General features: G+C 59.6%; 208 protein-coding genes, 2 pseudogenes and 3 riboswitches (2 of these 213 only partly in view). Of the genes and pseudogenes, 89 read left to right on the forward strand and 121 right to left on the reverse strand.

From position 1 onward, the window contains the following. The 12 genes from HDE75_RS01460 to HDE75_RS01510 form a co-directional block, all read right to left on the reverse strand. Nucleotides 1–112 carry the 5' end (the start) of a sigma-70 family RNA polymerase sigma factor gene (locus tag HDE75_RS01460; protein ID WP_183679315.1) on the reverse strand. It extends 407 nt beyond the left edge of the window, so 112 of the gene's 519 nt are visible here — the first part of the coding sequence; its start codon is at nt 110–112; its stop codon lies beyond the left edge, outside the window. 129 nt (nt 113–241) lie between these two features. Further along, on the reverse strand, nt 242–820 hold the full coding sequence (locus HDE75_RS01465; RefSeq protein ID WP_183679317.1) for a TetR/AcrR family transcriptional regulator: 579 nt from the start codon (nt 818–820) through the stop codon (nt 242–244). A gap of 166 nt (nt 821–986) precedes the next feature. Further along, nucleotides 987–1,421: a superoxide dismutase family protein gene (locus tag HDE75_RS01470; RefSeq protein WP_260178629.1), complete on the reverse strand. Its 435-nt coding sequence runs from the start codon at nt 1,419–1,421 to the stop codon at nt 987–989. Then, the gene (locus HDE75_RS26655) at nt 1,405–1,899 is read right to left on the reverse strand and encodes a hypothetical protein (protein WP_260178630.1); all 495 of its coding nucleotides are present in this window, start codon (nt 1,897–1,899) and stop codon (nt 1,405–1,407) included. The genes HDE75_RS01470 and HDE75_RS26655 overlap by 17 nt, the downstream gene beginning before the upstream one ends. A gap of 739 nt (nt 1,900–2,638) precedes the next feature. After that, on the reverse strand, nt 2,639–3,091 hold the full coding sequence (locus tag HDE75_RS01475; RefSeq protein ID WP_183679321.1) for a papain-like cysteine protease family protein: 453 nt from the start codon (nt 3,089–3,091) through the stop codon (nt 2,639–2,641). Beyond that, on the reverse strand, nt 3,091–5,286 hold the full coding sequence (locus tag HDE75_RS01480; RefSeq protein WP_183679323.1) for a hypothetical protein: 2,196 nt from the start codon (nt 5,284–5,286) through the stop codon (nt 3,091–3,093). Before HDE75_RS01480 ends, HDE75_RS01475 begins: the two co-directional genes overlap by 1 nt. Next, on the reverse strand, nt 5,283–6,092 hold the full coding sequence (locus HDE75_RS01485) for a SagB/ThcOx family dehydrogenase (protein WP_183679325.1): 810 nt from the start codon (nt 6,090–6,092) through the stop codon (nt 5,283–5,285). Before HDE75_RS01485 ends, HDE75_RS01480 begins: the two co-directional genes overlap by 4 nt. A 30-nt stretch (nt 6,093–6,122) precedes the next feature. After that, nucleotides 6,123–7,454, reverse strand: a complete 1,332-nt coding sequence (locus HDE75_RS01490; protein WP_183679327.1) for a YcaO-like family protein — start codon at nt 7,452–7,454, stop codon at nt 6,123–6,125. Next, a complete protein-coding gene (locus HDE75_RS01495; RefSeq protein WP_183679329.1) occupies nt 7,444–8,619 on the reverse strand; it encodes a TOMM precursor leader peptide-binding protein in 1,176 nt (391 codons plus the stop codon). Before HDE75_RS01495 ends, HDE75_RS01490 begins: the two co-directional genes overlap by 11 nt. Before the next feature lie 102 nt (nt 8,620–8,721). Beyond that, a complete protein-coding gene (locus HDE75_RS01500) occupies nt 8,722–9,030 on the reverse strand; it encodes a hypothetical protein (RefSeq protein WP_183679331.1) in 309 nt (102 codons plus the stop codon). Nucleotides 9,031–9,448: 418 nt separating this feature from the next. Beyond that, nucleotides 9,449–9,757, reverse strand: coding sequence for a putative quinol monooxygenase (locus tag HDE75_RS01505; RefSeq protein WP_183679333.1), 309 nt, complete (start codon nt 9,755–9,757; stop codon nt 9,449–9,451). After that, the gene (locus tag HDE75_RS01510) at nt 9,754–10,599 is read right to left on the reverse strand and encodes an SDR family NAD(P)-dependent oxidoreductase (protein ID WP_183679335.1); all 846 of its coding nucleotides are present in this window, start codon (nt 10,597–10,599) and stop codon (nt 9,754–9,756) included. The genes HDE75_RS01505 and HDE75_RS01510 overlap by 4 nt, the downstream gene beginning before the upstream one ends. A 96-nt stretch (nt 10,600–10,695) precedes the next feature. Here HDE75_RS01510 and HDE75_RS01515 point away from each other — a divergent pair, with 96 nt between their 5' ends. Next, a complete protein-coding gene (locus HDE75_RS01515) occupies nt 10,696–11,265 on the forward strand; it encodes a TetR/AcrR family transcriptional regulator (RefSeq protein ID WP_183679337.1) in 570 nt (189 codons plus the stop codon). A gap of 389 nt (nt 11,266–11,654) precedes the next feature. Here HDE75_RS01515 and HDE75_RS01520 read toward each other — a convergent pair whose 3' ends face one another. Together HDE75_RS01520 and HDE75_RS27015 are read right to left on the reverse strand one after the other, a co-directional pair. After that, the gene (locus tag HDE75_RS01520; protein ID WP_183679339.1) at nt 11,655–12,257 is read right to left on the reverse strand and encodes a hypothetical protein; all 603 of its coding nucleotides are present in this window, start codon (nt 12,255–12,257) and stop codon (nt 11,655–11,657) included. Continuing rightward, a complete protein-coding gene (locus HDE75_RS27015; RefSeq protein ID WP_409254923.1) occupies nt 12,257–12,799 on the reverse strand; it encodes a papain-like cysteine protease family protein in 543 nt (180 codons plus the stop codon). The genes HDE75_RS01520 and HDE75_RS27015 overlap by 1 nt, the downstream gene beginning before the upstream one ends. A gap of 115 nt (nt 12,800–12,914) precedes the next feature. Between HDE75_RS27015 and HDE75_RS01530 the strand changes: the two genes are divergently transcribed. After that, nucleotides 12,915–14,077, forward strand: a protein-coding gene (locus HDE75_RS01530) for an IS3 family transposase (protein WP_183753003.1) whose coding sequence is annotated in 2 segments (ribosomal slippage) — nt 12,915–13,170 and nt 13,170–14,077 — 1,164 coding nt in all. Because the reading frame shifts where the segments join, the coding sequence is not laid out codon by codon here. A gap of 229 nt (nt 14,078–14,306) precedes the next feature. On the opposite strand, the pseudogene HDE75_RS01535 reads toward HDE75_RS01530, so the two are convergent. From HDE75_RS01535 to HDE75_RS01555, 5 genes and pseudogenes are all read right to left on the reverse strand, one after another. Then, nucleotides 14,307–14,636 (reverse strand): annotated as a pseudogene (locus HDE75_RS01535) (helix-turn-helix domain-containing protein); the annotation flags it as partial. Between the two features lie 100 nt (nt 14,637–14,736). Continuing rightward, nucleotides 14,737–15,027 (reverse strand): ABC-three component system middle component 2, encoded by a 291-nt coding sequence (locus HDE75_RS01540; protein ID WP_221291734.1) that lies wholly within the window; start codon nt 15,025–15,027, stop codon nt 14,737–14,739. Further along, nucleotides 15,024–16,112, reverse strand: coding sequence for an ABC-three component system protein (locus HDE75_RS01545; protein ID WP_183676549.1), 1,089 nt, complete (start codon nt 16,110–16,112; stop codon nt 15,024–15,026). The genes HDE75_RS01540 and HDE75_RS01545 overlap by 4 nt, the downstream gene beginning before the upstream one ends. Continuing rightward, on the reverse strand, nt 16,109–17,104 hold the full coding sequence (locus HDE75_RS01550) for a restriction endonuclease (RefSeq protein ID WP_183676548.1): 996 nt from the start codon (nt 17,102–17,104) through the stop codon (nt 16,109–16,111). The genes HDE75_RS01545 and HDE75_RS01550 overlap by 4 nt, the downstream gene beginning before the upstream one ends. 71 nt (nt 17,105–17,175) lie before the next feature. After that, nucleotides 17,176–17,541: a HigA family addiction module antitoxin gene (locus HDE75_RS01555; protein WP_311735050.1), complete on the reverse strand. Its 366-nt coding sequence runs from the start codon at nt 17,539–17,541 to the stop codon at nt 17,176–17,178. Between the two features lie 319 nt (nt 17,542–17,860). Here HDE75_RS01555 and HDE75_RS01560 point away from each other — a divergent pair, with 319 nt between their 5' ends. Then, nucleotides 17,861–18,244, forward strand: a complete 384-nt coding sequence (locus HDE75_RS01560) for a helix-turn-helix transcriptional regulator (RefSeq protein ID WP_183676689.1) — start codon at nt 17,861–17,863, stop codon at nt 18,242–18,244. A 14-nt stretch (nt 18,245–18,258) separates the two neighbouring features. On the opposite strand, the gene HDE75_RS01565 is transcribed toward HDE75_RS01560, so the two are convergent. From HDE75_RS01565 to HDE75_RS01595, 7 genes are all read right to left on the reverse strand, one after another. Next, nucleotides 18,259–18,783, reverse strand: a complete 525-nt coding sequence (locus HDE75_RS01565; RefSeq protein WP_183676547.1) for a helix-turn-helix transcriptional regulator — start codon at nt 18,781–18,783, stop codon at nt 18,259–18,261. Nucleotides 18,784–18,787: 4 nt separating this feature from the next. Then, nucleotides 18,788–19,063, reverse strand: coding sequence for a hypothetical protein (locus HDE75_RS01570; RefSeq protein ID WP_183676546.1), 276 nt, complete (start codon nt 19,061–19,063; stop codon nt 18,788–18,790). Nucleotides 19,064–19,122: 59 nt separating this feature from the next. Then, nucleotides 19,123–20,379, reverse strand: a complete 1,257-nt coding sequence (locus tag HDE75_RS01575; RefSeq protein ID WP_183676545.1) for a tyrosine-type recombinase/integrase — start codon at nt 20,377–20,379, stop codon at nt 19,123–19,125. Nucleotides 20,380–20,679: 300 nt separating this feature from the next. Continuing rightward, nucleotides 20,680–22,290, reverse strand: coding sequence for a glutamine-hydrolyzing GMP synthase (guaA, locus tag HDE75_RS01580; protein WP_183676544.1), 1,611 nt, complete (start codon nt 22,288–22,290; stop codon nt 20,680–20,682). Between the two features lie 69 nt (nt 22,291–22,359). Continuing rightward, nucleotides 22,360–23,820: an IMP dehydrogenase gene (gene guaB, locus HDE75_RS01585; RefSeq protein WP_183676543.1), complete on the reverse strand. Its 1,461-nt coding sequence runs from the start codon at nt 23,818–23,820 to the stop codon at nt 22,360–22,362. Between the two features lie 134 nt (nt 23,821–23,954). Continuing rightward, on the reverse strand, nt 23,955–24,251 hold the full coding sequence (locus HDE75_RS01590; protein WP_183676542.1) for an RnfH family protein: 297 nt from the start codon (nt 24,249–24,251) through the stop codon (nt 23,955–23,957). Next, a complete protein-coding gene (locus HDE75_RS01595) occupies nt 24,244–24,675 on the reverse strand; it encodes a type II toxin-antitoxin system RatA family toxin (RefSeq protein ID WP_183676541.1) in 432 nt (143 codons plus the stop codon). The genes HDE75_RS01590 and HDE75_RS01595 overlap by 8 nt, the downstream gene beginning before the upstream one ends. 93 nt (nt 24,676–24,768) lie before the next feature. Between HDE75_RS01595 and smpB the strand changes: the two genes are divergently transcribed. Next, a complete protein-coding gene (smpB, locus tag HDE75_RS01600; protein ID WP_183676540.1) occupies nt 24,769–25,218 on the forward strand; it encodes an SsrA-binding protein SmpB in 450 nt (149 codons plus the stop codon). A gap of 290 nt (nt 25,219–25,508) precedes the next feature. Here the strand turns inward: smpB and HDE75_RS01605 are convergent, their stop codons facing one another. The 5 genes from HDE75_RS01605 to ppsA form a co-directional block, all read right to left on the reverse strand. After that, nucleotides 25,509–25,817 (reverse strand): H-NS histone family protein, encoded by a 309-nt coding sequence (locus HDE75_RS01605; protein WP_183676539.1) that lies wholly within the window; start codon nt 25,815–25,817, stop codon nt 25,509–25,511. A gap of 638 nt (nt 25,818–26,455) precedes the next feature. Next, complete coding sequence (locus HDE75_RS01610; RefSeq protein ID WP_183676538.1) at nt 26,456–27,388, reverse strand: SPFH domain-containing protein; 933 nt, start codon at nt 27,386–27,388, stop codon at nt 26,456–26,458. Nucleotides 27,389–27,403: 15 nt separating this feature from the next. Continuing rightward, the gene (locus HDE75_RS01615) at nt 27,404–27,820 is read right to left on the reverse strand and encodes an NfeD family protein (RefSeq protein ID WP_183676537.1); all 417 of its coding nucleotides are present in this window, start codon (nt 27,818–27,820) and stop codon (nt 27,404–27,406) included. Between the two features lie 192 nt (nt 27,821–28,012). Beyond that, on the reverse strand, nt 28,013–28,510 hold the full coding sequence (locus HDE75_RS01620; protein WP_183676536.1) for a Dps family protein: 498 nt from the start codon (nt 28,508–28,510) through the stop codon (nt 28,013–28,015). A 155-nt stretch (nt 28,511–28,665) separates the two neighbouring features. Next, nucleotides 28,666–31,104, reverse strand: a complete 2,439-nt coding sequence (ppsA, locus tag HDE75_RS01625) for a phosphoenolpyruvate synthase (RefSeq protein ID WP_183676535.1) — start codon at nt 31,102–31,104, stop codon at nt 28,666–28,668. Between the two features lie 159 nt (nt 31,105–31,263). Between ppsA and ppsR the strand changes: the two genes are divergently transcribed. Further along, on the forward strand, nt 31,264–32,112 hold the full coding sequence (gene ppsR, locus HDE75_RS01630; protein WP_183676534.1) for a posphoenolpyruvate synthetase regulatory kinase/phosphorylase PpsR: 849 nt from the start codon (nt 31,264–31,266) through the stop codon (nt 32,110–32,112). Nucleotides 32,113–32,224: 112 nt separating this feature from the next. Here the strand turns inward: ppsR and HDE75_RS01635 are convergent, their stop codons facing one another. The 19 genes and pseudogenes from HDE75_RS01635 to HDE75_RS01730 all read right to left on the reverse strand — a co-directional run bounded on the left by HDE75_RS01635 (nt 32,225) and on the right by HDE75_RS01730 (nt 53,073). After that, nucleotides 32,225–33,439, reverse strand: coding sequence for an aminotransferase class V-fold PLP-dependent enzyme (locus tag HDE75_RS01635; RefSeq protein WP_183676533.1), 1,215 nt, complete (start codon nt 33,437–33,439; stop codon nt 32,225–32,227). Nucleotides 33,440–33,484: 45 nt separating this feature from the next. Further along, nucleotides 33,485–33,946: pseudogene (locus HDE75_RS27065) on the reverse strand (T6SS effector phospholipase Tle3 domain-containing protein). Nucleotides 33,947–34,093: 147 nt separating this feature from the next. Next, complete coding sequence (locus tag HDE75_RS01650; protein ID WP_183676530.1) at nt 34,094–34,879, reverse strand: TrmH family RNA methyltransferase; 786 nt, start codon at nt 34,877–34,879, stop codon at nt 34,094–34,096. Continuing rightward, nucleotides 34,876–35,514, reverse strand: a complete 639-nt coding sequence (rnhB, locus tag HDE75_RS01655; RefSeq protein WP_183676529.1) for a ribonuclease HII — start codon at nt 35,512–35,514, stop codon at nt 34,876–34,878. Before rnhB ends, HDE75_RS01650 begins: the two co-directional genes overlap by 4 nt. Before the next feature lie 27 nt (nt 35,515–35,541). Next, nucleotides 35,542–36,714: a lipid-A-disaccharide synthase gene (gene lpxB / locus HDE75_RS01660; RefSeq protein ID WP_183676528.1), complete on the reverse strand. Its 1,173-nt coding sequence runs from the start codon at nt 36,712–36,714 to the stop codon at nt 35,542–35,544. Beyond that, a complete protein-coding gene (gene lpxA / locus HDE75_RS01665) occupies nt 36,698–37,486 on the reverse strand; it encodes an acyl-ACP--UDP-N-acetylglucosamine O-acyltransferase (protein ID WP_183676527.1) in 789 nt (262 codons plus the stop codon). The genes lpxB and lpxA overlap by 17 nt, the downstream gene beginning before the upstream one ends. A gap of 1 nt (nt 37,487) precedes the next feature. Continuing rightward, nucleotides 37,488–37,970 carry a 3-hydroxyacyl-ACP dehydratase FabZ gene (gene fabZ, locus HDE75_RS01670; protein WP_183676526.1) on the reverse strand — a complete coding sequence of 161 codons (483 nt, stop codon included), beginning with the start codon at nt 37,968–37,970 and terminating at the stop codon, nt 37,488–37,490. Further along, nucleotides 37,967–39,022 (reverse strand): UDP-3-O-(3-hydroxymyristoyl)glucosamine N-acyltransferase, encoded by a 1,056-nt coding sequence (gene lpxD, locus HDE75_RS01675; RefSeq protein ID WP_183676525.1) that lies wholly within the window; start codon nt 39,020–39,022, stop codon nt 37,967–37,969. The genes fabZ and lpxD overlap by 4 nt, the downstream gene beginning before the upstream one ends. 150 nt (nt 39,023–39,172) lie before the next feature. Continuing rightward, nucleotides 39,173–39,691: an OmpH/Skp family outer membrane protein gene (locus tag HDE75_RS01680; protein WP_183676524.1), complete on the reverse strand. Its 519-nt coding sequence runs from the start codon at nt 39,689–39,691 to the stop codon at nt 39,173–39,175. A gap of 52 nt (nt 39,692–39,743) precedes the next feature. Next, on the reverse strand, nt 39,744–42,080 hold the full coding sequence (gene bamA / locus HDE75_RS01685; RefSeq protein WP_183676523.1) for an outer membrane protein assembly factor BamA: 2,337 nt from the start codon (nt 42,078–42,080) through the stop codon (nt 39,744–39,746). 82 nt (nt 42,081–42,162) lie between these two features. Then, on the reverse strand, nt 42,163–43,524 hold the full coding sequence (gene rseP, locus HDE75_RS01690) for an RIP metalloprotease RseP (RefSeq protein WP_183676522.1): 1,362 nt from the start codon (nt 43,522–43,524) through the stop codon (nt 42,163–42,165). After that, complete coding sequence (gene ispC / locus HDE75_RS01695) at nt 43,521–44,705, reverse strand: 1-deoxy-D-xylulose-5-phosphate reductoisomerase (protein WP_183676521.1); 1,185 nt, start codon at nt 44,703–44,705, stop codon at nt 43,521–43,523. Before ispC ends, rseP begins: the two co-directional genes overlap by 4 nt. Before the next feature lie 12 nt (nt 44,706–44,717). After that, nucleotides 44,718–45,551, reverse strand: a complete 834-nt coding sequence (locus HDE75_RS01700) for a phosphatidate cytidylyltransferase (protein WP_183676520.1) — start codon at nt 45,549–45,551, stop codon at nt 44,718–44,720. Then, a complete protein-coding gene (gene uppS / locus HDE75_RS01705; RefSeq protein ID WP_183676519.1) occupies nt 45,551–46,330 on the reverse strand; it encodes a polyprenyl diphosphate synthase in 780 nt (259 codons plus the stop codon). The genes HDE75_RS01700 and uppS overlap by 1 nt, the downstream gene beginning before the upstream one ends. A gap of 100 nt (nt 46,331–46,430) precedes the next feature. Next, nucleotides 46,431–46,991: a ribosome recycling factor gene (frr, locus tag HDE75_RS01710; protein WP_183676518.1), complete on the reverse strand. Its 561-nt coding sequence runs from the start codon at nt 46,989–46,991 to the stop codon at nt 46,431–46,433. Between the two features lie 182 nt (nt 46,992–47,173). After that, entirely contained in the window at nt 47,174–47,890 is a 717-nt protein-coding gene (pyrH, locus tag HDE75_RS01715; RefSeq protein ID WP_183676517.1) for a UMP kinase, read from the reverse strand. A 148-nt stretch (nt 47,891–48,038) separates the two neighbouring features. Then, nucleotides 48,039–48,950: a translation elongation factor Ts gene (tsf, locus tag HDE75_RS01720; protein WP_183676516.1), complete on the reverse strand. Its 912-nt coding sequence runs from the start codon at nt 48,948–48,950 to the stop codon at nt 48,039–48,041. Between the two features lie 156 nt (nt 48,951–49,106). Further along, on the reverse strand, nt 49,107–49,859 hold the full coding sequence (gene rpsB, locus HDE75_RS01725; protein WP_183676515.1) for a 30S ribosomal protein S2: 753 nt from the start codon (nt 49,857–49,859) through the stop codon (nt 49,107–49,109). 295 nt (nt 49,860–50,154) lie between these two features. Further along, on the reverse strand, nt 50,155–53,073 hold the full coding sequence (locus HDE75_RS01730; protein ID WP_183676514.1) for a TonB-dependent receptor plug domain-containing protein: 2,919 nt from the start codon (nt 53,071–53,073) through the stop codon (nt 50,155–50,157). Nucleotides 53,074–53,705: 632 nt separating this feature from the next. Here HDE75_RS01730 and map point away from each other — a divergent pair. The 4 genes from map (at nt 53,706) to HDE75_RS01750 (ending at nt 58,882) form a co-directional block, all read left to right on the forward strand. Beyond that, the gene (gene map / locus HDE75_RS01735; RefSeq protein ID WP_183676688.1) at nt 53,706–54,515 is read left to right on the forward strand and encodes a type I methionyl aminopeptidase; all 810 of its coding nucleotides are present in this window, start codon (nt 53,706–53,708) and stop codon (nt 54,513–54,515) included. A 56-nt stretch (nt 54,516–54,571) separates the two neighbouring features. Beyond that, nucleotides 54,572–57,139 (forward strand): [protein-PII] uridylyltransferase, encoded by a 2,568-nt coding sequence (locus HDE75_RS01740; RefSeq protein ID WP_183676513.1) that lies wholly within the window; start codon nt 54,572–54,574, stop codon nt 57,137–57,139. Nucleotides 57,140–57,196: 57 nt separating this feature from the next. After that, a complete protein-coding gene (locus tag HDE75_RS01745) occupies nt 57,197–57,946 on the forward strand; it encodes a pseudouridine synthase (protein WP_183676512.1) in 750 nt (249 codons plus the stop codon). Nucleotides 57,947–58,117: 171 nt separating this feature from the next. Continuing rightward, nucleotides 58,118–58,882 carry a flagellar brake protein gene (locus HDE75_RS01750; RefSeq protein WP_183676511.1) on the forward strand — a complete coding sequence of 255 codons (765 nt, stop codon included), beginning with the start codon at nt 58,118–58,120 and terminating at the stop codon, nt 58,880–58,882. Here HDE75_RS01750 and HDE75_RS01755 read toward each other — a convergent pair. From HDE75_RS01755 to HDE75_RS01800, 10 genes are all read right to left on the reverse strand, one after another. Beyond that, complete coding sequence (locus tag HDE75_RS01755; RefSeq protein WP_183676687.1) at nt 58,879–59,661, reverse strand: transporter substrate-binding domain-containing protein; 783 nt, start codon at nt 59,659–59,661, stop codon at nt 58,879–58,881. The genes HDE75_RS01750 and HDE75_RS01755 overlap by 4 nt on opposite strands. 87 nt (nt 59,662–59,748) lie before the next feature. Further along, on the reverse strand, nt 59,749–61,041 hold the full coding sequence (locus HDE75_RS01760; protein ID WP_183676510.1) for a c-type cytochrome: 1,293 nt from the start codon (nt 61,039–61,041) through the stop codon (nt 59,749–59,751). Nucleotides 61,042–61,077: 36 nt separating this feature from the next. Beyond that, nucleotides 61,078–62,856, reverse strand: a complete 1,779-nt coding sequence (locus HDE75_RS01765) for a GMC family oxidoreductase (RefSeq protein WP_183676509.1) — start codon at nt 62,854–62,856, stop codon at nt 61,078–61,080. Nucleotides 62,857–62,875: 19 nt separating this feature from the next. Next, nucleotides 62,876–63,610 carry a gluconate 2-dehydrogenase subunit 3 family protein gene (locus HDE75_RS01770; protein ID WP_183676508.1) on the reverse strand — a complete coding sequence of 245 codons (735 nt, stop codon included), beginning with the start codon at nt 63,608–63,610 and terminating at the stop codon, nt 62,876–62,878. Nucleotides 63,611–64,120: 510 nt separating this feature from the next. After that, nucleotides 64,121–64,657, reverse strand: coding sequence for a peptide deformylase (gene def, locus HDE75_RS01775; RefSeq protein ID WP_183676507.1), 537 nt, complete (start codon nt 64,655–64,657; stop codon nt 64,121–64,123). Further along, complete coding sequence (gene galU, locus HDE75_RS01780) at nt 64,654–65,547, reverse strand: UTP--glucose-1-phosphate uridylyltransferase GalU (protein ID WP_183676506.1); 894 nt, start codon at nt 65,545–65,547, stop codon at nt 64,654–64,656. The genes def and galU overlap by 4 nt, the downstream gene beginning before the upstream one ends. Nucleotides 65,548–65,586: 39 nt before the next feature. After that, nucleotides 65,587–67,935 carry an NAD-dependent DNA ligase LigA gene (ligA, locus tag HDE75_RS01785; protein ID WP_183676505.1) on the reverse strand — a complete coding sequence of 783 codons (2,349 nt, stop codon included), beginning with the start codon at nt 67,933–67,935 and terminating at the stop codon, nt 65,587–65,589. A 15-nt stretch (nt 67,936–67,950) separates the two neighbouring features. After that, complete coding sequence (locus HDE75_RS01790; RefSeq protein ID WP_183676504.1) at nt 67,951–69,141, reverse strand: cell division protein ZipA C-terminal FtsZ-binding domain-containing protein; 1,191 nt, start codon at nt 69,139–69,141, stop codon at nt 67,951–67,953. After that, on the reverse strand, nt 69,138–72,665 hold the full coding sequence (smc, locus tag HDE75_RS01795; protein WP_183676503.1) for a chromosome segregation protein SMC: 3,528 nt from the start codon (nt 72,663–72,665) through the stop codon (nt 69,138–69,140). The genes HDE75_RS01790 and smc overlap by 4 nt, the downstream gene beginning before the upstream one ends. A 218-nt stretch (nt 72,666–72,883) precedes the next feature. Continuing rightward, a complete protein-coding gene (locus tag HDE75_RS01800; RefSeq protein ID WP_260173592.1) occupies nt 72,884–73,519 on the reverse strand; it encodes a phosphatase PAP2 family protein in 636 nt (211 codons plus the stop codon). 271 nt (nt 73,520–73,790) lie between these two features. Between HDE75_RS01800 and HDE75_RS01805 the strand changes: the two genes are divergently transcribed. After that, entirely contained in the window at nt 73,791–74,015 is a 225-nt protein-coding gene (locus tag HDE75_RS01805; protein ID WP_311735051.1) for a hypothetical protein, read from the forward strand. Nucleotides 74,016–74,113: 98 nt separating this feature from the next. Here HDE75_RS01805 and HDE75_RS01810 read toward each other — a convergent pair whose 3' ends face one another. Beyond that, nucleotides 74,114–74,674 carry an ATP-dependent Clp protease proteolytic subunit gene (locus HDE75_RS01810; RefSeq protein WP_183676501.1) on the reverse strand — a complete coding sequence of 187 codons (561 nt, stop codon included), beginning with the start codon at nt 74,672–74,674 and terminating at the stop codon, nt 74,114–74,116. Nucleotides 74,675–74,864: 190 nt separating this feature from the next. Continuing rightward, nucleotides 74,865–74,951, forward strand: a riboswitch (glycine riboswitch). Nucleotides 74,952–74,976: 25 nt separating this feature from the next. Continuing rightward, nucleotides 74,977–75,083, forward strand: a riboswitch (glycine riboswitch). Nucleotides 75,084–75,161: 78 nt separating this feature from the next. Between HDE75_RS01810 and gcvT the strand changes: the two genes are divergently transcribed. From gcvT to gcvP, 3 genes are all read left to right on the forward strand, one after another. Next, on the forward strand, nt 75,162–76,283 hold the full coding sequence (gcvT, locus tag HDE75_RS01815) for a glycine cleavage system aminomethyltransferase GcvT (protein ID WP_183676500.1): 1,122 nt from the start codon (nt 75,162–75,164) through the stop codon (nt 76,281–76,283). 80 nt (nt 76,284–76,363) lie between these two features. Beyond that, nucleotides 76,364–76,744 carry a glycine cleavage system protein GcvH gene (gene gcvH, locus HDE75_RS01820; RefSeq protein ID WP_183676499.1) on the forward strand — a complete coding sequence of 127 codons (381 nt, stop codon included), beginning with the start codon at nt 76,364–76,366 and terminating at the stop codon, nt 76,742–76,744. Nucleotides 76,745–76,866: 122 nt separating this feature from the next. Continuing rightward, nucleotides 76,867–79,767, forward strand: coding sequence for an aminomethyl-transferring glycine dehydrogenase (gcvP, locus tag HDE75_RS01825; RefSeq protein ID WP_183676498.1), 2,901 nt, complete (start codon nt 76,867–76,869; stop codon nt 79,765–79,767). A gap of 201 nt (nt 79,768–79,968) precedes the next feature. On the opposite strand, the gene HDE75_RS01830 is transcribed toward gcvP, so the two are convergent. After that, nucleotides 79,969–80,127, reverse strand: a complete 159-nt coding sequence (locus HDE75_RS01830) for a hypothetical protein (RefSeq protein WP_183676497.1) — start codon at nt 80,125–80,127, stop codon at nt 79,969–79,971. Between the two features lie 245 nt (nt 80,128–80,372). Between HDE75_RS01830 and HDE75_RS01835 the strand changes: the two genes are divergently transcribed. The 4 genes from HDE75_RS01835 (at nt 80,373) to HDE75_RS01850 (ending at nt 84,974) form a co-directional block, all read left to right on the forward strand. Further along, nucleotides 80,373–80,984 carry a TetR/AcrR family transcriptional regulator gene (locus HDE75_RS01835; RefSeq protein WP_183676496.1) on the forward strand — a complete coding sequence of 204 codons (612 nt, stop codon included), beginning with the start codon at nt 80,373–80,375 and terminating at the stop codon, nt 80,982–80,984. Between the two features lie 388 nt (nt 80,985–81,372). Then, the gene (mgtA, locus tag HDE75_RS01840) at nt 81,373–84,057 is read left to right on the forward strand and encodes a magnesium-translocating P-type ATPase (RefSeq protein WP_183676495.1); all 2,685 of its coding nucleotides are present in this window, start codon (nt 81,373–81,375) and stop codon (nt 84,055–84,057) included. Between the two features lie 42 nt (nt 84,058–84,099). Continuing rightward, the gene (locus HDE75_RS01845; protein WP_183676494.1) at nt 84,100–84,450 is read left to right on the forward strand and encodes a hypothetical protein; all 351 of its coding nucleotides are present in this window, start codon (nt 84,100–84,102) and stop codon (nt 84,448–84,450) included. Next, on the forward strand, nt 84,447–84,974 hold the full coding sequence (locus tag HDE75_RS01850) for a ribonuclease HI family protein (RefSeq protein WP_183676493.1): 528 nt from the start codon (nt 84,447–84,449) through the stop codon (nt 84,972–84,974). Before HDE75_RS01845 ends, HDE75_RS01850 begins: the two co-directional genes overlap by 4 nt. Here the strand turns inward: HDE75_RS01850 and HDE75_RS01855 are convergent. Together HDE75_RS01855 and HDE75_RS01860 are read right to left on the reverse strand one after the other, a co-directional pair. Beyond that, nucleotides 84,971–86,587, reverse strand: coding sequence for a methyl-accepting chemotaxis protein (locus HDE75_RS01855; protein WP_183676492.1), 1,617 nt, complete (start codon nt 86,585–86,587; stop codon nt 84,971–84,973). The two genes, HDE75_RS01850 and HDE75_RS01855, sit on opposite strands and share 4 nt — an antisense overlap. 74 nt (nt 86,588–86,661) lie before the next feature. After that, nucleotides 86,662–87,153 (reverse strand): chemotaxis protein CheW, encoded by a 492-nt coding sequence (locus tag HDE75_RS01860; RefSeq protein WP_183676491.1) that lies wholly within the window; start codon nt 87,151–87,153, stop codon nt 86,662–86,664. A gap of 191 nt (nt 87,154–87,344) precedes the next feature. Between HDE75_RS01860 and HDE75_RS01865 the strand changes: the two genes are divergently transcribed. From HDE75_RS01865 to HDE75_RS01880, 4 genes are all read left to right on the forward strand, one after another. Continuing rightward, nucleotides 87,345–88,001: an HD domain-containing protein gene (locus HDE75_RS01865; RefSeq protein ID WP_183676490.1), complete on the forward strand. Its 657-nt coding sequence runs from the start codon at nt 87,345–87,347 to the stop codon at nt 87,999–88,001. Between the two features lie 144 nt (nt 88,002–88,145). Next, a complete protein-coding gene (locus tag HDE75_RS01870; RefSeq protein WP_183676489.1) occupies nt 88,146–89,390 on the forward strand; it encodes a TCR/Tet family MFS transporter in 1,245 nt (414 codons plus the stop codon). Between the two features lie 143 nt (nt 89,391–89,533). Further along, a complete protein-coding gene (locus HDE75_RS01875; protein WP_183676488.1) occupies nt 89,534–90,355 on the forward strand; it encodes a substrate-binding periplasmic protein in 822 nt (273 codons plus the stop codon). Nucleotides 90,356–90,370: 15 nt separating this feature from the next. Next, nucleotides 90,371–91,210 (forward strand): DMT family transporter, encoded by an 840-nt coding sequence (locus tag HDE75_RS01880; protein WP_183676487.1) that lies wholly within the window; start codon nt 90,371–90,373, stop codon nt 91,208–91,210. A gap of 10 nt (nt 91,211–91,220) precedes the next feature. Here the strand turns inward: HDE75_RS01880 and HDE75_RS01885 are convergent, their stop codons facing one another. Further along, complete coding sequence (locus tag HDE75_RS01885; RefSeq protein ID WP_183676486.1) at nt 91,221–93,176, reverse strand: CocE/NonD family hydrolase; 1,956 nt, start codon at nt 93,174–93,176, stop codon at nt 91,221–91,223. Nucleotides 93,177–93,466: 290 nt separating this feature from the next. On the opposite strand from HDE75_RS01885, the gene trpS reads away from it, so the two are divergent. From trpS to HDE75_RS01905, 4 genes are all read left to right on the forward strand, one after another. After that, a complete protein-coding gene (trpS, locus tag HDE75_RS01890) occupies nt 93,467–94,546 on the forward strand; it encodes a tryptophan--tRNA ligase (protein ID WP_260173596.1) in 1,080 nt (359 codons plus the stop codon). A 129-nt stretch (nt 94,547–94,675) separates the two neighbouring features. Then, a complete protein-coding gene (locus HDE75_RS01895; protein WP_183676485.1) occupies nt 94,676–96,265 on the forward strand; it encodes an aminotransferase class V-fold PLP-dependent enzyme in 1,590 nt (529 codons plus the stop codon). A 49-nt stretch (nt 96,266–96,314) separates the two neighbouring features. Continuing rightward, nucleotides 96,315–96,398, forward strand: a riboswitch (Fluoride riboswitch). 92 nt (nt 96,399–96,490) lie between these two features. Next, on the forward strand, nt 96,491–97,741 hold the full coding sequence (locus HDE75_RS01900; protein ID WP_183676484.1) for a voltage-gated chloride channel family protein: 1,251 nt from the start codon (nt 96,491–96,493) through the stop codon (nt 97,739–97,741). A gap of 88 nt (nt 97,742–97,829) precedes the next feature. Continuing rightward, nucleotides 97,830–98,771, forward strand: a complete 942-nt coding sequence (locus HDE75_RS01905; protein WP_183676483.1) for a DMT family transporter — start codon at nt 97,830–97,832, stop codon at nt 98,769–98,771. On the opposite strand, the gene HDE75_RS01910 is transcribed toward HDE75_RS01905, so the two are convergent. The 8 genes from HDE75_RS01910 to HDE75_RS01945 all read right to left on the reverse strand — a co-directional run bounded on the left by HDE75_RS01910 (nt 98,772) and on the right by HDE75_RS01945 (nt 106,887). After that, entirely contained in the window at nt 98,772–99,473 is a 702-nt protein-coding gene (locus tag HDE75_RS01910) for a YjjG family noncanonical pyrimidine nucleotidase (RefSeq protein ID WP_183676482.1), read from the reverse strand. 70 nt (nt 99,474–99,543) lie between these two features. After that, the gene (locus HDE75_RS01915) at nt 99,544–99,987 is read right to left on the reverse strand and encodes a hypothetical protein (RefSeq protein ID WP_183676481.1); all 444 of its coding nucleotides are present in this window, start codon (nt 99,985–99,987) and stop codon (nt 99,544–99,546) included. 43 nt (nt 99,988–100,030) lie between these two features. Beyond that, complete coding sequence (locus HDE75_RS01920) at nt 100,031–100,942, reverse strand: cupin-like domain-containing protein (protein WP_183676684.1); 912 nt, start codon at nt 100,940–100,942, stop codon at nt 100,031–100,033. Between the two features lie 16 nt (nt 100,943–100,958). Continuing rightward, nucleotides 100,959–101,615, reverse strand: coding sequence for a chemotaxis protein CheB (locus tag HDE75_RS01925; protein ID WP_183676480.1), 657 nt, complete (start codon nt 101,613–101,615; stop codon nt 100,959–100,961). Between the two features lie 112 nt (nt 101,616–101,727). Beyond that, nucleotides 101,728–102,471, reverse strand: a complete 744-nt coding sequence (locus HDE75_RS01930) for a DNA-binding protein (RefSeq protein ID WP_183676479.1) — start codon at nt 102,469–102,471, stop codon at nt 101,728–101,730. A gap of 162 nt (nt 102,472–102,633) precedes the next feature. After that, nucleotides 102,634–103,254, reverse strand: coding sequence for an LON peptidase substrate-binding domain-containing protein (locus HDE75_RS01935; RefSeq protein WP_183676478.1), 621 nt, complete (start codon nt 103,252–103,254; stop codon nt 102,634–102,636). A 54-nt stretch (nt 103,255–103,308) separates the two neighbouring features. Next, nucleotides 103,309–104,547, reverse strand: coding sequence for a DEAD/DEAH box helicase (locus HDE75_RS01940; protein WP_183676477.1), 1,239 nt, complete (start codon nt 104,545–104,547; stop codon nt 103,309–103,311). 99 nt (nt 104,548–104,646) lie between these two features. Then, nucleotides 104,647–106,887, reverse strand: a complete 2,241-nt coding sequence (locus tag HDE75_RS01945) for a TonB-dependent receptor plug domain-containing protein (protein ID WP_183676476.1) — start codon at nt 106,885–106,887, stop codon at nt 104,647–104,649. Nucleotides 106,888–107,113: 226 nt separating this feature from the next. Here HDE75_RS01945 and asd point away from each other — a divergent pair, with 226 nt between their 5' ends. After that, entirely contained in the window at nt 107,114–107,962 is an 849-nt protein-coding gene (gene asd, locus HDE75_RS01950) for an archaetidylserine decarboxylase (RefSeq protein ID WP_183676475.1), read from the forward strand. Here the strand turns inward: asd and HDE75_RS01955 are convergent. Continuing rightward, nucleotides 107,959–108,864 carry a LysR family transcriptional regulator gene (locus tag HDE75_RS01955; RefSeq protein WP_183676474.1) on the reverse strand — a complete coding sequence of 302 codons (906 nt, stop codon included), beginning with the start codon at nt 108,862–108,864 and terminating at the stop codon, nt 107,959–107,961. The genes asd and HDE75_RS01955 overlap by 4 nt on opposite strands. A 123-nt stretch (nt 108,865–108,987) precedes the next feature. Between HDE75_RS01955 and HDE75_RS01960 the strand changes: the two genes are divergently transcribed. From HDE75_RS01960 to HDE75_RS26575, 4 genes are all read left to right on the forward strand, one after another. Continuing rightward, nucleotides 108,988–109,587: an FMN-dependent NADH-azoreductase gene (locus tag HDE75_RS01960; protein ID WP_183676473.1), complete on the forward strand. Its 600-nt coding sequence runs from the start codon at nt 108,988–108,990 to the stop codon at nt 109,585–109,587. Nucleotides 109,588–109,659: 72 nt separating this feature from the next. Then, nucleotides 109,660–110,541 (forward strand): pirin family protein, encoded by an 882-nt coding sequence (locus HDE75_RS01965; RefSeq protein WP_183676472.1) that lies wholly within the window; start codon nt 109,660–109,662, stop codon nt 110,539–110,541. 86 nt (nt 110,542–110,627) lie between these two features. Next, complete coding sequence (locus tag HDE75_RS01970; protein ID WP_183676471.1) at nt 110,628–111,608, forward strand: cation diffusion facilitator family transporter; 981 nt, start codon at nt 110,628–110,630, stop codon at nt 111,606–111,608. A 25-nt stretch (nt 111,609–111,633) separates the two neighbouring features. Beyond that, nucleotides 111,634–115,587 carry an NACHT domain-containing protein gene (locus HDE75_RS26575; RefSeq protein ID WP_221291737.1) on the forward strand — a complete coding sequence of 1,318 codons (3,954 nt, stop codon included), beginning with the start codon at nt 111,634–111,636 and terminating at the stop codon, nt 115,585–115,587. Between the two features lie 36 nt (nt 115,588–115,623). Here HDE75_RS26575 and ampC read toward each other — a convergent pair whose 3' ends face one another. The 3 genes from ampC to HDE75_RS01990 form a co-directional block, all read right to left on the reverse strand. Beyond that, nucleotides 115,624–116,799 (reverse strand): class C beta-lactamase, encoded by a 1,176-nt coding sequence (gene ampC / locus HDE75_RS01980; protein ID WP_409254905.1) that lies wholly within the window; start codon nt 116,797–116,799, stop codon nt 115,624–115,626. 52 nt (nt 116,800–116,851) lie between these two features. After that, nucleotides 116,852–118,648, reverse strand: a complete 1,797-nt coding sequence (gene blaOXA, locus HDE75_RS01985) for a class D beta-lactamase (protein ID WP_183676469.1) — start codon at nt 118,646–118,648, stop codon at nt 116,852–116,854. Nucleotides 118,649–118,750: 102 nt separating this feature from the next. Further along, a complete protein-coding gene (locus tag HDE75_RS01990; protein ID WP_311735052.1) occupies nt 118,751–119,566 on the reverse strand; it encodes an SDR family NAD(P)-dependent oxidoreductase in 816 nt (271 codons plus the stop codon). 51 nt (nt 119,567–119,617) lie between these two features. Between HDE75_RS01990 and HDE75_RS01995 the strand changes: the two genes are divergently transcribed. Next, nucleotides 119,618–120,007, forward strand: a complete 390-nt coding sequence (locus HDE75_RS01995) for a winged helix-turn-helix transcriptional regulator (RefSeq protein WP_183676467.1) — start codon at nt 119,618–119,620, stop codon at nt 120,005–120,007. Nucleotides 120,008–120,016: 9 nt separating this feature from the next. On the opposite strand, the gene HDE75_RS02000 is transcribed toward HDE75_RS01995, so the two are convergent. The 3 genes from HDE75_RS02000 to HDE75_RS02010 are packed head-to-tail and all read right to left on the reverse strand — an operon-like array spanning nt 120,017 to nt 123,586. Then, complete coding sequence (locus HDE75_RS02000) at nt 120,017–122,260, reverse strand: RelA/SpoT family protein (RefSeq protein WP_183676466.1); 2,244 nt, start codon at nt 122,258–122,260, stop codon at nt 120,017–120,019. A gap of 41 nt (nt 122,261–122,301) precedes the next feature. Continuing rightward, nucleotides 122,302–122,652 carry a RidA family protein gene (locus HDE75_RS02005; RefSeq protein ID WP_183676465.1) on the reverse strand — a complete coding sequence of 117 codons (351 nt, stop codon included), beginning with the start codon at nt 122,650–122,652 and terminating at the stop codon, nt 122,302–122,304. Between the two features lie 52 nt (nt 122,653–122,704). After that, complete coding sequence (locus HDE75_RS02010; protein WP_183676464.1) at nt 122,705–123,586, reverse strand: alpha/beta fold hydrolase; 882 nt, start codon at nt 123,584–123,586, stop codon at nt 122,705–122,707. Nucleotides 123,587–123,940: 354 nt separating this feature from the next. Here HDE75_RS02010 and HDE75_RS02015 point away from each other — a divergent pair, with 354 nt between their 5' ends. Further along, complete coding sequence (locus HDE75_RS02015) at nt 123,941–125,278, forward strand: dicarboxylate/amino acid:cation symporter (RefSeq protein ID WP_221291738.1); 1,338 nt, start codon at nt 123,941–123,943, stop codon at nt 125,276–125,278. Nucleotides 125,279–125,351: 73 nt separating this feature from the next. On the opposite strand, the gene fecA is transcribed toward HDE75_RS02015, so the two are convergent. The 3 genes from fecA to HDE75_RS02030 all read right to left on the reverse strand — a co-directional run bounded on the left by fecA (nt 125,352) and on the right by HDE75_RS02030 (nt 129,327). Continuing rightward, nucleotides 125,352–127,730 carry a TonB-dependent Fe(3+) dicitrate receptor FecA gene (gene fecA / locus HDE75_RS02020; protein ID WP_311735053.1) on the reverse strand — a complete coding sequence of 793 codons (2,379 nt, stop codon included), beginning with the start codon at nt 127,728–127,730 and terminating at the stop codon, nt 125,352–125,354. Nucleotides 127,731–127,830: 100 nt separating this feature from the next. Beyond that, complete coding sequence (locus HDE75_RS02025) at nt 127,831–128,811, reverse strand: FecR domain-containing protein (protein ID WP_183676462.1); 981 nt, start codon at nt 128,809–128,811, stop codon at nt 127,831–127,833. A 9-nt stretch (nt 128,812–128,820) separates the two neighbouring features. Beyond that, nucleotides 128,821–129,327, reverse strand: coding sequence for a sigma-70 family RNA polymerase sigma factor (locus HDE75_RS02030; protein WP_183676461.1), 507 nt, complete (start codon nt 129,325–129,327; stop codon nt 128,821–128,823). Between the two features lie 288 nt (nt 129,328–129,615). Here HDE75_RS02030 and HDE75_RS02035 point away from each other — a divergent pair, with 288 nt between their 5' ends. Continuing rightward, complete coding sequence (locus HDE75_RS02035) at nt 129,616–130,029, forward strand: DoxX family protein (RefSeq protein ID WP_183676460.1); 414 nt, start codon at nt 129,616–129,618, stop codon at nt 130,027–130,029. A gap of 48 nt (nt 130,030–130,077) precedes the next feature. On the opposite strand, the gene HDE75_RS02040 is transcribed toward HDE75_RS02035, so the two are convergent. Both HDE75_RS02040 and HDE75_RS02045 read right to left on the reverse strand, forming a co-directional pair. Further along, on the reverse strand, nt 130,078–130,728 hold the full coding sequence (locus HDE75_RS02040) for a CoA transferase subunit B (protein ID WP_183676459.1): 651 nt from the start codon (nt 130,726–130,728) through the stop codon (nt 130,078–130,080). Between the two features lie 24 nt (nt 130,729–130,752). Continuing rightward, complete coding sequence (locus HDE75_RS02045) at nt 130,753–131,451, reverse strand: CoA transferase subunit A (protein ID WP_183676458.1); 699 nt, start codon at nt 131,449–131,451, stop codon at nt 130,753–130,755. Nucleotides 131,452–131,643: 192 nt separating this feature from the next. On the opposite strand from HDE75_RS02045, the gene HDE75_RS02050 reads away from it, so the two are divergent. Further along, on the forward strand, nt 131,644–132,216 hold the full coding sequence (locus HDE75_RS02050; protein WP_409254899.1) for a LuxR C-terminal-related transcriptional regulator: 573 nt from the start codon (nt 131,644–131,646) through the stop codon (nt 132,214–132,216). A gap of 9 nt (nt 132,217–132,225) precedes the next feature. On the opposite strand, the gene HDE75_RS02055 is transcribed toward HDE75_RS02050, so the two are convergent. Then, the gene (locus HDE75_RS02055; protein WP_183676457.1) at nt 132,226–133,002 is read right to left on the reverse strand and encodes an SDR family oxidoreductase; all 777 of its coding nucleotides are present in this window, start codon (nt 133,000–133,002) and stop codon (nt 132,226–132,228) included. A 252-nt stretch (nt 133,003–133,254) separates the two neighbouring features. Between HDE75_RS02055 and HDE75_RS02060 the strand changes: the two genes are divergently transcribed. The 9 genes from HDE75_RS02060 (at nt 133,255) to HDE75_RS02100 (ending at nt 145,394) form a co-directional block, all read left to right on the forward strand. Continuing rightward, nucleotides 133,255–134,931 (forward strand): electron transfer flavoprotein-ubiquinone oxidoreductase, encoded by a 1,677-nt coding sequence (locus HDE75_RS02060; RefSeq protein ID WP_183676456.1) that lies wholly within the window; start codon nt 133,255–133,257, stop codon nt 134,929–134,931. A 276-nt stretch (nt 134,932–135,207) separates the two neighbouring features. Continuing rightward, the gene (locus HDE75_RS02065; RefSeq protein ID WP_221291740.1) at nt 135,208–135,939 is read left to right on the forward strand and encodes a WbqC family protein; all 732 of its coding nucleotides are present in this window, start codon (nt 135,208–135,210) and stop codon (nt 135,937–135,939) included. Nucleotides 135,940–136,031: 92 nt separating this feature from the next. Beyond that, nucleotides 136,032–136,400 (forward strand): GNAT family N-acetyltransferase, encoded by a 369-nt coding sequence (locus HDE75_RS02070; protein WP_183676455.1) that lies wholly within the window; start codon nt 136,032–136,034, stop codon nt 136,398–136,400. A 204-nt stretch (nt 136,401–136,604) separates the two neighbouring features. After that, nucleotides 136,605–137,699, forward strand: coding sequence for a class I SAM-dependent methyltransferase (locus HDE75_RS02075; RefSeq protein ID WP_183676454.1), 1,095 nt, complete (start codon nt 136,605–136,607; stop codon nt 137,697–137,699). 239 nt (nt 137,700–137,938) lie between these two features. After that, complete coding sequence (locus HDE75_RS02080; protein ID WP_183676453.1) at nt 137,939–141,055, forward strand: tetratricopeptide repeat protein; 3,117 nt, start codon at nt 137,939–137,941, stop codon at nt 141,053–141,055. Continuing rightward, complete coding sequence (locus tag HDE75_RS02085; RefSeq protein ID WP_183676452.1) at nt 141,052–142,215, forward strand: DegT/DnrJ/EryC1/StrS family aminotransferase; 1,164 nt, start codon at nt 141,052–141,054, stop codon at nt 142,213–142,215. Before HDE75_RS02080 ends, HDE75_RS02085 begins: the two co-directional genes overlap by 4 nt. A gap of 108 nt (nt 142,216–142,323) precedes the next feature. After that, nucleotides 142,324–143,208, forward strand: a complete 885-nt coding sequence (locus HDE75_RS02090) for a flagellin N-terminal helical domain-containing protein (protein ID WP_183676451.1) — start codon at nt 142,324–142,326, stop codon at nt 143,206–143,208. 163 nt (nt 143,209–143,371) lie between these two features. After that, nucleotides 143,372–144,250, forward strand: a complete 879-nt coding sequence (locus tag HDE75_RS02095) for a flagellin N-terminal helical domain-containing protein (RefSeq protein WP_183676450.1) — start codon at nt 143,372–143,374, stop codon at nt 144,248–144,250. Nucleotides 144,251–144,299: 49 nt separating this feature from the next. Then, nucleotides 144,300–145,394, forward strand: a complete 1,095-nt coding sequence (locus HDE75_RS02100) for a hypothetical protein (RefSeq protein WP_183676449.1) — start codon at nt 144,300–144,302, stop codon at nt 145,392–145,394. Nucleotides 145,395–145,432: 38 nt separating this feature from the next. On the opposite strand, the gene HDE75_RS02105 is transcribed toward HDE75_RS02100, so the two are convergent. From HDE75_RS02105 to HDE75_RS02135, 7 genes are read right to left on the reverse strand one after another with little or no spacing between them, the layout of a single operon-like run. After that, entirely contained in the window at nt 145,433–147,520 is a 2,088-nt protein-coding gene (locus tag HDE75_RS02105) for a flagellar biosynthesis protein FlhA (RefSeq protein WP_183676448.1), read from the reverse strand. After that, nucleotides 147,517–148,656, reverse strand: coding sequence for a flagellar type III secretion system protein FlhB (gene flhB, locus HDE75_RS02110; protein WP_183676447.1), 1,140 nt, complete (start codon nt 148,654–148,656; stop codon nt 147,517–147,519). The genes HDE75_RS02105 and flhB overlap by 4 nt, the downstream gene beginning before the upstream one ends. Then, nucleotides 148,646–149,446: a flagellar biosynthetic protein FliR gene (locus HDE75_RS02115; protein WP_183676446.1), complete on the reverse strand. Its 801-nt coding sequence runs from the start codon at nt 149,444–149,446 to the stop codon at nt 148,646–148,648. The genes flhB and HDE75_RS02115 overlap by 11 nt, the downstream gene beginning before the upstream one ends. Before the next feature lie 11 nt (nt 149,447–149,457). Further along, a complete protein-coding gene (gene fliQ / locus HDE75_RS02120; RefSeq protein WP_300758155.1) occupies nt 149,458–149,730 on the reverse strand; it encodes a flagellar biosynthesis protein FliQ in 273 nt (90 codons plus the stop codon). After that, nucleotides 149,731–150,501: a flagellar type III secretion system pore protein FliP gene (gene fliP, locus HDE75_RS02125; RefSeq protein ID WP_183676445.1), complete on the reverse strand. Its 771-nt coding sequence runs from the start codon at nt 150,499–150,501 to the stop codon at nt 149,731–149,733. Next, the gene (locus HDE75_RS02130) at nt 150,498–150,863 is read right to left on the reverse strand and encodes a FliM/FliN family flagellar motor switch protein (protein ID WP_183676444.1); all 366 of its coding nucleotides are present in this window, start codon (nt 150,861–150,863) and stop codon (nt 150,498–150,500) included. The genes fliP and HDE75_RS02130 overlap by 4 nt, the downstream gene beginning before the upstream one ends. A 1-nt stretch (nt 150,864) precedes the next feature. Further along, nucleotides 150,865–151,749 (reverse strand): FliM/FliN family flagellar motor switch protein, encoded by an 885-nt coding sequence (locus tag HDE75_RS02135; protein ID WP_183676443.1) that lies wholly within the window; start codon nt 151,747–151,749, stop codon nt 150,865–150,867. Between the two features lie 573 nt (nt 151,750–152,322). On the opposite strand from HDE75_RS02135, the gene HDE75_RS02140 reads away from it, so the two are divergent. The 17 genes from HDE75_RS02140 (at nt 152,323) to HDE75_RS02220 (ending at nt 166,168) form a co-directional block, all read left to right on the forward strand. Then, nucleotides 152,323–152,661: a flagellar hook-basal body complex protein FliE gene (locus tag HDE75_RS02140; RefSeq protein ID WP_183676442.1), complete on the forward strand. Its 339-nt coding sequence runs from the start codon at nt 152,323–152,325 to the stop codon at nt 152,659–152,661. A gap of 73 nt (nt 152,662–152,734) precedes the next feature. Next, nucleotides 152,735–154,447, forward strand: a complete 1,713-nt coding sequence (fliF, locus tag HDE75_RS02145) for a flagellar basal-body MS-ring/collar protein FliF (RefSeq protein ID WP_183676441.1) — start codon at nt 152,735–152,737, stop codon at nt 154,445–154,447. Beyond that, a complete protein-coding gene (locus HDE75_RS02150; RefSeq protein ID WP_183676440.1) occupies nt 154,425–155,465 on the forward strand; it encodes a flagellar motor switch protein FliG in 1,041 nt (346 codons plus the stop codon). Before fliF ends, HDE75_RS02150 begins: the two co-directional genes overlap by 23 nt. Beyond that, entirely contained in the window at nt 155,462–156,151 is a 690-nt protein-coding gene (gene fliH / locus HDE75_RS02155; RefSeq protein WP_183676439.1) for a flagellar assembly protein FliH, read from the forward strand. The genes HDE75_RS02150 and fliH overlap by 4 nt, the downstream gene beginning before the upstream one ends. Continuing rightward, complete coding sequence (fliI, locus tag HDE75_RS02160) at nt 156,148–157,458, forward strand: flagellar protein export ATPase FliI (protein ID WP_183676438.1); 1,311 nt, start codon at nt 156,148–156,150, stop codon at nt 157,456–157,458. Before fliH ends, fliI begins: the two co-directional genes overlap by 4 nt. 5 nt (nt 157,459–157,463) lie before the next feature. After that, a complete protein-coding gene (locus HDE75_RS02165; protein ID WP_183676437.1) occupies nt 157,464–157,901 on the forward strand; it encodes a flagellar export protein FliJ in 438 nt (145 codons plus the stop codon). 89 nt (nt 157,902–157,990) lie between these two features. Next, nucleotides 157,991–159,415, forward strand: coding sequence for a flagellar filament capping protein FliD (fliD, locus tag HDE75_RS02170; RefSeq protein WP_183676436.1), 1,425 nt, complete (start codon nt 157,991–157,993; stop codon nt 159,413–159,415). Nucleotides 159,416–159,473: 58 nt separating this feature from the next. Beyond that, the gene (fliS, locus tag HDE75_RS02175) at nt 159,474–159,863 is read left to right on the forward strand and encodes a flagellar export chaperone FliS (protein ID WP_183676435.1); all 390 of its coding nucleotides are present in this window, start codon (nt 159,474–159,476) and stop codon (nt 159,861–159,863) included. After that, on the forward strand, nt 159,856–160,173 hold the full coding sequence (locus HDE75_RS02180) for a hypothetical protein (RefSeq protein ID WP_183676434.1): 318 nt from the start codon (nt 159,856–159,858) through the stop codon (nt 160,171–160,173). Before fliS ends, HDE75_RS02180 begins: the two co-directional genes overlap by 8 nt. After that, on the forward strand, nt 160,170–161,414 hold the full coding sequence (locus HDE75_RS02185) for a flagellar hook-length control protein FliK (RefSeq protein ID WP_183676433.1): 1,245 nt from the start codon (nt 160,170–160,172) through the stop codon (nt 161,412–161,414). The genes HDE75_RS02180 and HDE75_RS02185 overlap by 4 nt, the downstream gene beginning before the upstream one ends. After that, a complete protein-coding gene (locus tag HDE75_RS02190) occupies nt 161,414–161,893 on the forward strand; it encodes a flagellar basal body-associated FliL family protein (RefSeq protein ID WP_183676432.1) in 480 nt (159 codons plus the stop codon). Before HDE75_RS02185 ends, HDE75_RS02190 begins: the two co-directional genes overlap by 1 nt. A gap of 43 nt (nt 161,894–161,936) precedes the next feature. After that, nucleotides 161,937–162,680 (forward strand): FliA/WhiG family RNA polymerase sigma factor, encoded by a 744-nt coding sequence (locus HDE75_RS02195; RefSeq protein WP_183676431.1) that lies wholly within the window; start codon nt 161,937–161,939, stop codon nt 162,678–162,680. 69 nt (nt 162,681–162,749) lie between these two features. Beyond that, a complete protein-coding gene (motA, locus tag HDE75_RS02200; RefSeq protein WP_183676430.1) occupies nt 162,750–163,664 on the forward strand; it encodes a flagellar motor stator protein MotA in 915 nt (304 codons plus the stop codon). Beyond that, nucleotides 163,648–164,649, forward strand: coding sequence for a flagellar motor protein MotB (locus HDE75_RS02205; RefSeq protein WP_311735054.1), 1,002 nt, complete (start codon nt 163,648–163,650; stop codon nt 164,647–164,649). Before motA ends, HDE75_RS02205 begins: the two co-directional genes overlap by 17 nt. 16 nt (nt 164,650–164,665) lie before the next feature. Beyond that, nucleotides 164,666–164,956, forward strand: a complete 291-nt coding sequence (gene flgM, locus HDE75_RS02210) for a flagellar biosynthesis anti-sigma factor FlgM (protein WP_183676428.1) — start codon at nt 164,666–164,668, stop codon at nt 164,954–164,956. Next, complete coding sequence (gene flgN / locus HDE75_RS02215; protein WP_311735303.1) at nt 164,953–165,405, forward strand: flagellar export chaperone FlgN; 453 nt, start codon at nt 164,953–164,955, stop codon at nt 165,403–165,405. Before flgM ends, flgN begins: the two co-directional genes overlap by 4 nt. Nucleotides 165,406–165,424: 19 nt before the next feature. Then, entirely contained in the window at nt 165,425–166,168 is a 744-nt protein-coding gene (locus HDE75_RS02220) for a glycoside hydrolase family 73 protein (RefSeq protein ID WP_260173597.1), read from the forward strand. On the opposite strand, the gene flgA is transcribed toward HDE75_RS02220, so the two are convergent. Next, nucleotides 166,169–166,780 carry a flagellar basal body P-ring formation chaperone FlgA gene (gene flgA, locus HDE75_RS02225; RefSeq protein ID WP_260173598.1) on the reverse strand — a complete coding sequence of 204 codons (612 nt, stop codon included), beginning with the start codon at nt 166,778–166,780 and terminating at the stop codon, nt 166,169–166,171. 289 nt (nt 166,781–167,069) lie between these two features. Between flgA and flgB the strand changes: the two genes are divergently transcribed. The 13 genes from flgB (at nt 167,070) to HDE75_RS02290 (ending at nt 178,190) form a co-directional block, all read left to right on the forward strand. Next, entirely contained in the window at nt 167,070–167,432 is a 363-nt protein-coding gene (gene flgB, locus HDE75_RS02230) for a flagellar basal body rod protein FlgB (protein ID WP_183676425.1), read from the forward strand. A gap of 8 nt (nt 167,433–167,440) precedes the next feature. Beyond that, nucleotides 167,441–167,851 (forward strand): flagellar basal body rod protein FlgC, encoded by a 411-nt coding sequence (flgC, locus tag HDE75_RS02235; RefSeq protein WP_183676424.1) that lies wholly within the window; start codon nt 167,441–167,443, stop codon nt 167,849–167,851. Nucleotides 167,852–167,854: 3 nt separating this feature from the next. Beyond that, on the forward strand, nt 167,855–168,508 hold the full coding sequence (locus HDE75_RS02240; protein WP_183676423.1) for a flagellar hook capping FlgD N-terminal domain-containing protein: 654 nt from the start codon (nt 167,855–167,857) through the stop codon (nt 168,506–168,508). 51 nt (nt 168,509–168,559) lie between these two features. Continuing rightward, nucleotides 168,560–169,822: a flagellar hook protein FlgE gene (locus HDE75_RS02245; RefSeq protein WP_183676422.1), complete on the forward strand. Its 1,263-nt coding sequence runs from the start codon at nt 168,560–168,562 to the stop codon at nt 169,820–169,822. Nucleotides 169,823–169,848: 26 nt separating this feature from the next. Continuing rightward, nucleotides 169,849–170,577 (forward strand): flagellar basal body rod protein FlgF, encoded by a 729-nt coding sequence (locus HDE75_RS02250; RefSeq protein WP_183676421.1) that lies wholly within the window; start codon nt 169,849–169,851, stop codon nt 170,575–170,577. Between the two features lie 30 nt (nt 170,578–170,607). Further along, nucleotides 170,608–171,396 carry a flagellar basal-body rod protein FlgG gene (gene flgG, locus HDE75_RS02255; RefSeq protein ID WP_183676420.1) on the forward strand — a complete coding sequence of 263 codons (789 nt, stop codon included), beginning with the start codon at nt 170,608–170,610 and terminating at the stop codon, nt 171,394–171,396. Beyond that, nucleotides 171,396–172,070: a flagellar basal body L-ring protein FlgH gene (gene flgH, locus HDE75_RS02260; protein WP_183676419.1), complete on the forward strand. Its 675-nt coding sequence runs from the start codon at nt 171,396–171,398 to the stop codon at nt 172,068–172,070. The genes flgG and flgH overlap by 1 nt, the downstream gene beginning before the upstream one ends. 9 nt (nt 172,071–172,079) lie before the next feature. Then, nucleotides 172,080–173,192, forward strand: coding sequence for a flagellar basal body P-ring protein FlgI (locus HDE75_RS02265; RefSeq protein ID WP_183676418.1), 1,113 nt, complete (start codon nt 172,080–172,082; stop codon nt 173,190–173,192). After that, nucleotides 173,189–173,581, forward strand: coding sequence for a flagellar biosynthesis protein FlgJ (locus HDE75_RS02270; RefSeq protein ID WP_221291741.1), 393 nt, complete (start codon nt 173,189–173,191; stop codon nt 173,579–173,581). Before HDE75_RS02265 ends, HDE75_RS02270 begins: the two co-directional genes overlap by 4 nt. 81 nt (nt 173,582–173,662) lie before the next feature. Then, nucleotides 173,663–175,042 carry a flagellar hook-associated protein FlgK gene (flgK, locus tag HDE75_RS02275; protein ID WP_183676417.1) on the forward strand — a complete coding sequence of 460 codons (1,380 nt, stop codon included), beginning with the start codon at nt 173,663–173,665 and terminating at the stop codon, nt 175,040–175,042. A gap of 10 nt (nt 175,043–175,052) precedes the next feature. Beyond that, nucleotides 175,053–175,964 (forward strand): flagellar hook-associated protein FlgL, encoded by a 912-nt coding sequence (gene flgL / locus HDE75_RS02280; RefSeq protein ID WP_183676416.1) that lies wholly within the window; start codon nt 175,053–175,055, stop codon nt 175,962–175,964. A 5-nt stretch (nt 175,965–175,969) separates the two neighbouring features. Next, nucleotides 175,970–177,013, forward strand: a complete 1,044-nt coding sequence (locus HDE75_RS02285) for a hypothetical protein (protein ID WP_183676415.1) — start codon at nt 175,970–175,972, stop codon at nt 177,011–177,013. Between the two features lie 88 nt (nt 177,014–177,101). Further along, entirely contained in the window at nt 177,102–178,190 is a 1,089-nt protein-coding gene (locus HDE75_RS02290) for a glycosyltransferase family 9 protein (protein WP_183676414.1), read from the forward strand. On the opposite strand, the gene HDE75_RS02295 is transcribed toward HDE75_RS02290, so the two are convergent. After that, a complete protein-coding gene (locus tag HDE75_RS02295; protein ID WP_311735055.1) occupies nt 178,175–180,361 on the reverse strand; it encodes a putative bifunctional diguanylate cyclase/phosphodiesterase in 2,187 nt (728 codons plus the stop codon). The genes HDE75_RS02290 and HDE75_RS02295 overlap by 16 nt on opposite strands. A gap of 132 nt (nt 180,362–180,493) precedes the next feature. After that, the gene (locus HDE75_RS02300; protein WP_183676413.1) at nt 180,494–180,931 is read right to left on the reverse strand and encodes a hypothetical protein; all 438 of its coding nucleotides are present in this window, start codon (nt 180,929–180,931) and stop codon (nt 180,494–180,496) included. 177 nt (nt 180,932–181,108) lie between these two features. Here HDE75_RS02300 and HDE75_RS02305 point away from each other — a divergent pair, with 177 nt between their 5' ends. Next, nucleotides 181,109–181,585, forward strand: a complete 477-nt coding sequence (locus HDE75_RS02305; protein WP_183676412.1) for a PACE efflux transporter — start codon at nt 181,109–181,111, stop codon at nt 181,583–181,585. Here HDE75_RS02305 and HDE75_RS02310 read toward each other — a convergent pair. Continuing rightward, nucleotides 181,549–182,442 carry a LysR family transcriptional regulator gene (locus HDE75_RS02310; RefSeq protein ID WP_183676411.1) on the reverse strand — a complete coding sequence of 298 codons (894 nt, stop codon included), beginning with the start codon at nt 182,440–182,442 and terminating at the stop codon, nt 181,549–181,551. The genes HDE75_RS02305 and HDE75_RS02310 overlap by 37 nt on opposite strands. Nucleotides 182,443–182,516: 74 nt before the next feature. Here HDE75_RS02310 and HDE75_RS02315 point away from each other — a divergent pair, with 74 nt between their 5' ends. Continuing rightward, nucleotides 182,517–182,723: a DUF3460 family protein gene (locus tag HDE75_RS02315; RefSeq protein WP_183676410.1), complete on the forward strand. Its 207-nt coding sequence runs from the start codon at nt 182,517–182,519 to the stop codon at nt 182,721–182,723. Nucleotides 182,724–182,735: 12 nt separating this feature from the next. Here the strand turns inward: HDE75_RS02315 and HDE75_RS02320 are convergent, their stop codons facing one another. Together HDE75_RS02320 and HDE75_RS02325 are read right to left on the reverse strand one after the other, a co-directional pair. Continuing rightward, entirely contained in the window at nt 182,736–183,485 is a 750-nt protein-coding gene (locus HDE75_RS02320) for a YcbK family protein (protein ID WP_409254900.1), read from the reverse strand. A gap of 110 nt (nt 183,486–183,595) precedes the next feature. After that, nucleotides 183,596–184,432: an EAL domain-containing protein gene (locus HDE75_RS02325; protein WP_183676409.1), complete on the reverse strand. Its 837-nt coding sequence runs from the start codon at nt 184,430–184,432 to the stop codon at nt 183,596–183,598. 247 nt (nt 184,433–184,679) lie between these two features. On the opposite strand from HDE75_RS02325, the gene HDE75_RS02330 reads away from it, so the two are divergent. Then, a complete protein-coding gene (locus tag HDE75_RS02330) occupies nt 184,680–185,507 on the forward strand; it encodes a class II glutamine amidotransferase (protein ID WP_183676408.1) in 828 nt (275 codons plus the stop codon). A gap of 22 nt (nt 185,508–185,529) precedes the next feature. On the opposite strand, the gene HDE75_RS02335 is transcribed toward HDE75_RS02330, so the two are convergent. Then, a complete protein-coding gene (locus tag HDE75_RS02335) occupies nt 185,530–186,060 on the reverse strand; it encodes a GNAT family N-acetyltransferase (protein ID WP_183676407.1) in 531 nt (176 codons plus the stop codon). Nucleotides 186,061–186,382: 322 nt separating this feature from the next. Between HDE75_RS02335 and HDE75_RS02340 the strand changes: the two genes are divergently transcribed. Both HDE75_RS02340 and HDE75_RS02345 read left to right on the forward strand, forming a co-directional pair. Next, nucleotides 186,383–187,414 (forward strand): sulfate ABC transporter substrate-binding protein, encoded by a 1,032-nt coding sequence (locus tag HDE75_RS02340; RefSeq protein ID WP_183676406.1) that lies wholly within the window; start codon nt 186,383–186,385, stop codon nt 187,412–187,414. 178 nt (nt 187,415–187,592) lie between these two features. Beyond that, nucleotides 187,593–187,811, forward strand: coding sequence for a TOBE domain-containing protein (locus HDE75_RS02345; protein WP_034757699.1), 219 nt, complete (start codon nt 187,593–187,595; stop codon nt 187,809–187,811). Nucleotides 187,812–187,870: 59 nt separating this feature from the next. On the opposite strand, the gene HDE75_RS02350 is transcribed toward HDE75_RS02345, so the two are convergent. Next, a complete protein-coding gene (locus HDE75_RS02350; RefSeq protein ID WP_183676405.1) occupies nt 187,871–188,620 on the reverse strand; it encodes a LytR/AlgR family response regulator transcription factor in 750 nt (249 codons plus the stop codon). Beyond that, nucleotides 188,617–189,873: a sensor histidine kinase gene (locus tag HDE75_RS02355; protein WP_183676404.1), complete on the reverse strand. Its 1,257-nt coding sequence runs from the start codon at nt 189,871–189,873 to the stop codon at nt 188,617–188,619. The genes HDE75_RS02350 and HDE75_RS02355 overlap by 4 nt, the downstream gene beginning before the upstream one ends. A gap of 426 nt (nt 189,874–190,299) precedes the next feature. Here HDE75_RS02355 and HDE75_RS02360 point away from each other — a divergent pair, with 426 nt between their 5' ends. After that, a complete protein-coding gene (locus HDE75_RS02360; RefSeq protein WP_183676403.1) occupies nt 190,300–191,172 on the forward strand; it encodes a serine hydrolase in 873 nt (290 codons plus the stop codon). A 91-nt stretch (nt 191,173–191,263) separates the two neighbouring features. Here HDE75_RS02360 and HDE75_RS02365 read toward each other — a convergent pair whose 3' ends face one another. Beyond that, nucleotides 191,264–192,196, reverse strand: a complete 933-nt coding sequence (locus tag HDE75_RS02365; protein ID WP_183676402.1) for a DMT family transporter — start codon at nt 192,194–192,196, stop codon at nt 191,264–191,266. Between the two features lie 115 nt (nt 192,197–192,311). Between HDE75_RS02365 and HDE75_RS02370 the strand changes: the two genes are divergently transcribed. Then, a complete protein-coding gene (locus tag HDE75_RS02370; protein ID WP_183676401.1) occupies nt 192,312–193,208 on the forward strand; it encodes a LysR family transcriptional regulator in 897 nt (298 codons plus the stop codon). 8 nt (nt 193,209–193,216) lie between these two features. On the opposite strand, the gene HDE75_RS02375 is transcribed toward HDE75_RS02370, so the two are convergent. Beyond that, nucleotides 193,217–193,585, reverse strand: coding sequence for a winged helix-turn-helix transcriptional regulator (locus tag HDE75_RS02375; protein ID WP_183676400.1), 369 nt, complete (start codon nt 193,583–193,585; stop codon nt 193,217–193,219). 105 nt (nt 193,586–193,690) lie between these two features. Between HDE75_RS02375 and HDE75_RS02380 the strand changes: the two genes are divergently transcribed. Together HDE75_RS02380 and HDE75_RS02385 are read left to right on the forward strand one after the other, a co-directional pair. Beyond that, nucleotides 193,691–194,419 carry an SDR family NAD(P)-dependent oxidoreductase gene (locus HDE75_RS02380; RefSeq protein WP_183676399.1) on the forward strand — a complete coding sequence of 243 codons (729 nt, stop codon included), beginning with the start codon at nt 193,691–193,693 and terminating at the stop codon, nt 194,417–194,419. A 13-nt stretch (nt 194,420–194,432) separates the two neighbouring features. Beyond that, the gene (locus tag HDE75_RS02385; protein ID WP_183676398.1) at nt 194,433–195,410 is read left to right on the forward strand and encodes an alpha/beta hydrolase; all 978 of its coding nucleotides are present in this window, start codon (nt 194,433–194,435) and stop codon (nt 195,408–195,410) included. Nucleotides 195,411–195,414: 4 nt separating this feature from the next. Here HDE75_RS02385 and recD read toward each other — a convergent pair whose 3' ends face one another. The 13 genes from recD to HDE75_RS02450 form a co-directional block, all read right to left on the reverse strand. Next, a complete protein-coding gene (recD, locus tag HDE75_RS02390) occupies nt 195,415–197,379 on the reverse strand; it encodes an exodeoxyribonuclease V subunit alpha (protein WP_183676397.1) in 1,965 nt (654 codons plus the stop codon). Then, the gene (recB, locus tag HDE75_RS02395) at nt 197,369–201,034 is read right to left on the reverse strand and encodes an exodeoxyribonuclease V subunit beta (protein WP_183676396.1); all 3,666 of its coding nucleotides are present in this window, start codon (nt 201,032–201,034) and stop codon (nt 197,369–197,371) included. Before recB ends, recD begins: the two co-directional genes overlap by 11 nt. After that, a complete protein-coding gene (recC, locus tag HDE75_RS02400; protein ID WP_183676395.1) occupies nt 201,031–204,453 on the reverse strand; it encodes an exodeoxyribonuclease V subunit gamma in 3,423 nt (1,140 codons plus the stop codon). The genes recB and recC overlap by 4 nt, the downstream gene beginning before the upstream one ends. A gap of 75 nt (nt 204,454–204,528) precedes the next feature. Continuing rightward, nucleotides 204,529–207,588 carry a CHASE domain-containing protein gene (locus HDE75_RS02405; protein WP_183676394.1) on the reverse strand — a complete coding sequence of 1,020 codons (3,060 nt, stop codon included), beginning with the start codon at nt 207,586–207,588 and terminating at the stop codon, nt 204,529–204,531. A 246-nt stretch (nt 207,589–207,834) separates the two neighbouring features. After that, nucleotides 207,835–207,999 carry a helix-turn-helix transcriptional regulator gene (locus HDE75_RS02410; RefSeq protein WP_260173603.1) on the reverse strand — a complete coding sequence of 55 codons (165 nt, stop codon included), beginning with the start codon at nt 207,997–207,999 and terminating at the stop codon, nt 207,835–207,837. A 19-nt stretch (nt 208,000–208,018) separates the two neighbouring features. Then, nucleotides 208,019–209,518: a CoA-acylating methylmalonate-semialdehyde dehydrogenase gene (locus HDE75_RS02415; protein ID WP_183676393.1), complete on the reverse strand. Its 1,500-nt coding sequence runs from the start codon at nt 209,516–209,518 to the stop codon at nt 208,019–208,021. 19 nt (nt 209,519–209,537) lie between these two features. After that, complete coding sequence (gene iolB / locus HDE75_RS02420) at nt 209,538–210,332, reverse strand: 5-deoxy-glucuronate isomerase (RefSeq protein ID WP_183676392.1); 795 nt, start codon at nt 210,330–210,332, stop codon at nt 209,538–209,540. Then, on the reverse strand, nt 210,329–211,255 hold the full coding sequence (gene iolE, locus HDE75_RS02425) for a myo-inosose-2 dehydratase (protein ID WP_183676391.1): 927 nt from the start codon (nt 211,253–211,255) through the stop codon (nt 210,329–210,331). The genes iolB and iolE overlap by 4 nt, the downstream gene beginning before the upstream one ends. Nucleotide 211,256: 1 nt before the next feature. Next, nucleotides 211,257–213,116, reverse strand: coding sequence for a 3D-(3,5/4)-trihydroxycyclohexane-1,2-dione acylhydrolase (decyclizing) (gene iolD, locus HDE75_RS02430; RefSeq protein WP_183676390.1), 1,860 nt, complete (start codon nt 213,114–213,116; stop codon nt 211,257–211,259). Continuing rightward, on the reverse strand, nt 213,113–215,059 hold the full coding sequence (locus HDE75_RS02435; RefSeq protein ID WP_183676389.1) for a bifunctional 5-dehydro-2-deoxygluconokinase/5-dehydro-2-deoxyphosphogluconate aldolase: 1,947 nt from the start codon (nt 215,057–215,059) through the stop codon (nt 213,113–213,115). Before HDE75_RS02435 ends, iolD begins: the two co-directional genes overlap by 4 nt. 8 nt (nt 215,060–215,067) lie before the next feature. After that, nucleotides 215,068–215,853: an ATP-binding cassette domain-containing protein gene (locus HDE75_RS02440; protein ID WP_183676388.1), complete on the reverse strand. Its 786-nt coding sequence runs from the start codon at nt 215,851–215,853 to the stop codon at nt 215,068–215,070. Nucleotides 215,854–215,856: 3 nt separating this feature from the next. Beyond that, complete coding sequence (locus HDE75_RS02445; RefSeq protein ID WP_221291742.1) at nt 215,857–217,026, reverse strand: ABC transporter permease; 1,170 nt, start codon at nt 217,024–217,026, stop codon at nt 215,857–215,859. A 151-nt stretch (nt 217,027–217,177) separates the two neighbouring features. Beyond that, complete coding sequence (locus tag HDE75_RS02450) at nt 217,178–218,224, reverse strand: sugar ABC transporter substrate-binding protein (protein ID WP_183676387.1); 1,047 nt, start codon at nt 218,222–218,224, stop codon at nt 217,178–217,180. Nucleotides 218,225–218,474: 250 nt separating this feature from the next. Between HDE75_RS02450 and HDE75_RS02455 the strand changes: the two genes are divergently transcribed. Genes HDE75_RS02455 through HDE75_RS02465 form a run of 3 tightly spaced genes read left to right on the forward strand, consistent with a single transcriptional unit; the run spans nt 218,475 to nt 221,372 of the window. Continuing rightward, complete coding sequence (locus HDE75_RS02455) at nt 218,475–219,341, forward strand: MurR/RpiR family transcriptional regulator (protein WP_183676386.1); 867 nt, start codon at nt 218,475–218,477, stop codon at nt 219,339–219,341. Then, complete coding sequence (iolG, locus tag HDE75_RS02460; protein ID WP_183676673.1) at nt 219,334–220,320, forward strand: inositol 2-dehydrogenase; 987 nt, start codon at nt 219,334–219,336, stop codon at nt 220,318–220,320. Before HDE75_RS02455 ends, iolG begins: the two co-directional genes overlap by 8 nt. A 29-nt stretch (nt 220,321–220,349) precedes the next feature. Beyond that, complete coding sequence (locus tag HDE75_RS02465) at nt 220,350–221,372, forward strand: Gfo/Idh/MocA family oxidoreductase (RefSeq protein WP_183676385.1); 1,023 nt, start codon at nt 220,350–220,352, stop codon at nt 221,370–221,372. Here HDE75_RS02465 and HDE75_RS02470 read toward each other — a convergent pair. Then, complete coding sequence (locus tag HDE75_RS02470) at nt 221,369–221,683, reverse strand: helix-turn-helix domain-containing transcriptional regulator (RefSeq protein WP_183676384.1); 315 nt, start codon at nt 221,681–221,683, stop codon at nt 221,369–221,371. The genes HDE75_RS02465 and HDE75_RS02470 overlap by 4 nt on opposite strands. Next, nucleotides 221,664–222,029, reverse strand: coding sequence for a type II toxin-antitoxin system RelE/ParE family toxin (locus HDE75_RS02475; RefSeq protein WP_183676383.1), 366 nt, complete (start codon nt 222,027–222,029; stop codon nt 221,664–221,666). Before HDE75_RS02475 ends, HDE75_RS02470 begins: the two co-directional genes overlap by 20 nt. Before the next feature lie 204 nt (nt 222,030–222,233). Between HDE75_RS02475 and HDE75_RS02480 the strand changes: the two genes are divergently transcribed. From HDE75_RS02480 to HDE75_RS02490, 3 genes are all read left to right on the forward strand, one after another. After that, nucleotides 222,234–223,457 (forward strand): hypothetical protein, encoded by a 1,224-nt coding sequence (locus HDE75_RS02480; protein WP_183676382.1) that lies wholly within the window; start codon nt 222,234–222,236, stop codon nt 223,455–223,457. Nucleotides 223,458–223,479: 22 nt separating this feature from the next. Further along, the gene (locus HDE75_RS02485; protein ID WP_183676381.1) at nt 223,480–224,502 is read left to right on the forward strand and encodes a ParB/Srx family N-terminal domain-containing protein; all 1,023 of its coding nucleotides are present in this window, start codon (nt 223,480–223,482) and stop codon (nt 224,500–224,502) included. Between the two features lie 116 nt (nt 224,503–224,618). Next, nucleotides 224,619–225,704 (forward strand): DUF5694 domain-containing protein, encoded by a 1,086-nt coding sequence (locus HDE75_RS02490; protein ID WP_183676380.1) that lies wholly within the window; start codon nt 224,619–224,621, stop codon nt 225,702–225,704. 20 nt (nt 225,705–225,724) lie between these two features. Here the strand turns inward: HDE75_RS02490 and HDE75_RS02495 are convergent, their stop codons facing one another. Next, nucleotides 225,725–226,657: an alpha/beta hydrolase gene (locus HDE75_RS02495; RefSeq protein ID WP_183676379.1), complete on the reverse strand. Its 933-nt coding sequence runs from the start codon at nt 226,655–226,657 to the stop codon at nt 225,725–225,727. Nucleotides 226,658–226,814: 157 nt separating this feature from the next. After that, nucleotides 226,815–228,200, reverse strand: coding sequence for an alpha/beta hydrolase family protein (locus tag HDE75_RS02500; protein ID WP_183751066.1), 1,386 nt, complete (start codon nt 228,198–228,200; stop codon nt 226,815–226,817). Nucleotides 228,201–228,403: 203 nt separating this feature from the next. Between HDE75_RS02500 and HDE75_RS02505 the strand changes: the two genes are divergently transcribed. Further along, a protein-coding gene (locus HDE75_RS02505) for a ParB/Srx family N-terminal domain-containing protein (protein WP_183676377.1) crosses the window boundary here: on the forward strand, nt 228,404–229,300 show its 5' portion. The gene runs 750 nt beyond the window's last position; 897 of the gene's 1,647 nt are visible here — the first part of the coding sequence; it begins with the start codon at nt 228,404–228,406; its stop codon lies beyond the right edge, outside the window.

Genomic DNA, 229,300 nt, shown 5'->3' on the forward strand with positions numbered 1-229,300 from the left:
CCGCATCGAAGGCATTGCCCAACTTGCGGCGCAGCAAGCCACGCAGCCAACCGTGATGGTCTACGTATAGCGTGTCGACTTGTTGCTGAAGTGCGAATTCGGCGGTGCCCACGATATCCTTCCTGTGCCCGATGGTGCCCAACGGCCGGCCAACGAAGGCGATGGGCAGTGAATTTAAATGCGAATGATAATTATTTACATTGTATAAGATTCATTAAGCGGGTGCAATCAAGTTGCGCCCTTACTGTGGCTGCATGGCCAGCGCACCGATGATGAGCGCGTGCATGCCCAGGTCAAACTCGGCCTCGATCGCCCTGTCTTCCTCTTCCCACGCTTCGTCCTTCGCCGCGTACACGGTATCGGCCAGGGCGATGCAATGAAAGGCTACCGTCGACAGCAGCCAGCGGGCGCGCTCCATGGGGATGCCGTACAGGCGCGCCACTTCGGCCTGATGCGCAACTATCCTGGCCAGCATGCCGGGGGTGGCCACCTTCCGGCGTATCAGATACGGCGCCAGGCCCTGATGCGATTTGACCAATTCCCGCAAGGACGCGCTAAAGCGCAGCAGAAAGTGTTCCAGCTCATCATTGCCGGTATCGGGGAGCTGCCAGCGCATGAAAATTGCTTCGGCCACCAGCAGCTTGAGCGCCGCCAGGTTCTCGACATGCTTGTAGAGCGCCATATGACTGACCCCGAGCAAGGCGGCCACGCCAACAAACGTCAGCTTGGGTAGCCCCATCGCCATGCCGGCATCGGCGATACGCTCGCGCGTGATGGTGCGAGGACGCCCGGGGCGGGGCGCAGGCGTTGCAGTTGTCATGTGTTTTTGCGGGAAGACTACTACGCTGGCTGTTTCGGTTAATTAGTTTAGCATGATGAAACTAATTATTCCAGCCTGGGGATCGGGCCGCCAGGCGCCGGCGCGCCTTATTGCAAAGGAAGCATCGCTGGCGGCAACCTGAGCCGCCGCCAGTGATCATCTGGACTTATTTCAACGCGATCACGCCGCAAGCCAGGCGGGCGCCGGAGTTACCGGTTGGCTGGGTCCGGAAATCGTCTTCGCTGGCGTGTACGATCAAGCCACGGCCGATAATGCTGTTGGCGGCGCCTTTGTCCAGCGAAATCTGGCTCACAGGAAATGACGTTTTCAATTCCGCACTGCCATTCATATCCGCTTCCAGATTGCCGAAATCGCCGTCATGGTGCGCGCCGCTGACCGGATTGCCATGCTGCGTTCCGGTCGGATTAAAGTGCCCGCCCGCACTCAATGCATCCGGCGAGCTGCAATCGCCTTTTTCATGGATGTGGAAGCCATGCCGGCCAGGCGACAAGCCGCCGATACTGGCCGTTACCCAAACCCGGCCATCCTTTTGCTCAAAATGGACGCTGCCGCTGGCTTCACTGTCACGCGTCGGCTTCATGACCGCATCGGCAACCAGGTCGCCCGGCGTACTGACAGATGGAGTAGTGGCGCAACCCGCGATAGCGACAGCCGCAGCACTCAAAATAATAAGCGAAATATATTTCATGTAAAGTACTCCCGAAAAGGTGGCTAAGATGTCTCATATAGGTTTTATAGCGTTGACTAGCATGACTGACCCTATGCGAAAAACTTACCAGGCGCAGCCATGGCCTAATGATCTCACCTTTTCGGTTCTTGAATAATGAAGGATTTTTAATCGCGCGCCCATCTTCGATGTCGGCCATACCGGCATGCATGCCAACACTCTTGCCACTCTGAAAAATGGCTGCGTGCGACCTCAGGTGGCATTGTTTTTGGGCAAGCGAGGAAGATGGCGTTATGCCATTTTTCGCCATCAAATTAACATAATGGATTATCAACTTGATAGCGAGATAGTCTTGAAGACGCAGGCGGTCGTTGATGTCGATGAACGACATGGAAACTCTACGGAAAATTCGCTGCGCTGCTTGTCACTCAAAGGGGACTTACTTCCCTTAACTTCAACGCATTGCACTTTTAAAAGATGACCATTTTCTCTTGAAACTACGCAAGGTCAAGTCCTGATTGCGCCACTTCGCTCAGATTACCTGCAAGCAGCCGACCGGGGAAAGCATAAAGCCTTCCCCAAGGATCGCTCGCCAAGTTTTTCAACTAGTTGTAGAACTGATTGCGACTTAGCTCCTGTGTTATCGGCAAATCAGTGGCACTTTCGCATCCAGCTTGAAAGCATCGATAAGTGTGGTGCGCGCCTTTGGTGTTGATTCCGGTGGTGTGGGGCGATCTCCTGCTTCGAGCAGTCACTGTTTCTTCTTCATGAGTATCTTCCGGGGAACATTGTCCCTATTAGGATGCCCATGAAAACCGGACTAGCTCAGGACTAGCTCAAACTGACCCCGGCTTCGCACTGACCCCGGCTTGTTTGGGCGACTGTCAACCACCAGCAGTGAAGTATCGCATCAATGGACCATTGACGGCTATGGCGTCGGGATCAAGAACTATGGGATATCGAGGAAGACCTGGCCGGCGGGCGCCTGGTCGAACGCCTGGAGCACTACGCCTGCGACGATATCGACCTGCACATCGTGTATGGCCGCCGCACTCACCTGCCATTGCGGATGCGGGTATTCATTGATTTATGATGGAAAATATCTGAACCGTCAGACGCCTTGCCGATGGCTACGCAGGGATCCGGCAGTAGGTATGCGACCATGCATAATGCTCGCGATAGGCCGACGCAAAATCCACATAGGAACAACGCGATGCCCCATGCAGCGGATCGGCGATCATTAATTGTTGATCGCCATCGATGCCGTGCACGACCAGCAAATGCCAGCCGATAAAAAAGCGCGCTGCCACCAGCACCGGATGGCCCTGCTCCAGCTCTCGCTGTATCGCTCCGGGCGCAATACAGCCTTCCTGCTCCCGATAGCGTAACCCCGCATGCTCGAGCGCATCCAGCGGAGCACAAACCTGGTCGTAATTCTCCCCCAGAAGGGAGCGGGCAAAGCCGATCTGATCGATCGCCTGGCGCGGGTCGTAGAAGCGCTTGAGCGACACCGCAATCGCGGCCCAGCACAGCAGGCTGCCCTGCTGCGGCTCCATCTCAAACGGCAAAATCAGCCTCTTCATTACAACACCGACACCAGGCGCTTTTCCGCCATGCTGTTAATCAGGCGCCAGCAGCTGTGCGCATCGATTCCCAGCGCCGTCCCTGTTTCAGCAAAGGTGGATGGCGTACGCAAATGCTCCATGCAGCGCTGTTCATCCTTATTTAACGCGAGTGGTTTCAAATAGCGCTTGAAGTGCACCTGCCATTGCTGCGGGCCGACCCGGACGTAATTAATCGCACGGCTGCTTTCGATGCGAAACCCGTCAAACGTCTGCAAACTATTTTCATCGATCCGGTAACGCTGGCCTTGGCACAGCAGTTCCGGAACCTGCCACTTGAGGCACGCCCACACCAGTTCACGGGGCTGTTCGGCGAGTTCAATACCCCACTGCGCATCGGTGAACAAGGTACGGAATAGCTTGAAATCAACTTGCGGGAAATCGGCAGCCAATACCCCCAGCACCTGCCGGTTAAGCAAGCGATAGGCCGGGCCGGTGAAAATCGTTTCCAGGCGTTCGCCCTGCCCGGTAGCAAATACGCTCCAGCCGGGCTGGGCGAGACAAATTTCGGCGCGCGATGCGGCATCGATGCGCTGCAGCACAATCGCTTGCGGCAAAGGAGAGACACTACGTCCGACCGCCTTGACCGCGACCAGCAGCTGCTCACTGAGCACCACCGAGATTTTTTCGACATCGGCATCCTGGTTCGACAGCGGCATCCCAAGGATCGCTTGCGCCACCCGCGGCGCCAACGCTTCCGGCATCGCGTTCGAGAGCCAGTGCAGGCAGGTACGCAGCCAATACATCAAAGCTGTTTCAGGCGAACCACGCAATGATTCCAGCTGGGCATAGCAGAGGTTGGTGTATAGCAAATCGCTTTCATTGCGCAACTGAAAATTAATGAAGAAGGCGCGGTTGTAATAATGTTCGGCCTGTTCAAGATCTCGGCATTTCTTGAAGATACGCGCCTGGTTCAGGCTATTGATGTAGATCAGGTGCCAGTCCGGGTCGGGTAACTCGGTCAACTGGCGCTCGATTTCATTTTCAAATGCCAGTGCTTGCTCGACCTGCCCCAGCCTTAATTGATTAAGCGCTGAAATATTCAATAAATACAAGTACAGGCGCCGATGCTGCACCGGGTCCAGGTATTGCCGTGCCAACGCGAAATACTGTTCGGCCAACGCAGCCTGCCCGCTCATCACCATGCCCCATGCCTTGCTTTGGTAAAGCGAAGCCTTGACTACTGGCGGCAGCGTATCGGCCGGCAGCCGGCCTTGCGCAGCACGCAGGAAATCCATCAAGGCAATCGCAATATTTTGCTTTTGCGCTTCCACCAGCGCCGCCGGCAACGGCGCCAGCGCATCCTGGGCTATGTGGTCCAGTATCCGCAACGCCAGGCCATACGCCCCTTCGGCAAATCGCAAGTCCGCCTGACGCTGCAGGAAGTCGACCTCCTGTCGGCCATCGCGTAAGACAAAATACACTTGCAGATGCTCGCCGATGCCAGCCGGAGCGGCGCCACCTGCTCGCGGGTCACGCCAGTTCGGCGAAATAAACAGTTTGCCATTATGTAGCTGCAGCACATCCATCGCGCGATACTGGGCTGCCGCCCAGCCTGCGTCGGCCAGTCCCGGTACTGGAAAGGCTACGGTTGGGTGACTTGGCGCTACAGCGTCGTTCTGCGGCACCAGTTCCAGCCCGGCCACCTGCGGTATAACAGCATCCGACTGCAAGAGCACGGCAAGCTGGAAACCATAATGCGGCGCGGCATCTTGCAGCAGCTTAAGCAACTGCAGGTTTTCACTACCCCACTCGTGCGCTCCCAGCGGTGCGGCCAGCAGCAAATGGGACACGCCGCGCTCGCGCACGGCGGCCACCAGAGCGCAGGCCAGCGCATGGGCGCGCATGAAATTACGGTCGCCCTCGCTTTCATTGTCGATCAGGATGCCAACCGTATCGGCATAATGATCGATATCGGCGCCGTCCGCTGCCAACACTGGCTGGATAGGCTCCGGTTCAGCCAAGTCCAGTTGCTGGCCCCATTCGCGCGCCAGGCCATGGCCGCGCCAGGCGCCCAGCGTCAGGTCCGCGCATATGCACTGGCGCGCCGGTTCGGCGATTCCCATCGACCGCCACAATGCCTCGAACGACTGCACCCGCCAGGCGGCGATGCGCCGTGGACCGGGACCGCGCACAATTCGTACCGGCGCCGTCATGCCGCGTCCCCCTTGCAGATGCCGGTCATGTACAAGATCGAGTGGTTAATACCATCAATGCCCAGCAATTCATCGATGGCACGGTCATAAAATCCACCGATGTTGATCACTCCCAAACCCAGTCCAGTCGCCGCCAGGTTGAGATTTTGCGCCACATGTCCCGCTTCGAACAGGGTGAAACGGTAGCCCTTGTTGCGGTATTTAAAAATTGAGCGCTGGAACATGCCGGTAATAAAAATTACCAGCGACAAATTATCGGCCAGGTGACTCTGGAACTCCACCAGTCCGGCGGCGATATGCGTGGCGTGACTGCCCGGCTTGAGCAAATGCACGGCGTTCAGTGTAGGCGAGTAATGATACAGTCCCGCCGCCAGGCCCTCGACCTGCCCCCCATTGTGAAAATACAGTTCCAGCGGATACAGTGCGCCACCGGAGGGCACGGTACGGAACGGCCGCGGCGCATAAGGATTATCTTTATTGTCGCGTGTTTCGCCGTAGGCCAGATGCAGCAGCGTGCGCAGCTGGATCAAGTCAAGCGGCACCGGGCGGCACTCGCGCGGCGTGGCGCGGCGCTGCATGATGTCGGACAATTTCCCGGTGATCGGCGCCAAGGTGGATGGCAAGGCAATCGGCACGGCATTCTTGTACGGCAGCGACTCGTACAGATTGGCCATTTCATCGAGCACCACCTGGTTCGGCAGCGCCATATCGTAGTGGCCTGTCTTGGCGCTCTCATGAAACTGCTCCCAGCTCATGGCGCCTGAATCGGCGTCGAGTTCGAGATTCTTCCAAAGCGTGTGTAACATCGGCGGCCCTTTGTCAGTGTCGTATATGCTTCATGGAAAAGGATGCGGAAATGGATAATCGCCGCTGGCCTGATCAAGGCCGGGAAAACCCAGCTGCTGCGGCACGCGCCATAAACGCTTGCCGCCCAGCGCGCGGTGGTGGTATCCCATGAACAAGGGGTGATAGCCGGGAATCAGCGCACGCACAGCGACCATGCCCAGCTGGCGCACGTCGGCACTGGTGATGTCGCACACCAGCGCGCGGTAACCTGTTTCCCCGATGCGTTCCACCAGATGAGCCAGACTGGCCTTCGGCGTGCCCTTGTCGAAATTTTCCATGTCGCGCCAGTCGCAGCGCTCACTGGACGAAAACAGGAATTCGGCATGCTGCGTCATTTCGGGATTGGTCCAGAAGTTGACGTGATCGACCTGCCCGGCGATATTGTCAAATTCCGGATCGGGTTCAACGGGCGGCACTTCTCCCTTGATCTGGAACGCGTAACGCTCGGTATGCGCCAGTTCTTCAAGTGCCTTGCGGATCGCCTCCTCGGCGCTCAGTGCGGTCGACGCCGCCACCACCATCGGCAGGAAATGGCCGTGATGGCGCGCCACCGCCATTACCGACGGCACCCCCGATTCATTGCGGATATCGATCAGGAAAACCCGGTAGCCAACCTGCTCGAAGCGCCGCAGCAGGTCACGGTTGGCGGCCGACAGCGTGTCCTGGCAGATCTGCGGACGCGACAGGCGCGCCTGCCAGGTGATCGAAAAACAATCGCGTTCGATCACTTCGCACAGGCCGCCGATCGATGCTTCTTCGAGGCTGCAATGGCAAGACAGGCCGGTCGAAATCGGCTGCGTGATCGGTGTCTCGTCGCCGTTTTCGTAAAAAAAGTACGGCACATACACCATTGCCGCAGGCACATGCACCGTGCTTGCGCGATGCAGGTCGGTGGCTGGCACCCAGCGCACCCTCGATGAATTGAGGAAGGGATCGAACATGAAATGCGCATATTCATGCTGCCTGTCCGAGTACAACGCAAACTCGGCCGGTTCGATGCAATCGAACCGCGCCTCGTCATAGGAAGCCAGCGCGAACTCCTGCTTGTCATAGATCGCAGCACAATAGCGCTCGACCGCCTCGCCCACCGTTTTTGCCAGCGCCATTTCGCGCGTGATGGCGGCACCACCGCCAACGGCAAAATTGCGGTACTCGCCAAATGCCTCGGTATTGCCGGCGTTACAGCTATAGCGGAAAAAGCGCGGCGAATCGATCTCGACCGGATGTTCGACCACATTGCCAACCAGTCCCACCTTGTTATCGACAATGTAGTCCAGCGCATGGCTCAGGCGCGCCAATGGCGTGTTCAGTTCAATCTTCATGGTGGCCCACCGTCTGGCGAATTTCGTCCCATGCATCGCTGGGTGTCAATTGCTTACGGATATTGACCAAGGGCATGGTCGCCAAGCCGCTGCACACGGGACACCGTGGCGCTTTCAGTAATTTACGGCGCGTCATCGCGCCGCCCAGCAAGTCCACCTCGCACAGGGTGCCGGTTTCCCACTGGATGTTGGTCTTGAATTTCAGCAAATCGAACTGGGCAACGGCAGCCAGCATGTGCATCATGGACTGATGATAGGCCGCCACTTTTTGACCGGCAAAGGCATGCTTTTCGGTCAGGCGTTTTTCCGAAAACTGGTTGCTGTGGGAGTTCTGGCGTGCCTTCAGGCAGGCGAAACAGGCCGTCTCGCCAGGTATCACCAGCGGACCGGCATAGCCGACCATGTTTTGCAACACCGCAGGATAAAACACCATCTTGTTCGTGACAGCGAACTCATTCCACCGTTCGATCAGGTAAAAACTGCCGAACTCCGAGGCGGCCACGACAAACCCGAATTCGCCTGCACCGGCGCGGCCGGCCAGCAGCTCGTCTTCGTCGATGAAGCGCTGCCGCTGTTGTTGCCAAAAGGGCGAAATCAACTGGTGCTCATCGTTAAACAGCGTGATATTGCGCAACATTGGATCGTCGAGCACGGCATAGTTTTCCAGGCCTTCCGCCAACATCGCCTGCAACAATTTTTCATTCAGCAGATTGACGCCGACAAACAGCCATCGACGTTGATTCAAGGCCGCCGCGACCTGCTCTTGATGTTGGTTAAAGTGCCAATAAAAAACATCTTGAGCAGATTCCTGTCCGTCATTCTGATGCGCGCCGACTTCGTGCTGCGGCAGCAAGAAACGCTTCTTGCGCAAATACTCCAGCAAGCTACCGATCAAAGGCCGGGCCGGCGCGGCAAATAATTCGAGCAACTCATCGCCGCTGCAAGGACGCTGCAGCAGGGCCTTCTGTATCACACGGATGATTAATAGCGCATTACTGTCCGGAATTAACACTTGCTCAAGTCCACGCTTAAGTATCACGCCATCATCTTGCTCGATGATTTGTATCGGTAACAGGATCAACTTTTCATTCATATCCGTCCCTGAATTTTGCTGATGAATGGACACTACAGCTATCAGCACGACACATTGCGTAGCCGTTCCCATGCCACGCGCCGCATCGCGCGGATAGCAACTTACCCCGGACAGTCGCGGGTCCCGATATGATTCAACAGGTTTAATGACGTGGGATGGCCGCGACCGGGCCGATCAGGTCGGGCGGATGACCGAGACGGCGGTGCAGCAGCAGGCTGGAGTGCAGGTGCAGCAACAGGAAGAACCAACTACCGGCGCGTTGGCAGAGCCGTGCAGGCTGTGTTTGCTGAATGCTTCTTCTATCGAATTCAAGTCGCGCACGTTGAGTTTTTCAGTGCGGACTGTATGGTTCTTCCATGCCAGCGCATACAAGTCGCCTTCCAGCAATTGCTTGGCGTTGGCGGATAGAAGAGAGGCTGCTTTACTGTCAAGCAAGTTAGTAATCGGATTGTTAAAATTTTCCACCTGGGCAAATGAACTCATAATTTGAATCTCCTGTAAGAAGTTTAAAAAATGATTGGGTCTTACTCAGTAGCCATTGGCAGCACCTTGAACCCTGTCCAGCATGGCACGCCAAATATCATCCTTCAGTGACGAATAAAACCCGGATTCAATATACACCGATGTAACAAAATTACATTACGCCCTATCAAGAAAGTCGAGATAGATTCACGCCCCCTCAGAAATTTCCACATAACTCATTGATTTTTAATGCAATAAAATATAAAAGAAAATAAACTGGCAGCTTGTCACATGCGCGTGATGCATAAAGTTATACCAGTAAGCATCGATAGCAAATCGCTAGCCGCTAGCTTCTCATCGCGTCTGCCAGCACGCATGCACCGGCAGAGACGCAGGCCAAGGCGCTCGCTGCCTGCGCCTTGATCCAAGCCAGGCTTGCTTAATCTGGCACGACAAGTTCGCGCTCTGCGGCAATCTCATAGAGCTTGATCGAGAAGTGCTTCGCGCGTGGCAGGTTGCGTTCCTGAAATGCTTTCAGACCGGGTGTGCGCAGATGGGCATTGAGTGCGGCTTCGTCGCGCCAGCGCTCGAGCACGGTGGCGTGGCCGGTCTCCAGGTCGTCGAAGGCCATCGCGTAATAGAGGCAGCCGTCTTCCAGGCGGGTCGCGGCCTCCAGGGCCCGGACGTCTGCCAGGATCTCCGCCAGGTAGCGGGTGTCGAAATCGACCTGCCCTGCAACGATAATCATGCTTGATCCCCTTTTGGTTCAATGCGCATGGCGGCCAGCGATACGTCTTGCCACTCGTCCCAGGTCTTCAGGCGCTCGGCGTAGACGTTTTGCACAAACGGCAGCAGGTTGCCCAGGATCAGCCGCAGCGGCGGCTGTTCCGCATCGACCAGTTTCAGGATCGCCGCGGACGTGGCTGCCGGGTCGCCCAGCGAATCAGGCGTCAGCATGGCGGCGAGTTGCTCGCGTACCCCATCGTAAGCGGCAATCGGCTCGGCATTGCGCACCGATGTGCTGCTGAGGAAATCGGTGGCGTAGCCGCCTGGCTCGACCAGGCTGACCTTGACGCCGAACTCGGCCACTTCAGCCGCCAGCGCCTCGCCGATGGCTTCCACGGCGAACTTGGTGGCTTCGTAAATGCCGGCGATCGGCACGGCCACCACGCCGGCCACGCTCGACACCAGGATGATGTGGCCCCGCCCTTGTGCACGCAGTAGCGGCAATGCGGCTTGCACCAGGGACAGGGTACCGAAGACGTTGGTCTCGAACACGGCGCGCGTGTCTTCGACCGTGGCCTCTTCAATCGCGCTCATGTAGCCAAAGCCTGCATTGCTGAGCACCACATCGAGCTTGCCAAAATGGCGATGGGCTTGCGCGACGGCAGCGAAAACGCCGGTACGATCAGTGACATCGACCTTCAACACCAGCAGCGCATCGCCATATTGCTGCGCCAACCCGGCCAGCGCCTGAGGATCGCGGGCAGTCGCCGCCACCTTGTCGCCACGCGCCAGGGCCGCCTCTATCCAGTGGCGGCCAAAGCCGCGGGTTGCGCCAGTGACAAACCATACTTTTTGCACAGCCATGTAAATCTCCTTGCAATTTTACATTTAAAATAAAAATGTAAATTTATTCTGATTTACAATCTGTGTCAATCTGTTCAAAATATCAAATTTGCGCACATGACTGAAATCCACGAGGCCACGCTGGCCCGGCGCCAGCAAATTGTCGCGGCAGCAACGGCCACCTTCCTGCGCTACGGCTATGCGCGTACGACGATGGGCGATGTGGCGCGGGCGGCAAACATGTCACGCCCGACGCTGTATGCGGCCTTCCCCGACAAGGAGCAAGTGTTCGACGCCGTCATCCGAGGCCTGGTCGAAACCAAGATCGCGCAGATAAGGCAGCAGCTGGCAATCCTGCCCAGCATTGCCGAAAAGCTGCGTTGGGCCTGCACCTCCTGGGGCGTGGAAGGCTACGAACTGGTGCGGGCCAACCCCGATGCTCGGGATGTCTTCGACCTGGGCTTTTGCGCCGTGCGCGACAGCTACGACGTGTTCGAGAAGCTGGTGACCGACATCCTGCAAGAGCAATGGCCGCGGCAAGGAGCAGTACCCGCCCTGCCCGATGCGGCGCGCATGCTGGCTGCGGCGATCAAGGGATTCAAGGACCTGGCCAGCGATAGCGATGAATTGCGGCGGATGATAGCGTCGCTGACGGACATGGTGGCCAGCCAGCTGATGGCAAAATGAAAAAGCCTGCGGCAAAGCGGGCTTGGTGCTGTTTTACGACCTGCAATTGCAATTGCTTACGCAAGCACGCGAGTGGCTCAGTTTTCAGTGCAATTTCGCATCCCAGATTAATGAATATGATTGGCGATTACTGCATCCGTGCTGCTCGGCTGAATTTCACCGCCTTCAACTTTACCTCCAGCGCCGATTATGGCGCGGAACATCACAGGTGCTGCTGTGCCTTTTGACGTATCAAAGCCGAAAAACTGGACGTTGAGCGCATCAGGCAGGCAAGCTACATGAAAATCGGACTAGCTCAAACTGACCCTGCCTTCGCGTTTAGGAAGTTGATTAATTCCGAGTCCCCGTCCTCCGCCTGACTATCCAGGAGGTGACCCGACTAGTAGTCGTCAATAGAATTCGTTTATAAAGTCAGGCAGCGGGAGTTCGACGAACTGAGCGTTAAGTCTTTCGTGAAAATCGGAATGCCCGCTGGACAGCGGGCTTAGAGGTACAACACGATTCCCGTGGAGCAATAATCCTACTTGCCCAGATCCAGGAATCTTGAGAATGCCGAGACTAGATTTGGCCTTGGCAAATTGAATAAGTCTTCGTGCCCAGACAGTTGGCACGTTGTTCAAGCCGAGAAGGGAAAATCCTTGGTTAAATGGCCTGACATTCGCAAAGACACAAAACTGCCCGAGTGAACACGAAAATTCTATGATCAGCATCCTCGATCCATCTTGGCCAATTAAGACAGGCCTGTTGGATTGACTAGGCACCTCGAAAGCTTTCTCGTACACAAAAAAACTTCTCTCGTATTCGCTACCGCGGTCGATGGTGAGCATAGCTTGGCTACTACGAATATACGCATCTACCGTGCCGATGGTGAATTTTTCGACATTAGATTTGTACCCCATCTGTAATAGCAAGTCTGCGAAGATACTGGAAAGCAGTTCTTCTTCCTCGAATGCGCTCAGGCGCCAGCGGTTTATTCTTGTCGGGAAAACCATTATGCAACCACCCAACTATCTTGCCAATCACCCCACCGATTTAGTTCGAATAGATCCATAGTTTTGTGACCAGTTGATGGGTCCAGGATGTTCAACATCGGATCGGCGTTAAACAAGTTGCGTTCGATGCCAATTATCAGAAAATAGTGCCCTACTGACTCTCCTCTGAACTTGATGAATGCCATAACAGGGTGGTGATTTCGCAGCGCTGCGTGAAGGTGGTTTCGCGATAAGCTGTTGTACTCGCGCCGTGTGTCTCTATATCCCAGCTTCACCCAATCAGCCAAGATGTCGTCTACTGGCCGCGGTTTATCGCAAGATCCTTGTGGGCGATAACAATGGCTGCATTTTTTTGTTTGCAGACGCACATATCCGCAGTGCTCTTGCTGCTGGCCAAGTCGATGGCTGTCAATCATTTGATAGCAAGCAACCCAGCACGTATTGTCACTTACCTGACGAATTAGTGGAATGGCCAACCTTGACGCCTCTTTTCGCTGCAAGAACTCCCTGATAGTTTCGAAATTTAATCTTATGCTTGCCATTTTACAGTTTGAGGTAAGTTAGTCGGCTGATTGTAGCTGGATCGCTAGGGATGTAGTGGTTTAATGTACCCGGACACTGATTTAGGCGAGAATGCTCGCCATGGAGAGGTGTTTGATGAGCAAGCAAAGACGTACGTTTTCCCCTGAGTTTAAACAGCAGGCGGCATGCCTGGTACTGGATCAAGGATATAGCCATACTGAGGCAAGCCGGTCGGTCGGCATCGGCGAATCAGTGCTGCGCCGCTGGGTGCAGCAGCTGCAGTTGGAGCGGCAAGGCATCACGCCGCAGAGTAAGGCAATGACGCCTGATCAGCAACGAATACAGGAACTCGAAGCACGCATTGAGCGTCTCGAGCGGGAGAAGTCCATTTTAAAAAAGGCTACCGCGCTCTTGATGTCGGAAGGGATAGAACGTACGAGGTAATCGATCAGATTTGCGGTAACGAATCAATCGAGTTGATCTGCGCGGTGTTCGACGTAGCGCGGTCATGCCTGTATGCGTATCGGGAGCGCGCCCGGCACATTGATGTTGAGCGCATGGCATTGCGTAGCCGCGTGCACGAGCTGTTCGTCGAGAGTCGCAGTTCGGCGGGAAGCCGCAGCATCATGGGTATGATGCGCGAGGAAGGCGCGGCAATTGGCCGCTTCAAAGTTAGTCGTTTGATGGAAGAGTTAGGGCTGGTCTGCAAACAACCGGGCAGGCACGCCTATAAGCAGGCCACAGTGGAGCGGATCGACATTCCGAATCACCTCAACCGAGAGTTCACGGTGGAAGCGCCAAATCAGGCCTGGTGCGGCGATATCACATATATTTGGGCGCAGGGGCGATGGTATTACTTGGCCGTGGTGTTGGATCTGTTCGCTCGCCGAGCAGTGGGCTGGGCATTCTCGCTACGACCCGACGCCGACCTTGTTGTGCAAGCGCTGGAAATGGCTTACGAGCAGCGAGGTCGACCGCAGGGGCTGCTGTTTCATTCGGATCAAGGTAGCCAGTACGCCAGTCGAAAATTCCGTCAGCGTTTGTGGCGCTATCGGGTACGACAGAGCATGAGCCGTCGGGGAAATTGTTGGGATAACTCCCCGATGGAACGGCTCTTCCGCAGCTTCAAAACTGAATGGCTGCCGTCAACTGGTTACATGACGACACAGGAAGCACAACGGGACATCAGTCATTACCTGATGCACCGGTATAACTGGATACGGCCACATCAGTTCAATCACGGATTGGCACCGGCCGTCGCCGAAGAAAAACTTAACGTAGTGTCCGGGATGGGTTGACCACTACAGGAAGCGCTGATCAATTCGCTTTCTTAGCGAAATTAACGCGACAAATGGTCGAACAGTAAGTCGATCAAGCGTATTTTCGGTCGATTTGACGCGATGCTTCGCGTCTTTCGGTCATCAGGACGCACTACCGGATTCGCTGATCGTAAAACGCCTGCCAGCCAGCAGCAAATTGGTGAAGGCGTGTTCGTTTGCTGGCCGGATTGACCCTCTCAGTTTGACCCTCCCTCCAGGTTCTCGCGAACGCCGCGACTCTGTCGTAAGACCCCTCGAATCCCAATTCCTTCAAGTCCTCATGGATCTGTTTCAGCGTACGCCGCTGCTTGCGTGATCGCGCCGCCTCGGTCTTCAGGAGCGCAGAAAGCTGGAACGCATATTTGTCGATGGCGCGGGTAGAGCGCCGCTCAGAGTAGGCTGGCTCAATGGTTTCCGATCGCAGATAGCGTCGGACGGTGTTTCTAGAGATGCCCAAACGCCTGGCGATCTCTCTCAAAGGGACCTGGTCGCGAATGTGCCAGCGTCGAATAATGCCTAGTAATGCCACGTCGATCACTCCAATTCCCCACTCAATGTCATGAGCAGGATTGTGTCTTATACGTGGGTCAGTTTCGTGTGCAAATTATGCGGTGAAGTGGGTCAGATTTAGCTGCAAATCAACATCCCTCAGGTGTAATTTCACGCTCCACTAGGTCACGGGTCATCATCAGAAGCAGCGATTGCTCAACCAATTTTCGGCGCACGAGCAATTCAGCCGAATGCATCGGTGTCGGAGGGTGCAGATTATCCGGGCCGTCAATATCTCCTGTGTGGACAAGAAGGTAGTCAAGTGCAACAAGCCGCTGAAGGTCATAGGTCTGCGGATAGGCCGCGCCAAGAATTGAGACAGCGCGGATTCCGGCCTCAAGTGGGCCATTGAAGGTGATCGGCTTATGTTCTTGGCTCATGATTTTGTCCACCGAATACGCTCCTCATTAACTAGTTGGTGGCAGATCCCGTCTCTGTCCTTGGGGTTCGTACAAGTAATGAGGGCATTTGCCGTTATCTGCATATCGCGGGCTGCTTTGGTAACCGCGCAGACCTTCTGGTAACCATCAACGTGATTCCCGTCGTGCGTGTCGATAACGCCATCGTGAATATCGTCTAGTAAGGACTCGAAGGTGCCTGGTGGCACGCTATCTCGCGCGAAGACACGCAGGGACTCTGCCTCATAGAACGCTTCGCGCTGGCGGCGGAAATGATCCTTGAGCTTTGGCATGGACAGCGCAGAAGGGTCGGTCACGGCCATTCCCGTATGTTCGCCGTACGCGCCAAGCAACTGTGTCACATAGCGGCTCTCGGTTGCAGCGACTTCCTGAGGTGGCTTTTCGGATGCGGGCCGTATTGGTAATCCACCGCCGAAGCGTGCTGCGTGAACGGGCGTGGTTCGGTGATCACCAACAAGCTGGAGTGCCGTCTTTGCATCGAAGATTGAGAAATCGAAGGCGTCCACATAGCTTTTCAGCTTCGAGTCGAGCAGAACTTCTTGCGTAGTAGTGATTGCAGCTTTCACGCTCTTGTCCCAGTTCGCAATCAAATCCTCGCGCAGCTTTGTCGCATTCGAAAATAGGCGGCTAAGCGACGTGCCAGCGCCACGCGGCGAAACAAAATAGTAGCGACGGGGAACAGTGTATTCACCGTTGTACGAGTACCAGATGACCTTGCCAAATTCAGACCAGACATCGCTGGGTCTGAGTGCATGGTCATAGTGCTTACATTGGTAGTTGTCCCATACGCCCATGAGGCGTTGATCGTCACAAAAGCCGGCAACGTCGATTCCCATGTCGCCGGCACCTGAGAAGCGTTGGACGTGGTCGTACTCTGCCGTGAGGCAGTAGTAAGCCCATTCCTCAACGAAATCTTCCCAATCGTTTGGCGAGTATGTCAGCAGTCTTTGTTGCGGCGGAATAACGGGGCCGTTCGAAACTTGTGCGGCAGTGACGACGATCGTGGGAGTTAGCGGCTTCTTGATGTCCTCCCAGTTCGTCGTCATGACATACCCCGCTTCTGGTCCACATGAGGGCGGAAATACGGGTTCTTATGTATCTGCGCCGCTTGGACTTTCTGTGTCAAGAATTCCGCAAGGTCCGCCTGCTCGTCTAAAAGATGCACGATTTCCTGAAGTGTCGAGAGTATCAAGACCTTGTGTTGCAAAAACTCACGAACCGTATGAATTGCTGGTTCGGTATACCCGCTGGCGGAGATAAAGATGCCTCGAGCCTCGGCGCGCGACATGAGGCGAATAAGATGCTCCGAAATCTCGGGCTTTCCCACCGGATCGCGATACCACTTCATTTCAACGAAGTAGAGCGCGCCGCCAAGCTCAACCACGCCATCGATCTGTTCAACTATCCCCTCACCGGAATTGCCGACCAAGTGGAAAGCTTTGTGGATGAGAACACCATAAGCTTGAAAGAGATTGTTGAGCGCGGTCTCCAACATCTTGCCGCGTTCCTGCGCCGTTGCCGAGGTACCAAACAGCGCATACAAACCCTGCTTAGCACTCTCGATCTTAGAAGTGCGCTCGCGCTTCTCCGCTACGATTCGCTGCGTCTCTGCCAGCCGCGCTTGCCGCTCTTCTTCGCGAGCATTGTTCATACGCGTGAAAGCGTCCTTCTGATTGACGACTTCGCGGATGCTGACGACAAGACCTTTGGCCTTGAGATGGTCGGCGGGCCAGCATGAATCGAAGCTCGCAAAGTCCACCACGCGTCGCAGTACCTCACGCCGCTCGCGAAGGGCAGATTCTCCCTTCGCGTTGAGGCGCTCAAGCACAGTGCGCACCATTTGGTACTTGTTGACATCCTTCGGCGCACTACTCAGGCGAGCGGAAATGTCCGAGGTCATGGCATCGGACACCCCTGCGCCACGGAAGAACAAAAGCACATCCTGCTTTGATCGATTGAGCAGCGGGACTGTATCCACCAGAAGATTGAATAGCTCCGGTGGGTAGTGAAATGTGATGTCTGCTGAGGCATCAGTCATGCAATGCGCTCCTTTCAAAGACACCAATCAACTCACAAAAATTCCTGTTGTCCCCTGTCATAAGTTCTTTCCTAAGCGGTCTTCGCCTGCTTGTTGGCCTTCCGGCTGCTAACGGTCGGACAGGTAGGGAGAGACTTGATGGCTCGTCCCGACTCAGCTTCCGCCAATTCCAAGTCGCACCTTGTTTGCAAGTTCATCCAGAACTGCGGCGCATCCCCGAACCAATGGGCGAGCCTTAGCGCCGAGTCGCCTGTGATCCCACGCTTGCCTTGGATGATCTGAGTAATCCTATTCGCAGGAACACTTAGCTGGCGTGCTAGCTCAGTCGGCGACACACCAAGGGCTTCAAGCCGCTGAGCGAGAACTTCACCTGGTTGTTCGACTACCGCAGTCATAATTGCCCTCGAAATAAACAGGCCGTCATCTACTAACCCCATACTTTGTCCGCGCCAGGGTGCAGATTATGACGATGTACGTCAATCGTACATTACTTTTGTTTACTTGGATACTCAGTGCGCTCAGATTCATAAAGCCTGGAGATGTTCGGATCAAAGCCGCATGACTGCACCTCAACACGAGGCCTGGCTCGCGCATTTGACGGAACCATTCTGCGGAGCATCGGCATGAAAAAGGATGCCACTTCCGAGAGTTCACCTTTTCGAGCTGCAGCATGATCGCACTGAGTTCGCCACGCTACGCCGCAGCAAGTTGTTCCGATAGATGCCGAAGCTCATCATATCTCCACGCAACGTGCTCATGGAGTTCAAAGTGGAACAGTCACCGCAAGCATCCAAAGCGCCCGACATCAACACTGAACAATCCCTTCCCTTTCCGGGAACGGAAGCTTATGAGGCGCTGTCGCAATTTCCGAAGCGCAGCCCCCTCCCCTTCCGGCGCACCATCCGCCGCCAAGAACTGCGGCAGATCGTCCCTTTGGCCGAAACGACGATTTACGAGATGGAGCGCCGCGGTGAGTTTCCGCGTCGCTTCAATCTGACGCCGCGCTGCGTCGTGTGGGACTTGGCCGAAGTGGAAGCGTGGATCGAGGCACGCAAACAAGCTCCTCGCGGCGGCGTCTCGAAGCCGGACGTCCGCCTAAGAAAAACCCGCCCCGTTCGGGCGGACTTGGGCGAGGAATGAGACGGACCACGAGTTCATCCAACCAGGGCTTTCAGTTCCTCGGAACCCGAACGCGCTAACCGTCTCCCTTCCTTCGCCACGTTGACCTGCAACGCTACGCTCGCTACCTCCAACATATCCTCGGTCAGCGAGTAGCTGCCCTTGGCCTGCAGCCAAGCCAGCACGTCCGCCAAGTGCCAGATCGACGCACTGCCCTCATGCACCGGCGCGGGAAAGCTGCCTGGATGGGTCAGCATCAGCTTGCGCATGTTCTGTCGCGACACACCGATCAATTCCGCCACATCGGTCAAGCCAACCAGATCCGGGGCAACCTCGATCAAGGTGGCCGAGGGGACGGCCCTGCGCACGTCGACCAGCGCGCTACGCACGGCCGCGTCCGCGTTGTCCGCCTCGCGTGTGAATTCCAGAGCCAGCCGCCCGGGCTGACCGATCCCAACCAAGGCATCATCGCAACCGGCCTCGCCTAGACGCTCGACCAACGCATCTGGTTCACAGTCATCGTCGGCGAGCTGGTATTTCAAAGTGAAGATGTATTCCATCGTGCTACTCCTCGACACGGTCGGCCGCATCCTGTTGCTTGCGGTGCGTAGTGCAGTTGTTAACGACGCGCCGCAAGGCGCGTGCGTGGTTGCCAGGGTTCTTCGGCGTGCTCCATACCGACGTGATACAGAACTCGCCACAGCGGCACTCCTCGTCGTTGTACGGACAATAAATCCGCCCCCAAGCGTGGCCACCGCCGACATCGACGCGCCAGCCCTGTTCTTCGGCGTGCTTGAGAGCTTCCTCGACCTCTTTCTTCGGATGAGGGGAACGGGCCATCAGTTATCTCCAGTATGGGGATGAATGGTTTGGTTGTCAAGTGACAACCAAACACCCGTTTAGGCCATCGCACTCAGTGCCGGCACCACCACGTTCTCCGGCATCAGCTTGGGCACGTAGGTCTGCCCGTCGATCCAGGCGTCAACCATGTTGGCCCACTCTTGCAGCATGTGGCGCCGCTGCTCGGCGTACTCGGCCTTGTTGTAGATAGACCGCGATGAGCGTCCATCCTCGTGCGCCAGGCACTTCTCGATCCAGTCGCGGTTGAAGCCGATTTCGTTCAACAGCGTCGAGCCAGTACGGCGTAGGTCGTGGACGGTGAAAGGCTCCAGCGGCAGACCGGCAGCCTTGGCCCGCTCCGCCACGATCTGCGTCACCCGGTTCAAGGTCGCGTTCGACATGCAGCGGTCGGAGTCGTAGCGCGACGGCAGCACGAACTTGGAGCCAGCGGCGCAGGTGTGGAGCGCCACGAAGATGTCGAGTGCCTGGCGCGAAAGGTAGACCACGTGGGGGTTGCGCCCTTTCATCCGCTGCTTTGGGATCGTCCAGGTCGCAGTCTCGAAATCGACCTCATCCCAGGTAGCTTGGATCAGCTCGCTCTTGCGCACCAGCGTCAGCAGAATCATGCGCAATGCAAGCCGGATGGTCGGATAGGTTGCTACCGATTCCATCTGCCGCGCCGTCAGTCGAATCTCCAACGGCGACAAAGCGCGATCCTTCGGCACGAAGGTCGCAATGGAGGCTGCACCCACACCCTCCGCCGGGTTGTCTACATTCTCCCCGTGCAGGATGGCAAAGGCATAAACCTGCTTCACGATGTCGCGGACGTGTACCGCAGTGGCAGGGGCACCGCGCGCCTTCACCTTGTTGCACAAGGCACGCAAGTCATCTGCGGTGATTTCGTTGAGTTGCCGGTTCTCGAAGGCCGGCAAGATGTCTCGATCGACGATGCTCTTACGCATCGCCTTCGTGCTGTCGGCCATACGCGCACCCGCGAGCCATTTCTCGGTCATTTCCCCGAAGGTCTTGGCGGCGGTCAGCCGGCGCTTCTCGCGTTGCTTTTCCAGCGCGGGGGACTTGCCCTGGGCGACCGCTTTCTTGGCGTCGATCAGCTTTTCCCGGGCGAGTGCCAGCGAAATGCCGGCGGCTCCGTAGCGGCCGATGGTCAGCGTTTCGCGGCGGCCATTGAGACGGTAATCGTAGCGGAAGGTGACGGTACCGACGGGCGATACCGTCACGTACATCCCATCCCGGTCAAAAGCCTTATAAATCTTGGACTTAGGCTTGAAATTGCGCAGTGCAGTGTCGGTAAGCATCGAGGTTTTCCTCCTGTTGTGACGGCGTTTTACCGTCAGGGGTCAGGAGACCCGCTGATGCCGGGAAAGCCGCGTAGAACAAGCTTTCCCGAGGAGACATTTACCGTCAAAGACCGGTTTGGTCTGGATAGTAAACGGGAGGGTCTTAATCGAGCCTGCGGTTCCTACCGCCACTTCTACCGCCAACCTGTTCCGCTGGCCGGCGATAGCCACCGATAGCTGCCGCGACGTATTTCCTTATAAATCAACACGTTTCGGCGGTTTTTCGATAGCTGACGATAGTCCCCGAAGGACCTTAAATCACTCCCACTCGATGGTCGCAGGCGGCTTGCCGCTGATATCGTAGACCACGCGGTTGATGCCGCGCACTTCGTTGATGATGCGGTTCGATACTTTGCCCAGCAGGCTGTGCGGCAAATGTGCCCAGTGGGCCGTCATGAAGTCTTGCGTTTGTACCGCGCGCAAGGCCACCACGTATTCGTAGGTGCGGCCGTCGCCCATCACGCCTACCGATTTGACTGGCAGGAACACGGCGAAGGCCTGGCTGGTGGCTTCATACCAGTTCGCTGGCAAGGCTTCCGGGTCGACGGCCTGGCCGGCAACGAATTCGTATGGCGTGTTGCGCAGTTCTTCGATGAAGATGGCGTCGGCGCGGCGCAGCAGGTCGGCGAATTCTTTCTTGACTTCACCGAGGATGCGCACGCCCAAGCCTGGGCCCGGGAATGGGTGGCGGTAGACCATGTCGTGTGGCAAGCCCAGGGCGACGCCCAGCTTGCGCACCTCGTCCTTGAACAGTTCACGCAGCGGTTCCAGCAATTGCAGCTTCATGGTGTCTGGCAAGCCGCCCACGTTGTGGTGACTCTTGATGGTCTGGCCTTTCTTGCCCTTGCCGGCCGACTCGATCACGTCCGGGTAAATCGTGCCTTGCGCCAGCCATTTTGCGTTGACCAGCTTGCCCGATTCAACCTGGAACACTTCGACGAATTCACGGCCGATGATCTTGCGCTTTTGCTCAGGGTCGATCACGCCGGCCAGGTGGCCCATGAACTGGTCTTCCGCGTCGACGCGGATGACTTTCACGCCCAAGTTCTTGGCGAACATGTCCATCACCATCTTGCCTTCGTCCAGGCGCAGCAGGCCATGGTCGACAAACACGCAAGTGAGCTGGTCGCCGATGGCGCGGTGGATCAGGGCAGCTGCCACGGAAGAATCGACGCCACCGGACAAGCCCAGGATGACTTCATCCGTGCCCACTTGCGCACGGATTTTTTCCACTGCTTCGCTGATGTAGTCGGGCATGTTCCAGTCCGATTTGCAGCCGCAGATTTCATGCACGAAACGGCCGATGATGGCCTTGCCCTGCACCGTGTGCGTCACTTCCGGATGGAATTGCACGCCATAGAACTGGCGCTCTTCGTCGGCCATGGCGGCGATCGGGCAGCTAGGCGTGTTGCCCATCAGCTTGAAGCCTGGCGGCATGTCCAGCACTTTATCGCCGTGGCTCATCCAGACTTTCAACATGCCGTGGCCTTCGTCGGTAACGAAGTCGGCAATGCCGTTCAGCAATTTAGTATGGCTGCGGGCGCGTACTTCAGCGTAGCCGAATTCACGCACCAGGCCGTTTTCAACCTTGCCGCCCAGCTGGGCCGCCATGGTTTGCATGCCGTAGCAGATGCCCAGCACAGGCACGCCCAATTCGAACACGGCTTGCGGCGCGCGTGGCGAATCGCCTTCCAGCGTCGAATTATGGCTGCCCGACAAGATCACGCCGGCGGCGCCATAGTTGCGCACGAATTCATCGCTGACGTCATACGGGAAGACTTCGGAAAACACGCCAGAATCGCGCACGCGGCGGGCGATCAACTGGGTGACTTGGGAGCCGAAATCGAGAATGAGGATTTTAGAATGCATGGTAGGGACTTTATCTGAGGTCATTACAAAACCGGCGCACTAGGCGCCGGTCTGGTCTGTCGCTATAGCTTATTCAGAGCGATAGTTGGGAGCTTCTTTGGTGATCTGCACATCATGGACATGCGATTCGCGCATGCCGGCCGAGGTGATTTCCACGAATTCCGCTTTTTCGCGCAGCTCATCGATGGTGGCGCAACCGCAGTAACCCATCGATTGACGCACGCCGCCCACCAGCTGGAAGATGATCGCCAGCACGCTGCCCTTGTAGGCGACGCGGCCTTCGATACCTTCAGGCACGAACTTGTCGGCCTTCATGGTGGCGTCCTGGAAATAACGGTCAGCCGAACCATCGGACATCGCGCCCAGGCTACCCATGCCGCGGTAGGATTTGTAGCTGCGGCCCTGGTACAGGATCACTTCGCCTGGTGCTTCTTCCGTACCGGCAAACATGGAACCCATCATGACGGTCGATGCGCCAGCGGCCAGTGCTTTCGAGATATCGCCCGAGAAGCGGATGCCGCCGTCAGCGATACATGGCACGCCCGTGCCTTCCAGTGCTTCCGCCACGTTCGAAATCGCCGTGATTTGCGGCACGCCGACACCGGCGACGATACGCGTGGTGCAGATCGAGCCTGGACCGATGCCGACCTTGACTGCGTCAGCGCCGTATTCGACCAGCGCCTTGGCGGCAGCAGCGGTAGCGATATTGCCACCAATAACTTCCACTTGCGGATACTTGGTCTTGATCCACTTTACGCGGTCCAGGATGCCTTGCGAGTGGCCATGGGCAGTATCGACCACCAGCACATCCACGCCAGCAGCAACCAGCAGGTCGATGCGCTCTTCATCCTTGGCGCCCACGCCGACGGCAGCGCCGACCAGCAGTTTGCCTTGGCTGTCTTTCGACGCGAACGGGTGCGAAGTCGACTTCTGGATATCTTTTACGGTGATCAGGCCGCGCAATTCAAAGTCGTCGTTGACCACCAGCACGCGCTCGAGGCGGTGCTTGTTCATCAGGCGCTTGGCTTCATCGCGGTCGGCGCCTTCGGTGACGTACACCAGCTTGTCGCGCGGGGTCATCTTGGCGCGCGCTTCGGCGTCGAGTTCCTGTTCAAAACGCAAGTCGCGGTTGGTAATGATACCGACCACGGTCTTGCCTTCGACTACAGGGAAACCGCTGATGCCGTATTGTTCGGTAAGGGCGATCACGTCGCGGATTTTCATTTCTGGCGGGATCGTGATCGGATCGCGCAGCACGCCGGCTTCGAAACGCTTGACGCGGGCTACTTCACGTGCCTGGTCTTTCGGGTTCAAATTCTTGTGGATGATACCGATGCCGCCTTCCTGCGCCATCGCGATCGCCAGGCGGGCTTCTGTCACCGTATCCATGGCTGCGGACAGCAAGGGAATATTCAGGGTGATGTTGCGGGTCAAGCGAGTTTTGAGGGACGTATCGGCAGGCAGAACGTTGGAGTAGGCTGGGACGAGCAGCACGTCATCGAATGTGAGTGCTTTTTGAAGTAGACGCATAGCATTTCCTATTGGCGCAAAAACAGATTATACAGCAATTCCTGCCCTCCGTCCTTGCAGCATAGAAAAGATATTAGGAAATAGCAAAAAAATACTGTATAAGCAGCGCAGCAAGGCAGCGACCTGCCCCGCACCTAGGCTTTGGCAGGCTTGCTACCCACCCGACGCCGTCGCGCCTCTTTCGGGTCCGCCAGCAAGGGACGGTAGACCTCTACCCTGTCATGCTGGCGCAATACGGTATCGAGAGTCTTCTTCTTGCCATAGATGCCGACCATATTGACTGCCAGGTCGATGCCGGGCACTTGCTGCAGCAAACCGCTCAGTTTCACAACCTGCTCCACGGTCGTGCCCACAGGCACGCTCAAGGAGCGCAGGAAGGCGTTATCGGGCAAGGCATGACAGACTTGCACCTGGATGCTGGCCTCAGCCATAGACGGTCTCCGCGCGCTTGCAGAAGGAATCGACCATGCTGTTGGCGATCATGCCGAACACGGGGCCGATGATTTGCTCCAATACACGGCTGGAAAACTCGTAGTGCAGGTCCAGTTCGATCTTGCAGGCATCGTCGCGCAAGGCTTTGAAGGTCCAGACGCCATCAAGGGTCTTGAAAGGACCGTCAACCAGCTTCATCTTGATCGACGATGGTGGCACGTTCTCGTTCGACGTGGTGAAGCTTTGGCGCACGCCGTGGTATTGTATGCCCACGCTGGCGACGACCGTATTCTCGCCGCGTTCGCGCACTTCCACTGCGCCGCACCAGGGCAGGAATTTGGGATAATCTTCCACCGCCGCCACCAGCGCGAACATTTGTTCGGCGCTGTAGCCGAGAAAAACTGATTTATGTACTACTGCCATTGAAGAACCATTTGCTATGATGTTGGATACATTGGATTTTATCGCGCTTGCGCGAGACAGTAGTTTAACCGACCCGCGCACATTTACCATCTCATGACCATAGCAGACAACAGAAAAGCATTCCACGACTACTTTATCGAGGATCGCTACGAAGCCGGCATCGTGCTCGAAGGCTGGGAAGTCAAAGCCATTCGCGACGCCCGCGTCCAGATCAAGGAAGCCTACGTCGTCGTCCGTGGCGACGAATTATTCCTGTTCGGCGCCCATATCAGCGCCTTGCCGACCGCCTCCACCCATATCCACCCGGAAGCCGTGCGCACGCGCAAGCTGCTGCTGCACCGCGCGGAAATGGATAAACTGATCGGCAAGGTCGAGCGCTCCGGCTTTACACTGGTGCCTTTGAACCTGCATTACAAGGGTGGCCGCGTGAAATGCGAAATTGGCCTGGCCAAGGGCAAGAAACAGCACGACAAGCGCGCCGCTGAACGCGACCGCGATGGTGCGCGCGAAGTGCAGGCGGCGATGAAGACGAATCGCCGCTAACGCTAAATCAGCTTGCCCATGCAGGCATTGCAATACTCCAAGCAACCCGGCTGCATGCCGGGTTTTATTTTGGCTGCGCCATAACGGCCATCGGAATCGGGTAACAGCCAACAGGGCAATAAAGAGCGGGGGGGATATAAGGAGCGCGATAGCTGCCGACAATACAGGCAGATAGCTCAAGTGCAGAAATAATGGGCGTGATACACGCGCCAACTTATCAGGGGGAGTTCCGGATGCTTGTATGCTGTTTTAAGCACATGCTACAGGACAAGCATCCGAATGAACGGTATTTAAACCTTCAGAAGATCACGCGATTTACCCGAATCGGTCCATTCCTTGACCCATTTCGGTTGACGGCCACGGCCAGTCCATTGTTGCGACGCATCGTCTGGATTGCGGAAACGTACGGCAACAGTACCGGTTTTTGCACGGATACCCGTACCCACCAGGTCTTTTACCGAAACACCAACGCTTTGAGCGATCGCCAGGATTTGCTCACGCGCTTTCGACAGGTCGTCCTGTTCGCGTTTTTTCATTTGTTTCTTGATGTCGTCTTGCAGCGTGCGCAGTTCGGACAGGGATAAGCTGGACAGATCCATGATATTTCCTTTGCCTGGGTTGAGATTGCGTTGAAAAATATAACTCTAGGGTTAAATTCTATCCAATTGTAACGCGCCTGGGGAGTTTTTTTGGGAATTTTAATGTTTTTTACAATTATTTTTGCTTAAAACAGTCTTTTTCATCCGATAGTGCACATGTATCCCGAATCACAGGCTGGCTACCAGTGGTCAAATCCACAAGCTGAACGCCGAGAACTATCTCCATGCAGATCAGAATTCAACTACATACACATCATGCCATTAATTGTGTATCAATTTTTATTTAATTGCAATTTATAGTACTTATAAATTACAAGCTGTGAAAAACATGGGAACAATACTATCGTGTTTCAAGCAGCAGCATCCCAAACATTCAAACACAGAGCCAAATATACTTAATAGCAGCATGCACGGCTGATACTTTAATCGAAAACAAAAATAACTGCCGCACGCCACGCATAAGACCTTGATCATGCTGCGCATATGGTGGATTTAAAAGCCAATAACCTTCCCTCTATCACTCTGCATCAATTAGCTGATCCATATGATGACAATACTGGCGCCAAATGCAAACCGCCCGCTATCAAGCGGGCGGAAGTTGCTATTGAATATGTAGTGAGGCTTATCGCCAAGCCGAATTACAAGACTTTTGGCTTCTGCGTTTTCACTACTTGCATCGCAGTAGCGATGAGGCCGCTCATATCCCCCAGATTGGCCGGGACGATAATCGAGTTATTTGTCTTGGCCAGTTGCGCAAAAGCACCCACGTATTGTTCCGCCACTTTCAGATTGACGGCATCCTCGCCGCCTGGCTCACGAATGGCGGCGCCCACCTGGCGCAGCGCCTCGGCGCTTGCCTGGGCCAGCGCCACGATGGCGGTCGCCTGCCCTTCGGCGCGATTGATCGACGCCTGCTTCTCACCTTCCGAGCGGGCAATTGCCGCTTCGCGTTCACCGCTGGCAATATTGATCTGCTCCTGCTTGCGCCCTTCCGAGGCCGCGATCAGTGCGCGCTTTTCACGTTCTGCCGTAATTTGCGCCTGCATCGCATGCAAGATTTCTTTCGGTGGCGTCAAATCCTTGATTTCATAGCGCAACACCTTGACGCCCCAATTCGACGCCGATTCATCAATGGCATTCACGATGGCGGTATTAATGTGATCGCGCTCTTCAAACGTCTTGTCGAGCTCCATCTTGCCGATCACGGAGCGCAAGGTGGTTTGCGCCAGCTGTGTAATGGCGGCAATGTAATTCGACGAACCATACGAGGCGCGCATCGCGTCAGTAATCTGGAAATACAAAATACCATCGACCTGCAACTGCGTATTGTCACGCGTAATACAGACCTGCGGCGGCACATCGAGTGGAATCTCCTTGAGCACATGCTTGTAAGCGATACGGTCGACAAAAGGCACGACGATATTGAGCCCAGGGCCCAACACGGCGTGGAATTTACCCAAACGCTCGACCACCCAGGCATGCTGCTGCGGCACCACATTGACCGTCTTGAATACAAAGACCAGGGCCAGCAACAACAAGATCAGCGTGACGCTTCCGATGCTTACTTCCATAATTTACTCTCCAGGTTATCCAACAATCAAACGACTGCCGCGTACGGCGCGTATTGTGTACTGGCCCGCTTGCGTATCGCCGCCGGGGGCTAATTCAACATCCCAGAGCGCACCGCGATACATCACGCGCGCCACACCATCGACCCAGTGCGCCACTGCCACACTTTGGCCGATATCCAGATTCACATTCGGATCTTGCGCCACATCACGGCGCGCAGCTTTGCCAAAACGGCTGCGGCGCAACAACAGGGTCGCCGCCACGCCAACAATAGCGGCCGCCAGCGCCTGCCAGACGCCATTCGCCCCAGCGAGCGCCATCAATCCACCAGCACTAATACCAATGGCGATCATCAGCAAATAAAACGTACCGCTGAATAATTCCAGGATCAATACCACGCCAGCCGCCACAAACCAGCCTATCCAATCGGCCATGATGTTTTCCTTTACTTATATATTCCCGAAAATATAAAAACCCCCGTGGCCGATATAGGCGACGAGGGTTTTTACGATGACAAACTGAAGATATTTATCTTGCCAGACACCTATATACAAGCAGTCTAACGCAATTCACGCCTGCGTCAATAGCAAATCAGGAGTTTCTCATTTTACAGCGCTTATTCTTACTTATTCTTCCAATAAACTGCGCAGCATCCATGCCGTTTTCTCATGCAAATCCAGGCGTTGCGTGATCAGATCCGCGGTCGGCTGGTCATTGGCCTTTTCCAGCAGCGGGAACAGACGGCGCGCCGTGCGGGCGGTCGCCTCTTGCGCCGCCACCAGGTGGCTGACCATTTCCAGCGCGGGAGGCACGCCATCGATTTCCTTGATGGTCGCCAGCTTGACGAATTCCTTGTAGGTTCCCGGCGCCGGATAACCGAGTGCGCGGATACGTTCAGCGATCAGGTCCAGCGCGCCCCACTGTTCTGTGTACTGGGTCATGAACATCAGGTGCAGGGTATTGAACATCGGTCCCTTGACGTTCCAATGGAAGTTGTGGGTCATCAGGTACAAGGTGTAGCTGTCAGCCAGCAGGCCGGACAGGCCTTCCGCGATCTTCGCGCGGTCCGCCTCGGAAATGCCGATGTCGATCTTTGCAGCTTTAGTTGGTTTCTTGCTTGCCATATGTAACTCCTGTCTGTGTGAGTAGCTTTATTCTAGCCGATCTCACGCTTCCTCATCGCTGGCTGCCGTGCGCCGTCCCACGCACATCTGACGGGCATAAAAAACCCCGCTGCCAGAATATGGCAGCGGGGTTTTCAAGAAGCCAAAAAGCTTGCCTACGCTTTCAGCGCAGCCAGCTTTTGCCAGGTATCGATCACCGAGTCCGGGTTCAGCGACATCGATTCGATGCCCTGCTCCATCAGCCAGATGGCGAAGTCAGGATGGTCGGAAGGACCCTGGCCGCAGATACCGATGTACTTGCCGCGTGCCAGGCAAGCCTTGATGGCCAGCGCCAGCAGCGCTTTCACGGCAGGATCGCGTTCGTCGAAATCGGCGGCCAGCAAGGCCATGCCGGAATCGCGGTCCAGGCCCAGGGTCAGCTGGGTCAGATCGTTCGAACCGATCGAGAAACCGTCGAAGTGGTCGAGGAACTGGTCGGCCAGGATGGCGTTCGATGGCACTTCGCACATCATGATGACGCGCAGGTCGTTTTCACCGCGCTTCAAGCCATTCTTCGCCAGCAGGTCGATGACTTTCTCGGCCTGGCCCAAGGTGCGCACGAATGGCACCATGATTTCCACGTTCGTCAGGCCCATGTCGTTGCGCACGCGTTTCATCGCTTCGCACTCCATGTTGAACGATTCGGCAAAGTCGGCCGACAGATAGCGCGCCGCGCCACGGAAACCCAGCATCGGGTTTTCTTCGTCCGGCTCGTAGCGCGAACCGCCGATCAGCTTCTTGTACTCGTTCGACTTGAAGTCGGACAGGCGCACGATGACTTTTTTCGGCCAGAACGCGGCGGCGATGGTGGCGATGCCTTCGGCCAGTTTATCGATGTAGAAAGCCTTCGGCGAAGCGTGGCCACGGGCCACCGATTCCACGGCTTTTTTCAGGTCGGCATCGATATTCGGGTATTCCAGGATGGCTTTCGGATGCACGCCAATATTGTTATTGATGATGAATTCCAGACGCGCCAGGCCCACGCCGGCGTTCGGCACGGACTGGAAGTCGAATGCCAGCTGCGGGTTGCCCACGTTGAGCATGATCTTGGTGTCGAGTTTCGGCAATTCGCCGCGCGACACTTCCGACACTTCCGTTTCCAGCAAGCCGTCGTAGATCTTGCCTTCATCGCCTTCGGAGCAGACTACAGTGACAAAGGTGCCGTCTTTCAGCACTTCGGTCGCGTCGCCGCAGCCGACCACGGCTGGCACGCCCAGCTCACGCGCGATAATCGCCGCGTGGCAGGTACGCCCGCCACGGTTGGTGACGATCGCCGAAGCGCGCTTCATGACCGGTTCCCAGTTCGGGTCCGTCATGTCGGCCACCAGCACGTCGCCCGGCTGCACACGTTCCATGTCGGCCGGATCGTGGATCACGCGCACAGGACCGGCGCCGATCTTCTGACCGATCGCGCGGCCCGAGGTCAGCACGGTGCCGGTGCTTTTCAGCTTGAAGCGCTCTTGCACGTCTGTCGCCTTTTGCTGCGATTTGACAGTTTCAGGGCGCGCCTGCAGGATGTACAGCTTGCCGTCGCGGCCATCCTTACCCCACTCGATGTCCATCGGACGGCCGTAGTGGTTTTCAATGATGACGGCGTATTTCGCCAGTTCCACCACTTCAGTGTCGTTCAGCGAGTAGCGGTTGCGCATTTCGACTGGCACGTCGACGGTTTTTACGGAACGGCCAGCCTTGGCTTCGTTGGTAAATTCCATCTTCAACAGCTTGGAACCGATATTGCGGCGGATCACAGGCGATTTGCCTTTTTCCAGCATCGGCTTGTGCACATAGAATTCGTCAGGATTGACGGCGCCCTGCACCACCGTTTCGCCCAGGCCGTAGCTGGAAGTGACAAATACCACGTCCTTGAAGCCCGATTCCGTATCGATGGTGAACATCACGCCAGCGGCGCCCAGGTCCGAGCGTACCATGCGCTGCACGCCAGCCGACAAAGCCACTTCGGCGTGGGTAAAGCCTTTGTGTACGCGATACGAGATGGCGCGGTCGTTGTACAGCGAAGCGAACACCTGTTTCATGGCGTCGAGCACATTGTCGATGCCGACCACGTTGAGGAAGGTTTCTTGCTGGCCGGCAAAAGAAGCATCGGGCAAGTCTTCCGCAGTGGCCGAGGAACGCACGGCAAACGACATTTCGGTGTCAGAATCGGCCACCAGTCTGGCGTAGAACTGGTCGATTTCAGCGGCCAGGCGCGGCTGGAATGGGGTTTCCACGATCCACTGGCGAATTTCGGCGCCTGCTTGCGCCAGGGCGCGCACATCGTCGATATTCAAGCCGTCCAGGCGCTGAGCGATACGCTCGGCCAGCGGCAAGCCGCCGTTGGCGCTATACGACAGGAAGTCGCGGAAAGCCTGCGCCGTGGTGGCGAAGCCGCCCGGCACGCGGACGCCCGCTTCAGCCAGCTGGCTGATCATCTCGCCCAGGGAGGCGTTCTTGCCGCCGACGGATTCAACATCCGTCATGCGCAAATGTTCGAACGAGGCGACGTAGACTGCGTCTGCGTTCCCCTGCTCCTGCTGTTGCAATGCTGCGTTGGTCATAATGACACCCTTACTGATGATAGAAATCTGTAGGCGAGGCGCACCGAACGCTGTTCTTGTTATTCTGGGCGTCGTGCAGCACAATCATACCGTTCCAACCATTTTACCTTGTGCAGCGCAAAATGACGACGCACAATCTTGATCCACAGAAGGAAGACCATGACACAAGAACCACGCCCACAGCTTCCTTCCGCAGCCCGCACCGTTTTCTTCGTTTCCGACGGCACCGGCATCACCGCGGAAACCTTCGGCCATTCGGTGCTGACCCAGTTCGAACTGCGCTTCCGCCAGATCCGCCTGCCTTTCATCGATACCATGGACAAGGCGCATGATGCAGCGCGCAAAATTAACGAAGCTTTCGCCGCCGACGGCCAGAAACCCATCATCTTTTCTACCTTGGTGAAAAGCGACCTGTCGGCCGTGATTCGCAAGTCCAGCGGCATGCATATGGACCTGATCCAGACATTTGTCGCACCGCTGGAACAGGAACTGGGCGTGATGTCGACGCACACCATCGGCCGCTCGCACAATATCGTCGATAGCGAGGAATACAAGAACCGCATCGAAGCGATCAATTATTCGCTGGCGCACGACGACGGCCAGTCGCACAAGAATCTGTCGTCGGCCGACGTGATCCTGGTGGGCGTATCGCGCTCGGGCAAGACCCCGACCAGCTTGTACCTGGCCATGCAATACGGGATCAAGGCAGCCAACTACCCCTTGATCCCCGATGATTTTGAGCGAGAAAAGCTGCCGACGGCGCTGCACGTCTTCAAGAACAAGATTTTTGGCTTGAGCATCACGCCCGAGCGTCTGTCGGAAATCCGCAACGAGCGCCGCGCCGGCAGCAAATACGCCGCGATTGAAAACTGCCGCTATGAAGTCAACGAGGCAGAAAAAATGATGAAGCGCGAAGGCATACGCTGGCTGTCGTCGACCACCAAGTCGATCGAGGAAATCTCCACCACGATTCTGCAAGAGATCAAGCCGAACCGCCGCGAATATTAAGAACACCCGACCAAACCTACTGCGCGTCGGTATAGGCGGCTTGCGATGCTCACTGTGCTTGAGCACAGCTCCGCTTCTCAGCCACCTCTCCCTTCCGCTCGCTACGGTTTTGTCAGGTGTTCGCTTTTAATACGGCTTCACTGGCCAGCACCGTCAGGGCAGCCACCAGCTGATCGAGTTCGCCGGTGGTCGTGGTGGTGGCCACGGTAGCGCGCAACACCTCGGCATAGCCGATATTACGGGCCACCGTGAAGATGCCAAAACGCTGCAGCAGCGCCTGTTGCAGCTCTTGCGCACGCATGCCATCGATAGCAAACGCCACCAGCGCCGTCCCTTCCTCCGCGTCCAACGGCGACAATAGCTGCAAGCCCGGCAAGTGGGCGACGCGGCTGACCCAGTAATTACGCAAGCTGGCCAGGCGCGCCGTCTTGGCGGCAGTGCCGCCCACGCGATCATGGAAGTCAAAGACAGCCGGCGCCGCCAGGATCGCTCCTACCGCCGGCATGCCTGCATGCAGGCGGCAGCGGATATCGTCTGGCGGATAATCGCGGTCGCCGAAATGCGGCTCGATCTTGTGCAACTGCGAGGCGCGGATATACACAAAACCGATACCCGGTGGCCCGCCCAGCCATTTATGCAGGTTAAACCCCGCAAAATCCACACCCAACTGCTGCACATCGACCGCCACCTGCCCCAGAGCATGCGCGCTATCGAGCAGCACATCGATGCCATGTTCACGCGCCAGGGCCATGATTTCGCGCACGGGCGCCTGCTGGCCGTTGGCTGGATACACCTGTGACAACAGCAGCAGCTTGGGCCGCACTGCAGCGCGCATGGCTTGCGCATAATGGGTCAGGATTTCATCACGGCTGATCGGCAAGGTCAGCGTAATTTCAACCGGCGTGACGCCACGCCGCTGCTGCAGCGAATGCATGGCGTAGCGCATGGCGGGATAATCGAGATTACTCCATAACACAGCATCGCCAGGCTCCAAGCCGTGATACTGGCCGATCAGTACCTGCATAGACTCGGTGGCGCTACGCGTGAGCAGTATCTCGTGCGGCTGCGCGTGGATCAATTCAGCCAGCTTGCTACGCAAGACCTCCACATGCTTGTGCACGAATTCACCGCGCAGAAAAGGACTCAGCTGCTCATTCGCGTAACGTATGCCCTGCTCGTACGCCGCATGCACGGGCGCAGCCATGGCGCCGAAATAACCGTGTTCGAGGTTGATCACGTCTGCTGGCGGCGTGGGATACAAGGCCGCGATGCCGCGCCACCAGGCTTCATCTTTCGGTTCATCTTGAGACGCAAAGTGGTGCGGCATGACTGGCCTTATCTTGGAAACAAGGCGATAGTCTAGCACTGTGATTCATTTTGAATAGCCCTGCATATCATCGGCCGTATCATGGCGGATACCTTCGCCGAATTCCTGCAACTCCTCGCCGTTGGCCTTGTAGCCCCAGCGAAAACGGATCACGGGTGAATTGGCGTCGTCCGCCAGTAAAAAAGTGGCGGCGTTGCGCTTGGGGTTCAGAAAGCCGTCATCGGTCAGTTCGCGCTCGTAAGACGCCGCTTTCATTTACCCGGCTGCGGGACCGGGGATGGTCAAGTCCTCATCGCGGCGCTTGAGGCGGGTATTGAGCCCCGCGCACAATCCCTGTTCGGCCTGCTCATACCACTCACCATCGGAGTTCACGCCATGCACGAAGATGATGATGCCGGGGCGCGGCAAGCGTTTTACCGCATCAAGCAGGCTGTGGCTGAACAGCGTATGGCCTTCCGGCTCGGCCAGCAAGATGCAATCGGCCTCGGGTTTGTCGTCTGTCCACATGCAGGCGCTCCATCAGGGGATAGCAGGGAAAAACTGCGCCAGAGCGTACCCAGGCAATCTGCACTGTATGCGGATTGCCTGGGGTAGAAGTTGCGGGGGATCAAGAAGGGAGGTAGGGAAGCAAGGACGCGCCAGCGCCCCGTGCTGTTACTGCTGGTTTTGGCGTACCTGCTCGAAGAAGCAGACGGCGGCGCAAGCGGCCACGTTCAGCGATTCGATCTGGCCCAGGTGGGGGATCACCACCTGATGCGTGGTCATCGACAGCAAGTCGTCGGCGACGCCCTGCCCTTCATGGCCAAATACCCAGGCCACGGGCTGGCGCAGGTCGACGTCGTACACACGCTGGGTAGCGTAGCCGCTGGTGGCCAGGGTCGCCACTTTCGAAGCCGACACCAGCGCGGCCAGGTCGACGTTTTCGAAGATATCAAGCACGAAATGGGCGCCCATGGCGGCGCGCAGCACTTTCGGCGACCAGCAAAACGCCGTGCCGGCGCTGCAATACACTTGCGTGATGCCGGCGGCGGCCGCGCTGCGTAGAATCGATCCCACGTTGCCTGGGTCTTGCAGATTATCGAGCAGCACGGCCGACACGCTCACCGGCTGCGTGACGGCGCGCTCGGGCGTATCGATCAAAAACATCACGCCCACGCCATGCTCGACCTGGCTGACGGCGTTATACAGTGCATCGGGCAAGCCCAGCACGTGGGCGCGCTGCGCTTCGAGCTGGCCGACAATGTCAGCCACTTCGGGGTTTTGCAGCGCGCTTTCGCTGACGATGCATTGCTCGGGCAAGCCGCGCAGCTGCAGATACGACTGGCACAGATGCACGCCATCGAGCAGGGTGCGGCCGGCCTTGCGGCGCGCCTGCGAACTGCCCGCCAGTTTTACCAGGTCCTTGTATTGGGCGTTATCGCGCGAAGTGATGGTCTTCATGCCACCACCTCCTGTCCGCCAAACAGTGCGATCACATTGCGCACGGGTGCAAACGAGCGGCGGTGTACGGGCGAGGCGCCGTGCAGGTGCAAACGCTCCAGGTGCAGCTTGGTGCCATAGCCCTTGTGCTGGTCAAAGCAGTATTCGGGGTAAGCCGCGTGCAGATGCACGAGGGCCGCATCACGCGCCGTCTTGGCCAGGATCGAGGCAGCGGAGATGGAATCGACCTTGTCATCGCCACCGATAATGGCCATGCCGCGTATAGTCATCACGGGACAGCGGTTGCCATCGATCAGGGCCAGGGTCGGCACGGTGGACAAGGCTTCGACGGCGCGGCGCATGGCCAGCATCGACGCCTGCAAGATATTCAGGCTATCGATTTCCTCTTCAGAGGCTTCGGCAATCGCCCACGCCAGGGCCTTGGCCTTGATTTGCGGCGCCAGCAAGTCGCGCTTGGCTTCAGTGAGTTTTTTCGAGTCGCGCAAGCCCTCGATGGGCTGCGCAGGATCGAGGATCACGGCGGCGGCAAACACGGGGCCGGCCAATGGACCGCGCCCTGCTTCGTCGACGCCGCAAATGATTTCACCCTGCGAGAATGGCAAGTCGTCAAACAGGCCCGGATAGAGATTTTTCACGTTGAATCTTTTTACTTGAATAAGTTACTACTTGTTGGCGGCGATCACTTGCATCACCGCGTTGGCGCTTTCGTGCGCGCTGTCGCGCAGCAGGCTATGGTGCATGTCCGTGAAGCGCTGCACCAGGCGCAAACGGCCAGGCACATCGCTCAGCTGCTGCCACATGGCGTCGGCCAGCGCTTGCGGACTGGCGGCGTTTTGCAGCAGTTCCGGCACCAGATAGTCGCGCGCCAGGATGTTCGGCAAACCGATCCAGGGCTGATAGCCGAAATGGCGCAGGATTTGCCACTCGGCGGCCATCATTTTGTAGGCGATCACCATCGGCTTTTTGTACAGCGCCACTTCCAGCGAAGCCGTGCCGGAGGCCACCAGCACCGCATCGGCAGCGCAGATGGCGGTGTGCGAACCGCCATCGGTCAGCAGGATCTCGACATCCTGCAAGCCTGCTTGCGCGACCAGTTGCAGGAAGTACTGGCGCTGTTTTTCACCGGCCATGGGCGCGACGAAACGCAGCGAGCGGTCGCGCGCCAGCAAGAGTTTGCACGCGCCGACAAAGGCCGCCGTATTGTATTTGAGCTCGCTCATGCGGCTGCCCGGCATGAGGGTCACTACGTTCGCATCCTCGGGCAGGCCCAGGGTGCGGCGCGCCGCTGCCTCGTCGGGCTGCAGGGGAATGATCTCGGCCAGCGGGTGGCCCACATAGGTGACGGGCACGCCAGCCTTGCGGTAGATCTCTTCCTCGAACGGGAAGATCACCAGCATGTGCGAAACGGCCTTGATGATTTTCTTGATGCGGCCACCGCGCCAGGCCCAGATCTGCGGCCCGATGTAATGCACGGTGGGGATGCCGGCCGCTTTCAATTGCATTTCCAGGCCGAGGTTGAAGCCCGGGTAATCGGCGCCGATGAACACGGCGGGACGCTCGGCGATCAGCTGGTCGCGCAGCGCGTTCTGGATGCCCTTGATTTCACGGTAGCGGGGAATGATTTCAAACAGGCCCCGCACCGTCAATTTATCGAGCGGCCAGTCGGAAATGAAACCCTGCTGCGCCATATGCTCGCCGCCGATGCCGTGGAAACGCGCACCAGGCAGCTGTGGCGCCAGGCCAGACAGCAAGCGGCTGGCCAGCAGGTCGCCGGACACCTCGCCGGCGACGATGGCGACCGACAGGCCGCCTGCCTGGTCAGCGGACGATGCCACGCGAGGCCACACCGAGGAATTCGCGCATGGCGCGGATATGCTCCGCCGCTTCCGGCGAGGCCACTTCTTCTTCGAACAGGGCGGCCTTGGCTTCTTCCAGGGTCAGTCCCGAACGGTAGATCAGCTTGTAGGCGGTGCGGATGCCGTTGATCTGCTCGCGCGTAAAGCCGCGGCGTTTCAAGCCCTCGATATTGACGCCATGCGCCTGCGCCGGATTGCCGTTCAGGAGCACGAACGGCGGCACATCCTGCGTCAGGCTGGTGCTCATGCCGACGAATGCATGCGCGCCGATCTTGCAGAACTGGTGCACATTCGAAAAACCGCTCATGATGACCCAGTCGCCGATTTCCACGTGGCCCGCCAGCTGCGCGTTGTTCGAAAAAATCGTGTTGCTGCCGACCAGACAGTCATGCGCCAGATGCACGTAAGCCGAGATCCAGTTGTCATTGCCCAGGCGCGTCACGCCGCCGCCCTGCACCGTGCCGGTATTGAACGTGCAGAATTCGCGGATGGTGTTGCGGTCGCCGATTTCCAGGCGCGTCGCCTCGCCCGCCCATTTCTTGTCTTGCGGCTGCGCGCCGATCGACGAGAACTGGAACAGATGATTGTCCGTACCGATGGTGGTATGGCCGTCGATCACGACATGCGGGCCAACCTTGGTGCCAGCGGCTATGCGCACATGCGGGCCGATGATGGAATACGGCCCCACCTCGACCGAGCTGTCCAGCTCGGCCTTGGAATCGACTATCGCCGTGGAGTGGATACCCGCCATCTTACTGTCCCGCAGGCTGGCTCGCGTCTTGCGAGCTGCGGATGGTGCACATCAGTTCCGCTTCCAGCGCCACCTTGCCGTCGACCGTGCCGACCGCCTTGTATTTCCAGATGCCGCGCGACACGCGCAGGATTTCCACGTCCATCTTCAACTGGTCGCCCGGTTCGACCGGACGCTTGAAGCGCGCATTGTCGATACCGACGAAATACACTACCGAATTTTCATCGGGTTTCACGCCCATGGTCAGGAAAGACAGCAAGGCGGCCGTTTGCGCCAGCGCTTCGATCATCAGCACGCCCGGCATGACCGGTTTGTGCGGGAAGTGACCCTGGAAGAATTCTTCGTTGACCGTCACGTTCTTGATGGCGGTGATGCTCTTGCCCGATTCCCAATCCAGCACGCGGTCAACCAGCAGCAGCGGATAGCGGTGCGGCAGCAGGGATTTGATGGCCAGGATGTCGAGGGTCTTGTTTTCAGTAGTCATTTTTCGTCTTGCTTGGTCAGTGTTTTAATTGTTTTTTCAAGTGCGCGTATCTTCTCGCGCATGCTTGAGAGGTTGCGCACGATGGCGGCGCTCTTTTCCCAGTCAGCGTTCTTCGCCAGCGGATAAAAGCCGGTGTACTGGCCCGGCTCCAGGATAGACCGCGACACCATGCTGCCCGAAGAGACATGCACCTTGTCGGCGATCGTCAAATGGCCCAGCACCATGGCCGCACCGCCAAAAGTGCAGTACTTGCCGATGATGGCGCTGCCCGCCACGCCAACGCAGCCGGCCATGGCCGTATGCGCGCCGATATGGCAGTTGTGGCCGATCTGGATCTGGTTGTCGAGCTTTACGCCGTCCTCGATCACCGTATCGGCCAGGGCGCCACGGTCGATGGTGGTATTGGCGCCGATATCGACATCGTCACCGATCACCACCCTGCCCGTTTGCGGAATCTTGATGTAGACCCCGCCCTCATTGGCGAAACCGAAACCATCGGTGCCGATCACGGCGCCCGAATGGATGATACCGCGCTGGCCAATCACGCAGCGCGCGTGAAATGTCACATTGGCCAGCAATTGCGTGCCGGCGCCGATGATGGCGTCGCGGCCCACCACGCAGCCAGGGCCGATCACGCAGCCGGCGGCTATGATGGCGCCCGCTTCGATCACGGCGTTGGCGCCGATCGAGGCGCTGGCGTCGACCTGCGCACTGATATCCACCACGGCACTGGCATGAATGCCCGCTTCCGGCTTGATTTCATGCAGGGCGGCGAAAAACTGCGCCGCGCGCGCGAAATACACATAAGGGTTTGGTGTGACGATGCGCGCACCGGCGTATTCATCGCCGATCAGCGCATTGTCTGCCGGCGTGAGGATCAGCGCCGCGGCGCCGCTGCTGGCCGCCTGCGCGCGGAATTTACTATTGCTGAGAAAGCTGATGTGCGAAGCACCGGCGTCCGTCAGCGGTGCGATGCCTGACACTTCCAGGTTGGGATCGCCCGCCAATTGACCACCGAAGCGTTCGACCAATTCTCCTAGTCGAGTGCCCATCTATGAAACCCTTATAAAAACGCCTGCCACTGCCTACTGCGCGGCGCGATTTGCGGTCTCCGATGCTCACTGTGCATGCGCACAGCTCCGCTTCTCAACCACAACTCACATCCGCTCGCTACGGCACTGTCAGGCGTGAAAACTGTACTGTTACTTGTCCAGCGCCTTCAAGACCTTGTCGGTAATGTCGATGCGCGGGCTGGCCCACAGGGCTTCCTGCAAGACGACGTCATAGCCTTCGACATGCGCCATCTGCTGGATGATGGTGTTGGCCTTTTCTGCGATGGCGCTGCGCTCTTCGCTGGTGCGCTGGCTCAGGTCTTCGCGGAATTCGCGCTGGCGGCGCTGCAATTCCTTGTCCAGCTCGAAAAACTCGCGCTGGCGCTTGGCGCGGTCTGCCTCGCTCAGGGTCGGCATGTCTTTTTCCAGCGCTTCGTTGGCCGCCTTGAAGCGGGCTGCCAGTTCCTGCACCGCTTTTTCGCGCGAGCGGAACTCTTCGGCCAACTTGGCGCTGGCCAGCTTGGCCAGCTTCGATTCGTTATAAATACGTTCGCTGCTGATCCAGGCGATCTTCGACTCTTGAGCCTGCGCCTGCACCGGCAACAGCGCACTCCAGCACAATGCAATCACGGCAAGGGACTTGGGCAGGGTAGCGGATGCGGTGTTCATGATACTCCATGGTCAAAAAGTAAAGGCTGGCGCCTCTGTTCAGGATGGCCGGTCAGAAACCGGTACCCATCTGGAACTGGAAGCGCTCCAGGCGGTCTGTCGGCTTGGCGTTCAGCGGTTTGGCATAGCTCAGCTTGAGCGGACCCACCGGCGAAATCCAGCTGATCCCCAGACCAGAAGAATAGCGCAATTGCGAGATACGCATTTTTTCGCCTTCCTGATAGACCTGGCCGCCATCGACAAACCCGAACCAGCGCAAGCTGCGGTCATTGCCCGAACCGGGGAATGGCAGTTGCAGCTCGGCGCTGCCGATCATGCGCGAGGCGCCACCGAGCGCATCGCCGGTGGTCGGATCGACCGCGCCCAGCGAGGAACTCAGGTAGCCGCGCACCGAACCGATACCGCCGCCGTAGAAGTTCTTGAAGACCGGGTAGACATGGTCGCCAATACCGTGGCCGTAATCGAGCTCGCCCTTCAAGGCCAGCGTCATCTTGCTGGTCAGCGGACGGAAATACTGGTGTTCATACACGGCGCGGAAATATTTCTGGTTACCGACCAAATCGGCTTCCAGGTTCACGCGCTGGTAGCGGCCCACCGACGGCGTCAAGGCGCTGTCGCGGCTATCGCGCTGCCATGCCGCCGTCAGCGGGATGGCATTGGTGGTTGCTGCACCGATACCATCGGACGGGCCGCCATTGTCGGTCACGTACTGGCGGAAGCGCGTCGGACTGGTCTGGTCGGTTTCCACCCGCGTGCGCTCGGCGCCGATACCGAAGAAGATGGTGTCAACTTCCGAGAACGGCACACCATAGCTGACGCGGCCACCGGTTTGCTTGATCTTGTAGCTGCCGATGTTCAGTGCTGGCGGTTCCGTCGTGCGCAGATAAATTTCAAAGCTGCGCGAGATGCCATCATCGGTGTAATACGGGTTGGTCTGCGACAGCGCAATGGTACGGCTGTAATGGCTGGTATTGAGTTCAATCCCGACCGTGTTGCCGCTACCGGCGAAGTTGGCCTGCGAAATCGACGCCGACAAGGTGAATTTTTCCGATTGCGAAAACGCGCCGCCGATCAGGAAGTTACCGGTCGGCTTTTCCACCACCGTCATGTTGACGTCAACCTGGTCGTTCGTGCCCTGCGCTTCCGGCGTATCGACCGTCACATCCTTAAAGTAGCCGAGGCGGTCGACGCGGTCGCGCGACAGCTTGATCTTGTTACTGTCGTACCAGGACGATTCAAACTGGCGGAATTCGCGGCGGATCACTTCATCACGCGTGGTGGTATTGCCAGCAATATTCATGTGGCGCACGTAGACGCGCTTGCCCGGATCAACCACGAAGGTAAACGCCACTTCGTGCTTTTCACGGTTGATGTCCGGATTCGCATTGACGTTGGCAAAAGCGTAGCCGAACGTCGCCAGGCGGTCCTGGATGCGCTTGTTGGTCGCCGTCAGACGCGCGCCCGAATAGATATCGCCGTCGCGCATCAGGTTCAATGCCTTCAGTTCTTCTTCGCGGCCGAACATCTCGCCTTCGAACTTGGTGCCCGACACCTTGTACTTCTCGCCTTCGGTGATGTTGATCGTCAGGTAAATGTCTTTTTTATCGGGCGTGATCGACACCTGTGTCGAATCGACCTGCATCTCGATGTAGCCGCGGTCCAGATAAAAGGACTTGAGCGACTCGATGTCGCCCGTCAGCTTGGTCTTCGAATACTGGTCAGCCTTGGTGTACCAGCTGAACCAGCCGCCCGTGTTCAGGGCCAGCTGTTCGCGCAATTCCTTGTCCGAAAACGCCTTGTTGCCGACGATATTGATTTGCTTGATGCGTGCGACTTCACCCTCGTCCACTGCAAACACCACGTTGACGCGGTTACGCTCGATCGGCGTGACCGTGGTGGTGATTTTCACGCCATACAGGCCATGCGACAGGTATTGGCGCTTGAGCTCCTGCTCGGCGCGATCGACCGATGCCTTGTCGAAAATTTTCGCTTCGCCAACGCCGATTTCCTTCAATGCCTTGACCAGCACGTCTTTTTCAAATTCCTTGGTACCCGTAAATTCCACCGTGGCAATAGCCGGGCGCTCCTCCACCAGCACCACCAGCACGTCGCCATCGACTTCCAGGCGCACATCCTTGAAAAAGCCTGTCGCATACAGGGCCTTGATGGCGGCGACGCTCTTCTCATCGGAGAAGGTTTCGCCGACCCGCACCGGCAGGTAGCTGAACACGGTGCCCGCTTCGGTACGCTGGATCCCTTCGACCCGGATATCCTTGACAGTGAACGGCTGAACAGCCAGCGCGTGGCCGGCACAGAGGGCCAAGACGGCGCCGCCGATCAGGCTGCGGCGAAAGGAAGGCAAGGCAAAACGAGCAGAATGTAATTTCATTGGGGTTATTCAATGGTAAATCAATGGACAAACATACACAAAGATTGCTTGTGCAACTTACACGATAGCCTCAGATACTGCATTAATTGAGCAATCGCAACACGTCATTAAAGACGGCAAGCACCATCAAGGTCAGCAGCAAACCTAGCCCCAGGCGCTGGGCAATGTCGGCTACGCGCTCCGGCAAGGGGCGTCCGGTCAAAACTTCCAGCGAATAATACAGCAAATGCCCGCCATCCAGAACAGGAATGGGTAGCAAATTCATCACTCCCAGGCTGATACTGATGAAGGCGATGAAGCTGAGGTAGCTCACCAGGCCGATGCGCGCCGTCTGCCCTGCATAATCAGCGATAGTAATCGGCCCTGTCACATTCTTCAGGGAAACCTGCCCGGTAACCATTTTACCCAGCATTTTCACGCTCATGACGCTGGTATCCCAGACTTTTCCGCTGGCCTTGGACACCGCGGCGAACGGTCCTGATGCCACAACGATCATATCCGGCGCCAGCGCGACCTCGGCCTTGATCTTACCAACTGTTACAGCTGCCTCGGTTCCCGTGCCCTTTTCACTGTCCGGCGTCACCGCCAGGGTCAGGTCCTGGCCATGGCGGCGCAACAGCACTTCCAGCGTCTTGCCGGGCGCCGCGCGCAGGGTTTCGATCACGGCGATGCCATCAGCCATGGGCTGGCCATCGATCGCCAGAATCAGGTCGCCAGGCAGCAAACCGGCGCGGGCAGCGGCGCCACCAGGCATAATTTTACCGAGCACGGGCGCCGGGCGGGCCAGCACCAGGCCCAGCTTGCCCATCGCATCGCCTTCCAGGTCTGACTCGTTCAAGCTGCCAGCTGGCAAGGTCGCTTCCTGCAAACCCCGCTCAGGGCGCTGCACCTCGATCTGCGCAGCGCGCTTGTCGATGGTTGCCTGTATCAATTCCCAGCGCAGCTCGGACCAGCTGGCGACGCTACGGCCATTGACGGACGTGACAGTATCGCCGCCACGCAAACCGGCCGCATAGGCGACGCTTTGCGTGGCAACCGGCCCCAGCTTGCTCGACGGCTCTTCGATGCCATGCATAAACAGGCCAGCGTACAGGACGATGGCCACCAGGAAATTGGCCAGCGGACCAGCCGCCACGATGGCGATGCGGCGCCACACGCTCTGGCGCGTGAATTCGCGGCGCAACTCCGCTGCCGGCAAGCCGCTCAAGTCCTGTTCGCGGCCATCGAGCATCTTGACATAGCCGCCCAGCGGCAATGCGGAAATCGCCCATTCCGTCTGATCCTTGCCGAAGCGGCGCGAATAGACGACCTTGCCCATGCCGATGGAAAAACGCAGTACTTTCACGCCGCACCAGCGCGCCACCAGATAATGGCCCAGTTCGTGCAGGGTAATCAAGGACCCCAGCGCAACGATGAAAGCCAGCAAGGTGGTAATGAGCGTCATGCAGCCAGCCTGTCGCCGATATACGCGTGCGCCGCCATGCGGGCCACTCTATCCTGCTCGATCACCGCCTCGATGCTGGAAGCGGCGCCGTGCGGCACGGTCTCGATCACATGGGCAATCACGCGGTCGATCTGGCGGAAACCAATTTGCAAGTCAAGGAAGGCTTGCACCGCCACTTCATTGGCGGCGTTCAGCAGGGCTGGCGCCGTGCCGCCCGCGCGCAAGGCATCGAACGCCAGCGCCAGGCAAGGGAAACGGTGGAAGTCGGGACGTTCGAATTGCAAAGTGGCAATCTGCGCCAGGTCCAGTTGCGGCACGCCGGAAGCGATACGCTGCGGGTAAGCCAGCGCGTGAGCGATCGGCGTGCGCATGTCGGGATTGCCCAATTGCGCCAGCACCGAGCCATCCACATACGACACCATGGAATGGATCACGCTTTGCGGGTGAATCACCACCTCGATCTGCTCGGCCGAAGCGCCGAACAGCCAGTGCGCCTCGATCACTTCGAGGCCCTTGTTCATCATGGTGGCGGAATCGACGGAAATCTTGCGCCCCATGCTCCAGGTCGGATGCTTGCACGCCTGCTCGGGCGTGACGGCGTCGAGCGACTCGACGGCGCGCGTCAGGAACGGCCCGCCAGAAGCGGTCAGCAGTATCTTGGCCACGCCAGACGCGGCCGGCGAGCGGCCATAGCTGTGGGGCAAGCACTGGAAGATAGCATTGTGTTCGCTGTCGATCGGCAGCAGTACGGCGCCATTGTCGTGTACGGCATCCATGAACAGCTGGCCAGACATGACCAGCGCTTCCTTATTGGCCAGTAAGACTTTCTTGCCAGCACGGGCTGCCGCCAGGGTGGGCGCCAGGCCGGCCGCGCCAACGATGGCCGCCATCACGGCGTCGACCTGGGGCGCACTGGCAATCGCGCACAGTGCGTCCACGCCATAGTCAACTTCCGTAGCGAGCCCCTGTTCGCGCAGCAAACGCGTCAGTTCCAGCGCGGCCTCGGCGCTGCCGACGACGGCGCGTTGCGGGCGAAATTGCTGGCATTGGGCGGCCAGCTCGGCCACCTTGCTGTGCGCGCTCAGCGCATACACGCTGTATTGCTCAGGGTGACGCGCCAGCACGTCCAGGGTAGAGACGCCGACCGAGCCGGTGGCGCCAAGAATGGTAACGTATTGCATTAAAAATATTCCTTAAACCCAGGCGCCGACCAGGGCGGCAAATGGCAAGACCGGAATCAGTGCGTCGATACGGTCGAGTACGCCGCCGTGGCCAGGAAGCAGGTTGCTGCTGTCCTTGATGCCGGCGCGGCGTTTCAATTGGGATTCGAACAGATCGCCGACGATGCTGGCGGCAACCACCACCAGCAAGACCAGCAAGGCTGTCAGCCAGCCGTGGCGCAGTTGCAGCTGCACGGCAAAAGTATCTTGCAAGACCGGCAACGATGGTGCGGCCAGGATGGTGGCTGAGGCGATCACCAGCACGGCAATGCCGCCACCGATTGCACCTTCCCAGGATTTACCCGGAGAAATCGATGGCGCCAGCTTGCGCTTGCCGAAAGCCTTGCCAGAAAAATAAGCACCGATATCGGCGATCCACACCAGCGCCATCACCGACAACAGATACAGCGGGCTGTGCAGAAACAGGGCAACGATGGCGACGAAGCAGCCAACGATGGTGACGGCATAGACCAGGCTGAGCAAGGTATTGCCAAGACCTTCCAATGGTGGCAAACCTGTCGCCAGCGAGGGTACGAAGCGGATCAGCCAGATCGCCACGGACAGGCCGAACCAGAATTTGACCTGGCCCAGGCCGCCGGTGCCAAAGAAGGCATAGGCAAAGGCCGCCGTCCAGACGGCCGCGATCAGCAGCGCCTGGCGATTTTTGAAGATGCGGAAGCTTTCCCACACGGCGGCGCCGAAGAACGCCGTGGCGATCACGGCGAAGGCAGGGAAATTATTGAGATACAGAACCGGCAGCAAGACCGCCAACAAGACCAGGGCGGTGATAATCCGTGTTTTCAGCATCAGTTTGTCTTTTCTGTGAGTTGCGCGCTGGTGCGGCCAAAGCGCCGTTCGCGCTGCTGGTAAGACGCGATTGCCGCGTCGAGGCTATCGACATCGAAGTCGGGCCAGAAAGTTTCGGTGAAAAACAACTCAGTGTACGCCAGTTGCCACAGCAGGAAGTTGGAAATGCGTTGCTCGCCGCCGGTGCGGATGAACAAATCGGGCTCGGGCGCATAGGCCATGGCCAGGTAAGGCGCCAGTTCTTCTTCCGTATAGGCATGGTCGGCAGGCTGGCCCTTGGCCGCAGCGGCCGCTGCCGTCTTCGCTGTCATCTTGTTTACGGCTTGCATGATGTCCCAGCGACCACCATAGTTGGCGCAGATGGTGACGGTCAAGCGCGTATTGTGCGCTGTCTTGCGCTCGGCATTGGCGATCAGGGTTTGCAGTTGCTCATTGAAACGCGATAAATCCCCTACCACTTTCAGGCGGATATCGTTGGCGTGCATGCGGACCACTTCACGCTCGAGCATGGTAACGAACAAGCGCATCAGCATCGATACTTCTTCTTCCGGACGGCGCCAGTTTTCCGAACTGAAGGCAAACAGGGTCAGGTATTCGACGCCACGGTCGATACAGGTTTCCACCACGCCGCGTACCGCATCGGCGCCCTTGACGTGGCCCGCGACGCGGGGCAGGAAGCGTTTGGTTGCCCAACGGCCGTTGCCATCCATGATGATTGCCACATGGCGCGGCACTCGGCCCACCTCTGGTACCGCCGTTGTCGAACTCGAATAGATCATGAAAACACTAAGACCAAATGAAAAGATAGCTATTATGAGCCAAATAGCACTGCCCGGGAAAGCAAAGCCGTCCCGGGCAGTGTATTTAATTCGCCAAGTCCTAGACTGTCAGCACTTCTTTTTCTTTATCAACCACCATCTTGTCGATGTCGGCGATGAATTTGTCGGTCAATTTCTGTACTTCTTCCGACGAACGGCGCTCGTCGTCTTCGGAGCAGGCTTTTTCCTTGACCAGCTTTTTCAGCGATTCATTGGCGTCGCGACGGATATTACGCACGGCAATTTTTGCATCTTCCGCTTCGCTCTTGACCAGCTTGACCATTTCCTTGCGGCGCTCTTCCGTCAGCGGCGGGGTCGGTACGCGGATCATGTCGCCCTGCGCCGATGGGTTCAGGCCCAGGTCAGCGTCGCGGATGGCTTTCTCGATGGTGTTGGCCATCTTCTTTTCATACGGCTGCACGCCAATGGTGCGCGCGTCAACCAGGGTCACGTTGGCAACCTGGGTCAGCGCCGTCGGCGAACCATAGTATTCGACCATGACATGGTCCAGGATACCCGTATGGGCACGGCCCGTACGCACTTTGGCCAGGTCAGCCCGCAGTGTTTCCAGGGACTTAACCATGCGTTCCTGGGCATTTTTCTTAACGTCGGCTAAGGACATTCCAACTCTCCAATCTTGATAATGATAAATATTCTACTTCTGCGGCTACGGAAAACCTACTCGCGCAGCCGAGAGTGTCGAAAACCGTTCAGGGCAAGGCGCGACACCGAAGACAGTACGAATAGTACGGCGAGGTGAAGCAACGCAGCCATGGACGGTTTCTCGGCGCTCCCACTTAAAACTTATACGTGAACCAGGGTGCCTTCATCTTCACCCATGATGACGCGTTTCAGTGCGCCGGGCTTGGTGATCGAAAACACCTTGATCGGCAACTTCTGGTCGCGGCACAGGGCGAAAGCAGTGGCGTCCATCACTTGCAGGTGCTTGGCGATCGCTTCATCGAAGGTAATCGTGTGGAACAGGGTGGCGTTCGGGTCTTTCTTCGGATCGGCCGTGTAGACGCCGTCGACCTTGGTGGCCTTCAGGACGATTTCAGCGCTGATCTCGGAACCGCGCAAGGCAGCTGCCGTGTCGGTGGTGAAGAAAGGGTTGCCGGTACCGGCCGCAAAAACGACCACTTTGCCTTCTTCCAGGTATTGCAGGGCTTTCGGACGTACATACGGCTCGACCACTTGCTCGATGCCGATGGCCGACATGACGCGGGCCGTGATGCCAACATGGCGCATGGCGTCAGCCAGAGCCAGGGCATTCATCACCGTGGCCAGCATGCCCATGTAGTCGGCGGTGGCACGGTCCATGCCTTGCGCGCCAGGCGCGACGCCGCGGAAGATATTGCCGCCGCCAATCACGATTGCCAGTTCCACACCCAACTTTGCCACCTCGGCCACATCGGCCACCATGCGCTCGATCGTGGCGCGATTGATGCCGTAGGGATCATCACCCATCAGGGCTTCACCGGACAACTTGAGGAGGACGCGCTTGTAGGCTGGTTTTGACATGAGCTGGGGCTCCATAAATGAGGTTATTCGAGTATGACATGGCGCAGCGCCGTGCGGCGCCGGTCAGGCGCGCGGGGCTGCCCATGCCGCCGCCCGGCATGCTTTGACGCGGGCGGGCCAAAAAAACGGGCCTCTCGGCCCGCTTTACTTACGCTCCCTGCGAGGCAGCGATTTGTGCTGCGACTTCTGCTGCGAAGTCGTCTTGCTTCTTCTCAATGCCCTCGCCTACCACGTACATGGCAAAGCCTTTGACGCTGGTGTTAGCGGCTTTCAGCATTTGCTCAACGGACAGCTTGTCGTTTTTCACGAAAGCTTGGTTCAGCAGGGAAACTTCTTTCAGGAACTTCTGTACCGAACCTTCCAGACGCTTGGCCAGGATTTCTGGCGATTGCGCTGGCTTGCCTTCGGCGGCTGCTTTGGCTGCATCTTCTTCAGCTTTCAGTTTTGCAACCGAACGCTCTTTTTCGATCAGTTCTGCAGGAACTTCATCGGACGACAGCGATACTGGCTTCATTGCAGCGATGTGCATTGCCACGTCTTTGCCTACTTGCTCATCAGCGCCGTCGAATTCGACGATCACGCCAATGCGCGAGCCGTGCAGGTACGATGCCAGCTTGGCGCTGGTTTCGAAACGCTGGAAGCGGCGGATGGTCATGTTTTCGCCGATTTTGCCGATCAAAGCCGAACGCACTTCGTCCAGGGTCTTGCCATCGAGTGGCAGGGCCAGCAGGGCAGCTACGTCAGCTGGATTGTGTTCTGCTACCAGGCGGGCTGCGCTGTTTGCCAGTGCCAGGAAGTCGTCGTTTTTAGCAACGAAGTCGGTTTCCGAGTTCACTTCAACCAGGGCACCTACGCCGTTGGCGATGTAAGTTGCCACTACGCCTTCAGCGGTGATGCGTGCCGATGCTTTCGATGCCTTGCCGCCCAGTTTGACGCGCAGGATCTCTTCAGCACGTGCCATGTCGCCATCGGCTTCGGTCAGTGCTTTTTTGCATTCCATCATTGGTGCGTCGGTCTTGCCGCGCAATTCGCCTACCATCGCTGCTGTAATCGCTGCCATGTGTTTCTCCATTCGGTGAGTCGACAGTCGCGGCCAGGATGTGCACCCCGCCAGCGTGAACCATCGTTTTTTTGTTAAAAAAAAGGGGGAGCTGCTGCCACCCCTTTTCCATTACTGCTGCGTCTTGCAAACCGCTATCTTGCGATAGCGTGGCAATTAAGCCTGTTCGTTAACTTCGACGAATTCGTCGCCAGCGGCTGCTTTAACCAGTTCGATCACTTCGTTACCGGCAGCTGCACGGCCTTCGATGATTGCATCAGCAACACCGCGAGCGTACAAGGTGATGGCTTTCGAGGAGTCATCGTTACCTGGGATCACGAAGTTCACGCCTTCTGGGGAGTGGTTGGTATCGACAACGCCGATAACAGGGATACCCAGTTTAGCTGCTTCGGTGATCGCGCCTTTGTGGTAGCCGACGTCAACAACGAAGATTGCGTCAGGAACGCCGCCCATGTCCTTGATGCCGCCGATCGATTTTTGCAGCTTGATCATCTCACGGGAGAACATCAGCGCTTCTTTTTTCGACAGCTTTTCGATCGAACCGTCTTCGATCATCGCTTCCATGTCCTTCAGGCGCTTGATCGAGGTCTTGATCGTTTTGAAGTTGGTCAGCATACCGCCCAACCAACGTTGATCAACGAAAGGCACGCCAGCGCGTTGTGCTTCAGCAGCGATGATTTCGCGTGCTTGACGCTTGGTGCCTACCATCAAGATGGTGCCACGGTTTGCAGCCAGTTGACGCACGTGCTTCATTGCGTCCTGGTACATCGCCATGGTTTTTTCCAGGTTGATGATGTGGATCTTGTTGCGGTGGCCGAAGATGAACGGTGCCATTTTTGGATTCCAAAAACGGGTTTGGTGACCAAAGTGGACACCGGCTTCCAGCATTTCGCGCATTGTTACGGACATTATTAACTCCAGGGTTGGGTCTGGAATCCGATCAGTCACCATACAGGCACCCTTGTCGACCGGATTCGCTTGTTTATGTAAATTAAAGTCAGCCCAGCTACAGGCCGCTTGTTGCATTGCTCAAAATGGAATTCAAGCAACCCGGGATTCTACACCGAAACGGCAAGGGCATCAAGTGCGCACTGCAAATGTCCGCACTGGCCGCTGCAACATGAAAAAAGCCCGCCAGGCGAACCTGGCGGGCTGTGCTGATACGACTCAAGCTGACATCGGGCGCCCCTTGCGGAGCGTCAGATCAGAAAGCCTGGTTGTAGCGTACGTAGACGAAACGGTCGATCGGTGCATTTGGATCCACCGACGACGACGACGACAGTTGCAAGCCATTGTTGTTAGCTTGATACATGATGCGCGGCGAACGATCGAACAGATTGTTGGCGCCGACCGAGATTTCACCCTTCCACGACGTTTTGTAAGCAACGTTCAGGTCGGTGTAAGTCACGGAGCCTTTCTTGTTCATGCCAGGACCGAAGCTGGTGCCCTGGAATGTTGGATCGCTGCACTCGATGTTATTGGCAACACTGAAGCAGGCATCTTTCACGCCGCTTTGGTAGCGCGCAGTCACGGTGGCGGACCAGTTACCCTGCGCCCAGTCGAGACTGAGGTTCGATTTCAGGCGGTTGTAGCCAAATTCACCGGCATATTCTTGCCAGTCAGCATCGGCTGCATTGCGGGACTTGAACGAACGCAACAGCGTCGAATCCGAACGCACCGTGAAATTACCGTAAGGCGTGCGTGGCAGGCGATAGTTCAGGCCGATATCAAAACCTTCGGTCGACAATTCACCCTTGTTGATGGTGCCGTGCGACAAGCCAACCACAGCACCGGTAGCGTCACGCGTGATGGCGCCGCAGTAGGACTGGATTTGCTGGACGAAGCAGTTGGTCAGCACGTCATTGGCGGAAACTGCCGAGATCTGGTTTTGAATGGTGATCTTGAACCAGTCCAGGCTAGCCGTCAGGCCAGGAACATACGATGGGCTGTACACCAGGCCCAGGGTCTTGGTCTTGGCCGTTTCAGGAGTCAGCGAATTATTGCCCACGCCGCTATTGAATGGCACGGCCGATTGTGCACCACCGCTCTCGACAGCAACACCGTTCTGATCCTTCTGAACGTAGTGTGCCGGCACGCCAGCTGCAGCGCAACGGCCACGCACCTTGGCATCGGTCGCAGCAATACCATTTACGCTATCGCAAGGATCCAGGTAGGAATCGTAAGCCTGGGAGCCGCCACCGAAGGTATCACCCAGCGCCGGAGCACGGAAACCTTGCGCCCAGGTGCCGCGCGCCAGCAAGTCGCTGACCGGTTTCCACATGAAACTGGCCTTGCTATTGGTGGTCGAACCGACGCTGTCATAATCCGAATAACGCGTCGCCAGGTCCAGCGACAGCAGCTTGGCGAATGGCTTATCTTTCAGCAAAGGAATACTTGTTTCCAAGTAAGCTTCTTTCACGGAATAACGGCCATCGGTCGAATTGGCTGCCAGGTCGGTCGAGTAACCGGACTGCTCAAACTGGCCTGGATGGTCGAAACCGCGCACGTCGCGCTTTTCCAGACCAGCAGCAACGCCCAGCGAACCTGCAGGCAACTTCAGCACTTCACCAGACAAGTCAGCCGTAAAACTGGCCGTGGTGCTACCGTAGGTACCCTGTCCACGCGACATGATGTAATCGAGGCCACTCGAAGTGGTAGGACCGCCCAGGATGTTGAATGGCGTGCATTGGGTCAACGCAATCGGATTGCCTGGCGTGCCGCATTGCACGACGCCATTGCTGTTGAGGAACGATGGACCCAGCGCCTTTTTCAGGTTCAGCAAGTTGATGTTGCCGGTACTGCTGGTTTCACCCTTGACCTGGCTGTAATTGTAGCCAACGCTCCAGTTCCACGGCAGGCCGCGCAGCGAGAATTCGCCTTCCAGCGTGCCATCGATATGCAAGGTCTGGTTGCTATTGTCGGTCACGCGCGGCACTTCGGTGATACGGCGGGCAAAGTACAGATCCTGGCCATTGCCGGCGCCAGCGACCTGGTTGCCGTACGGATTGAAGTAGCTATCCTTGTCGACGTAGACGCGGTAGTTAGGCTGCGCCAGGCTATTGAGCGGATCACCGGCTACCTGCGCCGATGCGGTACGGTCCGCATACATGGCCGTGGTCGTGAAGCGCATGTTATTCGGCAGCTCGAACGTACCCTTGGTAAAGATCGACGTCAGTGCCGTTGGCGCCTGGAACATCATTTGCGACGCCGAATTGAACTTGTCGTTTGCGTTGCCAGTGTAGTCGTGATAATTGGCAGGATTGCGCGGGTCGCTGCCGACACCACCACCGTTGGCGCCACCAGTGTGGTTCAGGTACTGGTTCCAGCCACCATCGGCAGGATCGGAATTGCTCGAGCCTGCGCGCGAACCCGATGCGAACACGGGAGTGATGCGACCCCATGGACCTGCGCCAAAACCACTGGTAGGATGGTCAGGACCGTAAGGCGTCGCCGTGATGGCGCGCTTGCTGGCCCAGACTGGTTCGGTCTGGTTATGCGTGATGCCGAACATCAGCGAAGCATTATCGCTATTGGCGCCATACGACAAGGCGTAGTCTTCCGTCTTGCCATCGCCTTTTTGGTTGATGCCTTTATAGGCACTGACCGAGCCGCCTTCCAGGCGTTTCTTCAGGATGATGTTGACCACGCCGGCGATCGCGTCGGAACCATAAATCGAGGAAGCGCCATCCTTCAGGATTTCGATACGCTCGATCATGGAAGCAGGCACGGTCGACATGTCGGTGTAGCCATCGACCGACTGCGTCCAGCGCTTGCCGTCGACCAGCACCAGCAAACGGTTCGAACCGAGGTTGCGCATGTCGATGTACTGACCGCCTTGTTCGCGGTTCGACGCCAGCACGGAACCCTTGCTGAAGGCCGGGGTATTACCCGACGAGGTCATCTGATTCAAAATATCGCCGACGGTAATCAGGCCGGTGGCTTGAATTTCCTTGGCGGTAATTTTTTGGACAGGTTGCGCCGTTTCCAGGTCAACCTGGCGGATACGGGAACCCGTAATTTCTACGCGTTGCGGTGCTTCGACATCGGCTTGCGCCTGTGCAAAAGCGGCGAGCGTAGGCATTGCCAATGCTACCGCAATGGCAATCTTGGTACGTTGATGCATGACTTCTCCGATTTGAAATATTGCTGACTACTTACTCCGGTCCTTGATGATCAACATCAGGCCTTGTTTTATGTGTAACGCCATGTGGTTGCGATGCTGACAGCCGTGTATCGAGCCGTTCATCGCCTTGCAGCAACTCAGCAACACTTCCATGACGGGGCAACATCAAACCACTTTCAAAGTGATACTGTCAATCCAGGGAAAGCGCGAATTCAGCACAGAAACAACACATTTTTTTGCGCTAAATTGTTTTGATGTTTTTATGAAAAACTCATCTGACAACCCTTGCAGCAAGCAGCAATGCACCATGCTGGTGCGCAAATATGACGCCATTCATTTCTACGCGCCTTCACGGAGTACGATGCCGCCACGTCCCATCGGCCTGAGAGCCTGATGCAGCAAAGAAGAAACGCCATGGGCCGCGCAATGCCGCTGCCATTTACGCAACGGCCTCGCGCACCAATCTGACGCAAATCCGGACAGCTGTTTTTTCCTGCAGCAACCGCGCCAGAATGGACGCGGCGAATTGACAGCGCCTCGTTTATAATTTCGACATATATGCAGATTTTTCCTTGTAACAGGAATCATCTGTGCTTTCCTTACCGAATATCTTGCAGATTGCGATCCACACCATGTCCACCATCCGTATCAATTCCGCCGCCGACATCGAAGGCATGCGCGTCGCCGGCAAACTCGGCGCCGAAGTGCTCGACTACATCGCGCCATTCGTCAAGGTGGGCGTGACCACCGGTGAACTCGACCGCCTTTGCCACGAATACATGGTCAATGTGCAAGGCACCATCCCTGCCCCGCTGAACTATTGCCCACCTGGCTACACGCCCTATCCGAAAGCCATCTGCACCTCCGTCAACGACGTGATCTGCCATGGCATTCCGGGCGACAAGGTGCTCAAGAGCGGCGACTCCGTGAACCTCGACATCACCGTCATCAAGGATGGCTACCATGGCGACAACAGCCGCATGTTTTTGGTCGGCACGCCATCGATCCTGTCCAAGCGCCTGTCGGAAATCACCTATGAATGCATGTGGCTGGGCATCGCCCAGATCAAGCCGGGCGCACACCTTGGCGATATCGGCCATGCGATCCAGCAACATGCGGAAAAAGCCGGCTATAGCGTGGTGCGCGAGTTTTGCGGCCACGGCATCGGCAAGGTGTTCCATGAAGAGCCACAGGTGCTGCATTACGGCAAACCGGGCACCCTGGAGCGCCTCGAAGCGGGCATGATTTTCACCGTTGAACCGATGATCAATGCCGGCCGCCGCGAGATCCGCGAAATGAACGATGGCTGGACCATCAAGACCAAGGATCGCAGCCTGTCGGCGCAATGGGAACACACGGTACTGGTCACGGAAACGGGCTACGAAGTGCTGACCGTGTCGCCAGGCATGCCGCCACCACCGGCCATCCTCAACGCCGCCTGATTCCCGCTCGCCACCGCCACACGCCAGCCATACGCATACGCACCATCAGGCCACAGATGAACAAGCACGTTCGGGAACAGCTCAAGCAGCAATTGAAAGCCGACCGCCAGGTCGTCATCCAGGCCTTCCAGGCCGATGGCAAGCCCGAGAAATTATTGCGCAGCCTGCGCCATAGCGTCGATGGCGTGCTGGCGCACGCCTGGCAGGAAGCGCAGTTGCCACCTGGCACGGCGCTGGTGGGAGTGGGCGGCTATGGCCGCGGCGAACTGTTCCCCTATTCCGATATCGACCTGCTGATCCTGCTGCAAGAAGCGCCGGACACCCCCACCCAGGGCAAGCTCGAAGAGCTGGTGCAACTGCTGTGGGACCTGGGCCTGGAAATCGGCCACAGCATCCGCACCGTCGATGAATGCATGAGCGAATCGAAGGCCGACATCACGGTGCAGACCAGCTTGCTTGAAGCGCGGCTGGTGTGCGGCAACGCCGAGCTGTTTGCGCAGCTGCAGCAGCGCTATCAGGCGGCGATGGACCCGCAGGCGTTCTTTCAGGCCAAGACGGCGGAAATGCGCCAGCGCCACGCCAAGTATGAAGACACGGCGTTCAGTCTGGAACCCAATTGCAAGGAAAGCCCGGGCGGCTTGCGCGACTTGCAGGTGATCCTGTGGGTGGCCAAGGCGGCCGGCCTGGCAAACTCGTGGCGCACCCTGGCCACCAGCGGCCTGATCACCTTGACGGAAGCGCGCCAGCTGATGGAGAAAGAGCGCGCCTTCAAGGATATCCGCGTGCGCCTGCACCTGCATGCAGGGCGCCGCGAAGACCGGCTGGTATTTGACGTGCAGACGGCGATTGCAGAGTCCCTGGGCTTGCAGGCGACCGGCAGCGGCCCGCATATGCGCCGCGCCAGCGAATTTTTGATGCAGCGCTATTACTGGGCCGCCAAGACGGTGACCCAGCTCAATACGATTCTGCTGCAAAACATCGAGGCCCGTTTATTCCCGCAAGACGACCAGCCGGTGCGCATCAATGACCGCTTCAATGAAGTCAACGGCCTGATCGATATCAGCGCCGACGATACGTTTGAAAAAAACCCGTCGGCCATGCTGGAAATTTTCGTCCTGATGACCGAGCGCCCTGCCCTGAAAGGCATGACTTCACGCGCCACCCGGGCGCTGTGGCACGAACGTTTCAAGATCGACGCGGCCTTCCGCCAGGACCCGGTCAACCGCGCCCTGTTCCTGCGCATCATGCGCGCGCCCGTGGGCATCATCCATGCGCTGCGGCGCATGAACGAGATGAGCATCCTGGGTCGTTATTTACCGAATTTCCGCCGCATCGTGGGCCAGATGCAGCACGACCTGTTTCACGTGTACACGGTCGACCAGCACATCCTGATGGTGGTGCGCAATATGCGCCGCTTCACGATGAGCGAACATGCGCACGAATACCCGTATTGCAGCCAGCTGATGGCCGATTTTTCGCAATCCTGGCTGCTGTATGTGGCGGCCCTGTTCCACGATATCGCCAAGGGCCGTGGCGGCGACCATTCCAAGCTGGGCGTGGCCGACGCCACCCAGTTTTGCCAGGAACATGGCTTGTCCGGCGAAGACACGGAGCTGGTCGCTTTCCTGGTAGAGAATCATCTGGCCATGTCGCAAGTGGCGCAAAAGCAGGATATCTCGGACCCGGACGTGATTGCCGCGTTTGCCAAGCTCGTCAAGGATGAGCGCCACCTGACAGGCCTGTATCTGCTGACGGTAGCCGATATCCGCGGCACCAGTCCCAAGGTATGGAATGCCTGGAAAGGCAAGCTGCTGGAAGACCTGTACAAGGTTACCCTGCGCGTACTGGGCGGCGAACCGCATACGGCCGACCGCGAACTGAAGAACCGCCAGCAGGAAGCGCTGGCCACCTTGCGCCTGTATGGCCTGCCGCCCGATGCGCATCAAAAACTGTGGCAGCAGCTCGATGTGGCCTATTTCCTGCGCCATGACGCCTCCGATATCGCCTGGCAAACGCGTTCGCTGTACGATAAGCTCGACAGCAAATTGCCGGTGGTCAAATGCCGGCTGGCGCCCATCGGCGAAGGCTTGCAAGTGGCCGTGTACGTGCCCGACCAGCCTGACCTGTTCGCGCGCATCTGCAGTTATTTCGACCGCAAGAACTTCAGCATTCTCGACGCCAAGATCCATACGACGAAAAACGGTTATGCACTCGACACCTTCCTGGCCACGGAACAAAGTTTCGCCAAGAGCTACCGCGACATCATCAGCCTGATCGAGCATGAACTCGGTGACCTGCTGCAGTCGCAAACACCGCTGCCGCCGCCCGGCAAGGGCCGGCTATCACGGCTGTCGCGCACCTTCCCGTTCCAGCCCACGGTCGACTTGCGCCCCGATGAAAAGGGCCAGTACTACCTGCTGTCGGTGGCCGCCAACGACCGCACGGGCTTGCTGTACTCGATTGCCAATGTACTCACCAAATACCGCGTCAATTTACATACCGCCAAGATCATGACGTTGGGCGAGCGGGTCGAAGATGTGTTCCTCGTCGATGGCCCCACGCTCAGCAATGCCCGCAACCAGATCTTGCTGGAAACCGATTTACTCGATGCGCTCAAGGTATGAAGCATTAACTCTTCCTCCAGGCGCATCGCCACTCTTACTGATATTGACACACACACCATGACCGAAGAATTATTACGCCTGTCCAAACGCATGTCCGAACTGGGCCTGTGCTCCCGCCGCGAAGCCGATGAATGGATCGCGCGCGGCTGGGTTCGCGTGGATGGCAAAGTGGTGTCCGAACTGGGCAGCAAAGTCACGCCGAGCCAGCGCGTTACCGTCGAACGCCAGGCCGCCGCCGAACAATCAAAACGGGTTACCGTCCTGATCAACAAGCCGGTCGGCTATGTCAGCGGCCAGGCAGAAGATGGCTACACGCCGGCCGTGGCGCTGATCAAGGCCGAGAACCGCTGGGCGGAAGACCGCAGCCCCGAGCAATTCCATCCGACGCAATTGCGCAGCCTGGTGGCGGCCGGCCGCCTCGACATCGATTCTGTCGGTTTGCTGGTGCTGACCCAGGATGGCCGGGTGGCCAAGCAGTTGATCGGCCACGATACCGATATCGACAAGGAATACCTGGTGCGCGTGCAATACACCAAGGGCGGCACCCTGCCCGAGAGTGATTTGCGCAAACTCAACCATGGCCTGTGGCTGGACGGCAAGCCACTGTTGCCCGCCAAAGTGCGCTGGCAAAACGAAGACCAGCTTAGCTTTACTTTGCGCGAAGGCAAGAAGCGCCAGATCCGCCGCATGTGCGAAGCCGTCGGCTTGAAGGTGGTGGGTTTGAAGCGCGTGCGCATCGGCAAGGTCAAACTCGGCGACTTGCCCGTCGGACAATGGCGCTACCTGAGCGCCGACGAACAGTTCTAATCGCGGAAAACACGGCAAAGATATACGCAAAGCAAGGCTCTGCGTATAGCGGCCTGTACAATCCGCATTCCGGGAAGGCGCTGCAAGAAAAGCAATTATTGTGATTTGATTAGCATATCTTGCCTTAAGCCTATACACTATTGCCCATCAGAACATAAGAGATATGCTGTCGTGAACGATCCCATTCCCAATCCCCTGCGCAAAGGTGCGCCCAGCCTGGCCGATATAGCCGAGCCCATGGCGCCAGGCACCAAGCCGCACCACATGAGCGATCCGTGGGATATCGGCGAAACCCTGTGCAGCCTGGCTGACAATGGCGACGCCATTTCAATTTATCCGAACGGCGGCGACGATGTGCTGATGGCGCGCGTGCTGTCGGTCGATGACGACTTGCCGCAATTCATACTCGAATTGAATGAAGGCACGACCTTGCCCAACGGCAGCGCCACCTTTGTTTCGTGGGTGCACAATGCAAAGCTGCAATTCACCATCAATGGCGAATGGGAAGCCCATCCCGAGCGGCCACACGTCTACCAGGTCAATTTCCCCAGCCATTGCCTGGTGCTGGAGCGGCGCGAATCGACGCGCCTGGAAACCCCGCTGGGCGTGTATTACATCGCCGCTTTCGTGCTGGAAGGACGTCCTTACGAATTGCAGCTATATGATTTCTCGGCCGGCGGCATCGGCATGCGCGCCCACCCGCGCGACACCGTGGGCCTGTACGTGGGCCGCAAGCTGTCGCGCGTGCGCCTGGAACTGGGCCCCAGCAAGGTCATGATCGCCGACCTGGAAATCCGCCTGTCGCGCACCTTCCGCTCCTTCCTGCTGGGCGAACAGGTGCAGATCGGCTGCCGTTTCCTGAACCTGACGGAAGCGATGCAGGACGAATTGAAAGTACTGCTCGATAACCTGGGCAGCAGCCGCAAGGTGCGCTAGGAAGCAGCGCCGGCAGGCGCCGCCACTGTAGTGCCCTGAATATGATGCCGCTGCAGCGCCTGTGCGACAAAACCACTGGCCTTCATGCGTTCGACAAAGGCGGCGAGGAAATCGGCGGCGTCCTGGCCTCGGCTTTTGGGCACGCCCATCGCCTGTTCAATCACCATAAAACGCTGATCGAGCAAACGCAGGCCGCGATGTTTTGCCGCATCGGCCTGCAACTGCTGCTTGACGCCGGCGGCCACCTCGGCGCCATCGCGCAGGAAAGTTGCCACCACCGTTGGCGAGGTGGCGCTGCGCAGCAGCGTGGCGCGCTGCAAGGTGCGCGTCAGGAACAGATCGTAAGCGCTGCCCTTGCCCACCACCACCCGATTTTGCAGCACATCGACCTGCGCATTGCTGGTGATCGGCGAATCATTCCTGACCAGGTAAAAACCTTCGATGTCGATATACGGCGCGCTAAACGCGATGCCTTCCCCGCGCAGCGGATCGACCGCAAAAAAGCCGATATCAGCGCGTTCTGCCAGCACACCCTCGACCGACTTGCCGGCGGCCTGGACCACTACAAGTTCCAACTCAGCGCCCAGCAGCGTGGCGAACGCCTGCGCCAGATCGACTGAAACGCCGACCGGATGCCCATCCGGGCCAGCCTGCGCCAGAATGGGATTACCCAGGTTGATGGAAGCGCGCAGTTTGCCCGTTGGCAAGAAGGCAGCGCGGATGGCAGGCGGGACGGCAAACACCGGCTGGGGCGCCGCATGCGCGCCTTGTACGGCCATGCCGCCAGCAAAGACCAGGCCGCTGCTACTGAGCAAGGTGCCAATAAAGTGACGACGATTTAACACAGCAATCTCCTTGAAAACATCTTAGCGCCGCGCCGAAGATACCACCGGCGGCTGGTTGTAAGGCTTTTTACGCTCGCGGGCCACAGCGGAAGCGCTGATGCGGGGCGCCTGGTTGCCCCAGCTATTGCGCACGAAGTTGACCACGTCGGCCACATCCTGGTTGCTCAGCGAGGCGCTGAAACCTGGCATCGTCAACGCCGACGGCGACCTGGCGGTTGCGGGCACGGTCGCCCCCACCAGCACCAGATGCATGATCGATGTCGCATCTTTGCTCTGCACCACCGGATTGCCGGCCAGCGCAGGAAACACGCGCGCATAGCCTGCGCCGTCGCTACGATGGCAGCCAGCACAGCGGTTGACATAGACTTGCGCGCCTGGCTGGCGCAGATCGCCGGCCCGCAAGGCCAGGGTGGCCGCTGCATCAGCAAGCTGCGGCTTGCTGGCCGGGTCGGTAGGCGCCAGCGATTTCAAATAGGTCGCCAGGGCCAGCAAATCCCTGTCGTTCAAATGCTGGGTACTGTTGGCCACCACCTCGGCCATCCCCCCGAACGCCGAAGCGTGACGGTTGCGTCCATTGCGCAGGAAGGCCATCAGCTCGCCCAGCGACCAGCTGCCCAGGCCATCGCGGTGGTCGCCACGCAAGTTGCTGGCGACCCAGCCGTCGAGCGGCGCAGCGCCTGCCAGGAAACGGGGATCGGCATTGCTCATCGCCTGCTCCTCCATGGTGACACTACGCGCCGTGTGGCAGGCGCCGCAGTGTCCCAGGCTCTCTGCCAGATAGGCGCCGCGTTTCAGCAACTGCTGGTCTGACGGCGCAACGGCGGGCGCCTGATCGTCGGCGACGAACACCTTGCGCCACAGCGCCAGCGGCCAGCGCATGGACAGGGGCCAGATGATGTCCACCGGCTTGTTGGCTTGCGCAACCGCGGGCACGCCGTGCATGAAATACGCGTACAGCGCCTGCATATCCTGGTCGCTGGCTCGGGCGTAGGATGGATACGGCATGGCCGGGTACAGCGTCTGGCCCGATGGCGTGACGCCATGCCGCACGGCACGCTCAAAATCGGCATAGGAATACTTGCCGATACCATGCGCGCGGTCCGGTGTAATGTTGCTGGAGTAAATATCGCCTATCGGCGTGCCCATCTTCAGGCCGCCGGCGAAGGGCTGGCCGCCGGACGCCGTATGGCAGGCGATGCAGTCGGCCGCCTTGGCCAGGTAGGCGCCGTGCTGGATAAGGCCGGCAGATGGTTGCGCGATAGCCGTCCCCGGCAGCTCCAGCAGGCCGAGACAGGCCGCAAGCAAGCTGGACATTAATGGCATTTTCTTCATGAGAGTCCGTGTGATGGCTTAGATCGCAATTAACTGATGGGGCGACTTCAGATAGTGGGCCTTGACCGCCGCTGCCGAGTAGTAAGTCAGCGCCGCCACCAGGCCGGTGGGGTTGTACGCCAGACCGTTCGGGAATGCCGACGCACCGTGCACAAACAGGTTGGGTACCTGCCACACCTGCAAATATTTGTTGACCACGCTGGTCGATGGATCGCTGCCCATGATGGCGCCGCCGTTCAGGTGCGTGGTCTGGTAAGTGCGCGTATCGAAATGGGCGCCCGGCTTGCGTAGTCCGGAGGATATTTCTACCGGACTAAGCGCCCTGGCAATTTTCATCGCCTGCTCACCGACATAGGCCATCATGCGGGTGTCGTTATCCTTCCAGTCAAAGGTCATGCGCAGCAGCGGTAGTCCGTTGACGTCACGGTAGGTAGGATCGAGGTCGAGATAACAATCGCGGTAAGCCATGCAGGAACCCTGCAGCGCCACTGCGGTCGAATGCAGATACGACTGCTTGAGCTCCTTTTTCCAGCCACTGCCCCATTGCGGCGCACCGTGACGTATCGGCTGCGCCGCGATCGGCTTGTTGCCGCCATGGGCAGACCAGATGGCCGAACCGCCAACAAAACCAAGCGGACCGTGATCGAAATGGTCGGCATTAAAGTCGTCGATTGCCACGCCGGCGCCGTCGGAACCGATGAAGGAATTGGTGTAGCGTTCCTGGTCGAGCTGCAGATTGATTTTCGCCACGTTCTGGTACGTAAAATTCTTGCCGACCACGCCAGTGCCGCTGACCGGATCGTAAGGCTTGCCGATTTCCGACAGCAGCAGCAAGCGCACATTATTGTAGGCAAAGCTACACAGCAGGACGATGTCGGCGGTCTGCTCGACGCTGCGCCCGGACGCATCGATATACGTGACGCCGGTGGCCTTGCTGCGGGTGCTGTCGAGATTAATTTTTTGCACAGTGGAGCGGGTGCGCAGCTCAAACAGCGGCTGCAGCTTCAAGGCTGGCAAGATATTCAGGTTGGGCGACGCCCTGGACGAGTTGTAGCAGACATAACCACTGCAAAAACCACACAAATTGCACGGCCCCATCTGGGCGCCATAGGGATTGGTATACGGTCCGCCGGCATCGGCCGAAGGAATCGGATACGGGTGAAAGCCGAGATCGGAAGCCGCCTTGCGAAACATCGTGCCGGTATACATCTCTGGCATCGGCGGCAGCGGGAAATCATGGGAGCGGTCTGGCGCAAACACATTGCCCTTGCCGACCACCTTGCCCTTGACCGTATAAGCCACGCCGGAGGTGCCGAATACCTTTTCGGCAAAGTCGAAATACGGCTCGAGCTCGTCATAAGTAATGCCAAAATCCTGCGCCGTCATCCCTTCGGGGATGAACTTCCTGCCATAGCGCTCGGTGTAATGGCTGCGTATGCGCAGTTCGTCAGGCGACACCCGGAAATGCACACCGCCCCAGTGCAAGCCGGCGCCGCCGACGCCATCGCCGGGCAGGAAGGCATGCAATTGCCGGTACGGCACGGCTGTGCCATTGGCGGCATGGCGGATGGTGACGGTCTCGCGGCTCAGGTTTTGAAACAGCTTGCCGCGCGTGCCATAAGTCAACTCATCGATCACGCCGGGGTACAGGTCATCGGTGCTCAAATCGCGGTTCACGCCCCGCTCAAGCGCGACCACGCGCAGCCCGGCGTCACTCAGTTCCTTGGCCATGATGGCTCCCGTCCAGCCAAAACCGACGATCACGACATCGGTATGTTGCATCTTAATCTCTACCATGGTGTTCTCTGGATTGCCCTCAGGCTTTAGGGTTGGCATCGCCGATCGATACCGGCGGCATAGGGTATTTCGCGCCGTTCTGATTGGCGAAGTCCATGAAATCGGCGCGTGCGCCCGGGAAACCCAGCAGTTTCCAGCCGACCATATTGCGGTTGCCGCCATGGATGGGGTCACTGAAAAAACCTTCTCGGGTAATTTGCAGCATGAAGCCGAAAAAGAGCTTGGCCGGCACATCGGCCAATGCAAGCTCGCCCTGTTGCAGGGCGCGCATGAATGCCTCTTGCCGGGTGTGGTCGAGTTCGGCGAAATTTTTCCTGAACTGGCGCTGGCATGCATCGTTGGCCGCAGCAATCCCGAGCCGGACGATATCGCGCGGCACCAGCTTGAGCTGGTATCCCAGCTCCGGCGGCGCCGCCATGAACGGCCCCTGCATATACCACAGCGCGCCATGCGCATACGGCGTCTCCATTTGCCGGTCGACAAACTCTGGCACCCCGGCCTCGACCGCACCCGGCCCCATCGCATCGGATGGAATCAGGCGATCGCTCATCGCCGTCACAAACAGCCATTCAGGCTGCGTCAGGAATACGGGAACATAACTGGCGCCGGTCAGACCAGCCGGACCGGCGCGGCTGGCCACGTGGCTGCCCGTATCGCTGGGAAAGTCGCAGGCTTGCAGGCCAGCCAGCGGCATCAGCCACAGCACCTTGCCCAGGAAGGAGCGGCGCGTGTTTGGCGTATTCGGAATCGACATAAAACTCTCACGGGATAGAAATGATAATAGGTCAGTGGCAGATCATATAATCAACTAAACATATATATGAATTTTACGATCGAACTGTACCCTATTTTTTCCATCCGTGCTGCGTTAAGCGAAAAAAAATCAGCAGAGCTTTGACAAGGCAGGCGCCATCCAGGCCTGTAGCGGCGTGGCAAAGGAACCGGCGCAAGCGAACACCGTTGCCAGGAGACTCAAGGCTATGGAGAGCAGGTGAATACGCTGCTATTGATGCAGATGCAATGCAAGAGAAGTGGCGAAGATGAAAAAACGCCGCGTCAAGACCAGCAGGTCTTGCATCGCGGCGCTTTGGAGCCTGTCCCAGTAGTGAGCGTGTTCTGCGGGCAGCTCATCGGAGCGCGGACAAGGCGTGAGGAGCACGCATGGCTAGCCATGCGGCGACGAGCAACACAGTCCCCGCTGCTGAGGGCCCCTGCAGGGGGCGTATTCATCTACTGGGATGGCTCTTAGTAGCAGTCAACGATATCAGTCGTCGTCGTTCGGATCCAGATCGGGAAACATCACTTCGGTAAAGCCGAACTGCGTGAAATCGACGATACGCATCGGATACAGGATGCCGTGCAAATGGTCGACTTCATGCTGCACCACGCGCGCATGGAAACCGTCGCAATCGCGGCTGATGGCGTTGCCGAACTGGTCTACGCCTTCGTAGTGCAGCTCGCTCCAGCGCGGCACGCTGCCACGAAGTCCCGGCACCGACAAGCAACCCTCGAAACCCTCTTCCTTACGTTCCGACAAGGGTGTCAGCACGGGATTGATCAGCACCGTCTCCGGCACTTGCGGCGCGTCGGGGTAACGCGCATTTTGCTTGAAGCCGTAGATCACCAGTTGCAGGTTAACGCCGATCTGCGGCGCCGCCAGGCCCGCGCCATTGGCCGCGTGCATGGTGTCGAACATATCGGCGATCAAGGCGTGCAGCTCAGGCGTGTCGAACTCGCGCACGGGTTCAGCCATCCGCAGCAGGCGTGGATCACCCATCTTCAGAATTTCGCGTACTGTCATATTGATTCCTGATTCGATTGCAATTGTTGCAGGTAGTCGCGGAAGGCGGCACCTGTTTCTGGATGCTTCATGCCCATCGCCGTCGTCGCCTTCAGATAACCGAGCTTCGAGCCGCAATCATAGCGCTGACCCGTGTAGCGGTAGGCCAGCACGCGCTCTTCACGCATCAGGGCAGCGATGCCATCGGTCAATTGTATTTCACCACCGGCACCGGTGCCCAGGTTTTCAAGATGCTCAAAGATGCGGCTGGTCAGCACATAGCGCCCGACCACGGCCAGGGTCGACGGTGCCTCTTCCGGCAATGGTTTTTCCACGATGGCCGACACCAGCTCCAGATCAGGCTGGTAATTCTTGGCAGAAACAATCCCGTACTGACGTGTTTCCGCGCGCGGCACATCCTGCACCGCCAGCAAGGAGCAATTCTCATACTGGAAAACATCGGCCATCTGCGCCAGCACGGGGCGCACGCCCTCTTCCACATCCATGAAGTCATCGGCCAGCAGCACCGCAAACGGTTCATCGCCCACCACCGGGCGGGCGCACAGCACCGCGTGCCCCAGGCCCAGCGGCGCCGACTGGCGGATATAGATGCAATTGATATGCTTGGGAATCACATTTTGCACCATGTCCAGCAACTGGCGCTTGCCGGCTGCTTCCAGCTCCGTTTCCAGCTCATAGGCCGTATCGAAATGGTCTTCGATGGCGCGCTTGTTGCGGCCCGTGATGAAGATCATTTCCGTGATGCCCGCCGCGACCGCCTCTTCCACCGCATACTGGATCAAGGGTTTGTCGACGATGGGCAGCATTTCCTTCGGCTGCGCCTTGGTGGCGGGCAAGAAACGGCTGCCCAGGCCGGCGACGGGAAACACTGCTTTTCTGATTTTTTTCATGATGCTCGATTCAACAGTAAGGTGGCAAACGGCACAGGATTATCCTGCCAGCAGAGCCAGCAGAGACGCCTCATCCAGCAAGGGGACACCAAGTTCCTGCGCCTTGGCCAGTTTGCTGCCTGCATCGGCGCCGGCCACCACATAGCTGGTTTTCTTCGATACCGAACCGCTGACCTTGCCACCGGCCGCTTCGATCAGCGCGGCCGCATCATCGCGCCCCATGGTAGGCAAGGTACCCGTCAAGACAAAAGTCTTGCCTTCGAACTTGCCGCCAGCGGCAGGCAGTTCGGGCAATTCTGCCAGCAATTGCGTACGCAAGCCGTCCAGTTGGCGCAACTGCTCCACATTGGCCGCATCGGCCAGCCAGGATGACAAGGCATCGGCCACGCCAGCCGGCAAGCCCGCCTGGAAGCCGCTACCCTGCGCCGCCAGGCTGGCCAGGGTCAGCCCCCGCTCCACCAGCTGCTTGCTGCGCGCTTCCGTCAGCTTGGGGATGCCGACGGCGGCCAGCAAGGTGGTTTGTTCGAGCTGCGTGCGCAGCTTGGCGCTAGGCGCATGTTCACCCTGCGGCGCCACGCCGGCAGCCAGCAAGGCATCGAGGGCTTGCTGATTTTTCGGTTCGGCAAAAAAATCAGCAATGGACAAGGCTACCGTGCCACCGATATCGGGCAGCACGCGCAGCAAGGCTGCTGGCGCGCGGCGCACGCGCTCCAGGCTGCCCAGCCATTCAGCCAAGGTCTTGGCCGTCGATTCGCCCACATGGCGGATACCCAAGGCAAACAGGAAACGCTCGAGCGGCGGTTTTTTGCTCGCTGCTATGCCCGCCAGCAGGTTTTCCGCCCATTTGGTGGGAATCTTGCCTTGTTGAACTGTTTCCGGCGTGGCACCGTCGCGCTCATCGGCTCGCACCTTCATTTCCAGTAATTTTTCCAGGGTCAAACTGTATAAGTCGGCCAGACCATGCACATAATCGAGTTCGACCAGGGTATCGATATAACGTTCCCCCAAGCCTTCGATATCCATCATGCGGCGGCCCGCGAAATGGCGGAATGCTTCCTTGCGCTGGGCTGAGCAAAACAGGCCGCCCGAACAGCGGGCGATCGCCTCGCCCTCTTCGCGCACCACGTGCGAATCGCAGACAGGGCAATGTTCCAGCATCTTGAATGGCGCCGGCGCCGGTTCAGGGCGCTTTTCCAGCACCACGGCCAGCACTTCCGGGATCACGTCGCCGGCACGGCGCACGATGACCGTGTCACCCACGCGCACATCCTTGCGCAGCACTTCATCTTCATTGTGCAAGGTGGCGTTGGTGACCGTCACGCCGCCGACCGAGACGGGCGCCAGGCGCGCTACCGGCGTCATGGCGCCCGTGCGGCCCACCTGGATATCGATGCCCTGCACCACCGTCATGGCTTCCTCGGCGGGGAATTTATGCGCCAGCGCAAAGCGTGGCGCGCGCGACACAAAACCCAGCTCCTGCTGGTCTTGCGTTGCGTTGACCTTGTAGACCACGCCATCGATTTCATATGGCAGGCCGGGACGGCGTGCGCCGATGTCGGCGTAGTAGGCCAGCAAACCCTGCGCACCCGGCACCACCTTGCGCTCTTTCGACACGGGTATGCCCAGGGTTTCGTACCAGTCCAGCAGGGCCGAATGCGATGCGGGCATGGCTGCACCTTCCAGCGCACCGATGCCATACGCATAGAAGCGCAGCTTGCGCTCATTGGTGATGCGCGAATCGAGCTGGCGCAGGCTGCCGGCCGCCGCATTGCGCGGGTTGGCGAATTCTTTCTGGCCAGCCTTGCGCTGACGCTCATTCAGATTCGCAAAGTCGGACTTGAACATCATCACTTCGCCGCGCACGTCCAGCAAATCAGGCACGCTGTCACCATGCAGGCGCATCGGGATGCCCAGGATAGTCTTGATATTGGCCGTCACATCTTCGCCCGTGGCGCCATCGCCGCGCGTGGCCGCTTGCACAAACAAGCCGTGCATATAACGCAAGTTGATGGCCAGGCCATCGAATTTCACTTCGGCTGCGTAATCGACCAGACCGCTATCCAGGTCCAGGCCTTCGCGCACGCGGCGGTCGAAGTTGACGATATCGTCTTCGGAGAAACCATTATTGAGCGACAACATGGGCACAGTGTGCGTGACTTGCTCGAATTGCGGCAGGGGAGCCGCCCCCACGCGCAAGGTGGGCGATTCAGGCACCTGCAATTGAGGATGCGCCGCTTCCAGCTGCTGCAGTTCGACAAACAATTTGTCGTACTCCGCATCGGGAATGGTCGGGTTATCGAGGACGTGGTAGGCGTGCAGGTGCCGGTTGAGTTCGGCAGTGAGTGCCAGGACGCGTTGTTGCGCGTCCTGGTGGGAAAGTTCAGTCATGTTGTTGCGGGATTCTTAGCTAAATAAACGCAGGGCGCGGGTGGAGCCGGCCGGAATGTCGGCGGCGTCCATTTCCTGGTAAAACTCTTGCACCTGGCCAGCGATCTCGGCCAGGGCCGCGTCCGACAGGGCCTGGTTGTAATCGTCGACGATGGTCGCGTCCAGGCGGCCTACCAGCGAGCGGGCGCAGGCGACCATGGCGCCGAAACCGTCGCGCGCAGGCGCCACGCAAGGCACATCGAGCAGCAGGGTCAAGCGCGGCGTGGTTTCCTCGGCCAGGGTGACGTTGGTCGACAGCGAGAACAGATGACCACCCTCGCCGTCCGGCATGACGAAACGGCCATCGGGGCGCACGTCGAATCCTTGTTTTTCCAAGGCGAACAGCAAGGTGGAAATGGCCCATGGCGCGCCGTTGGTATGCAGGTTGACACCCAGCTGTGCGTCGTGGCCCGTGACGAAACGGTGCAGATTGCGCGCTTCGGCCATCACTTCCATCATGTCCGGCACTTCCGGTTCGGCGCCGATTTCATCGGCCACGCCACGCAGGCGCGTAACCAGTTCCGAGTATTCCAGCTCATTTAAGGCCGTGGTGCGGCTGGCCAGCTGCACGCCGCCCTGCATCTTGGTGTAGACACCGCCATGCACGATCGGTTCCCAATCGCCATTCACATGCAAGCCTATGAAATGCACGGGCTTGTTGCCCACCAGGCGCAAGGTTTGCAGCACAGGCAAGATTTTTTCACCACGCACGGGCGCTTCCAGCGACAGTGGCAGCAGGCAATCGATCAGCGGATCGACCAGGCTGTTGGCTTGCTCGCTGGCAACGCTAACTTCTTCCTGCTGTGGCACTGCAAGAGGAGCCACGACAGGGGCGGCTTCCAGCGACGGTTCCGCATACACGGGCGCGGAAGCAGGAACGGGCGCCACGGCAGCGGCCGGTGGCGCACTGAACGAAGGTTCCGTCTTGACGGCGGGCGCCGCATCGAAGCGCGGTTCCTGGCGCAACACCGGTTCTACGGGAGCGGTGGCCGGAGCGGGCGCCGCTGCAGGGGCTTCGCCTTCGCGCATCAGCACGTCATCGTGGTCGGTGGAAAACGCCCGTTCCACGCTTTTCTTGGCCTTGTATTCCTGCCACTTGTTGTAGGAGAAAACGGCGACGATAAAGACGCCACCGGCGCCGAACAAGGTAATTTGGAGATCATTCATGCTGCTTGTGCCTCGGTAGCAAAATTTGCGGCGGACTCCATGTCCACCGCCACGATGCGCGATACGCCTTGCTCCTGCATCGTCACACCGATCAATTGATGGGCCATTTCCATCGCAATCTTATTATGCGAAATGAAAAGGAATTGGGTCTGGTCGGACATGCGCTTGACCATGCGGCAGAAGCGCTCCGTGTTCGAATCGTCCAGCGGTGCATCGACTTCGTCGAGCAGACAGAACGGCGCCGGGTTCAGGCGGAACATGGAAAACACCAATGCGGTCGCGGTCAGCGCCTTCTCTCCACCGGACAACAGGTGGATGGTCGCATTTTTCTTGCCAGGCGGTTGCGCCATGACTTGTACACCGGAATCGAGAATCTCGTCGCCCGTCATGGTCAGGCGCGCCTGGCCACCGCCAAACAGAATCGGGAACAGCTCGGAAAAGTGATGGTTGACCTTGTCGAACGTGTCTTGCAGCAAGTCGCGCGTTTCCTTGTCGATCTTGTGGATCGCGTCTTCCAGCGTGTTGATCGCTTCGGTCAAGTCGGCGTTCTGGGCGTCGAGGAAATTCTTGCGCTCGGACGCCTGCGCCAGCTCGTCGAGCGCGGCCAGGTTGACGGCGCCCAGGGCCGTGATGGCGTTGGTCAGGCGCGTCACTTCGCCTTGCAGATAAGACGGGCGCATGTCCGGGTGCAATTTTTCAGTCAGAGCGACTTCATCGGCGCCCGATTCCAGCAATTGCTGGGCAAACTGCTCCTGGTTCAGGCGCGCGGCCTGTTCCTTGAGCTGCATTTCCATGATCTTGTCGCGCTGCGGCTGCAAGCTGCGCTCCGATTGCGTGCGAGCATCTTCAGACAAACGCAGCTGCTGCGTGATCTGGTCCAGCTCATGGCGCGCATCGGCCAGCGCCCGCTCCTGCGTGGTGCGGCGCTCCAGCAAATCCTGCAAGCCATCGTTGGCGGCGCCGCTTTCCAGGTTGGCCAGTTCCAGCTGGCCCGCCTGCAGGCTTTCCGACACTTGCTGCGCTTGCGTACTGGCCGTGGCGATATTGCGTCGCAGCTCTTCAATTTTTGCGCGATGCGATTTTTCTGCGTATTCGGTATCCTTGGCGGCCCGTTCCAGGTCGCGCAAGGCTTCGCGCGCTTCGGCCAGACGCTGCTCTTTCTGCAGGAAATCGGTATGACCGTCTTCGTGCGCTTCCTGCAAGTTGCCCAGTTCCATGTCCAGCTGTTCGAATTTTTCTTCCGACTCCAGCTTGATCTGCTGCTGCTCAGCTTCTTGCGCGGCAATCTCGGCCAGGTCGGCGCCAATCTGAGTGCTGCGCTGGTTAAAGCGCGCTTCGACCTCGGACAGTTTGACCACTTCCAGCTGCAAGCTGTGCACGGACGAGGTCAGTTGCTGCACCCGCAGGCGCAAGTCGGACAGGTTGCGCGACAGCGTTGCCACGGCGGCATCGGCCCGCACGGAACGGGCGCGCGCTTCTTCGGCCAGCAATTGCTGGGCGCGCAGCTGCTTGCCGATATTATCGATTTCCTGCTGGCGGCCCAGCATGCCTTCCTGCTCGGAATCGGCGGCATGGAAACGCACGCTGGTGGCCGTGATGACATGGCCCAGGCGCGTGACGAAATAGCCACCGGGCGGCAACTTGCTACGCTCAAGCAAAGCTTCAGCCGCGTCTTCCACCGCGTAGGCGTTGTACAGCCAGTCCTGCAGCAAGCCACGCAAACCTGGATCGTTGAGTTTGAGCAAGTTCAAGAATGGTTTCAAACCGGCCACTTCCGGCAATGGCAGCGGTGGCACGGTCGATGGCGCATACAGGGCCAGCTTGGCCGGCGGTGCATCGGCAAAGAAAGCCTTGGCCCAGTCGATATTCGACAATTGCAGCGCGGACGTGCGCTCGCGCAAGACCGATTCCATGGCCGCTTCCCAGCCCGCTTCGATCTGCAGCTTTTGCCACAAACGGGGCAAGCTGTCGAGTTCGTGCTTTTTCAGCCACGGTTGCACCTTGCCCTGGGTCTGCACACGTTCCTGCAACTGTTTCAGGGCGGACAGCCGTGCTTCGAGCTGGGCGTTGGCAGCCGTCTCGGCATTGACTTGTGCTTGCGCTTCCTGGCGTTCCTGTTCCAGCTTGGGTTGTTGCTCCAGCGCTTCTTCCAGGTAAAAGCCCTGCTGTTCCAGCGCTTGCTGCTTTTCTTCCAGCTGCAGTTTCAGGTTTTCCAGATGGCTGCTATCGGGCAAGCTCAAGCTGTTTTTTTCTTGCTGCAGACGCTCGCGGCGGGTCAGCAGGCTGTTCAGGATATTCGAGGCATTGCGCTGGTGCGCCGATTCCAGTTCCAGCTGCTGCTGGGCCTGCATAATCTTCGCCCGCGATTCCGTGCTCTTGTTTTGCGCGGCGCGCCAGGCGGCGTCCAGCTCGGGCAATTGCTCGCCTTTTTGCTCGGCCATCATTTGCGACTGCTCCACCTTGGCGGCCAGCTCTTCGAGGTGGAATTCCGCTTCCTCGATCTGTTCCTGGTATTCGCTACCCTGGCTGCTCCACTGGTCGCGCTGGGCCGTCAAAGTGGCCAGCTGCGCTTGCAGGCGCGCGCGCGATTCGATCACGAACTTGATCTGCGCTTCCAGGCTGCCGATCTCGGCATTCGTCTGGTACAGATGGCCTTGCGCCGTATGCAAACGGTCGCCCACGGCAAAGTGTGCCTGGCGCATCTGCTCCAGCGTCAGTTCCACATTGCGCAGCTTGGCCGTCTGCTCTTCCAGGTCGGTTTGCGCCTGTTCCACTTCGCGGAAATAACGTGTCTGTTCGTTTTGCGCTTCATTCTTGCGCAGCAGCCACAGCAGCTTCTGCTTTTCTTCCTGGTCCGCCTGCAAGGCGTGGAAACGGGTGGCCACGGCCGCCTGTGCTTCCAGCTTTTCCAGGTTGGCATTCAGTTCGCGCAAGATATCTTCCACGCGCAACAGATTTTCGCGCGTGTCTTGCAAGCGGTTTTCCGTCTCGCGGCGTCGTTCCTTGTATTTCGATACCCCGGCCGCTTCCTCCAGGAACACGCGCAGCTCTTCCGGACGCGATTCGATGATGCGCGAAATCATGCCCTGGCCAATGATGGCGTAGGCGCGCGGCCCCAGGCCGGTACCGAGGAAAATATCCTGGATATCGCGCCGGCGCACGGGCTGGCCATTGATGTAATAGGTCGATGTGCCGTCACGCGTCAAGGTGCGCTTGACGGCGATCTCGGCATACTGGCCCCATTGACCGGATGCCTTGCCATCGTTGTTGTCGAACACCAGCTCGACCGAAGCGCGCCCGGCAGGCTTGCGGTGCGTGGAGCCGTTGAAGATCACGTCCTGCATCGACTCGCCGCGCAACTCGGACGCTTTCGACTCACCCAGCACCCAGCGCACGGCGTCGATGATGTTCGACTTGCCGCAGCCATTTGGCCCGACCACGCCCACCAGCTGGCCTGGCACCTGGAAATTGGTGGGATCGACGAAAGACTTAAATCCCGACAACTTGATGGAAGAGAGACGCACGTGTTTTAGAGTTCCTGGCCTGGGCTGGTGCTACTGGGTTAAAAGTGCTGCATCGAGGCCGCCGCATCGAGAGCCGCCGTATCGAGATCAATTCCGGCTCGCGCACTTGCTGTCCCATGCACTGGCGATGATGCCACTAAAAAGTGGCTCATCATACCATTTCCTGATGATTTTCTGGCCAAAAAACACGTGTGTGCCATAGGGACCGGCTTTATCGTTCAAGGGACATGATGGCCATCTTGCGCCAGTTTCCAATCCGCCCGTGAAAAAATGCGCTCGTGACCGGACCAATACATGGCGATTTTATGCAGCCACAGCTCGGTCGGTACGGGCTCAGCCTTGAAGCTGAGCACCGCCATCACGACCAGGCTGGACAGCACCAGCGGCCGGCTGATGGCGATCTCGACGGCGCCGCGCGCGCTCCAGATAAAGCCGGCGGCCATGGCCAGGCCCAGCACACAGCCGCTGACCGCTTCCGATACACTGTGCGCATGGCCGAGCACGCGCGCGATGGCGATCAGCACGGCATACGCCACGCCGAGCGCGACGCCAGCCTGGCGCCAGCGCGGCTGGGCGCGCTGCAGCACGACATACAGCAAGACGGGGAAAACGGCGCCAGCGCGCATGGCATGGCCGCTGAAACCCGTGAAATCGAGCGTGCTGCTACCAATGCCCCAGCCCATGAAGACCAGTTTTGACAGCACCACCAGCAGCAGGCCGCCGCCATACCAGAGGCTCCAGCTAAACACCAGCCGCCACTGCTTCGATACCAGCAGCCACAAGGCAATCGCGACGCCAGCCGGCCCCATCAACGCCATATCGGCTGTAAAAGAAATACTATTCCACCAATTCATCGCAACAGCCTGTTTCATCATCAGGCTGAACTATGCCATGACTCGCGCTCCTGCTGCCTGGTTTTTCATCAGCACAGAGCGAGAATTACATTCAATTACAAATTCATTTCAAATATTCCAGCATGGAAATAGCTTCATTAGGCCATCAGGCAATCTCCTACACGGGGTCGAGCAGTGTTCCGATACTGGCACCCAAGCTTTCTGCGCATCATGTTGCCACCGGAAGTAGTTCCGGCGAGTGACTTCTTTCATTTTCAACAAAGGAAATATGATGAACTCGAATCAAAAAAGCGATCAAGGCAACAACAAGCAGTCGGGTAGCGGCTCACGCAGTGGCAGCCAGGGCAGCACCCAAGGCGGCACCCACGAGCAGCACGTGGACGCCGGCCGTCAAAGCCACAAAAATGACGGCAACAAGCAGTCGGGCGGTAGCGGTACCGGCGGCAGTGGCAATAAACAGTCTGGCGCTACCGGCGGCAAGGGCGGCAAACCCTGACGCCCTCGCCATTATCAAACCAGCCTGAGCCGCGCTAGCGGCAAAACAGGGCCGGCCATACCATGCCTGGTATAGCCGGCCCTGTTTCATTTTAAAAACTAGATATTGGTCAGACGCTTGCCCTTGGGCGGCGAGAAATCGCGGATGGCGTCGATCAAGCCTACCTCCAGCGCCTGTTCGGCCGTCAGGTGTAAATCGGAATACGCATGCACTCGCCAGTGTTGGTCATTCAGGGTCACATGGCTGCGCAAGATGCGTTCGGTGCGCAAGTCGTCGGCCCGCAAGCCTTCGACGATGATGCTCAGTGCATCGGGACGCGCGCCGGGTGAGGCGGTGGCGTGCGATTTATGCACCATGAAACGGGCCGTATCGCTAGCGCAACGATGCCGCCCGGCAAGAAACAAGGTCACCGCGATCGACGCCACGGCGCCGCCGTTATAGGTGACCAGCTCGATGGGCAGCTTGCTGAGAAAGTTGTACAGACAAATGCCGTCGCTGACATAACCCCCGTTCGACTGTATCAGCACGTGGGCCGTGCTGATCTTGTCTTCGGTCATATCGGACACCGCGTTGAAGACGCGCCTGACCATATCGCTGTTGACGTCGCCAGACAGCGTGAAATAGGCGTGGTGATCGGTATTACTTTGCGTATCGTTCATGGCAGAAACTCGCAAATAAAGCTTGATTCATCATAGCAAATTTCTGCCGCAACACACGCACGATGCGACATGAAAGCAACAGTCGGCAAACCTTGAAACATGCACATTTTCACCGTGTTTTTGCCCTGTTTTGGTGCGCTCTGGAAAGCCTTTTCAGATTGACAGAACACCCCTGCTGACATATATTCCACACACTTGATCGGGAGAGGGCAATCTTGCGTTGCCGCCGAAGGGGCACTACCCAAAAACTCTCAGGCAAAAGGACCGATCAGGCGAGCTCAAAATGTTGCCTTGACAACATATGACTCAACTCTGGAGAGCGGCCGCGGCGAAACGCCGGCGGCCCACCGAAGGGGCGCACGGGGCTAGCCCCCGTAATCTCTCAGGTACAAAGGACAGGGGGGTGAGTGAATGCCATGGAGAAACGCGTTGGCGGCTTTCTTGTGTGTTCTGTTAACTTCCCCTATACCTTCGTTCCGAGGATTCAATGACGCTCAAAGCGACCCCACTCAATAACGCCCACCGTGCCTTAGGTGCCCGCATGGTAGATTTCGGCGGTTGGGACATGCCTGTCAACTACGGTTCGCAAATCGAAGAACATCACGCCGTGCGCGGCGACGCCGGCATGTTCGACGTGTCGCACATGTGTGTGGTCGATATCGAAGGCGCCAACGTGCGCGCTTTCCTGCGCGGCCTGCTGGCCAATAACGTCGACAAGCTGCAAGTGCCGGGCAAGGCGCTGTACTCGTGCATGCTGAACGCCGAAGGTACCGTCATCGATGACCTAATCGTCTACTTCTTCAACGAAAACTGGTTCCGCCTGGTCGTCAATGCCGGCACCGCCGAAAAAGACGTAGCGTGGATGCAGCAACAGAACACCGCCACCAACAGCGGCCTGACCATTACCGAACGCCGCAACGCCAACGATCCGATGGCGCTGGTCGCCGTGCAAGGCCCGAATGCGCGCGCAAAAGTATGGCAAGTGCTGCCAGAAACGCAAGCCGCTTCCGAAGCCATCAAGCCATTCAATGTCGTCATCGTCAAGGACACGCCATTTGGCGAAGTGATGCTGGCACGCACTGGCTACACGGGCGAAGACGGTTTTGAAATCGGCGTCGCGGCCACGCAAGTCGAAGCGCTGTGGAATGCCCTGCTGGCGGCCGGCGTAAAACCGGCCGGCCTGGGCGCACGCGACACCCTGCGCCTGGAAGCGGGCATGAATCTGTACGGCCAGGACATGGATGAAACGGTCAACCCGCTCGACGCCGGCCTGGCATGGACCATCGACCTGGTCAGCGAGCGCGACTTCATCGGCAAGGCTGCCCTGCTGGCGCAAGGCCAGAACGCGCAATTCGTGGGCCTGATCCTGCGTGAAAAAGGCGGCGTCCTGCGCGCGCATCAAAAAGTCATCGTGGCCGGCAGCGACGCGACCGGTGAAATCACCAGCGGCACTTTCAGCCCGACGATGCAGGAAGCGATTGCCCTGGCACGCGTGCCGAACGGCGTGAACGTGGGCGATACCGTGCATGTGGAAATCCGCGGCAAGCAACTGGCCGCTTCCGTCGTCAAGCTGCCTTTCGTGCGTAACGGTAAAATCCTGGCTGCGTAAGCGATCAGCGATAGAGACCCGCCGCCCGCAAGACCGAACCAACATAACCAATAACGAACACTCACCATCTGGAGCATCACATGAACATTCCTGCAGACCTGAAGTACACCGCTTCCCACGAATGGGTACGCCTCGAAGCAGACGGCACGATCACCGTCGGCATCACCGAATACGCGCAGGACGCCCTCGGCGATATCGTGTTCGTTGAACTGCCGACCGTCGGCAACAGCTATGGCGCCGGCGACGACGCAGCGGTCGTTGAATCGGTCAAGGCAGCCAGCGACATCTACGCGCCGATCGCTGGCGAAGTGGTGGCAGTCAACGACGACGTCGTCAACTCGCCAGAAGCGATCAACGCCGACGCCTACGCCAACTGGCTGTTCAAGATCAAGCCAGCCGACGTATCGGCCCTGGACGGCTTGCTGGACGCAGCAGCGTACGGCGCCACCACAGGCGAGTAATCGCAATGACCAGCGGGCCGCGTTTGCGGCCCGTTTGTTTTTATTTTTCTTGTGTTGATACACCTCGCCGCCGCGCCCGCGCGCCGCATCCCGGTTTTTCAGTCTTTTTTGGCCTCTATATCATGACCCGCACCAGCCTGACCCAACTCGAAGCACGCGATGCTTTCATCGCCCGCCACATCGGCCCTTCCGCCGCCGAACAAGAAGCCATGCTGTCCACCCTCGGCTACGCCTCGCGCGCTGCCCTGATCGACGCCCTGGTTCCCGCCAATATCCGCAACAAGGGCGCCCTGCCGCTGGGCGCTTACTCGCAGCCGATGCCGGAACAGGAAGCGCTGTCGCGCCTGAAGGCCATCGCCGGCAAGAACCAGGTCTTGAAATCCCTGATCGGCCAGGGCTACTACAACACCTTCACGCCTGGCGTCGTGTTGCGTAACATCTTTGAAAACCCGGCCTGGTACACGGCGTACACGCCTTACCAGCCCGAGATTTCGCAAGGCCGCCTGGAAGCCATTCTGAACTTCCAGCAAGTGATCACCGACCTGACCGGCATGGGCATCGCGAATGCCTCGATGCTGGACGAAGGCACGGCCGCCGCCGAAGCGATGACCCTGATCCAGCGCGTGGGCAAATCGAAATCGAACGTGCTGTATGTCGCCAACGACGTGCTGCCGCAAACCCTGGAAGTGGTGCAGACACGCGCCCAGCCGATCGGCATCGACGTGCGCACCTTCGACCCGGCTGAAATCGAAGCGCTGGACAGCTGCTTCGGCGTGCTGCTGCAATACCCGGGCGCGAACGGCGTCGTGCGCGACTACCGCGCCGGCGTGGAAAAACTGCATGCGAATGGCGCCATGGTGATCGTCGCCGCCGACCTGCTGGCCCTGACCATGCTCACGCCTCCAGGCGAATGGGGCGCGGACGTGGTGGTCGGCAACAGCCAGCGCTTTGGCGTGCCGCTCGGTTTCGGCGGCCCGCACGCAGGCTACTTGTCTACCCGCGATGAATTCAAGCGCAATATGTCGGGCCGCCTGGTGGGCGTAACCGTCGATGCGCAAGGCAACAAGGCCTATCGTCTGGCCCTGCAAACGCGCGAACAGCATATCCGCCGCGAAAAAGCGACGTCGAACATCTGCACGGCGCAAGTGCTGCTGGCCGTAATGGCTTCGATGTACGCCGTCTACCACGGCCCTGCCGGCCTGCTGCAGATCGCCCAGCGCGTGCACCGCTTTACCGGCGTACTGGCGGCCAACCTGAAAACCCTGGGTTACACCATCGCTAACGCGACGTATTTTGACACCCTGACGGTGCAGGTTGCCGATGCAGAAAAACTGCATGCCACGGCCCTGAAACATGGCGTCAACCTGCGCAAGGTAGACAGCACCCACGTCGGCCTGTCGCTGGACGAAACCACCACCCGCGACGATATCGCGCTGCTGTGGAATGTGTTTGCCGACGGCGTGGCCAACGCGCCTACCGCCCCAAGCCTGGACGCGGTTGAAGCGGCTGTCACCAGCGCCCTGCCGTCGCAACTGGCCCGTGCCAGCGCCTACCTGACCCACCCAGTCTTCAATAGCTACCATTCGGAACACGAAATGCTGCGCTACCTGCGCAGCCTGGCCGACAAGGACCTGGCGCTGGACCGCACCATGATCCCGCTGGGCTCATGCACCATGAAGCTGAACGCCACCTCGGAAATGATCCCCGTGACCTGGCCCGAGTTTTCGAACATCCACCCGTTCGCGCCGGACGCGCAAACCGTGGGCTACCGCGAAATGATCTCGCAGCTGGAAGAAATGCTGTGCGCGCTGACCGGCTACGCCGCCGTCTCGCTGCAGCCTAACGCCGGTTCGCAAGGCGAATACGCCGGCCTCTTGGTGATCAAGGCTTACCACGAATCGCGCGGCGAAGGCCACCGCAATATCTGCCTGATCCCTTCGTCGGCGCACGGCACCAATCCGGCATCGGCCAATATGGTCGGCATGCAAGTAGTAGTCACTAGCTGCGACGCCAACGGCAACGTGGACCTTGCCGACCTGAAAGCCAAGGCTGAAAAACACAGCGCCAACCTGGCCTGCGTGATGGTGACTTACCCATCGACCCACGGCGTGTTTGAGGAAGGCATCCAGGAACTGTGCGAAATCATCCACTCGCACGGCGGCCAGGTGTATATCGACGGCGCCAACATGAACGCGCTGGTTGGCGTGGCCGCACCTGGCTCGTTTGGCGGCGACGTATCGCATTTGAACCTGCACAAAACCTTTTGCATCCCGCACGGCGGTGGCGGCCCGGGCGTCGGCCCTATCGGCGTGGGCGCCCACCTGGCAAAATTCCTGCCTAACCAGCGCTCGTCGGGCTACCAGCGCGACGCTGCCGGCATCGGCGCTGTCAGCGCTGCGCCATTCGGCTCGGCCAGCATCTTGCCGATCTCGTGGATGTATATCGCGATGATGGGCGCGGAAGGTTTGACGGCCGCCACCGAGACGGCCATCCTGGCAGCGAACTACATTGCGCGCCGCCTGTCGCCGCACTACCCGGTGCTGTACTCGGGCCACGATGGCCTGGTGGCGCACGAGTGCATCCTGGACCTGCGCCCGATCACGGACGCCACCGGCATCAGCAACGAAGACGTGGCCAAGCGCCTGATGGACTTCGGTTTCCATGCGCCGACCATGAGCTTCCCGGTACCGGGCACCTTGATGATCGAGCCGACGGAAAGCGAATCGAAAGTGGAGATCGACCGCTTCATCGACGCCATGATCGCCATTCGCGCCGAAATCGCCAAGGTCGCCAGCGGTGAATTCGACCACGATGACAATCCATTGAGGAACGCACCACACACGGCACAGGTATTGCTGTCGGACAACTGGGAACGCAAGTACAGCCGCGAAGTGGCAGCCTATCCAGTCGCCTCGCTGCGCCAGCGCAAATACTGGCCACCAGTCGGCCGCGCGGATAACGTGTATGGCGACCGTAACCTGTTCTGCGGTTGTGCGCCCATCAGTTCATACGAGGAAGAATAACGCCTGCCCCAACCTACTGCGCGGCGCGCTTTGCGGCCGGCGATGCTCACGCTACTAAAGTAGCGCTGCGCTTCTCGGCCACAAATCACTGCCGCTCGCTACGGTTGGGACAGACGTTGTCAAATTTGATTTAAAGACATAAAAACAAAACGGCAGGCCATCAGAGGCCTGCCGTTTTTTTATATTCGTGCAGTTAGTCTCTTACAACGCCAGCAAGGCTGCTCCTGGCAAGGCCATGGCGCCGGCGGCGATGCCGAGGCAGACTACGTCGCGGCGTTCGCAGCGTGCGCGTTTGGCGCTCCAGGCGGCGAACAGCAGCGCCAGGCCGATACCGAACAGTGAAATTCCTAATGGCACCATACAACCTCCTTGTTTATCGTCGTCATGTCTATGAAGCCCGATCGACTACCGACCGGTAGGAAGTAAGTGTACCCCAAAAATGCATAAAGTGCAGCAAGCTTGTATCAAGGGTCGTTCCGGATGCCATCCTTGACGCTTTGCCATCTGCTGGTATGATGCTTGACGCTGGTTATAGGCAGTACCAGCCTGGCGGCGCACTGTCGCGGCCGGCATCGTGCCACCACTTTCAAAGAATTCTTTCCACCATGAAGAAACGCTCGGCCTCGGCCGATAGAATCTGTGCCGTGGCCGTCGGACATTTCTCCGAACACGGCTATGACGGCTCGTCCCTCAGTGATATCGCCGAGCTGGCCGGCATGCGCAAGGCTTCGCTGTATTCGCATTTCGATAGCAAGGATGATCTGTTCCTGGCCGTGTTTGCCGACGCCTTGCTAGAAGAACACAGCTTCATGCAGCAATGTTTCGATGATGAAGCGGCGCTACAACAAGTGCCGCAGCAGGCTGGCGCCCTGTATTGCGACCGCATGGCGCAGCGCTATGGCCAGTCGCCACATGCGCGTTTCCTGCTGCGTACCGTGTATTTGCCGCCACAAGTGTTGCGTGATCACATCACTGGCGCTTACCGCGCCCTGCTCGACCAGCTGGAGCGCCATTACGCGGCCAGCCTGCTGCAAACCGCGCCGTGGCTGGCCCAGCCGCGCCTGGCGCTGTACGTGCAAGCCTACCTCGGCATCATAGACAGCATGCAGGTGGAATTGATCTATGCCGATGGCGCCGCCTTGCAGCAACGCCATGCCGCGCTGTGGCAGATCTTGTCCGATTCGCTGGCCATGGCGGCCCTCTCCCATGCCGCCTAACATTACAGTTTGGAAACCTAAGATTTCTTCAGTTGACACCTTTTGACCTCATCAATATGATGCGGGCATTATTCATTTACGGAGTCCCTCGTGGGTACTTGTTCTAGTGACAGTAGTCGATCGCGTAATAGCGATGTTATCGGCAGCTAAGCAGCAAGCAACACGGAATCCGTTATCCTCCGTGCCTTGCTGAGCAAGGTGCGGTGTCTCTTGCGGCCAACTGGCCGTGCGTTTCTCCCCTCTTCCCTTTTTCTTTCCGATCGCGACCGGCTACTGACCCGGATTGCCCGCAAGCACCATTTGCCTCGTGCATCATGGTACGCTTGTGGCACGCAAGTCTTGCCTGCGGCTGCGCCGCCCGCCAACACCTAGTCGTGAAAGGAAGAGCATGAATCTCTTCACCCGTTTGTTCGAATCGTTCCTGCGCAAGCGCCATACGGCCGGCCATTTCCGCCGCCATGCCATGCCGCTTGAAAACAGTACCGGCCGCCCTGTGCCCGATCATCTGGCGCGCCAGTTATTGATGGCCGCCCATGAAGAATTGCATGCGGCGCTGGAGCGATTGCATACGCGTGAAAGTGGCTTGAGCGAAGACGAAGCGCTGGACGTGATTGGACAAACGGGGCCCAACGAGGTGGAGCACGAAAAACCACTGGCCTGGTATCAGCATCTGTGGCTGTGCTACAAGAACCCCTTCAATCTGCTGCTGACGGTGCTGGCCATCGTGTCCTACCTGACGGAAGATCCGAAAGCGACCATCGTCATCGGCACCATGGTGATTTTGTCGACCTTGCTGCGCTTCGTGCAGGAAGGCCGCTCGAACCGCGCGGCCGAGCGCCTGAAAGCGCTGGTCAGCAACACCGCCACCGTGCTGCGCGCCGGCCAGCAAATCGAATTGCCGATCCGCAAGCTGGTGCAAGGCGACATCATCGTGCTGTCGGCCGGCGACATGATCCCGGCCGATTGCCGCCTGTTGTCGGCTAAAGACTTGTTCGTCAGCCAGGCGGCCATGACGGGCGAATCCTTGCCGGTAGAAAAAATGGCCGAACTGGCCGACGGCAATGGCAAAGACCCGATGGACATGGCCAACCTGCTGTTCATGGGCACCAACGTCATCTCGGGCGCCGCCACGGCGCTGGTGCTGGCGACCGGCAACCGCACCTATTTTGGCACCATCGCTACCCGCGTCACGGCCACCGAGCGCACGCCGACCGCCTTTGAAGCGGGCGTCAACAGCGTCAGCTGGCTGCTGATCCGCTTTGCGCTGGTGATGGCGCCGCTGGTCTTCCTGATCAATGGCTGGACCAAGGGCGACTGGATGGAAGCGTTCCTGTTCGCCTTGTCCGTGGCGGTCGGCCTGACACCGGAAATGCTGCCGATGATCGTCACCAGCACCCTGGCCAAGGGCGCCGTAAAACTGTCGAAAAAGAAAGTCGTCGTCAAGCGCCTGGACGCCATCCAGAACTTTGGCGCGATGGACGTGCTGTGCACCGATAAAACCGGTACCTTGACGCAGGACAAGATCGTGCTGGAGCGCCATACCGACGTCTTCGGCCAGCCATCAGATGAAGTACTGCAATTTGCCTACCTGAACAGCCACTATCAGACCGGCTTGAAAAACCTGCTGGACCGCGCCGTGCTCGACCATGTCGAACTGCAGACGGAAATGCAGCTGGCCCGCGATTACGTGAAAGTCGATGAAATCCCGTTCGATTTCGTGCGCCGCCGCATGTCGGTTGTCGTGTCTGAAAAGAATGATCACCATGAGCTGATCTGCAAGGGCGCCGTCGAGGAAATCCTCGCTGCCTGCAGCCATCTGCGCCTGGGCCAGAGCAATATCCCGCTCGACGATGCGCTGCTGGAAAAAGTGCTGGCCACCACGCAAGGCTTGAATGCGGAAGGCTTGCGCGTGGTTGCCGTGGCCGTCAAGGAAGTGCCGCCGCACAAGACCGTGTATGGCGTGGCCGATGAAACGGCGCTGACACTGATCGGTTATGTGGCCTTCCTCGATCCGCCGAAGGAATCGACCGCGCCCGCCCTGCGCGCTTTGGCCGAACATGGCGTGACCGTAAAGGTCTTGACCGGCGACAATCACCTGGTGACGGCGAAAATCTGCCGCGAAGTGGGCCTGACCGTGCATGGCGTGCTGCAGGGACCGCAGCTGGACGATATGGATGACGCCACCCTGGGCAGGGTAGCAGAAGAAAATACCGTCTTCGCCAAGCTCAGCCCGCTGCACAAGGAACGCCTGGTGCGCGCCCTGCGCGGCAATGGCCATATCGTCGGCTTCATGGGCGACGGCATCAATGACGCGCCGGCCCTGCGCGCGGCAGACATCGGCATTTCCGTCGATTCCGCGGTCGATATCGCCAAGGAAGCAGCCGACATCATTTTGCTGGAAAAGAGCTTGATGGTGCTGGAAGAAGGCGTGCTGGAGGGCCGCCGCACCTTCAGCAATATGCTGAAATACATCCGCATGACGGCCAGCTCGAACTTCGGCAACGTATTTTCCGTACTGGTGGCCAGCGCCTTTTTGCCGTTCCTGCCAATGCTGCCACTGCACTTGCTGGTGCAAAACCTGCTGTACGATGTGTCGCAGATCGCCATTCCCTTCGACAATGTCGACGCCGAACTGATACAGCAGCCGCTGAGCTGGAACCCGCGCGATATCGGCCGTTTCATGGTCTTCTTCGGCCCGATCAGCTCGATCTTCGACATCACCACCTTTGCCCTGATGTGGTACGTGTTCGACGCCAATACGCCGGAAAAACAAACCCTGTTCCAGTCTGGCTGGTTCGTAGTGGGCCTGCTGACGCAAACACTGATCGTGCACCTGATCCGCACGCCCAAGCTGCCGTTCATTGAAAGTATCGCTTCCGTGCCGCTGCTGGTCGCTACCACGGCCATCATGGCGGTGGGCGTGTTCCTGCCGATGGGCGCGTTTGCCACCTACTTCAAGCTCGAAGCCCTGCCACTCAATTACTTCCCGTGGCTGGTTGCCATCCTGGTCTGCTACACCGTGCTGACGACCGTGATGAAACGCATTTACCTGCGCAAATTCGGCTGGCAATAGTATGATGGGCCGCTCTACCACCTTGACCATCTTAAGGCTCGCATGAGCGGCTCCCCCCTCCCAAAGCGTAACAATCGTAACCTGGCCCTGCTAGTCTCGGGCCTGGTGTTTCCCGGCAGCGGACACTTTGTGCTGGGCCACAAAATACGTGGCAGTATCTTTGTGCTGCCTACCCTGGCAGCTATCGTGTTCGTGTTGCGTGACGTCATGGCCCGCGCAGATCAACTGGTGGACCAGATCAACAGCGGCGCCCTGCCGCTCGACCCGCAACTGATCCTGGAAAAAGTACAAGCCCTGTCCGCCAGCGATGGCGCGGCCATGAGCATCGCCGTCTGGGTGCTGATCGCTTGCTGGATAGGCAGTCTGGTCGATACATTCATCATCACCCGATGACGCTGGACGCAGACGCCCGCAGGCAGCGCAAGGAAGAAAAACTGCAGGCGCGGCGCGCACTATGGGCCGCGAAACGCCAGCACACGGCAGGCCCGCTGGCCTGGCGCGGCTGGTTCGACGGTTCCGCCCATCCCAATCCTGGCAAGCTGGGTTTGGGCGCCCTGCTGCTGGGGCCGAACGGCGAAAGGGTGGAAATCAGTGAGCCACTCGATTACGGCAACAGCAGCGAAGCGGAGTACGCGGCCTTGATCGCCGTGCTGCAAGCGGCGCTGGCGCTCAATCCACCGCCCGTGGAGCTGCTGCTGTATGGCGACAGCCAGGTGGTGATCAATGACGTGCTGGGAAGCACGCCGCTAGGCGCCAAGGGATTGGAAATACACAGGGCCAGCGTCGTGGCCCTGCTGCAACAACTCAATAACGTGACTTTGCGCTGGATACCGCGCCATCGCAATGGCGAGGCAGACAGGCTGTCGCAACTGGCGATAGCCGCGTGGGTAGAGCAAGATCCTCCACCGCAAGATTAAGCGGCGCGCCCTATCCGCAACGCCTGCTTCTGTTTTTGCAACGCCGGCCGCTTCAAGCCATGCTGCCCACCCAGATTAAACACGCTGACCACATGCGCCAGGTTATGCGCCTGGTGCTGCATCGATTCGGCGGCCGCCGCCGATTCTTCCACCAGGGCCGCGTTTTGCTGGGTCACGGCATCCATCTGGCCGATGGCGCGGTTGATTTCATCGATGCCCACGCTTTGCTCGTTGCTGGCGGCCGTGATCTCGGTGATGATGTCGCTCACGCGGTGTACGCTGGCAACGATGTCGTCCATCGTCGAGCCTGCTTCTGCCACCAGCTTGCTGCCTGCATTGACTTGCTCGACGGAATCGCCAATCAGGGTCTTGATTTCCTTCGCTGCCTGGCTTGACCGCTGGGCCAGGTTGCGCACTTCCGTCGCCACCACGGCAAAGCCACGGCCCTGCTCGCCTGCCCGCGCCGCTTCCACTGCCGCGTTCAGAGCCAGGATATTGGTCTGGAAAGCAATGCCATCAATCACGGAAATAATATCGACGATCTTGTTGGACGAGACATTGATCGCATCCATCGTGCCCACCACCTGCGCCACCACCGTGCCTCCCTTGACTGCCACTTGCGCTGCCGTCGCCGCCAGCTGATTGGCCTGGCGCGCATTGTCGGCATTCTGCTTGACGGTCGAGGTCAGCTCTTCCATCGACGAAGCCGTCTCTTCCAGCGAGCCGGCCTGCTGTTCCGTGCGGCTCGACAAATCCTGGTTGCCGGCCGCAATCTGGGTCGACGAGGTGGCGATACTGTCCGTGCTGCTGCGCACTTCGCCGACGATGGTCAGCAAACTGCTGTTCATATCTTTCAGGGCTAGCAGCAATTGCCCCGTTTCATCCTTGGCGCTGGCATCGATCTGCGCCGTCAAGTCGCCATCGGCGACGCGGCGCGCCACATCGACAGCCGTGCGCAGCGGCCCGACGATGCCGGTCGTCAGCAGCCAAGAGCAGACCACGCCAAAGGCCAGCGCCAGCACGGCCAGGGTCAGCAACAGGTTACGGCTGGTGCTGGCCACCCGGTCGATATCGTGCGCGGTGGCGTCGATACTGGCGCGCTGGTGTTCGAGCAATTCAAACACCATCTTCTGGTATTTGGCGGCGGCCGGTACGAAGGTTTTTTCAAACACCTGATTGGCGGCCTCGACCTGGCCTTCGCCCTTGAGCTTATAGACCTGGTCGCGCGAACTCAGATACAGCTTGCGCTGTTCCAGCAAGGCGGCAAACATGGTTTTTTCAACAGGCTGGGCTATCAGCGCCTCGATCTTCTTTTGCAGCTCGGCCGAGCTGGCCGACGATACTTTCGATTCTTCGGCGAAATACGCGCTCAGGGATGTATCCGAACTGCGGGCAATCGCGATGGTGCGGCGCACGGCGCTATCGATGCGTGCATACCAGTCGGAAATATGGCGCTCCTTGGCCAAAGGCTGCTCCATCATTACGCGCGTAGCGGTGGCCACGTCATGCAAGCGCCATACGCTGATGCCCGTGATCAGCATGGAAAACAGCAGGATCACGGCAAAACCCAGGCCAAGGCGGGAGCCGATGCTGACATTTCTTAATATATTCATAATACTATCCTGAAAAAATTGGCGCATGGTTCAGTAGAACCGTGCGCCAGGAAAATCTGCTACGCAGCAATGGCTTACGCAGCTAACTTCTCGATGAGTCCCATCTCGGCACTCGACATCAGCAAGTCGATATCGACCAGGATCAGCATGCGTTCGTCAAGCGTGCCCAGGCCGATCACATATTCCGTATTGAGCGAGCGGCCCATGTCGGGCGCCGGCTTGATTTGCTCCGGCAGCAAGGTGGTGACGTCGGAAACGCGGTCGACCACCATGCCAACCACGCGGTTGCCGATATTGAGGATGATGACGACAGTGAACTGGTCATAGCTGGGCGTGCCCAGGTTGAACTTGATGCGCATGTCGACGATAGGCACGATGATGCCGCGCAGATTGACCACGCCCTTGACGAACTCCGGCGCGTTGGCAATGCGGGTCGGCGTCTCATAGCTGCGGATTTCGCTGACCTTCTGGATGTCGATGCCGTACTCTTCCTGACCCAGGGTAAAAGCCAGGTATTCGGCAGCCTTGGCAACGGCCGCGCCAGACTCGCTAGCGATAGTGTTCATGATAATCCCTTAGTAAAATAATCTATCTATTTTTATAACTAATTTGCCGCAAAGCCAGCTTATGAATTTCTGCGTGGCAATATTACCTCATATAAATTTTACATGCACAAGAAAATGCATATCGATAAGGCACTGCATTGCCTGCCGCTTTATGCCACACTAGCGCCTCCGTTTTTCACCGACTGAGAAATATGCAATCTTTGCTCTCCCTATGGCAACCTCGCCTGCTGACCCTGGCCACTGCCGGCCTCGGCGATGACAGCGCCCACGACATCGAGCATCTGCACCGCGTCTGGCGCAATGCCTCCATCCTGCTGGAACAGCACCCGGAAGCCGACGCGCTGGTGGTGATGGCGGCCAGTTACCTGCATGACCTGGTCAATTTGCCGAAAAACCATCCTGAACGCCATTTGGCGTCGCGCCAAGCGGCGGCACTGGCCTGCCGCCAGTTGGCCGAACAGGATTTCCCATCCGACAAGCTGGCCGGCGTGGGCCACGCGATTGAAACACACAGTTTTTCCGCCGACCTGGCGCCGCAGACCATCGAAGCGCGCATCGTGCAAGATGCGGACCGCATCGACGCCCTGGGCGCCGTGGGCCTGGCGCGGCTGTTTTATACGGCTGCCCGCATGGATAGCGCGCTGGCACATGGCGCCGATCCGCTGGCGCAACAGCGTCCGCTGAACGACAAGGCGTACGCGCTCGACCATATCGAAACCAAACTGGCCAAGCTGCCTGGCAAGATGCAGACGCAGGCAGGCCGTGCGCTGGCCGAAAGCCGCCTGGCCGTACTCACTGACTTCCGCAGCACGTTCGCGCAAGAATGGACGATCGCGCCGGCTGCTTGATGGCAATAGCCAGCACGACGCCTGCTGTCTATAATATAAGGCTCAGCTAGCGCTGCGGCCTGATTCGCCGGCGCAACGCCAATAACCTATCCCCGCCCAGCCTGGCCATACCCGGGTGGTGCGGGGACTGCGCCGAAAGCCTGCATGTCCAAGCACACCGTTCCATCATCCCCCGCCAAGCCCGCGCGCGGCGGCAATCTGAACTTCATCCTCGTTTGCGTCTTCATCGACATGCTGGGCATAGGCCTGGTGGCGCCCGTGCTGCCCATATTGATCGGCGACTTCGTCAGCGGACGCGACCAGCAAGCTTTCTGGTACGGCATCATGGCGGCCGTGTTCGGCTTGCTGCAATTCATCTTCATGCCCATGCTGGGCGCCATCAGCGACCGCGTGGGCCGCCGCCCCGTGCTGCTGTATTCGATGGCCGGCATGGCCGTCAACTTCCTAGCCACGGGCTGGGCGCCCAACCTGGCCTGCCTGTTCATCGGCCGCATCATCGGCGGTGTATCGTCGGCCAGCATGTCGGTCGCCTCGGCCTACGCATCGGACGTCTCCACGCCCGAAAACCGGGCCAAGAGCTTCGGCAAGATCGGCGCCGCCTTCGGCCTGGGCTTCATCTGCGGCCCCATGCTGGGAGGCTTGCTGGGCGACATCAACCTGCACCTGCCCTTCTTTGTCGCGGCCGGCCTGTCGGCGGCCAATTTCATTTATGGTTATTTCTTTGTGCCCGAATCGCTGGCGCCGGGCGCCAAGGCACCGTTTACCCTGGCCCGTATCAACCCGTTCGCTGCCCTGCTGAAACTGCTGCGCCGCCTGGAAATTCGCGGCCTGGTGCTGGCGTTTGGCTTGATGACGTTTGCGCAAATGATGCTCAACACCACATGGGTGCTGTACACCCATTTCCGTTTCGACTGGACGCCGCGCCAGAACGGCATCGCGCTGTTTTGCGTGGGCCTGTGCGCAGCCGTCGTGCAGGCGTGCTTGCTGGGTTTACTGATCAAACGTTTTGGCGAAGTGCGGCTGTCGCTGCTGGGCATGGTATCGGGCGCCATTACCTATCTGCTGTACGGCCTGGCAACACAGGGCTGGATGATGTACGCCTTGATCTTGTGCAACCTGCTGGCGTTTGCCGCCGGCCCTGCCCTGCAAGGCATCATTTCCAAGGCATCCAACCCTGGCGAACAGGGAGAATTGATGGGCTCGCTACAATCGATCAGCAGCCTGGGTATCATCTTCATGCCGCTGCTGGGCAGCGCCATCCTCGGTGAAGTCAGCCATTTGCCGGCCAACGACTGGCGCATCGGCAGCACCTTCTTTGTTTGCGCCATCATGCAAACTTTGGGCTTGCTTGTTGCCTGGCGTTATTTCAAGTTGCGCGGGGTAAATTAGCCCGCAAGCAAAGTTAATATCCGGCCTACGCACTACACCCAGGTACCCCAGCTAAGCATTGCACGTAAGAAATAAATAGGTGAAAATGAATAAATCCGCCGGGCGTACAAACGCTCGGTATTCGAGTGCGAGCAAGGATGGGTATGACTGATTTTTATAGCAGCGCCTGGCGCCGAACCGCGGCCATGCTGGCGCTGGCCCTGCCAACCATGGCTTGGGCACAATGTTCGCGTGACATCCAGGTACCCGTATCTGCGGTCAGTCCCAACGTCGTGGTCAATGGCGCCAGCATCAGCGGCATCTATCCCGACCTGCTGCGCGCGCTGGGAGCCAAGATGGGCTGCAACTTCGTCTTCACCGCCATGCCGCGTGCGCGCCAGGAAGCCATGTTTGAACTGGGCAAGGCGGACATGCTGATCCCTGCCACCAGTACCCAGCGGCGCGACGTGCAAGGCCTGTTCGTGCCGCTGATGGGTAACCGCCCCCTGCTCATTTCGCTGCAAAGCGCACGCGCGCCCATCAACAGCATGCAGGAATTGATCGGGCGGCGCGAATTGCGGGTGGCGCTGGTGCGCGGCTATGATTACGGCGCCTCCTACCAGGCGCTGGCCAAGGAGCTCAGCAGCCAGGGCCGGCTGTTTTATGAAGTCGACGCCTTGTCGATCGCACGCCTGATGCAAAGCGGTTTCATCGACGCTACCATCATGAGCCCTACCATCCTGTCCGGCGTGGCGCAAAACGATGCCCGCGTGTATGGCATGGCTGACCGCTTGCGCCTGGAAGCTCTGCCGGAACTGCCCTGGGGCATGAGCGGCGCCTATCTGTCGCGCAAATCCCTGACAGCCGAAGACCAGGCTACCCTGCGCGAGCTGCTGGAAAAAGTGGGCCGCACGGGCGCACTGCTGGACGCCTTGCAGCGCAATCACAGGTCAGAATTGTTGTCGGCCAGTGTAAGACCACGTTAACGGCCCCTGGCGCCCATGTCAGGCTCTGTCGTCGCCATCGTTTTATTCGCCGCCCTGCTGCACGCCAGCTGGAATGCCATCGTCAAGGCAGGCAAGGATACTTTTCTCACCACCGTACTGGTCTCGGCTAGCGCCGCCCTGCTGTCACTGGCCACACTGCCTTTCATCGATGGACCAGGCATGGCCAGCTGGCCCTATCTGGCGGCCTCGGTCGTCGCCCAGCTGGTCTATTATTCGCTGCTGGCCGCCGCCTACCGGGCGGGCGACATGAGCCATGCCTATCCGCTGATGCGTGGCAGTGCGCCGCTGCTGGTGGCGCTGGCCAGCTGGCCGCTGATCGGCGAGCGCCTGTCGCTCACGCAGATGGCCGCCATCGCCTGTATCTGCGCCGGCATGATCGGCCTGACATTTGCTGCGCGCGCCAGGCATAATACGCGGCGGACCACCGCCTTTGCCTTGCTCAACGCCTGCGTGATCGCCAGCTATACCCTGATCGACGGCATCGGCGTGCGCCTGTCTGGCGCGCCGGCAGCGTACACGATGTGGATATTCGTCTTGAACGGGCTGGGATTGTTCTTGTGGATGCTGCTGCGCCGCCCGGCCGACTTGCTCGCTGGCGCAAAGGCGCAATGGCCTGGCGCACTGTTCGGCGGCGCCGGCACGCTCGCTTCCTACGGCCTGGCTCTGTGGGCCATGACGCAGGCGCCAGTGGCGGCCATCGCCGCGCTGCGCGAAACATCGATCCTGTTTGCCATTGCGATTGCGGCCATCTTTCTGCGCGAAAAAATCACTCTGCACCGCGCGCTGGCGATTGCCGTGATCGCCGCCGGCGCCGCACTGATGCGGGCCGGCTGACTTTTTACTTTTACTGCTCGATCGGCACGATCGGCAATTCGATCGCGCTACCCGCGCCCACCGCGTGGTACACGCGTTGCGTGGCCTTCTGGTAATCGCCAGGCTTGGCCAGGAAGATATTCGGCACGAAGGTTTGCGGATTGCGGTCGTACAGCGGGAACCAGCTCGACTGTACCTGCACGGCGATGCGGTGGCCCGGCAGGAAAACGTGGTTGGCGTTCGGCAAGGCAAAGCGGTAGCGCTCCACTTTGCCTGCCGGTATCGCCGTCGGGTGTTCCAGGCTGTCGCGGTAGCGGCCACGGAAGATATCCATGGAAATACCCAGCTGGTAGCCGCCCAGGGCTGGCTGCGATGGCACTTCGTCCGGATACACGTCGATCACTTTCACCACCCAGTCGCTATCGCTGCCGCTGGTCGATGCAAACAGGTTGACCACTGGCGCGCCGGCGATGCGCACGGCTTGTTTCAATGGTTCGGAAACATAGCTGAGCACATCGGTACGGTCGGCATAACCGCGCTGGTCGCTGACCAGCCAAGGCTTCCACACATCGCCATCGTTCAGGCGCACGGGACGGGGTACAAAAGGCACGGGTTTGGCCGGATCGGAGACGTATTCATCGTAGGCGCCGGTCGCATCGACACCAGCCTGTGGCGCGGCAAAGCCCAGCTTGTTGCCGTCTTGCAGGTAGATCGAGGTCAGCTTGGTATCGCAGGTATCGCAAGCGAGCGGCCAGCGCTGCAAACGCTGCCATTGATTGGTACCGCTCTGGTAGACCGTCACGGGCGCCGTGTTGGCCACCGGTGCATCATCCTTCAGGTACTGATCGAGGAAAGGCTGCATGACTTTTTCACGGAACTGGCGCGCCGTATCGCCGTCAAACTTCAGTGCGCCCAGGCTCGAGCCTTCATAGTTGACGCCGCTATGGCGCCATGGGCCCACGGCCAGGTAGTTCAGATTATTGTTCTTGTCGCGCCCTTCCATCGCCGCATAGGTTGCGTAAGGGCCATAGATATCTTCCTGGTCCCACAGGCCCACCACGTGCATGGTCGGCACCGTCAACGGTTTTTTCGCCAGGATCTTGTCGAGCGCCTGTTCCTGCCAGTAGCTGTCGTAGGCCGGGTGTTCGAACAGTTTTTTGGTGTAGGTCAGCTTGTCGATACCGAATTTTTTGGCAAAGTCGCCGGCCGAACCGATACGCAAGTAGGCTTCGTAATCGTCGTAGACGCCCAATGCCGGCGAGCCACCGCCGCTGCGCGCGCCGGTCTGGCCCGCGATATACGACAGGCTGGGCTGGCGGAACGCGCCATTGTGGAACCAGTCGTCGCCGCGCCAGCCATCAACCATGGCGCTCATGGGGATCGCCACTTTCAGCGCAGGATGCGGGTCGACCAGGGCCATCAGCACCGTGTGGCCTTCATAGGAAGAACCCAGCATGCCAACCTTGCCGTTACTTTCTGGAATGTTCTTCGACAGCCAGTCGATGGTGTCCCAGGCATCTGTCGTATTGTCGACTTTGGTATTGTTCAGCGGACCGCGTACCGGGCGCGTCATCACATAGTCGCCCTCGGATCCGTATTTGCCGCGCACATCCTGGAACACGCGGATATAACCGTGCTCGACCAGGGTATCGTCACCCTGTGACAACAGTCCCTGCATGGTGGGGCTGGCAGAGCGCTCGGCGCGCCGGGCCGCGTTATACGGCGTGCGGGTCAGCATGATCGGTGCACGCTTGGCGTCTTTCGGCACCACAATCACCGTGTACAGCTTGACGCCGTCGCGCATCGGGATCATCACCACGCGCTTGACGTAATCGTTCAAGTCCGGCATCACCAGCTTGGCGCCGATATCAGGCTGCATATACGGCGTCATCGGTGCCTGCTGCGCATACAGCGGCAATGAGGTGGCGGCCATGATGGCGCCGAGCAGGGTGAGTTGGGTGTAGCGGGCGACAGGCCGGAGGCGCATGTATTTCTCCAAAGAACGAAAAGGTAAACAGCCATGGTAGCGAAACAATGGGCCTTAAGCAATGCAAGCCGGCGCACCTTTCCCGACAAAACTTGACAGATCGCCGTTGAACTGCAACCATAACGCCATGAACTTTATCCCTTCACAACACGCCTGCTTGAATTGGTGGTCCCGCTCACTCCGCGCGGCCACTGTATAGTGATGTGATTATGATCAACGCCGCCTAGTTCGGTGGCGTAACAGGTTCAACCCTGGATCATCCCCGAACAGGTGGCTCGAAAGGAAACTTGATGAGCTTGCCTAACACCCCAGATACTCCAGACACCCAGGACAATGCACCGGCAGCACCGCTGTCCGCCGCCGCTATCGCTTCGCAATCCGTGATCCTGACGGGCGACCGCCCTACCGGCCCGCTGCATCTGGGCCATTACGTGGGCAGCTTGCGCAACCGCGTGACGTATCAGCACGACTACAAGCAATTCATCATGCTGGCCGACGCGCAGGCGCTGACCGATAATATGGATGACATCGACAAGGTGCACCGCAACGTGGTCGAAGTGGCGCTGGACTACCTGGCTATCGGCATCGACCCAACGAAAACCACGGTGTTCATCCAGTCGCAGATCCCCGAACTGGCCGAGCTGACTTTTTACTATCTGAACATCGTCACCGTGGCTCGCCTGGAGCGCAACCCTACCGTCAAGGAAGAAATTCGTCTGCGCGGCTTCGAGCGCGACATCCCGGCCGGTTTCCTGACTTACCCGGCCAGCCAGGCAGCCGACATTACGGCTTTCAAGGCCGGCGTGGTGCCGGTCGGCGAAGACCAGATCCCGATGATCGAGCAAACCAATGAAATCGTGCGCCGCTTCAACCGCATGTACAACCGCGAAGTGCTGATGGAATGCAAGGCTCTGGTGCCGGAAATCGGCCGCCTGCCTGGCATCGATGGCAAGGCCAAGATGAGCAAATCCTTGGGCAACACCATCAACCTGGGCGCCACGCCTGACGAAATCACGGCCGCCGTGAAAAAAGTCTACACCGACCCGCTGCACCTGCGCGTAGCCGACCCTGGCCACCTGGAAGGCAATGTGGCCTTTATTTACCTGGACGCGTTCGATCCGGACAAGGCCGCCCTGGAAGAAATGAAAGCCCATTATGTGCGTGGCGGCCTGGGCGACAGCATCGTCAAGAAACGCCTGGAAGTGGTGCTGCAAGACTTGCTGGCCCCGATACGCGCACGCCGCGAAGAGTTCGCCAAGGACAAGGGGCAGATTATCCAGATGCTGAAAGAAGGCACCTTCCGCGCCCGCGAAGTGGCAGCGCGCACAGCCGATGAAGTCAAGTCGGCACTGGGTTTGAACTACTTTTAATTGCTTTTAATTACTATTCTGTAATAGCAAGCTGATGCGCCCTGCCGGAGTCGGGTAAAATCCCGTCTCCGCCAGGGCGCAGTGCATTGGCACCATAGAATAAGTAATCAGAGTAGACAACAAGGCGCAATGAACGATACCGCTATCGAGCAGCTGCTGCAGCAGCATTTTTCCATTGATGCTCTGCAACAGGCGCCCGCTCCCTTGCAGCAGGCACTGCGCATGCTGGGCGGCTGGCTGGCCGCCGGCCGCGACACGCCCTATCCCCATACGCCGTATGCGGAACTGATACCGCAACTGTCCGCTATCCGTCCGCCGACGCACGGCATGGCGGTGACGGATTTCCTGCAGGAACTGGACTCAACCGTGCTGGCCAATACGGCCCAGCTGAACCACCCGCGCTACATCGGCCACATGACCCAGGCCCTGCCCTGGGTCAGCGTGCTGGCCGAAGCCTTTACGGCCGCGCTGAACCAGAACCAGGTCAAGATCGAAACGGCGTATGTATCGACCCTGATCGAAAAGCAGATCCTGGGCTGGCTACACCGCCAGGTCTACCAGCACGACGATAGCGTCTACACGCAGGCGATGGCGGCCACCAGCGGCGCGCTGGGCAATGTGGTCAATGGCGGCACCATGGGCAATTTGACAGCCTTGGCGGTGGCGCTCGAACATCAGTTGCCGGGCACGCGCAAGCGGGGCCTGTTTGCCTCCATGCAAGAGTCGGGCTATGGCGGCCTGGCCGTGATCGGTTCGGCCCGCAGCCATTATTCCGTCAAGAAAGCCCTGGCCACCCTGGGCTTGGGTGAAGCCGCCTTGCACCTGGTGCCGGTCGACCGCGACAACCGCATCGACATCACCGCGCTGGAAAGTACGATTGCCAGCTTAAAAGCGCGCAACATCAAGGTGGTGGCCATGATAGGCATCGCCGGCACCACGGAAACGGGCGCCATCGATCCGCTGGCCGCCATGGCGCACATCGCCAAACGCGAAAACATCTGGTTCCATGTGGATGCGGCCTGGGGCGGCGCCCTCTTGATCGCCGAACAATACCGCCACCTGTACGACGGCATCGCCCTGGCCGATTCGGTGGTGATCGATGGCCATAAACTGCTGTGGGTGCCGATGGCGCAAAGCATGGTGCTGTTCAAGCATAGCGCCAGCCTGAATTTACTCAAACACAACGCCAATTACATTCTGCGCGACAATTCCGGCGACCTGGGCCAAACCTCGCTGGAAGGTTCGCGCCGCTTCGACACCTTGAAACTATGGGCGTCGTTCAAGGTACTGGGCGTGTCCGGCTATACCACCCTGCTGGAGCAAGCCGCCACCCTGAGTGGCCAATTGCAAGCCTTGCTGGCTGAACAGAGCGACTTTGAACTGATCACCCGTTCCGATACCTTTATCCTGACCTACCGCTATGTGCCCGTGCATTTGCGCCAGCGCATGGCCGAGTTGCTGAGCGACGGCCAGACAGAGGCGGCAACAGCGCTGAACCAGCAATTGAATACCCTCAACGCCAAGCTGCAAAACCGCCAAAAAGCGGAAGGCCACAGCTTTGTGTCGCGCACCGTGCTCGAATCGACGCCGTATCCGGGCCCGACCAATGTGTTGCGCGTAGTGATGAGCAACGTCAAGACCCGGCCCCACCATTTGCGCGCCATCCTGGACGAACAACGGGCAATCGGGCAGGCGCTGGTAGCTGAACTGGGCTTGTAAAAGGATGCGTAACATCATACTGTAGTGTCCACAGCCCAACAGTGCTAGAATTTTGCCTGGAGATGGCATTCCTCCCACGCAAGCTGTAACGTTTTTCGTGAACCGCCTTCGGGCTGATGATGCCTGCACTTTTTCCTGGATGACCGGAAAGATGCAGGCGCGCGCTCAGCGTGTATGCATCGGCCGCCTGTCCAGGTTCGAACCACCCCAGACTGGACACGCATCATGACCCGGATTTCCGCCCTCACCGACCTGCTCTTGCATCTCTTCAAATGGCTGCTGATTGCCGCCGTCGTCGCCGTATTGGCGGGCACGGCCTCGGCGGGATTTCTATTTGCCCTGGCATGGGCGACCGGCACGCGCATGGCGCATCCATGGCTGATCTGGCTGCTGCCGCTGGCCGGCTTTGGCGTCGGCTGGCTATATCTGCGTTATGGCAGCACGGTCGAGGGCGGAGCGAACCTGCTCATCGATGAAATCCACGATCCGAAAAAAATCATTCCTCTGCGCATGGCGCCGCTGGTGCTGGGCGCCACTGTTGTCTCGCACCTGTTTGGTGCTTCCGTGGGCCGCGAAGGCACGGCCGTGCAAATGGGCGGCGCCCTGGCCGACCAGCTGACGCGGCTGTTTCGCCTGGATACGGAAGACCGCCGCATCGTCTTGATGGCCGGCATCAGTGCCGGCTTTGCTTCCGTGTTTGGCACGCCGCTGGCAGGCGCCATCTTTGGCCTGGAAGTGCTGGCCATCGGTCGCCTGCGCTATGAAGCCATGCTGCCCTGCCTGGCTGCGGCCGTGATTGCCGACCAGGTGGGTTTGCTCTGGGGCATACAACACACCCACTACGCCGTACCCCTGATTCCCGCCATCTCGGCCTGGACCCTGGCTGCCATGGTGATTGCTGGAATGTTATTTGGCATCACCGGCAAAGTGTTTGCCAGCGCCACGCATGGCTTGTCGCACGCCATGAAGCGCTGGCTAGCCTATGCCCCGCTGCGCCCTTTGCTGGGCGGCGTAGTGGTGGCCTGCGCCGTCTGGCTGCTGGGTACCGATCAGTACATCGGCCTGGGCATCCCCACCATCGTCGATGCATTGAAAGAACCACTGCCTGCCTGGGATTTTCTCGGCAAGATGGCGTTTACCATCGTCTCGCTGGGCACGGGATTCAAGGGCGGCGAAGTCACGCCTCTGTTTTTCATCGGCGCCACCCTGGGCAACGCGCTGGGCCCCTTGCTGCACCAGCCCGTCACCTTGCTGGCCGCGATCGGTTTCGTGGCCGTATTTGCCGGTGCAGCCAACACGCCGATCGCCTCCACCCTGATGGCGATGGAATTGTTTGGCGCCGAGATCGGCGTGTATGCAGCCATCGCCTGCGTGGTGGCCTACCTGTTTTCAGGCCACGCCGGCATTTACCGGGCGCAGCGCAGCGGCCATGCGAAACGGCATCCACCTCGGCAGCAAGATGGCAAGCCGGATTGAACACTGTCCTCCACGGGTCTCTACGCAGGCGGGCAATATATTGCCCCCTAGTATAATGGGAAACATTTTGCCCACCGCATAGCTTTCGATGAAAAAACAAGTATCTCTTGCCACCAATTCCCAAACCCCTACTTCTTCCGTTATAAATCTGCCCGAACTGGCCCTGATCGCCATCACCTTTATTTGGGGTGGTACCTTTCTGGTGGTGCACAATGCCGTCACCGCCAGCGGTCCGCTGGCCTTTGTGGCCGCCCGCTTTGCGATTGCCGCCGCTATCTGCAGCCTGATTTGCCGGGGCCAGCTGCTCAAGCTGACAAAAGCCGAATTCGTGGCGGGCGTGGCTATCGGCGTGGCCATCTTTGGCGGCTACACCTTGCAAACCTATGGCTTGATGTTTATTTCCAGCAGCAAGTCAGCCTTTATCACGGCCTTTTATGTGCCTATCGTGCCGCTGGTGCAATGGCTGGTATTCAAGCAACGCCCTCACCCGGCCGTGTGGGTCGCGGTAGTGGTGGCTTTTGTGGGGCTGGTATTGCTGACGGGCACCGATGGCCTGACGATGGGTTTGGGCAAGGGAGAATTGATCACGGCCGTGGGGGCGATTGCGATTGCGCTGGAAATCATTCTGGTCAGCCGCGTTGCTGCCAGCCTGAATATCTTGCGCGTAACCATCGTGCAACTGGCCACGGCGTCATTGACCGCGCTGCTGCTGATGCCGGTACTGGGCGAAGCGCCGCCACCTCTCAGCAAGACTTTTGTGTTCAGCGTCATCGCGCTGGGATGCGCCAGTGCCTTGATTCAATATGTGATGAACTGGGCCCAGAAACGCATTTCCGCCACCAAGGCTACCTTGATTTATGCGGGCGAACCGGTCTGGGCCGGCGTGATCGGCCGCCTGGCTGGCGAACGTTTGCCAGCCATGGCGATCGTGGGTGGCATCCTGATTATTGCCGCCGGCATCCTCAGCGAATGGCGTCCTAAAAAGGCCAGCAGCGCTAGTAGCGATACCGAGGCAGAGCTGACGCAGTGATCAAGCCAGTGCGAGCGCTTTCAGGGCTGGCACAATATCATGCAGGCTAGTGACTTCAAACGTGGGAACAGCTTCCGAGGTGTTGGCCATGCGGCCCGGATTGAACCAGCAACTGTCGATACCGTAGCGGTTGGCGCCAAGGATGTCCGCGTCCAGACGGTCACCGATGATGACGGCCTCTTCCTTGGCAAACGGGCGCGCCATCTTGGTGGCGTACTCGAAGAAGCGGACATCGGGCTTGGCGTGGCCGCACGCTTCAGAGGTGGCCACAAAGGAAATACAGTCGCCCAGGCCCGAACTGGCGATGCGGCGGTTTTGTATGGCTTCCACGCCGTTGGTGATAATGCCCACTTCACCAATCGCCGCCAAGGTTGCGCATACCTCGCGCGCGCCATCGATCAGTACCACGGTGTCTGGCAGGGAGTCCAGATACAGCTGGCTGGCCGCTTCCGGGTCCAGCGCCAGACCATGTTTGGCAAAAGTGGCGCGAAAACGCTCGACCTTCAGGAAATCCTTGGTCACGGCGCCCGTTTCGAATTTGCGCCACAGGTCCGTGTTGATGGCCTGGTAATCGGTGAACAGCCCGTCTATCGGCTCGTGCAAGCCCAAAGCCTGCATGGTGCGCACAAACGAGAGTTTTTCGGAAGCCCTGAAGTCGAGCAAGGTATCATCTAAATCAAACAAAAACAGTTTATGCTTCATGCGTTCCGCTATGAGAGTGGAGGTAATCTTGCATGGTAGCATGACCTATCTCAAAGCAGGGCTCGCCTACTCAGTCGCCATCACTGACCGAATAAAGAATATTCTCGGTATCAAGCATATCCCATGGGGCGTGTCGAAGGACGTAGCTGTAGCGCCCTTTTCCCAAAGGTATCAGGCCTATATTATCGTCGAAAAACAGACGAACTTCTTTCCGTAATTCACCGTGCACCGCTACAAACTCGTACGAAGCATAGTCATGTGCGTGGGGCAATTTTTGATAGCCGCTGACACCGCCAATCGGCAAATCTCCATAAGCCCCACCGTTGACCATGATATTGCGCAACTGGTATCCCGTTTCATTTTTTATGCGGATATCCGTCATCACAATCGGCCGCAGATACGGCAGCAAGGCCAGGGCAAAGGCACACAGGGCGACCACCATGAAGAAAAATATCTTCATGAAATGATCTGAAAAGAATTGTCCTTCGACGCTATCGCTTTGCTGTAGCTCCACTCTTTATCTTCCTTCCTTGCTAAACAGACCAGTCCAGCCCCCGCTACGCCCCCTGCAAGGCCAGCGGCACTGCCCGCGCCCAGCGGTTCGATGAGAGCGAGAACGTCAGCGCACGCACTTGGTGGTACCAGCCGGCAGGCACGTACAACATATCGCCCGGATGGACGATGCATTCGACCATGCTGGCCTGGCGCGCCAGCGGGAACTTGTCGAAATCGGGCGCTTCCGGGTCGAATGGCGAACCGAACAGGATGGCGTTCGCCTCGCTCGGATATAAAAATTCGTCATGATGCGGCGGCGACAGAAAGATGCGTTTGCTGCCCCATATCTGCGCAAAGATATTATCATCGTAATCACAATGCAGGGGCGTTACCGTGCCGGCCGGGCCGATCCAGAAACGCGGCGGACCCATCTTGTCGAAATACGTGGGCCAATGGCACTGGCTATTCAATTCGCGCAATTCCAGGTTGCCCAGATACGGCGGCAGCGCGTGTACACCACTCTCCACCAGGTCCAGATATTCCAGCATGGACATATCCTGCATGGCACGGTCAGCAGCGAAGGCCGTGTTGATATAGTCGCCCACGCGGGCACGCACGGGCACATGGCCATAGCGCTGACGCAAGATGCCTGGTGTTTCGGCAAACAAGGGCCAGCGTTTGACCATTCCGCTCATCAAAAAAGGCAAGCCTAGTGCAGCCTGCGCGCGGAAGGCGGCAGCACTCAACACACCCAGGCGTGGCACGCTGGAAATAGTGGGCAGCTCGCGCGCGGCCTGCCTGATCGCCGTGCGCATGGCGGCGATGGATGCCACGCCGCGTACTTGCGCATCCTTGCGTTCTCGCGCCTGTTTCCTGGCAAGCGCGTCTTCGGGCGAAGCAAACGCTGCTGGCGGCCTGGGCGGCAGTACGCGTGGCGGTGGATGGGGACTGACTATTTTTTTCTCTACTGGCATCGACTTCACTACTTCACTATTCATGGGAACGCTGCGGCTCTGCAGCAAAACTGTCCGCCAGTTTAACATTGTGCTGCAGGGGAACAGGACTGCTCAGCTCCTGCGACGGCATGGCCAGCGCCAGCAAGAGTGGACCGATCTTGTCTGCGGGCAAACACCAATCTACGTCCACGTTGTCGAGCGCGCTTTGCGGCATCGACGGCGCCAGTGCATCGGCCGGATCTTGCACCACGGCCTTGCCGCCGCAAGCCTTGATCGCCTGCAAGCCCGCCGTGCCATCGCCGAGATAGCCACTGAGGATGAGACCTACCACATTGGCGCCACCAGTGCTGGCGGCACTACGGAACAAGGGGTCGATGGCAGGCCGCGTATAGTGTTCTTTGGCCCCGGGGCTCAGTTTGATCGCGCGCTGGCCTTCTACCAGCGTGAGCAGCATATGGCGGCCAGGCGGCGCCAGCAAAATACTGCCCGGACGCAACACTTCGCCATCACGCGCATGGCGCACGGGCAAGGCGCAGCAGCGGCCCAATACTTCGGGCAAGGCAGTCTTGCGCGATCCCACATGCGAGACCAGCAAGATGGGGGCCGCAAAGTCGGCTGGCAAGCAGGCAAGGATCAGCGATAGCGCTTCCAGCCCGCCCACGGAAGCTCCGATGACGACAAGCGGTTGCACACGACCCTCCCCTGTACACGATGGACCGCGTCGTCATTGTGTAACGCCGCGCCCATGTATTCTGTGCGTCGCCGCACACAGAATGCGGCGGGTGTGAAGGGTGTGGCGAAGGTCAGACGGGCGTCTTGAAAATAGGATCGACGATGAATTGCTGGGCCTTGATGCGCAAGGTGCGCTCTTCATCGAGTTCGGCGCGGGTCTCGCCCAGCTCTTCGCGCTCCGCTTCCAGTTCCAGCCGTACGGTCGCCAGTTCCGTTTCCACGCGGATCAGGGTTTCCAGCTGCAACTGTGCCTGTATGAGTTCGGCACGCGCCGCTTCGGCAGCCTCTTCCAGGCGCGGTATACCTTCGAGCTTGAATTGCGCCTTGGCCAGATCCATGCGCGCCTGCTCGGCGGCCTCTTCCAGGCGCGGCAAGCCTTCCAGGCGCAATTGCGCCTTGGCCAGATCCGTACGGGCCTGGTTGGCTACCTGGCGCTCGCGCTCCAGTTCGGCACGCAAGGTTTCCAGCTCGCCCGCCTGCACATCGAGCAACTCTTGCTGGCGCTCGTTTTCGCTGGCCAGGTCCATCAATTCCTGCTGATTGTCGTTCATCTCGGCTTCATGCGCGGTGTGGCTGGCGCTCAGTTCCTGTCCTACGAAATCGAGTATGGCTTGCTGCAGCACCGGCGACAGCGTTGCGACCGCGGCGATCTGGCGCTGGGCGCCGGCCTTGCGGCGCTGCAACAGCTTGCTGACAGTCCCCAGGCAAACCCCATTGCCCAAGGTCTCGCGCAGCGCGCGCACCGTGATGGCCTGGCCTTGCGCCGCCATCGCATCCATCGCCGCATTGATCTGTTCCGCGCTTACTTTTGCCATCTCGTTTTCTCGTGTATTTCTCGTGGTTGTTGCCGGGGCCATCATATTTTTGAAGCATGATGCTCAGGGACAACATATTATCCAAGCGAGGGCAAAACGTAAAGTATTTCTCAATAGAAATTACAATTGCACAACAGAATCTTGATCTGAGTTCAACCGGGCTTACTCATTTTCCAGCAAACCATGTTCTGACAACTCATCCTGCACCAGTTCCAGCCGCAGCACGGGATTGTCTTGACTGAGCAATAACTGCTTTTGCATCGCCGTCAACGACAGCAGTTCGCACCAGCGGTTCGCTACCCAGCCGCTCTCATCAAGCCGGTATGGGGGCTGCATCGGCATCTGGTCCATGGGGATTTTTTGTTCCTGCAAGGTGCGTATCAGCGCGCCCAGGGCATCGGCCACATTCTGCTGTTCCTGCGGAATCGCGATAATCTTGTCGGACGGCAGCATTTCCACCCGCCCCATCCACAAGCCATGCTGCAGCTGTTCGCTGTGCAGTATGCGAAAGCGCTGCGTGCCCATGCATTTGATCTGCAGCAAGCCGGATAGGGGCGCCGCCCATTCGATCACGCGCGCCAAGGTACCCACCGGCGCCAGGGTTTCATGCTGGCCCGGCTTGCGCACTTCCGTGCCATCCAACAACTGCACCACACCGAACGGCTGCTCGCCCATGATGCATTTACGTATCATGTCCAGATAGCGCACCTCAAAGATCTGCAGCGGCAGATAACCATCAGGATACAGTACCGTATTGAGCGGGAACAAAGGTATCGAAGTCATGCCGCATGATGGCACGAATGGCATATCCTTGCAGCGCGCCTCGCCCAATCTCCCTTACTTATAAAAGCGCCGCTTGCTGGCCCGTTCAGCTGCCTTTGGCGTCATCACCTTCACGGCCTTTTTCTGGATCGCACCACCGGCGCCCGTGCCCGGCACGCGGTGTTCGGCCTCGAAACCAGGCTCTTCGCTGCGCTTCAGCGTTTGCCTGATCAAGGCTTCGATGGCCGACAGCAATTCCACCTCATCGGCACAGACCAGAGACAGCGCCACACCCGATGCGCCGGCGCGGCCCGTGCGGCCGATGCGGTGGATATAGTCTTCGGCCACCGTCGGCAAATCGAAATTGACCACCTGCGGCAGTTGCTCGATATCGAGACCGCGCGCGGCCACGTCGGTGGCCACCAGCACTTGCACTTCTTGCGCCTTGAAACGGGCCAACGCACGCAAACGGTTCGGCTGCGTCTTGTCGCCATGAATCGAATCGGCGCGCACGCCGTGTTCCAGCAAAGTATGGACCAGTTGCTCGACGCCCTTGCGCGTCTTGACGAAGACCAGCACCTGGCCCCAGCGCTTTTTCTTCAGCAAGTGTAAAAACAGTTCCGGCTTGCGTTTCTTGTCGCACACGATCACCGATTGCTGCACGGCTTTCACGGTGCTGTTGCGCGGACTCACTTCCACCGACACGGGGTCTTTCAGCATGGTATTGGCCATGGCGCGGATGGCGTCCGAGAAAGTCGCCGAGAACAGCAAGGTCTGGCGCTGCTTGGGCATGGCCATCAGCAGCAAGTCCAGTTCGCGCTCGAAACCCAGGTCCAGCATGCGGTCCGCCTCGTCCAGCACCAAGGTTTGCACTTGTTCAAACTTGATCGCGCCCTGCGATTGCAAATCAAGCAGACGGCCCGGCGTGGCCACCAGCACATCGAGCCCCTTGCGCAATTTTGAAATTTGCGGCTCGATCGGCACGCCGCCGTAGGCGACAAAACTGCGCAACGGCAAGTTACCGCCATAGCTGCGGAAGCTGGCATACACCTGCTCTGCCAATTCGCGCGTAGGCACCAGCACCAGCACGCGCACGCACTGGGGTTCAACCACGCCTTCCAATGCCAGCCGTTGCAATAGCGGTACGGCAAAACCAGCCGTCTTGCCGGTACCAGTCTGGGCCGCCGCCATCAGGTCGCGCTTGGCCAGCACGGCAGGGATTGCTTGCGCCTGCACCGGCGTCGGCTTGGCATAACCGAGCTCGTCAAGTCTGCGGATCAGGGGATCGATCAGGCCGAGGGAGGAAAAACTCATGGGGAAACCTTGCAGCAAAAGAACACGAAGCCGCGATTATAGGCCAGCAGCGGTGCCGGCCTATGCTTTCATCAGGAAAACCGCAATCTCAACACTGCGTCAAAACTTCATTTCCATCGTCGCGCGCGCCTGCGGTGAGCTCGGCGAAATGCTGTTGCGCTGTATCGTGCCGGTAGCGTCCGTATAACGCGTATCGCTTTCAAAGTCTTGCGCCAGCAAGTTCGATACAGACAGGCGCAGCTGGTTCTTCGGATTGAATTTCCACAAGGCATACAAGTCGAGATCGCGCCGTGGCGAGCTGTAGGCGCTCTGGCGCTCGGTGATGCGCACCGGGCCGCCATTGCGGAAATTAAAGCTGCCGCCCGTCGTCAGCACGCCATCGGGCGTCTTGTAATCGATGCCAAAGTTGCCGCTGACGGGCGTTTGCTGGTCCAGACGGTTATTTGGTCCCGGCACCTGCTCCACCTGCGACCAGTTGCGGCTGACACTGGCGCGCAAGTCTATCGCCGGCACCGGCGTGGAAAATACGGCGCGCAGCGGAAACTTCGCTTCCAGTTCCAGGGTCTGCGTATTGGCGCGGCCATCGTTGACGGGCGTGGACACCCAGCGGTCATCGATGAACAGCAAGCCCTGGCGCGTATAGCCATCGATGCGGCGGGCCGAGGCGCGCGCGCTGAGCAAGGCCCCTTCGGCCCAATAGTGTTCGTAAGAAGCGTCGATACCCAGCGCCAGCTCAGGCTTCAGATTCGGATTGCCTTCGCGGTCAGGCTCGGTCTGGCTATTATTGGTCGACAGCATGCGCCGTGGTATCAGGCTGGAGGTGGCCGGTGCCTTGTAGGTCCGCGTCAAGGCCAGGCGCACCTGGTCGCCCTTAGTGTCGGGCAACTTCCACAAGGTTTGTAGCAGCGGGCTCCAGACGCTGCTGCGCTGCTGCACCTCGTCATAGCTATTGCCGATGCTGCGCGTATCGATGCCTTCCCAGCGCACGCCCGCATACATGGACCAGCGCGGCGTAATATCCCACTCATCCTGTGCGTACAGCGCCAGGCGCTTGATATAGGCATTGAAATCTTCATCGATATTGATGGGGGGACGTCCGCCCGGCAAGGCCGCCTCACGCTGCCGGCGCTCTTCATCCCGTTTGCTGTAACCAGCATCCCAGCCCATCGACAGGGCATGGCCCGGTATCAGCGGCGAAGAATACTTGCCGGTGGAAGACACGTTCTTTTCCGATGCTTCCACGCGCGCGTTACGGTCCAGCGCCAGTCCCACGCCATCGATGTAGCCGAGTGGATGATTATCGGACGAATTGTTGCCGACACCTGCGCGCAGCCCCAGTTCCAGCTTGGCGCCGCCGTCGAGCTTGCGCACCCAGCTCAAGTCGGTACGGCCATACGCATAATGGTTGCCTCCGTCGCCATCATTCGTGTCGTAGTCTGGCCGCAAGCCCAAGATGGTGTCGGTGCGGCTATGGCTGCGGCTTTCGTTGCGTCCGCCATTGATGAAAAATTGCGCCGTCAGATTATCGCCGCCCGGAAAAGCCCAGTTCAGGCGCGGCGACAGATTAAGGCCTTCCGAACGGCCATCGCCCGTGCCATTGCTACGGCGTAGCAAATTTTGCTGCCCATCCGGCAAATAGCCGAGGTCCAGTGCCGGATTTTCATAGTGATAGTCATAGCGGTAGAACGAGGCGGCCAGCGAATATGAAAAAATGCCGTCCTTATCCGACAATTGCAAATTTCCATTGCTGGAAAAAGCATCGCGGCCACCGCCCACCCCGAGCTTGACGTCGCGCTGCGCCGTCTTGACGGCTTTCTTCAACACCACATTGATGGTGCCGGCAATCGATTGCGTGCTGTACTCGGCGCTGGCCGCATGCAAAATCTCGATGCGCTCGATCACATCGGGCGACAAGGTATCGAGCGAAAACCCGGCTGGTGCGCGTTCGCCATTGAGCAAAATCTGCGTGTAGCCGCTGCCCAGACCACGCATGCGGATTTCGCCACCCGAACGCCCGGCCGCGCCGGAGACGGTAATGCCGGGCAGGCGCTTGAGCACGTCAGTGACATTGGTGTCGCCATACTTGAGGATTTCCTCGCTGCTGACGATCATCTTGCTGGCGGTATCGTCGCGGCGCGGATCGTAGCCACTGCCCTTCACTTCCACCGTCTGTATGGCAGGCGCATCGGCAACTTTCAGGGGCTTGGCAGGCTGAGCCGGCGTGGCGGCGGCATCAGCCGGTGAACTGGCGGAATTTTGCTGGGCCTGGGCATTCCAGGCAAACAAGACAGCGGCGGCAACAACGGTGAGGCGCAGGGCAAATGGACGACGAAGGATCATTGAATTAGCAAAGGTTGGCTGAACAAAAGTGGCTAAAAGCTAAAAACATGCAGCCGCATTTTGCGTCAATTTTGCTCTTATGACACACCTTTCTGAAAATATTTCTTAAAGTAAATTAAATTCGGCGCGAACATCGCCATCCGGGTCAGGCATGCACTGCATTTCGTTACGCGCAGCATCGCCGCTATAATGCGTTTTCACCATTCCCCAACAAAGGCTCACCATCGTGTCTGACCGTCTTGCCGTCCTGCCTCAATATCTGCTACCCAAGGGAGCGTTGACCAATTTTGCCGGCAGAGTCGCTGGCGCCAAGGGCGGCGCCATGACCACGCGTCTGATACGCTGGTTTGTCGGCCGCTACAACGTCAACATGGATGAGGCGCTGGACCCGGATATCACGCACTACAGCAGCTTCAACGATTTCTTCACGCGCGCGCTGCGCCCCGACGCTCGCCCGCTGGCCAAGGCCGACTACGTCTGCCCGGTCGATGGCCGCATCAGCCAGTTCGGCAGGATCGACAAGGACCAGATCTTCCAGGCCAAGGGACACCAGTTCAGCACCACCGCCCTGGTCGGTGGCGATGCGGCACTGGCTGCCCAATTCGAGCACGGCAGCTTTGCCAATCTCTACCTGAGCCCGCGCGATTACCACCGCATCCACATGCCTTGCGATGGCCGCCTGACGCGCATGATCTATGTTCCCGGTGAACTGTTTTCCGTCAACCCGACCACCGCGCGCGGCATCCCTGGCTTGTTCGCCCGCAACGAACGCGTGGTCTGCGTATTCGACACGGCCAAGGGCCCATTCGTGATGACACTGGTCGGCGCCACCATCGTCGGCAGCATGGCTACCGTCTGGCACGGCGTCGTCAACCCGCCGCGCACCGGCCAGGTACGCGACTGGAGCTATGCCAACGATAATATCGTGCTGAAACAAGGCGAAGAACTGGGCCGCTTCCTGCTGGGTTCGACCGTGGTGATGCTGTTCCCGAAAGACACCGTGGACTTTAATACGGCGTGGCAACCGGCTGGCCCGGTACAGCTCGGTGAAGTGATGGGCAACACGCCAGCCTAAACAGGCATATCAGCCTGATACATCTCTTCCATTAAATCGAGAAACACGCGCGTCTTGGCCGGCATCAAACGCCGGCCAGGAAATACGGCCCAGCCCGTCACTCGCGGAAAACGCCATTCGGGCAGCACGCGCACCAGTTCGCCCCGTTCCAGATACGGTTTTGCATACCTGTCGGTGCTGGCCGCGATGCCCGTGCCCATGCATGCCATGCGCACCAGCAATTCCGGCGAATTGGCCAGCAGGCGAACGGGTAAATCACGCTCCCAGCTGGTCTTGCCGCGCGTCAAATTCCAACGCACCATGCCGTGTATGGCGCGCGGCAAGCTCAGCAAATCGTAGCGGTACAAATCATCGGGATGCTCAGGCAAGCCGTGCAGGCTAGCGTACTGCGGCGAGGCGTAAAGCGACCAGGTGCTGAAGGCAACCGGGCGTGCAGCCAGGCTGGCATCGTCGGGCAAGGTGCCCATGCGGATGGCCAGGTCAAAATTTTCCGCCAGCAAATCCACCCTCCGCGCCGACAAGTCAAGTTCCAGCGAAATGGCCGGATAACGGCGCACGAATTCCGCCAGTACCTGGCGCATCACGGTATCGGCAAAGTCGGCCGGCATGGAAATACGCAGCAAGCCGCTGGGCCCGGCCTGGCGATGCTGGGTCAGCGCCGCCGCTGCATCCGTTTCCTCGGCCACCTTGCGCGCATGTTCCAGCAGGCTGGCGCCAAACTCCGTCAGCGCCAGCTTGCGCGTGGTACGCAGCAGCAGCCGTTCACCGAGTTGCGTTTCCAGCTGCGAAATGCGGCGCGACAAGGTCGACTTCGGCAAGTCCACACGTTCGGCAGCCCGTGAAAAGCTGCCGTTTTCCACCACCCTCGCAAACAGCAGCAAGTCGCCCGGATCGATATTCATGTTCTTCCTTCCAGCATGATTGTTCCACTAATGGACTAATGTTATCCATTTTAACGGCTTCCGGAAGGTTTTTGGGATTGCTATAGTTCACCCATCGCAAGACAACTCACCCGGAGAAACACCATGAACATCCTGCAAATCAATTCCAGCGCCCGCAGCACCGGCTCCGCATCGACCCGCCTGGCTGACGCCATCGTCGCCCGCGTCCGTAACAGCAAACCTGAAACCACCCTGGTACGCCGCGACCTGGCTGCCGAACCGCACCCCGTACTCGACGAAGCTACCCTGCAGGCACTGTTCACGCCAGCAGACAAACGCACGGCCGAACAAGCTGCCCGCATCGCCCAGGACGACGCCCTGATCGCGCAAGTACAAGCGGCCGACGTGATCGTCATCGGCGCACCGATGTACAACTTCGGCATCACGGTGCAACTGAAAAGCTGGTTCGACGCAATTGCCCGCGCCAACGTCACCTTCAAATACACGGAAAACGGCCCGGTTGGCCTGCTGACCGGCAAGAAAGTCTACGTGGGCCTGTCGCGCGGCGGCTTGCACCGCGATGGCGTGACGGATAGCCAGGTGCCATTCCTGAACACCATGTTCCGCTTCCTGGGCATGACAGACGTGCAATACGTGTACTCGGAAGGCATGGGCATGGGCGCGGACGCCGTGGCCAAGGCACAGGCACTGGCCGATGCAGAGATCAATGCGATTCTGGTGTAAGCCAGACCACGCCAGCCCGGCGCATCACAAGACGGCGCAGCATGCGCCGTTTTTTCTTGATTGGAGAAAATCATGAGCGACACCCTCAGCTTTACACCTGTCAACAAACCGCGCGCCGTCGAACGCGTGCTCGCCGGCCAGTCCGTCATGGATGGCGCCGGCGTCAAGATCAACCGCGTGCTGACGCAGGCGCTGCAGCGCCGCCTCGACCCTTTTTTGATGCTCGACAATCTGGCCAGCGACCAGCCGAACGACTACCTCGCCGGCTTTCCCGCCCATCCGCACCGGGGCCTGGAAACCGTGTCCTATATGGTGGCAGGCCGCATGCGCCACCGCGACAGCGCCGGCCATGAAGGCTTGCTGGCCACCGGCGGCGTGCAATGGATGACGGCCGGCAGCGGCGTGCAGCATTCGGAAATGCCGGAACAGGAAGAAGGCGTGATGGAAGGTTTTCAGTTGTGGCTGAACCTGCCAGCGCGCGACAAGATGTGCAAGCCCTGGTACCGCGATTTTGCCAGCGAAGACATTCCCCGCTACACAATGGACGACGGCGTGACGGTGCAAGTAATCGCCGGCCACAGCCATGGCGTGACGGGCGCCATGCAGCGCGCCGTGACGGAACCGGTCTACCTCGATATCGACTTGCCGGCCGGCAGCAGCTTCGACCAGCCTTTGCCAGCAGGCCATAACGCCTTTTTGTACGCGTTTCGCGGCGAAGTGCAAGTCGATGGCAAGTCCGTGCCAAACCAACGCATGGCGATTCTGGCCAATACGCCAGAGGCCGACGGCGTGCGCATCACGGCGCCTGCAGGCGGCCGCGTAATCCTGGTCGCCGGCAAACCCCTAAATGAGCCTATCGCCCAGTACGGTCCCTTCGTGATGAACACCCAGGCAGAAATCTTTCAGGCGGTGCAGGATTTCCGCGAAGGAAAGTTTGGCCAAACGACGGCTTGATCAGTGGACGTCAGGCAAGGCAGCCGCAGTACAGTGCGGCTGCTTTTCCATTACACTGGGAGCAAGATCATTCTCCCTAGCATGCCATGTCCGCACCCCACGATAGCCACCATCACGACGACCACCAAAGCGGTGCCCATCTGCACGCACACTTACAAGGCGATGCCAAGCATACGCACTCATTTGAGGGTCGCAAGCAGCGCACCCTGGCCTGGGCACTGGGGTTGACGATCTTTTTTGCCGGCGTGGAAGTGGTTGCCGGTTTCATTTCCAATTCGCTGGCCCTGATTTCCGATGCGGGCCATATGGTGACAGACGCGGCGGCCCTGGGCCTGGCCTTGCTGGCCCAAATCATCGCGCGCCGCCCACCCTCCCCGCGCCACTCCTTCGGTTTCGGCCGCGCCGAAGCGCTGGCCGCCTTCGTCAATGGCTTGCTGATGCTGTGCGTGGTCAGCTGGATCTGCTACGAAGCGGTGCTGCGCTTTTCCACCCCGCAAGATGTGCACGGTGAAATGGTGTTCGTGGTCGCCAGCATCGGCCTGGCGATCAACCTGGTGGTGGCCTGGGTGCTGTCGAAAGACCAGCAAAGCGTCAACACGCGCGCCGCGCTGGTGCACGTGATGGGCGACTTGCTGGGCTCGGTAGCCGCCATCGTGGCTGGCGTCGTGATCTACTTTACGGGCTGGATGCAGATCGACCCGCTGCTCTCGGTATTAGTCTCCCTGCTGATCCTCAAATCCACATTCGGCGTGCTGCGCGACTCTTACCACTTCCTGATGGAAGGCGTGCCGCACGAAATCGACTACATCACCGTCGGTAATGACGTGGAACAAATCGACGGCGTCAAATCCGTGCACGACCTGCACGTATGGGACATGTCACCTGGCCAGCCCGCCCTGATCGGCCACGTGGAAATCGAACACCTCGACCACTGGCCCACCGTCTTGCGCGCGATCAAAAAAATGCTGCTGGCCAAACACGGCATCGACCATATCACCTTGCAGCCGGAAACGGCGACCATGGCGGGGCTGCATCAGGATGATCAGACGCACGGGACATTGTCTTGAGATTAGCTGAAAGAGCAGGCATTTAATGACGGATAACGACTTGCTGGAACATAAAGCCATCATCCGCACACTTTGGTGGGACAAGGACGAAAATGTCAGAGTATCCCTTACCCAAGCTGACCTTGTTGAACGCAGCGAACCCATCATCAGCCTTGGCGAAGCCGGTATGGGAAAATCCTATCTGCTGGAATGGCTCGCCAAGACGCCAGGCTATGCGCGTTGTACCGCCCGCCAGCTCATTAATCGTCCTAAACCGCAAACGCTACTTGGCGACGCAAGGGTTTTGCTCATTGACGCACTGGACGAAGTCAGCACCCAGCAGGGTGGAGATGCAGTAGACCAGGTGCTGCGCAAATTAGGCGAACTCGAGTACCCTACTTTTATGCTGTCATGTCGCGTGGCAGATTGGCGTAGCGCGACTGGCGTGGAGACAATCAAGGAGCAATATGAAGAAAAGCCGCTGGAACTGCACCTTGCCCCCTTCAGCGATGAAGATGCAATCGATTTTCTTGGCAGCAGGCTAGGCAACGATACCGCTCGGACAGTAATCGAACATTTCAATACACGCAATTTGCACGGCCTGCTCGGCAATCCCCAAACATTGGAAATGATCGTCAAGGTTGCCAACAAGGGGCCATTGCCAGAGACGCGTGGCGCCCTATTCGCTAGTGCCATCGACGTATTACTGGAACATAAAGATACCAAACAAGCTAGCCAGCCCGCGAAAGAAGTTGGACTCGATGCCGCTGGCGCAGCTTTTGCAGGATTAATCCTGACTGGTAGCGAAGCTTTGGTACGGAAGGCGGCCGCGAACGTGGCCGAAGGCGAGCTATTACTTGCCGACACCTCCCTCCTCCCAGGCGCCAAGGAAATCGAAGCGGTACTCGGTACACGGCTATTCAAGGCCGATGGCACAGATCGCTTCAGCTACTGGCATCGCCGCATCGGCGAGTTTCTGGCCGCGCGCTGGCTGGCAAAAAATGCCAACACGCAACGCAAACGCAGACGCCTGCTTGCATTGTTCCACAATCATGGCCTGGTGCCGGCAAACCTCCGTGGACTGCATGCATGGCTCGCTTGCGAACCATCGCTTGCAATGCAAGTGATTGCAGCAGATCCCATGGGGGTTATCGAATATGGCGACGCCGATGACATCTCGCTTGAGCAGGCACGTGCTCTGATCAGCGCACTGAAACGCCTAGCCGCAGACAACCCTAATTTTCGCGACTGGGGAGAGTATTCAGTGCGCGGCATCGTTCAAGCAGAGCTCGTGAGCGAGGTGCGCGAGCTGATCACAGACCCTGATACGCCCTTCGGCCTGCGGCTACTGGTACTTGAATCAATAAAGGGAGCCAAGATTGCTCCAGAGCTCACAAATGAACTACGCATGCTCGTGCTGGACGATAGTGCTTTCTTTGCAAATAGAAGCGCTGCAGCCAAGACCCTTGTGGGGTTGTCAGCCAATGAGGATTGGGCAGGTATTTTACGCACTCTGCATGGGTATGAGAACGATCTTTCAATTCGACTGGCTATAGAAATAAGCAACAAAATCGGCTATGCCGATCTGGATGATGAGTTAATTGTAGACCTTGTCATCAGTCATACGCAGATTAACAATCATACAGTTGGTATATTAACGCGTATGCAGGAATACTTACCGGTATCACGTCTTGAAGGGATTCTTGATCGCCTTATTTCCTCAGTTGCAAAGCTAGAAAAACCGGATGAGCCTCATGGCATGCATGACATAGCTGACTTTGCAGTTCATCTGATTGTCAGGCGCATCACTGCTGGCGGTGTTTCGGCTGAAAGTCTTTGGTCATGGATAGAACCGTTCGACTATTGGAGCGGTTATCAAAAAAATATGCGCCGGCAATTAGATGAGCTTATTCGAAATGACGCTTCCTTACGCCATGCGGTTCAACGTCTCGTGCTATTAGAAAAAAGCAATACTGAATCCATCGCAAGAAGAGCATTTTTCCTACGTAGAAAGTCGAGCAGCTTTTTGTCAACGTCTGGCGACATTATTGCTTTACTGAAGGAGCTCGATGCAGTAAACCGCCGCGATGAGCGCTGGCGCAGTATCATTAGTCTCGTCGATTGGCAAGGCGAAACTGGCATTGAAATCCGAAAAGCAGCCCTACCTTTCGCAGCACACAGACGTGATTTGCAAGCCTGGATAAATAAACCCAGAATATCTCAACTGGAAAAACTGCAAGCCCTCAATAAGAAGCTGGAACGTCGTCAGCAAAAAAAAAGGGCCGTCAAATATGCTGAACATCGCCGAAATTTCACTACTCACATTTCTCAGATGCGTTTAGGTGAGAGCAATAGGTTGATTTCTCCCGCCAAGGCATATCTCAATTTATTCAACGATCTTGACAGATCTATACCTGCCCATAAACGCATCACTTATTGGCTAGGGGATGAACTGGCTAATGCTGCGTATAACGGTTTTGAGACGTTTCTCACACGAGCCACTCCCTCTCCAAGTGCCACAGAGATTAGTAATTCGCATGCACAAAACCGGCACTGGGAGTCTGCGTATATCATCGTTGTCGCGCTAGCCGAGCGTTTTCGACAAGGTATTAGTTTTGACGATCTATCTGACGAACGATTGATGGCAGGTTTTTTTGAATTACGGCGCAGTCCAGCAGAGGGAGATGCCGGTATCGATGGCTTGGAAAAAGCGCTAGAAACTACGCTCCATCAGCGCGGTGCGTGGAGCGCCGCCATGCGTTTGTATTACGAACCCCAGTTTGATGCACAGCTGACCTACGTCGATAAACTACATCCCCTGATGCATGATGATCAACATAGTGCTATCGCAACTGAGCTCGCTGCGGATTGGCTGAAGCGCTTCCCTCGGATGCCTCAGGCGCCAGAACTGGAACTGATGACGCATCTTCTTCGTTCGGGAGAGTCGGATAAATTACGCCAGGCAAAAGAACGCTTCACAGACATACAGGACGAGGAACACCGCCGTAACTGGGATGCAATTGGCTTACTGATCGATTTTGAACAGACTGTAGCGCGGCTTGAAACTTCTACGGTTGAGCAAGATTTGCTGTGGAATCTAAAACACCTCATCAGCGAAGGCACAGCGAATGGTATCCATATCGCATTGAGTCCGTCACAATCTGAATGGATCATCACCACTTTCCGAGTATGCTGGCCACGCGCTCCTTATCCAACCGGTGGTTTTTCTGGAAACAAGAATGCCTGGGATGCCAGTGATCATCTGATTTACCTTATCCGGCGCCTTGGCAGCGATGCCAGCAACGAAGCGATTGCCTCGCTCCAGCGCCTGAAAAGCACAACGGATGACGGCTACACTGAAACGATCAAATACGTCGCCTCCGAGCAAGCACGCCTTCGCGTGGAGGTCGCATATGCCCCACCGACGCTCGCAGCAATTCATGCCATCGCTCTCGATAGTGCACCGTTGAACACCGCTGATCTGCGAACATTTATGATGGAAGAGCTGGCGGTCGTGCAAGCAAAAATCAAGAGCGACGATGCGGAATCATGGCGGGGCTTCTACAAGAACAGCACGGCAGGAGATGAGGAATGGTGCCGGGATCATTTGCTCGGACTGTTGCGCCAAGGCTCAGAAGGAATCGTGCTCGAACCCGAAAGCCATGTTGCAGCCGACAAGGAGGTCGACATCACATGTTCCGTGGGTACGCTGCGCATTCCAATCGAGATCAAGGGGCAATGGCATCCGAAACTTTGGCATGGTGCAGATAGGCAACTCGATGCACTTTATACGCCAGACTGGCGCGCAAATGGCCATGGCATTTATTTGGTGCTGTGGTTCGGTGCAGGACAGCCGGAGAACAAGAGCCTGCAGAGTCGCGGGCGCTCCAAACAGCAAGCTCAAAATCCGGAGGCGCTTTGCCAGATGCTCACAGCCTCCAGCAAGGCGGCATCCGAAGGGCGCGTCGAGATTTTTGTGCTGGACTTGACGCGCCCGTAGGAAGACAGGATATATTGGGCCGGCGGCCCGTTCTTATTACGGTTTATCCAGCTGCTCCAGTATCCGATACGCCACCGTCACCCGTTCCGCGCCGGGATATCCACGGTTAGCCAGGATGACGATGCCCGTCTGCTTGCCCGGGCTGTACAGTACATAAGCGCCAAAGCCGCCCGTCGATCCTGTCTTGTGGATCAGCACATCGGTTTGTGGCGGCAATGGCGGTGTGATGCTGGTGGCGGGATTGCTTTCAAAGACGATTTTGTCATCCACGCTGGTCAGCAGTCCCGGCAATTTTGATGATGCAGGGAATTGCTCCCACACCAAATCCTGTGTCAGTGCCCCTACTTTGAAGTAAGCCGTTTGCGTTGCCCTGACTGCCTCTTGCAAAGGAGCGCCGAATTTAACGAGGCCCAGATTGGCATCGACAAAACGCAGCAAGTCGGAGGCCGTGGTCTTGACGCCATACGCTTCGTCCGCCAGCACGTCGGGATTCACCCGTACAGGCTGATTGCGGCCGTTATAACCCTGGGCGTAATGCTGCATTTGCGCTGGTGGCACGTTGATGTAGCTGTGGGTCATGCCCAGTGCGGGGAATAATTGCTGTTCCATCGCTTGGGCAAAAGTTGTACCCAGGCTGTTGGCGGTGACGATACCCAGCAAGCCTATGCCCAGGTTCGAATAGGTTCGGTGCGTGCCAGCAGCATCGGCAGGTTTCCATTGCTTGAAATACGTCATCAACTGCGCTTCGTTCTTGATTGCATCAGGCACTTGCATGGGGAAGTTGCCGGCCGTGTGCGTGGCCAGGTTGATCAGGCTGACATGATCAAAGCTGCTGCCGCGCAAATATGGCAAGTGCTGGCTGACGCTGTCTGTCAGCGCCAGCTTGCCCTGGGCTTGCGCGTAGGTCGTCAAGGTCACGGCCAGGGTCTTGCTGACCGAACCGATTTCAAACAGGGTGTCATTGTTGACGGTTTGTCCCGTTTCGCGCGAGGCCAGGCCGTAATTGAAAACATAGTGTTTGCCATGGTCCGTAATGGCCACGGCCATGCCCGGCACGCCGTATTGCTTCATCAGCGGCGCAATGAGTTGATCCACCGTCGCTTTCAGCTGTGCTTGCTTTTCCTGCGCCCCCTGCTGTTGCGGCAAGCTCTTGAGAGCGGGCTCAGCAGCATGTACGGCCGATAGCGAGGCGAAGCTAGCCAGCGCCCCCATGATGATGTGGCGAAAATTCATACAAATCCTTTGTGGTGTGGTAAAAAAATGCTTAGAGTGCGTCCAGTTGCGCCGGCAAGCCGCGCAAAAAAGCTTCCTTGGCACGGGGGCCAGCCGAGCTGCCAGGCTGGCTGGCTTCCAGCACCAGGCGGGAAAACACCACCGTGCGCCCGCCCTTGCTGGCCCAGCCGACAAACCAGCCATAGCTGTGTTTCAAGTCATCCTTGCCGTTCGCCAACACAGGCGAAGCGGTGCCCGTCTTGCCGTGGACTTCCCAGCCGTTGGGCAAGACTCCCAAGGAGGTGAGCCTGGACGTCATCTCATACGCGTGGGCTGACACGGGCAGCTGCCGGTTCACCATGCTCCGCAGGAAGGCTACTTGCTCCACTGGCGAGATCTTCAGGCTCGACGCGATCCAGGACATGGTGAGGCCGTTGTTCTTGCTCACGTCGCCCGAGACATCCTGATTGCCGTAATTAAAATTCTTGATATAGCGCTGGAACTGCGGAACGCCCAGCTGCGTAGTCACTTGCTGGGCATACCAGACGGTGGAATTATGTATCCAGCTGGTGGGGTCGGTTGCCACCCGCCAATCGGGATTCCAGGCTGTATAGCCAACCTTGAAAGGCAGGCGCGGCGTATGTTCATCGCGCAGGATGGCGCTGTCGTAGCCCATCAGGCTGACAACGATATTGAAGGTCGAGGCAGGCGTGACGCGCTCATCGCAATGGCCATCGTGCATCAGGCGCTGGCCGCTGCCGGCGTCCACCATTTCGGTGCAGCTAAAGGGAGTGGTGGTAACCACGCTTGATGCCTGCGCTGGCGGAACCACGCGCCATGCCAGCGCAGGTTGCAGCACCAGGCTGCCGCCGGACACGGCTGCAAGGCCAACGATGGCCACGCCTCTGGCCCAGCGGCCGTGCTTGCTACCGGGTTCGCGTATCCAGCCTATACGCGCCGCTACCGTGCTGGCGCTCACGCCACCAAACGCCAGCGCCGCCTGAACCTGGCGATGCTGCAGCCGCAGCTGCGCCACCAGCGCCGCCGCATAGGCGCGGCGTGCCGATGGCGGGCAGCTGGCCAACACATCGCGGTCGCAACCGAGTTCTTGCGCCCAGGCCAGCTCGTTGCGCAGCAAACGCATGAAAGGGTTAAACCACAACAAGGTTTGCAGCAGCAGGCCTACACTCATCCAGTGCAGGTCACGCCGGCGCAAATGCATCAATTCATGTTCGATGATCATTTGCTGTTGTTCAGGCTCAAAACCGCGCAAGTGGCCAGGCAAGAGCAGGTGCGGGCGCAGCAGGCCGAACAGCATGGGAGAAATCGGCGCATCGACTTCGGTAACGGTCAATCCGGCTGGCCATTTGCCGGACACGCCAAATCGTTCATGCAGCGACGTGCCGGCAGCGGCCAGGCCATGCAAGACCCGCCTCGCCTGCCACAAGCGGCCCACGGTGTAGGCTAGCCCCAGCAGATAGGCCAGCAGCCAGGCTTGGGCAAGCAAACTCAGCCAGGAATATTCTTTTACGGTTGCATTGGACTCGGCCGTGGTGCTGGAAGCGTTCGCCCCCGCCCCCGCCTGGTGCGGCGCAGCCGCTTGCGCCAGCAGCGACTCGGGCAACTCGATGGGCGGCGCCAGGCGCAGGCGTTCACTATGCGGCAGCAGGATCACGGCAAAGGTTGCCACCACCGCAATCTGGCTCAACAGCCAGCTGGCGCGCTGCAGGGAAAACACGGGAAAACGGCGGCGGCACAGAGCCATCAAGCCCCATACGACCAGGCCCGTGAGCAGGCAGCCAAAACTTGCCAGCAGAAAACGGAACACCAGGATATTCGATAACATCATTGCGTACTCGATTGCGATACATGTCACTATTGTGTGACAATTGTCACAGCAAGTCAAGAAGCAACTGACGGTGATGCTATCGGACCAGGGCCGGCCGATCCCCTACAGGCCGGGCGACAGTCCGCCATCAACGCGCAGGTTGCTGCCGGTGATGTAGCCTGCCAAGGGGCTGGCGAGAAAAGCGACGGCTGCGGCAATTTCGTCGAGCCGGCCGACGCGGCCCAACGGCACTTGTGCAAAAAGCGGCAGCACGGCCCGTTCAACCTCTTCCCAGGGCGCCTCTTCCTGTGCCAGGCCGCGCTCGGCGGCCACTGCACGGAAACGCGCGTCGAGCGTGGCGCTGTGTATCGTGCCGGGAGACACGGCGTTGACGGTGATGCCGTCAGCCGCGACCGCTTTCGCCATCGACGCCGTCATGGCGTTGATGGCCGCCTTGGCAGCTGAATAGTCGGGGGCGGAAGATGGCGGCATCGTGGCAGCCAGGCTCGAAATATTAATCACGCGCCCCCATCGGGCCCGCCGCATGGCCGGCAATAAGCGGGTGGTGATGCGCAGCGCAGCCAGCACATTACGATCATAGGCAGCCACCCATGATGCCGCCTGCGCAGTGCTCCAGTCCTCCCTGGCGCCGCCCGAGCCGCCGGCGTTGTTGACCACGATATCGATAGGGCCGGCGCATTGTTGCGCAGCCTCAAGCAAGCCTTGTACCTGTGCGTCGTCCGTCAGGTCGCCGGTCACGACCTGGGCGCGGCCGCCTTGGGCGATGATATCTTCGGCAACTTTGTCCGCCTGCTGCCTGTCGCGGCCATGCACGATGACAATCGCCCCCTCCTGCGCCAGTTTCCTGGCGATGGCGGCACCGATGCCTTTGCTGCTGCCGGTGACCAGCGCTTTCTTTCCATCCAATTGCAGATCCATGCTCGTAATCCTTGTAGGTTGCGGTGATTTAACGCATGGTATAGTGAAAAAATGGACCAAAACAGTACGCACTTTTATGTACCCACCGCGACGCCCGTCACGCAGGAGAAACGCGGTATCTGCCTGGGGCCGGATGGTTCGGTAGCGCATGTGACGCGGGTGATACGGATGATACAAGGGCGCTGGAAGCTGCCGATACTCTTCCGGCTTTACGCAGATCCATCGATGCGCACCTTGCAACTGAAACGGGATTTACCGGGTATTTCACAGAAAATGCTCACGCAGCATCTGCGCGAACTGGCCGAGGATGGCTTGGTCGAACGGATTGATTTCGGCGAGAAGCCGCTGCGGGTGGAATATCAAATGTCAGAACGGGGCAGGCAATTGCTGCCCGTCCTGATCGCGGCCCGCAACTTTTCAGTTGCGCACGCCGCCGTTTAAGCTAGGTTTCTAGCTGCGCCGCGCTTCGAGCACGCCGCTGACATCCTTGATCACATTCAAGGCTTTCAGCAATTGCGCCGTCGAGCTGATTTCGGCCGTAAAGGTCATGCGGGCCTGGCCCTTGGCGCTTTGGGTATTGACGCCGATGACGTTGATTTTTTCACGCGAGAAGATCTCGGAAATGTCGCGCAGCAAGCCCTGGCGGTCGCCTGCCAGGATGAAGATGTCGACCGGGTAGACCGTGTCGTGGCCGGCGCTGCCCCATTCCGTGAAGATCACGCGTTCGGGCGCCTTGGCGCGCATTTCCTCGAAATTCTTGCAGGTGGCGCGGTGGATCGAGACGCCCTTGCCGCGCGTCACAAAACCCACGATGCTGTCGGGCGGCGCCGGTTTGCAGCACTTGGCCAGCACCGTCATCAAGCCTTCCGTGCCGACCACCAGCACGCCGGATTTGGCGCCCTGTTCCACGCTGGAGGCACGGCTCTTGCCCAGCAGCACGGCGTCTTCCGGCTCCGCCACTTCGCCATTGTCGTGCAGCGCCTGCTCGACGTGGCGCAGGCTGAATTCATCCTTGCCGACCGACAGGAACAATTCATCGACCTTGCCAAAACCCAGCTTTTGCGCCAGCGCTTCGAGGTTGACGGCTGTCTTGCCTTCGCGCTGCAAGGATTTCTCCACCAGCGCGCGGCCATGGGACAAGGTTTCTTCCATGTCGATCGCGTGGAACCAGGCGCGTATCTTCGAGCGCGTGCGGGTGCTGACGGCGTAGCCTGCGCTGAGCCAGTCGCGCGACGGTCCGGCCGTACCCGGTGCGCCCTTGGCGGTGATGATTTCGCAGGTCTGGCCATTCTTCAGCTGCGTATTTAACGGCACCATGATGCCGTCGACCTTGGCGCCGCGGCAGCGGTGGCCCACGTCGGTATGCAGGTGATACGCAAAATCGACGGGTGTGGCGCCGACTGGCAATTCAAGCACGCGCGCCTGCGGCGTCATCACGAAGATGCGGTCATCCAGGGTAGCGGACTTGAGCTTTTCCACCCACTCGCGCTGGATTTCTTCCTGGCCCACGACGGCGTCGGCCACCTCGGTCTTCCAGGCCAGCAACTGGCGCAGCCAGGCGATCTTTTCGTCGTACTTTTGGCCGGCAAAGTTCGAACCGCCCTCTTCCTTGTAGCGCCAGTGCGCGGCTACGCCGTATTCGGCAAAGCTGTGCATTTCATTGGTGCGGATTTGCACTTCCAGCGGCCGGCCGTCTTCAGCCGTCACCACCGTGTGCAGCGACTGGTAGCCGTTAGGCTTGGGCCGCGAAATATAATCGTCGAATTCTTTCGGGATCGGGGTCCAGATATTGTGCACCACGCCCAGCACCGTGTAGCAAGTCTTGACGTCGGCCACGATCACGCGGAAGGCGCGCACATCGTACAGCGCCGTAAAATCGAGTTCCTTGCCGCGCATCTTGTTCCAGATGCTATAGATATGTTTCGGGCGGCCAAATACTTCGGCCTGGATACCGGCCGAAGCCAGCTCCGTTTGCAAGCGCAAAATTGCCGAGGATACAAAACCCTCGCGCATCATGCGCTTTTCTTCCAGCATCTTGGCGATGCGTTTATACGCTTCCGGCTCGATGAAGCGGAACGACAGGTCTTCAAGCTCCCACTTCAGTTGCCAGATACCAAGGCGGTTCGCCAGCGGTGCGTACAGGTCCAGCGTTTCCTTGCCGTACTCGCGCGTCATTTCGTTGAACAATTTCTGTTCGGCAAAATAACGCAAGGTCGTCACGCAGGCGGCCAGGCGCACCAGCACCACGCGCATGTCGGACGCCATGGCCAGCAACATCTTGCGCAAGGTTTCCACCTGGGCCACGGCTTGCTGCGCCGCATTCTTGCCGCGTCCGCTGCCCGCATGCTGCGTCTGGGTCAGCGCGCGCAAGCGTATCAGCTGGCGCACGCCGGTGGCCAGGTCGCACACCTGCTTGCCGAAACGGGGCTCGATATCGGCCGCCGTATCGGGTTCGATCAGGGTCAGCTCGAACATCAGGCCGGCAATGCGCGTTTCCGCATCGCTGCGCAAAAACGCCAGGGTGGAGGCCACGCCGATGGCAAATTCCAGTGCGGAACGGCCGGCGAAAGTTTGCTTGTCGCCATACGCCTCGGTGGCGTAGACGAGCGCATCGAGCACGCGTGCGCTGTCTGGCGCACTCAAACCCTCTACCAGTTGTTCCGAGGTGCTATTCGGGGCCGAGATGGAAACCATGTAATACCTTTAACTTAACAGCGTAGTAAGCGCGTAGTAACCTAGCGTTCTGCAGCGATGATGACGATTTCAACCAGGCATGCCGGATTGGCCAGTTTCGCTTCGACCGTGGCGCGCGGCGGCGTGTGGCCGGAAGCGACCCAGTCGTCCCACACTTCATTCATGCCTTCAAAGTCTTTCATGTCGGCAATATAAATCTGGCATGACAAAATGCAAGTCTTGTCGCTGCCCGCTTCCATCAGCAAACGGTCAACATGGCCCAGCACTTCACGCGTCTGGCCGACGATGTCTTGCGTGGTGTCTTCGGCGATCTGGCCAGCCAGGTAGACGGTATTGTTGTGGATTGCTACTTCAGACAGGCGTTTGCCTACGTACAGTCGTTTAATTTCCATACTTTTTCTTCCGGTTGTTTCAAAATCTGTATTCAACTGCTTACTTATTTATTTACTTATTCAGCAAAAACTTGCGTGCGATGGCGATCTGGTCGTCATGAATAAAGGTGGGCGCATGGCCAACACCGGCAATTTCCACCAGTTGCGCTTTCGGCCCACGCTGCAGCATGCTCATCGCCGTCTCGTGCGACAGCAAGTCCGATTCGGAGCCGCGCACCAGCAAGGTCGGGCAGCGCACGGCGTCATACGCCGCCCACAGCAGCGCTTCATCGCTGGCCGCCGATTCTGGCGTTGCCGAGCGGAATGGCATTGCCAGTCCCATATCGTAATGGCGGCGCCAGTGACCGTCTTTGTCCTGGCGCAACACATCGGAGGCCAGCTTGTGCCATTCGGCATCCGTGTGCGGACCGAAACTGGCCGACACGTCGCGCACAAACTTGGCGCCCTGCTCGAAGGTTTCAAAACGCAAGTCCTGGCCGATATAGTCGCCGATGCGCTGCAGCGCTTCCGGCGCCAGGGTCGGGCCGATATCGTTCAAGACCAGTTTGCTGATCGGGCTGTTTGGCAAGGACGCCAGGCCCAGGCCGATCAAGCCGCCCATCGAAGTACCGAACCAGTCCACCGTTTGCCGTTCGCCATTGGCCAGCACACGGGCCAGCAAGGTCACCATGTCGCTCACATATTGCGGCACGCGGTAAAACTGCGGGTTGGCCAGCCAGCCGGAACGGCCACGGCCCACCACGTCGGGGCAGATCACGCGGTAATCGCTGGCCAAGGCGCGCGCCAGGCTGTCGAAATCGTCGGCCACGCGCGTGACGCCATGGGCACAGACAAGCACGTTCGGATTGTCGGGCGCGCCCCACTCCTTGTAGGACATGGTATGCAGGCCAGCCGGGGAGATGCACTGGACGGACTTGATGTTCGCTTCGATCATGCCTTCCTTCCTGTAACGCTGGACATAACCTACTGCGCGTCGGTATAGGCGGTCTGCGATGCTCACCACCTCGGCGGCCCCGTACTGAAGTACGGTTCTCAACCACCTCTCCCTTCCGCTCGCTACGGTTTTGCCCAGCGTTTTTGCTTAATTTCAGTGATAAAAAAATAATAAGCCGGCAATTTGCAGGCTGCCCCGCGCGCGACTCTACGGCAGTGTAGCGCAGCGCGGGCAATGCTCCAAGCGGACGGCCAAAATGCTGCATTGCAGCAGCTGCACAGCAGTGAAATACCGGATATATTGAAAGTGCATATCTGCGGTTATCCACAATTGAGCAGGGGCAGCAATGCGCGGATGATCACGCCATCAACCCGCAAGAGGAGACCACTCGTGAAAAAACCATTTTATAAAATCCTGTACGTACAGGTGATATTCGCCATTGTCGTCGGCGTGCTGCTGGGCGTATTTTACCCAGCCAACGCCGTCGACATGAAACCTCTGGGTGATGGCTTCATCAAATTGATCAAGATGATCATTGCTCCGGTGATCTTCTGTACTGTGGTGTCCGGTATTGCCGGCATGCAAGACATCAAGAAAATCGGCCGCGTGGGCGGCAAGGCGCTGTTGTACTTCGAAGTGGTCTCCACCTTCGCTCTGGCAATCGGCTTGCTGGTCGCTAACATCCTGAAACCAGGCGCCGGCTTCAACGCCGACCCTGCCCACCTCGACGTCAAGTCCATCGCGCAATACACGCACGCCGAAGGCTTGAGCACGATCGACTTCCTGATGAATATCATCCCGAAGACGTTCGTCGATGCGTTCGCCAAGGGCGACATCCTGCAAGTGCTGCTGATCGCCATCCTGTTCGGTTTCTCGCTGTCGCTGCTCGGTGAGCGCGGCCGTCCGGTGACCAAGCTGATCGACGAACTGTCGCATGCCATTTTCGGCATGGTCAACATCATCATGAAAGCCGCTCCTATCGGTGCTTTCGGCGCGATGGCCTTCACCATCGGTAAATACGGCCTGCATTCGCTGATCCCGCTGGCTAAACTGATGGGTTCGTTCTACCTGACCTGCGGCCTGTTCGTCTTCGTCGTACTGGGCATCATTGCCCGCTACACCGGCTTCTCGATCGGCCGCTTCCTGCTGTACATCAAGGAAGAACTGCTGATCGTACTGGGCACCAGCTCGTCGGAATCGGCCTTGCCTGCACTGATGAAAAAACTGGAGCGCCTGGGCTGCTCGAAACCAGTGGTTGGCCTGGTGGTCCCTACCGGCTACTCGTTCAACCTGGACGGCACCAACATCTACATGACCATGGCCGCCCTGTTCGTAGCGCAAGCCACCAACACCGACCTGACCATCTGGCAAGAACTGACCATCCTGGGCGTGGCGATGCTGACCTCCAAGGGCGCGTCCGGCATTACCGGCGCCGGCTTTATCACCCTGGCCGCTACCCTGGCCGTGGTGCCGACAATACCAGTGGCCGGCATGGCACTGATCCTGGGCATCGACCGCTTCATGAGCGAATGCCGCGCGCTGACCAACTTCGTCGGCAACGGCGTAGCCACCATCGTGGTATCGAAATGGGAAAAAGAGCTGGACATGGACAAGCTGCGTAGCGAGCTGGCCCATCCAACCTACGCCGCCGATGACGCTTATGTTGCACCGGCCGTCAATACCGTGAAGTAATCTAGTCGCTAGACAAGCAAAGGCCCCGGCAGCAAACGCTGCCGGGGCCTTTTTTTATGGGCGCGGCCGGTGCTTAAAAGCGGCTGCTCAATTGCAAGTACAGGGTACGCGGCTGGGCCACGTATTTGCCTTGGTTATTGTCGTCAAACGAGCGCGTGAAATAGCGATGGTCGAACAGGTTTTTCAGACCCAGACTCAGGCGGAAAGCGGCCGGGCCGCCGTCCAGGTCCACGCTGCCGCGCGCGGCCCATACGCCATAACCGGGGATACGGCCATTGTTGCCGGCCGCACTTTCAAGCAACGTGTTGGCGCTGTCGGCATATTGGCCGCCTTCGAACATGCCATCAAAACTCGCGCTCCATTTGCCAGCCTGGTAAGCGACACCGGCCGTGCCCTTGTGGCGCGGCGAAAACGGTACTTGCTTGCCGAAATTGTCGCCCTCTTCCTTGATGGCAGCATCGACATACGCATAACTGGCGTAGACATTCACGCCGCGCAGGCCAGGCCAAACTTCACCGAAGGCATATTGGGCGCTGCCTTCCAGGCCACGGTGACGCGTCTTGCCGCGCGCATATACGCTGTTCGTTTGCTGGTTGCTTTCATACTGGTTGCTAAAACGGATCAGGAACAGGTCCGCGTCCAGGCGCAAGCCGCCTTGCTGGTAGCGCGTGCCCAATTCCCATGAACGGGCTTTTTCCGGTTCGGCGCCGCCGCTGACGACGGCATTGGCCATCTTGCTGTATTGCACGGTGCCAAACGAGCTGTCGCTGCTGGCGTACAGATTCCACTGCTCGCTCAAGTGATAGATCACGTTCAGCGCGGGCAGCAGCACATTGTAGTCGCCGCCATCGCGCTTGCCCGTCAAGTTATTGTCCTGATGCGAGCGGATGCGTTCATTGCGCAGCCCCGGCGTGATGGTCCAGCTGCCCGCGTCGATGCGGTCATCGATAAAGAAGGCATTGGCGCGCGTGCTGCCCGAGGTGTCGCGGTCGATAGGACTCGCTTGCGTGGGCAAAATGCCGCCCGACTTCAAGCGCCAGTAGCGCAGTTCATGGCTGGTTTCATCGATATAGCGGTGGCCGACACCGATTTCATGCCGCGTGGCGCCCGCACGAAATGCCTGCGAATAACGCGTCTCGATGCCGCGCACCGTGTAGCTGCGCGGCGAGAGGGTCAGATTCTTGCCCTGGTCCAGATAGCCGCTGCGCAAGGTATCCGTATAGAAGGTTTGCACGGTAAACTGGCGCTGGCGGTCCGGCTTGTATTCATACGCCAGGCTGGCCAGGTTGCGGCGGCCCCAGAAATTGTCGTAGGGACGCGTCGATTGATACGGGTCGCGCGCATACGCAGCGGCCGTCAAACCACCCGGCATGTCGGCACGGCCTTCATAGTTTTGCAGCATGGCAGTCAGCGTGCTGGCGCCATCGATGCGGTAGCGGCCTTTCAGGATCACGTCATCGATCTTCGTGTCGCTATGTTCGCGCCAGTCGGCGCCGCGCACGCCACTATATAAAATGGCGCCGCCCAGGCCATTGTCCAGCGTGCCGCCCAGCAAAGCACTGGTATGCGTCTTGATGCTGTCGCTGGACGATGATGGGCTTTGCTCGCCCTGCACACTCACTTCGCCGGTGGCCTTGTCGGGAATTGCGCGCGTGACGAAGTTGACGATGCCGCCCACGTTTTGCGGGCCATAGCGCACGGCGCCGCCACCGCGCACCACGTCCACGGCATCCATATTGCCCATGGAAATGGGGGCAAACGATAGTTGCGGCTGGCCATACGGGGCGAACGGCACCGGGATGCCATCCATCAACACAGTGGAACGGGCGGCCAGACGCGGATTCAAGCCACGCACGCCAAAGTTCAACGCCATGTCGTGGCTGCCCGTGCCATTGTTGGCCGGCGCCAGCACGCCGGGTATGCGGTTGAGCACATCGCGCGCGTCGGTCGCACCCAGCCGTACGAACTCATCCCGCGCCACCACATTGCGCGCGCCACCATGTTCGAACACCGATTGCGCATCGGGCTGGGCCAGCCAGTTCCCCACCACCGTAACGACCGCCATCGATTGCTCGGCCGGCGCAGTTGCCATCATCGCCTGGCGCAGCACATAACTGCCCGGTGCGCGGACCAAGGCTTCCAGGCCGCTGCCGGCCAGCAAATGCTGCAAGCCCTGTTCAGGCGTATAACTGCCTTGCAGGGCCTGCGCTGTCTTGCCATCGGTCAAACTGCCGTTGACGGACAGGCTGATGCCGGCCTCGCCGGCAAAGCGGCTCAAGGAAGTGCTCAAGGGGCCGGCAGGGATCTGATATGCGCGAGCGGCAACTTGCGTGGCGGGAGTATTTGACGCCGGGGCGGCCAAGGCCATGCTGGCTGGCAGCATCAACAGGGCTGCCTGCACGGCAGCGGCCAGGCGGCGCGGAGAGGCAATACGGGAAGGGACAAAATGCATGGATTTCCTTTTCGATCAACACAACAGAGATGGGGCTTTCTCTTGTCTGCCAATCGAAACGCCAAAAGCGGAACCACTTTTTGAATTATTTTTCTGCTGTTCAGGAATCCTGCCGCGCCGACACGCTGACCCACCATGGCAGCGGCCGCCGCACTTGCACGGGCAAGCTTGCTTCCAGCATCGCAAAGATGGCGTCCTGGTCGTCCAGCGGATACGCACCCACCAGGCGCAGTGAGGCCACTTCCGGCGCACAGCCCACATAACCATGGCGGTAACGCGACAATTCAGCCAGGAAGGCGTCGAGGCGCATATTGTCGGCCAGCAGCATCTTGCGCGTCCAGGCGGATGCAGTGGCGTCAACTGGGGCGGGGGTATCGATGTGCCCATCGTCGAAACGGGCGCCCTGCCCCGCAGCAATCACCTTCGCCCCACCACCTAGCGGCGTGATTTCAACCGCGCCCTGCTCCACGCTCAAATACGTCTGCCCTTCCTGCAGGCGCACCTCGAAACGGGTACCCAGCGCACGCAAGCTACCTTGCCCCGTTTGCACCAGCAGGGGCCGCGGTGGCGTTTGCCGATCGGGCGCACTGCTCACGTAGATGCGTCCGCGCCTTAAGATAATTTTGCGCGCCGTAGCGCTGTAAGCAAGTTCGACTTCGCTATCCGTATCGAGGTGCACACTGCTGCCATCGGCCAGCGACAACTGGCGCACCCCGCCAACTGCGCTGCCATACGCGCTATTTGCCAGCGCATTCACTGCCGCAGGCCCTGCATCGCTGCGCCATTGCCACAAGGCCAGCCCACCGACGGCCGCCACCAGCATGGCGGCAAACGCACGCCGCCCCTGCGTGCCGCCGGCGGACAGGGCTGCATGGGCCGGTGCGCCTGGCAGGCGCTGGAATTGTCCGCTGATCATCTGCACCTTTTGCCAGGCAGCCGCATGCGCCGGGTCGGCGTCCAGCCATCGCTGCCACTTGGCATGGTCGGCGGCTCCCGCCTCATTGGAAGCAAGCAAGGCCCACCACTCTGCCGCTTGCTGCAAGATAATGAATTCGGGCCTGGCCGGCATGCTGCGCGTCACCAGCGAACCTCAGACAGCACTGGCCAGGCAATGCAGCATCGCCTGGGCCATGTATTTGCGCACCATGCGTTCGGACACGCCCAGCTCCACGGCGATTTCGCCATACGCGCAACCGTCGAGCTGGTGCATCAAAAAGGCGCGCCTGGCCTTGCCTGGCAAGCGCGCCAGCATGGCGTCGGCCGCGTGCAGCGCTTCCAGTACCAGCATCCGCTCTTCCTGCGAGGGGGCCAGCGCCAGCGGCATGGCCGCCAGGGCATCAAGATACGCGCGCTCGATATCCTGGCGGCGCCAGTGATTGACAGCCAGGCCATGCGCAATCGTGCACAGGTAGGCACGCGGCTGCAAAATGCTCACGCCGGCGCGCGTCGTCAGCACGCGCAAAAAAGTGTCGTGCGCCAGGTCAGCCGCCAGATGGGCCGAACCCAGCTTCAAACGCAGCCACGACAGCAGCCAGCCATGGTGCTCGCCATACAGCCGCCCCACCGTATCGGCGTGCTGAACAGAGTCGGGAAGCATCAAGTCGCTGGCGGGCATCGAAGGGAAGTCGCGCGGCGAGGCACGCTTTAAATGAGAAGTATTCTCATTATCGAGTAAAAACAGGCAGATCGCAAGGCAGATGTGTTAGCTTCAACAACAATGGCAGTGCGCATCATCAATAAATAAGAAACAATGCATCAATAGAACGTTTGATGATCAACCCAGTGAAAATCATTATAGTCTTCATCACTCGCAGTCATGTTGAAGCGCACATAATCGACTTTGCAGCATGACATTGATTTAGCCACTTTTTATATGGAGTCTGCCATGTTCCCTTCCCCTGCTTTCACCGCCACCTGGTCGCCACGCGCACAAGGCTTGCTGCGCATCATCGTTGGTTTCCTGTATCTGCAGCACGGCGCATCCAAGCTGTTTGGCGTGCCGCATGTGGCCATGTTCGATGGTTTGCAATTATTTTCCCTGATGGGCGCGGCCGGCGTGCTGGAACTGGTTGGCGGCAGCTTGCTGTTGCTGGGACTGTTCACGCGCCCGACCGCGTTTTTGCTGTCGGGCCAGATGGCGATCGGTTACTTCATGATGCATGCGCCGCAAGGTTTCTTGCCCATGCTGAACGGCGGCGAATTGGCCGTGCTGTATTGCTTTACCTTCCTTTACTTTGCCACGGCGGGAGGCGGCGCATACAGCCTGGATGGCTTGCGCAGCAAAAGCGTGACAGCATAAAAAAACGGCGCAAGCTCAAGCTTGCGCCGTTTTTATGCGGGTTTGACCTTAAACCGCCGATACGTCCAGCTCGGCGCCCGTGGCCTCCTGAATCTGCTCTTTGGTGACGCCTGGCGCCAGTTCCACCAGCTTCAAGCCTTGCGGCGTGACGTCTATTACACCCAGGTCGCTGATGATGATGTCGACCACGCCCACGCCCGTCAGCGGCAAGTCGCATTGTTTCAGCAGCTTGTGCGAAGTCGTGCCATCCTTGGCGGTGGCCACGTGTTCCATCAGCACCACCACGCGCTTGACGCCGGCCACCAGATCCATCGCGCCGCCCATGCCCTTGACCATCTTGCCTGGAATCATCCAGTTCGCCAGGTCGCCTTTTTCCGACACTTGCATGGCGCCCAGGATGGCCAGGTTGATCTTGCCGCCACGAATCATGCCAAACGAGTCGGCCGAGCTGAAGTAAGCGGAACCCGGCAAGGCCGTCACCGTTTGCTTGCCTGCATTGATCAAGTCGGCATCGACTTCATCGTCGGTGGGAAACGGGCCGATGCCCAGCAAGCCGTTTTCCGACTGCAGGAACACTTCGATATTGTCCGGCACATAGTTGGCCACCAGGGTCGGCAAGCCGATGCCCAGGTTTACATAAAAGCCATCCTGCAATTCCTTCGCTGCTCGCGCAGCCATTTCATCTCTGGTCCAAGCCATGATAATTATCTCCGTCTGTTCTATTTAGTCGGCGCGCACGGTGCGCTGCTCGATGCGTTTTTCCGGGTTCGCGTTGACCACGATGCGGTGCACGAAGATGCTCGGCGTGTGGACGTGGTCCGGGTCGATCTCGCCCACTTCGACCAGCTTTTCCACTTCGACGATGGTGATCTTGCCGGCCATGGCCGCGTTCGGATTGAAGTTGCGGGCCGTCTTGCGGTACACCAGGTTACCGGCGCGGTCGGCCATATAGGCTTTCACCAGCGCCACGTCAGCCACCAGGCTGCGTTCCATCACGTATTGCTCGCCGTCGAATTCACGGATTTCCTTGCCATCGGCAACGATGGTGCCCACGCCCGTCTTGGTAAAGAAGGCGGGAATGCCGGCGCCGCCGGCGCGCAGCTTCTCGGCCAGGGTGCCTTGCGGCGTGAATTCCAGTTCCAGCTCGCCGGCCAGGTACTGGCGTGCAAATTCCTTGTTTTCGCCCACGTAGGAAGCGATCATTTTCTTGATCTGGCGCGTGGTGAGCAATTGGCCAAGGCCGAAGCCGTCCACGCCCGCGTTATTCGAAATGGCCGTCAAGCCCGTCACGCCGGAATCGCGCAAGGCGGCGATCAGGGCTTCGGGGATGCCGCACAGGCCGAAGCCGCCGACGGCGATGGTCTGGCCATCTTGGACGATACCGGCCAGCGCCGAGGCGGCGTCAGGATAAACTTTATTCATGGGTGTCCCTCTATCGTTAAACTTTTGTCTGCAACTTGCAGGCAGCTTGATTACTGCTTTCTATGCCAGTTGTATGGCTGGAGTCTGCGACTCTTGCCGCAAGTCAGCATAAAATACGCCAGTCGAAAGTACAATACCGTAGAACTACCGGCGCCGTGCCGACTATCCACCTGTGAGAGTGACGTACATCAGATGATGAATGTGAATGCAGCGCCAGCAGCCATCGATTATGAAAGCATCTTCCTGCACGCGCCGGTCGGCATGTGCATGTCGGAGCAACGCATCATTCGCAGCTGCAACGAGGCGCTGGCCGCCATGTTCGGTTATGCACGTGCCGAACTGGTGGGCCAGTCGTTCCAGGTACTCTACCCTACGCTCGATGAATTCCTGCGCACGGGTGACCGCATCATCCCCATCATGAACGCCAAGGGGCGCTATTCGGATGAGCGCATCATGCGCCGCAGCAACGATGAGTTATTCTGGTGCCATGTGACGGGCCACGCCATGCTGCCCACGGACCCGCTGGGGCCAGGCATCTGGACCTTCGAGGATGTCAGCGAAAAGCGGCCGGTGACGGCCGAACTGACGCCGCGCGAGCGTGAAATCGCCGCGCTGCTGGTGGAAGGCAAGACCAGCAAGCTGATCGCCCGCCAGATCGACCTCAGCCCCCGCACGGTGGAAATGCACCGCGCCAGGCTGATGCGCAAATTTTCTGCCGCCACCTCGTCGGAACTGGTGCACAAGCTGGCGGGAGTGCAACTGTAAAGTGTAGCCTTAGAAGGTGCTCATGCCGCCATCGGCGGAGATAATCGCGCCATTGATAAAGTGCGAATCCTCGCCTGCCAGCAATAACAACAGGCCATCGAGGTCTTCCGGCTTGCCCGGGCGTTTATTGGGCAACATCTCGATCAGCTTCTTGCCTTGCTCGGTAGCAAAGTAGTCTTCATTGATTTCGGTCGAGATATACCCGGGGCAAATGGCGTTGGTGTTGATGCCATACTTGCCCCACTCCACCGCCATGGCGCGCGTCATGTGCACCATGCCGGCCTTGCTCATGCAATACACGCCGATTTGCGGCAACACTTGCAAGCCCGCCATCGAGGCGATATTGATGATGCGGTGCTGTTTTTTCGGGTCGCCCTTGGCGCGCGCGATCATGCGCTTGGCCGTTTGCTGGGCCACGAAGAACGATCCGCGCAGATTGGTGTCCATCACAAAGGAGTAATCCTCGGGCGTGACGTCCACCAGGCGCTGGGTAGTCGAAACGCCAGAATTATTCACCAGGATATCGATCGGGCCCGCTTCCGTTTCCGCGTGCGCAATGGCTGACTTGATGCTGGCGTAATCGGTCACGTCCAGCGACACCACGTGCGCGGCGCCGCCATCGGCTTCGATCTCGGCGCGCAATTCCTTCAGGCGCTCGGTGCGGCGCGACGCCAGCACGACCTGGGCGCCCGCCTGCGCCAGCACTTTTGCAAAACGCGCACCGAGGCCGCTCGATGCACCGGTAATCAGGGCGATCTTGCCCTCGAAGTTGACTTCTATGCCCACGAGCTACTCCTGTTTTGTTTTAGATAACACCCTGCACGCTGTCCATGGAAAACGGCCAGAAACCGGCAGACCACAGCTGGGCATGAGTAAACGCCATCATTACACAAAATGCCCGGATTTAGATTGCGGCGTGGGGCAATGTCACGCAAAATGGCGCCAAAGTTGCAATCCTCGCCAAAAACAAGCACACTCGTGCTTAAATTTCCCACGAAGATGCTCCACTCACTAATTTAGTCACTATAAAACGAGACCATGACACAACCCAATAACTTAGTTGAACAATACGGACCGCGCGAGGCCATGGAATATGACGTCGTCATCGTCGGCGGCGGTCCGGCCGGCCTGGCGGCGGCGATTCGCCTGAAGCAGCTGGCCGCTGAAAAAAATCAGGAAGTATCCGTTTGCGTGCTGGAAAAAGGCGGCGAACTGGGCGCGCACATTTTGTCGGGCGCCATCATGGACCCAAAAGCGCTGACGGAGCTGATCCCGAACTGGAAAGAACTGGGCGCTCCTCTGAACACGCCCGTGACGGAAGACCGCATCCTGTTCCTGACCGAAACCAAGGCCTATAAAACCCCGAATTTTGCCGTTCCGGCCTGCTTTGAAAACCATGGCAACTATATTGTCTCGCTGGGCAATGTGGTGCGCTGGATGGGCCAGCAGGCGGAAAACCTGGGCGTGGAAATCTTCCCGGGCTTCCCTGCCGCTGAAATCCTGTACAACGACGACGGCTCCGTAAAAGGCGTGGCGACCGGCAATATGGGCGTCAAGCGCGATGGTGAACCGGGCCCCGACTTCCAGCTGGGCATGGAATTGCACGCCAAGTACACCCTGTTCGCCGAAGGCGCGCGCGGCCACCTGGGCAAGCAATTGATGGCCAAGTATGACTTGAACGCTGGCAAGGACCCGCAATCGTATGGCATCGGCATCAAGGAATTGTGGGAAATCGACCCTGCCTTGCATCAGCCTGGTCTGGTGATCCACTCGACCGGCTGGCCGCTGGATGCGAAAACCTATGGCGGTTCCTTCCTGTATCACCTGGAAAACAACCAGGTGATGGTCGGCTACGTGGTGGGCCTGGCCTATGAAAACCCGTATCTGTCGCCATACGAAGAATTCCAGCGCTATAAAACGCATCCGGAAATCCGTAAATTCTTTGAAGGCGGCAAACGCGTTTCCTACGGCGCGCGCGCCATCACGGCCGGCGGCCTGCAATCCTTGCCGAAACTGGTATTTGCCGGCGGTGCGCTGGTCGGCTGCGACGCGGGCTTTTTGAACATGAGCCGCATCAAGGGCAGCCACGCCGCCATCAAGAGCGGCATGCTGGCAGCCGAAGCGGCCTTTGGCGCGCTGGGCGAACAGCGCCAGCACGATGAACTGGCCAGCTACCCGGCCGCTTTCGAAAAATCGTGGCTGCATGAAGAACTGCACGTGGCGCGCAACGTCAAGCCATGGCTGTCGAAAGGCTTGTACCTGGGCAGCCTGATGACGGGCATCGACCAGATCATCTTCCGCGGCAAGGCGCCATGGACCTTGCACCACACGCATGGCGACCACGAATGCCTGAAGCCGGCCGCCCAGTCGAAACAGATCGTGTATCCTAAACCGGACGGCAAGCTGACTTTCGACAAGATGTCGTCGGTGTTCATCTCGAACACCAACCACGCAGAAGACCAGCCCATCCACCTGACGTTGAAAAACGCCAGCGTGCCGGTCGACGTCAACCTGGCGACCTATGCGGGCCCGGAAGCGCGCTACTGTCCGGCCGGCGTCTACGAATTCGTGAAAAACGATGACGGCGCCGAACGTTTGCAGATCAATGCGCAGAACTGCGTGCACTGTAAAACCTGCGACATCAAGGACCCCACGCAAAACATCGTCTGGATCACGCCGGAGGGTGGCGGCGGACCGAATTATCCGAATATGTAATTTGCAATATTCTCATAACGCCAGTTGATCTGCACACGGCGCGCCACTTTCCAGTGGCGCGCTGTTTTTTTAGATGCAAAAAAATAATCGACACATCCAGGGCAGCCGTTTGGCCAGTTTCAGCAAGAGCCCTGTCGAGAGGAAACTAGGTATTTTTTAGAATGGCAGTTACAATCTTCACTATCGCTATTGTTTATGCCATAGTGAAGCGATACCGCCAGCAATACATGCACCACCACTCATACGCCGCAAGTACGGTGCACAGATGGATTCATCATGCTCTTTAATCCTGCCACCACGCCCCGCATGAAAACCATCGCTATCATGCAGCCCTATTTTCTGCCCTATCTCGGCTATTTCCAGCTGATTGCTGCAGTGGACAAATTCGTCGTACTCGATGATGTCAATTACATCAGGGGGGGCTGGATCAACCGTAACCGCATGTTGATGAATGGGGTGCCTCATTTATTTACCGTGCCTTTGCGCGGCGCCAGCCAAAACCGCCGTATCTGCGATCTCGCCGTGATGGAGGAAAACGGGTGGCGCGACAAGCTGTTACGTTCAATCAACCAAGCATATGGCCGGGCGCCATACTACACACAAGTCATCGCTCTGCTGGAAGCCATGCTGCATTTTCCAAATCTGCAGCTAGACCAATTCTTGCTTAACAGCTTACAGCAGACCATACAATACATTGGCCTCAATACAGAGCTAGCGCCTACGTCGCGCGCCTATGGCAACGCAGAACTACCTGGCGAACGGCGCATCATCGACATCTGCGTGCGCGAAGGCGCCACCAACTATATCAATCCTATTGGTGGCACCGGTTTGTATAGCCATGAAGACTTTCGACAACACGGCATTGCACTACACTTTCTGAAAAGCCGGTCGAGCAGCTATAACCAAGGCAAACACCCGCATACTGCCGGGCTATCGATCATCGATGTGATGATGCACAATGCACCAGCAACAATCGGGCAATTACTCATAGAAAAAGACTTGATATAAAGCTTATGCATGCCCCTATCATCAGTTATCGCGTTAACACAACGGATCAAAAGGCCATAGAAACGCACTTACGTACTTGTGACACGAAATTCATGTTTTTGCCCGACAATCTTGATAGCCTCCATACCTATGCAGCAAAACTTGGCTCCCATGCACTACGCTGCGAAGCGTGGGTTGCTCAAAAGCTCGTTGGCCTGATTGCAATATACTGCAATGACCATGGCACACGCACAGCTTTCATTAGCAATGTCAGCGTATTGCCAGACTGGTACAACCGCGGCATTGCCACACAATTGCTGGCAAGGGCAATTGAGGAAGCGCGCCTGGCTGGCATGCATGAAATCAGACTCGAAGTCGATCAAGACAATGCCAGCGCCATCGGCCTGTACTGCAAAGCGGGCTTTGGCAAGGTTTCAGGGACGGCACAGTCCATCTTCATGCAGCGTTGCATACGTATCTAGGCGGCCTTGCAAAAATCATCGAAAATATTCCGTAAGGAAATTTTTCAACAGTTACAATCCTCGTTAGCCAGTCTATCTTCCTATGTTCATTGATTCCGCCCATATGCCCGCGCATTAATTTTGATCTTTGAAAAAACTGCCTGGCAACAGGGCCAAGCAGTAATTTCCACCCTTTAGCCACTGCCTTCATCGTAAAGAGAATTCATGAACCAGCCATTCAGCATGGGCAAACCCATTCTTATTTTTCCGGCAGGAATGCCGCGCTCGCTTGAGTATCTGGAGCAATGCCAACGCAACGGACAAGCGGTCATCGGCTCTTCTTCCCTGGCGTACGACGTGGCGAAATCCCGCTATCCAAGCTGGGAATATTTACCCTACATCACTGACCCTGGATTCAACAGCGCCCTGGCCGAACTTATCGCCCAGCACGGCATTACAGGCATCTACACACCCAATCCGGTCGCCTGGAGCTACCTGAACAAAGTGCTGAAGATAGTGGCGCCGCATGTACCCCTAATCAATCCATGGCCGGTGCAAGAGGAGCTGAGCGGCTACCGTGCCGCCATCAAACGCAGCCAGCAACAGGCGCACACATTGGCCCTGGCATCTGCCACACCGCCAAAGCAGGCCGTATCGGCCATGGAGCTGGCTTCGCTCTTTCGGCATGCCAACATTATTCCTGGCATGTGCGACGATGAAAAAATTAGCGCCCTATGCGAAATCGCACGCCATAGCGTGAAAGGAGATGTGGTTGAAATCGGCAGTGCCTACGGCAAGTCCGCTTTCGTGCTGGCTCGTCTTGCGCAGCTGTACGGCATCGGCAAGCTGCTATGCGTTGATCCATGGAAAAGCGAATACCTGGTACAAAATGACGCCGCTGGCCTGGTCGATGACTCGATACAGTATTTCGACCTCGACGAAACCTTAAGGGTCTTCGAGATGAGTTTATTACCCTATAGCAAGGGCGATATCAACTACCTGCGCCTGCCATCGACCGAGGCGGCACAGCATTATGCTGTCAGACGCGAGGTGGTCACGCCTACCTTCGGCAGTACCACTTATTGTGGCAAGATCGCCTTGCTGCACATAGACGGCAACCACAGCTACGAAGCGGCACGCGACGATGTCCAGTCATGGATAGGCCATCTGGCCTCTGGCGGCTGGATCATCATCGACGACTATGTCTGGCCTTATGGCGACGGCCCACAGCGGGTAGGCGATGAACTGCTGTCCTCGCATCATGACCGCATCAATTCAGCATTTGTGATGGGCACGGCCCTATTCGTTCAACTGGATTGAACAATCGCCACTACGCCCGTAGTGGCGAAGCGTGCCCATCGAGCAAAGCACACGAGCGTAACGCCTGCTGCCCGCGACAACGGGCAAGAATGGAAAACACCGTGTGCAGCGCTGCATCACAAGAGCGGGATAACACGCGCGTCACTTTGCTGATTGGCAAATAAAAATTCCATGCAGAAACTCTCCACTGGGATGTCAAGCAGTTACAATTGCCTCTGGCATATCCTCCCTACACGTCCATGAGCACCCAAACCCCTGAAGCAGTAAATCTCGACGCTGAACTGCAGCGCGCTATCGAACATCATCAGGCGGGGCGCCATGCGGAGGCGGAAGCGCTATATCTGGCGATAGTCCAGGCACAGCCCTACCACGCGATTGCCAACCACAATGTCGGCCTGCTGGCAGGACAGCTGGGTTTCCATGATGCCGCCCTGCCGTATTTGCGCACTGCGCTATCGGTCAATCCGGACGAAGGCCAGTTCTGGCTTTCCTATGCAAATGGTTTGCTGTCGGCACAACAAGCCCTGGAGGGCCTGGAAATCATTGAAAGCGCCATCCAGCGCGGACTCGACAACGCAGAATCACAGGCCTTGCTCACGCGCGCCAGGGCGGCAGTCGCGCAGTTGCCGCAGATACCTACAACAGAAGAAAAGCAGCATATCGTCGCGCTGTATCAGGCAGGCCGGTACGCCGAAATGGAAAACGCCACGCACGCCCTGCTCGCCAGCTATCCCGAATCCGATTTTGCGTGGAGCGTTCTGGGCACTGCCTTGCAGTTGCAGGGCAAAGACGCCTTGTCTGCCTTGCAGAAAACCGTGGAACTTACCCCCTACGATGCGCAGGCGCATGGCAATCTGGGCAACGCGTGGCAAGCCGCAGGACAATACGGGCAAGCCATGGACTGCTATTTGCGGGCACTGGAAATCGAACCGGACTTCGCCGAAGCACATGGCAACCTGGGCAGCGCACTGGTGGCACAGGGGCGGCTGAGCGAAGCGATCCACGCGTATGGCCGGGCTCTGGCCATCAATCCTGCTTATGCCATGGCCCATTTCAATCTGGGCAATACCCTCAAGTCTGCCGGTGACTTCGAGGGCGCTGCCACCAGTTATCGCCATGCGCTGGCGATCATGCCGGATGACGCCGAATTGCATGCTAACCTTGGCCATGCCTTGCAGGCACTCGAACAGCTCGATGCAGCGTTGGCCAGCCATGAAATGGCGGTCCGGCTCGACGGCGCCAAGGCTGCGTTCCAGAACAATCTGGGCTTATGCCTGAAGGCACTGAAGCGGCCGCAAGATGCACTCGATGCCTTCCAGCGCGCACACGCGATAGAACCGCAAAACCTCGATGTACTCACCAATCTCGGCAGCGCACTATTTACTCTCGGCCATAAGACGGAAGCACTGGAAACCTATCAGGCCCTGCTGGAACTTGATGCAGACAATGCCGCCAGCCACAATAATCTGGGCCTGATACTGCGCGGCATGGAGCGGCTCGACGACGCCATTGGCGCGCACCGCAAGGCGCTGGCCCTCGACACTTCCTGCAGCAAGACCCTGCAATATCTGGCCGAGGCATTGGCTGCCGCGCGCGACTTTGACGGCGCAGCCAACTGTCTGCGGCAGGCAATTGTATTGCAGCCAGAGTCAGCCGACTTGCACAACCGGCTAGGCATCGTCCTGCAACAGGCCAAATGCTACGACGAAGCACTGCTCGCCTATGGCAAGGCACTGGAACTTGAACCCGAACTGGCCATTACACATAATAATATCGGCAGCCTTCACCATGAACAGAAACATTGCGAAGTAGCGCTAAAGCATTTCCGCCAGGCGATCGCGCTCGATCCAGGCTTTGCAGCAGCCTACATAGGCATGGGCCTCACCTATCGCCTGCTGCACGACTACAATGCAGCCATTGCCGCTTTCAGGTCAGCGACAAGATACGACAGTGATAATCTTGCGGCCTATGTCAACCTTAGCACCACGCTGTGCGACAACGGCCAGTTGCAGGATGCCGTTGCCAGTTGCAGAGCCGCATTGAGCATCGACCCGCACTGCGCAAGCGTGTACAGCAATCTGCTGTTCTGCCTCACGCACATGGGTTCTTCCGATCCTGCAAGCCTGTTTGCGGAACACCAGAAATTCGCCGATACTTTTGAGGTCCCGCTGCGCGCGAGCTGGCCGCAGCACCAGAACGATCCAGATCCGGAACGCATCCTGAACGTCGGCTTTGTTTCGGCCGATTTCAACAACCACGCAGTGGCCAATTTCATCCTGCCCATCTTGCTCAATCTGGTCCAGTCGAAGCGTGTGGTACTGCATGCTTATTACACCAGCCTGCTGCGCGACGAACAAAGCAAGAGCTTTGAAGCATTATTCCCTCATTGGCATGCCGTTCACCATCTCAGCGATGCAGCCCTCGCTGCGCAGATCGAGAGCGATGGCATGGATATATTGATCGATCTGTCTGGCCATACGGGCGGCAACCGCTTGCTGGCCTTCGCCCGCAAGCCCGCGCCCGTACAGGCGAGCTGGATAGGGTATCCTGGCACCACCAGCCTGCAAGCCATGGATTATTTCCTGTGCGACCGTTTTTACTTGCCTCCCGGCGCGATGGAAGAGCAGTTCAGCGAAGCCATCGCCTACCTGCCTGCAGCCGCGCCCTTCCTGCCATCGGCGCAGTCGCCGGCAGTCAATACCTTGCCCGCACTGCAGAATGGTTACATCACCTTCGGCAGCTTCAACCGCCCGAGCAAACTGAGCCGTGAAGTCATTGCCAACTGGGCCAGACTGTTGCGCGCCCTGCCAGATTCGCGCATGCTGATGGCCGCCATGCCAAACAACAGCAGCTACGAGACCTACATCGAATGGTTCGCCAGCGAAGGCGTGGCACGCGAACGCATCGACTTTTATCCGCGCACCACGACGGCAGCATACCTGGCGCTGCATCACAAGGTTGACCTGTGCCTCGATACCTTCCCGTACACAGGCGGCACCACCACCCTGCATGCTCTATGGATGGGCGTACCCACACTGACCATTCCCGGCAATACCTTGCCAGGACGCGTCAGCGCTTGCGCCCTGAGCCATATGGGCCTGACAGCATTCGTCGCCCAGGACATCGATGATTTCCTGGCCAAGGGAGTCTATATCGCCAACGACATTGCCTTGCTATCCGATATACGGAGCAATTTGCGACAGCTCGTCAGTAACTCGCCCATGGGCCGCCCGGATATCATCGCAGCAGGCTTCGAAGGCGCCATACGCACGATGTGGCGCCGCTGGGTTGCCGGCCAGGCCGCAAGCTCGTTTGAGGCGCCACTTGAGATAACGCAAACCCAGGAGCACGCATGAAAGCAGTGAGTGGCGATGCCCCCATCTATGTCACCCAGCCCAGCTTGCCAGCGCTGGAAGAGTTCCTGCCTTATCTGCAGCAAATCTGGGAAAACAAGACCCTGACCAACTGCGGCCCCTTCCACCAGCAACTGGAACAGGCTCTGGCAGAGTATCTGGGCGTAAAATATATCTCCCTGTTTGCCAATGGCACCCTGGCGCTGATGACGGCCCTGCAATCATTGCGCATCAAGGGCGAAGTCATCACCACGCCCTATTCTTTTGTTGCCACGGCTCACTCATTAATGTGGAATGAGATCCAGCCCATTTTCGTCGATATTGAACCGGGCAGCTTCAATATGGATCCGGCCCGGATCGAGGCGGCCATCACTCCCAGGACCACTGCCATCATGCCCGTGCACTGTTATGGACGGCCATGCAATGTAGAACAAATCGAGGAAATCGCCAGTAACTATGGCTTGAAAGTCATCTATGACGCCGCACACGCCTTTGGCGTGCAGCACCGCGGCAGCAGCGTGCTCAATCATGGCGACCTGTCCGTGCTCAGCTTCCATGCTACAAAGGTATTCAATACCTTTGAAGGCGGCGCCATCATTTCGGCAAGCGCCAAGGCAAAACGCCATATCGACAACCTGAAGAACTTTGGTTTTGTAGACGAAGTGACGGTAACGACGCCTGGCATCAATGGGAAAATGAACGAGGTCAGTGCGGCATTCGGCTTGCTGCAACTGAAAGGCATAGACGCTGCATTGCATAAACGCGCATTGATTGACAGGCAATACCGCGATGGCCTGGCAGCAACGGACGGCATTCTGTGCCCGGACCTGCCGAACGACACCAAGTTCAATTTTGCCTACTTCCCCATCCTGGTGCAAGCCGCTTATCCACTCAGCCGCGATGCCCTGTTCCAGACTTTGCGCGATGCAGGCATCTACGCACGCCGCTATTTCTACCCCCTGATCAGCGACTTCCCCATGTATCGCCACATCCCCTCGGCATCGCGCACCAATCTGCCGCATGCCACCGCCATGGCGGCACAGGTGATTTGCCTGCCGCTTTACCCCGATTTGCCCTTTGAGCAAGTCGAACGCATCATCGATATCATCCGCGCAGGCGCGTATTCAAATGGCCTGGGCACGGTATTTTCCATCAGCGCATAAAAATTTCCATAAAGCATTTAATAAGCGCCCCAGAACGGTCGTCTTGTACTCAGTGAGAGCGCAAATTCGCAGCTCCCGACCGACTTTACCTTATTAGGAGTTTCACCCATGCTGAGTTTACACACCAACAACGCGTCGCTGTCCGCACAAAACTCGATCGCTAAAACCCAAGCTTCCCTGTCGACCTCGATGACGCGCCTGAGCACCGGTTTCCGCATCAACTCGGCAATGGATGACGCTGCTGGCCTGCAAATCGCAACCCGTCTGAAAGCTCAAACCAGCGGCATGACCGTTGCGATGAACAATACCCAAAACAGCACCTCGCTGCTGCAAACGGCAATGGGCGCGTTTGGTGAAGTGACCAACATGCTGGTCCGCATGAAAGACTTGGCTACCCAGGCAGCCGATGCTTCGTCCAGCGCCGACGACAAAACCGCAATGCAATCGGAATTCGATGCACTGGGTCTGGAACTGAAAAACGTCATGAAGAACACCAGCTTCGGCGGCACCACGCTGCTGGGCGACGGTGCTACCGCAACTTCCGGCACACTGTCGTCAGCGATGACTTTCCAGATCGGCGCCAGCTCGACTGAAACCATGAGCCTGAATGCAACGACCAACCTGGCTGCCCTGAACACGGCTCTGAACAGCGCCAGCGCAAACTTCGCAGCTACCGGCGCCGCCACCGCCGGCGCCGAACTGACGGCAACCGGCGGCGCCACGACCGCTATCGCCAACCTGACCACCGCGATCAGCGCTGTTGGCACCGTCAACTCGCAACTGGGTGCTGCTGCCAACCGTCTGGACCACATCAACAACAACTTGTCGAACATTTCGACCAACACCAAAGCCGCTACCGGCCGCATCATGGACACCGACTACGCGACCGAGAGCTCGAACATGACCTCGTCGCAAATGCTGCTGCAAGCTGGTACCGCGATGCTGAAACAATCGAACAGCATGTCGCAAATGGTTATGTCCCTGTTGCAATAATCATTGCTTGCCTGGCTGCTTGCAGCCAGTCATCAAAAAGCCAGACTACGGTCTGGCTTTTTTTTCGCCTGCATCTTGATTGAATTATATTGCCGTACCATTTAACGATGTTCTTCACCTAGTCGCTTATACAAGATAGAACAAACCCTACCGGAAGCGCCAAGTGCTGAGCCTCTACACCAATATCGCCGCACTGTACGCACAAAACGCCGCAGCCCGCGCGCAAGCCATGCTGTCGACATCAATGACGCGCCTGGCCACGGGCTTTCGCATCAATTCGGCGATGGATGACGCAGCCGGCCTGCAGATCGCCACGCGCCTGCGGGCCCAGGCCAGCGGCATGCAGGTGGCCATGCGCAATACGCAAAACAGCACCTCGATGCTGCAGACGGCCGAAGGCGCGTTTGGCGAAGTCACCAGCATGCTGATGCGCATGAAAGACCTGGCCACGCAGGCAGCCGATGCTTCGTCCAACCAGCAAGACCGCGACGCCATGCAAGGCGAATACGATGCGCTGGGCGCGGAGCTGTATAACATCATGCGCAACACCAGCTTTGGCGGCAGCAAGCTGCTGGGCAATGGCAACGCCGGCACGGGCACCCTGTCGGCCGCGATGGTCTTCCAGATCGGCGCGTCGGGCAGCGAAACCATGGGCTTCGATGTATCTGGCAAGATGGCCACGCTGGACACGGCACTGCAAAGCCTGTCCGCCCACTTCGCCGCCACGGCGGCGGCCGGCAACGAGATCAGCAGCAATGGCGGCGCGAATGGCATGATCGATCTGCTGGCCGACGCGATCAATCAAGTCGCTGGCGTGCGCTCGGCACTGGGCGCGGCTGGCAGCCGTCTCGATCACGTCAACAATAATTTGGGTAATATGGTGACCAACACCAGAATCGCGATAGGCCGCATCATGGATGTCGATTACGCCGCCGAAAGCGCAAACATGACCTCGGCGCAAATGCTGTTGCAGGCCAGCACGGCCATGATCAAGCAAAGCCAGGGCATGGCGAAACTGATCCTGTCGCTGCTGCAGCCATGATGGCGGTCAAACGCCTGTTTTTTAAATACTTTTATGTGAAAGCAGTGGCATGGCGATAGACCGTATTTCGGCAGGCAATGCCCTGCCCCTGATCACGCAGCGTCTCGATGTCAGCATGGCTACGCCGATGACGCCAGGCGTGGTGCAGCCGCTGGTGCCCGTCGGCCCGTATATGGCGCCTGCGCCCGATGCGGGCACCCTGCCCGCGCAATTACAGCAAGGACAAGACGGCCTGGCTGCCCTGATCAAGCCCAACGCCGATGGCAGCGGCGCCACCGCGCGCGACAGCAGCGCCATGCAAGTCAATCAACTGTTCTTTACGCGCCAGCTGGTGTGGCAGCCGCCCGATCCGGCGCAACTGGCCGCGTCCTGGCGCGTGATGGTGAAAACCTATGGCGAACAATATGCCGTGTTGCAAGAACAGGCGCGCGGCCAGCATGTGCCCGGCAACCTGTTCATGGCGGAACAGCAGCCAGCCCTGCTGCGCGAAGGCCCGCGCCCTCCATTGCTGCTCGATAGCGAAGCGTGGCGTTTTGCCGTCTACGGCTGGGGCGGACAGCGGCTGATGCTGCGCGTGCTGGCCAGCGATGAAGACGAAGAACACGCCCCGCCCCGGCGCCGCGCCAAGGTCGCCTTGCGCGTGGAATTGATGATAGCCCGCATAGGCCGCGTGCTGATCCAGATGGAACCGGTGGGTGACGGCGTGCTGCTGGAACTGGCCGCCGAAGAAGAAGCGGCCATGCGCCATCTGCGCCGGGCCTTGCCCGGGATCGCCGAAGCCATACGGCACGCCGGCCTGCACGTGGTGCGCTGCCGCCTGAACCGCCAGCTGCATGCGCAACGCGTGCACGGCAACTTCCCCATGCAGGCGGCAGCCGCCTCCCTATCGCTGCCGCTGTTCCGCGCCATGGCCGAAGTGGCGCTGCTGCTGACCCAGCCTGAGGCAGAAACAGCAGCGCAAGCCGACGAGCCTGCCCCTTCCCCAACACCTGAGCCAGTAATCGCCGCCTCGAAAGAAGTGGCGGCGCCGCTCGGTTATGACTACGGCGATGAGGAAGATACCGCGGCACCAGACGAAGAGTTCCTGCTGCTGGCCGGATCACCAGTGGAAGATTTGCTGCCGCCAATAGACGAACAGGATTGATCCAATAAAAAACCGGCGCATGCGCCGGTTTTTTTTGTTTACCCTACTGTTCCGATAATACTGACCTCACGGTTCTCGGGGATTTCGTTATATGACAGCACGTGCAAGCCCGGCGCAAACAGGCGGGCGTAGCGGGCCAGCAGCGGACGGATCTGCGGCAGCACCAGCAGCAAAGGCGGCGTGCCCTGCTGCTTCATCTGTTCGCGCGCCACCGGCATGTTGACTTGCAGCTGCGACAACAGATGCGGATCGATCGGGTAATTGTCCAGCGTGACCTTGCCTGCCTGGCGCGCCTGGTTCAAGGAACCGAGCAACATGTTTTCCAAATCCCCGCCCAGGTTAAACGCCTGCATTTCCATCTTTTGGCCGAACAGGCCAGTGACGATCTGGCGCCGCAAGGCGCAGCGCACTTCGGCCGCCAGCAAAATCGGGTCCTTGGTCGTCTCGGCACTGTCGACCAGGGTGGTGGCGATCGGCACGATATCTTTCAGCGACACGTTTTCCGTCAGCAACACACGGAATACGCGCAGCAGCTGCGTATGCGTGAGCGCCTTGTCCAGGGTGGACGCCAGCTTGGGCGACAGCGCAGTCAGGCGCTCCATCATGGCCGACACGTCTTCGTGGCGGAACAGTTCAGGCAAATACTCGCGCACCATCTTCGACAAATGCGTGGCGATCACGCTCGGCGCCTCGATCACCTGGTAGCCCAGGCCCAGCGCATGGGCTTTGGCGGCCGGCTCGATCCAGGTGACAGGCATGCCGTACGCAGGTTCGATGCCGGGGATGCCATCGAGTTGTCCATACACATTTGGCGACGGTATCGCCATCAGCCGGTCGGCCTGCACTTCGGCCTGGGCCACCACCGTGCCCGACAGCACGATCGAGTACTGCGAGGGTTTCAGTCCCAGGTCGTCGCGCACGCCGATCGCCGGCAACAGCAAGCCCATCGCTTCAGACAGGCTCTGGCGCACACCGCGCACGCGCTTGTTCAATGGTTCGCCTTGCGTTTTATCGACCATGCCCACCAGCTTGTAACCGAGCATCACCATCAAAGGCTGCACGGCCGGCAGTTGCTGCCACTCCATCTCGGCCGGACGGTCGTCGCGCAAGGCTGCCTCGATGGCGGCCAGGCCCGCCGGGTCCGGCTTCTTCACGCGCTGTGTCAAACGCCAGGCGACAAAGGCCAGCACGGCGGCGAACGTCATGAACATGAACCACGGCATGCCCGGGATCAGGGCCAGCGCCACCATCATGCCGGACGCGCTGAAAATCACGGTTGGCGAGGTCAATACCTGGCCTGCCACCTGTTGTTCGAAGTCGCCCGAATCGCTGATACGGGTCACCAGGATAGCGGCCGCGGCCGACAGCAGCAGCGCCGGGATTTGCGCTACCAGGCCATCACCGATGGTCAGCAGTGCGTACTGGCGGAAGGCGTCGCCGAACGACAGGTCGTGCATCAGCGAGCCGATGGCCACGCCGCCCACCATATTGATGATCAGAATCAGGATACTGGCGACGGCGTCGCCGCGCACGAATTTGGAGGCGCCGTCCATGGCGCCATAAAAGTCCGCTTCGGCGGCCACGTCCTTGCGGCGGATCTGGGCTTTTTCCTGGTTGATCAGGCCGGCGTTCAAGTCGGCGTCAATCGCCATCTGTTTACCGGGCAAGGCATCCAGGGTGAAGCGCGCGGATACTTCCGAAATACGCTCGGCACCCTTGGTCACCACGGCAAAGTTGATGATCATCAAGATCACGAAGACCACGATACCGACCACGAAGTTGCCGCCGATCACCACATTACCGAAGGCCTCGATCACCTTACCGGCCGCATCCGCTCCCGTATGGCCATGCAGCAGCACCACGCGCGTGGACGCCACGTTCAGGGTCAGCCTGAGCATGGTGGTGGCCAGGATCACCGTCGGGAATACCGAGAAGTCCAGCGGCCGCTTGGCCGAGACGCTGACCAGGATGACGATCAGTGCCAGCACGATATTGAAAGTGAACAAGATATCGAGCAGCACCGGCGGCAGCGGCAAGATGATCATGGCCAGTATCACCAGCAGGAACAGCGGCGTGGCGAACTTGTGGCGGCGCATTTCAGCAACCACGCGGTTCAGGAAATTCATGTCGGTACAACCTCGCTCAGATGAGATGGCACAAGCACCTCGGTTGGAAATGGGGGCTGGGCAGTACGCTGCCCAGAACGGAATGCCTTCAGCTGCAAGATATAGTTCAGCACTTGCGACACAGCCTGGTATAGCGGTACGGGAATCTGCTGCTGCACCTGGCTGGTGTTATAAATGGCGCGCGCCAGCGGCGGCAATTCCAAAGTCTCGATACCGTGCTCCTTCGCCACCTGCTTGATATACAGCGCCATTTCATCGACGCCCTTGGCGACCACGAACGGCGCCTCGGCGCGATCCTGGTCATACTTGAGCGCAACGGCGTAATGCTCGGGATTGACGATCACCACGTCGGCGCCAGGAACGGTTTTACGGACGCTGCGCCGGCCTATCTGCTGCTGCAGCTGGCGGATGCGCTGGCGCACTTCAGGCCGCCCTTCGCTGCTCTTGTGTTCTTCCTTCACATCCTTCTTGCTCATGCGCTGGTTGCGGGCAAAGAAAAACGCCTGCGCGGGCACGTCGATAATGGCGAACAGGACAAACACGAAAATCAGCGCCATCAAACTGTCGAGCATCAGGCTGGAACCATCGAGCATGGCTTGCTGCAAGGGTCTATGCTGCAAATCGACATACTGCGACAGGCTGGAGCGGCTGACATGCACCAGCACCATACACAGCACCACCGCCTTGGCGATGGAAATCAGGAATTCGAAACCATGCTTGGGCGTAATGAGCCGTCCCAGGTTCTTGGCCGGACTCATGCGTTCCAGCTTGGGCATCCAGTTTTTGGTGCTGATGACCCAGCCACCGGGAATCAGCGAGCCCAGCACGACAAACAGCGGCACGCAAAACAGCGGCACGATCATCTTGATCAACAGCCCTACCGACGTGGTAAACGCCATCGACATGGCATTGTCGAGCGCGCCGACACTATCGAGCGGCATGAAGGACATGGCAAACAATTCCCGGAACGTTTCGAGATAACCGGGCAACAGATAGACGAACAGCTTCATGCTGATCAAAATGCCCAGCGCCGTCGACAGGTCGCGCGACCGCACCACCTGCCCTTCTTCGCGCGACTTCTTGAGCTTCTGCTGTGACGCCTTTTCGGTTTTATCGCCCGTGCTGCTATCCGCCATGGGCCACCCGCATCTGTTCGGTGATCATTTCCAGCACCCGGTTGGTCATGGCGATATAGTGTTCCGGTATGAATTTCACGATCTGTGTCAGCATCAGCAGGCCAAACATGGTGATCATGGAAAAACCCAGCGAAAACAGGTTCAGCGACGGCGCCACGCGGTTGAGGAAACCAAAACCCAGCTGCACCACCATGGTGGAAAACACGATCGGCAAGGCCAGCAGCATCGCGGCCGAAAAAATCCAGGCCACGTTATAGGCCACCGTTTGCAGCAGCAGCGGGCCATACCCCTGCCCCACCGGCCAGGCCTTGAAGCTGGCGCCGATCACACCAGTCAGCACCAGGTGGCCATCGACGGCAAAGAAGACGATCATGCACATGATGCTGAGCAAACCGGAAATCACGTCCGACGAAGTACCGTTGAGCGGATCATTCATGATGGCCATGGAAAAACCAACCTGGCTCGATATCATATAGCCGAGTACCGACATCACGGACATGGCAAAGTGAAACGCCAGTCCCAGGATGAAGCCGATCACGGCCTGCTCCAAGGTGGCGACGACGGCATACAGCGAAAACGGATCGATCTTCAGCAACTCCTGCGAGGCGCCCGACGCCTGCATCACGGGCAGCATCAAAATCGCCAGTATCAGCGACAGCAGCACGCGCACCGGCGTCGGCACCATCGCATCACCGATGACCGGCGAGGCGCTGAGCATGGCGAGGATGCGGCAAAACGGCCACCACACGGCCAGCAGAAACGGCAGTACCTGATTGAAAATCTGATCCATGGCGCGCTGCGCTATCCGACCAGGGTGGCCGCGCGCTGAAAAATGGAAACGCAATAATCCATCAGGTAGCCCGACATCCAGCGTCCGGCCAGTATCAGGGCCAGCAAGGTTACCAGCAGGCGCGGCAGGAAGCTCAGGGTTTGCTCGTTGATCTGGGTGGCGGCCTGCACCAGCGCCACCACCAGGCCCGTCAGCAAACCGGGAACGACCAAAATGACCACCAGCAGCATGACGATGCGCAGCGCTTCGATAATCAGGTCAACGGCAACTTCAGGGGTCAGCATTCAATACGCCTGTATGCTGGTGACCAGCGTGTTGACGGTCAGGGTCCAGCCATCGACCAGCACGAACAGCAGCAGCTTGAACGGCAGCGAGATGACCAGCGGCGAGAGCATCATCATACCCATCGCCATCAGTACGGACGCCACTACCAGGTCGATGATCAGGAATGGAATGAACAGCATGCAGCCTATCTGGAAGGCCGTCTTGAGTTCGGACAAGACAAATGCCGCCAGCTTGACCGTAAAGCTATGGTCTTGCGGGCGCATGGTCGACGGCTCGCCAGCCAGATGGGCGATCTGCGCCAGCGCGGCCTTGCTGGTCTGCGCCAGCATGAAACGCGAAATCGGCACTTCGGCGATCTTCAGCGCTTCCTGCATGCCGATCTGGTCGCGGTCGTAAGGCACGAAGGCATCTTTCCAGACCTGGTCGCCGATCGGGCGCATCACCAGCAAGGTGAGGATCAGGGCGATGCCGGTGACAATACGGTTGGGCAAGCCCTGCTGCAGGCCCAGCGCCTGGCGCAGCAGGGACAGCACGATCACGAAACGGGTAAAGCTGGTCATCATCATGACCATCACCGGCAGCAAGCCGAGCAGGGTCATGACGACCAGCACTTGCGTCTTGACAGTCAGGTCAGTCTTTGCGCCGGGCACGATGCCGCCCAGCAGATCCTGCGCGCCAGCCGAGGCGCAGCACAGCATCAGCAAAGGCGCGAGCAAGCCCGCCGCCAGCACTGCGCGGCGCCGGGTCACACCGGGTACCGCCAGCTTCATGCTGTCATCATGTCGAGATTGAGGCCATCCAGGTCGATTACCTTCAGGCCGTAATTTTCGCCGGCCACCACCACTTCGGCACGGCCGATCGGCGTACCATTGACCTTGATCACCAGCGGCTCGCCGGCCAGCATGTCGAGTTCGATCACGCTCTCGGGACCGATCGCCATCAGCTCTTCGAGCGAGATGCGGGCCGAGCCCACTTCCAGGGTCAGGGTGACGGGAATCTTGCGCATCATTTGCGGGATGTCGCGGCGCGCGCGGGTGCTGCTGACGTCGGCAACGTCGCCCTGGTCGATGATCATCTCATCACCCAGGTCTTCCAGCAGGGTTTCGCTCTGGTTGGTATCGGTCATATTCATATTATTCAACGTCTTCAAATGAGGTTAAACAGAGCTTGCCCTTGTGTTCGGAAACTGCTGCAGTAAATAAACGGGAATCGTCGAGCATCACATCGGTGCGGCTCAGGCTGACGGGGATCACGTCGCCCACGCGCAAGTCGAACAAGGCGCCCAGTTGCACCTGCTTGCTGACCAGACGCCCTTCCAGCGTCACCTGCAGGCGCGACGCCAGCGGACGCACGCTGCCGCGCAAGGCCTTCTTGGCTTGCGCACGTTCCGGCAGCAAGCCGCGCAGCACGTCGGCCATCAGGTGCTTATCGAGCGAAAACCAGAAAGAGCCGCTCTGGCCGGCGTCGACGTCGCTCACGGCGACCGTGACGATCCAACTGCCATGCGCCGGATGCACGCCCGACTGCACTGCACTTTCACCGGCGGCCTCGCTGCCGGACTTGCCGACAGCGTGTAAATTCTTTTGAATGCGGGCGAACAGGCTGCTCACCAGTTGTTGTCCAAGCACCACAGCGAGCCGCTCTTCGGTTGCCGTCACGCGCACCAGCGCAGGATCGGGCAGCGCCCCCTTGGCCGCTGTACTGCCGCCACTACCATAGCGATAGTTGAGCACGCTCAAAAGGATCTGGCGCTCCAGGCTGAAACCTGCCTGGCCTGCCGGCGTAGCAAAGCTCAGCCAGCGGTTGGCGCTGTTTTCCTGCTCGACGCGCGACAAGGTCACGGCGTCGACCTGGAAACTACCCCAGTAACGGCGGCTCATCGGCTGGCGCAGCGCTGCCGCCAGGTCATCGCGTAATTGCGCACCGAACACGTGCAGCAAATGGACAGGACGTCCAAGCAGACAGGAATCGAGGACTTGATGGCGTAACGTTTGATCTGTCTTGGTAAGGGTTGTCATGTAATGGTCATGTCGGTATTGCGTTGGCAGAACAAATTATACGGATCGCCCGGAATTAAATATAGTAAATACAGCAGTCCATGCCCTTGGCGGCGACTGAAAATCAGTGCAAGGCAAACGATTGCGCATCATGCAGCATGCTAGATGACTACGGTGCTGAACAATACAGGAAATCCTCAAATATTGCCATGTATCAATAGTCCTTGAGACAATACTCCCTTTACTTTATAGTTGCTTCAAGGTAAGCTTACAGCGACAAAATTTAGATTTGCAGTGCGCCATTCCACTTACCTGATGACCGTTTTTTTATGGCAGTTTTTTAAGTTCAGATAATTGCCACCTGTAGAAATCCCATCGGTTAATCATGCTTGTCATGGCCTTGCAAATAGTGTGTGCAGTCGATCGCGTGAATTTGCTTGAAAGTCGTTCTTGAATGACGTGGCGTGGCAATTGATAAAACTGATGGGTCCGGCATCGGACCAGGCGTTGCGGCACAGTAGCAGGCGCAGCACGCTGAAATGGCAACACCAGTAATTCTGATTGATACGGCATCGCATATACATAGAGGGCAAGATGAGCAATGAACTCGCAGGTCTGATCAAGGCCGATCTGGCAGCATTAAGCAACGCCGCACAAACACTGGGCAACAGCATCGCGCCGGCCGCCACCTTCGGCGCAGGAGAACCATCCGGTTTCTCTTTCGCGCAAAGCATGAAAGACGCCGTCAACAAGGTCAACAACGATGACCGTCTGGCTGCGCAAAAAATGAGCGATGTCGACAGCGGCAAGAGCGACGACCTGGTCGGCGCCATGATGGCTAGCCAGGAAGCGAGCCTGTCCTTCTCCATGTTGATGCAAGTGCGCAACAAAGTCATGGGCGCCGTCGACGAATTGATCAAGCTGCCCCTGTAAGTAATATCCACAAGCGCCACGCCCTGATCCACGCCCAGCCTCACAGCGAAAGTTACCCCAAGTGATAACCACCATGAAGTCCGCATTTGCGCGCTGGCGCCCTGGCGGCCAGACCGCCATCCCGCCTAATCTGCTGAAGAACCTGCTTCCTATCGTCGTGCTCGCCGTCGGCATCACCGCCATGGTGACCATGTATTTCTGGCGCGACCAGGCCAATTACAAGCCAGTGTTCGGCGCGCGCGAAAAAGTGGCGGTATCGGACATGATGGCCACGCTCGACGCCGAACATATTCCATATCGTCTGCACCCCGATAGTGGCCAGGTACTGGTGCCTGACGCCATGCTGGGCCGTGTGCGCATGCTGCTGGCCTCGAAAGGCGTGACGGCGCAATTGCCGGCCGGCCTGGAACTGATGGACAAGAACGACCCGCTGGGCGTGTCGCAATTCGTGCAGGACGTGCGCTTCCGCCGCGGCCTGGAAGGCGAGTTGGCGCAAAGCATCATGACCATGGACGCGATCGCCTCGGCGCGCGTCCACCTGTCGATTGCCAAGTCCACCTCGTTCGTGGCCAGCGATGGCGACAAGTCGTCCGCCTCGGTGGTGGTGGCGCTGAAACCGGGCCGCACACTGGCGCCGGAACAGATCGCTGCCGTGATCAACATGGTCGCCGGCAGCGTGGCCAGCCTGGCGCCCACGCGCGTGAGCCTGGTCGACCAAGCCGGCAACCTGCTCTCTTCCCATATCGACCTGACGGACGGCTTTGACGCTTCGGCCGCCGGCAATGAAGGCGCCAAACGTGTGCAGGATGAGATCCGCCGCAATGTCACCGGCCTGCTGGGCCCTGTCATCGGCGAAGACAATTTCAAGCTGAGCGTGACGGCCGCCGTCGATAACGACCGGGTCGAAGAAACGCTGGAAAAATACGGCGAAGCACCGAAGGTGACAAGCGAAGCGATGCGCGAAGAGCAGGAACGCAACCGCACCGTGGCCGGCATTCCTGGCAGCCTGTCGAACCGCCCACCGGCAGCCGCCGTACCGGCCCCGACTGGCGCCGCTGCTCCAGCCGCTGGCGACGCGCCAAAACCGCCGGACGACGGCAGCGCCCGCAAGAACGCCACCACGCGCCAGTACGCCTACGACCGCAGCATCACGCAAATCAAGCGTAGCCGTGGCCGCCTGGAAAAACTCAGCGTGGCCGTGGTACTGAACAGCGCCGCTGCACCGAATCCGAAAACCGGCTGGACCCCGGCCGAACTGGCGAATATTGAAAAGATGCTGCGCAGCGGCCTGGGCATCAACGCCCAGCGCGGCGATAGCCTGAGCCTGACGGCGCTGGCCTTCCCTGCCAAGCCGCCTGTGGCGCAGTGGTGGGAAGAGCGCGATACCGTCGTCGACTTCAGCAGCTGGCTGCTGTACGCGCTGGGCGCCGTACTCGGCTACTTCCTGATCCTGCGTCCTTTGATGCGCCTGCTGACCGCACGCCTGGCGCCGCCTGTGCTCAAGCAGCTGGACCCTGCCCTGGCGATCGCCGGCAGCGGCACGGCAGCGGGCGCCGATGGCGTCGCTGCACTGGCCGCCAACGGCGCACCGGCGCTGGAAGGCGCAGCAGCCTCTGGCAGCATGCCGGTGGTGCCGCTGCTGGAAAACTACAACTTGCCGCCGCCTGGTTCAGATGTCGACGTAATGGTCGACCACCTGAAAGTGCTGGCGGAAAAAGAACCCGAGCGTGTCGCCGAAGTCGTCAAACAATGGATGCAGAAAAATGGCCGAACTCAACAACAATAATTTCCCTGACGCTCCTGAGTACGAAAGCGTCAGCCTGACCCCTGTGGAACAGGCGGCCATCGTGCTGCTGAGCATAGGCGAGGAACAGGCGGCCGGCGTGCTGCGCTGCCTGTCGCGCGAAGAATTGCTGGAGGTCACGCAAGTGATGTCGCGCATGAGCGGCATCAAGGTCGAGGCAGTCAAGACAGCCATGCAAACCTTCTTCGACGATTACCGCCAGCAAAGCGGCGTGCACGGCGCCTCGCGCAGCTACCTGAAGCGCTCGCTGGACATGGCGCTGGGCAGCGATATCGCCAACAGCGTGCTCAACAATATCTATGGCGACGCCATCCGCCCGAAAATGGCGCGCCTGCAGTGGGCTTCGCCAAAATGGCTGGCCGAATATATCGTCAACGAACACGTACAGATGCAAGCCGTGTTCCTGGCCTTTTTGCCGCCCGCGCTGGCTGGCCAGATCCTCGATGCGCTGCCCGTCGAAGGGCGCGACCTGGTGCTGCTGAACCTGGCGCGCCTGGACGAGATCGACCGCGATCTGCTGATCGAACTCGATGAACTGGTGGGCCGCTGCCTGGGCACGCTGGACACGCAAAGCACCAGCGTGGAAGGCATACGCCAGGCGGCCGAAATCCTGAACCGCATGCCGGGCAACCGCACGGCCCTGGTGGAACTGCTGCGCGCCCACGATCCGGAAGTGGTGTCGGAAATCGAACTGAGCATGTACGACTTCCTGATCCTGGCCACGCAAAGCGATGTCACGCTCACGCGCATCCTGGAAGACGTGCCGATGGAACAGTGGGCGATTGCGCTCAAGGGCGCGGAACCGGCCGTGCGCGATGCGGTGCTGAAAACCATGCCGCGCCGCCAGGCACAAAGCTTCGAAGACATGATGCGCCGTTCCGGCCCTGTGCCGCTGTCGCGTATCGAACAGACGCGCCAGGAAATCATGGCCACTGTCAAGGGCCTGGCCGACGCCGGCGAAATCGAAGTGCAGCTGTTTGCCGAGGCGGTGATCGAATGAAGCACTTCCGCTCCTACCGCTTTCCGCCGCTGTCGCAATTCATCGCGGCCGGCCAGCGCGCCGCTTCCGAAGATACGGACGGCCAGTGGCAGGCGTCCGTCTCGGAAGGCTTCGAACAGGGCCAGCGCGACGGCTATGAAGTGGGCCTGGTGCAAGGCCAGCAAGACGGCTATGATGCCGGCCGCAGCGATGGCGTGGCGCAAGGCCGCGAAGAAGGCCGCAATGAAACCCTGGTGGCGCTGGACAAGCTGGCCCGCCCTGTCGATGCCATTTTGCGCGACCTGAAAAAAGTGCGCGCCGACTACCGCGCCGCGCAGCGCAAGGAAGTGGTCGACCTGGTGGCCAAGGTGGCGCGCCAGGTGATCCGCGCCGAACTGGCGCTGCAGCCGGTGCAGCTGCTGGCCCTGGTCGATGAAACCCTGGCCTCGATGCCGCCCACGCGCGAAGAAATCGACGTCTATCTCAATCCTGAAGAGTTGAAACGCATCAGCGAACTCGATCCCAAGCGGGCCAAACGCTGGAATCTGATCGCCGACGCACGCCTGGACGCCGGCGAATGCCGCATCAAGGCGGGCGACAATGAAGTCGACGCGGGCTGCCATCAGCGCCTGTCTGCCTGCATGGACCAGGTCAGCAGCCACCTGGCGCTGGCCGCTGAACACGCCGACCAGGGCGCGCCTGCATGATCGCCGACACGCTGCGCAGTTTCGAGATCGGTGACATCCCGGTCGCGACCCCCACCGGCCGCCTGGTCGGCGCTTCCGGCCTGCTGCTGGAAAGCGCTGGCTGCCGGCTGCATACGGGCCAGCGTTGTCAGATTGAAACTGTCAGTGGCGAATGGCTCGATGCGCAAGTGGTGGGTTTCCGCGACAAGCTGTCGTACCTGATGCCATTCAAGAAGGCGACCGGCCTGACCACCGGTGCGCGCGTCTTGCCGCTGCCCGACAAGGCCAGCCTGCAGATCGGCCCGTCGTGGCTGGGCCGCATGGTCAATGGCCTGGGCGAACCGATCGATGACCTGGGCCGCCTCGGTGGCGAGCACACGCTGGAAGTGACGCCGCCAAAAATCAATCCCCTGAAAAAACAGCCTGTCGTCGAAGCGCTGGACGTCGGCGTGCGGGCGATTAACAGCATGCTGACCCTGGGCAAGGGACAGCGCGTGGGCCTGATGGCAGGCAGCGGCGTCGGCAAAAGCGTGCTGCTGGGCCTGATCACGCGCCAGACGGTGGCCGACGTGGTAGTGGTGGGCCTGATCGGCGAACGGGGCCGCGAAGTACGCGAGTTCGTCGAAAAGTCGCTCGGCGAAGAAGGCTTGAAGAAAGCCGTGCTGGTGATCGCCCCGGCCGACGAATCGCCCTTGATGCGCATCATGGCTACCGAACTATGCCATTCGATTGCCGCCCATTACCGCGACCAGGGCAAGCATGTGCTGCTGCTGGTCGATTCGCTGACGCGCTACGCGATGGCGCTGCGCGAAGTGGCGCTGGCCCTGGGCGAGCCGCCGGCCACGCGCGGTTATCCGCCTTCGGTCTTTTCGAATTTACCGCAACTGGTGGAGAGCGCCGGCAATGGCGCCCATGAAGATGGCAGCATGAGCGCGATTTATACCGTGTTGGCCGAAGGCGATGACCAGCAAGACCCGGTGGTCGATACGGCGCGCGCGATTCTCGACGGCCACATCGTGCTCACGCGCGAACTGGCCGAACGGGGCCACTACCCGGCGATCGATATCGCCGCCTCGATCAGCCGCTGCATGGCGCAAGTGATCACGCCCGAACATCAGCTGTCGGCGCGCGCGCTGAAGGCCTCGATGGCGCGCCATGCGCGCGTGCGCGACCTGATCCCGCTGGGCGCCTACGTGCCCGGCGCCGACCCGGTTACCGACAAGGCGGTGCAGCTGCATCCGCAGATCGAGGCATTTCTGTGCCAGGGCACCAAGGAAGCGGCGCCGATGGCGCCGTGTATCGCACAACTTGAACAAATGATGGCGTAGACCCCATGAGCGACTCGCATACCATCCGCAACCTGACCACCCTGGTGGGCTTGCGCAGCACCGAGCTCGAACGCCTGCAAAGCGATATGGCGGCGCAAACGGCCATGCGCGACCGCTACCAGAAAAACCTGGACCGCCTGACGGGCCTGTACACGGACAGCGGCCCCAGCGGCGCCCTGCCGCTGGCCCTGTCCGTCAATTGCGGCAACTTCAAGCAAGCGGTGATGCAGATGGCCGACCAGCACCGTACGGACTTGCATCTGCACGAAGCCAATATGGCGGTATCGCAGCGCGCGCTCAACACGGCATGGGCCAAGCGCGAGGTGCTGGACCAGGTGCTGACGCAAAAGCAGCAGCATGTGGCGAATGAACAAAGACGCACCGATGCCAAGCGGCAAGATGAGCTGGCGACGCAATTCTGGTTCCGCGGGCAGCAAAAATGAGCTTTGTGTAAGTTTCTTCAAAGAAAATTTCACAAAATGGGAATCAGGGTCGCCTTGTACGGGTATATCCCTTTCTTCTGGAGTCTGGCATGGCAAACGCAATTACTTCACCGACCTACGATCCGATCACCACGGCCAAGAATCTGGCGACCAACCTGGTTGCCGCGCAAAAGGCTGCGGTAACGGCGCAAAGTACGCTGGCCAACAACACCACGTCGGCGCTCAACAGCCTGCGCTCGGCCATGTCGGACTTCCAGAGCGCCATGACGACCATGACCTCGAACAAGACCGTACTGAGCCAGGCGGCCACCTTCAGCAATCCCGCGGTCGGCTCGGCAACGGTAGGTTCCAAGGCCACGCCAGGCACCTATTCCTTTTTCGTGCAGCAGTTAGCCACTGCCAGCCAGACCTCGTATAGCGGCTTGAGCGCTGTCTCGCCGGCCAAGGACGCTGGCACCCTGAACCTCAAGTTTGGCGATGGCAGCGCCGGCAATACGCTCAGCATCGACCTGGCTGCGGCGGACAAGGACGGCGATGGCATCCTGACGCCGCAGGAAATCGCCGCCGCCATCAATGGCGACAGCAAGAACAATTCCCGCGTCACGGCTTCCATCATCAATATCGGCAACCAGGCCCAATTGGTGCTGACGTCGAACCTGACCGGTAAAGACAACGCCGTCACCATCGACACCAGCAACACCGCCAACGCCGGCGTGGGCAATGCCGCGCTGCAGGCGGCACTCAGCAACTCGGCCAACGTCAAGACCATCGTCGGCGCGCAAGACGCGATCGTCTGGCTGGGCGCGCAAGGCACGGGTACGCAAATTACCCAGGCATCGAATACCTTCACCAACATCCCCGACGTCAAGCTGACGTTCACCAAGGCGATGGCTACCGGTGACTCGCCCATCACCGTGGCCGTGGCGACAGACACCACCAGCACCATCGCCAATGTGCAGGCGTTTGTCGACGCCTACAACAAACTGAAGACGATGATGGATAGCCTGTCCAATCCAGGCGACCCCACCAAAAACGTGGATCCCGGCATTTTCGCGCACGATTCCGGCCTCAATGCCCTGCGCTCGAGCATGAACGACGCCCTGCGACTGAACCTGGGCGGCGTTTCGCTGGTGTCGTATGGCATCACGGCGCAGCGCGACGGCACGATTAGCCTCGACAGTAAAAAACTGACGACCAAGCTGGCAGCCGACCCTGCCAGCCTGGACAAAATTATCGGCAACAACAGCCTGTCCGCGCCGGCTGGCGTGCTGGGCAAGCTCAGTTCCGTGCTGGGCCAATGGAGCAACCTCACCAAGGGTCAGATCACGCAGCGCCTGGCCGCGGCGGATACCTTGCAAAAAAGTTTGACCAAGAGCATGGACAGGCTCAATACCCAGTATGACAGCGCCTACAACCGCTACCTCGATCAATTTTCGCGCCTGCAGGTATTGCAAGAGCAAATGAGCAAGACTTCTGACATGTTCGACGCCATGTTCAGCAACGATAAATCCTAAGGCGGACTCGCCCGCAGCGCAGCCGCCTTTCAATAGCGACCATAGTGAGAAAAGAAACATGTTGAACAATGAAGCTTACGGCAACTACCATGCAGTCAATCTCGATGCCCAGACGGCCAGCGCCTCGCCGGTCGAACTGGTACTCGTGTTGACCGATGGTTTGCTGGAAGAACTGGCGCGCGCGCGCGGGCATATCGTCGGCAAACGCTATGAGCAAAAGGCGATCAGCCTGGACAAATGCACGCAAATCATCAATGGCTTGTCGAGCTCGCTCGATTTCGACAACGGCGGCGAAGTCGTCGTCAACCTGGCCCGCCTGTACGACTACTGCGTGGGACGCCTGTACACGGCCGGTATCAAACTGGATCCTGGCCTGATCGATGAAGTCACCACCTTGATGACGACCATCAAGCGCGGCTGGGTCGGCGTTCAGGCCAACAATGCCTAGGCGCAGTGCACTGCAGCAACTGAGCCGCCAATTCGCCCATGCCACGGCACAGATGGATTGGGATGCACTGGAAAAATTGACCGCCATCCTGGCAAAAAACCTGCCTTTATTGGCCGCGCGCGGTGCATGGAATGAAATAGAACAAATAGAATTGTTGCAATTGCGCAAAAATCACGCGCTAGCGGTTAAAATTTGCTCTGAGGAAAAAGAACGCCTGGGCAAACGCCTGGGTGAATTACAGGCAAATAAGGAAGGATGGGTCGCCTATGCCAGTTTAGGCGAGTTCGATCCGGACGGGAATTCAGCATGATGATCAATCTTAGCGCGGCCAGCTTTAACGCCGCCAGTCTTATCACAGCCGGCGCCGATCCTGCACCAGCAGCTACAGCCAGCAATAACACTGGTGCAGCAAGCAATGCGCCGGCGGCCAATTCCAGCGCATCGCCAGCTTCCGCCCTGTCGCTGTTCGCCCAGGTCATGACGCAGTCTACTGCAAGCGCCCCGGCGGCAGTGGCAACGGCGGACACCGGCACTGGCGCGCCGCCACCCAAGGCGATCAATGACGACCACAAGGATGATGTTCCGGCCGACATTGCAGCGGCAACGGCGGCAGTCGCGCCGGCCGATGGCAGTTTGCCAGCCATGGCCGCCCCCGTGATGGCCCTGCCGCTGCCGCTGCCGTTGCCCGCGTCTGCTTCTGCTCCAGCCCCTGCTGAAACGTCCGCCCCGGCGCAGGCCCAGGCGCAAATCAACCTGGCGCAGTCGAACCCTGGCCTGGTGCTGAGCATGCATCCTGCCGCCGTCATGCTCGGTAGCGGTGCGGCGCCGGCAAGCCGCGACACGCGCGAACCACTGGCTGCCGCCAGTCCAGTCGCCGATGGCGACGCTTCGGACACGGCCTTCAAGCTCACGCCAGCGTCCATGCCGGCCATAGCGTTGCGCGCAGCCCCTGCCGAGGTGGCCGCCGCCACGGCAGCAGCTGCCCCGGCGGCCAGGACTGGCGTGACCGTGCGCGATGGCGAGCGCACCACCGAACCGGTCGCCGCCGGAACGCCCAGCCTGAACCTGGGCCCGGGCGCAGCAACCGGCCAGGGCGCCGATACGATCAAACTCAACGGCCCGGCACAGCAATGGCAAGCGCCGCTGCGCGAAGCGCTGGGCGACCGCCTGCAGACACAAGTCGAACGCAATGGTGAAACTGCCGTCATCCGCCTCGACCCGCCCATGCTGGGACGTATCGATATTTCGATACGTCATATGGCAGGCAGCTTGCAGGTGAATGTGTCGGCCTCGAACACGGAAGTGCTGCGCCAGTTGCAAAACATCGGCGACAACCTGCGCAGCGACCTGGCGCAGCGCCAGTACACGGATGTCTCCGTCAATATCAGCGCCACCCCGCGCAGCCCTGCCGCCCCGGCGTTTGCCGAAGGCGATGCGCGCGGCCAGCGTCAGCCTGGCCGCCAGCAAGACGACAATGAACCAGGCAGCGCCCTCTCCGACGACGCTGCCAGCAGCGCCACCTTCGCCATGTATGAGCGGGAGCAACACTGATGAATACAAAACTCAAATTGATCGGCGGCTTCGTGCTGGTCGCCGTACTGGCGGCCGGCGCGGCCGGCGGCGCCATCTGGTATCTGGCCAAACCGGTGGCGCCCCATGCCGCCGAGACGGCCGATGCCAAGGCCCCGCCACCGCCGGCAACCGGCAAGAAAGCGCGCAAATTCCTGACGCTCGACAAGATCATCGTGATGCTGCGGCGCGCCCCCGGCGACGCCGAAACCCATTATTTGTCGGCCGACCTGGTGATCGCCACCACTGAAGAAAAGGAAAAACTGACCAAGGACCACTTGCCTTTGATGCGCTCGATCGCCGTCAGCACCCTGTCGAGTTTTCCAGTCGACAAGGCGCAAAGCATGACCGTCGAAGAGTACGCCGCGCAGATCAACAAGGCCTTCAATGTCAGCTATGAGCGCGAACAGATGGAAAAGCCGTTTACCGAAGTCATGGTAGGCAAGCTGATCATTGAGTAAGTCAAAGTAAGCCGACACGCCAGCCGACTTAGTGGGAGATCCCGTGGCCTATGTAGAGCAATACCAGGAAGCGTATGGCGCGGACGAGTACGCTGCCACCAGCGCTGCCGCGGCCATCTTCACCGTTGCGGAAGAACAGCAGCATTTGCTGGCCTACGCGCCGCTGGTCAAGCGTATCGTGCGCCAGCTCAATTCGCAGGTATCGGGCGCTATCGACCGCGACGACATGGAGCAGATCGGTCTGATGGGCTTGCTGGAAGCGCTGCGCCGCTACGGCGTGCCGGACCAGTCTTTCGGCAGTTATGCCAGCCTGCGCATCCGTGGCGCCATCCTCGATGAACTGCGGCGCCAGGACTGGCGGCCGCGCGCCGTGCGCCAGGAAAGCCATCGCCTGCGCGACAACGTGCGGGCGCTGACGCGGCGCCTGGGGCGCGAACCGCAGGAAGCGGAAATCATGGCTGCCTTGAACCTGACGCCGGAAGCCTATCAGGAATATCAGCTGGCGGAAAACGCTGAGCTGATTGCCAGTTTCGACGAAGTGCTGCAAGAAAGCCTGGGACAGGCCGACAGCGCACCGAGTCCGGAAGAGCAGCTGATGGTGCGGCGCAGCCTGGAGCAAGCCCTGCGCGCACTGGACGAACGGGAGCAGCGCGTAGTGCAGATGTATTACGAGTTTGAACTGAGCTATAAAGAAATTGCCGCCGTACTGGACCTGAGCGACGCCCGCGTCTGCCAGTTGAACAAGACGGCGCTGGGCAAAATGAAAGCCATGCTGCAGGACGCATGAGGCGGACGCGAAAGCAGGCACCATCCATAAATTGATGCAGCACCACAATGACGCAGAAAGGCAGTTGACATGGTAATTATCGGTATCTTAATCGTGATGGGATGTGTATTCGGAGGCTTTGCCCTGATGGGCGGCACCGTCCACGCGATCTGGCAACCGGTCGAGTTGATCATCATCATCGGCGCCGCCGTCGGCGCTTTGGTGCTGGGCAATCCCAAGCATGTGCTGGCAGAAATGCTGCATCAGATGCGCAAGATCGTGACGCACAAGAAACAAGGCTCGGAATTCCAGCGCCAGTTGCTGCTGTTGATGTATGAACTGCTGCAAACGGCGGCCGGCGGCCTGAAGGCGCTCGACGCCCACGTCGAAGCGCCGCGCGAAAGCGCCCTCTTCCAGCGTTATCCGCTGGTGCTGGAAGAACCGAAGCTGCTGGCCTTCATCGTCGACAATTTCCGTTTAATGGCGATGGGCAAGATCAACGCGCATGAACTCGAAGGCGTGCTGGAGCAGGAACTCGAAGCGATTCATGAGGAATTGCTGCAACCGTCGAAGTCCCTGCACAAGATCGCCGAAGCGATGCCTGGTTTCGGTATCCTGGCGGCCGTGCTCGGTATCGTGATGGCCATGAACTCGGTGGCTGACGGCGCCGACGCAGCCGAAATTTCGGAAAAAGTGGGCGCCGCCATGGTCGGTACCTTTATCGGCATCTTCTTTTGCTACGGCGTGCTCGATCCGATGTGCAATATGATGAAACAATTGGTCGGCGAAGAAGGATCGACCATGGAATGCGTGAAAGTGGTACTGGTTACCCACGTGGCCGGCAAGCCGCCCCTGCTGGCAATCGATGCGGGCCGGCGCCTGGTGCAACTGAATATCAAGCCAAGCTTCGCCCAGCTGGAAAGCTGGATCAATGCGCTCGAAGATGGCGGAGCGGAACAAGAGCAAGGCCAAGGCCGGGGAGGCCGCCGTGCTAAAGCCGCATGAGAAACATGAACAGGCCATCATCAAGCGCGCCGGACGCAAGCACGACGACGATGGCCACGGCGGCGCCTGGAAGGTAGCGTTTGCCGACTTTTGCCTGGCCCTGCTGTCCTTGTTCTTGGTGCTGTGGCTGATGGCCGCACGCGAGCAGCAGGCGATGAAGGAAATCATGATGGATGCCACCGCCGGCAGCCGTCAGGGTGAAGGCCAGGGCGTGATGCCGGAGCAGAAAGGCGGCCCGCGCGGCAGCCTGATCGAGCGCTTCCCCATGCCGCGCAAGGGCATGGGCGATACGCGCACCGACGGCAACAAGACGCAGGATGGCAAGGCGGGCACGGCGCAAGCACAGCCCAAAAAGAACTACCAGACGCCGGAAGACTTGCTGGCACTGTCGCGCGCACTCGACAAGCTCAGCGAAGAAGCTGGCCTGAAGAGCAATCTGCAATCGGTGATCACGCCGTATGGCTTGCGCGTGATGCTGCACGACACGGACAAGCAAGGCATGTTTGTGCGCGGCAGCGCCGTGCCGACCGACCGTTTCCGCAAACTGCTGCGTGAAATGGGGCCGGTGTTTGCGCAGATGGAAAACCAGATGCTGATCGTCGGCCATACCGACTCGATGCAATACGCCAATACAGGGTATGAAGGCTTTTCCAACTGGACCTTGTCGGCCAACCGCGCCATGTCGGCACGGGCGCAGTTATTGATTGGCAGCATGAATCCCGACAGCGTGCTGCAAGTGGTCGGCATGGCAGACCGCGCTCCGCTGGACGTCAAGAATGCCAGTGCCGGCATCAACCGCCGCATCGAGCTGTTAATATTGACGCGCGGCCAGGCCGACAGCATCGCCGCCATGTTTGGCATGGCAGGCCAGAAAGGCCACGGCGACGACCTGGAAGTGGCGGAACCGGATTCGGCAACCTTGCAGCGCTTGCGCGACAAGCTGGGACTGCCGGCAAGAAAAGAACGGGGCGATAATGCAAATTAAGGGCAAGGGGCAAGCAATGAAAATTTCCTCGGGAGCCAGTAGCGCCAGCCTGCGCAGCGGCGCCGTCGCGCCAGCCGAGGCGATCGCGGAAAACGCCGCGGCTGGCGCCGTCACGCCCGGCTCGTCGGCGGGCGAGCAAATGCAATCGGCCGTGCTGCAACCGGCCATGGCCGCCCTGCGCGCCATGCCGGAAATCGATCATGAAAGAGTAGCCATGCTGCGCGATGCACTGGCAAAAGGCGAGCTGCCGTTTGATCCGTCGAAACTGGCGGGCCTGATCCAGCGCTTTCACGGCGGTGAATCGTGAGCGCAATCGTGAACACACCACGCAAGGGCATCACCCGCCAGGAAGCGCTGCAGCGCGTCTTGCAAGGCATCGCCGACGATGGCCAGGGCTATGTGGAACTGCGCGCCTTGCTTGAGGAACAGTTTCAATCCATCTTGCGCCACCAGAACACGCATTTGGCCACGCTGGCCGAGCAGATCGTTGCCGCCGTCGAGCGTCTCGATGGCCGCCGCCGCCAGCGGGTCAGCCTGGCCACTGCCTTGCTGGGCGCGAAGCCTGATATGCAGCAACTGTTCGCCTTGCTGCCCGCCGAACGCGGCGCGGCAGCCGCACGCGACTGGGCGGCGCTGGAACAGATGGTGCTCGAATGCAAGCGCCTGAGTGCGCGCAACAGCGAATTTTTAACGGAACAGTACAGCACCATGCAAAGAGTGCTGCACGGCGAGGACCACACTTATGCGCCAGGCTGATTTTTTCACCAGCAGTACCATGGCGACCCAGGCTACGGCAGCTAGCTCCGCTACATCAGCCATCCAGAGCAATGTGCGCGCCACGGCTGCAACCGCCTCCACCGGCAGTTTCAACAGCGTGTTCCAGCAGGTGCAAGGCGAAGTGGCCCGCTTCATCGAACAAGGCGGCGGTACCGCCGGCACTACGCTCAGCCCGCAAGGCCGTGCTTATCTGGAGCAGACCCAGTCCAGCAATGTCCTGGGCAATATCAACCAGGGCGGCGAGATCGGCGAAGTGCAGCAACAGTTTCTGGCCTCGATCAAACCGTGGGCCGAAGAAACCGGCGCGCGCCTCGGCGTGGCGCCGGAAGTCGTGGCCGCCCATGCGGCGCTGGAATCGGGCTGGGGCCAGCACCCGCTGCGCCAGGGAACGGGGGCCAATGCGGGCTCTGACACGAATAACCTGTTCGGCATCAAGGCTGGCGCCAAATGGCAAGGCGATGTGACGACAGCCCTGACCACGGAATATGAAGGCGGCAGCGGCACAGCCTTGAAAAAAACCGAGCGCTTCCGCAGCTATCCCGACCAGGCCAGCGCCTTCCGCGACTACGCGCAAGTGCTGCTCGATAATCCGCGCTATCGCACCGCCCTCAATACCGGCTCCGATGCGGGCGCGTTTGCGCAGGGCCTGGCGCGCGGCGGCTATGCCACCGATCCGAACTATGCAGCCAAGCTGACCCAGCTGGCCACGCGCTTGCAGCGCAGCGCGCTGACGGGCAACTGATCAGCGGCCGGGAATATCTACCGGCTCGACCACGCCCGCATCGAGTACCCTGGCGCGTATCTGCGTGCCACTGGTGGCGTTGCGCACCCGAATGATTTCTCCTTGCGCGCCGGGATCCATGGCCTCGCCGGCCATGCTTACTTCTATTTGCTCCTTGCGCGCGACGATGCTGACCGCGCTGCCCCGCTTGATCAATACCGGTGAGGCCAGCTGGCCCTGGCGCAGCACTTCGCCGGCGCGCAGGCTGCGCTTGCTGGTCAGTCCCAGCACCGCGGACAGGGAAGCAATACTGTCAGGCACCATCGTCACATCGTGACGCGCCAGGGTGATATCGGCAGCCTGCAACGGCGTATTGGCTATCACGGGAACGCTGGTGACAGCGACCTTGGCTGTGATGCTGCTGCGTACCAGAATGTCATAACGCCAGCCGCCAGCACCAGGACAGCTGGCCACAAAACGCATGCGCTGCGGCACGCGGCTGTCGGCCAGTTCCAGCGTGACCGGCACGGCGCAGGCCGGCATGATGCGTGACGTTTTGATGACAGCTACCTGGAATTGCGGCTCCAGCAGACCGGCAGCGTCCGCTTGTTGCGCCAATTGCTCACGTGCCATGCTTTCTGTTCTTAAAAATATATTGTCGGCTGGCAATTCTGCGCGTCCTGCACTACTATAGAGGCTGGTCAGTAAAAACAGGCTTGGGATCAGTATGTGCAGACGCCGCGCCTGGTTGGATGTCACGACAGAGTTGTCGAAATGAGTCATTGCTAACCTTAATCAAAGATACTGAAGCGGCATGACATTACCATGTGTCAATACGACTTGGCAGGGCATTTTACTCCGCCTCAGCTATTTTTAAGCCCAAACTGCAACAGCGCGATCACATTCAACACAAAGGAAGACCATGGGGATTAATTTCAAGGAAGCACTGGGTGTGCACAGCGATGCACTGCACTTGCGCGCCGACCGTACGCGCGTGCTGGCGGCCAATATCGCCAATGAAAATACACCGGGTTTCCAGGCCATGGATATGGATTTTGGCAGCGCCCTGCAGCAACTGCAGGACAATAGCGCCGGCTTGCTGTCGACCGACGACGACGCCAGCGCCCTGTACCGTGTTCCCTACCACCCTAGCCGCGACGGCAACACCGTCGAGATCGGCATCGAACAGGCGGCATTTTCACAAAATGCCACCGACTTCCAGACCAGCCTGACTTTCGTCAACATGAAAATCAAGGGTCTGGCCAAGGCCATTGCCGGACAATAAGGACACGCATGAGTTTCCAGGATATTTCCAAGATCGCCGGTTCGGCGATGGCGGCGCAGACCGTGCGCCTCAATACTGTCGCCAGTAACCTGGCCAATGCCGATTCCGTGGCCGGTTCCGAAGGCGAAACCTACCGCGCGCGCAAACCGGTATTTACCGCCGTGATGGATGGCAGCGGCAACGCCGGCGGCCAGGTGCAGGTGATGGACGTGGTCGAAAGCGACGAGCCGCTGCGCAGGGTCTATGAACCGGGGCATCCGATGGCCAATGCCGACGGCATGGTGTTTTACCCGAATGTCAATCAGGTGGCAGAGATGACCGACATGATGTCGGCCTCGCGCGCATTTGAAACGAATGTCGAAGTTCTGGGCCGCATTAAGTCGATGCAGCAATCTCTCCTCAAATTAGGTGACTCGTAAGCCATGGAAACCAACCTCTTCACGAATAACAACAACAGCAGTGGCAGCAGCAGCGATGCCGTCAAGTCGCAAAACAATGCGACCCAGGACATGTTTACCAAGCTGCTGGTGGCACAGATCAAGAATCAGGATCCGCTCGCCCCTACCGATCCCAGCCAGTTCGTCAATCAACTGACGCAGCAGGCGCAAACCGAGGCGATCCAGAATATGGCTGCGCTGACCAGTTCCAATGCCAGCGTGCTGCAATCGATGCAGGTGCTGGCCCTGGGCGCCCAGGTGGGCTCCGAAGTGACTGTCAACAGCCCCACGGTACAGCTCGACAGCAGCAAGGTGAATGGCAGCATCGCGCTGACCGCCAACAGCAGCAAGACCACCGTCACGCTGAAAAGTAGCGATGACAAGGAATACAAGATCGAGCTGGGCGCCAAGTCTGCCGGCACCGTGCCCTTTACGATTGACCCGGTCGCATTGGGCTTGCCAGCAGGCACCTATACGATGGACGTGACTACCAGCAATGCCGAAAAACCGACGGTCGATATCGCCGGCAAACTCAATAGCGTACGCCTGTCCTCGACCGGCACCATGATCCTGAGCGTGGCCAACCTTGGCGAAGTCAGTCCGGGCGCCATCACCGGCTTTAACGGTAAAACCAGCTGATTTGCGGCTACTTGCTCAACCTAATCCACTCCCATACTGAAGGAAGCTAACATGAGTTTCGACATCGCACTGTCCGGCATCCAGGCCATCAACCAGCAGCTTACCAGCACCAGTAACAATATCGCCAACGCCGGCACCTATGGCTTCAAGAGCAGCCGCGCCAACTTCTCCTCGATGTATTCCGGTTCGCGCGCGACCGGCACGGAAATCGGCTCGACCACGCAAAGCATCAACCAGAACGGCGGCCTGCTCAACACTGGCCGCGCACTCGACGCGGCGATCGATGGCCGTGGCTTCTTTGTCTCGCGCGATGCGCAAAACACCTTGACCTATAGCCGCGTGGGTATTTTCTCGGCCAGTAACAGCGGTTACCTGGTCGACTCGAATGGCAAGATGGTGCAAGGCTACGCGGCGATTCCTGGCTCGACCACCCTGGGCCCCCTGGGCGACATGAAGATCCCGACCGGCCAGATTCCTGCCAAGGCCACCGACAAACTGACCTATACCGCCAATATGTCCGCCGACTGGGCCACCAAGACGGGCACCTTCAGCAAGACGGACATCGGGACCTACAATAGCTCGAAAACTTCCTCGCTGTACGATTCGCTGGGCAAAACGCACCCGTTGACGCAATACTTCGTGAAAACCGGTCCCAGTACCATGCAAGTGTATTACACGCTCGACGATGCGCCACTGGCAGATGGCACGCCGAACCCGACCACCCTGACCTTCGACAACAAGGGCCAGCTAGCCACGGTGAATGGCGCAGGCCCCACCAATGCAGTGCCGGATGGCACCACGCCGCCTAGCGACTGGGTTCCCACGTTTGCCAATGTCGCCATCACCAGCAACGCCATCCCTGGCGCTGCCCCCCTCGCCTTCGGCATCGATTACAACGGCACCACGCAATTTGCCGGTGATGCGTCGACCTCGACCGATCAGGCGACTGGCTACGCCTCGGGCAACTACATGAGCGTGGAACTGGCGAACGACGGTTCGCTGGTGGCCAAATATTCGAATGGCGCGAAGCAGAACGTCGGGACGATTGCCCTGGCCACTTTCGCCGACGAAGGCGCGCTGACGCCGGTAAACGACACCAGCTGGATCGCCTCGACCACATCGGGCACGGCACTGTACGACCGTCCAGGCGTCGGCATGGCAGGCAAGTTGGCGACCAGTTCGCTGGAAGGCTCGAACGTCGATATCACCACCGAACTGGTGGGTTTGATGACGTCGCAGCGCAACTACCAGGCTAACTCGAAAGTCATTTCGACCGAAAGCGCCATGCTGCAGTCGCTGATGCAAGCGATTTAATGCACGCCACCCAAGGATAAAGCACGATGGATGCGCTGATTTACACCGCCATGAGCGGGGCCGACCGCGCCCTGCGGGCACAGCAGGTACACGCCAACAACCTGGCCAATATCGAAACGGGCGGCTTTCGCGCCAATCTGGAGGTATCGACCGCCCAGCCCTTGCAGAACGGCTACGGCTACGACGACCGCCATATGGCGCAAACGCAGTCGAGCGCGATCAGCACGCGCAGCGGCACCCTGAAGGAAACCGGGCGCGACCTCGATGTGGCGATTGTGGGCAATGGTTACCTGACGGTGCAATGGCAAAACGGCGAAGCCTACACCCGCTCCGGCGCCATGAATCTCGATGAGAATGGCACCTTGAGCATCAATGGCCGCGCGGTGCTGGGCGAAGGTGGTCCGATCACCTTGCCTGAAAATAGCAGCGTCTCCATCGGCGTCGATGGCACGATTTCGGTGCAGGTGCCGGGTAGTGCGCAAATGCAAATCATCGACAAGCTCAAACTGGTCAATGCCGAAACGGGCGAACTGACCAAGAACGAGGCGGGCCTGGTGGTGGCGCGCAATGGCGAAGACTTGCAGGCTGATCCAACGGTGCGCGTCAGCGACCGCCACCTGGAAGGCAGCAACGTTTCAGCCGTCGAAGAGATGATCGCCACCATGAGCCTGAACCGCAGTTTTGAAATGCAAATGAAGGTCTTCAAGGCCAGCGATGACATGACCGAGTCAGGCAATCGCTTGATTAGCGCCTGATCCACCTGACGAATCAACAAGGAGCAATAGATGAATCCAGCAATGTGGATCAGCAAGACCGGCGTGCAGGCGCAAGATGCGAAACTGCAAGCGATCGCCAACAACCTGGCCAACGTCAACACGGTAGGCTTCAAGCGCGACCGCGTGGTGTTTGAAGACCTGTTTTACCAGGTCGATCAGCAGCCGGGCACGCAGCGCGCCGACAATACCCTGTCGCCCTCGGGCGTACAGCTGGGTAACGGCACGCACATGGTGGGCACGCAAAAAGTGTTTACCACCGGCAGCCTGCAAACGACCAGCCGCGACATGGACGTGGCGATCACCGGCAACGGTTTCCTGCAAGTGCTGCGCCCGAACGGCGAGGCAGCGTACACGCGCGCCGGCCAGCTGACCATGAATGAAAACGGCGTACTGGTCAACGCCCAGGGCTTGCCGCTGGTGCCGCAAATCACCATTCCGAACAACGCCACCGGTATCACCATCGGTGAAAATGGCCTGGTCTCGGCTACCGTGCCCGGCAACGTGGCCGCTACCCCGCTGGGCCAGCTGACCCTGACCAACTTCATCAATCCAACCGGCTTGCAGGCGCTGGGTGAAAACCTGTTCCAGGAAACCGCCGCCAGTGGCGCACCTACCGAAGGCGTGCCGGGCGAAGGCGCATTGGGCAAGATCAAGCAGTTCGCGCTGGAAGGCTCGAACGTACAGGTGGTTGAAGAGATGGTCGACATGATCGCAGCGCAACGCACCTATGAAATGAATACCAAGGTGCTGTCGGCCGCCGATAACATGCTGCAATACCTGTCGCAAGCGGCACGCTGATGAAAGCTGCACTGAACACTGCCGCGGCCCTGCTGCTGGTGTTGACGGCTGGTTGCGCCAGCCGTCCGCCGGCGCCGATCCCGCCCAGCTTTTCCGACGAGCCACTGCCGGTGGCGCCTCGCAGCACCGCGCGCGGTGGCGTGGCCGGCGGCGTGTTCAATCCCGATGCCGGCCTGGCGCTGACCTCGGACAGCCGCGCCTTCCGCGTCGGCGATGTCGTCACTGTCGCCCTGCAGGAAACCACGCAGGCCAGCAAGAAGGCTGGCACCTCGTTCAACAAGGGGTCGAGCGTGGGCATCCAGGCAGCCAATGTGCTGGGCAAGACCCTGCCCAAGACCGGCCTGGACCTCGGCGCCAACCGCAATTTCGCCGGCGATTCAACCAGCACGCAGCAAAATGCGCTGTCTGGCGCGATCACCGTGATCGTGCAGGAAGTGCTGCCGAACGGCTTGCTGCGGGTGCAGGGCGAAAAGACGCTGACCCTGAACCAGGGCGAGGAATTCGTACGCCTGCGCGGCTATTTGCGCGCGGCCGACATCGATTCGAACAACCAGGTGTCTTCCTTGCGCATCGCCAATGCGCGGATCGCCTATTCCGGCCAGGGCACCCTGGCCGAAGCCAATACACCAGGCTGGCTGACGCGCTTCTTCGTCGGGCCATGGATGCCGTTTTAAGGTGACATCATGAAATTTCGCTCCGCCCTGCCCCTGGCAGCCTTGCTGGCCGCACTCTCCGGCCTGTCCCTGCCGGCCACGGCCGCGCAAGTGCTGCGCAACCTGGTCAGCATCGAAGGCGTACGCGACAATCCCCTGGTCGGCTACGGCCTGGTCGTCGGCCTCAATGGCAGCGGCGACAGTACCCAGGTGAAATTCTCCAGCCAGTCCGTGCTCAATATGCTCAAGCAATTCGGCGTGAAAATGCCGGACGGTATCGATTCCAAAAGCAAGAACGTGGCGACCGTGATGGTCAGCGCCGTGTTTCCACCCGGCTACCGCCGCGGCCAGGCGATCGACGTCACCGTATCGTCGCTGGGCGATGCAAAAAGCTTGCGCGGCGGCACCCTGCTGCTGACCCAGCTGCGCGCGGCCGACAATGAAATCTATGCGCTGGCTCAGGGTAACGTGGTGGTCGGCGGCTTGAACGCCACCGGCAAGAGTGGCTCGTCCGTCACCGTCAATACGCCTACTTCGGGGCGGATTCCCAACGGCGGCAATATCGAACGCGAAATCATCAGCGATTTTTCGACCAAGCCGACCGTCACCCTCAATTTGCGCCACCCGCACTTTGAAACGGCGACCAATATCGTCGAAGCCGTAAACCGCCGCTTCGGCGCTGTCGCCACCACCAGCGACGCCACCAGCGTGGAAGTGATCGCACCGGAAAATCCAACCCAGCGCGTGGCCTTCATGGCCAAGCTGGAAGCGTTGACGGTGGACGTGGGCGCCGATACGCCCAAAGTGGTATTCAATTCGCGTACCGGCACGGTGGTCATCGCCGAAGGCTTGCGCGTGAAAGCGGCCGCCGTCACGCACGGCTCGCTCAAGGTGGTGATCTCTGAAAACTCGGCCGTGAGCCAGCCTGCGCCATTCGGCCGCGGCCAGACCACCGTCACGCCGCAATCGAAGGTCTCGGTCGACCAGGGCAACGGCAATATGTTCAACTGGCCAGCCGGCGCCAAGCTGCAATCGATCATCGACGTCGTCAACAGCCTGGGCGCTTCGCCCGACGATGTCATGGCGATCCTGCAGGCACTCGACCAGGCGGGCGCCATCGAAGGAGAATTGGTAGTCATATGATCAATATCAACGACAGCAATGGCGTCCTGCCATCGACACTCGATGACAAATCGATCGCCGCCGCCACGCCGACCGATCCGCGCTACGCAGCCAAGGCTACCGAAGCGGCCGTGAAGTTTGAAGCCTTCTTCATCTCGCACATGCTGCGCCAGATGCGCTCGGGCACGCGCGAGATGGCGGGCGAAGGCAGCGTCTACAAGGACCCCGTCAATAGCGACATGCTGGAGATGGCCGATAACCTGGTCGCCGACAAGATGGCCGGCCAGCGCGCCTTCGGCATCGCCGATGCCATATTGCGCCAGTTGCTGCCGGCCGGCAGCCAGGCAGCGACCCCTGCCAAATCGATCAAATCCGACAATATTGCTCCTGCGCTTAATAAATCCGTTTAATACGTCGCCTGTACTCAGTAACGACGATACCTGGCCAGGCGCAGCTTCCAGCGCGCCGCCCACCACACGAAAGATTGCCACATGAGCATGATCAGCAATGCGCTGTCAGGCAGCAATGCCGCCCAGGCCGCACTCACTGCCGCCAGCCAAAATATTGCAAACTTACAAACCCCTGGCTATACACGCCAGGGTGTGCTGCTGACCTCGCTGGGCGCCGGCGTCGGCGTACGTTCGGCCGGCAATGGCGTCCAAGTGTCGGCGCTGCTGCGTTTTGCCGATGGCTACAAGAGCCAGCAGATGTGGCGCGCCGCTTCCGACCTGGGTTCGCGTACGCAAAGCCAGCCTTACCTGACGCAGCTCGAACGCGTCATGGGCGATGATACCTCGAGCATCAGCAACGGCATCGACGGTTTTTTCACGGCGCTGAACGCGGCGGCTGTCGACCCGACTTCGACGCCTTTGCGCCAGCAAATCATTACCTCCGCCGACGCCATGGCGCAGCATTTCAACAGCATCAGCAACGTCATGAACAATCAGTTGCTGTCGGTGCGCCAGCAGCGCGATGCGATCATGCCGCAAGCAAACACGGCACTGGCAGGTATCGCCGCCCTGAACCAGACCATCAGCTCTTCCACCGCCGCCGGCACCAACAACTCGGCGCTGATCGATGCGCGTGACCAGCTGATCGATGGCCTGGCTTCGCAAATGGCCATCGAAGTGACGGACCAGCCCGATGGCTCGCGCAACATCTCGCTCAAAACGGGCCAGCCGCTGGTGATCGGTTCGATCGCCTCCACCATGAGCAGCAACATTAACGCTGCGGGCGATGCCGTGCTGAGCCTGAACTTCGCCAAGACCAACTTTACTCTCGATAAGGTCGCCATTGGCGGCCAATTGGGCGGACTGGGCGATTTTGAAGAAAATACCCTGAAGCCTTTGCAGCAGTCTGTGACCGATCTGGCACAGAGCCTGACCGACAAGATCAATGCACAACTGCAGGCCGGCCAGACCATCGGCACGACAGGCACGCCGGCCACCCCGGGCAAGCCGCTGCTGGTGTATGCCGATGGCAAAATGAGCGTTGCGGACGGCTACACGGCGGCTGACCTGGCCCTGGCTGCAAGCGGCACCGCCGCTGGCGACAGCAGCAATTTGCAAAAGCTGATTGATATCAAAAATCAATCCACCAATGTGAATTGGGTCGGCTCGGTATTGATCGGCGACGCCGACACGCAGCTGGTCGGCAAACTGGGAATCAACAGCCAGAAAAACCAGGCCCTGCTGAAAACTGCCAGCACGGTGCGCGATCAAGCCGTGAATGACTGGAAATCCACCAGCGGCGTGAACAAGGACGAGGAAGCGATGAACCTGGTCGAATTCCAGAATATGTATCAAGCCAATATGAAAGTCATTTCGGTGGCCAATAGTTTGTTTGATGCCACTTTGCAAATGATGGGTTAAGGAGAATACTATGCGTGTCGCCAGTGGCCAATATCAATCGCTGATCACCAATTCATTGCAACAGAACCAGGCGCGTATCGACCAGCTGACGCAGCAACTGGCGTCCGGTTCACGCATCCAGCTGCCATCGGATGATCCGATCGGCAACGTGCGCATTTCGCGCCTGACGCGCGAGCAAGCCATGGTCACCCAGTACAAGGACAACATTGCCACGGTCAAAGTACGTCTGCTGAAGAATGAAAACTACCTGTCGAGCATGGTCAACGACATGGGCCAGGCGCGCGATCTGCTGGTCTGGGCAGCCGATGGCAGCAATACCTCGGACGACTTGAAATCGATGTCGCAATCGCTCGTTTCCATGCGCGACAGCGTGCTGTACACGGCCAATATGAAAGACCAGGAAGGCCGCTACATGTTTTCCGGCACGGCCAGCGACCAGCCCGCGATTCAATTCGACGCCAACGCCGCGATCGGCTCGCGCTATACGTATATCGGCAATACCGATAGCCAGGTCGTGGTGGTGGGTAACGGCGTCACGCAGGCGGCCAACGTTGATGTGAAAGGCGTGCAGGACTGGCTGAACAAGATCGACCAGGTCATCACTGCCCTGAACGCACCAGGCGCCAACGCCAACGATCCGGCCACCCATGCGGTGATTGCAAGCGGTATCGACGGCACAGACGCTGGCACCGACTTCCTGTCCAACAAGATCGCCATCCTGGGTGGCTCGCAGAATATCCTCACCACGCTCGACAATAACCTGTCGAATGTGTCGCTGTCGAACGATAGCGCCCTGAATGACTTGAAGCAGACCGATGTGGCTGCGACGACCATCGATCTGAACGGCTATCAGACTGCCTTGCAAGCTACTTACAAGACCTATGCCAAGGTGGGTAACCTCTCCCTGTTTGACGTACTCTGACCATCATGCAAATCGCCCAGCTCCCCACCTCTTCCGGCATTCCCGCCAAGGGCGCCGGCACGGCCCGTGTCGTCGATGAAGCCTCAGGTGCCAACGGCGCCGGCAGCGGTGCGCGTGCGGATGCACCTGCGGCGAAGAGCACGCCTGCACCGCTACAGCGCGGGCTGAGCAACTGGGATCAGCAGTTACAGGGCGAAATTTCCAACGCACAACAAACCCTCGACTACCTGGACCGCAGCAGCAGCCAGTTGCAGGCGCTGAAAAGCGAACTGGCGGCCAAGCTGGCGGCACGCCAGGGCCGTGATGGGCAGGTGGAAGCACGGGTGCGCCAGTTCAGCAATACCTGGCGCCAGCGCGCCGCCGCCTCGGGCGGCACGCTCGATGCACAGCTGGGCTACAACAGCCCGCAAGCGGCGCAGCAGAACTTCACCATCCGTGGCCTGACCCTGGCCAGCCTGCAGAATGGCCCACAGGAAGTGCTGACCTTTTCCGTGGGCGGCGCCAACCAGGCCCTGCGTTCGGTGAATATCGAACCTGGCCTGAGCGATGATCAGATCGTCGCCCGTTTCAGCCAGGCGCTGCTGCCGTCGAATATCAGCGTCAAGCGCGGCGACAACGGCGAACTGATGTTCAGCACGCCGGAAAGTTCCTGGGCCTCCGTGCGCGACAGCCTGTCGGTGCGCGGCAACGGCGTCCGCTTCCCCACCGGACAAATGAACCGGGTCAAGACCGACGCCGAACCGGCCGCCATCGCCCCTGAAGAATGGAATACGGGCGACATCGAAGCCTTGCGCGCCACCTTGCAGCAAGTGGTGCAGGCGCTGGCGCACTTGCAGCAGGCACGCAGCGCGGTCAGTACGGCGCTGGCCCAGACCGGCAGCCGCGTTGCCGATGCGCAACCTGTACAAGGCCCGGTACGCATGGATGCCCTGGCACAAAACTTCAGCGAGAAAGCCAGCAAACCCGGCTACGAATCGCTGCTGGCCATCAGCTCGGCGCTGGTCGGCATCAGCCGCGACCGCGTAATCGCACTGCTGGGCCTAAGCTAAATCCATTCGCCCCTATCAGCGGGCGCCGGAATTCCGTAAGATGTTGACTGTGCACTGGCGCACTTCCCCATCGACATTCGGAGTTCCCTTGATAAAGCTCGCCGCCCGGCTGATCAGTCATGCCCTGCTGGGCAAACGTAACAAGCAGCCGCTCGACCTGGCCAAGGTGCGCAAGGTTCTCATCTTGCGCAACGATAAAATCGGCGACATGATCGTCTCCACGCCCCTGCTGCGCGAGTTGAAACGGCGCTACCCCCACTGGCAGATCGATGTTGCCGCCAGCAGCGTCAACCGCGCCATCATCGACGCCTGCCCGCACGTCAACGAAATTATCGTCTGGGACAAGCAGCCGCTGCTGCGCGACTTGCGCACCAGCATCGCCGAGCTGCGCCAGCGCCGCTACGACGTCATCTTCAATCCTTACAATCGTTTCGCCATTCCGCTGCTATTTCGCATCAAATGGCTGGGAGCGCGCTATCTGACGGGCTTTGCGATTCCCAAATATGGCAGCTCCACCGCAAAACTGGGCATGTTCGACCATACGGTGCCCTGCGACCGCAGCCGCCACATCCTCGACAGCTACTTTGCCACGTTCGCCGAGTTTGACCTGGGCAAGGTCGACCAGCGCTATGAACTGTTTGGGGTCGACGCCCACGCGGCACGCATCGATGCCGCCTGCGACACCTTGCTGCAAAAATATACCGGTCTGTTTTGCCTGAACTTCCAGGGTAGTAACTTGCAGCGCACGGTCAGTGTGGCCGATGCCCAGCGCTGCTGCGCCGCCATCGCACAACGCTATCCGCAGCATGCGTTGCTGGTGATTGCCGCGCCCGGCAGCGAGGCGCGGGCCGAAGAGATCATTCGCGGCGATGGCCACGCCAATGTGATGCTGGCGCCGCCGGCCGGCCATATCCTGGAACTGGCGGCCCTGATACGGCGCTGCGAACTGGTGGTGTCGCCCGACACCTCGGTGATCCACCTGGCGTCCGTGTATGACAAGAAGATCGTCGGCTATTACATCCGCACCGATAATTACCGCTGGTTCTATCCGGCCAGCAGCCAGTATCGCGTCCTGCTGGCGCCTGGCTTGACCTTGGAATCGGTCAGCGCCGATGACACGCTGGCCGCCGTCGAACAGTTGATGGAGACAGCGCCAGCGCTTCAGGCGGCGGGCTGACTGGCAGGCTGAAGCGCCAGCCAGGTATCGAATTCGCCCACCGGCAAGGCGTGGGCAAAGAAATGCCCTTGTGCAAAGTCGCAGCCGGCGGACACCAGTACATCGCGCTGCACCGCCGTCTCCACGCCCTCGCCCACCACTTTCAAGCCCAGCCGGTGAGCCAGCGCGATGATGGCCTCGCACAAGGCTTGTTCCGCATCGCCCTGCGCCAGCACCCCCACCAGCGATGGGGCGATCTTGAGGAATGCAATCTCGAATTTCTTCAGGCATGCCAGCGAACCATAGGCGCTACCGAAATCGTCCAGCGCCAGCGCCATGCCCATGGCGCGGAACTGGCGCAGCCGTTCGACTACCTGGCGCGTTTCATCAAGCAGGATGCCTTCCGTGATCTCGACCACGATACTGCCGGCAGGTAATCCTTCCCGCGCCAGCAGCTCGGCCCAGCCCTCGTACAAGCCCGCATCGCAGCGCAGCTCGGAAGGCGATTTGTTGATGCAGATCTGGAACGCAGGACCAAACCGCGCCTGCCACAGCTTGGCCTGGTACACCACCTGGCGGAAAGCCCAGTCGCCGATTTCAACCAGCAAGCCATTGGTTTCGGCAAACGCCAGGAAATCACCGGGCGGCAGCAGGCCACGCTGCGGATGGCGCCAGCGCAGCAGCGCCTCGACGCACATGACGCGCCCATCGGGTAAATCGACGATAGGCTGGTAAAACAGTTCGAACTCGTGCTGTACCAATGCTGCACGCATTTCGCGCGCCATGTTGCGGCGCAATTCGGCCGCCTGCTGCAAGGCCGGCGTGAAATAGCTGTAGCCATTGCGGCCCGCGCTCTTGGCCGCATACATGGCCTGGTCCGCGTGCCGCAGCAAGGTGTCCGTGTCATCCGTATCGGCCGGATACAAGGCGACGCCGATGCTGGCCGACACTTGCACGCTGTCGCCATCGAGCACGAATGGCGTCGCCAGCGCGGTGATCAATTCCTGCACCACGCGCTCGATACCGCCCATCTGCTCCACGCCGGCCAGGATCACCGTGAATTCGTCGCCGCCCAGGCGCGCCACCGTATCGGTGGCGCGCACCCGCTCGGCGATGCGGCGGGCCGCCTGGCTGAGCAGCTGGTCACCCTTGGCGTGCCCCAGGCTATCGTTGACTTCCTTGAAATGGTCGAGATCGATGAATAGCAGCGCCAGATAAGCAGCTTCGCGCCTGGCGCGGCGCGCCTCGTTCTGCAAGCGGTCGAGAAACATGTGCCGGTTCGGCAAACCTGTCAGCTGGTCAAAATTGGCTTGCTGCCAGATGCGTTCGGAGGCCGCCCGGTGCGCCGTGATATCGCTCACCAGTGCCAGCGCGCCCAGATACGCGCCACTGGCGTCAAAAATGGGATTGGTGGCCAGGGTCGCCCACAGTGGCTGGCCATCGCAGCGCAGGAACTTGAATTCGTGGCGTTCGGCGATGCCATCCTGGCGGCGCGCGATATTGCGCTCCAGCAAGGTGCGTCCCTCGGCATCCATGAAGGCCGCCAGCGGCTTACCGAGCATCTCTTCGATCTGGTAACCGAGCATGTGCGCCATCTTCGGATTGACAAAACTGGTCAGCGCCTGGGCATCGATTTCCCAGATGCCCTCTTCCGCGCTGTGCACGATGCGCCGGAAACGCTCTTCGCTGCGTTCGAGCGCCGCCATCTTGCCCTCGGCCTGCTCCAGCACCAGGCGCAGCACCTGCCCGCCCTGATCGGTACTGCCCAGCAAGCTGACCGGCAAGCCCGGCGCCTGCGATGCCGGGCGCAATTGCACTTGCAGCTGGATGCGTTCGGGTTCGCTGCTATTGAGCACGCGCTCGACAAACTGCGCATAATCGCGATGAAATGGCGGACTGACAAACGTGCGGAACAGGACATGCCCGGGCCGTTCGCGCGGCAGGCCGAACAGCTCGGCCGCCACCAGGTTCATTTGCAGGATCACGCCGTCGAGACCGAGCACAAAGTAGGCAAGCGGCGCGAGCAGATACAAATCGTTGAAATAGGCCTGTTCGCGCTCGACCCGCATGCGCCCGGGGCTGAACACGCCATCGTCGAGCAGGGGCGTGCCGGGTGCAAAATTGGAGTCAGGGCCTGCTTCAGGCCCGGATATATCCTCCGGCCCCTGTCCTGCGCGCGGCATCTCTTCCATGGCTATCCTTTGCAATCCCGCCCTGGCCCCCAGGCGCCCTGATGACGAGACTAGCATGCAAGGCAAGCAGTGTCGAGATATGCATATCGTAACGCTGATATGGCCACAACGGCGCGGGTGGAAAGTGGAAACTCAGCGTCCCAGGCCGCGCCTGCGCAGGCCAAAATCATGGCCAACCACCAGCAAGGTGCTGGCCACCAGGCTGGACAACCCCACGATCAACTGGATCAATTTATCGTCAGGCAAGATCCATAGCGACGATGCCGGTGTCTCGCATCCGGTGGCGGCGCTGATCAGGGGCGCCACCCAGGCCGCATCGGGCGTTACGTCGAGCACGACAGCGCCATCTGCGCTGGTCTGCATATAGATATCACCCCCCTCGGCCAGGGTAAAACAGATGCCGACGCCCGCCTCGTTCGCGCCGATATTGTCTTGCATGCTGCGGTTATGTTCCTCGATCCACACCTCCACGTCATACGGCGTTTCCAGATGTTCCCATGGACGGGGGCGGAAACGGGGACGGACATCGCTGCCGGTATTGTCGATATTACTGTCTGCTGAGCCTGACATGCTTACTCCATCTACGTGATACGGCGGGCCAGTCGCCCGCCTTCCAGCATTATCCACCGTTCGCCGCCAATCCGGTATGCAAACCGCACAATCCATCATTAAAACTGACAGCTATCAACTATTCACATCAATCGATCTGACTTAAAATGACGGCCATCTTATTTTTTCAGGCTCAGCATGCAAGGTATCAAGCGAAAAATCATCTATGTCACTGCCTTTGAAATCATCGGCATGGCCATTTCCACCGCCTGGCTGACCCTGCTCTCGGGCGAGTCGGCCACCAGCACCGGGCCCCTGGCGATGATGATCACCAGTATCGCCGTCGTCTGGAACCTGCTCTACAACACGGCCTTCGAATACTGGGAAATCCGCCAGGTGTCGCGCACGCGCACCGTGAAACGCCGCATCCTGCATGCGATCGGCTTCCAGATCACCTTGGTGATGTATTTGATACCCTTGATCGCGTGGTGGCTGCACATCAGCCTGTGGCAGGCCTTCGTGCTCGACTTCGCCTTGATGCTGATCATTCCCTGCTACAGCTTCATCTTCAATTACATCTTCGATGGCTTGTTCGACGTGCCGCTGTCGGCGCAGCAGCCGGTAGAGAGCGACACACTTCAGGCTTCCCCGGCCCGCCCTTCTGCCAGCAACTGAAGAAAGGCCCGCGCCGCCAGTCCCAGCGGCCGGTCCTTGGTCCACACAAAATGGATAGGCAGTGCCAGGCCATTGCCCGTATTCTTGAACGCCACCTGGCGTACCCGGCCTGCCGCCAGGCTAGGGGCAATCGCCGAGGCGGCGAAATTACCCCAGCCCAGTCCCGCTTCCACCATCGCCAGGGCCACCGGCAAGCTGTCCGTACGCCAATGCGACAGGCCCACCATGGGACGCGCATCGGCCATGTCGAGTTCACGGCTGGCGACGATGATCTGCCGTAAGTTCACCAATTCCTCGATGAATAAGGGACGCTCCACATCGCTGGACGGATGCTGCGCCGAGACGATGGCCAGCAGGGCATCGCTCCCCACCAGCTGGAATTGTTCCGCATGATTGATGCGTCCGCCACCAAACACCATGCAGGCGCTGATACGGCCTTGCTGCAGCATCTCGTGCAAATCGTCCTGCGGCGCTGTCAGCACTTCGATATCGAGCAGCGGATGGCGCTGCGACAGCGCTTGTACGGCGCGCAGGAATGGCGCAGGATCGAGCTCGGCTGCGACACCGAGCGAAATGCGGCTTTCCAGGCCCTGCGACAATTCCTTCACATGCACGTGCAGCTGTTTTAATTGTTCGGCGATCAGGCGTGCATGCGGCAGCAGCGCCAGCGCGGCCGGCGTGGGCACCGCCTCGCGCGCGCCCCGGTCGAACAGGGTGATGCCGAGTTCAGCCTCGATATTGGCGATGGCCATGCTGACAGCCGACGGCGCCCGCCGCAAGGTACGCGCCGCGTTGGAAAACGAGCCGCCGTCGACGACGGCCAGGAACAGTTCGATGTTATTGCTGGAGAGTTTCATGAGAGACCAGAAAAATGCGGCACTTTTCTGCACGCGGATGGTCTAATTATAGAATGACAAGAACAGGAGCAGCAATGAAGCCTCTGGCACCCTACCGGCCCGGCCATGGCGGCTATGTCTCGGAATTTGGCCGTTTTATCGACGGCTACCTGAAAGAGCACCCCGAAGTGCAGGCCAGCCAGCGCCAGGGATGGCGTATCTGGTGGGAGCGGCCCTTGAATTTTGACGAGCTCAAGCGGTCCGGCAAGGATGCTGTGCCGGAACCGCCTTATCATTACTAAATGCTCAAGGTTTTAACCTTTCCAGGTTCTTTGTAAACCTGTATCCGCATGTATCCAGCCGCCGCGCGGACCGGAGCGGTAATAGAAGCCCACGCCACCCTGCTTGAAGCTGCGCACCAGCGAGCCCAGCACTTCCGAATTCAGGTTGGCGACGCGGATATCGGCAGCACGCCCCTTGATGTGCAGCGACTGGCGCGCCGCTGGCACGCCCGCTTCACGCAATTTACTGTTCGATTCCGCCGTGCGGTAGCCGGACAGGATTTCCAGCGGCTGCTCGATACCATAGCGCGCCACGAAGGCTTGCGTGCCCCACAGGGTTTCCAGCAGCTTGGGATCGATGGCCATGGTTTTCTTGCCGTTCACGTCGCGCAGCAAATGGCACAGTTCCTGATATGCCGAATCGATGACTTCGCCATCTTTCCAGTACAGCAGCTTGGCCTTTTCATTGCTGGCCGGACGTACCAGTTCCAGGGTGCGTGGCTTGAGCCAGAAGTCCAGGTCCAGTGCCTGCGCGTCGAAGATATCGGGCGGTGGTTCCATCTCCGTCGCTTGCTGGCGTGTCTGCACGCTCGCTGAGCGGTCGATGCTGGCCAGTTGCTGCGGCTGCGGCGGCACGCCGGTACGCGGTGGAGTGGGCCTGGCGCTGGCGCTTGCCGAGGCGGGAGCGGCCGTGCGCGATGCACAACCGATAAGTGGCGTGGCTACCAGGCCCAAAGCGGCCAGGCCCATGCCGTGATGGAGGAAATTTCTGCGCGATGCCATAGTCAGTCCAATGTAACGATGGGATTACTATAGCCTATTGTGCCGCGAAGAAAAACCCTCAAGGCTATCGTGCCCACTCCATTTCGCGATTTTTTCTACTCGCGCCCGTCTCAGGCAGCTGCCGCGACGGGAACCGTTGCCAGCCTGGCATGGGCCAGGCTGCTCAATGGTTTATCAAGCAAATAACCCTGGCCAACGATGGGCAAGCCAGTGGCGGCGGCGATGCGTTGCAGCGCCTGCAAGGCTCCCGGCGTTTCCAGGCGCTTGAAGACCACGCGTATCTTGGCCGCGTGGCAGAGGGTGACGAAATTGGCGACGGCATCTTCATCGCTGAGGTTACCCGCATCGAGTTTGAAGGTATCGGGATGCAAGCGTTCGAGCAAGCCGATGGCTTCGTTCACGCTAGTCACATTGATCGCCAGGCGGAAGCCGTTGCGGCGGTAATTATCGGCCACGTAATTCAACAGCCAGCCCTGGTTGGGCGTCACCGTCGGCAGCTGCAATACGATGCGTTCGATCGGCAAGCCCAGCGCGTCGAGGATGCGCTGGAAGGCATGGCCGTGATTGCTGCTGACGGCGCTGAGCAGCCGGTCATGCACATTCAGGTACAGGTCGGATTCTTCCGCCTCCGCCTGGCGGAAAAAATTGATGGCGTGCAGCATGCGGCACAGCCGGTCCAGTTCCACCGATTCATCGTCGCTGGCCGCGTGGTCGAGCAAACGCCATAAGGAAAGTCCCTCGTCGGCCTTGGACACGCTGCGCGCCAGGCCCTCGAAGGCGACCAGCTTGCCGCTGCCGATTTCACGCAGCGGCTGGAAACCGCTGGTCATGGTGCAATTGAAAAAGCGCCCCAGCGCCCTGCCTTCCTCATCGAGCCAGACGCTGGTGCCAGCCTGGGTTTCATGCGACAAACGGGCCAGATAGTTTTTCAGGACGGGAAATGGCATGTTGACTCCTCTGCATAGCTGCACCACCGCTCCCTTGTGGGGATGATGTTGCCAAAGTGGGCAGAATAAGCGGCAGACCTTGAAAGGAGAACGAATGCTTTCGCCATTTGATATGCGTTTCGCGAATAAGCCATCGCTTGACCTGAAGATACAACGCATATGGATATGCGCAAACATTCCTTCCTGCGCCCTGCCCCAGCCAGTACTGTTGCCCTGTACCGTAATATCCTGATGAAGGCCACGCACCATGTGCCAGTTACTCGCAATGAACAGCAGCAAGCCCGCCACCCTCGATTTCTCGTTTGCCGGTTTCAAGGAACGGGGCGGGCGCACCGATGAACACCGCGACGGCTGGGGTATCGCCTTTCATTCCAGTAGTGGCTGCACCCTGCTGACCGACCACCTGGCCGCCATCGATTCGCCGCTGGCGGCGCAATTGCACGACCGCTCGATCAAGGCCAAAAACATCGTCGCGCATATCCGCAAGGCCACTCAGGGCCGCATCGCGCCAGAAAATACCCATCCGTTTGCACGCGAACTGTGGGGCAAGACCTGGTCCTTCGCCCACAATGGCGACCTGAAAACATGGAGCGCTCCCGTCAACCCACATTACCAGGCGACGGGCGACACTGACAGCGAACAAGCTTTTTGCTATTTATTGGCCAGCTTGCGCACGCGTTTTCCTGCAGGCGAACCGGCCTTGAGCGAGCTGCGCGCGGCAGTCGCCGCCATGGCCAGTGAGATCGCGGTACACGGCACCTTCAATTTCATCCTATCCGATGGCAACGTTTTGTTTGCCCACTGTTCCACGCATCTGCATTACGTGATACGCGAATACCCATTTTCCGTGGCGCATCTGATCGACTGCGAGCGCAGCATCGATTTTCGCCAGCATAACCACCTCGATGACCGTATCGCCGTCATCGCCACCCATCCGCTGACGCAAGACGAACCCTGGGCCACATTTGGACCAGGGCAGTTGCATCTGTTCGTGGGGGGAGCGTTACTGGAAGAGGTGGCGGCGCCGGTGGTTATTAGCTCGCCACGCGCCGTGTACATACAGATCAGTTACTGAGCGCTTTGCTGTGCTGCACCGGTCACGCCGAGTTGCAGTTGCAAAAACGCTTGCGCTTGGGGTCGCCGGTAACGATGCCGGCAGGGTCGAGCTGTTTCCAGCAGAAAACAGTTTCCACACCATATGGCGAGCGCACACTGCCTGCCTCGACATAACCTTGCTTGACGAAAAAAGCTTCGCTGCTGGCCGTGCTATGCAATTGCAAAGCCTTGATACCCCATTCGCGCGCCTGCACTTCCATGCGTTCGACCAGCGCCTTGCCGGCGCCCTGGCCTTGCACTTCCGGCAGCAGATAGCACAGGGCCAGCTTGCCAGCGCGCGTCAGCAGGCCGACGCCGACGACGGCGCCCGCATCGACGGCGACCAGCGAAAAATTGGTGGGCGATGCAAACCAGCATGCCACCATCTGCGGTGTTTTATTGCCCAGCCAGGCTTCAAGAATGGCTGGATCGTTCCGATGATCGAGGCTGCAGCATTCGACGATAGAGCGCCGTAATACACTGCACGCTTCGAAAGCGTCGGTTGACGTTGCAATACGAATTTCAAGACTCATGTACGCTCACAAAATATTCCGGTTGCCGATGCAGGCGGGTTGCCCCTGTATCGCGCGATTCCGACTATACACCAAGCGGCGCTTTCGGGTTTCTTCACGCCGTGCCGCAAGGCGCTTTCACCTGTCATTATGCCTATGCATGCCACTGCGTGCCATTGCAGGCTAAGCCCTGGGAAGCGCCTTGCCCACGAATGTTTACAAAAATCGATATCTGTTTTTTAGCGAAAACTGGATTGTGATCTAAGCATATTACGAAAAATTCGTTTCTTTTTCGGCCAGAATTTTAGACTATGTCTGTCTGTTTTCACAACAAGAGTTGAATATGTCCAAACAAAACGCACTCTCGAGCCGTACCCGCCGCTGGTTTCTCGCCAGCACCCTGGCCCTGGGCGCAGCCGCCAGCCTGCCTTTGACGGCCAGCGCCGCCGAGCCGGTGGTCTTGCTGAACGTCTCTTACGATGTCATGCGCGAATTGTTCAAGGATATCAACCCTGCCTTTGCTGCCGACTGGAAAGCAAAAACTGGCGAAACCGTAACCATCAAACAATCGCACGGCGGCTCCAGCAAACAGGCGCGTTCCGTCGCCGATGGCCTGGAAGCCTCGGTCGTGACGATGAATCAGGCCAATGACATCGACCTGCTGGTCGACCGCGGTCTGGTGGCGCCAGACTGGGCCAAGAAATTTCCGAATAACGCAGCGCCCTTCTATTCAACCATGGTGTACCTGGTGCGCAAGGGCAATCCGAAACAGATCAAGGACTGGGACGACCTGGCCAAGCCCGGCATCAAGGTGATCGTGCCGAATCCTAAGACCTCCGGCAACGGCCGCTACACCTATCTGGCGGCCTGGGGTTATGCCATCAAAAAAGGCGGCACCGAAGCGCAGGCGCGCGACCTGGTGACGCGTCTGTTCAAGAACGTGCCGGTGCTCGATGGCGGCGGCCGCGGCGCCACCACCACTTTCACGCAGCGTGAAATCGGCGACGTGCTGGTGACGTTTGAAAACGAAGTGCAACTGGTGCGCAAGGAATTTGGCGACAACTTCGAAGTGGTCTACCCGAGCATCTCCATCCTGGCCGAATCGCCGGTGGCCGTGGTCGACAAGGTGGTCGACCGCCAGGGCATCCGCAAGGAAGCCACCGCCTACCTGCAATACCTGTACTCGGAACCAGGCCAGGAAATCGCCGCCAAACACTTCCTGCGCCCCCGTTCGGCCGCAGTGACCAAGAAATACGCAGCCAGCTTCAAGCCGATCAGCCTGTTCACGGTCGACGAAGTTTTCGGTGGCTGGAAACAGGCGCAAAAGAAACACTTTGATGACGGCGGCGAGTTCGACAAGATTTATCAGAAATAATCGTCTGCATCGCAATCCAACGAACCGGGGCCTGCCCCGGTTTTTTCATGCCCGCCTGAGCCAGATCGAATACGCTGCGCATAACCATATGCGCATCGATTCGTAGTCAAAAACATGTCTGGACCGTACTCTGGCCATATCGCGCCACACGGCGTATTACCAGCACAAAGGACGCACCATGGCTATCTCGGAAGTGAATGTACGCAACCAGTTTCGCGGCAAGATCAAGGAAATCATCTTCGGGCCGGTGGTCTCGGAAGTGGACGTGGAAACGCCGCACGGCATCGTCACCTCCGTGATCACCTCGCGCTCGATCAAGGACCTGGACTTGAAGGTGGGCAGCGAAGTGATCGCCCTGGTGAAATCGACGGAAGTGTCGATTGCCAAGATCCAGTAATTATTTTTGCACTGCAACTGACAACGCCCCGCCATGTGCGGGGCGTTTGCATTTCTGGATTACTCGCGGAACAGATGGGTAAAGGTGCGGCTGACGGGCAGCTTTTCCGCGCTGCCGCGCACCAGCACCTGCATGCGCTCGGCATCGATGCGCTCGGCCGCTTCGATGGCTTTCACGTTGACCATGGTGCCGCGGTGGATTTGCCAGAACTGTTCCGGGTCCAGGCCGCCCAGCAAATCCTTAAGCGGCGTGCGAACCAGCGCTTCGGAACCGGCCAGCACTACGCGCGTGTATTTGGTATCGGCCTGGAAAAACAGCACATCGTTGATATCGATCAAACGTATCTGCTTGCCCACGCTGGCCTTGAGCCACTTCATCTTTTCGCGCGGCGGCGCCGGCAGTGCAGCCCGCAAGGAATGCAGCAAGTGGGCCATGTCGGCCGGCGCCGCGCCCAGCTTGTCGCGCAGGCGGGCCAAGGCACGTTGCAAGCGCTCGGCCTGCACCGGCTTCAACAGATAATCCACCGCGCCGGCATCAAAGGCGTCGACCGCATACTGGTCGTAGGCCGTGACGAACACCACGTGCGCCCGCTTGCCGATACGCTCAGCCACTTCCAGGCCGGACAGGCCCGGCATGCGGATGTCGAGAAACACCACCTCCGGCTCATGCTCCAGAAAACCGTCCCAGGCGTCATTGCCATTTTCCGCCACCAGCATGACCTGCGCCTCGGGCCAGCATAGTTCGAGCATGGTGAGCAGGCGCTCGCGCATCAGCGGCTCGTCTTCAGCGATCATAACCGTGGTTTTCATGCAGTCTCTTCTGCCATTGTTTTATAGGACAGTAAAATATCGGCAATCACGCCGCTCTCTTCGCCATTGCGTACCTCCAGGCTGCCGGCGCGGCCACCGCCGTGCTGCGCCGCCAGTTGCAGCCGGCTACGGATATTGTCCAGGCCCAGGCCTCCACCACTGGCCGTTGTTGCATGTTCGACCAAGCCCATGCCCGTATCGCGCACACGCAAGCGCAGCATGCTGCCAACCAGCTGGGCCGAGACATGAATATCACCGCCGCGCAGTGCCGGTTCGATACCATGCTTGATGGCGTTTTCGGCCAGGGTCAGCACGATCATGCTGGGGATCAGAGTGTCAGCCAGCTCAGCCGGCAAGTCCAGTTGAAAGCGCAGGCGCTGCCCCATGCGCGCCTGCATCACACGCAAATACGCTGCCACCATATCGAATTCGCCTTGCAGCGGCACTTGCTCGCTGCGCATCTTGTCCAGGCTGGTTCGTAAAAAGGCGATCAGGTCAGCCGTCAGCGCGGCGGCTTTCGGCGCGCCCTGCTCGGCCAGCTGCTGCACGGCGCCCAGGGTGTTGAACAGGAAATGTGGTTCGATTTGCGCCCGCAGCAAACGCAGTTGCGACTCACTGAGCTCGCGGGCCATGCGCTCGCGCTCGGCATCGCGCTCCAGTTTCAGGGTCAGCGCTTCATATTCGCGGTTGCGCCAGATGGCCACGATGGACATCGGCACCAGATACACCAGGCCTGCTGTCAGCGCGGCAATAGCGCCGATGCGGCCGCCACTGAGCAGCCCGGCGCTGAAAGAACCACCCTCAATCAATACCGTGCGCATGATGCCAAGCGCCATCCCTGTCGCAGCAGGAGATAGAAGAAATAAGGCAAGCACCTTGAATTTCTTGTGCGCCAGCTTGCGGTAGTTGAACCAGACACCGAGTATGCTCCATGCAATTGCCAAGCCCGCAAGATTACTCACCGTCAATGCCGCAACCAAGCGCAATTTATCCGGAAACAGGCTGTGTAGTATGAGGCCGATGATGCTGCACAGCACAATCAATTTGAGTATGACCCAATAGAAGGTAATGCCACGGTACTTCTGCACAAACGCATGCATCTGCTGGCGCTCGATCGGTGTCAGACCGGCCAGCCGCGTAAAGGAGCGGCGCCGGAGGGTACCTGCCACCTGCGCTGCCGTTTCCGGATGCGCGAGCACCCGCAAGGTTTCATCCTCGAAATCGCTATACCACTTGCTAAATTGTTTCCACATGCTGCGTTCTCCTTATGATGTCAGTCAGGCATGAACGCAGTCTAGGGCGAGGCGCGCCCTTGGCACAGGCGCAGGCGACGAAATACGACTTTGCCGGCATCAGCTACGATCTTCGCCGCCATCCGCTAAATTACATGGCAAGATTGCTGGAATATTACGAAGTTTCCATAACGAAATCAATAAATTCAAAACAATTTTCACTCAGGCAATAGTTACGCGTCCAGTCAATATTTATTTCACGATTCGCCGTCCAAAGCGGCCCGCAGCGCCCCTGTAGCGTAGACATCGGCTAATCTTTAATGGTATCGTCTACGCTTGGCAACTATTGCCCCGAAGACATATGCTGCGCTGCGGCAGGCGTATGTCGCGGTATTGTGCGCAGCGCCCCTGGTGGCGCCCCAAAACTGCTTTTCCAAATACGATCCCATGCTCAAAAAAATTATCGCCACGGTGCTGATGACGCTATCCACAGCGGCCATCGCCGTGCCTTTCGGTTCCCAGTCCGTACTGGTGGTCGAAGATGGCACGGGTAAAGTCTTACTTGAAAAAAACGCCAACATGGTTGTGCCGATCGCCTCGCTGACCAAGCTGATGACAGCGATGGTCGTGCTCGATTCCAAGCCGAACATGAAGGAAGAAATCAGCATCGACCGGGAGGATGTCGATATGCTGAAACACAGTACCTCGCGCGTCCCCGTGGGCGCCACGCTGAGCCGCCACGACGTGCTGCAACTGGCGCTGATGTCGTCCGATAACCGCGCCGCCGCAGCACTGGCGCGCAACTATCCGGGTGGCCTGACGGCGTTTTCCGTGGCAGTGAACGCCAAGATCAAGGCGCTGGGCATGCAACAGACCGTGATGGAAGAGCCAACCGGCTTGTCCCCAAACAACCAGTCGACGGCGTCGGACCTGGTCAAGATGGCGGTGGCCGCTTCGCACTACCCGGACATCAGCCGCATCACCACCGATCAGAAAGACGTGATCCAGATCAAGGGCCGCGATGTGGAATACCACAACACCAACCGCCTGGTAGGCGCCAAGGGCTGGGATATCGGCCTGTCGAAAACCGGTTTTACGAATGAAGCGGGCCGCTGCCTGATCATGCGCTTGAAATCGGCCGGCAAGTTCGCCACCATGATCCTGCTCAACGCGCGCGCCAATTCCGTGCGCTCGATGGACGCCGTCAACGTGCGCCGCATGCTGGCGATCGAAAACGGCGAAGCGGAACCGAAGGTGATGCGCGCTTCGGCCACCCGTCATAAAAAAGCCAAAGTACATAAACGCCGCCACGCACAGTAATCTTTAAGTAGCATCAAAAATGGGGTCAGACCCGCCGGGGAAGTGCCTCCCAATGGGAGGCACTTCGATCGTGGAGCGACTGACCCCAGCTTTACATTACCTTCCGGTTCGTCAGCACCACCCCCGCTATCGTCACCGCCCCACCCACCAGCATCGATACCAGTACCGGTTCGCCCAGCAAGGCTGCCGCCAGCAAGATCCCGAACACGGGCACCAGGTTGTTGAATACTGCCGTGCGCGACGGCCCCAGCGCTTTTACCCCTTCGTAGTACCAGACAAAACCGATCACCGTGCCGAACAGCCCCATGTAGGCGATGGAGGCCCACACTTGCCAGCCGAAGCTGCGCCATGGCACGGTGGGAAATTCAAACGCCGCGCCCACCAGCAAGAAAGCCAGGCCCCACATGGCAGCGTAGGTAGTGGCAGCTACAGGCGAGAGCCCCTTCAATGCCACGCGCCCGATCAGGGTGTAGGCGGCCCAGCTGGAAATACCGCAAAACATGAAGACTTCACCGGCGCCGATACCGCCACCCGTGCCATGCAGCAAGCCGGCCAGGTCGCCATGCGTGATCACGATGGCCGTGCCGCAGAACGCCAGCACGATGCCCAGCCATTTGATGGAACCCAGGCGCTCGCGCAGCAGTACTGCCGAAGCCAGCGCCGTGACGATGGGATTGAGGGCCACGAACAGCGCCGTGCGGCCGGCCGGCATGCGCGCCAGGGCGGCCAGGAAAAACAGGTTGTACAGGAAGAAACCCGTCAAGCCGAGCGCCGCCGTCGTCAACACTTGCTTGCGGTCCAGGCGCGGCAAGCCGCCTTCGAATTTCCAGGCCAGCAGCAACAGCAATACCACGGCCACGCTGAAGCGTCCGCTGGCGGCGGTCATCGGCGGCATTTGCTGCGCCAGCACGCGGCCGGCAATAAAAGTACCGCCCCAGAACAGGGCAACGAAAATCAGTTTGATATATACCAGCGATGCTGGCGCGGCGGAAAGTGTAGCCGGTGTTACGGTGCTGGAACGCATAGGTTTTCCTGTGATGCAATCTGTCATGCCGCTTGCGCGGCGGGCTGTCAATCTATATATTAATACTAATATCAACTCATGAAATAATGAGTATTTACTCATATACGTAAACACCATGACCTTCACGCAACTGGAAATTTTTACCCTGGTGGCCGAGCTGCACGGTTTCTCGGCCGCCGCCGCACGGCTGGGTATCAGCCAGTCGGCCGTCTCGCACGCCTTGAAAGCGCTGGAAAAGGAAATGGGGGTGGACTTGATCGTGCGCCACCAGGCCTCGGCCGAACTGACGGAAGTGGGCTGCCAGCTGCTGCTGCGCGCGCGTGAAATCCTGGGCTTGTCCGAAGCGATGCGCCAGGAAGCGGCCGACGTGCTGGGCCAGCACCAGGGCTCCCTGCGCATCGGCTCCTTCGGCCCGACCGCCTCATTGAATTTGCTGCCGGCCATTCTGAGGGAGTTTCGCCACCGCTATCCGGGTATCGTCCTGCGCATCGACGAGGGCGGCGACCATGAAGTGCTGCAGTGGATACGCGAGCGCCGCGTCGACGTGGGTTTCGTGGTGCTGCCCGACGAGCGCTACGACACCGTGCCGCTGGTGGAAGACCAGATGATGGCGCTGGTACCGCGCAGCCATCCGCTGGCGCAACTGCCCGCCATCACCCTGGTCCAGCTATGCGAAGGGCCGTTCATCATGTCCGAAGCCGGTTGCGCGGTCCTGATCGAGCCGCTGTTTGCCAACGCCGGGCTGCAGCCGCAAGTGCCCTACCATATCAGCCAGATCATCACCATCCTCGACATGGTCAACCGCGGCGATGGCCTGTCCATCGTGGCCGAACTGGCCCTGCCCCAGCGCCTGCAGCAGCAGTATCCCGACCTGGTCGCCGTGCCGCTCGACCCGCCCGTCAGCCGCAAGGTCGGCCTGGCCGTACGCGACCGGCGCCAGAACACGCCCGCCACGAATGCCTTCCTGGAGGTGGCAAGACTGGTGGCGCCAACCCTGGCGCCTGGGCGCTGACAAAGCAGCTATAGCGGCCGCGCATCGAAAGCCTCTTGCGCCTGTTCGATGCTGCCGCCATGCGCTGCAGCCCACGCCACCAGCGCCACGAATGGCTCCTGCAAGGTACGCCCCAGCGGCGTGATCGAATACACCACGGCCACTTGCGAGGTGGGGATGACGCGCCGGTGCACCAGTCCATTTCTTTCCAGGCGGCGCAAGGCCTCCGTCAGCGCCTTGTGCGTGATCGGGTCCAGCCGCCGCTTGATCGCGTTGAAGCGCGACGGTTCCGAGCACAGCACGGTCAAAATCAGTACCGACCACTTGTTGGCAACCTGCTCCAGCACGGGCCGCGTGCTGCTGATTTCAGCGAGATTCATAGCGACATTCGAAGCCATCGCGGTTTCCTTTCGTATATCTGATTCATAGTTGGTGCGTAATTGACACCAGATATACGAAATGTATCATGAACCATTCCCCCCCCCCACACCAAGGAATGCGCCATGTTGAAACTTGAAGGAAAAACCGCCATCGTTACCGGAGGCAGCAGCGGCATCGGCCTGGCCATCGCCCAACGTTTTGCCGACGAAGGCGCCCATGTATTTATTACAGGCCGGCGCCAGGCGCAGCTCGATACAGCCGTCGCCCTGATCGGCAAGCGCGCAACCGCCGTCCAGGGCGACGTCACCAGCAGCGGCGACCTTGACCGCCTGTTCGAGATCGTCAGGCAAACTGGAAAGCAGCTCGACATCCTCGTCACCTCGTCGGGCGTATCGGAATTTGCCACCCTGGACGGCACCACCGAGGAACACTTCGACCAGGCTTTCGACCTGAACGTACGCGGCATGGTGCTGACGGTGCAGCGGGCCGTCCTGCAAATGGGTAGCGGCGGCGCCATCGTTTTGGTGGGGTCGATCGCCGGCAATATCGGCAACCCTGGCTATGGCACATATTCAGCCACCAAGGCGGCCGTGCGTTCGTATGCGCGCACCTGGACGCATGAACTGGCCGGCCTCGGCATCCGCGTCAATACCCTCAGCCCCGGCCCCACCGACACGCCGATGTTCGACAATGCGAGCGCAGAGGTGCGGCGCTTCCTGACCGATAAAATCCCCCTGAAACGCCTGGGCCGCGCCGACGAAGTGGCCGCCGCCGCCCTGTTCCTGGCCAGTGACGACAGCAGCTTCGTAGCCGGCGTGGAGCTGTGCGTCGATGGCGGCATGACCGCCTGATGGGAGCGACGCTATGAACAATACTACACGGAGTACCCTGCCCATGGTCGACCCGGCCGCGCGCCCGCTCGCGCAGGCGTTCGCCGCGTTCGATCCAGCCCGGCAAGGCATCACGCAATACCGCGCCAGCCTGGCGCAGCTCTTCCCTGCCAGCGCACAGGCGGCCGACACACCCCATGAAGAGCGCATGATCACAGGCGGCCCGGGTGGCAAGCAGCTGCGGCTGCTGATCCATCGCCCGCAGCAGGCCGTGGATCAGCCCCTGCCAGCCATCTTGTTCCTGCATGCGAGCGGTTTTATTTCCGGCACGCCCGACATGTTTTCAAAGGCGAACCAGGCCATGGCGCAGCAGCATCAGGCGCTGGTGCTCAGCGTGCAGTACCGGCTTGCTCCCGAGTCGCCGTTTCCCGCGCCCTTGCACGATGCATATGCGGCGCTGGCCTGGCTGGTCAAGCATGCGCAGGAACTGGGCATCGATCCAGCCCGTATCATCGTCATGGGCGAGAGCGCGGGCGGCGGCCTGGCGGCGATGCTCGCGCTGCTGGCGCGCGACCGTGGCCAATATCGGCTGGCTGGCCAGGTACTGATTTACCCGATGCTCGATCCCAGGACAGGCGGCGTCGACGCGCCCGTACAGAACCCGACCACCGGTGAATTCGTCTGGACGGCCAGCCACAACCAGTTTGCCTGGTCGGCCTTGCGGGGTGAAAAGGTCGACGAAGCATGGCAGCCGTATTTTGCGCCAGCCCTCGCCCAAAGCCTGACCGCGCTGCCGCCCACCTTCATCGCCGTCGGCGCGCTCGACCTGTTTCTCGAGGAAGACGTGGCCTATGCGCTGCGCCTGTCGCGCGCCGGCGTACCGGTGGAAACGCATGTCTACCCGGGCGCCATCCACGGCTTTGATTTCGTGGACAGTGCCGTGGCCACGCAATACCATGCCGACCTGGCGGCGGCGCTGAGCAGGCTGCTGGCGCCAACGCCTGAGGACTGACGCGCTAGGCCCCGATCAGCCCACGCAAGCCGCTGGCGCGCTGGGTGCGGCGCAGGATGGCGTCGAACAGCACGGCCTGCGTGGGCGATACCAGTGTGAAGAAATCGCGGGCGCGCGTGATGCCGGTATAGACCAGCTCACGCGCCAGCATGGCGCCGCCTTCCTGCGGTAGCACCAGCACCGTGTGGCGAAATTCCGAGCCCTGCGATTTATGCACGGTCATGGCGAACGCCGTTTCCACGTGGCGCAAGCGGGTCGCCAGCACGCTACGCACCGTATCGCCTTCGAGGAAATACACGCGCAAGGACCCAGGCCGGGCCGGGTCGCGCAAGGTCAGGCCGATGTCGCCATTGAAGACGCCGGTGGCGTAGTCATTACGCGTGACCATCACGGGCCGCCCCACATACCATTCGCTGCGGCGTATCAGCCCTTCTTTTTCCAGCCGCAGCTCAATGGCCGCATTCAAGCCAGCCACGCCCCACTCGCCTTCGCGCACGGCGCACAGGATACGGAACGCTTCAAAGCTGTGCAGCACCTTGCGCACCCAGTCGTCATGCTGTGTGTGTTCGCCATCCGCACCGGCATTGACCAGCGCCAGGTAAGGCTGATAACCGCCCGGCGCATCGGCACGCCCGCGCAAGGCCAGGCGCAGCACATCGTCCGGCTGCGCCGCAGCGATCCACGCCACTTTTCCATCGCTGTCACCGGTCAGCCATTGCTGCGCCAGCCGTGGCTGGCCCGCATTGACGGCCAGCGCCAGTTCACCGATAGGGCCGCTGAAACGGTGGCTGTGGCGCAGCATCACTGTCTGCTGCGCCAGCGGGCCGGCGCTACCTGCAAACTGCGCGGGGATCTGCACGCCGCCGGCCGCCTGCACATAAGCGATGGTGCCTGCGGTATAGCTGCCCGCCTGCGCATCGTGGCACAGGTCGCCCAATACGGCGCCCGCCTCCACCGACGCCAGCTGGTCCTTGTCGCCCAGCAGTATCAGCATGGCGGTCGATGGCAAGGCATCGAGCAAGGATGCCATCATTTCCAGATGCACCATCGACGCTTCATCGACGATGAGCACATCGACATCGAGCGGATTGCCCGCGTGATGCTGGAAAGCGCGCGTATCGGGCCGCGCGCCGAGCAGGCTATGCAAGGTGCGCGCGGCGCCCATGCGCCTGGCCAGTTCCAGCAGCGGCAAGCTGTCGCCGGTCTTCGCCGCCAGCCCCGCCAAGGCCTTGTCTATCGACTGCTTCAAGCGCGCCGCCGCCTTGCCGGTAGGCGCAGCCAGCGCGATGCGTAGCTGCTCGGGCTGCGGCGAGACGGCGAACAGCAAGGTCAGCAAACTGGCCACCGTGTACGTCTTGCCCGTACCCGGCCCGCCCGTGATGATGGCCACCTTGCCGCGCATGGCGATCGCGCACGCCGTCTTTTGCCAGTCCGGGCCGCCGTCGGGCGTGGGCTGGTCGAACAGGATATCGAGCCAGTGGCGCACCTGCTCCAAAGGCGGGGCCACGGTGATACGGGCACGCTCGGCGATGCGCTCACCAACCAGGGTTTCATCGCGCCAGTAACGGCGCAAATACAGGCGCGCGCCATCGAGCACCAGCGGCTGCTGCGAGTCACCTGTCCTTACCGGCCATACTTGCGGTGCGCGCGCCAGCAGCGCGTGCCAGGCCTCAAGCGTCTCGGGCAGCGGGCCGGAAATAGCCAGCAAGGCTTGCCACAGATCTTCCTGCCAGCCCATCAGCTGCGATGGTCCATCGGCCAGCTCGTCGAGCATCAGACAGCTATGTCCGCGCCCCTCCAGCTCGGACAGCACCATGCAAGCCACGCCTAGCGCTGCTGCATCTGGGGCGTCTTGCTCAAGGCTGGCGATAAAGCGGGCAAACGCCGCGCTCAAGCGGCGCATATGGCCCGCTTCGGCGAGCGCATCAAAATAGGAAAACAAGGCGTCCAGCGCCGCATCATGCTTCATGGGTTTCTTCCAGCAATTGATCGAGGCCATCCAGCAATTCAGCTTGCGGCGCCAGCCAGTAGCAGCCCCGTGTTTCCGTATTGGCGATACCGCGCAAAAATAAAAAGATGGCGCCGCCCAGATGTTCCTGAGGGTCGTAGCTGTCCCCCAGGCGGCTGCGCAACAGCCGGTGCAAGGCCAGCATATAGAGGGCGCCCTGGATATCGTAGCGGTGCTGCGCCATGCCAGCCGCCAGCGCCTGCGTGTGATAGGCCGCGTCGTTGACGCCCAGCGCATTCGATTTGTAATCGAGCACCCAGTAGCGGCCATCGCGTTCGATCACCAGGTCGGCAAAGCCTTTCAGCATGCCGTGCAGCTGGCGTTTTGGCATTATGGGACGCGGCGCGCCATCGAGCAGCAAGTCCGTGCACAAGCTATCGAGGGCATCGGTGGATAAATGCTCGCTGGGGAACCAGAACTCCATCTCGGACAAGGTGCTGTCCAGTTCAGACAAAGAGGTGTCCAGCAGCGGCAGCGGCGTAAGCGCCACCTCGCGCAACCAGGCGATGGCGTCTTCCTGGCGATGGCCCCAGCCTGCCCGCTCGCAGCGCGCAGCCAGGCGCATATCGAAATTGCTCTCGTGGACGCAGTCAAAACCCTCGCCGCCCATCCATTCCAGCTGCTCATGCAGGAAATTGCCGGGCATGGAACCACGCGGAAAACGGTGCCACGGCGTGTCCTGGGTTTGCTGTGCTTGCGGCGTTGGCGATAATACGGAGGCACCCGTACCATCTTCGAGCAAGGTCTCTTCCTGCGCCCGCTGCGGCACGTGCACAGCCGCCACGGCGCCGATCTGGCGCGTCAGCGAGGTAAAACTGCCCACCGTCCAGTCACGCTCGAAGCTGCCCGTAAACTGCGGCGCTTCCTTCAATTCGGGGCGCAGCTCTTTACGCGCCAGCACGGTGACGGCGTCTGGCTGCGCCAGGCTGGCAATCGCAATCGCCTCGCAATCGCCGCGCAGCTGCTGCCAGCGCGTCAACAAATGCTCGGCCGGCAGCTTGTCTCCGCCCGTCAGCAAGTAGCCGAGCGCCGATTCATGCAAGGTGTTTTCACCTGCCTTGCGGGCCGCCAGCGCGGCCACGCCCAGCCAAAGAAAATGGCGCGCCCGCGTCAGCGCCACGTACAGCAGGCGCAAGTCTTCCTCGATGCGCGCTTCTTCCACCGCAGCCATGGCTTCGTCCGACAGCGACAGGTCGATATGGCGCTCGCCGTCGGCATCGGCATACTCGACGAAACTTCGGTTGCGCTTGTCGACCTTGCGCGCCGTGACGGCAAACGGCAGGTACACGAGCGGGTATTCCAGTCCCTTGGATTTGTGCACCGTGATGACTTTCACCAGTTCGGCGTCGCTCTCCAGGCGCAGCACGCGTTCGTCGCCGCTTTCGCCCTCGCCGGCGATCTGCTCGGCCAGCCAGCGTATCAGCGCCTGTTCGCCATCGAGCTGGCGGCTGGCCGACTGCAGCAGTTCGGCCAGGTGCAGCAGATTCGTCAGCCGCCGCTCGCCGCCCGTCTGCTGCAGCAGCATGGCGGGTAATTGCAGGTCGTGGATGAAGCGGCGCAGCATGGCCAGCACACCCTGGCGCTGCCAGATCACATGCAAGGACTTCAGTTGCTCAACCCTGCGTTCCCATTCCAGCTCTTCGTTCGACAGCCGCGCCAGTTCGCCCAGCGACAAGCCGATGGTACGCGTGGCAAACGCCGCCCGCGCCAGGCCGCCATCGAGCGGGTTGGCCAGCGCCGTCAGCCAGCGCAGCACATCGGCCGCTTCCTCGCTGTCGATCACCGAATCCTTGTCGGACAAATACACGCTGGCCACCCTGCGCCGGGCCAGCGCGCGGCGGATGGCGGCAGCCTCCTTGCGGTCGCGCACCAGTACGGCGACGTCTGCCGGCTGCAATCGCTTGAACCCATCCGGGCCATCGAAGCCAGCCTGTTCATCGCCCAGCATGGCGACGATATGCTCGGCGCAATGTGCCGCAAAGTAGTCGCGGTAGCTGTCGCCCCGTAGCGACTCGTCGCTAGCGCACGCCACTTGCAGGGCAGGCAGCGGGCCGTCGACTGACACCAGCCGCTCAGCGCGCCCCTTGGCACCGACCGCTTCGAAGGGCAGCGGATTCTCGCCATTTTTACGGTAGCGGAAAGCGCCCTTCGGCACTTCCTCGCGCTCGGAGTGCAGGAATAACTGGTTGACGGCCGCCACCAGCGGCGCGGTGGAACGGAAGTTGGTGCCCAGCTGGTAATGGCGGCCAGCGGTCGCACGCCGCGCCGCCAGATAACTCTGGATATCTGCCCCGCGAAAACCATAGATGGACTGTTTCGGGTCGCCGATCAGGAACAGGCCCAGGGACGGTGCATTGTCGGCGATCCGGTACAGCAGGTTGAAAATCTGGTACTGGCTGGGCGCCGTATCCTGGAATTCATCGACCATCGCCAGCGGATACTGGTCGACGATGCGCTGGCGCAGGGCCGCGCCATTCTCGCCGGCCAGTGCATCGTGCAGGCGCGCAAGCATGTCGGCAAAACCGAACTGGCGCGACTGGCGCTTCAATTGCTGCATGCGCCGCGCTATCGATGCGGCCGCGTGCAGGTGCAGTGCATGCGCCAGCGGCGTGAGCGCCGCCAGTGCACGCCCCAAGCCTTCCGTGTGATCGAAACACTCGGGCACCACGGCCGTAAAGTTTTTCGCGTAGGCGTCTTCGATGCCGGCCGGCGTCAGCCGCTCCCAGGCCTTGGCGGTGATATTCGGCAGCAGCAACAGCGGATCGACCGCCCAGGCGCGCAAGCCATCGAACCATTTTGCCACGTTGTCGGGCTTCATCTTGACGCCGTTAAAACACTTGGGCGACGCTTCCCGGTGCGTGCGTATCCACTGTTCCATCTGCGTGGCGCGCTCGGTCCAGCCCTGTTTCAGCTGCGCCAGCTGCGCTGCCAGCGCGCGCTGTTCGCGCGCGATCAGGGTGGACAACGGTTCATCCTGCGCCATGGCCGTGATATCGCTGCGGCGCACCAGTTCGCGCACGCCTTTTTTCAGCGCCTCGACGTCAGGCCAGCAATCCTGCAGCGCCTGCAAGGATGGCGGCGACAAGGGATAGACTTGCTGGCGCCAGTAATCGTGGGCCGCATCCTCGAACAGGGCCTGCTCGTCGCTGACCAGTTCTTCATCGAACAGGCTGCCACTGTCAAACGCATGCTCGCGCAGCATGCGCTGGCACCAGGCGTCGATGGTAAAAATAGCCGCTTCGTCCATCGTTTCGGCGGCCAGCATCAGCCGGTGCGCCGCCTTCTGGCGTTCGCTGTCATCGGGGTAGGAAGCGAGCAAGGCATCGAGATAGGGGTCGCTGCTGTCGGACTCGTGGCGGAAGTACGCGGCCGCCTCGATCAGGCGCTCGCGCACGCGGTTCGACAGTTCGCGCGTGGCGGCGCGGGTAAACGTCATCACGAGGATGTCGGCCGGCAGCAGCGGACGCACGAAACGGCTGTTTTCGTCGCCATGGCCCAGCACCAGCCGCACGTACAGCGCGGCGATGGTCCAGGTCTTGCCGGTACCGGCCGACGCTTCGATCAGGCGTGAGCCATGCAGCGGAAACTCCAGGGGATTGAGCAGGTGGCTGGTCATTGTTGTTCTTCTCCTGCGCCTTCATCCTGCGCGGTAATCGGGTCCAGCGTGACATGGTCGCGCAGCCAGTCGGCCAGCGGGCCATACAGCTCGCGCGTGCAGTCTTCCCACGCTTCCTCGGCCGCCAGCGCCGAAAACTCGGGCCACAAACGGGCCAGGCACAACTCCTCGCGCTCGCCAGACAATTCAAAACCGCCATCGTAGATGGCGCGCGGGTCGCCCTGCTGCACCAGCGCCAGGCCTGTCTTGCAGGCCGTCGGCAACGGATGGTTCATACCTTCGCGCCACAGCGCCAGCAGGGTGGCCAGGGCGTCGCGCGAGGCTTGTTGTTCGAGCGGCGCCATGCTGACGATGGCGTCGCGCGCCACCAGGTAGCCGGTGACGGGAAAACCAAGGGCGGCGGCGGCCAGCTGGCGCAGCCACATCAGCATCAATTTATCGCCGCGCGCCAGGCCCTGCTTGTCCATCACCTTCGAAGAAATCTGCATCAGCCAGGCCGTGCCGCTGTCGTTGCGGCGCAGCTTGTCGAGCCAGTCATCAATGCGTATTTCACCGAAGGCCAGGCTGATGGCGCGCTTATCGGCGGCCAGCGGATACGAGGCGCGCAAGGAAAGCCAGGCGCTGCGCACAGGCACCAGCGCTTCGACCAGTTGCGCCTGCACCTGCTGGCCAATCAGGCCTATCGGCAGCACGCCTTCGCGCGCCAGCCGGTCCGCACGCGCCTGCAAGCTTGTGCGCACATCGGAAATGTCTTCCACCGCGCCGCCATCGTCCAGCAAAGTATCTTCCAGCAGATAACGTTCCAGCGCATTCAGGCTGAATGGTTCCTCGTCTTCACCCAGAGTGGCCGCGTCGATGAAACTGACGCTGAGGCGCTGGCGGAAGAAATACTTGACGGGCTGGCGCAGGAAGCTGGCCAGTTCACTGAGTTTCAGACGACGATCGGGATCGAGTTCATACGGACCCAATGGCAGTTGCTCCGCCTGCTGCGCCGCTTCCGTATGCGCCACCCGCCATTCCCCGGCATAGGTCAGCAAACCGCCATCTTCAAAATAGCGGCGGCTGAATGGCTGCAGCGCGTGTTCGGTCGTCAGCGTATGCAGATGGCGCTCCAGAGACCAGCCGGCCGCAAGGTAATCGCGCAGCTGCGACACCAGCACGGAAGGCGGCTGCTCGGCATTGTCGCGCACATTGCGCCCGACCCAGCTGATGTACAGCTTGTCGCGTGCGGCCAGCAAGGCTTCGAGCATCAGGTAGCGGTCATCGTCACGGCGCGAGCGGTCGCCAGGGCGAGCCATGCCGGGCAAGGCCAGCAAGTCGAAATCAGCTTTCGGCGCGCGGCGCGGAAAGTCGCCGTCGTTCATGCCCAGCAGGCAGACCACGCGAAACGGCACGGCGCGCATCGGCATCAGGGTGCAGAAGGTCACGCCACCGGATACAAATTGATGGTTCAGGGTGGGTTCATCGAGCGCGCCCAGCCAGGCCACGCGCAATACGGACAGCGGCACTGCTTCGACATAGCCCGCATGCTCGCATGTTTCCAGCCAACCCTGCAAGGCGCCTTCCAGCTGGGCCAGGGTCAAGCGGTCGCTCTCGTCGCCGGCATCGAAAAACGCCGCCAGCAGCGCGCGCGCCTGGGTGCCCCATTCGGCCGGCGTGCGCGCGCCGGCCAGCACCTCGCGCCAGTGCAGCAGCGCTTCGACCAGCTGCGCCAGCGAACCGGCCAGCGCCGCATCGAGGCCGCCCACCTCCCCATACGGTTCGATGCCGTGGAAGCTGGCGCCGGCGCCGCTGGCATAACCGAGCAGCATGCGCCGCAAGCCGAAGATCCACGCATTCTGTTCGCCAGCCGCACCCAGCCCCAGGCCGCTGCGGTGTTGCTGGTCCAGGCCCCAGCGCACGCCCGCGCCTTCGATCCAGGCGCCCAGGGTGGCCAGGTCATCGGCCTGTAAACCGAAGCGGGCAGCCAGCGCGGGCACGTCGAGCAGGTCGCGCACTTCGCTCTGGCGGCAGCGCTGCTGCGGCAAATGCAGCAGCCACTCCAGGGCGACCAGCAGCGGATTGACGCTGCGGTCCTTCACGTCGCCGATCTCGAACGGGATGAAACGCGCATCGGTGCGCCGGTGCTGGCCGAACACGGCGTGGATCGCGGCCGTAAAAGTGTCGATATCGGGCACCATCACCACCACGTCGCGCGGGCGCAAGCCCGTTTCGGCGCTGTGCGCAAACATGGCCAGCAACTGGTCGTGCAGCACTTCGACTTCGCGCTGCACGCTATGCGCCACGTGAAATTCGATCGAGCGGTCTTGCGGCGCGGGTGGCAGCTTTTCATGTTCGGCCAGCGGACGCAGTTCGCGGATGGCGACCTGCACCTGCTGCAGCAGAGTCTCGCCGATTTCCTCGCCAAACAGGTCGATGCGCAAACTGTCGTCGCGCCCTTCCGCTTGCGCGCTTTCATCGAATTCATCGAGCATGCGGATGAAATCACGCCCTTGCCTGCCCCAGCTTGCCAGCAGCGGATGGCTGTGCGCATGCAGTTCTTCGAGCGGTATCTGCGCCAGGTCGGCGCCGTTGCGCTGCTGCTGGCGTTTATAGGCGGCACGCAGCAAGTCGCGCCCTTCGATGATATCGCCCCAGTAAAACTGGCAGGGATTGGGCACGGCTAGCACCACTTGCGTGTAGCGCGCCAGCGCGGCCAGCGCCTGCAAGGTTTGATATGGCAAGGCCGAGACGCCAAACAGCACCACCCGGCGCGGCAGCTTGCCGGCTGGCGCCTCGCCAGCGGCAATCGCGGCAAGGAAAGCATCGTGAATATCGGCGCGGCCCGTGCGGCGCTCAGCCTCCGGCACATCCGCCGCCACCGCGCGCCACAACTGCGCTTGCCAGCGCTGGTCGTCTTTCAACGGAACGGCGTCATTGCGCGCCGTGCGCAGCTGGTCGCGCCCGGCGGCCCAGTCGGCCAGCCAGTCGGCGCGGTACACCTGGTACTGGTCGAACAAGTCGGCCAGGCGCTCGGCCAGCTGCAAGCGGCGTTCGGCGTCGCCATCGGCCAGGAAGTAGCGCAGCGGCGCAAACACGGCATCGTCGAGCAAGGACGGCAGCAAGCGCATCAGGCGCCAGGTCAACGGCGATTTATCGAAAGGGGACACGCGCGGCACGCGCTCGCGGCCCAGCATGCCCCGGTAGCTTTCCCACAGCAGGCGCGCCGGCAAGGCGATACGCGTGGCGGCACAGATGCCCATTTCCTCGGCCAGTGCGATTTTCAGCCATTCGGCCACGCCATTCGACTGCACCAGGAAGATGTCGGTCTCGAGCGGCGCCAGCGGATGGCTGCGCAGCCACTGAAAGACGGCGGCGCGCAGTTGTTCCAGCTGGTTGCCGTGCAAGATGAGCAGGCCGGGCGTGACGTTGGTTTGCATGCGGTTCCGATGAGTGCGTTGGGGAGACTAGGGCGACAAAGTCATATTATCGCCTGTGCAAGCACCATCGTGCACTCAACGCGCATCGTACAGCGCAAATTCCAGCATAATTTGTTCGGCCACCTGTGCCAGGGCCGGCGCCATTGCGGCCACCAGCGCGCGCGCCTGCGGCAAGTCGCCGCCGCGGCGCAAGCCTTCGATCGACAGGCATAGCGCGGCGAACGCGTTCGCCCCCACCGCGCGTGCCGACGATTTGCTGCGGTGGCCCAGGTCCGCCAGGCGTCCCAGGTCTTCCAGCGCCAATGCCTGCTCCATTTCAGCGATGCCGTCGCGCGCCGTGTCGAGAAAAAGCTGGGCGTACTTGCGCATCTTGGCCGGATCGTTACTGAAGGTGAGCGCCAGTGTCGCCAGGTCGAGGATGGCCGTGTCGCGCCATTCGCCGCCCTGGTTCAGCGATGGCGATGATTGCTGGTTTCCTGTGGTTGCGGAAGCCGATGCAGCAGATGGCGCGGCATGGCCGATACCGCCGCGCAGGCGCAGCCATTTCGCCAGCATATGAAATAGCAGATTAGGTGCAATCGGCTTGGTCACGAATTCATCCATGCCCGCTTCCAGACAGCGGGCGCGGTCTTCGCTACCGGCATTGGCTGTCATGGCGATCACCAGCACGCCAGCCAGGCGCCTGTCGGCGCGGATGCGGCGCGTGGCCTCGAAGCCATCCATCTCCGGCATTTGCACATCCATCAGCACGCAGTCATAACGCTGCCTGGCCAGCAGCTCCAGCGCTTCGATGCCATTGTTGGCGATGGTGACGATGGCGCCCGCGTCTTCCAGCAATTCGCTGCCTACTTGCTGGCTGAAGATATTGTCTTCCACCAGCAAGATGGAGGCGCCACGGATCACGCCCAGCACTTCCGGCTCCACCTCGACCATGCTGTCGTCATGCGCGCCAACGTATTTTTCCAGACGTGCCGTGAACCAGAACGTGCTGCCCTGCCCCGGCTGACTGGCGACGCCCACCGTGCCGTCCATCAATTCAGCAAGTTGCTTGCTGATCACCAATCCCAGGCCACTGCCACCATATTTGCGCGTGGTGGACGGATCAGCCTGATGAAATGAGCGGAACAGCTGTGCCATTTCGTCTTCGCTCATGCCGATCCCCCGGTCCTGCACTTCGAAGCGCAGCAGGCAGGAATTATCGCGCTCGTCGGCCTTGCGCACGCGCACGAAAATATTGCCGTTTTCGGAAAACTTGATGGCGTTGCTGGCCAGGTTCAGCAAGACCTGTTCCAGCCGCAGCGGGTCGCCGCGCCAGCGTTGCGGCAAGCCTTCTGCCATATCGAAACGGAAGGCCAGGCCGCGCGTGGCGGCTGCATCGCCAAGCTGGCTGGCGATATTGGCCAGCAGGGTGTCGAGCCGGAAGTCCAGCACTTCCAGTTCCAGCTTGCCCGCCTCGATCTTGGAAAAATCGAGAATATCGTTGATCAGGCCCAGCAGATGCTGGCCCGAGTGGTAGATTTTTTGCAGATAATCGCGCTGGCGGGGATCGGTCACCGACTTCAGCGCCAGGTGGGCCATGCCGATAATGCTGTTCATCGGCGTGCGGATCTCATGGCTCATGTTCGACAAAAAGTCGCTCTTGGCCTGGCTGGCCGCATCGGCCTGCTCTTTCAGGCGGTGCAGCTCCGTCACATCGGTGGACAAACCGATCAGGCCTGTCACGGCATCGGGCGTGCCCAGCGGTACTTTCACGCTCCACAAATGATGAACTTGACCCTGCGCGTCGACGAAACGTTCTTCGCCGATAAACTTGACGCCGCTGTCGAACAGCTGGCGATCGGTGCCATGCACAGCCCGCGCCGCCTCGCTGCTCATCAGTTCATCATCATGGCGGCCTATCACCTGCTCCGGGGTACGCCCCAGCATGAACGCCGCCCGGGCATTCACATAGCGGTAGCGCAGGTCCGCATCCTTCATATAGACATAGGCATCCACGCTGTCGAGCACCGTATCGAGCAAGGCGCGCTGGGCAATGGCGTAGCGGCGCGAGCGGTACAGCGTAAAGATATAGCCATAGACCAGCAAAGTACCCGCCACGCCGACCAGCAGCGCCAGCCAGGGGAAATAGTGGTCGAAGTTGCTATATAAATCGGATTTGCGCATGCGGAAATGCGCCTTCCACATGCCGCCCTGGTATTGCACCGGCAGCACCTGGTCGAAATAGGCAGGGTCGCTGCCCGGCTGTGGCGGCGCCAGCGTCAGATCCTTGCCATTGTTGAACAGCAAACGGTCTTGTGGCGTGAGGCTGACCACGGCGTCCGGCGCCACATGGGCAAGCTGGGCTTCATGCGGAAAAGCGTACAGGGTCAGTTGCAGCGATTCCAGGGCGCTTTGGTGAAAAGCACTGTGTACGAGCTGCGCCACGCCAAAACCGATGCCCACCGATCCCTGGTAAGCTGCGCGCCGCTCGCTTTCGCTGGACAGGGGCATGCCATTGCGGTACACCGGCAGCCGAAGTCCCAGGCCCGCATACGCGGGTGGTCCCTTGATCATGATTACCTGCCCCGACGCGCTGGCCTGGCCGCTATCGCGCGCCTGTATCAGCGACTGCGCCACCAGAGGATTGGCGGCAATATCGATGCCCATGCGCTCAGCGACCAGTGTCTCGGGCTCCAGATACGTCAGCACCGTGTAACTGGGCCGTTCACCTTCCGGGCGTATCGTAAAGCCGGGATAGCCTTCGGGATGCAAACTGGTATCGGCCCGCACGGAGGCGATAAAGGCCGCGCGCTGGCCGGCGGTGACCACCGGCGCATAGTTGATCACTTCGATGGCGGGAAACTGATTCACCAGGTCCAGCCCAGCCACATAGTCGTGAAATTGCCGGCGCGACAGTGGATCGCTGGTACGGAACAGCGCCTCCAGGCCATGCAGCAAGTCGGCATAACTCTTCACGCGCGCCGTCAGGCTATGCTGGCCGCCGCGGGTCAGATTATCAAAACGCTGCCAGGCATCGTCATTGACGGTGCGCGCCGCATCGGCATACAAGGCGCCGCCTATCACCAGCGCCAGCAGCGTCCCCCCCGCCCAAATCCTGAAACCTGATACCGTCCAGCTCCTGTTCAGAGTATGCATTGTCGATCGCTTATTCGGGTTCCTCAAGTAACGGGAACACAGCCCCGCCTGACTGACGCCAGCATACTATCAAAGCCCGTGCGCGAGATGCTTGCCCGTGAAAAAAAGATGCAATATGACAAACGTTGCCATATTGCATTAAACCCTAATCAAGATGGCAATGCGCTGATGAAAGAACCCGCGATGAAACCATGCTATTTTTTGGCAGATCAGTCCGCCTGTCCGTGCCATGCTGCGATAGCTTAATTATGCGGCAAGCGCAAGAGGCGTGATCGCCTCGGCGATTGCCTTGCCGGCCGATATTTCAGCAACACGAAGGCCATATGCACTTTGAAGGTTCAGCCAGCCTTGCGCCTCGCTGCCAAAAGAACGCTCAAGGCGCAGCGCCGTATCGGCGGAAACGCTACGCAAGAACGACCACCACCGCCACTTACTTCAAGGTCGGCATGGCAAACTCCGCTCCGGCCTGGGTCGAGGCGGGCCAGCGCTGGGTGACGGCTTTCTGTTTGGTGTAGAAGCGTACGGCTTCCGGGCCGTGCGCATGGTGGTCGCCGAACAGGCTGCGCTTCCAGCCGCCGAAGCTGTGGAAGGCCATCGGCACGGGAATCGGCACGTTGACGCCCACCATGCCGACCTGCACGCGGTGCGTGTATTCGCGCGCCGTGTTGCCATCGCGCGTATAAATCGCCGTGCCGTTGCCGTACTCATGGGCGTTGACCAGCTCCAGTGCGGTCGTAAAATCGGCCACGCGCACGATGCACAGCACGGGGCCGAAGATTTCTTCCTTGTAGATCGTCATGTCGGGCGTGACATGGTCGAACAGGCTGCCGCCCAGGAAAAATCCCTTTTCATGGCCAGGCAGCACGAAACCACGGCCATCGCTGACCAGGCTCGCGCCCTCCTTCACGCCGATGGCGATGTAGCCGGCAATCTTGTCTTTATGGGCCTGCGTCACCACCGGCCCCATTTCGGCCACCATATCCATGCCGTGATTGATTTTCAGGGCGGCGATGCGGGGCCGCAGGGCAGCCACCAGCTGATCGGCCACATTGCCCACCGCCACCACCACGGAAATGGCCATGCAGCGCTCGCCGGCCGAACCGTAGGCCGCGCCCATCAAGGCGTCCACCGTTTGCTCGATATCGGCGTCGGGCATCACCACCATATGGTTTTTCGCCCCGCCCAGGGCCTGCACGCGCTTGCCTTGCGCGCAGCCGGTGGCGTAGATGTATTCGGCAATCGGCGTGGAACCGACAAAACTCACTGCACGCACATCGGGATGATGCAGCAATGCATCAACGGCTTCCTTATCGCCCTGCACCACATTGAACACGCCATCGGGCAAGCCCGCGTCCGTCAGCAGTTGCGCCAGCAGCAGGCTGGCCGAAGGATCTCGCTCGGATGGTTTCAACACAAAAGTGTTGCCACAGGCGATAGCCATCGGGAACATCCACATCGGCACCATCACGGGAAAGTTGAATGGGGTGATGCCCACGCACACGCCCAGCGCCTGGCGTATCGACCAGGCGTCGATGCCGCCGGCCACCTGTTCGCTGTATTCGCCCTTCATCATTTGCGGAATGCCGCAGGCGAACTCCACCACTTCGATGCCGCGCGTCACTTCGCCTTTCGCATCGGTAAACACCTTGCCATGCTCGGAGGTGATCAGCGCGGCCAGCTGGTCCGAGTGTTCTTCCAGCAATTCCTTGAATTTGAACATGATGCGCGCCCGGCGCAAGGGCGAGGTTTGCGACCAGGCCGGAAACGCCGCATGGGCCGCGGCCACGGCGGCATTGAGTTCCGCAGCCGTGGCCAGCGCCACTGTGGCCGCCACGGCGCCGGTGGCAGGATTGAACACGTCGCTCGTGCGCTCCGAGCGCGAAGTCATCGGGTTGCCACCGATATAGTGGCCGATTGTCGGGGTAGTCATATCGTCTCTCACTTTACTGTTATTTCGTCATCAGCCACTCATGGGCCGGGTCGTTTTTAAAGTGCCAGACCCGTTTCGGGCCGGCCATCACGTTCAGGTAATAGCCATCGTAGCCATACGGCACGGTGACGGGGTGGTAGCCGCGCGGCACCATCACCACGTCGTGGTTTTCCACCGCCATCGATTCGTCCAGGGAACGGTCATCCGTATAGACCCTTTGGTATGCAAAACCCTGCTCGGGATTAAGGCGGTGGTAATAGGTTTCTTCCAGCGAACTTTCCACGGGCAAGTTATCGTTGTCGTGCTTGTGCGGCGGGTAACTCGACGAGTGGCCGGAAGGCGTCAGCACTTCCACTACCAGCAAGCCGTCAGCCTCGGCCGTTTGCGGCAGGATATCGCACACATAACGCGTATTGGCGCCCTTGCCCCGCACGGAGCGGACCATCGATTGCGGTTCGATCAGGCGTGCCGGACGGTGAGTGGTGGCTGGCGCGCTGCACAGGGCCACTTCGGCCCCGCCGGTTGCCGTAATGGTCACTTGCGTTTCCAGCGGTACATACACGGCATACGGCGAGCGCTCTTCAAACACGCTGCTGCGACCGCCGATGTCGGCCCAGGTCTGCTCGCCGGCTTGCACCGTTACCGTGCCCGTCAGCACCACGATGCATAGTTCGCGCGAGCCCGTTTCCAGGGACAGTTCTTCGCCAGCAGCCAGGCGGTGGGCGGCAAAACCCACGTGCGTCCAGCCGGCCGATTCAGGGGTCACCTGCACGATTTGCGAGCCACTCTTGTTGGCTTTGACTAGCAGGCTCATGCTGCCTCCTGGCCTGCATGGGAACCGAGTTGAGGAATCTCGCGCACCAGTTGCGCCAGGTAGTCGTAACCCATCTTGGCATATTGATAGCTGGGCGCCACGGCGGGGTCTTGCTCCGCTTCCACCACCAGCCAGCCTTCATAGCCGTTGCGGTACAAGCTGGCCAGAATCGCCGGGAAATCGATGCCGCCATCGCCGGGCACGCTGAACGCGCCATTGATGACAGACTGCAAGAAGCTCCAGTGGCCATTGCGTGCCAGTTTCACCACCTTGGGCCGCACATCCTTGCAATGCACATGGCAGATGCGGTGGATATGCTTATTGAGTATCGTCAAGGCATCGCCACCGCCAAACGTGATGTGGCCCGTATCGAACAGCAAGCCCACGTCCGGTCCCGTCAAGGCCATCAATTGATCGACGTCGGCCGGCGTTTCCACGTAAGCACCCATATGGTGATGATAGGCCAGGCGCACGCCATGCGAAAGACAATGGCTGGCAAACGCCGTCAGCTTGTCGGCATAGTCTTGCCATTGCTGTTGAGTTTGAAAACGCGGCCGTTTATACAGCGGGCGCGGCTCGCCCTGGATGGCGTCGGCCACTTCGCCATACACCATCACGGTGGCGCCGCTATCGGCCAGCAGACGCAGATGGGACTCTACGGCAATGATTTCTTCTTCGACAGAACGGTGCACCAGCCGGCCCGAATACCAGCCAGAAACACAGGCCAAATCGTATTTACCCAGCACGGCCCGCAAGGCCGACGCTTCCTTGGGAAACTTGTTGCCCAATTCAAAGCCGGCGTAACCGATTTCCGCGCCTTCCTTCAAGGCCGTTTCCAGCGGTGTTTCGCCGCCCAGCGAGGGCAGATCATCATTCATCCACGAAATCGGATTGATGCCGATGCGTACATTCCATGTGTTCATCTCAATTCCTTTGCTTCAGGCGCTCGGTTTCATAACGGGCACGCGCGGCGCGCACGCCTTCCTGGGTCGACACGGCTGGCACGGCCACTTCCCACCAGCAGCCGCCCTCTTCGGTGGTGCGCGTATCGTCGGTATTGATGCAGATCAGATAAGTTCGCGTAGCGGCGCGGGCGCGCAGCATGGCTTGTTCCAGGCCCGCGATATCGGCCACGTGTTCGCTCAGGGCGCCCAGGGACCGTGCATGCAGGGCAAAGTCGATTTGCGGCGCGCCGTCACCGGCTTGCAGGCAATCGGCCAGCATATTGTTAAACGGCGCATTGCCGCATGCCTGCTGCAAACGGTTGATGCAGCCATAACCACGGTTGTCGAGCACCACGATGATGAGTTTTTTATCGAGCATGACGGAGGTGGCGATTTCCGAATTCATCATCAGATAACTGCCGTCGCCCACCATGACGATCACTTCGGCGTCCGGCTTGGCCATCTTGACGCCAAGACCGCCCGCGATTTCATAACCCATGCAGGAATAGCCATATTCCATGTGATAACCGCCCGGCGTGCTGGTGCGCCACAGCTTGTGCAGCTCGGCCGGCAAGGTGCCCGCCGCGCAGACGACGATATCGCACGCGGTGGAGTCTGGCGACGAGCGCTGCACGGCGCCGATCACTTCGCCGTCATATGGCAAGCCGGCCACTTCGCGCTTACCCGTGATGGCCGCCACCGTCTCGCGCCACGCCGTGCCCGCCTGCTGCGCCCTTTCACGCCACTGGCCTGCGCTATGCCAGCCTTCCAACTGGCGCGACAAGCCTTGCAAGGCCAGGCTTGCGTCCGCCTGCACGGCAAGGCCACGGCGTTTCAAGGCATCGAAAGCGTTGACGTTCAGGCTGACCAGTTGGGCGTCGCCAAACAGCGAGTTCGAGCCTGTCGTAAAGTCTTGTAAGCGGGTACCAACCGCCAGTACCAGGTCAGCGTCCGCCGCCAGCGCATTGGCAGCGGGCGACCCCGTCACGCCGATGGCGCCCAGTTGCAAGGGATGGTCCCAGGGCAAGGCGCCCTTGCCCGCCTGGGTTTCTGCCACCGGTACGCCATGGCGTTCGGCAAAAGCACGCAAGGCCGCACTCGCTTCGCCATACAACACGCCGCCCCCAGCCACGATTAAGGGTTGCCGGGCTTTTTTCAGCAGTGCAGCCGCTTCTTCCAATTCCGACTCCACAGCAGGTAGCGCGCGGAAACGCACGATGCGCGGCTCGAAAAATTCCTCCGGGTAATCGTAAGCCATGGTTTGCACGTCTTGCGGCAAGGACAGGGTCACGGGGCCACAGGCAGCCGGGTCGGTCAAGGCAGCAATCGCACGCGGCAAGGCTGTCAGCAATTGCTCGGGGTAAATGATACGGTCGAAATAACGCGACAAGGGTTTGAAGGCGTCATTCACGGACACGCTGCCATCGCCGCCATCTTCCAGCTGCTGCAAGACAGGATCGGGCGCACGCGAGACAAACACGTCACCCGGCAACAGCAATACCGGCAAGCGGTTGACGTGGGCCAAAGCGGCAGCCGTCAGCAGATTGGTGGCGCCCGGTCCGATGGAACTGGTGACGGCCATCATGCGCCGGCGCATATGCGCCTTGGCATAAGCAATCGCTGCGTGCGCCATCGCCTGTTCATTGTGGGCGCGATAGGTGGGGAATTGCTCGCGGTATTGATACAGCGCTTCGCCCAGGCCCGCCACATTGCCGTGGCCAAAGATGGCGAAAGCGCCGCCGAACAGCGGCTGCTGGTCTGGCGTGCGCAGCGCCGCCAGGTAGCGCACCAGCGCCTGCGCCATGGTGAGACGAATTGTGCTTTTGGGTAAAGTACTCATGCGGCACGCTCCAGTTGCTTGCGGGTACCTTGCCACAGCGAAATCAACTGTTCGAAGTTGGCCCGCACGGCGGCGATCAGCCCCGCATCGTCGATCTCGCCGGCCAGCCAGCGGCGGCCCGGTTCCTGGAATATGGTGCGGCCGACCATGAAGCCACGGCAAGTGGTGCTGTTGCGGGCCGCTTCAAAACCGTCGGCCAGCGCATCGATAGGCGCATTCAGGCCCAGCAGCACCACGCCGCGGCAATAAGGATCGCGTTCGTGCACCAGCGCATCAATGGCTTGCCATTGCTGGGCGCTCATGCTTTCCAGTTTCCACCATTCCGGATAAATGCCCAGGTTATACAAGCGCTTGACGGCACGGTAGACAGTATCCGGGTGTTGCGGCAAGCTATCGGACGGTATGACTTCGAGCAACAGTTCGTGGCCGCTCACTTGCGCCGCATCGTACAAGGCCTTGATCTGCGCTTCCTGTTCCAGCCGGTTTTCCACCGTATCGTCCGGATGCAATTGCACCAGGCATTTGATGACGTGTTCTTTCGGCCAGCTATTCAGGTGCGAACCGATAGAGCGGCCCCAGTCGAATTGCAGTGGATTGGAACCCGGCAACTCCACGGGACGGCCTATCCACCAGCCGCGCCCGGTGGCGTCGTTCAGCGCGTCCAAGCCGTAGCGGCCGTCGATCAGCACGCCCGTCTTGCCGGCCAGACCCAGCGCTTTTTCCGTTTGCGCCACCGCCTGCACCATCAGCTGTTTCAAAGCGGAAATCGCCGATTCAGGCGCGCCTGTCTGTTGCGCCAGCTCAAAGAATTGCGTGCGATGGTCAAAAGCAAACACACATACTTCGTCCCATTGCTTGCGGGCAAGCGTGCTGCGGTGCAAGCGCGCTAAAGTGGCGTCCTGGTCGGGATGCGTGAGTCTGGCGGCATGGGCCAGGAAATAATCGAGTTCGACGGGAGACGGCATGGCCGGCGCGCAGGCGTGGCGCGAGACCACCAGCGCGCCGCAGGCGTTGGCGTAGCGGCAGCAAGCCGCATAATCTTCGCCACGCAGCCAGCCTTTCAGGAAACCGGAAATAAAGGCGTCGCCCGCGCCCAGCACATTGAGCACGTCGACCCGCACGCCTGCATAGTTAAAGGCGTCGTCCAGGCTGGCGGGAATGGCGGCGTCAATCACGGCACAACCGAGCGGACCACGCTTGACGACCAGGGTCGCGGCGCTGACGGCGCGCACGGCGCGCAAGGAAGCGAGGATATCGGTGCCGCCACCCGCGATCATGAATTCCTCTTCCGTGCCGACGATCAAATCGAACTGCGGCAAGATGCCTTGCAGGTGGCGCGTTACACCTGCACTGGAAATAAAGCGCGTCTCGCCATCGGCCTTGCCCGACAATCCCCACAGCACGGGCCGGTAATCGATATCGAGCACGGTGCGCACATTGTTGCTACGGGCCAGCACCAGCGCCTGGGTACTGACGCCATGCATGGCCTCGGTAGAAAAATGCGTGCCGGTAATCAATAACGCCTTGCTGGTAGCGATAAAGTCCGCGTCCACCGAGGCGGGTGCTATCGCCATGTCGGCGCAGTTCTCGCGGTAAAAAATCAGCGGAAACGTATGTTTATCCTTGATGCCCAGCATCACCAGCGCCGTCAACCGATCATGGTCGATGCCCACGTGGCTGATATCGCAGCCTTCACGGGCCAGGGTATCGGTGAGGAAACGGCCCATATGGTCGTTGCCCACTTTCGACAGCATGGCCGATTTCAAGCCCAGCCGGGCCGTGCCGAAAGCCACGTTGGCCGATGAGCCGCCCAGGTATTTGGCAAAACTCGTCACGTCTTCCAGCGGGCTACCGATCTGCTGTGCGTACAGGTCCACCGCGAGGCGGCCCAGGCAAATCACATCCAGCGCACGCCCGGGGGCAAATTGTGTCGTATTTTTCATGGCTATCCTTAGATCGTGACACCGTCGAGTTCATTCATCAGCGTTTGCATTTCTGCACCGCCGGCCATCATGTCCAGCACTTCGTCCTTGGAAACGGTTTCCTTGGTGTAAGTGCCCAGGGACTTGCCCCGGTTCAGCAAGGTGAAGGAATCGCCTACCGGATACGCATGGTGCACATTGTGGGTAATGAAAATCACCGACAAGCCCCGTTCGCGCGCCTTGTAAATCAGTTTCAGGACATTGAACGATTGCTTGACGCCCAGCGCAGCCGTCGGTTCATCGAGGATCAGCACTCTAGCGCCGAAGTGGATCGCACGGGCAATTGCCAGGCACTGGCGCTCGCCGCCCGACATGGTGCCCACGGCCTGGTGCGGGTCGCGCACCATGATGCCCATTTCAGCCAGCTTGTCGCGCGCGGTGGTAGCGGCGTACTCCATATCCATCACGGGCAGCACACCAAACATTTTCTTGATCGGCTCGCGGCCCATGAAAAAGTTGCGCGCTACCGACAGCAAAGGCACCAGCGCCAGATCCTGGTAGACAGTGGCCACGCCCAGGTCCAGCGCCTCTTTTGGCGAGTTAAAACTGACGGGCTGGCCATCGACCAGGTATTGCCCGGTGGTGGGACGGTGCACGCCGGCCAGGGTCTTGATCAGGGTCGACTTGCCGGCGCCGTTGTCACCCAGCAAGCAATGCACTTCACCGGGTTTCAAGCGCAAGGTGACGTTTTGCAAGGCGATCACGGAACCGAAACGTTTGCTGATATTTTCCAGCGCAAGGATGTGTTCGCTCATGGCTTATCTCGCTTCCGTGACACGTGCACGGATAAAGTTGTTGAACAGCACCGCGATCAGCAGCATCACGCCGAGGAAGACGCGGAACCAGTCCGAATTGATATTGGTATAAGTGATGCCGATCTGCACCACGCCGAAGATCAGCGCGCCGAAGCAGGCGCCGACCACCGAACCATAGCCGCCCGTCAACAGGGCGCCACCGATCACGGCCGCGATAATCGCTTCAAATTCCTTTTGCAAGCCACGGTCGGCAGCGGCCGAACCCACGTCAAACACTTGCAAGGTGGCAAACAGGCAGGCGCAAAACGCCGTGAAGACAAACAGCGAGACCTTGATGGTTTTCACCGGTACGCCCACATTCTTGGCGGCGTTGGCGTCGCCTCCGACGGCAAAAATCCAGTTACCGATGCGGGTGCGGGCCAGTACAAAGCCGGCAACCAGCGCCAGCGCACCCCACCAGACGATGACCTTGGGTATGCCTTTGACCAGAGGCGCGCCATTGTCGAGCGCGGTGATCCAGCCCACCTTGGCCATCCAGGCAAACAAGGAAGTGCCCACTTCGCCATGGAACAGGGTCGTGGCCAGCCAATCGTCGGCGGCCAGCGCGCCGATGCCGCTGACGATGGTGCGGTTGGCAAACATGATCGACAAGGCCAGGGTCAAGCCGCGCAAGATGAACAGGAAAGCCAGGGTGACGATGAAGGAAGGCAAACGCGTCTTGATGACCAGGTAGCCGTTAAGCCAGCCCAGCGCCATCGAACCGGCAAACGCAAACAAAATCGCAGCCCACACAGGCCAGTGGAAATACACGGATGGGATGGCGATCATCATGCCGGCAAAGCCGATCATGGAGCCGATGGAGAGGTCGAATTCACCGGCAATCATCAGCACGCAGGCGCCGATGGCGATGATGCCCAGGTAGGCAGCCACTTGCGCCCAGTTGACCACGCCGTCCAGATTGAACATGCCGGAATCGCCAGCCGTCAGGATGAAGAAAGCGAAGACCAGGATGGCGCCCGAGATCGAGGCAAATTCCGGCCGGCTGAACAGGCGCTTGATCCAGCTGACCTGGCCTACCCGTTCGTCCTTGCCAGGATTGGCTGGTGGCTGGACTGGCGGCGTGCCCGCAGCGGCCACGCCGCCCTGTTCCACGCTTAATTTCACGGTACTCATACTATGTCTCCCTTGTTTTATAGCAAGCTGCCAGCCTGGCAAGTAGGAAATCGCGGGCGGCAGCACCCGCGCGCCGGCAGAACTGGCCTGCGCGCGGGTACAACGTCGTTACTGCAATGAATGGAAAGTAAAAGCCTGGATGCTTGGCCGATTAGCGGAATTGGCCGGCGTACTTCTCGACCTTGGCAATATTGTCCTTGGTCACATAACCAGGACCGGAACCGATATGGCGGGGGCCATACGATGGCGCCAGGCCGTATTCCGCCAGGCGTGCCTTGAACTTGGGATTGTTCATCAGTTTTTCACGCACCTTGGCCAGGTCGGTGGTCTTGTCCTGTTTCATGATGGCCAGCACGGCGACCGGGATATAGCCTTGCAGATAGGGCTGCTGGTCGATGGCGAACTGGATGCTGCCATCCTTGATGCCTTTCGAAATGTCATCGGACAAATCAAAGGTGGCGAACCAGATCTTGCCTTTCAGTCCCATTTTTTCCAATGCTTTCAGGGAAGAATGGGCCGAGGTGGGGCCCAGCGCCAGTACGGCCTGGGTTTTCGGGTTGTTGCGCAGGTAGGCGCTGAGTTTACTTTCGATGGTGGTCGGATCTTCGCCCACATCCAGGGTGGCAGCCTTGAAGTCGACGCCAATCGCTTCGGCAAAGCCACGGCAACGCTCGAACGACGATGGATTGGTGGCGTAATGGTTCACGCACACAAACGATTTGATGCCGGCCGCCTTGGCTTTTTCGCCAGCGCCCTTGCCTGCCTCGTATTCAGGCTGGCCCACGTGCATCACGGCGCCCAATTGCTCGCTTTGCGCCAGGGTGCCCGAGTTGATCGTAATGAAAGGAATCTTTTTGGCGGCTACCAGGCCCAGCGGCTTTTGCAGCACGCTGAAGTCGGCGATGCTGACGATTACGCCGTCATAGTTGCGGGCCGCCGCCTGCTCGACCAGGCGCGCCATGTCGGCCAAGTCGCCATTCGGTGGATTGCGGTAGTCGACGGTGACGTTGAAATCTTCACCAGCTTGCTTGACGGAATTTTTGATGGTGTTCCACCAGGAATCAGAATCGGGCGCATGGCTGATCAGCACGAATTTTTCACCGGCCGCGTGGCTGGTGCCCATGCCCAGGGTCAAGCCCAGACCCAGGCTCAGGATGGCTAGACTCTTGAGTATTCCCTTACGCTTATTGCTTTGCATGAATGTCTCCTTGAAGGATTAATTTTTATAGTTGCCAGCTTTATAGCGTGTCACCGGAGGCGCCAAAAAAGCCGGCAAGACCGATGCACTGCGCACAGCTTAGGCCACAAAAAAAACAAATGCAATGAAATTTTCAAAAAAAATTTAAATAGAAAATCGTTTCTATTTTTAAAATTCGCTCCTATAATTCTCGCCAGAACCGGCCGCATCTCACCATCCATCGCGGCCCCGCAAGCACAAAGGAAGAACCATGGCAGCAACCGCCCCCATCGAACAATTGATGCAGCATATCGCCGCCGAATACGACAGCCTGTCGCGCCAATTGAAGGTCATCGCGCAATACATCGAGAAGCACCGTGCCAGCCTGATGCTCGAACGCATCAGCGACATCGCCGCCGCCTGCGACGTGCAGCCCTCGGCCATCGTGCGCTTTGCGCAGCGCTTCGGTTATTCGGGATTTTCCGAAATGCAGGATGTGTTCCGCCAGGCGTATACCGACCAGGCCGGCGCCACGCCCGATTACCAGCAGCGCATCCGCAAGCTCATTTCCACCCGTGACGCGGCGCTCAGCGTGGGCGATTTGACGCGCGAATTCATCGGCGCCAGCAGCACCGGCCTCGATGACCTGGGCGCCAGCCTCGATGACGCGCAGCTGGAAGCGGCCGTCAACCTGCTGCTGAAAGCAGAAAACATTTACGTGATCGGCGTGCGCCGCTCATTTCCGATCGCCTCTTACATCGCCTACGCCCTCGAACACACGGACAAGCGCGCCCACCTGGTTTCCGGCCTGGGCGGCATGCACCGCGAGCAGATGCGCAGCATACGTCCCCGCGATGTGGCGATCGCCATCAGTTTCTCGCCTTACGGCAAGGAAACCCAGCAGTGCATCAAGGTGGCGCAAGACAAGGGCGCCAAAGTCCTGGTGATTACCGACAGCAAGCTCGCGCCACTGGCGCGCAGCGCCGACGCGCTGTTGACCGTCACCGAGGGCAGCGCCTTCGCCTTCCGTTCGCTGACCAGCACCATCTGCCTGTGCCAGGCGCTATTCATCGCGCTGGCCTACAAACTAGAGCTCGACATCGAAGAAATCCATCACCCAGGAGAACATGATGATTGAAGTAGCATTGTTTGGCGCCGGACGTATCGGCAAGATCCACGCGGCCAACCTGGCTGCCCAGCCCGGCGTACGGTTCAAATACGTGGTTGACGTGAACCAGGAGGCAGCGAGCACGCTGGCCGCCCAGCATGGCGGCAGCAGCGCCAGCATAGAAACGGCGCTGGCGGACCCGGCCATCAAAGCGGTGGTGATTGCATCGAGTACCGACACGCATGCGGACCTGATCCTGCGTTCGGCCGCGGCCGGCAAAGCCATCTTTTGTGAAAAACCGGTCGACCTGACAATCGACCGGGCGCGCGCCTGCGCCGCTGCCGTCAAGGAAGCGAATGTGTTGTGCATGCTGGGCTTCCAGCGCCGCTACGATCCGACCTTTGCTGCCGTCAAGCGGCGCATTGAGGCCGGTGAAATCGGCACGCCGGAAATGCTGGTCGTCACCAGCCGCGACCCTGGCCCACCACCTGTCAGCTATATCAAGGTATCGGGCGGCATCTTCAAGGATATGCTGATACACGATTTCGATATCTTCCGCTGGATACTCGACGATGAAGCCGTCAGCGTGCACGCTACGGGCAGTTGCCTGGTGGACCCGGCGATTGCCGAAGCTGGCGACCTGGACAGCACAGTCGTGACCATCCGCACGGCCAAGGGCCGCTTGTGCCAGATCAATACCACGCGCCGCGCCGCCTACGGCTACGACCAGCGTTTCGAAGTGCTGGGCAGCAAAGGCATGCTGCAAGCAGGCAACCATAAACCGACCGAAGTGACCGCTTACGGCGTCGACAACGTCAGCGTGGACAAACCGGAAGATTTTTTCCTGGAACGCTACCGGGTCGCCTACGCGCAGGAAATGGCGCACTTCTTTGACGCCCTCACCAATGGCACGCCGCTGCGCACCACCGTGCACGATGGCTTGAAGGCGCTGGAACTGGCGGAAGCGGCCACGATATCGTGGCGTGAACAACGTGTCGTGAACCTGTAAAAACACAAGAAAAATACTGGAGACACAGCATGTCATTACCGAAATTACGCATAGGCATCGCCGGCCTGGGCCGGCTGGGCCAGCGCCATGCCATCAACCTGGTGCAGCGCGTGCCGAACGCCGAAGTGGTCGCCGCCTGCAGCCCCGTACCCGCCGAACTGGACTGGGCCGCCAGCCAGCTGGGCATCACCAGCGGCTATGCCGATTACGACACCCTGCTGGCCCACCCCGGCCTGGACGCCGTCTTTCTCGTCACGCCCACCTCGCTGCACGCGGAGCAGATCATCGCCGCCCTGCGCGCCGGCAAACATGTGTTTTGCGAAAAGCCGCTGTCGCTGGACCTGGCCGATTGCCTGAAGGTGGAAGCGGAAGCGGCGCGCCACCCGCAGCTGGCCACCATGATTGGCTTCGTGCGCCGCTTTGACGCCAGCTACCACGATGCGCAGCAAAAAATCGCCCAGGGCATGATCGGCAAACCGTATCTGGTGCGCTCGCAAACTTGCGACCAGAACGACCCCAGCGGCGCCTTCATGCGCTTCGCCCCCACCAGCGGCGGCATCTTCCTCGATTGCAGCGTGCACGATATCGACCTGGCGCGCTGGCTGCTGGGCAATCCCGTACCGAGCCGCATTTACGCGACGGGCACGAATGCCATCCATACGGGTTTGCAAGCTTTTGGCGATGTCGACAATGGCCTGGCCACGGTGGAATTTTCCGATGGCAGCATGGCTACTTTCATGGCCTCGCGCACCATGGCGCATGGCCATGAAACCTTGACGGAAGTATTTGGTACGCAAGGACGCTTGACGGTCGGCAGCAATCCGCGCCTGAACCGGGTCGATATTGCAGATGTCCATGGCGTACGCAATAAATGCACGCCCGACTTCTACGCCCGCTTCGCCGACGCCTTTCTGATCGAGGCCCAGGAATTCACGGACGCCGCGCTGGGCAAGCGCCAGCTATCGCTGACCTTGCACGATGCAACGGAAGCCACCCGCATCGGCCTGGCCATGACGCAAGCCATGCGCGAGCGGCGCATCATCGAGTTTTAAGCTGCCGAGGCCGCCTGGGGCTGCGCCGGCTGCACGGCCAGGCGCAGACCCATGGCGCGCAGGATCGCCGTGATGGTGGTCAAAGACGGATTGCCCTCGCTGGATAAGGTGCGGTACAGCTGGGTGGAATTGAGCCCCGCCGCTTCCGCTACCGCTTGCACGCCGCCAAAGGCAGTGGTGAGCTGGCGCAGCACGATCAGCAGTTCGGCGTGTTCGCCATCCATCAGGATGTTGTTGATCAGTTCGACGGCGAAAGCGGGATCGTCGTGGTACAGCTCAGCCATCGCCTCGTCATGCCCTCTGTCTCTCATGTTCCCTCTCCTTCCAGTCCCGCCAGTACAGGCAAGCCTGATCGATATCGTGTGATTGTGTGCGCTTGTCTCCAGCGCACAGCAATAAAATCAGGTGTGGACCGGACAGCGCGTAATACACGCGATAACCGGGCCCCACATCGATGCGCAATTCCCAAACGCCATCGCGGCAAAAACAATGGTCACCCAGGTTGCCCGTTGCGACGCGCAACATGCGCCGGATAACGGCAAGGCGGGCAGTGCTGTCGCGTTGGCGCCGCAACCAGTCCGCATACATGTCCTTGCCGCTATGGTTCAGATAATGACGGAGCTGATACACAATATTCGTCCATAAACGAGAAAACATCAAGGAGAAAATACATCAATCAGATGCAGATCCCATCTTGCAGCCAAATAGCTCGCCATGGCAGAGAAGACGGCGCACAGCTGATCCATATCAAGGTGCTCAGACACAATATCTGCATGGCAAGCACTGCCCGTTTCCACAGTGTTCTATACTGTCTGGGCCGCCAGCGCCAGCATGGCCCTGGCCACCTCAAAGGACACCGCATTGAACGCAAGCACTGATATAGCCGGCGTGGCTGAACGCTACGTCAAACTGGTACTGGCCATGGGCCAGCATGACGCTTCCTATGTCGACGCCTATTATGGCCCGCCCGAATGGCAAGCCGAGGCGGTGGCGCAGCAACTGAAGCTGAAAGATATCACCGCGGGCGCGCAGGCAGCGCTGGCGCTCCTGCCTAAACGTGACGGCTTGCCAGAGGAACTGGCCCTGCGCGCCTTGAACCTGGACAAGCAATTGCAGGCGCTGCTGGCCAGGGTGGAAATAATGCAAGGCAAGCATTTCAATTTTGACGAAGAAAGCGCGCGCCTGTACGACGCCGTCTCGCCCCAACACGAGCGTGCCTACTATGCAGACCTGGTGACCGAGATCGACGCCCTGCTGCCCGGCGCAGGCACCGTCAGCGAACGTGTCAACACCTTCCGCGCGCAACTGATCATTCCCGCTGCCAAGCTGCGCGCCGTGATGGACGCCGCCATCCGCGCGGGGCGCGAACGTACCTTGCGCCATATCGCCTTGCCGGAAGAAGAGGATTTTGTGCTGGAGTTCGTCAGCGACAAACCGTGGAGCGGCTACAACTGGTACAAGGGCAACTATCAAAGCGTGATCCAGATCAACACGGATCTGCCCGTGTACATAGACCGCGCCGTTGACCTGGGCTGCCACGAAGCCTATCCCGGCCACCACGTCTACAATGTGCTGCTGGAACGCGACCTGGTGCGCGCCAAGGGCTGGGTAGAATATTGCATCTACCCCCTGTATTCGCCGCAATCGCTGATCGCCGAAGGCACGGCCAATTACGGCATCGAACTGAGCTTTACAGATGCCGAGCGGCTGGACTTCGAGCAGCAGGTGCTGTATCCGCTGGCTGGCCTGGACCCGGCGCTGGCGCCCCGCTACGCGCAGCTGAACCGCTTGCTGGCCAAACTCAGTTATGCTGACAACGACATCGCGCGCCAGTATCTGCAAGGCATACTGACTCGTGAAGAGGCGATGGAATGGCTGGTCAATGTGCGTTTGTATCCAGCGGAAAAATCGGCGCAACGCTTGCAATTCTATGACGCGATGGGCGCATACGTCATCAATTACAATCTGGGGCAAGACATGGCGAAAGCCTATGTCGAGCGCCAGGGAAATACACGTGAAGCGCACTGGTCGGCCTTTCGCGACCTGATGTCGTCGCCACGCGTACCCAGCGATCTGTTGACCTGATCATCTGATAAAAGGGCACCGCATGAGCATATACCAGAGAGCAAGCCTTACCCTGCTGTTCACCGTGGCATGCCAGGCGGCCCTGCTGGCGCCGGCAGCCGCGCGCGACGATACGCCGCTGAGCGCGCGCCAGCAAGCGCTGATGTCCACCGTGATCGGCAACGCGGCCCACCCACGCATCCTTCAAGTGAGCCTGGATGAACTGCACCCCACGCAGCCGGCCATCGGCTACGACCAGGTGTATTACAAGCTGGGCCGTTATGCGGCCGAAGACAAGCAGATCGCCGACATCGCGAAACCCAAGAAATTTTCCGACCTGTGCGAAGCCAATGGCCAGGGTGATGTGCTGCCCGGCACGGCCAATGTGGCAGGCGCCACCCTGAGCGCGCCGCCGCCCGGCTACCGCTGCAAGGCGGCGGTCGGCAGCCGTCCCAAGGATATGAAAACGGTGGTCATCGGACCGCAAGGCAAGCTGTACCTGACCGACGGCCACCACACGCTGTCGACCTTCTGGGATGCCGACAATGGCCGTAACCATCAGTTAAAGGTATGGGTCAAGGTCAGCGACAATTACAGCCAGCTCAGCGAACCGGCGTTCTGGTCCCGCATGGAAAAGGAAAACAAGGTCTGGCTCAAGGATGGCAAGAACCGGCCTATCACGCCACAGCAATTGCCGGCTAGCATAGGCCTCGGTTCACTGGGTGACGATCCCTACCGTGCGCTCGTATATTTCACGCGCGAGATCGGCTACGAGCCGCCGTCGCAAGCGGCCGAATTCCTCGAGTTTTACTGGGCCGACTGGCTGCGTAACGTGCTGAAGCTGAGCGACTATCAGCTGAACGATGCCGCCAGCTACAGCTCGGCCATCCTCACGGCCGCGCAAGCGATGGTCGCGCTCGACAAGAACGCCATCGTCAGCAATGGCAAGAGCGCAGCCACCCTGGGCGCGATGGACAAGGTCGACCGCGAAGAGCTCGATGAGCTGACAGGCAAGAAAGGCAAGTTGAACTACGCCATCGCCTGGCGGCGCGGACTGGCACGCTGATGGCGATGGATGGCAAATGTTGTAAGCAAGCACAAGGGGCTGGATAAAGCTTACGCCAGCCCCGGCACTCTCCCTGCGATGGTTATAATTAAATGCTAACCAATCCAGGAGTATCGATGAGCCGTCTTGTCGCCAGCATTATTTTTGCCGCCCTGTCAGCAAGCCAGGCAGTCGCAGCCACCACCACTGTTCCAGACTTTCATCCCGGTGCATACAAGCTGCAAAACGGACAGATCAATGAAGTGATGGTGCTGGGCACCGCCCACCTGTCGCAACTGCCGAAGTCGTTCGACGGGGCTAACCTGAATGGCTTGATCGACCGCCTGGCAGAGTGGAAACCCCAGGCCATCGCCATCGAAGCAGTCTCCGGCCTGCAATGCGCTTATCTGCGCAGCTACCCGCAACGCTATAGCGACACGATCAAATCCTATTGCTGGGACCCTGCCCCGGCCAATACCGCAACCGGACTCGACGTGATCGCGGCCAATGTTGAAGCGGAACGCATGCTAGCTAGCTGGCCAGCATCGCCATCGCCCGCACAACGCCGCAAGCTCGCTGCGCTGTTCCTGGCTGCCGGTGAACGCACCTCGGCACTCGTGCAATGGCTACGCCTGCCGGCCGGCGAACAACACGCAGGCGATGGTTTGAACGACGACTTGGCGAGCATCCTCAACAAGCTGCGCGAGCGGCGCAATGAAGACTCGCTGATTTCCGCTATCCTCGCGGCAAAAAGTGGGCACGAGCGCGTCTATGCCATGGATGACCATACGGCCGATATGCCTGATGCTGATCCAAGTGATCAGAAAGCTTCCAGCGAAGCCGTCATGAAAGCCTGGAATAACCCGGCCTCAGCGGAACGCAAACGACTCGGCATGGAAGCAAACAAGGAATTGACGTCACCATCTGGCGTATTGTCCATGTACCGCGTCCTGAACCAGCACGGCATGGCCGACCTGACTTTCCGCAGCGATTTCGGCGCCGCGCTGGAAGAATCGTCGCCCAGGCATTACGGCCGACAATACGTCGCGTATTGGGAAGTGCGCAATTTGCGCATGGCTGCCAATATCCGCGAAGTGATGACGCCACGGCCCGGCATTCGCACTCTGGTCATCGTCGGCGCTTCGCATAAAGGCTATCTGGAAGCATATCTGAACCAGATGCACGACGTGCGCGTCGTCCCTACCGACAACACCTTGCGTTGATTTCCGGCCGGGCCGCCCTGTCAGGCAATAGCGGCGGCATCGAGTGCGCTGGCGATAAAGGCCACGCTGCTGTGCAGCGCCGCCTGCGATTCGGGCTGATGCGCGGCCACAAAATGCCAGGCGTGGAACATGCCCGGCCAGGATTCCAGCGTCACCCGCACGCCGCTTTCGGCCAGGTGGGTGGCCAGGCGCAAGGCGTCGCTGAGCATGACTTCGGATTCGCCGATTTGTATCATAATGGGCGGCAACCCTGTCACATTGGCAAACACAGGCGACGCCAGCGGTGCATCTGCCGCCTCGCCAGCGAGGAAAAAGCCCGCCATGATATCGAGTCCCGCTTTTGACACGGTCGGATCGACGCCATCGCGCGTGACCATCGACGCACCCGTATGCTGCAAATTGGCCCACGGTGAAATCGCCACGCCAGCGGCCGGCAGCGGCAAGCCCTGCTCCCTGGCCGCTACCATAGCCGTCACCGTCAGCGCGCCACCGGCCGACTCGCCGATCAGCACGATTTTATTGGCAGCGATACCCGATTGCAGCAAGCCTGCATAAAACTGCAAGGTATCGTCGATGGCAGCAGGAAAAGGATGTTCGGGCGCCAGCCGGTAGGCCGGCAGATACACCCTGGCGCCCAGCGCCTTGGCATAGTTGCCGCCTATGCCCAGATACGACGACGGGTCGCCCACCAGATACGCGCCGCCATGGATATACACGGCCACGGCGTCGCTGGTCAGCTGCACCGGCACTATCATCAGGCCCGGCACGCCGCCCAGCGTGACCGCCTCCACCGTAACATCCTCTGGCGGCAGGTTTTGCGCCAGCACCGCGTTATAGGCCGTGCGCACTGCCGCCATCGCGCCAGCGTCCGCCGGGTTCATCAAGGCCATTCCCACTTGATTGGAAATGGCGTTCCATTGATCGATAAATTGCCTGGTTTGTGTCGTCAGCATGCTGTATCCCATTCATTTCAAAGTGTTCGACGCCTGATTGGCGAGCAGGAACATCGTAGCGAAATGAATGGGGAAGCGGCTTCTACTCTGAGGCGACAATCATCGCAAGCATATCTGCTGATCAAACGCCAGGGTGCATTGCCGATGCCTCCTCAGCCTACTGAACCTGACTGCGTATCCAGTCGCCGGTCAGGGCCAGCGCTGACGGCGCCAGTGTTTCCTCGATCTGCGCGTATTCACTCGCCGCGCCCGTGGTGGCGGTCTGGAACAAGTGGTTCAGTTTGGGCAGTTCCCTGATCACCGCGCGCGGATTGCTGGCCAGTGCCGTGCGGATCGCATCCAGATCCAGTTTGGGCGGTACCTGGCGATCCAGCTCGCCATTGAGCACCAGCACCGGCTGGTCCATGGCCCGCAAGGCCGGGCCAGGTTCCAGCTTGAAGAAGGTACGAAACCACGGATTGGTGAACTGTTTCACCATCGGCGCCGCCACGCCGTGAGGCATCACGCCATCATCTTCGGCCCGTTGGAGCATGGCCGTCGCCTTGCGCCTGGCCTGCTCTACATCGGGCTCGGCAACGATAGCGGCAAACAGCGCCTGGTACAGCTTGCGCTGCCCGGCGACCCTGTCTGCAGCGATACCTGCCGCTTCGGCACTGAGGGCCATCTGCTCGACCATCAATAATTCACCGCGCACGCCAGGGCCGGCCATCATCACGACAAAGCCTACTTGCGGATCGCGCGCCGCCACCATGGGCGCAATCAAGCCGCCCTCGGAATGCCCCACCATGCCGATACGACGGGTCTCGATTTCGGGCCGGGTGCGCAGAAAGGCGACGGCCGCCTGCGCGTCGTCTGCAAAATCGAGCGTCGTGGCCGATGCATAATCTCCCCTGGACTCGCCCACGCCGCGCTTGTCATAGCGCAGCACCGCGATGCCCTGCCGTGTCAGATAATCGGCCAGCACCAACAATACCTTGTGTCCAAACACATCCTGGTCGCGGGTATTGGGGCCGGAACCATGCACCAGCACCACCGCCGGCCATGGCCCTGCCCCCTTGGGCAAGGTCAGGCTACCGGCCAATGTGGCGCCAGCGCTGGCAAAGCGCACTTCCCGGCTGTCATACGGCAGCGCTGTCGCCACTATCGATTCTTCCTGCGGACGCCGCGGCTGCAGGCTGGCTACGCTGGCAGCGCTGGCGCGTTTCAAATTGAGTGGTGCTGCGCGGCCCTGGGTCCAGCTGCCGGCCCATGCCCTGGCCTGTTCGTCCCAGGTTGCCTTGTAACTGGCGTTCAGCCTGGCGATGGAAAAACTGAGATGCGTAGCATCGCTGGCAAACTGTTCCACCGTGGTCGAGAAACCCTGGCTGGGACTGGCAAAGGTCGCTTGCCAGCTGCCGTTATCGGCCTTGCTCACGTTCAGCACCACGGCCAGTTCGCCGCCTATCGCGCCGCTCCACTGTCCTTGCGCATCCTCGGCGCAGGCAGGCAAGGCCGTACCGATTGCCGCCATGGCCAACAGGCCACCTACCATTTTTTTCATCATTTTTTTACAGCTTCCATTGATAGCGATTGCCCACCTTAAGTGAACCTTGAGTACGACGCCGCATCAAGCGGCGAACGGCGCCCGGACTGTCACGAATGACCGGTTTCTGGTCATGAAAGCGGCAGCCCTGTGCGCATGTCATCAGCCAGACATATTTACCCGTTAGCATACTGCCATTTTTGCAAAGACACTACGGGAGAACCATGTTTCAAGCTCAACGCGCCATGCGCCGCACGACCTTATCGATTTCGCTGGCCCTGGCGCTGGGCGCTGGCATGACAGCTTGCGGCGGCAGCGATACGCCGGGCAGCGCAGCAGCCCCTGTCGCGCCGGCGCGCATCGTCAGCATCGTGGCCGCCACCGGCAAGGCGCTCGCTGGCAGCGTCATCAATGTATACGACGCTACCCAGACCAAGGTCGGCTTCAGCGCGACGGACGCCAGCGGCAAGATCAATGTGGCCATCAGCGCCACGGCAAAAGCGCCCTTCCTGATCACCGGTACGACGCCCGCCGGCGCCACCTTGTACTCGGTCTCCCTGAGCGAAAAAAACATCAACCTGACACCGCTGACCTCCGTGATCGCCATGCAATTGCTGGGCGCCACGCCGACCAGCGCGCCAGCCGCCACCCTGGCAGCCATCGATGCCGGCAAGCTGCAAACGGCGCAAACCCAGCTGGCAACGGCACTGGCGGCGCCGCTGCAAACCCTGGGCATGGCCACTAACTATGACTTCGTGAACGGTCCTTTGACGCCAAGCAGCAAGGATCCGGCCGACATCCTGCTGGACAATGTGCAAGTCAGGCAGAATGGCGCCGACATCGATATTCTGAACGCCAGTGGCAGCATCGTGGCGCAGATCGTTGGCGGCGGTGCACCGATCGCCACCGGCAAGAGCGTGCTGGAAACGCCGCCCATGCTCAACGCGCGCCAGCAGGCGCTGGCCGCCATGGCTGCCGGCACAGATGCCGCCCCGGTCTTCCTGCAAGTGTCGCTCGATGAATTGCACCCTACGCAGCCGGCCATCGGCTACGACCAGATTTACTACAAGCTGGGCCGCTACGGCGCAGAAGACCTGGTCATGGCCAAGACCAACAAGCCG

It is taken from the genome of Janthinobacterium silvisoli (genome assembly GCF_014200725.1).
Taxonomy (GTDB): domain Bacteria; phylum Pseudomonadota; class Gammaproteobacteria; order Burkholderiales; family Burkholderiaceae_D; genus Janthinobacterium.

Excerpts from the sequence above, each read along its gene's own strand:
- fliH (WP_183676439.1), top strand. The coding sequence starts at position 155,462 with ATGAAGCACTTCCGCTCCTACCGCTTTCCGCCGCTGTCGCAATTCATC.
- HDE75_RS01940 (WP_183676477.1), bottom strand. The coding sequence starts at position 104,547 with ATGAGTTTTTCCTCCCTCGGCCTGATCGATCCCCTGATCCGCAGACTT.
- HDE75_RS01590 (WP_183676542.1), bottom strand. The coding sequence starts at position 24,251 with ATGGCTGAGGCCAGCATCCAGGTGCAAGTCTGTCATGCCTTGCCCGAT.
- HDE75_RS01485 (WP_183679325.1), bottom strand. The coding sequence starts at position 6,092 with ATGTTACACACGCTTTGGAAGAATCTCGAACTCGACGCCGATTCAGGC.
- HDE75_RS02490 (WP_183676380.1), top strand. The coding sequence starts at position 224,619 with ATGAGCCGTCTTGTCGCCAGCATTATTTTTGCCGCCCTGTCAGCAAGC.
- HDE75_RS02075 (WP_183676454.1), top strand. The coding sequence starts at position 136,605 with ATGAACCAGCCATTCAGCATGGGCAAACCCATTCTTATTTTTCCGGCA.
- HDE75_RS26575 (WP_221291737.1), top strand. The coding sequence starts at position 111,634 with ATGACGGATAACGACTTGCTGGAACATAAAGCCATCATCCGCACACTT.
- flgC (WP_183676424.1), top strand. The coding sequence starts at position 167,441 with ATGAGTTTCCAGGATATTTCCAAGATCGCCGGTTCGGCGATGGCGGCG.
- rseP (WP_183676522.1), bottom strand. The coding sequence starts at position 43,524 with ATGACGCTCATTACCACCTTGCTGGCTTTCATCGTTGCGCTGGGGTCC.
- HDE75_RS02470 (WP_183676384.1), bottom strand. The coding sequence starts at position 221,683 with ATGAGAGACAGAGGGCATGACGAGGCGATGGCTGAGCTGTACCACGAC.
- HDE75_RS02335 (WP_183676407.1), bottom strand. The coding sequence starts at position 186,060 with ATGAGTCTTGAAATTCGTATTGCAACGTCAACCGACGCTTTCGAAGCG.
- HDE75_RS02150 (WP_183676440.1), top strand. The coding sequence starts at position 154,425 with ATGGCCGAACTCAACAACAATAATTTCCCTGACGCTCCTGAGTACGAA.
- rpsB (WP_183676515.1), bottom strand. The coding sequence starts at position 49,859 with ATGTCCGTAACAATGCGCGAAATGCTGGAAGCCGGTGTCCACTTTGGT.
- HDE75_RS01570 (WP_183676546.1), bottom strand. The coding sequence starts at position 19,063 with ATGGCCCGTTCCCCTCATCCGAAGAAAGAGGTCGAGGAAGCTCTCAAG.
- HDE75_RS02440 (WP_183676388.1), bottom strand. The coding sequence starts at position 215,853 with ATGAGCGAACACATCCTTGCGCTGGAAAATATCAGCAAACGTTTCGGT.
- HDE75_RS02305 (WP_183676412.1), top strand. The coding sequence starts at position 181,109 with ATGCAAGGTATCAAGCGAAAAATCATCTATGTCACTGCCTTTGAAATC.
- HDE75_RS02495 (WP_183676379.1), bottom strand. The coding sequence starts at position 226,657 with ATGCTGACGACACAAACCAGGCAATTTATCGATCAATGGAACGCCATT.
- HDE75_RS01740 (WP_183676513.1), top strand. The coding sequence starts at position 54,572 with ATGAACAAGCACGTTCGGGAACAGCTCAAGCAGCAATTGAAAGCCGAC.
- HDE75_RS26655 (WP_260178630.1), bottom strand. The coding sequence starts at position 1,899 with ATGTCGTTCATCGACATCAACGACCGCCTGCGTCTTCAAGACTATCTC.
- HDE75_RS02000 (WP_183676466.1), bottom strand. The coding sequence starts at position 122,260 with ATGGTTTCCATCTCGGCCCCGAATAGCACCTCGGAACAACTGGTAGAG.
- flgA (WP_260173598.1), bottom strand. The coding sequence starts at position 166,780 with ATGGCACGTGAGCAATTGGCGCAACAAGCGGACGCTGCCGGTCTGCTG.
- HDE75_RS02015 (WP_221291738.1), top strand. The coding sequence starts at position 123,941 with ATGATCACGCCATCAACCCGCAAGAGGAGACCACTCGTGAAAAAACCA.
- HDE75_RS01910 (WP_183676482.1), bottom strand. The coding sequence starts at position 99,473 with ATGAAGCATAAACTGTTTTTGTTTGATTTAGATGATACCTTGCTCGAC.
- fliI (WP_183676438.1), top strand. The coding sequence starts at position 156,148 with ATGATCGCCGACACGCTGCGCAGTTTCGAGATCGGTGACATCCCGGTC.
- HDE75_RS01770 (WP_183676508.1), bottom strand. The coding sequence starts at position 63,610 with ATGTCGATTCCGAATACGCCAAACACGCGCCGCTCCTTCCTGGGCAAG.
- HDE75_RS02220 (WP_260173597.1), top strand. The coding sequence starts at position 165,425 with ATGGCGACCCAGGCTACGGCAGCTAGCTCCGCTACATCAGCCATCCAG.
- lpxA (WP_183676527.1), bottom strand. The coding sequence starts at position 37,486 with ATGGCGGGTATCCACTCCACGGCGATAGTCGATTCCAAGGCCGAGCTG.
- HDE75_RS01650 (WP_183676530.1), bottom strand. The coding sequence starts at position 34,879 with ATGAAGACCATCACTTCGCGCGATAACGCCCAATACAAGGACCTGGTA.
- guaB (WP_183676543.1), bottom strand. The coding sequence starts at position 23,820 with ATGCGTCTACTTCAAAAAGCACTCACATTCGATGACGTGCTGCTCGTC.
- HDE75_RS01615 (WP_183676537.1), bottom strand. The coding sequence starts at position 27,820 with ATGGCCGATTGGATAGGCTGGTTTGTGGCGGCTGGCGTGGTATTGATC.
- map (WP_183676688.1), top strand. The coding sequence starts at position 53,706 with ATGTCCACCATCCGTATCAATTCCGCCGCCGACATCGAAGGCATGCGC.
- HDE75_RS02035 (WP_183676460.1), top strand. The coding sequence starts at position 129,616 with ATGTTCCCTTCCCCTGCTTTCACCGCCACCTGGTCGCCACGCGCACAA.
- HDE75_RS01475 (WP_183679321.1), bottom strand. The coding sequence starts at position 3,091 with ATGAAGAGGCTGATTTTGCCGTTTGAGATGGAGCCGCAGCAGGGCAGC.
- iolD (WP_183676390.1), bottom strand. The coding sequence starts at position 213,116 with ATGAGTACTTTACCCAAAAGCACAATTCGTCTCACCATGGCGCAGGCG.
- HDE75_RS02435 (WP_183676389.1), bottom strand. The coding sequence starts at position 215,059 with ATGAAAAATACGACACAATTTGCCCCCGGGCGTGCGCTGGATGTGATT.
- HDE75_RS01500 (WP_183679331.1), bottom strand. The coding sequence starts at position 9,030 with ATGAGTTCATTTGCCCAGGTGGAAAATTTTAACAATCCGATTACTAAC.
- HDE75_RS02010 (WP_183676464.1), bottom strand. The coding sequence starts at position 123,586 with ATGATCGAAGCGAACATCAAGTCCGTCCAGTGCATCTCCCCGGCTGGC.
- HDE75_RS01480 (WP_183679323.1), bottom strand. The coding sequence starts at position 5,286 with ATGACGGCGCCGGTACGAATTGTGCGCGGTCCCGGTCCACGGCGCATC.
- HDE75_RS02345 (WP_034757699.1), top strand. The coding sequence starts at position 187,593 with ATGGCTATCTCGGAAGTGAATGTACGCAACCAGTTTCGCGGCAAGATC.
- HDE75_RS01895 (WP_183676485.1), top strand. The coding sequence starts at position 94,676 with ATGAACGATACCGCTATCGAGCAGCTGCTGCAGCAGCATTTTTCCATT.
- tsf (WP_183676516.1), bottom strand. The coding sequence starts at position 48,950 with ATGGCAGCGATTACAGCAGCGATGGTAGGCGAATTGCGCGGCAAGACC.
- HDE75_RS01540 (WP_221291734.1), bottom strand. The coding sequence starts at position 15,027 with ATGAGCCAAGAACATAAGCCGATCACCTTCAATGGCCCACTTGAGGCC.
- HDE75_RS02375 (WP_183676400.1), bottom strand. The coding sequence starts at position 193,585 with ATGGCTTCGAATGTCGCTATGAATCTCGCTGAAATCAGCAGCACGCGG.
- HDE75_RS02310 (WP_183676411.1), bottom strand. The coding sequence starts at position 182,442 with ATGAAACTCTCCAGCAATAACATCGAACTGTTCCTGGCCGTCGTCGAC.
- HDE75_RS01465 (WP_183679317.1), bottom strand. The coding sequence starts at position 820 with ATGACAACTGCAACGCCTGCGCCCCGCCCCGGGCGTCCTCGCACCATC.
- HDE75_RS02240 (WP_183676423.1), top strand. The coding sequence starts at position 167,855 with ATGGAAACCAACCTCTTCACGAATAACAACAACAGCAGTGGCAGCAGC.
- HDE75_RS01990 (WP_311735052.1), bottom strand. The coding sequence starts at position 119,566 with ATGGATCTGCAATTGGATGGAAAGAAAGCGCTGGTCACCGGCAGCAGC.
- HDE75_RS01680 (WP_183676524.1), bottom strand. The coding sequence starts at position 39,691 with ATGAACACCGCATCCGCTACCCTGCCCAAGTCCCTTGCCGTGATTGCA.
- HDE75_RS01955 (WP_183676474.1), bottom strand. The coding sequence starts at position 108,864 with ATGAATATCGATCCGGGCGACTTGCTGCTGTTTGCGAGGGTGGTGGAA.
- flgM (WP_183676428.1), top strand. The coding sequence starts at position 164,666 with ATGAAAATTTCCTCGGGAGCCAGTAGCGCCAGCCTGCGCAGCGGCGCC.
- HDE75_RS01470 (WP_260178629.1), bottom strand. The coding sequence starts at position 1,421 with ATGAAGCCGACGCGTGACAGTGAAGCCAGCGGCAGCGTCCATTTTGAG.
- HDE75_RS02380 (WP_183676399.1), top strand. The coding sequence starts at position 193,691 with ATGTTGAAACTTGAAGGAAAAACCGCCATCGTTACCGGAGGCAGCAGC.
- HDE75_RS02355 (WP_183676404.1), bottom strand. The coding sequence starts at position 189,873 with ATGTGGAAACAATTTAGCAAGTGGTATAGCGATTTCGAGGATGAAACC.
- def (WP_183676507.1), bottom strand. The coding sequence starts at position 64,657 with ATGACAGTACGCGAAATTCTGAAGATGGGTGATCCACGCCTGCTGCGG.
- HDE75_RS01755 (WP_183676687.1), bottom strand. The coding sequence starts at position 59,661 with ATGGCCGTACAAGGCGCGCATGCGGCGCCCCAGCCGGTGTTTGCCGTC.
- HDE75_RS02070 (WP_183676455.1), top strand. The coding sequence starts at position 136,032 with ATGTTTTTGCCCGACAATCTTGATAGCCTCCATACCTATGCAGCAAAA.
- HDE75_RS01810 (WP_183676501.1), bottom strand. The coding sequence starts at position 74,674 with ATGAACGATACGCAAAGTAATACCGATCACCACGCCTATTTCACGCTG.
- HDE75_RS02340 (WP_183676406.1), top strand. The coding sequence starts at position 186,383 with ATGTCCAAACAAAACGCACTCTCGAGCCGTACCCGCCGCTGGTTTCTC.
- HDE75_RS02475 (WP_183676383.1), bottom strand. The coding sequence starts at position 222,029 with ATGTTTTCTCGTTTATGGACGAATATTGTGTATCAGCTCCGTCATTAT.
- HDE75_RS01575 (WP_183676545.1), bottom strand. The coding sequence starts at position 20,379 with ATGCTTACCGACACTGCACTGCGCAATTTCAAGCCTAAGTCCAAGATT.
- HDE75_RS02265 (WP_183676418.1), top strand. The coding sequence starts at position 172,080 with ATGAAATTTCGCTCCGCCCTGCCCCTGGCAGCCTTGCTGGCCGCACTC.
- HDE75_RS02415 (WP_183676393.1), bottom strand. The coding sequence starts at position 209,518 with ATGACTACCCCGACAATCGGCCACTATATCGGTGGCAACCCGATGACT.
- HDE75_RS02445 (WP_221291742.1), bottom strand. The coding sequence starts at position 217,026 with ATGAGTACCGTGAAATTAAGCGTGGAACAGGGCGGCGTGGCCGCTGCG.
- flgH (WP_183676419.1), top strand. The coding sequence starts at position 171,396 with ATGAAAGCTGCACTGAACACTGCCGCGGCCCTGCTGCTGGTGTTGACG.
- ligA (WP_183676505.1), bottom strand. The coding sequence starts at position 67,935 with ATGACTGAACTTTCCCACCAGGACGCGCAACAACGCGTCCTGGCACTC.
- HDE75_RS01905 (WP_183676483.1), top strand. The coding sequence starts at position 97,830 with ATGAAAAAACAAGTATCTCTTGCCACCAATTCCCAAACCCCTACTTCT.
- HDE75_RS01495 (WP_183679329.1), bottom strand. The coding sequence starts at position 8,619 with ATGGGAACGGCTACGCAATGTGTCGTGCTGATAGCTGTAGTGTCCATT.
- HDE75_RS02090 (WP_183676451.1), top strand. The coding sequence starts at position 142,324 with ATGCTGAGTTTACACACCAACAACGCGTCGCTGTCCGCACAAAACTCG.
- bamA (WP_183676523.1), bottom strand. The coding sequence starts at position 42,080 with ATGAAATTACATTCTGCTCGTTTTGCCTTGCCTTCCTTTCGCCGCAGC.
- HDE75_RS02115 (WP_183676446.1), bottom strand. The coding sequence starts at position 149,446 with ATGGATCAGATTTTCAATCAGGTACTGCCGTTTCTGCTGGCCGTGTGG.
- blaOXA (WP_183676469.1), bottom strand. The coding sequence starts at position 118,648 with ATGATGTTATCGAATATCCTGGTGTTCCGTTTTCTGCTGGCAAGTTTT.
- HDE75_RS02500 (WP_183751066.1), bottom strand. The coding sequence starts at position 228,200 with ATGATGAAAAAAATGGTAGGTGGCCTGTTGGCCATGGCGGCAATCGGT.
- HDE75_RS01800 (WP_260173592.1), bottom strand. The coding sequence starts at position 73,519 with ATGAATTGGTGGAATAGTATTTCTTTTACAGCCGATATGGCGTTGATG.
- HDE75_RS02045 (WP_183676458.1), bottom strand. The coding sequence starts at position 131,451 with ATGAATAAAGTTTATCCTGACGCCGCCTCGGCGCTGGCCGGTATCGTC.
- HDE75_RS01945 (WP_183676476.1), bottom strand. The coding sequence starts at position 106,887 with ATGATCCTTCGTCGTCCATTTGCCCTGCGCCTCACCGTTGTTGCCGCC.
- HDE75_RS01560 (WP_183676689.1), top strand. The coding sequence starts at position 17,861 with ATGGAGTTCAAAGTGGAACAGTCACCGCAAGCATCCAAAGCGCCCGAC.
- ppsA (WP_183676535.1), bottom strand. The coding sequence starts at position 31,104 with ATGACCAACGCAGCATTGCAACAGCAGGAGCAGGGGAACGCAGACGCA.
- HDE75_RS01515 (WP_183679337.1), top strand. The coding sequence starts at position 10,696 with ATGACTGAAATCCACGAGGCCACGCTGGCCCGGCGCCAGCAAATTGTC.
- HDE75_RS02320 (WP_409254900.1), bottom strand. The coding sequence starts at position 183,485 with ATGGCATCGCGCAGAAATTTCCTCCATCACGGCATGGGCCTGGCCGCT.
- HDE75_RS02100 (WP_183676449.1), top strand. The coding sequence starts at position 144,300 with ATGGCGATAGACCGTATTTCGGCAGGCAATGCCCTGCCCCTGATCACG.
- HDE75_RS01995 (WP_183676467.1), top strand. The coding sequence starts at position 119,618 with ATGGACCAAAACAGTACGCACTTTTATGTACCCACCGCGACGCCCGTC.
- frr (WP_183676518.1), bottom strand. The coding sequence starts at position 46,991 with ATGTCCTTAGCCGACGTTAAGAAAAATGCCCAGGAACGCATGGTTAAG.
- HDE75_RS02315 (WP_183676410.1), top strand. The coding sequence starts at position 182,517 with ATGAAGCCTCTGGCACCCTACCGGCCCGGCCATGGCGGCTATGTCTCG.
- HDE75_RS02050 (WP_409254899.1), top strand. The coding sequence starts at position 131,644 with ATGATGAATGTGAATGCAGCGCCAGCAGCCATCGATTATGAAAGCATC.
- HDE75_RS01505 (WP_183679333.1), bottom strand. The coding sequence starts at position 9,757 with ATGATTATCGTTGCAGGGCAGGTCGATTTCGACACCCGCTACCTGGCG.
- HDE75_RS01935 (WP_183676478.1), bottom strand. The coding sequence starts at position 103,254 with ATGACTTCGATACCTTTGTTCCCGCTCAATACGGTACTGTATCCTGAT.
- fecA (WP_311735053.1), bottom strand. The coding sequence starts at position 127,730 with ATGCATTTTGTCCCTTCCCGTATTGCCTCTCCGCGCCGCCTGGCCGCT.
- recC (WP_183676395.1), bottom strand. The coding sequence starts at position 204,453 with ATGCAAACCAACGTCACGCCCGGCCTGCTCATCTTGCACGGCAACCAG.
- HDE75_RS01620 (WP_183676536.1), bottom strand. The coding sequence starts at position 28,510 with ATGGCAAGCAAGAAACCAACTAAAGCTGCAAAGATCGACATCGGCATT.
- fliP (WP_183676445.1), bottom strand. The coding sequence starts at position 150,501 with ATGAAGCTGGCGGTACCCGGTGTGACCCGGCGCCGCGCAGTGCTGGCG.
- HDE75_RS02325 (WP_183676409.1), bottom strand. The coding sequence starts at position 184,432 with ATGCCATTTCCCGTCCTGAAAAACTATCTGGCCCGTTTGTCGCATGAA.
- flgB (WP_183676425.1), top strand. The coding sequence starts at position 167,070 with ATGGGGATTAATTTCAAGGAAGCACTGGGTGTGCACAGCGATGCACTG.
- pyrH (WP_183676517.1), bottom strand. The coding sequence starts at position 47,890 with ATGTCAAAACCAGCCTACAAGCGCGTCCTCCTCAAGTTGTCCGGTGAA.
- HDE75_RS02130 (WP_183676444.1), bottom strand. The coding sequence starts at position 150,863 with ATGAATATGACCGATACCAACCAGAGCGAAACCCTGCTGGAAGACCTG.
- HDE75_RS02065 (WP_221291740.1), top strand. The coding sequence starts at position 135,208 with ATGCTCTTTAATCCTGCCACCACGCCCCGCATGAAAACCATCGCTATC.
- flgL (WP_183676416.1), top strand. The coding sequence starts at position 175,053 with ATGCGTGTCGCCAGTGGCCAATATCAATCGCTGATCACCAATTCATTG.
- HDE75_RS01835 (WP_183676496.1), top strand. The coding sequence starts at position 80,373 with ATGAAGAAACGCTCGGCCTCGGCCGATAGAATCTGTGCCGTGGCCGTC.
- HDE75_RS01760 (WP_183676510.1), bottom strand. The coding sequence starts at position 61,041 with ATGTCCAGCTTGCTTGCGGCCTGTCTCGGCCTGCTGGAGCTGCCGGGG.
- HDE75_RS01965 (WP_183676472.1), top strand. The coding sequence starts at position 109,660 with ATGAGCGACACCCTCAGCTTTACACCTGTCAACAAACCGCGCGCCGTC.
- HDE75_RS01565 (WP_183676547.1), bottom strand. The coding sequence starts at position 18,783 with ATGGAATACATCTTCACTTTGAAATACCAGCTCGCCGACGATGACTGT.
- HDE75_RS02330 (WP_183676408.1), top strand. The coding sequence starts at position 184,680 with ATGTGCCAGTTACTCGCAATGAACAGCAGCAAGCCCGCCACCCTCGAT.
- HDE75_RS01550 (WP_183676548.1), bottom strand. The coding sequence starts at position 17,104 with ATGACTGATGCCTCAGCAGACATCACATTTCACTACCCACCGGAGCTA.
- HDE75_RS01850 (WP_183676493.1), top strand. The coding sequence starts at position 84,447 with ATGACGCTGGACGCAGACGCCCGCAGGCAGCGCAAGGAAGAAAAACTG.
- HDE75_RS02190 (WP_183676432.1), top strand. The coding sequence starts at position 161,414 with ATGAATACAAAACTCAAATTGATCGGCGGCTTCGTGCTGGTCGCCGTA.
- HDE75_RS01510 (WP_183679335.1), bottom strand. The coding sequence starts at position 10,599 with ATGGCTGTGCAAAAAGTATGGTTTGTCACTGGCGCAACCCGCGGCTTT.
- fliQ (WP_300758155.1), bottom strand. The coding sequence starts at position 149,730 with ATGCTGACCCCTGAAGTTGCCGTTGACCTGATTATCGAAGCGCTGCGC.
- HDE75_RS02030 (WP_183676461.1), bottom strand. The coding sequence starts at position 129,327 with ATGCTTCCCGACTCTGTTCAGCACGCCGATACGGTGGGGCGGCTGTAT.
- HDE75_RS01860 (WP_183676491.1), bottom strand. The coding sequence starts at position 87,153 with ATGAACACTATCGCTAGCGAGTCTGGCGCGGCCGTTGCCAAGGCTGCC.
- fliD (WP_183676436.1), top strand. The coding sequence starts at position 157,991 with ATGGCAAACGCAATTACTTCACCGACCTACGATCCGATCACCACGGCC.
- lpxD (WP_183676525.1), bottom strand. The coding sequence starts at position 39,022 with ATGGGCACTCGACTAGGAGAATTGGTCGAACGCTTCGGTGGTCAATTG.
- iolE (WP_183676391.1), bottom strand. The coding sequence starts at position 211,255 with ATGAACACATGGAATGTACGCATCGGCATCAATCCGATTTCGTGGATG.
- flhB (WP_183676447.1), bottom strand. The coding sequence starts at position 148,656 with ATGGCGGATAGCAGCACGGGCGATAAAACCGAAAAGGCGTCACAGCAG.
- ispC (WP_183676521.1), bottom strand. The coding sequence starts at position 44,705 with ATGCAATACGTTACCATTCTTGGCGCCACCGGCTCGGTCGGCGTCTCT.
- HDE75_RS02300 (WP_183676413.1), bottom strand. The coding sequence starts at position 180,931 with ATGTCAGGCTCAGCAGACAGTAATATCGACAATACCGGCAGCGATGTC.
- fliS (WP_183676435.1), top strand. The coding sequence starts at position 159,474 with ATGTTGAACAATGAAGCTTACGGCAACTACCATGCAGTCAATCTCGAT.
- smpB (WP_183676540.1), top strand. The coding sequence starts at position 24,769 with ATGACCATAGCAGACAACAGAAAAGCATTCCACGACTACTTTATCGAG.
- HDE75_RS02060 (WP_183676456.1), top strand. The coding sequence starts at position 133,255 with ATGACACAACCCAATAACTTAGTTGAACAATACGGACCGCGCGAGGCC.
- HDE75_RS01875 (WP_183676488.1), top strand. The coding sequence starts at position 89,534 with ATGACTGATTTTTATAGCAGCGCCTGGCGCCGAACCGCGGCCATGCTG.
- HDE75_RS02405 (WP_183676394.1), bottom strand. The coding sequence starts at position 207,588 with ATGCATACTCTGAACAGGAGCTGGACGGTATCAGGTTTCAGGATTTGG.
- galU (WP_183676506.1), bottom strand. The coding sequence starts at position 65,547 with ATGAAAAAAATCAGAAAAGCAGTGTTTCCCGTCGCCGGCCTGGGCAGC.
- gcvP (WP_183676498.1), top strand. The coding sequence starts at position 76,867 with ATGACCCGCACCAGCCTGACCCAACTCGAAGCACGCGATGCTTTCATC.
- HDE75_RS01490 (WP_183679327.1), bottom strand. The coding sequence starts at position 7,454 with ATGAAGATTGAACTGAACACGCCATTGGCGCGCCTGAGCCATGCGCTG.
- HDE75_RS01865 (WP_183676490.1), top strand. The coding sequence starts at position 87,345 with ATGCAATCTTTGCTCTCCCTATGGCAACCTCGCCTGCTGACCCTGGCC.
- HDE75_RS02005 (WP_183676465.1), bottom strand. The coding sequence starts at position 122,652 with ATGGAAATTAAACGACTGTACGTAGGCAAACGCCTGTCTGAAGTAGCA.
- HDE75_RS02465 (WP_183676385.1), top strand. The coding sequence starts at position 220,350 with ATGTCATTACCGAAATTACGCATAGGCATCGCCGGCCTGGGCCGGCTG.
- recB (WP_183676396.1), bottom strand. The coding sequence starts at position 201,034 with ATGACCAGCCACCTGCTCAATCCCCTGGAGTTTCCGCTGCATGGCTCA.
- HDE75_RS01765 (WP_183676509.1), bottom strand. The coding sequence starts at position 62,856 with ATGGTAGAGATTAAGATGCAACATACCGATGTCGTGATCGTCGGTTTT.
- HDE75_RS02185 (WP_183676433.1), top strand. The coding sequence starts at position 160,170 with ATGATGATCAATCTTAGCGCGGCCAGCTTTAACGCCGCCAGTCTTATC.
- HDE75_RS01900 (WP_183676484.1), top strand. The coding sequence starts at position 96,491 with ATGACCCGGATTTCCGCCCTCACCGACCTGCTCTTGCATCTCTTCAAA.
- flgK (WP_183676417.1), top strand. The coding sequence starts at position 173,663 with ATGAGCATGATCAGCAATGCGCTGTCAGGCAGCAATGCCGCCCAGGCC.
- ampC (WP_409254905.1), bottom strand. The coding sequence starts at position 116,799 with ATGGGGGCGCTGGCTAGCTTCGCCTCGCTATCGGCCGTACATGCTGCT.
- HDE75_RS02370 (WP_183676401.1), top strand. The coding sequence starts at position 192,312 with ATGACCTTCACGCAACTGGAAATTTTTACCCTGGTGGCCGAGCTGCAC.
- HDE75_RS02250 (WP_183676421.1), top strand. The coding sequence starts at position 169,849 with ATGGATGCGCTGATTTACACCGCCATGAGCGGGGCCGACCGCGCCCTG.
- HDE75_RS01930 (WP_183676479.1), bottom strand. The coding sequence starts at position 102,471 with ATGGCAAAAGTAAGCGCGGAACAGATCAATGCGGCGATGGATGCGATG.
- HDE75_RS01610 (WP_183676538.1), bottom strand. The coding sequence starts at position 27,388 with ATGGAAGTAAGCATCGGAAGCGTCACGCTGATCTTGTTGTTGCTGGCC.
- uppS (WP_183676519.1), bottom strand. The coding sequence starts at position 46,330 with ATGATCTATTCGAGTTCGACAACGGCGGTACCAGAGGTGGGCCGAGTG.
- HDE75_RS02245 (WP_183676422.1), top strand. The coding sequence starts at position 168,560 with ATGAGTTTCGACATCGCACTGTCCGGCATCCAGGCCATCAACCAGCAG.
- motA (WP_183676430.1), top strand. The coding sequence starts at position 162,750 with ATGGTAATTATCGGTATCTTAATCGTGATGGGATGTGTATTCGGAGGC.
- HDE75_RS02270 (WP_221291741.1), top strand. The coding sequence starts at position 173,189 with ATGATCAATATCAACGACAGCAATGGCGTCCTGCCATCGACACTCGAT.
- guaA (WP_183676544.1), bottom strand. The coding sequence starts at position 22,290 with ATGCATTCTAAAATCCTCATTCTCGATTTCGGCTCCCAAGTCACCCAG.
- HDE75_RS01700 (WP_183676520.1), bottom strand. The coding sequence starts at position 45,551 with ATGCTGAAAACACGGATTATCACCGCCCTGGTCTTGTTGGCGGTCTTG.
- HDE75_RS01880 (WP_183676487.1), top strand. The coding sequence starts at position 90,371 with ATGTCAGGCTCTGTCGTCGCCATCGTTTTATTCGCCGCCCTGCTGCAC.
- HDE75_RS02485 (WP_183676381.1), top strand. The coding sequence starts at position 223,480 with ATGAGCATATACCAGAGAGCAAGCCTTACCCTGCTGTTCACCGTGGCA.
- gcvT (WP_183676500.1), top strand. The coding sequence starts at position 75,162 with ATGACGCTCAAAGCGACCCCACTCAATAACGCCCACCGTGCCTTAGGT.
- HDE75_RS01520 (WP_183679339.1), bottom strand. The coding sequence starts at position 12,257 with ATGGTTTTCCCGACAAGAATAAACCGCTGGCGCCTGAGCGCATTCGAG.
- HDE75_RS02360 (WP_183676403.1), top strand. The coding sequence starts at position 190,300 with ATGCTCAAAAAAATTATCGCCACGGTGCTGATGACGCTATCCACAGCG.
- gcvH (WP_183676499.1), top strand. The coding sequence starts at position 76,364 with ATGAACATTCCTGCAGACCTGAAGTACACCGCTTCCCACGAATGGGTA.
- HDE75_RS02080 (WP_183676453.1), top strand. The coding sequence starts at position 137,939 with ATGAGCACCCAAACCCCTGAAGCAGTAAATCTCGACGCTGAACTGCAG.
- mgtA (WP_183676495.1), top strand. The coding sequence starts at position 81,373 with ATGAATCTCTTCACCCGTTTGTTCGAATCGTTCCTGCGCAAGCGCCAT.
- HDE75_RS02455 (WP_183676386.1), top strand. The coding sequence starts at position 218,475 with ATGGCAGCAACCGCCCCCATCGAACAATTGATGCAGCATATCGCCGCC.
- HDE75_RS02140 (WP_183676442.1), top strand. The coding sequence starts at position 152,323 with ATGAGCAATGAACTCGCAGGTCTGATCAAGGCCGATCTGGCAGCATTA.
- HDE75_RS02285 (WP_183676415.1), top strand. The coding sequence starts at position 175,970 with ATGCAAATCGCCCAGCTCCCCACCTCTTCCGGCATTCCCGCCAAGGGC.
- HDE75_RS01805 (WP_311735051.1), top strand. The coding sequence starts at position 73,791 with ATGAACTCGAATCAAAAAAGCGATCAAGGCAACAACAAGCAGTCGGGT.
- HDE75_RS01730 (WP_183676514.1), bottom strand. The coding sequence starts at position 53,073 with ATGCATCAACGTACCAAGATTGCCATTGCGGTAGCATTGGCAATGCCT.
- fabZ (WP_183676526.1), bottom strand. The coding sequence starts at position 37,970 with ATGACTACTGAAAACAAGACCCTCGACATCCTGGCCATCAAATCCCTG.
- HDE75_RS01545 (WP_183676549.1), bottom strand. The coding sequence starts at position 16,112 with ATGACGACGAACTGGGAGGACATCAAGAAGCCGCTAACTCCCACGATC.
- trpS (WP_260173596.1), top strand. The coding sequence starts at position 93,467 with ATGAGCTTGCCTAACACCCCAGATACTCCAGACACCCAGGACAATGCA.
- HDE75_RS02180 (WP_183676434.1), top strand. The coding sequence starts at position 159,856 with ATGCCTAGGCGCAGTGCACTGCAGCAACTGAGCCGCCAATTCGCCCAT.
- HDE75_RS01605 (WP_183676539.1), bottom strand. The coding sequence starts at position 25,817 with ATGGATCTGTCCAGCTTATCCCTGTCCGAACTGCGCACGCTGCAAGAC.
- HDE75_RS02295 (WP_311735055.1), bottom strand. The coding sequence starts at position 180,361 with ATGGAAGAGATGCCGCGCGCAGGACAGGGGCCGGAGGATATATCCGGG.
- iolG (WP_183676673.1), top strand. The coding sequence starts at position 219,334 with ATGATTGAAGTAGCATTGTTTGGCGCCGGACGTATCGGCAAGATCCAC.
- HDE75_RS01885 (WP_183676486.1), bottom strand. The coding sequence starts at position 93,176 with ATGCGCCTCCGGCCTGTCGCCCGCTACACCCAACTCACCCTGCTCGGC.
- HDE75_RS01960 (WP_183676473.1), top strand. The coding sequence starts at position 108,988 with ATGAACATCCTGCAAATCAATTCCAGCGCCCGCAGCACCGGCTCCGCA.
- HDE75_RS01870 (WP_183676489.1), top strand. The coding sequence starts at position 88,146 with ATGTCCAAGCACACCGTTCCATCATCCCCCGCCAAGCCCGCGCGCGGC.
- HDE75_RS01830 (WP_183676497.1), bottom strand. The coding sequence starts at position 80,127 with ATGGTGCCATTAGGAATTTCACTGTTCGGTATCGGCCTGGCGCTGCTG.
- HDE75_RS01970 (WP_183676471.1), top strand. The coding sequence starts at position 110,628 with ATGTCCGCACCCCACGATAGCCACCATCACGACGACCACCAAAGCGGT.
- HDE75_RS01555 (WP_311735050.1), bottom strand. The coding sequence starts at position 17,541 with ATGGGGTTAGTAGATGACGGCCTGTTTATTTCGAGGGCAATTATGACT.
- recD (WP_183676397.1), bottom strand. The coding sequence starts at position 197,379 with ATGAAGCATGATGCGGCGCTGGACGCCTTGTTTTCCTATTTTGATGCG.
- HDE75_RS27015 (WP_409254923.1), bottom strand. The coding sequence starts at position 12,799 with ATGGCAAGCATAAGATTAAATTTCGAAACTATCAGGGAGTTCTTGCAG.
- ppsR (WP_183676534.1), top strand. The coding sequence starts at position 31,264 with ATGACACAAGAACCACGCCCACAGCTTCCTTCCGCAGCCCGCACCGTT.
- HDE75_RS01745 (WP_183676512.1), top strand. The coding sequence starts at position 57,197 with ATGACCGAAGAATTATTACGCCTGTCCAAACGCATGTCCGAACTGGGC.
- HDE75_RS02450 (WP_183676387.1), bottom strand. The coding sequence starts at position 218,224 with ATGCAAAGCAATAAGCGTAAGGGAATACTCAAGAGTCTAGCCATCCTG.
- HDE75_RS02085 (WP_183676452.1), top strand. The coding sequence starts at position 141,052 with ATGAAAGCAGTGAGTGGCGATGCCCCCATCTATGTCACCCAGCCCAGC.
- HDE75_RS02350 (WP_183676405.1), bottom strand. The coding sequence starts at position 188,620 with ATGAAAACCACGGTTATGATCGCTGAAGACGAGCCGCTGATGCGCGAG.
- HDE75_RS01595 (WP_183676541.1), bottom strand. The coding sequence starts at position 24,675 with ATGGCAGTAGTACATAAATCAGTTTTTCTCGGCTACAGCGCCGAACAA.
- fliF (WP_183676441.1), top strand. The coding sequence starts at position 152,735 with ATGAAGTCCGCATTTGCGCGCTGGCGCCCTGGCGGCCAGACCGCCATC.
- HDE75_RS02365 (WP_183676402.1), bottom strand. The coding sequence starts at position 192,196 with ATGCGTTCCAGCACCGTAACACCGGCTACACTTTCCGCCGCGCCAGCA.
- HDE75_RS01635 (WP_183676533.1), bottom strand. The coding sequence starts at position 33,439 with ATGCCGCACCACTTTGCGTCTCAAGATGAACCGAAAGATGAAGCCTGG.
- HDE75_RS02105 (WP_183676448.1), bottom strand. The coding sequence starts at position 147,520 with ATGAATTTCCTGAACCGCGTGGTTGCTGAAATGCGCCGCCACAAGTTC.
- HDE75_RS02165 (WP_183676437.1), top strand. The coding sequence starts at position 157,464 with ATGAGCGACTCGCATACCATCCGCAACCTGACCACCCTGGTGGGCTTG.
- HDE75_RS01845 (WP_183676494.1), top strand. The coding sequence starts at position 84,100 with ATGAGCGGCTCCCCCCTCCCAAAGCGTAACAATCGTAACCTGGCCCTG.
- HDE75_RS02040 (WP_183676459.1), bottom strand. The coding sequence starts at position 130,728 with ATGGCTTGGACCAGAGATGAAATGGCTGCGCGAGCAGCGAAGGAATTG.
- HDE75_RS02385 (WP_183676398.1), top strand. The coding sequence starts at position 194,433 with ATGAACAATACTACACGGAGTACCCTGCCCATGGTCGACCCGGCCGCG.
- HDE75_RS01790 (WP_183676504.1), bottom strand. The coding sequence starts at position 69,141 with ATGAATGATCTCCAAATTACCTTGTTCGGCGCCGGTGGCGTCTTTATC.
- HDE75_RS01920 (WP_183676684.1), bottom strand. The coding sequence starts at position 100,942 with ATGCCAGTAGAGAAAAAAATAGTCAGTCCCCATCCACCGCCACGCGTA.
- HDE75_RS01855 (WP_183676492.1), bottom strand. The coding sequence starts at position 86,587 with ATGAATATATTAAGAAATGTCAGCATCGGCTCCCGCCTTGGCCTGGGT.
- HDE75_RS02135 (WP_183676443.1), bottom strand. The coding sequence starts at position 151,749 with ATGACAACCCTTACCAAGACAGATCAAACGTTACGCCATCAAGTCCTC.
- flgG (WP_183676420.1), top strand. The coding sequence starts at position 170,608 with ATGAATCCAGCAATGTGGATCAGCAAGACCGGCGTGCAGGCGCAAGAT.
- iolB (WP_183676392.1), bottom strand. The coding sequence starts at position 210,332 with ATGAGCCTGCTAGTCAAAGCCAACAAGAGTGGCTCGCAAATCGTGCAG.